Source organism: Paenibacillus dokdonensis (genome assembly GCF_004916975.1).
In the GTDB taxonomy this organism is placed as follows: domain Bacteria; phylum Bacillota; class Bacilli; order Paenibacillales; family Paenibacillaceae; genus Paenibacillus_AQ; species Paenibacillus_AQ dokdonensis.
This window is the reverse complement of sequence record NZ_STGQ01000001.1, coordinates 1,089,050-1,319,735: the sequence shown is the minus strand read 5'-3', so window position 1 is coordinate 1,319,735 and position 230,686 is coordinate 1,089,050. Positions and strand designations below refer to the sequence as shown.

Genomic DNA, 230,686 nt, shown 5'->3' with positions numbered 1-230,686 from the left:
TCTGGATCTCACTCTCGATGACCCCGCGACTATAACCTTTCCCAATCAGGTTATCCAATTCTTCACCGTGGTTCCTTGAGTAAATCAAATGTCGGTAACGTGGTGTTCGGATCGCCTTTTGGCACCACATAACCCAAGCCTCTGTATCATGGATATTGGCCACCTTTCGCGTTGGAGTCATTACGAAGTCACCCAGCTCAAAATCAAACCGCCAGCTCCTCCCAAAGGCAACTTCTTCCTCAATTGCAGGTTCCTCTGCGTTTTCGTCTGTCCAATCTTTGGATGCATCTTCAGGAAACAAATTAGGCACTGCCGTTCACCACCCTACACATAACTACAAAATCGTCGCCACCATTTGTCGGGATCACTAGCACTCGTTCGCCTGGCAACAGACCGTCAGCCAGATTAACCCGAACTTCTTCAACCAGAGTTGGTTCAAAATCGAAACGCGTCCGCGGTGAAGGTGTACCTATCGGCTCATCTTCTGCGTCAGCTAACGTGGTGGTACCAACAATGAAGAACGGCGGCAGGTGCAAGGTTGTCAAAAAATCAGCAACCAAGAAATCCTGAATCTCATCTTTAAAGTTATCAAGTTTGAGTCCTGTGTCTGTGATTGTCCCAAGTTCTGCTGGTACTCCGGATAAAGCGGATCCCGCACTCTTCGACATTTCGACCCTTAGGGAAACGGCAAGATCTTGATATGGATCACGCATAATTCAGAAAATACCTCCTTCTTACATAGTCCATAGATGCAAGTTCCAGCGACATATGACCAGGGTCATCGAGTTCATGACTAACGGATGTGACTATCAGTTTTATACCGTTAAAATTAACCGCGTCCCCTGCTCTTATAGTGTTCAGGTCCAGGCATGTAACTGTAAAGGTCTCCTGTACCCCGCTAAGCATGGATTCTCCCAACTTCTTGGCGGCTGCAGTAGTCTTAACATCTTCATCTTGAACCATGCGCTGAAGAGTTCCATATTTAGCAGTCTGACCTGTTGCAATGGCCAATATCTTACTGGGTAGTTCCACTTTAGAGTCAGCTTTAACCTTTGCTTTCTTGCTGGTACCTTTTGTCTTCTTATCAACCTGGCCACCGTACAAACGACCGATTTCCTCGAGCGTCATATTTTCTGTATTTGGTGCTGGATTGGAAGTTGTTGGTTTCTTCTTCGACTTGGCCTTCTCTTTACGATCCTCTGTTCCGATTACCTTCACCTTCGTGATCGTTCCTTTGAGAGTCCTACGCTGCGTGGTTTCTTCGATACTCTCTAGAATCCAAACATCCTTATTGCTCCCGACCTTAAATAGTTCAAGTCCTGCCGGTGTCATCCGAGGAATGTACATATCCCCGCCGGATTTCACCGTCTCCTGCAAGTCGGAAGTTATCATCTTGTATATAGCCTGTGATCGATAGACGGCTTTCTTTAGCTTAGTTGATGTGTCTGGAATAGTAGATAGCTTAATTCCCCAATCAGCTGCATATTTCCGCAGCCTTTGACTTGCAGTTTGACCTGCAGGTAACAGATATTCATCTTCGGATTCGGCCAGATATATTGTACGATCATAAACGGTCATTGACATATGCTTAGTGGATTTATTGGAACTATCACAGTCCCAAACCACTCCAGGATTAAGTAGGTACACCATGTCACTCCCGCCAAAAGGCACGCCACTTACACGGATATCTTGTCCAGGCTCAAGATTAGGAAAATCAGAAGTAATCTTCATCTTAATGTCAGCCTGATACGAGATTTGATCCAAACTATCCTTCAGCGTGATACTCTCGATCAACTCCCTAAGATAGAATTTATCCTGATAAACGACTTCGTAACTCATGTTGGCATCACCAGCTTCATTCCAGGCTTAATCTTATTGGGATCCTTGCCGATCAACTTTTTATTAAGATTGTAGATAGCCTGCCATTTACTGCTGTTACCGAGCTCCAGCTTGGCGATCTTGGAGAGACTATCTCCTGATTTAACAGTGTATGTCTTAGGAGTTTTCTTCGTATCAGGACGACTTGTGGTAGCTGCAGCCTTCGAGGATCCTGTGCTCTTAGCAGCAGCTACCGCCTTTACATGGACCTTGGGTTCACGCCAAGTTCGAATTGTTAGTTCAAAGTAAATATCATCAGGCTCTCCACCTTTAAAGTTGGTTACATGGCCAGTTACAAGCACGAGAACATTGACCGTCACTCGGAGTACTGGATTTGTCTCTGTGCCACGCGGTTTATTGGTCATGATAAATCGTACTGGTGTCTTGGCTTGAATCATTATATTCAATTTATTCATTGCTTCCATTGGGTCCGGAATGTCTGGGTAGTTACAATATCCAGATTCATAAGTCTTAGGAAAAAAAGAAGAGAAGGTAATTTCTTTTACCTTCTCTCCAGACGGGAAATCAAACTCCCCGAATGATAAAATATTTACTGTTTCAATACCTTTTTCACGGCTTATCGTCACCTCTTCCGGATTAACGGGAAAATAGAGGTCATAGCCAGAAGAATCAATTAAATGAAACTCCATATGCGTCAATCCTTTGCAATAGTGTTTTGAAAACTACTACGAATTTTATTGGCTACTGTCGAGCCAACTTTATTTGCAACTTCATCATAGTCTATGGACTGCGTTGGCATATTAAGCTGTACAGCACCAGGGGTGACAGTTACATTGATTTCGTTTTTAACTTCCTGTTTTGTCTGGATGCTAGAGACAATTGAGTCTACTTGCTCAGGAGAAATTTTTACAATATCTTTGTTAATGGTCGTACTGTTGTTCTTGTTCGAAAATTGAGACAATATATCATTTTTGATTTTATTCTGCAGATCAGGTGTCATACCAGGTGACCCGCCTCTACCAGCCATGACACTGCTATAAATAGAATTCTTGTCTGAAGCTGCATTCTCCCATGCGGATCCACCGGAAATGATGTTATAGCCCACGCCAGCTAGACCAGCTGCCCCAAGAGCCACTGTCGATACCTTTGTTCCTATTCCAAGTAATTTCCCCAATGTTGGAATCCCTGGTGCAATCCATTCCTTTGGTGGGTTCATTCCTTTGGTTGGAGTACGATATCTTGGATCATACTTTGCTTGGTCACCTTTAAGAGATGTTTCGGCTGCTTTTGTCCCGTAATTAGTTGCTACATCCGTAGCAACAGTTGTTCCTGGCTGGGGAGCGGTTTTTCCGCCTAGTAAGTTCTTGCCAGTATCCAATACGTCCTTTCCTTTTTTCAAGACCTTAAATCCTTTACTTAATAACCAAGCATCAAGAGCGAGTGAAGCAATAGAACCGCCGGTACTTGAAGTATTTCCTCCGAGAGCCTCGGGTTGTATATTTTTGAACGTTTCTAAAAGTTTATTAAGGATTGCAGGAGCATCAAACGCTTCGATAAATGAATCAAAGAAAGCTTTACCGGCTTGCCTTCCTGCTTGTACATAGGGATTCTTATCGACAACTTGTTCTGAGCTTGGAGACAGTACCTCTAAACCACCCATAATCAAGCCATGAGCTCCTCCACCAAGTATGTCTCCTATTTTTGAAGCAAAGTTCTCAAGCTTAGCTGCTCCTTCAGTTTCTAACCACTTGCCTAAAGGCTCAGCAATAATTTTATCCCAGGCTATTTTCACCTTGCCGAAAAAATCTGCATTCTGAAAAACCGGATCTTCTGATAGATTACGGATTGTGTTATAGACGTTCTCGAATTTATCCATCACCCAAGTTGTTGCTTTCGATGCTGTTCGTTGCAAAGAGTCTCCCCAGCGTTGAATAGTGGTTTCATTTTTATCCAACCATTCAGAAAGTTTTAGCAGTCGCGGTTGGATGGCCAGACGTATTCCATCACCCCACCTCATCAAAAGCTTTGTACTGAACACGTCTTTCATGTTCGAAAATATACCAAGAAGGGATTTGGATTGTTTGTCCATCATATTCGGAAAGCGTTTGTTCATACCTTCGATCAGAGCATCGATTGTCTGTTTGGCTGGAATGACACCTTTGGAAGACAACTTCATCACTTCTGCAGTTGAAATTTTCATCTTGCTTGCCAAGATGTCCCAGGCGGGGATACCTGCCTCAGTCAATTGCATCATTTCTTCTGCTGATACCTTTTGCTTTGCCTTCATCTGACCCAGCGCAATGGTTATTCTGTCAATACCTTCACCGCCGAGTCCGAGTCCAGACGAGGCATTCCCGATAGCAGTCATCATAGGGATGATTTGTTTCGCTTCAAATCCAAACGCCAGCAGTCGTTTAGACGAATCACGAAGTTCTGGAAATTCAAAAGGCGTTCTATTCGCAAAATCTTGTAGATCCGTCAATAAACTCTTTGCTTTTGCTGCCGATCCTAACATCGTCTCGAATGCTATATTCGCCTGTTCCATCTGTCCAGAAAGATTCAAAGGAGCGACAACGCCTCCGTAAGCAGTACCTCCTGCAGCAAGCATTGACGGAAGTGAGAACAAGGTATTCTTAATCCCACTCAATACGCCTAAGGCTAAATTTTTTACACCTACAGTGATATGCCATGTCTTACGCGTCAAACCCGTCAGAGTAGAACTTATCTTATTTGTCGCTGAGGAAACACGGTTCACTAAACGAGCCTCAGGCTTAGCCACAATACGATCTACCTTGTTCATGGTAGTTGTCACTTTGTTAGCTGAAGATGTTGCTTTGTCCTGCAGAGAAACAGAGGGAGTTATCTTGGTTTTTCCAAGCGCAGCCGCCCGGCGCTGTGTCTGTTCAAGCAGCTTATCCATAGCCTTAACAGTCTTTTCGGTCTCTTCAACGCCATCAGTGCCTATCACTAGGTCTAGGCGATAAAACTCTTTGTTATCGGCCACGACTCACCCTCCTCCCTTTAGAGCTATTGCTTGGTGAGTTAGGTGCCGGTTTGGAAATCTGGTCGATCTCAAATAGTGTAAAGGCTGTAAGTAATGTTCTTTCGCCTTTAGGTAAACACCAAAAAGCCCCGGGACGCAAATGATGCCGTACCCACATATGGTACAGCATCGTAGTCGTGCTCCCGGAGCGTATTAGTTTTTTACATCTTCGATGTCAACACCGAAGCCAGAGATTTCAAGCACCTTATCACCTACAGCATCCAGCTCACCAGCGAGCAACATACGACGTACGGCTTCCTCGCCTCCGGACAGTTTCAAACGGCTAGTGATGCGGTCGTCACCCCAGCCAGACAGCTTTAATCCCTTAACTTCAAGAGCAGACGTTGCCTCCTTGATCAGAGAGGCATTAAACATTTCACTATCCACTTTCTCAGTAACTTGGCCCTTGACGGTCTTCCGGATCGTGCAGCGCTCTCTAATTGCATCAACTTTGCTGGAGGTCAGCCCGCAGAGTGTAATACGCAAGTTAAGCCGTTTAATTAAAACGGTCTCTTCTGGCAAATTTTTTGCCGTTTCGAAGAGACCGTCCAGAATTTCCTGTTCATTCAATTGTTCATTACTCATTAATTAATCATCCTTTCAAAATAGATTAAATTGCGATTGGGTCAAGCAGCTCGTAATCCTCGAATGTAAATGGTGTTTCTTCAGTAACCTCTTCACCAGCTGTCCAGTTTGCAAGCTGCACACTGTCAGGCATGCACCGGATCAAACGGACCCGTTCAAAGCCATACGCTTCTGGATCGTCAAGCTTTGAGATAATATCAAACTTGCTAAAATCGCGCTGAATCATTTTAGACGAAACCTTGTATCCGCTGATCGTACCTGTGCCGCGCTTTGCACCGATTTTAAATTGCACCCAGTTGTGGCCAACCAGGTTAAGCTCACGCTTATCGATCTCGACCTTTGCCTCAAGATGGTTAATATTCGTCTGCCACTCCCCATCTACGAACGCTTGGGCAAATGTACCGAGTATCGCCCTTGTGGGATCCATTCCTGTCATTTCAGGCATTCAAACTCACTCCTTTCTACTGCACGTAGAACGTGCCGAAAATTTGTTCCATTACATCCGTAAGACGCGCATTCCACTGTAAAAACACTTGATCTGGCGCTGGTTTGATCGCTGGAGACGAACTATAATAGGCTGGATCCAGAATCACATCATATCCAGTTCCTTCTATCACACTGCTCTGTGCTAGAGTTCTTAGATACTCTTTACAAACACCGATCAGAGCAAGTCTACCTTCCTCGGTATTGTTAACCTTACCGATGTAAACATCCTCAGCAGTGCGCTGCAAGTCTCCATTAATAGCGTCCATAACCCGGATTGTCCGAATCTTCTTCCAGCTGTTGTTCTGATCAAGCTGCAGAGTGACTAGACTGTTTATTCCACGTAAGACCTTCACCTTACGACCATCATGGATTAGCAAAAATACACCCCCGCGGATAGCCTTTTCCTGTTCCGAACGGGTCCAACGACGGGTGACATCATCAAATGGGGACTCAGCGTATGTCGTCGACTGGTTCAGAGACTGTCCAGCAATTAAACCTGCAACCCATGCTGCAACCTGTGCGGAACTATATTTCGTATCAGCTAGAATAGCTCCTGATCCGACGTTTACGACGCCTTCGTTGTTGATACTTGCGCTTCTGGTTACTGCCTTAGACACAGCGTCACTCGCGGTGTCATCTACCGCTGTACCTCCAAGGGTAACAATGATGCCTTTACCCTCTTTCCGAACGCGCCCGACCCATGCAACGATACTCGAGCGCAGGGCCGGATCGGTCACGCCATCCAAAGTCAGCACATGGAACTCCTGTCCTTCAAACGCTGCTGTGGAGGCAATATAATCTGAATTTGTAATACCGGAGATGCCGCTGTCTCCGTCGGCGAATGTTTCGCCGGAGACGCTAGCCAGGGTTCCATCAGCCAGTTTCTTCGCTTGGATCCACTTGTTGTCCTGGTCGTCATTGATGGCCGCAACAGCGGTGTCCACGCTGCCGTCACCGATCGCAAAGGTACGAAGCAGTTTCGTACCCTCATACAACTTCAGCTCCTTGGTGCCGGGTGCCGCCAAGCTATCGGCAACGGATACTTTAAATCCATTGCCGCGTTGTCCTGGATACATGGCAGCGATCTCCACGGCAGCAGCCGGGGTCGAAGCAGTATTGTTGATTGTAAGCTTTGCAGGTTTAGCCGCATCAGAAGCGACACGATAGGCGAGCAACGTCTTCGGCCCACCCAAAAGGGATAGGTACAACGTCGTAAAAGCCGTCGCCCCGCCGCTTTCATCTTCCGAAAACATTTCCTTGATTCCTGCTTCGTCCGAAACCTCCACAAACTGTCCGACTGGTCCCCAATGCGATTTAACAGCAGCGATCACGACACCGCGGGCGCCTGGCTGAATTGCATTACCAGCTGCCGCCACGAAATTCATATAAAGACCAGGCAGCACTGGCATATCCGTCGGACTCCAATTTCCTCCCGCCATCTATTTCACCTTCTTTTCTAAAAATTGTTTGACCAAGTTTTTTGCCTCAGCTACAGACATTTCATTTACCGTGACTCCGTGTAATGCCCCTACCATCACTTCTCGATGGACAGAAAAAAGAGCCTCGGCATTTGCCGTAAGCTCTTCGAGGGGATACTTTGATTTGGTTGAAGTCTCAACCTTTTTCTCAGGCTTTTCAGCCATGATTATCACCTACCTGATATTTGATTTGTAATTGACCGACCGTATTAATGGAGCATCCTCTTGAGGCCGTGCGACGCGACGTGAAAGAGTGACTGTAATCTGCCCCTCACTGATTGCATCTGCCCCTATATTAGCTTTGGGATCCGCAACTGTAAGATATCGACGATCAGCAAAGTCATAGGGGATTTTAATAGCACTTCCTAGCCCTTCAATTAGGGCAGCAACTCCAACATGCTCAGGATGCTGCCCATTCCCCAAAACATGGACTGTAAAGCGTTTGGACACGTTGTAAGAAGATAATCCCAGCAACTTCACATCAATTCCGGTCACCCGCCACATGATAGCCGGTCTAACATACCCCAGTGGCCAGAACCCGTTGTATATGGTCCAATTCGGCCCCAAGATGCCCGATGTCCAATCAGCTAGAGCAGGAACCCACGGATCTGATGTGAGGGAATCGTTCGTTCCGACCGGCTGCAGAGCCATGACAGCAAACTGAATGCCTCGAGTAATAGCGTCCCATTCTTCATCGACCACGTCCTGGCCAGCGGATCCGAGGTAGACGCAGGAAAAGACCTCACCGGCTTCTGTGGTCAGCATCTGCTTGTCCAGGGCGGTAATGATCTTCTTTTCCAAAGTATCCACCTTTTCAAAAGTCGAACGCGACACGTACGGCCAGACCTCCATGATTCGCCGGAAGCCCGCCCATGGAGTCTCGTCACTTTCTTCTCCCTGCAGAAGAATTGCATACGGCTTTTCGCTGTCTTTATCAGCAGCGTGCGGCTCATAAGCATCCTCTAGCTCCGGAACGCGCTCGAGCAATCTTTCCCGAATCGCATTTCTCATGGCATTGACCACCATTTAACCAAAGTGTCTTTTAATTTACCCTTATAACTTTTGGCTGTCGGCTGCACGATCGCTCGTGGTTTAGTTCCGGGATGATTAACTTCTTTCACCTTCACAAACCTTCCTCCTACACGAAATTGCAGGTATGGTTTATTCCTTGCTCTAATTTTATGTGGAGGTGTCCCTTCTTCTAAAATGCCGCCATATCGGACGCCATGGGCGAAATACATCCTGATCTTGTCTTTCCCAACTTGCTCGGCTCCAGAATGAAGAGATCCCCTGGCTATAGCTGTTTGGTCTTTCCATGGGGCAGCAAGCTTCATGTCACCTTCCGCTTTAAGACTCAGTTCCTCAATCAGTTTGAAAGTTCCAGCTCTTTTACGCCGCATATACTCTACTGCTCCTTGACCAAAGTCGCCCATGTCACTTCACCCTTTCCAGATCAGCCTGGTACCCGACAACTACACCTTGCACCACTTTTAGTTGTACAGAAATAATCTCAAATGTTTCACCGATTGCTGTAAACCGATCTGTCACGTTCGGGCCTGCCTGAATATCGGCGTACTCGTCGGCCAGAAGGCTGTACATTTTATCTGTTTGCTTCGTGCCGGCTAAAACAGATACGTTCTGCGATATTTGAGACCGAGTGATAAAAATCCGGATGGTGGCAGGTCGCAAGTCTGACTCGACCTCCTCATACCCGCCACCCTTCCGGATCTTCTCCTTGCGGTGGATTGTGACAGTAGTCGGATTTTGCGAGATGTTCCATGCGATGTGCTTACGCCGCATCGTTACAAAGTCCGTTATCTCCATCACAGTACCCTCGGCGGGCAGACACGGATCATAAAGCCGGAAACGTCCTTCGTAGCATCTTTAGTAACCTTATCAGCGTATTGCTGCGCCATTGAAAGAGCATGATTAAGCCGATCTTTCAAAGAAGTCAGATCATATTTTTCAGTTCCGTCTGAATAGCTTTCAATATCTCCCTGCAGCAATCCCGCTTTTTCCATCCAACCAACAGAGGCAGCTTCATAGAGGCTATCTGCTTCTGTCAGTAACAAATCGATCTCGCCATCTAAAAAGTTAGTGCTTGCCTCAGTGCCGCCGACAGGGATCACCTCATTAAGAAGCTTCCGGAGCCGAGTGCGGAGTATGATGCTTGGTTCCATTCCTATCCCCTCCCTAAGCTTTGCCCGGGAAAGTGATCTCCTGGACGTTCTCCTCGACTGCAGCGAACACGCCGCGCCACACGTCACCAACGATTTGAGCTTCAACAAGGCGAGTGAGATCACCAATTGTCGCCTGAATTTGAAGCGCCTGCTTGATAAGCTCCTTGAATCCACGCTTCGGACGGATCAGGTATGCCTTACCTGCAGGTACGCCGTCATATGCGTAAGATTTCTTGCTGCCTTGAGTCTCCCAACCGTCATAGAAGATGATGGTATCAATTCCGCCAAGCGCGCTGTACGGAGTAGCCTGAATTGTGAAGCTGCTCAAAGCATCCTTAATATCCTCTTGGTTAGCAGAGTTAGCCAGCAGGATGTTGCCTGTTCTCTTAGCTGTCCGGGTATCAGTCAATGCCTGACGAAGAGTCTCCCTCAGGCTGAGAATGTAGTGAGCTCCTGTGGAATTAGCAAGTGTTTTGCCCTTCTCATCCACATAAACAGCAGCCGTCTTGTTAGAAGATTTATATCCGTTCTTAATGATCGGAGCCAGGTGAAGGTGGTTCAGCAACGCATTATGAGCCTCGCCGAATGCCTTGTTCAACACCTCAAAGTTAAAAGTCTGATTAAAAATCTGCAGCTCTTTGGTGTATTCAAATCCGGCTGTAAAGCCTTTGATTCGTGCTATCGGACCTTGTTCTGCTTGCAAGCTGCCGAATTTTACTTCCTCACCTTCCAAATGCTCCAAGAAGATGACGGATCCATACTGCGCCCACTTTGCTTCGAACTCCTTCGGAAAGTTCGTGTCGCTGATCGTCTCGTAGATCGGACCATACAACAGGGGAACTTCTTCGCGCCCGAGCTCCACGTCCAGGACGACTTTCTGCAAAAGCTCCTTCCGACTGTTTTCGCTTGTTAGCATTTCGCCGATTGGCTGATCAAGATCGAATGTCTCCATCTCTCCGTTTACGATTTTCTTCGTTACCTCTTCTTGTTTACCGTTCAACAAAAAAGGAACCGTGGTTTCAACGGTCCCTTTGCGACGTTCCGATTTGATTGTATCTGCACTAATAAATTTTGCCATCAGTAGTTATGCCCCCTTATACAATTTGTGGTCCAAGAATGAACCAAATTACATTTTTTGCGTCCTTCGGTGACGTGACTCTTCCAACCTTACGATTGCCGGATGCTGTAGTCGTAAGCTGATTATTGGTCGCATCCCAATACACCTGATCGCCAAAGACAAACGCCTTGGTAGGATCGATCTGGTCCGTTTCAAACTCGGCCTGCTCGATATCCAAAATAATTTCCTCAGTCTCCCCTGCTCCCGTTTTGATGGACTGCATAGAAGCCCCAAAGAAACCACCGATCAGGTAGAACCGTTGTGCTACGATCTCGGTGTTTTCCGGAACCGGAACGCGTACGGATTCCCCATCGCTGACTTTGGCTCGGTACGATTGATATGTGGTGCTTGGCACCGGTTGACCTTTGTAAGACATTCAAATTCCTCCTTATTGTGGTTTGATTAAATAGATGCCCGCTTAACCCGAAGGTTCTTCGGTGTTTCAGACGATTTACTACTACCAGATGCGGCACCGGCACCAGCAGGTTTATCCGTATGCATCGCATCGACCATACCTTTTACAACCGGATCAGCCAGGAAGGTGTCCATCTCGCCAGCGATCTGATCCTTGGTAGCATCAGCAGCAATACTGCGTGCATGATAAGACCAGAGCTTACCCAGTGTAGTCTCTGGGTTCTTCAGTTCCTTACGAACCGCTTCGGATGTAACCTTGGTATCCATCATTTCTCCAACGATCTGATCGCGACCAGCTCCAGCCTCTTTATCAGCTGCAACCTTCAGGGAGGTAAACAACGCAGTAACGTCCATTTCTCCGCTGACGCCTAGAATCTCTTTTGCCTTACCGCTAATCTCCAGCGCGCGTTGTACATCTTTTGCAAACTCAGGTGTCAGCCCAGACAAGACCTGATCATTCGTTAATCCCATTTCGCCGGCAATCATGCCTAGCGTAATTGTTTTATTGCCATGTCGTTTCTTCAATTCCGCTACTACTTCAGCCCATTCCACTTGATCATCGTCTCCTCTCATTTCTCCTTCGGGACCGGTGCCTTCCGGATCCCACATCTCACCGCTAGCTGCTACAATGCGCGTCGGCATACCCATCCGATCGAGCGGCGTCCAATCAATGGACATTGGATCATAACCCACGACCTGGGTCTCACCGGAAACATTCTTCAATGATGGGCGGCCGTAAATACTTACCTGCTTTATGCGCTTGCCTTTGATCCAGCGTTTCAAGTCCTCTTCCTTCTTATCCACGACTCCTCGAAAATAAGCTGCCGTATCGGTCATCTTAGCCCCGATCCAATGCGTCGCCGGGTCGATAAACTGATTTGATACATCCTCGGGCTTCTGGTGGCCCTTAAACCCTGCAAGCGTGCGCGTGTTGACGGCTTCGACGATATCGTTCAAGGCTTTATGCGTATAGTTCCAGCCCCGCTTCGACTTTCCAACCGGGACCTCCACGACCACTTCCAAAGGATCGTTGTCGCCTTGTTTGATCAGATCGACATTGACGCCCGGCGCCGGAGGGATATCTTCAATGCTCATTTCTCCTGCAATCCCGCCAAACAAACTGAAAAGCTTATTCTTCTGCTCCGCCATCTCCCCGCAAATCATTGCTATCTGCATTCTGTTCACCCCCCTTCCGGTATAAATAGATCAGGCCTCGGCTGATAGCCTCGATCGCTTGTTCCTCTGCGATCAAACGCATTTCATCCTCACGATCTGCAAACAAAGGGAACAAGTGAATATGCAGAAGTTCATGAACCAATGAAAGCTCCATATCCTGTGGTTCTGCACAGTCCGGTGGATAATCAACAGAATCTAGAATTCGAACCGTTGCCATTCTCTTAGGCAGACAAGGTACAATCTCGGCCTGGGCGTTATCCAAATTCATATCTCGACTGCGAGAAATACCGATATCCACAATCCAGTCCTGCAGGCGTAAAATCCGCTGCCACTCAGCGCACTTTTCCTGAAGCTGCTTGTTGTCGAAGATCACTTCTTTCATTTCGTTGTTCAAGCGAACACCCCCAAGCTATTCAATACTTTCTAAATCTTCGAGCAATTCCAGAGTCCTCTCGCCACGATCATATCTTTCAATCGCACCAGCTATATGAATAGCTCCAAAAATACCTGCAGGTATTTTTTTATACTCATCAAACATAAATCTGGCATTATCTATCGCTTCATTCCAGCGGTTTTCATCCATTTCATTCCTTCCTTTCAGACAAAAGAAAAGACGCCTTATTCGGCGCCTTCCTCGCTGTCTATTAAATTTTTTCCCCCATCAATGACCTGCAACTTGTCCTTCGTGACTTCCTTGCTCATCTGGCGCAGCTCTTCCTCCGTTGGGATCAACGGGAACTCAAACTCTATTCCTCCGTCCACGTTCATTCCTCCTTCTACCAATCTATGAACCTATCATAGCGGTTTCGAAGGAGGAAATCTATGCCACCTCGGAATATACGTTCTTATACCAGTCTTCCAAATCAGGATGTGACTTCGGATCCTTCGTCCACTCGTTCAACCGCTTCATAAAGTCATCTGTATCCTCATGCACTGAAATCAGTACGCAGAGACAATTCGGATGCGCCGGCATAGGTGGTTCCTGTCCCGGTGGCCAGACTCCTTTTCCTAGTCCGTGATCAGCATTCGCCAAATCATCACATATGTCCGGGATAGGGTGAGAGCCGGATATAACCCACTTCATGCCGGTATAGGATGGCGACACGGAAGCCGCGGCGATCGTTCCTTCCCCGAATGCTGCTGCCGTCTCTGTTCGGACAAGCCGGAGCGCCTCATAGGAAATATCCTGCGGAATTCGATTGCCCATACGGTCCATCATTTCGGGGTAATCAACGGCCAACGTTTTTCTACCCCGGCGAATGTATTTTTCAAGCTGCCGGGCTGTCTCAACAGGATCCGCACCAGTGGCCACACCATCTTGAATGATCTCACTCATAGCCATACGATACTTTTGATCATGTTTCCAGATTCGGTCAGATAAGTGCAATCCATGCTGAGTCCTAGCCCAAATGGCTTCAACGGCCCGTTCATTCACACGAAAAAATGCCCTCTGTAACGGCTGCTTTACAAGCTTGGTCTTGCTGATCTGTGACATGGTCACTTCCAGACTGTAGGTGGATCCGGCATCAACCGCTTTGACAATATCCTTTGTCAGCAGTTCCTGAAGCGATTCACCAATACCATTGTGCTTCAGTGAGTCCCGGAGTGATGCCAGGTACCTCATGTTCATTTCGCTACCTGCACCAGTGCGTTTCAGCCTGCGGATCTCTTTGGCGATCTTGTCTGCAGATCGGATATAGATACTTCGGACTGCTTGATCCTGCCGCAACCGGAGGTCGACGTATTTCTTACGACCGCGGAGCGCATACTCGGCAAACGGACCAGCAATTAGCTTGAGTTGTTCAAGCAGCTCCTGTGCCGAAGGCAGCTTCCCCATAAACTACACCTCCGCCATTTCCTTGTTTTCCTGTTCTAAGCCTTCGCCATCTTCCAGGCGGGCCAGGAAAGTGGCCGTGTCAACAATCCGCTGCTTCTCTCCGGCCACATCTTCATCGTCTGATTCATATTCTTGCATCGTATCGATCCAAGCGCTGAGAAAGTCGACTGCAGCCTCCAAGCTGATGAATCTGCCGGCAAGCGCCTTATCCAACGCTTCCACGATGGTTTTGATTTCCGTGGCCACGTCCTTCGAGTCTCGCGGATCAATGGTCTCCCAAATTAGATCAGTTTCATAGCTGTTGAAAACGATGTTCTCAGCTTGTGAAATCATGGCTAGGACCATCCGACACATTAGCTGCCAGTTGTCAGCAAAGGCCAGGCGCTTTCGCTCGATCTTCTGAATGAAGACAGGCATCTGTTCCTGCGTGCTGGCCAGGGAAGACGGCGTATGAACCCCAAATACAAATTCCGGAGTTTCCGAAGCACTGACGATGCAATAAAAGACGAATTCCAGCAAAGATGTAGCGTCACCAGTGGATGACTTCGCCTCAATAAACGAAGCATCCTCGTCAGCTGTAACGATCAACATCTCGTGCCCATTAAGGTTTATACTCCCGCCCTTTTTGGCGAATTCAGCAGGATCACTCACCCCGAAGTTATTCCGGAGGAAACCAGCAACGTCCTTGAGCTTCAGCTTCAGCCGTGGTGTACTGTGCATTTTGGAGCCCTGGACCGCATGAAGGAATACATCGTGATAAACCTTGAAGAACGGCTCCACGGATTCAAGCTCTGACTTGCCAAAGGCCATGCTTTCATCAGCTTCATTCTTGAAATGAACAATCGGGATGAAGCCCCATTGATTTGTTATTTCTCCCGCCTCAAGGCCCGGCGGATTATCGCCTTCTATTTCGATTAGCCTGCGCTCAGCACTGACCCGCTGTTTGATGACGGCCTGCCGTTTTGCCCCGGATTCATCTGTCCATTCACTGGTTGATTCCAGGATGTATTCAATAGTCTCACCCGTCAGCGGATCTCGGTTAATCCCCTTAATCTGCTCGGGAGGGATAATGTTGTATACGATTCGCTTCCTTGTTTCGGGGTACAGCTTCGAATTGTCATCTTCCCGCGTGAGCCAGACAAAGCAGTCACCTTCGTTGATAGTTTTAAGCTGCGTTCGCTGCCGTTTGCTCTTGGTCTGTTCAAAGAATTCCTGCAGCCTCTTCGCAGCTTCTTCGTCAGTGCTTTTCACTTCTGGCAAGCCCATAAATCCTACGGTGGCGTTAACGATCTTCTTTGCGAAACCAGCGCCCAGCTTATAGTCCTCTGCAGTGTTTTCATAGAGTTGCCGAGCAAATCCATAATCCACTCGGGTCGTATCGAGCTTGTACGTCCCGCCGATCGTGCCGCCCGTTAAACTCCACCCTAGCCCGTTCATCAGATTCACAATGCCACCACGCAACCTTGACATTTCTCCACCGATCTTGCCCCAAAGTTTAGCCATATAACTTCCCTCCTCTCAATAAACCAGCCGCAGCCGGATCAATTTCCATTCCGGTTTTTGCGAATGCCAAAACAAGCGCGTCCGCCCGGTCAGGTGATCGGAGACCCCGCTTTTTCATTTCCTTTTTCGATTCCAAAATGATACGCCCTTTACTTGTTACGGTGTACTTCCGGGTCGAAAGTTGGCCGATCAAATCCTCATCGTTGGGGATTTGGATGTCTCCAGCCTGAAGCAGATCACGTACATGTGCCCATGCCTCGGTACCCCAGTTGTCATAATGCTCTGCATCATCTGCTTTCCCGCCGTTGTGGCAATCGACAACATCGATGTAAAGGCCCTCTTCACGAACAACTTCCCGGATTCGGTCGGTTACACCCCCGCCTACTCCGTCGTCGTCAATCTTGATCGTGCAACGTGGGCGGCCATATTCCCGCATGAGTTCCTTTGCCGTGTTGATGGCCCAGCCGGCCGTAACCATTGTGTCTTGCTTGGTATAGGTCCGTAAAAACGGCACGAGAAGACCAATGCGCGGCACAATGACGGTCTCGTCATCCCCAAATCGAGCAACGTCAACGCCAATTTCAATTTCTGCTGTATCAGGAACCGGCTGGCTCCATTGGCCAGTGTCCTCATCCAGGATCCGGACATATACTTCTCGTGCCGCTGCCGCTTCGGCCAGTTCCAAGGGGATAAACGTGTCCGGCTCTGCCCGAGGGAACTCACCATCTACCCGGACTCTGACGACATCACTATCCTTACCGTATTTCCGCTCCATCATTTCGATGTTCTTCTTATTCGTCCTGCTGCTGTCCCTGCTCGATACCCGATGGGATCGATAATCACCCCTGTCTTTATGGTGAGAGTCATAAAAGACGCCACTTGTCCGAGTTGGGTTTCCGCACATTAGAAGTTTATTATCTTCGCCGGAAAGAGTACCAATGATAGCCTCCATAATGTCATCCTTGACACCTGATGCTTCGTCAACGATGAATAACATGTGGTCTTCATGGAACCCCTGCATGTTTTCCGGTTTGGTCGCTGTGCGTGCCGTCGCAAACCAGCGTTTCTCATGCCCGATCATATAAACCTTGGTTTTGGTCCATTTCAGCAAGTTTTTGACCATAGAACGTTCCAGCCACTTCGCAACCTCAGCCCATAGGACATCATGCAGCTGCTGCCGCGTAGGCGCCGTACAAACAATACGCGGATTGGGTCGGCAGCAAAGAAACCAGATGACCAATGATGCCTCTAGCCCCGTCTTACCTACCCCTTGGCCGGAGCGAATAGAAACACGCGGATGCGCGGCCACGTCGGCCATCGCCACCCGCTGCCAATCGTCAGGGTCAAAGCCAAGCATATCCTCAGCAAAAGAGACAGGATCGTCCCAATATAAATCAATGAGGGCAGACAATGTAGACACAACTGCGTAGGGTTTACTGCTCATTGTCCATCACCTTCAATCGGCGGCGTTCTGCAACCTGGAGGATCGCATCCGTCCAGCTCGCAGTCGCTCCGCTCGCCCCTTGCTGTTTCTGTAGCTCAATTTGTAATAGAGCAGTTCGAATCTGCTTTTCCTCATCGACTGCGATCAGTTTGTTCATGAGCTCGATCGCCTTCAGCTTTTTGTCCTGGACACGGGTTAGAGCTTCCTCCAGCTTCACAATATCGTCAATTGCCCGGAACTCCGTCTCCTCGATCTGAGACTCAACCATCTCGGTCCTAGTAATCGGTACAGTCTTGGTAATACCTGTTTTCTCATCGTGGATGGTCATAACATCTTTGATTGCTTTAAGCTCGTTCAAAACACGGCGCTGCTTCTCACTAAGACCACTCATCAGCTTACCGATACGCTGAAGCATACGACGTTCCCGGATGGTAAGGAGCTTGATCGCCTCGTCAGCCTGTTGTACCGGATCCGTATCGACCTGATCGATCAGCGCTTGCTCGTCCTCCTCAAGCGCATCCATCCAAATTGATTCATATTCGCCAGTGGTGACGGCCTTCTTATTGCCAGGCGGTCCGCCAGAGCCGCCTCGATTGCCAGCGGCATTCTGGTTTCCGGGCTTCGCGCCGCCCCGGTTACCCACAGAATTTTTGTTCCCTTTAGGTGCGCCGCGTTTAGTAACGTTACCTTTAGATTCATTGGTAACGTTACTATTCAAATCTCCCGCCCACTTGTCCTGGGACTTCCACTTCCTGACCTGTGTCTCACCAATTAATAAAGCGGCGGCGATGTCCTTAAGCTTCATCGTCCCGCCGCTCTCCAGCCACATTTGTTTTGCCTTGTCCCGGTCGGGACTACGCTCTCTGGCCATTACATCACCACCACCCCCAGGCCTAGAATAAATTGATATGCTGGTTAATAAGATTAAACTGTAACTAAAACTTAATAAGGAGAAACCACATGAGAATCTTTTACCTTTCCCTGAAGGCGATGGGAGCGAAGATCGTTATCATGTGGATCAGTCCAAAAGATTAAGACTGTCCACACCAAGGGGAGCCTTCTCCCCAAGGTGGTACAGATGCCAAATAAAGTAGTAACAAGTTTTAGTTTTTATTACAATTCATCTTTCTGAAGTTCAATATCTATTTCAATGAGTTTCTTCAGGTCGTCTACGGTTTTGATTTCGATATTCCCAGCTTGAAAGTCCTTTACCCACTGAGCTATCCCAGCTTTAATGATCTTGCGGTACTGAGCCTTGGATTCGAGGATACCTTCCATCACCGCGATCTCATGTTGAAGCAAGATGTCTTTTTCATGTTCTGTTCCCATTGTGTTCCCCTCAGCTTTCCGTTATGATGGAATGCGAGATAGCGGATGTCTGCAAAATGCCACGCGTGGCGGGCCGCTATCTCAGCCGGGGGATGCCCTGGATGAATGGGAGGACGTTCCTGCGTCCTCCTTTTAATTATGTCGTAGGAACGAAACGATGAATAAGTACAGGCTCAATGCAGGTTGCTCCCTGGTACCGCCGTTTAATGACGTCACAGAACTTCGGATCAAGCTCCAATGTCCGACAAACACGTCCCATCTGGTCACACGTCATCAGTGTACTGCCGGATCCCCCAAAGAGATCGACGACCAGGTTTCCTTTTTGGCTGCTGTTCCCTATCGGAATGGCCAGTAGTTCCAATGGCTTCTGGGTAGGATGAACGTACTTGGTGACATCCCCGCGTGACACTTCCCACACAGTCGATGGTTCCGGTTCTTCCCCCGGCAACCCTGCACGCCATATGGTCGACTGTCGGCGATCGCCACACCAAGCCGGGGCCTTGCCTTTTATGTGGCCATAGAACACAGGCTCATGCTGCCAACGGTACTGTGACCATCCAAACGAAGCCGCGTTCTTCACCCAAACGCACTGGCTACGGACGACTATACCGGCCGCGTTCATTGCATCCTCGAACTCGCGCTGATATGACGAAGGATGAAATACGTAGATTGCTGCACTCGGATCCATAATGCCGCCGTATCTTTGAAATACAGCATGCAAAAAGCTCGCAAATTCCTCTGCAGGCATGTCATCGTTCAATATAGAACCGCGGCCATCTGCGGCCAGACGCTCCGAATCGCTCTCTACAGCAACGTTGTAAGGTGGATCCGTGACGATCAGCGCCGCCTTCGTCCCCTCCATCAGAAGTGCAACGTCTTCCGGATCCGTCGCGTCACCGCAAACCAGGCGATGAGGACCCAATTGCCAAACGTCTCCGCGGCGAGTTTCCGGCTCTTTGATATCATCGAGAGCCCGTTGAACATCGAATTCATCCTCAACAACTGGATCCTCTATGTCCGGTGAATCTGGCAAGCTGCTGATCAGCTCCTCAATTTCATCCCGGTCAAATCCGGAAAGAGATAGATCACTTCCACTCACCTGCAGGTCATCCAGCAGCCGGGCCAGAGCTTCTTCATCCCAGCGGCCTGATACCTTATTCAGAGCGATATTAAGCAGCTTTTCTTGCTGATCGTCCAGGTCGACGACGCTGACGGCTAATTCGGTATGCCCCAGTTCGTGGACCATGATCTTATACCGTTGATGGCCACCAACCATGTTGCCGGTGCGCTCATTCCATACAATTGGCTCCACGTAACCAAATGATTCGATGCTGCGGCATAGCTTCTCATATTCCGGATCGCCTGGCTGAAGGTCGATGCGTGGGTTGTAAGCAGCTGCGTTGATTTTGTCTATCGGTATGACTCTGATATCCATGATCTCACCTTTTCCTATTTAAGTTAGGTTCCTTATACGTGCACAAAAAAAGCCGCCTATTGGCGACTCTCCTTATTGTATTCCTGTGCAAAATGATCTGAGTTAGTTTCTCATTCTTTAATCTGAGTATGCAACAGCCTGAAAACTTTCGGGACCAACGCGAGTAGGGGCAACGTCTAATCCTGCTGGAATACTAACGAAAGCTTGATAAACAACAAAACCAGGATTGGTTGTTAATAAATCAATGCCTGAGGCTGTGAGAACTTCTGTAGTCAAGATCAATGTTCCGACTGGAAGAGTTTCTGTCGCTGAATAAATTTCCGTTGAAACACCGTCTACCACCCTGTTAATGGTTAGAGTCACAGGAGTAAGAACTGTTACAAGAGCACTGAGCGTGACTGTTGCCGAGAAGTGAACTGAGAGGTTTTCACCCGCCGCAGCTGTATTCAATCCTAAGCTCCCGAACAACGCAGGTGTAGTACTCGCAGGTATAGCTACAGATCCGGCCGTGGAAGCATTCTGAGAAATCTGACTATCAATTAAAACGTTTGGCATTTTTTATCCCTCCTTTATATATATTTATTCTCTTCTCGTATATTTCGTATGGACAATCAATTCAGGATAAATGAACATATTAGAAAACGGACCCCGAATTATTCAATTACGGGCTGATTATGGGCTGATTATAAACTAATACCGCTTTACTAAGGCAGCGGCAACCTCTGCGATCCACTCTTTAGCCGCTGCAGTCACGGCTCAAAGGAGCGTAGCCTTAAAGGGGGTCTAGCCAAGAGTGGAGTAATATATAGATATGCTTTTTCTTAGCTTTCGATAGGGATGATTTATCCATAGCTAAAGCACAAATTGAGTTGAGTTGGTTTCCTTTATACGTGTATGTAAACCAGGCCACACGGCTATTCTGCTGCCCCCTCCTGCCTGTTTCTTTCCCAATCCCTACATTAGTGAATACAGAGGGAAAATAGCTGAAGCAGCCTTTTAATTCGGTCTTGCAAGCAAAAGAAAAAGCCACCCTAAGGTGACCTTTATTATCCCATGCAACCGAATGAATACCCATCAACTGCATTAATTCTACCACGCCATAATCCAACTTGGTGTCTTACCGTTCCTTGAAATATTATCGCATCTTTTAAATGCACGAACTCAACACGCTCTGATTCATCTGATCCGTCATAAATGTTTGATGAGTAACTGCGGTAAAGAGTTGCTAATGTATCGCCTTGTTCGTTAATATTCTCAAGTGTATCAGCTATAGATTCCATGTACTCTTTCCCTGAAATCATATTTCCCGATACAATGTTTCCACCCACGGTTAATGTGATTCCAATAATAAGACCTGCATTCGCCATTCTGGACAAATTACCTAAGGTGAAATCCTTATCCAAAGGAGATACAACTGGAATATTTTCTTCCGTATCGTGTTCAATGCTCATCCTCTCACCTCCCCCCTTTTACCACAATTCGACATCAGGAAGGATTCCCCTGCTTCACACCTTCAATCATCACAAGCAACTAACGCTTCACAATTGACTTTGATGTTGATTTGCTATTTCCAACATTTTTACGAGTCCATTCTCGGGATAAGCGATCCCTACACCATGAAGCATCATATTTTTGGAGGGATCAAAGTTTAAAAAATGATTGACACTCTCACATTCATAAATAGAGCTATTTATTATAAATTCGGTCATATCTTTATAGGGTCTACCTAACAATTTAAACGCATGTATACGCCCCTTCGTATCCTTAGGTGCATAAATTTGCTGAAGAAAGACTAATAAATACGAATCAGAGAAGCGGTATTCCATTGTTATGTCCATATATCTTCCCCCTCTATTTACATGTTTACCATATATCAGGGTGTGAAGTCTTTTCAACTTTTTTTAACTAAAAAAGACGAGAAGAGTTACGCCCCGGTTATATGCCGCATTCATGCAGCCGTGCGTGTCATTCTCGCCTTTTTCTATGTTTCCATACTATCACGGGAAAACTGTCATGTGGTGTTCATCTTTGGGTCAGATTACATTCAGACAACGTTCACTTTAGGGTCATATTTTCTTGCACCTTCTAAACGTCCCCTGGAAGGTTGATATCCTCCCTAAAAATGTTCACTGAAGTATGATCCTTGCTCGTGTCCGCACTTGGTACAAATGATGTATATCCGATCTCCGCGCAAATTCTGAAACTTGCTTACCTTCTTGAGGAGTTGATAGTCGTGCTTGCAGAACAATCGCTTTATCCATCTAATCATGCTTCAGCCTCCTTATCCCCAAACCCAAACACCTTTATCGCACATTCTGATGAACATAACGGAGGTTCAATTGGTAGTCCCATACATCCACAAGGGTACTCCGTGCCGTAAGTATTTCCAAAGCAGCAGTATTCCGGTTCATAGTCAGTTACATCAACACCGCATACAATGCACTTCCAAATTGTCATTCCGTTGCCTCCTTCGCATTCCGTTCGGAATGCGCATTACTTCCTTGGTCCGACTTCCTCTCTTGACTGATAAAATTTAGTTTTAGGGAACACAATAATAAGAAAATGGAGGTCTAGTTATGATTAGAAAAGCCTTAGCTATAATTTTCATGGGATTATTTTTGTTTACAACAACCACATCAGCCAAGCCGAGCGAAGAAAATAATTATTCCGAAGCACTTCTGACTTCACTTAATCCAGCGATACAGAATGCACTTACTGGTTATTACGGTAAACCCATACTATATACGGAGCCAAAAATTTTAATGATTGAACGTTTACATAAAGGGCGTTTATCATTTAACGTCACAGTCCAGGTCAAGACATTTGCTGGCATAAATAATTCTCAATACGGTAAAGAGACGATGACAATAATAGTGACCCACGACTCACAGTTTGTTCAAAAGTTCCATCATGAGGATCAGAAGTAGCTTCGTTACTGCGTCTTCCCTCAATGTCGCTGCAGCAATATCGCATTATATGTCTACTGTGTCAGAACTCTGCATTATCCTGTTCGAAGAATCCCATCAGTTTCAGCGTATTGGCCATGCTTTCAGTTCCCTCAAGGATTTTACGACGTATGGTACTATCTGATAATCCACGCCTGAAAAACAGCAGCGTCTCATTGTATGAATATCCTTGAACGTACCTGTAATCGATAGCCCTTTTCTCATCTCCGTCCTGGATAAGCGCCCAAGCTCGCTGCAGCTGCTGAGTATAAAACTGGTACTGTTGATACACCCAGCGCTGCTTTTCGATCAGAATCGTCGCGTTGGCCGTTTTATCAGCATGTAGATCTTCCTGGTCAATCCGGCGAGCTGCTTCTCCATCAATGGCGACTTGCTTTAGATCCTTTTCGAACCGCTCAAAATCCTGCATCAAAGCAATCATCTTTGTATATTTACCGAGCAGGAATTTTGTCCGCTGGATCTCCGTAGTATTTGCTTCTGGAAAGAGTTCCCCTTGTCTCCATGCCATCGCCATTCCCCTCATTCCCCTTTGTATGTTAATATCGAGATGAAGGAAATGTTTTCCACGCTAGAACCCCCGCCCGGTCAAGGTATAGGGGGTTCTTTTATTAAATATCGTCTTTGTGTTCATCGTGTACATCATCCTTAAATACGGAATCAATCGCTCTGCTGATTTCATCAGGGATCCGCATATTCTCGGATACATACGGCATCACGAATGATAGTGCTCCCTTCAGCTGGCTAACTTCTCTTCGAAGTCTCTCATTATCAGCTGTGCAACTTAATGCAAGATCATTCAGATATTGATTATCAGCTCTTAAACGTTCAATTTCTTCGATTTGTTCTTGATTTGAATCCTCATTATTAGAAACAAGCTGAATCATTCGCGGACCGGTACCATTTTTCTTGATATATCGCTTTCGAACCAATAGCTCAAGTACATTGAACGCTGTTGACGTTGATTGATAATTCATGTGATCCGCTAGTTCCCGGATAGTTGGGGGATAGCCGTTTTTAGTAATAAAAGATTTTATAAATGCCAAAGCTTCAGCCTGACGTCGTGTTAATGGTTTGTTACTCATGAGGTTGACTCTCCTTTAACAAGCTGTGATTTATTGAACTGTAACACGCAACTTCCGTCGCTTAAAATCAAAGCCCATCCGTTCCAACTTCCCTCGGATCCCAAGAGCACTTTTTCCTAATTCTCTACCAATCGTTTCGTAGCTGTGACCCTGCTCTGCCATTTGCAGGAGCCTTTCCACTTCTGCAGGTGTATACTTTATGTGATTTTCTAACCTAGCTGGTCGGAGCTTTACCCCAAGATCACGAAGCCGTCTTCTGACTGCTGATTCCGAACGATCAAACAACCGAGCAACATCTGGATAGGTCATATCTTTGGTTTGAAGGACCTGAACCAGACGCTGGTCTTCTTCTGGAGTCCAAGGAATAGCCTGCTCTGTCTTCTGTGACTTTAATTGGTCAGCTTTTCGCTTTACCTTCACCCATTCAGGTTCAGCACCCAAGATATTGGGTTCCATCTTGGCAAAATTCATAAGCTCCTTGTATTGCTCTGCCCACTTCCAAAAGTCTGAATAAGAGATGATGAGGACCCGCGATTCTTGAGCGAATATTTTTTTCTTTACTGGCATGCCATACCTCTGCATCCACGTTTTCAAAGTGCTGTATTCGCGCCCTATCGCTTTCCCTAGCTGACATATCGTAATCCCTTCAAAATTCATTCGTGGATCCCCGAGACCCAGTCTCTGAGCTTTTAGCTTCACAGCATTTACACTTTTTTCAAGATGATTAGCTATAGCCCGAATGCTGATTACTCCCCATTTGTCCTGAAGGTAATCAGCTTCTTCTCGTGTCCAATTAGGCGCTCTGCCCATACTTACACCCCCACCGACTGAAGTTCAGCCCCTTCTGTATCATCAATTGTTATAGTGGTCATGCCATCCCATTGCTCCCGAATCTCTTTTGCCTTAGCCATTACCGCGGCCTTTTGTTTAGGCTGCAGCACAATATCCATTGCCTCTTGGTAATGTTGTTCTGCCTTGGCATAAGCACGAGAATGGATGAAGTTCATCCAGCTCCAAAATTTATCATTAGAATAAGTTTTCACTTTTTGAAAGGCGCGTCGACGTTGTTGTTCATTCATGTTCATCTCTCCTTTAATGAAAGGAAGGGCGGCTTACGCCGCTCCCCCATCAATCATTTGCTTTTTGACAGCTTCTCTATATTTGTTCAGTTTGGCATTCAGCTGCCCCGTGGTCATTCCGATTTCACGAGCAATGTTTCCCCATGTAAGTCCTTGATTCCGTCTCTTTTCGTAGAGATCTGGGAAGTCGAGAGGCAAGTCCGGGAACGATGGGCGATTCTCAAGGATGTATTGCTCGATCACTGATTTTTCGATATCGGGATCATGTTGGGCACCGGCATCAGGTTCGCCATTGTTTTCAGTACTCTCTTTTTTTTCGGATTGATCCGTTTCTTTCTCAGTCTCAAAATTCATTTCTCCGGAACCAGAGTCTTCCTTCTGGTCGTTGGATTCTCTCATCCATTCCGGAAGATCCGATTCAGCCCCAGCTTCGCTTTCACCCATAATTTCCTTTTCATAATCATTCAGCTCATCTTCTGCAGGTGGCTCCCCTTCTCGGTTCTCGCACTGTTGATCTTTTTGATCTCCGTCTTCCTCTGATTCCCCTGCAGAGTCAAATAACTCCACCTGGTTCTCGTCTTTGCTTTCTTCCGACTGCTGAATCGATGTCACAACACCAGAAGCATCAGCCGTAACTTGACGACCGCCGATGTAAGGCTTGTACATATCCTCTCCCTCATCGTCAAAATCGAAAGCTACCTGTGGATCACCGAGAATAACATGGATCTCCTTGTTCAAACTGCTGGTCAGAAATTGAAGGTTTGCCTGGGCAACCTTATGTGGAATAGTTAGCTTGAGCTCAACATCCTTATCACCAAAAACAATCTTCTTATCCGTAGTAGCCATGAATTTAGCAAAATCTTTCCCCATGTTAATCACTTTCCCTTCGATTTTTTTATGATAAGTCCTTAATCTTCACTTCAATGCGAGGACGGACGCTGTATCTCTTCTGTGCAAACACCTCAACAACTTGACTATCATCCTTCCAGATGACTCCTTTTAGGGCATCCTTCACACCCTTGAGATAGTTGTCTACGTCCGGTTTTGAAGTTGGCCGAAGCTCCCCAGATTCGGCCAAAACTACTTTCTTCTTACTGAAGCTCTTAGGCATCGATCGGTAAATGGTGAGCATCATCCCGACCGGGCCCTCAAGTAGTGCTGGCGGCGCATATTCACTAGCAGCCAGCCGAACATAATCTTTATAATCACGGGATTTAGCAGGGTCATAGAGCTTAACGAATCCGGTAGCTGTTGATGCTCTTGGTCTTCCTTGTGCGACCGGTTCGCCGTATACCGTGAACTGGATCATATGGTGTCGCCTCCTTCTTTGCTTTGCCGAGAAGTACATACACCTCTCCGATCTGCTGGCCATCTTCGTTGTAAACGATGTCCCAGGGAACATCTTGAAAGAGTGGATCAACCAGGTTATTACTGCGCACGCTGTCCGCCTCCAATCGAGATGGTAAGTTCAAATTCATCCATACCTTCTTTAATCTCAGCGAGATGAAGTTCCGGAAAATTATCCATTACCTCAAGCAGATCAGGCGAGCTGCCTACTCTCATATAGGTGTGCCGCATGTATTCATACACGCTCCACTTGCTCCATAGGCCACTCATGCTCCCCACCGGAGCCGGCGAACCTGTCCTTTCTCTCTGCTGACAACGACCAACAACTGACCAGTGTCGCGTTCAACAAGCCAACTTTCAGGCTTTAACTTCTGCCGGCGAATTTCTATCTTCTGTTTTTTCGTTGGATTCTTCAGCTGTTTCATCAGGCTTAACCTCCCCATTAAATTTCTTCCATTCTTCAGGAAATACGTATTGCCCATCAATCATTTGAACCACCATGAAATCTTCACTATCGGTTACCCGAACCTCTCGAAACATTCCGGTTTTCCCATGCAGTTGTGTATATCGATAAACTTCTTCCGTATCCTGCAGTGTGGCTTCTGGTGTATGCCACTCGCCAGGAATCGGAAAACAATAACCGTAAAAAGTCTCTTTCATCCCGTTACTCTCCTCACGCCCAGCGGCGCTGTTTTATACTCGTGACCTTCTTTGGCCCCGATGGTGGCTGTGGACCTTGTTCACCACGGTTTCGTTCATAATTCACGAATTTGTTGAACTGCTTCAAGAACACCAACTCGACGGTACCCACTGGGCCGTTCCGCTGCTTCGCAATGATGATTTCGATGATATTCTTCTTATCCGTCTCTTGATCGTAGTAGTCGTCCCTATAGAGAAAGGCTACAATATCCGCGTCCTGCTCGATCGATCCTGATTCCCGCAGATCAGACATCATCGGACGCTTGTCCTGACGCTGCTCCACACCTCTGCTGAGCTGAGAAAGAGCGATCACCGGAACATCCAGTTCACGAGCCAGTGTTTTCAGCGTCCTTGAAATCTCGGATACTTCCTGCTGCCGGTTCTCTGATCCTCGTTTGCTGGAGCCGGCAATCAGTTGAAGATAATCGATCACAATCAGCCCCAGGCCTTCTTGCTGTTTCAGACGCCGGCACTTAGCTCTGATGTCATGGACTGTGATTCCCGGGGAGTCGTCAATTTGTATATTCGTCTCGCCAAGAATTCCAGCAGCATCGGCCATCTTGGTCCAATCTTCGGTACCCATGTCGCCCATCCGAAGTTTGCTTGCTTCAAGGTTTCCCTCAGCACTTACCATCCGCGTTACGAGCTGCGCCGCCGACATCTCCAAACTAAATACGGCAACCGGTTCTGAAATGCTAACTGCAACGTTCTGGGCAATATTAAGGGCGAATGCCGTCTTCCCGACCGACGGCCTTGCAGCCACAATGATCAGGTCGCTGTTCTGGAGCCCGCCGAAAATGCTGTCCAGGTCTTTGTATCCCGTTGGAATACCCGATACCTTCCCGGTTTTGAAGACCTCAGATTTGTTTTCTGTCGTCTCGATGACCTCAACCAGCACATCATTGATCCGCTTGAAGTCCTTTTTGGGCGCTGTACGATCCGAAAGCGTGGTTGCAACTTGTTGTGCTGATGTTACAAGGTTCTGTATGTTCTCGCCTGCAGCTGCAGCTTGAATGCCAGCATAGCTGGACTGGATAAACTCCCGGGTTACAAATTTGGAATGCACTTCAGCGACATAAGACTCGATGTTTTTCGTTTTAGGCACTGAATGTGCCAGTTTGGAAAGATAAGTCACACCGCCAATACTTTCTAGCTCGCCCCGATCTTGCAGTCGAGTCGTCAAAGTTACTAGGTCGATTGGCTGCCCATCATCAGCGAGATCCTGCATTCTTCGGAAAATGGATTTGTGTGGTTCGTGGTAAAAAGCTTCCGGAGTTAACGCCTCCGCCTGCTCATATACCTCCGGCTCGATCAGTATCGATCCGAGAACTGCACATTCAGATGCCAACGAATTCGGCATGGGTAACGAAAAATCAGCAGCGGCCAAGTTTTGCATAGAGGGCCTCCTTCCAGCCGGGCGGCGGCGGGCAAGCATGCTTTCGAGCTTCCTCTCGCTCTGCAAAGTATTCTTCTGTTGCTGTTTTCATCCGGCTCCGCTCCATCTGCTCGCCGATACTCCCACGAATCTCCGCGATATTCGGTGGAAATTTACTCGTCCGGATGTGCTCGTCCAAGTTCTGCACGGCCCGTTCAAACGGAAAGTCATGCAAGTACTTGGAATGGCGATTGATATTTTCTTCGCTGGTGTCAAAATTCGGATAATTCTCTTTGATGATTATGAGCAGCTCAATAATCTCCGCTCTATCCATGCTGACGTGCCTCCTTTGCTCGTCTCCGCAACTCGTCAAGTTCGCGCTGCTGCTTGGTCATTCGTTTGGGCTCAGTGGGCTTTACTGGTCCAGCTGTCTGTGAATTATCTCCCGGTTTAGCTGAAGAAGCCTGATAGTTTTGCCAAGCCTCCTCGATCCCCTCCACGTAGTACAAGAAGCTCTTAGGCAACCTGAACTTATCTCCTTCGCGCGTTCGCTTTGCCTCAAAAAGGCTCTCCATAGTTCGGATGGTAAAAGGGTTAGGCGTACCTCCGGCGACCATCTTACCCATGGCTTCGCGTTCGTTTGCGGAAACGTGAATATCGAATTTGTTATGCAGTTTGCAATATGCGTTTAAAATTTGTATCATGCCATCTTCATCAGGCTGTTCATCTGGTTCGATGTCATTAGCAGTAGTAGTAGCATTAAGATCTTTTATAATATCTTTTAGATCAGACATTTTTGTCCGATCACTCTGTAAATTTGGATCGTGATCGGACATATTTGTCTGTTCACTATCGTTGTGATCGGACATTTCTGTCTTATCACTTCCTAGTGATCGGACATTTCTGTCCGTCCACTTTTTGGAGTTCTTGACTGAAAGGATTAATCCCCTGGGAGCCCTGGTCACTCGTATGTAGTGATGATCTTCTAAGGTGTCCAACCAGCGACTCACCGTTTTGTCGTTCACTCCAAATCTTTCAGATATGTCTGACAGCTTCATAGGCTTGTTTCCAAGGACGATGCCCCAGACAATTCCCTCCTCCTCATGCTCCTTTGTAGTGGAGCTGATGCACCAGAGGAAAAGCCATATCGCGCTGCCTATTTTCTTGTAGTGTTCTGGCTCCAGTAATCCGGAGTACATCGGAAAAGAGTAACTGTCTTTGGGCATTTGCTCATCCCCTACATCATTGCGATTCTTTTACGATTTTGATCATTGTTGCCTCTACGCCAGTTACCTGCATTGCTGTTTGAATACCGTCGGTCAAGGAATCAATCAATTTCATCGTCAGAGGACCATAACTCTCTGGATCGACTGAGAAGGGAACGAAGCTTCCCAATGCATATGAAACAGCGGTGAAGAAGTGCAAAAGTTGATCTTCTCCGGCATCGCGCGCTTCTTCCCATTTTTCTTTTAGGCAGTCCATGATCTGTTCAGTACGATGTTTTAATTCTTCTTGAGTCATTACACTCATATTGCACGCTCCTTCATCGTTTTTTCCTTCCAGTCCTTGTCCCCAAGACAGCGACCTGGCGTTATCTCAAAGTACCGGCTCCCGCAAACATAGGAAACAAATTTATTTGAAGCTCGTTCGTAATACATTCCGTTTAGGATGGGCTGAACCGCAGCCTCATCATCGAATAAGTCAATTTGAACTGGATCCATCAATTCTGACGCCCCCTATCGTCCCGTAGGAAAACAATCGGATATTTCACCTTTACAACCGTCCAGCCGGGATAACCCCGAGCAAAATACTCGCGCGCCTCCCGTTTGAATTCATCCGGATCGGATGACATTAGCCGCCAGATCCGCGCCCCCATCATGCTGCGCATTAAAGGTTTGCCATCGATCATCGCCCAGCCACCCGGACCAGCTTGCCGGTCGTCTCCTGGATCTCCCGTTTGAAACGCTCCTCATCGGCATTACCGTCCGAGAGGTGAAGCAGCCAAATCTCTTGGACTTTCCGGGTATCATTGGCTTTCAAGAAATTTTTTACATGTTCCAGTCCAAAATGTGATTTTAGTAGCCGTTTCATTTGTGCTGGGTGAAGGTGGCCAGTTGCTACTCGTTCTCTGACAATATCCATTGAATAATTGCACTCCACCATGATATGGGTCAGGTCCCGGAAGCGATGCCGGCAATAATATGTGTCCGTCAGAAAGACAAGCTTGTCACCGGCCGTATTCGCGAGAAGGAAGCCCAGCGGCTCCTCAACGTCATGCTGTATATCGAATGGTAGGATGGTCCAACTACCAATCTGGAACTGCTCCATCGCCTTAATCACCTTCAGACGATGCCCTGACAGCCCTCTTGCAGTCGCCGTGCCCTGGCTGGTATAAACATTGATTCCGGCCTTCATAACGTCTCCTGCAGCCTTGCTGTGATCCAGATGCTCATGTGTGATCAGGCAGCCGGCAATATCCGTCATGCGGAAGTTCAAGGCCCGTTGCAGGACTTTATAAGGAAGTCCGGCTTCCAGCAGAAGGGGCGTGTGCCCATCCGTTATCCGGTAGGCATTGCCCGCGCTGCTGGATCCGAAACATTGAATATCAATCACCAGGTCTCAGGGCTGCTGCCAGCCGACTCCATAGGTGGTACATCACTGCTAAAGTCCTCAAAATTCATTTCTGGCTGTTCCCCAGAATCAGAATTCTGCTGGGGTACACTACTTTCAGCATCCGAAGCAGATTCCTCAGGTTCACCAGGAGGTGTGATATCGATGACGTTTTTATTGGCATTGGCACCAATTTCCCGTTCAACTTCAGCCTCAGCGAATTCGCTCTCCATCTGTTTGAGACGAAGATAATCATCGTCAATCTTCTGGCTGTCGATGGTGATGTCGCTATGCGCTGCACGATATATCGTCTTCCAGCACATCTTGTCGTACCAACCCTCAACTTTTTCAGTGCCTTTCTTTACATTTTTGTTAGCCTTGGGATCCCATTCCCATTTGTCTTTCTCGCCGCCCCAAAATTCAGGGCTTGCGTGATCAGGCTTCCGCTTCTCAATCTCTTTGAGTGTCATCATGACCAGCTTGTTCTTTTCTGGGACCTTCGTGTAGGAGTGATAATAAAATCCTCCAAGGATCATTCCTCGATCAAAAGGGTTCTTGATTTCGAATTCGTAGCTATCTTGCGGATGATTCGCATCCTTTTTGATAGGCGCGAAATAATCGTTGGAGTAAACTAATTCAATCGTTACGTGATCAGGAACATCTAAACCGTATTTGACAGACTTAAGTTCGAGACCCCGGTACCCTTCGATAAATCCAATGTCGTACTTGCCAGTATTGTTGTTTTTAAAAGGGACCAGGTTGATATGATTTGGCTGTGCCGGATCGAATCCAATTCTCGCGTAGGCCACAACGTCTCGGGACAACTTGTCCATATTCACGTTCGCCCAGGTTACTGGCAACTGATCACGGTACTTCTCAGACTTCTTGAGCCGCTTTTCCTCTGTTGTCTTCAGCACGCTATCCAGCGCTATGAAGTAGTTTTGTGCCAGCCGCTTTTGGAAGTTCGTAAGAGCAACTTCCCCTACACTGGATCCAAACTCTGCAATTACCTTGGTCATGAAGCGTTCCGATTGAGTCGGCTCTTTCTTCGTCACTGCCTGCTGATTTTGGTCGGTCAATTAGATCGCCTCCTGCATGGTGTTGTGTGGTACGACGCGAAGCTTCTTATCTGCCTCAGAAACCACCAGGCGAATAACTTGGGCATCCGTGTCGATCAGTTGAGTAACCGCTTCGGCATTGTCAATAAAAATTGGTGCAGAGAATCCGTAATAGTCAGATAAGACGTTAATGATGTCTATTCCAACGTTGTATTGAGCTGCGCGATTAAGTCCTTTATCATAAGGGACTCCTTCGAACATCGTTTCACAAACATCCTTCAGCCCCCCGTTGATTTGATCCTCAAACAAACGAAAACGGGCATATTTGAATTTTGTCTGGATTTTGGAATCCATAAGAGCGACTTTTGTTCGTTTAAACTCTTCAGTAAGGAATAGCTCTTCCTGCAGCCTCTCATATTCCGCGGCCAACTCTCTTTCCTGGCGTTCGTGCTCTTTGATGCGTTGTTCAATTTTACGGACATGAGCAAATTTCGCCTTCTCCTCTTCAAGTTTCATGAGTTCAGATCGAAGAGTATCAATCTCTTTTTTGATAATTTCATAAGATTCTTTGGCGGAATCTCGTAGAGAGTTTATTTCCTTTTCAACCTGCTCTTTCTCCTCATTCAGGTTCTGATATTCCGGATTGCTCCGAGGATCCTGAATGCCTGAACGCAGGTTATCGAGCTCAGATTCAGAACTTTTAAGGTCAACCTGCAGAATGGCTGATCCGTCACTTAATTTGTTAATCTCATCCAATAGCCGGGTATTGGCAAGTTCTAAATGTCGCACTTCATCTTTTGCTCTCTTGCCCTCAGAACTGATTTGTTCAAGCCGATGAGCTTTCCCTCGGTTAAAATCCGCCTCTGCCTTGACGTGCGCAGCCTGCTTTTGCTCTCCGGGGAGAGTCTGGCCACATGTCGGACAATTCTCATCATGATGATGTTCAAAAACCTGTCCATTTACTTCAGACCATTTGGCTTTCAAACGCTCAGTATCCTGATTTCTGAATTCGATAGTGCGCTCGTTGTGCTGAATCTGATGACGTTTGTCCTCAATCTGCCGGCGAAGGGAATCGAAATCTCTCTGCAGCTGCCCTACCTCATTACGTTGGTGAGCCACTTTGTCTAAAACTTCCGATTGAAGCTTATTTTGAATGGAAAGAAGCTCACTTTCGATCTCACGGATTCGCTTCTCCTTTACAGCTGTTTCTCCGCCATTTCGGATCCGGAGTAGTTCTTCTTCTTTCGCCTGGACTCGAGAGCGAATGCTATCAATATCTTCCTGCAGCAATTCTTCATCCAAATCAGCAATGTCCGGCTTACTGTACATTGCCTCGTTGATTTTAGTTGGAATATATTTAATTTCAGCGTTGATATCCTTTTGGCGTGCTTTAACTTTTTCAGCATGCTTTTCTACCGTCCTATCCTCCAAGATCGAAAGCAGACGCTCGAGTTCCCTATTCGTATGAATTATTTCCGCATCCGTAATACCGCCGCATACTTCCATTAAGACTTTGCGGCGTTCATCCGCCTTCAGGACTTCATTGAAAAAGGTTGGGCTGGTCAGGAGCCTGAACAGATCCTCTTTGATAATGGAATCTACCTCTGCCTTATATTCCGATAGTTTAACCGGCACGCCATCGACGAAGTAGCTTGTGGTATGCCCCTCGAAGGAATCCATTGCGGATCCACGTTTCTTAGTCCACTTTTCGGAGTACACTCTGCGAAAGGTCCGCCGCCGGCCATTAATAAGAATGTCTCCTTCGACCTCGTGGTCAAGTTTATGCTGCTTCACCTTGCCCGCAGCATCGAGCTCCTTAATCTCAAATTCAGAACGATTCAGACTGTCTTTACCAAACAGCAGCCAAATGAAGCCATCAAATGCAGTTGTCTTTCCTGTGCCATTGTCACCGTAGGCGTCAACGTTCCCGCCATTGGTGGCGAGAACGAACTCCTTGAAACCTTTAAAATTGCGGAGCGTCAAGCGCTCCAGAATGATCTTCTTCAAGCGATCTCCTCCTTGATTGTGTATTTCAGTTCAACATCCTTCACAGTTTGTTGCGGTGCTTCCGGGTACCGGACGCTATCCAGATGCTGCCGGATCGTATATTCAATCTCAGCCAGCTGCTCATCGTTCAAATGGATCTCCACTGTGCCGCTTTGAGCTCTGACCGATAAGATCGTCGGAGTGTACATCCGCTTAGGCTGCACTGCTGCTTCCAGGCGTTCGCCAGTAATATCAAGTGACATTGCTGCTCCCATGACCAATCACTCCCTCTTGTGTGATACGCCCCCATCTGCTATAGTGGGGGCAAGAAAATTTATTAAGTACCAGACATGACCCTTCGCCAAGGGTCATTTTTCGTTTTCACAGTCCTCGCAAGTGCGGGGATAGCCTGGTTCCTCCATATCATCGATATAGCAGCCGCATACTTCGCACAGAAGTCCATTCAATATCATTTCTGCAACCTCACCCAATCGCCAGTACCTCCTCCTGCTCATGTTCAGCGACTTCCTGCCATTCCACGATTACTGGGCAGTTCTCAATGCTGATGATGACTTTTTCGTTTTCATCAATCACCCAAAATTCAGAAAAGTCAGCGTCACCTACTTGCTTGATTTCGATAACTTCCCGACCATTAATCTCGGTTCCAACTTCGTAGACATGATTCGGAACGCTGATCACAGTCAACTTTTGAATTACTTGCATGGCTTGACCTCCTTTCAAAATAGTTCAAGGTGGGCAAGGATTTGCACCCTGCATAGAAATATGCTGCTGTTAGCCGGCACTGTATAAACAGGACATGGGTTAATATTTTCAGCAGTTTATCGGCTGGATAGGTGTTGAGGTGTTAACCCGGCTTCTCTTGTACCTATCTCATCCCCACAGCCGTTCCTTTACCCGAATTATGCGTCTACCTATTCCGCCACCACCTTGAGTGGTTAGAGCACCACCGCGAGAGTTGCCATTTTTCCAACCAATCAACCCACCACACCGAATTATCGAATGAAGCAGGCGGTTGCGTGGCTAATGGCGAACCAGACTTTGGTCTTATTCCTTTTGTAGAGGGAGTCAACAAAGTCTAAAAATGTAACCCTCGCGCTAGTGCTCTGGGATGCGTTAGCCGCATCTTCCGACGCCGTACGGGAGAAAGGTTACGTTTACCGTCCGACGCCGGAAGACAGGGCCAAGGCCTTGTCTTGTTTCTATTCAATTCCTGCAGAAGATGCCATCTCTTGAATAACTGCCCTGCTGATCAACTTGCCTTTGAACAAAATCAGATCATCTTCCTGTCCTGTAAAAATGCATCCAGGAGCATATTTTTTGAGAACTATCTTGTCACCGTCCGAGTAAATTTCAAGAGGTGTGTGCTCGGCAATGTCCAATGTGGATCTCAGTTCTTTAGGGAGAACGATCCGTCCCAGTGAGTCGACGTGTCTTACAATTCCAGTGGCTTTCATATATGATCAATCTCCTTTTTATAAATTGAAGCGAATGTGTAGTGCTTGTATAACAAGTTTCGAATTCTGGGAATCCAGATGGTCCATATCCGAAAGGTTTACCTTGTTGCGCTCATTGAACAGATGGAGAGCCAGGTCAAGCATGAACTTTTCAGACTCAGACCAAGGCTTAGAAACCTCCCGCAGCTTACGAATGTGAACGATTCTTTTGTTCAGATCAATATATTTAGTGGTCAGGCAAGTGTTAAGCTTCCAGTTATTTTGGAATAGAAACAATAAGCTTTTCCAATGACGATCCATTATGCTGTCCCCTCCTTGCGTTTCCGGCGTTCATCGGCTAAAATGGACGACAAGAGACTCTTAAGACGTGTTCTCAGCGAGAGCGCCCGGCCTGCACGCCGTGCGTTTTTTTGTGCTTTCAGATCTGTTTTATGAAGACGGACCATCATTTCTAGGAACTTGATATTCTTGTCCAGGTCTTCTGGATTACAGATCGTTGGAGTACGCTTAATCAGTTTCAAATTGTGTTTGGCGTTCCTAGCTACAACACTCACTTGTTCCTCAATCCCCATTTTCATTTCCAACTTATTTCGCCTCATTTCATATATTTTTTTGATCTAAGATAAGCCCGATGTTCTTTCCATACATCAGTCCAAGAAAAGCGGTATTCATTACAGAGAATCGCCACGTAATGTGTCAATGCTGTTATTGCTTCGACACATTCCATCATAGTGCGCTTGATTTGCTGCAAATCAGTCTCCGCTAACTGCTCCTTTGTCTTGGTTATTGGGGCTAGCATAAGAGCATCCATTGCCTCATGTATTTCCTCAATCGTTTTCAAATGAACGCTTGACTTGTGAAGATCAACATTGTTCAGCCAAGGAACGAATGCACCATGGGTAACTTCCCCAGCGGCCGCTATGTAAAGCTGTCCATCATCGTAATACTCAGTTGTGGATGCCATCACCTCTTTGGATGGTTTTCTTGTACCCTTAACAATTTTCCCAATCAGTGAAGCATCCACATGAGCAGCAGCTCCTGCTTTATTCCGTGTATCCCCTGTACGTTTGAGCACCTCTTCAAGCGCGGGGCCAAATTGTCCAACTGCCATAACTAATTTCATCTCCTTTGTCCGTTATAAGGGATGAAGACGGACAAGGAGCTGCTGTAATATTGAGTTGTGAGCAAAACCTTCCCCTTATCGTCATCCCCTTTGCCGCTGGTAGCCGGTACAGCTCCGGCGGCTTTCTTCTATCCTTTTCAATTCCAATTTCGAATCTTTCAGAATCACTCGAGTCACCGTTGCTGACACGCATGCTGCTCGCGAAGACTCGCGTTTCCAGCGAAAGCACATATTATGCTCCTTCCTGAAGCTCATCTTCCTCTGACTTTTTTTCTGGGTTAGGAGCTTCATGTAAAATTCTCAAAGCCTTGACCATCTTTTCCATATCAGGCTCATATTCAGCTTGATAAGTTATTCCTGGAGGATTCTCCACAAGCAGCACCTCGCTCCATTAGAATTTAATAAGTACATAACGACTACGGCTTGGTTCGTGCTCGCGGAAGTCTAGAACCCATCCTTCTTGAAGTAGTTTGTTTGCCTCTTCAGGATCCCGGGTTTCCTTCACTGCCTTGATTTCTTGTAACGATTGTTCCAAGTTAGATCACCTCCTTCAAAGAATCATCTCAATCGCATCATCCAAACTGATCTGAAGCGCCTTACATAACCGAAGCAACGTTATCCCATGAGGGTTATATGAGCCCTCTGACTCGAAGCGCTGAACAGTATCAACAGATATGTTCGCTGATTTTGCAATCTGCTTCTGGCTGAGGTTCAGTTCCTGCCTGCGTTGGTGTACATATTGAGAGAGGAGCATTAGATCACATCCCGAGTAGTAAGACTCTTATTTCCCTGTGTTACCATTTCGGCAACTCCTTCGACAAAAAAAAGCTCCTCTATTGGCACCTTGAATTCATCTGCAACCTTTGCCAGAGCTTCCGCCGTGAACTTGCCGCGCCCTATCTCCAGATAATAATAACCATTAGGGCTCTCGTAGCCTAATAATTTCCCCATATATTCCAAAGACAATCCCGCTTTCTTACGGAGTTCCTTAATCTTTTTGAGATTTACTTTCTTCATGAACATCACCTCCGTTTATTACCGTTTCGGTAACTCTTAATGTGATTATATATTGCCAAATCGGTAATGTCAACTATTTTATTACCTTTTTGGCAAGTTGATTTTATTACCATATTGGTAATGGTATTATGAGTTTATATTTTATTGTAAGGAGAACGTCATAATGCAGAGTTTAGGGGAACGAATTAAACATTTAAGGGAAAAAAGGAATATAACGCAAAAAGATCTTGCCGTTAAAACAGGATTAACTGTTGTGCAACTTTCGCGTTATGAAACAAATGACAGAAAACCGGATCCTGACTCCCTCAAAATGCTTGCAGACGTTCTAGAAACGACGGGAGACTATTTATTGGGGAGAACAAACGATCCATCTACTCCTCATGAAATTGATCCAAATGATCTCGCTGAATTTGAAGAGTTCATAAATAACCCTTATCACAATGTTTTCTTTAAAGATTTTCTTGAAGCTCCAGAAGAACGTAAAAAGGAACTGTTGCAGTTTTGGAGATTTATTAAAGAAGCAGAAAAAGACCGGAAACCCGGTGATCGGCAAGGTGAATAATGATTAGTAGAAGAATTAACTGGGGCTGGCTAGGTCCAATGATCGTATTGATTCTCTTTTTATTATTTCTAAATCGAAATTCAATAACTGAATGGTTTTACCGCTCTTCAGATGATTTGGCACCTAATCCAGTTACTGGGGAAAGTCGTTCAAACAACTCTGAGGGTCTTGAAGAGACAAGCAACCAGCAAAAAATATCCGATATAGTTTTTTCGGATAAATTTTTTTCAATATCCTATCCTTCCAATTGGATTGTAGATACAAAAGAACAATCTGATTTAGAAACAAAGATTAAGATAATCGATCATGAACATTTAGGTCAGAGCATTTCTGTTCAAGTTGTTTTAAAACCATTGAATGTTCATACACCCAAAGAATATGTGGAAGTTTACAATAAATCAGTTGGAAACAACGATGATTACAGTAAATTCAAAATATTGTCGTATGTTGAAAATAAAAAGGACTTAATTAATACACCTATTTCGAAATTTGGAATTCAAACAACAAGTTATTTTGATGAATCACTGAAAACAACCATTACATCAAGCCAACTTATTGAATCAGTAGGGCAAAGATTTTTTTTGTTAACATATGCTTCAGCTAACGCCGATGAAGCCTCAACAATAAATAAAATTATTGATCTTATCTCTACAATACACCTTAAGAATGATTTATTTACGGCACAGGCTCCTTCGCCTCAAGAAATACTGACAACTTATATTAATAAGACTTTTGGTGATAAAAATGATTTTAATGGCGATTTAAGCATTAAATCACTGGATTATAACGAAAAGACTAAGAATGTTATTGTAAAAATATACGGAAAAGATAACTTAACCAATAATTTAATTAAGAAATCAATGTGGGTAAATATCACTGAAACCTTAGAATTGATAGACAAAAGCGACCAATTCAATAACATTCAGTTTATTATGATCTTTCCGGTAACAGATATTTACGGAAACAAAACCTACGATCCAGTAATGAAAATTTCACTTTCGAAAAACACAAGAAGCAAAGTGAACTACAATGATTTTATTTCCAGTAATATTCCTAAAATAGCTGATTCATATTGGGAGAGCCCATCATTTGAAAACTGAAACAAGCCAGCAATGGCTTTTCTTTTCACCACATAACAGAACATATGTTTCTACACTAGGAGGTAATCACCATGAAAATCAAACATTATCAATTTACTGCACTGGAAACGTGGATTGAAGAACTGTATATCAAGCATCAGATTGATTCAGTAGAACTCTTAAACATTGACGATATGGCCCGTCGATTTAATGTATGGATCTATTACAAGCCAATCAAAAGCAAGGGGCTAGAGGTTCACTCAAACATGTACACCATGATTATCGACAGTAGACTCTCCCCTACTCTGCAATGGTTGGCATTTCTTCATGAGCTCTGCCATCTCTTGCGTCATGTTGGTAACCAAACAAAGCTACCTGAGCTTTTTACAAAAGGACAAGAAGACGAAGCAGAGCAATTCGTCCTATACGCTGCCATGCCAATATTAATGATTTCAAAATTACATATGCCTCCCCAAAAGGATAAGGCAATCGAATATCTCTCCAGAACATTTGCTATCCCAAGAAGAATGGCCGAGCTACGTCTAAATCAAATCCATCGTAGAGAATTTCAAGGTGCCATCGATTCTGTTTTGGCTGAACAGAATAATGCTAGCGTTAGCGGATTTGCTTCGAAGGAGGAACCCTCTATTCAAAATATCAAATTGTTTTCTTATTATGACTCAAGCGCTGATGTGTCAGGTCCATCTCAAATCGTAATTGAGGTTGATTCAGCAACAATGAATTCTTCAGGGGAATTTTACTTTTCTGAAGATAGCCACTTCGATGAACTGGAGATTGAGGATTTTTACGGATATAAATGCACGCAGTTATCTGTCAGGGACCTGAAATATAAAGATGACAAGATCGGACTGAACTTTCCAACTCTGAGCCTATTATATGGACGGACTTCTAAACGTTTTGTGCTGCAGATGAAGGATGTTGAGCAATTTCTGGAGCTTGAAAGAGGATTTTAGGAGGGATCAAATCAATGTTCAATTTTGCTGAAAATCAATCCAAAGATGTTGTCGTATATCCTCGTGTATCTTCTGATGATCAACAAGAACGCGAAACTATTCAAAGCCAGATCGAATTCGCAAATAAATACTGTGAGCTCCATGGATTAAATATAATCGATTGGTACAAAGATGACGGAGTTACTGGTACGATCCCTCTACATGAACGCCCAGAAGGTAATCGACTTTTAGAGGATGCGAAAGCAGGCAAATTCAAAACCGTACTGATTTATAACATGAAACGCCTTGGTCGAAAGGCGCGGGTTACGCTCGATGCTATTTACCAGCTTGAAGAATATGGCGTAACCATTAAATCGATGACGGAACCTTTCGACACCAGTACTCCAATGGGCAGATTTGTTATTACGCTGCTAGCAGGACAAGCTGAATTTGACCGTGACACGTTGCTTGAGACCTTCTGGCACGGAGCCAATCGTGTTGCTCGACTTGGTCAATGGCTTGGTGGAATAGTGCCTTTTGGATACGTGGTTATCGATAAATTCCTACAAATCAATCATGACCCTCTCCCTGGTAAAGAAGAATTATCTGAAGCTGGCGTGGTTCAGTTAATGTATCATTTAGTCGGTGATGAGGAATGGTCCACCATCAAAGTTGCCGATTACTTTAATTCTCTTAAAATTCCACCGTCGTATGTTAAGGACGGTCGTAAAATTAAGAAAGGTAAACGTAAAGAAAATACAGCTGGCGTATGGACCCCTGGCAGGATCGGTTCCATGATAAAGAGCACGACATATAAAGGGTTGCATATATACGGTAAAAGATCAAAAAAGGAGCGAGAGCTTATAGAAAGAGAAGTGCCGGCGATTGTCTCTGAAGAGTTATGGGATAAAGCACAGATCGCGCTTCGAAACAACCAAATTGAAGCGTTCAGAAACCAGACCAGAGACTACCTGTTGCGTGGACTTATTAAATGCGGATGTTGTGGTTTGACCTATCACGGTACATCTTATACCGGCGCTGGCCGTAAACCGACTGCATATTACACATGCGGTGGAAAAACAGCTTACAAGGGACCTCTACAGGGCAAGTGCCAATCCAAGAATATACCTGCTAAATGGATAGAAGATATGGTTTGGGAAGAATGTGTTCAATTTATCCAACATCCTGGTGATGCGCTTGAACAAATGAATGCCGGGATGGAAATCAGAAAATCAAAAATTGGAGATTATCTATCGGAGAAAGAGATCGTACAGAAAAGCATCACCGACAAACAAGATGAGCGTCAGGGCATCCTTTCTCTTTACCGTCAAAAGATGATCACTGCATTTGATGTTGAAAAGCAGCTGCAGGAGATCATGACAGAAACAGCAGCACTTGAGAGTAGGTTGCGCGAAATTGATGTTTTAATACATGCCGAAGATGATCTTAGTAAGGATTTCACATCTGCTGAAGAATTACTCATAAACCTCCGAAGTAAATTAGGAAATGATCCTTCTTTCGAAATACGGCGTGGGATCATCAAAACGCTTGTTCAGGAAATTGTGATCACTACGATTCCCTCTCCATCTGGAGGAAGGCCTAAAGCATCAGTCAATGTTCGATATTCCTTTAAGCGTGCCAAAGGTAATAACCGCACGGTTGTCCGTGCGGATATCTGGGAAGCGATCATCCGGGTCATCACTGTACCTGCAGTCCTGCACGGATAGGACAGTACCGTTCCAAAATCTCTGGTCCGCTGCTGGACCGGATAGATCTTCAGGTCGACGTTCCCCGGCCTAAGGAATGGACGAGGGAGAAATTCAGCCTTTCTTCCGCAGACATGCGCGCACAGGTGCTTGAAACTCATGCAAGACAACTGGGGCGTTATACTAAACTTCCTCATATTGGCTGGAACAGTGAGCTGACGGGCAGCGCACTCCGGCGTTTTGCCAAGCTGGACTCAGGCACCTCCGACATGCTCCATCAGACTATCGAAGCGTTGGGACTCAGTATGAGGGCCTATGATCGCATCTTAAAGCTTGCACGCACCATTGCAGATCTGGACGGACATGAAGAGATCAAATCTATCCATGTCGCTGAGGCGATTCAGTACCGGAATCTGGACCGGCCGCAGGTAGAGATCTTCACCTAATGTTGATTTATATCCTAACAAACAAGATGAGGGCTCATGGAGTCCTCATCTTGTGATCTGCAGTATTCGTAACAGACAATCCATCCATTTCATGTCGTAGTAAATAGATTAGATGCTTGTTAAATTTCTCAGGTTCTTCAAAATTCGGACAATGCGCCGATTCCTCGAACCACTCCCATGTCTTAAGAGGTGCCTTTAGATTATTGAAAAATGCCTCCGCCAATTCAAACGGCGTATTGTAATCATGCCTGCCCATGCATAGAAATACCGGAATCTGCAGATGGGTGACTTTCTCAAGGTTGATATTGCATACTTCCGCCCACATATGTTTAATGGAAAATCGAGATCCCTTTATAAACCGGATCATATCCATAAGGTTTGTATTCCGATGAACGGATCATCCGGGGCACAATGACTTTTTCCATAGGCTGCCGATACATGACACCCTTGAAGCGTCCAAGCCATTTGCGCTGAGTGGCAAGCTTTCGGTAATCATAGAAGAAATCCTCTTCAAGCGCCAGGAGCTCCCGCTTTGCTTTCGCATGACCGGCCTCTTTTGCTTCACGGAGTGTATATTCGTATGACAACCGCTCACCTTTCACCATATGAACGACCTGACCAATTCCAATATAAGCATGATATAACTCCGGATAGCGCTCAGCCAGTTTAATGCCTAAAATGCTGCCCCAAGAATGGCCCACGATAAAAATTTTATTCTGGCGGAATTTGTCCTGAAGGTATTCCGTTACCTCGCGTGCATCAGCAATAAACTGATCTACGTTCATCGTATCTGTGCTTATATTCTTGCGGTATGACAGACCTGCTCCCCGCTGATCCCAGTTTACGACCACAAAGTGCTGCTCCAGTTCCCGCTGGAAATAAGGAGCAAAGCCTATCTGCGCAGAACCGGGCCCGCCATGCAGCCACAGCATTACAGGCAATCTGACGCTTTTCCCCCTCATTAAGAGCCACTGCTCCGTACCGCCGATTTCAATCTTTTCAAGACATGAAACTGATCGGGAGCTGCTGCTAATTTTAGGTGTCTTTCTGAAAAAAAACATATTTCTATTCCCCTCTATAGACAATTGATAAATCATTGCCGGGAATCATGGGGACTGTTATGGCGGGCTCCCGCTCTGCAAAAAACACTATGTATATAAAATCCATACCATACACAAAAGACTTCCTGTTACTGCTTGGGAAGTCTTTTCTCAACCGGTCTGTCCATCTAATCATACTATTCTTGTTACTGATGCTTCAGAATCCCGTCACTAAAAAGCCGCTTCGATATGCTGAAGGTTCGCCGTATTCAGACCCCCATCCAGTTCAATCGCCACGACATCAAAACGAAGCTCCCTTTCCTCCTCCTGCCTATAATGAAGGTAGGCCAAGGCCGTGCTCCGTACCTGTCTGACTTTACGATAATCGACGGATTCCGCAGCGGTTCCGTAGCGGGTACCGACACTCCGGCTCCGAACCTCTACGATAACCAATATACGTCCAAACTCAGCGACAATATCGAGTTCACCGCTGCGACAGCGCCAATTACGTTCTTTTATGGTATAACCCCGGGAAGCCAGATAGTCGCAGGCAGCTTGTTCTGCCACCGCACCTTTCTGGCGGCGGTTATCCTTTTCCCTGTTCATCCGTTCTACCATTCATTCTCCCTTTCCCGTACCGACCGGTCCGCACGGTAAATATAGCTTAGCACCTCCGCTACGAGCTGGTAGAGCTCAGGTGGAATCTGCTGATCCAGATCAAGCTTCGACAACACCTCTACCAGGGCGGCGTCTTCCTGGACAGGAACTCCATGCTCCTTTGCCTTTTCAAGTATCGACTCGGCAATTTTGCCCCGGCCTTTGGCAGCCACTACGGGCGCTTCGGCTTCACCCGGCGCATATTTGAGAGCAACAGCCTTTTTCATCGATAACGATGGTTCCTTTGTTGTATCACTCATACCTTGAAATCCACCCCTTTATAGCTCCGGGGTACATAATCATTAACCGAAGCAGCCCCTGCTGGACCTTGCCTCGAATCCGCCGCTTTCTCAGGTATGGGCTCTGCCTTCAATGTCAGCAGCTGGTAACCAAGTGATTCCATCGCTCCGGATATTTCCTCCCTGTGGTTCATCAACAGTTCTCCGGCCCAATCATGATCGTTATGCACCTTTAAGCTGACAATCCGGTCCACAACCTGTACATCCACCAGCGTTTGGCCCAGATGCTTCATCTGCAAATCAAACCACAGGCGGCAGTTGGAAGCATCCAGTTCACCTTTGGGACCACGGCGGGATTGGATCTGGACAGAGGCGGTTTCCTGACCATCCGGACCGTTCAGCGGCAGGAATAAAGTGACCTGGGCAAACGGTGCGGTCCGGTCCGTATTGAGCAGCAGCTGCTGGCCCGTCAGATGGGAAATCAACTGCTGTGCCGCGTCCTTCAGCGCTTGCGGTGCTTCATCATGGTTCACAAGCTGCAGCAAAATACCTTTAAGCGTGTCCTGCGGACTCGTGTGATGCTGTTCATGCTCCATGCGCATCCCGAAAGTTTCTGCAGCCGGAGGCGAGGCGGCTGCCGCCTGTACACCGGCAGCATGCAATCCGCGCGCCGGCAGATCATGCCCGGCCGCGAATTCCACGGCTGGTGGCTGCGGGCCTGAGCCGCCCGCAGACGAAGGCGCGGCCATCCGCGCAGCGGCTGCGGCGGCTGAGGCGGCTTCAGCCATGCCGCCGCCGCTCAAGGATGCGGGCCCCGGCTCCGCCTGGCCCGCTGCCTGCGGCACTGCACCCTGGCCGATGGCCGGTGCAGCCGCTGCTAGCCGCGCGTTCCCCGCCGCGGCTTCAGGCACTTGCGCGGGCGGCATGCCGGCCCCGCGCACCCCCTGCTGCTCGTGCTCCGCACCGAGCAGCTTCAGGATCCGCCCCACCCACGGCTCCGCGGCGTGGGTCTGGGGCGGATTTGGCTCTGGCGCTGCCGGGCTGCCAGAGCCTGCCTGCGCCGCCGATCCCTGCGGCGGCGTCACTGCGGCCGGCGATGCTTCGGAGCCGGCCGTTGCAGCATTGCCCTGCTGCGAAGCCAGGGCAGGCGCGCTTGCAAGCGGCGCGGTGCGAAGCTGCTGCAGCACCTGCTGCAGCTTCGCCATCAGCGGCTGCAGCCCGCCTGCATCGTCAGCCGCCATTGCAGATTTTGCAGCTGCAGCGCTCCCTGCTTCGGCTGCAGCTCCCTTAATAGCAGCCTCCAGCTGTTTGCCCGCTTTTGCCTGAGCCGAAGCTCCAGCTTGAGCAGCACCGTTCAGCACTGAACGGTTCATTGGGGCTGCTTCGCCCGCTCCTCCGCTTTCTCCTGCAGGTTTAGTCGGTATGGGCATCATCTGAGCTGTTTCCAGATGCTCATCGAGCACAGCCAACAGCTCATGAATCGGTGCGCCAAAAACAGCCTGCTGAAGTCCGCGTATACTCTCCGCCGTTACCGGCAATCCACGCTGCAAGGCGATTGCAGCGGACTGAATCCATTGCTCAGCCGGAACCGATGCCGGCTTTTGCAGCATCATACGACTGAACAGCTCCGCATTTTCCTTCGTAAGAGGTACCCCGCTGGATTGCATCACCTGAACCAATGTCCGGCTTTCATCCGTATCCGCCAGCCCTAATGAGCTCAACACATCCGCCAATGACTGGGTTGGCAGGGCTAGATACGGCGATTCTGCAAGCGGTTTGAGCACCATCATCCCGTTCTCTGCAGGCGGCTGTACTTGCAGCAGCGTGGCTTGACCGGCCTGCATAGGTGTCTCCAGCGCCGCCCTTACCTTGACGCCCTGGATCTGTACCACAGCCTCCTGACCATCCTCCGAGACGCTGAGCACCACACCTCTAACCACCTGGCCGGTCTTCATATCCAGCTGCTTCGCGTCACCCGCTTTCGTTTCACCCAGCAGGCCACGAATCAACGAACCGATATTCACGTCTCTTCCTCCTTCAATCGAAGCGAACCCTTTTCTCTATTTATCGGCACCAGCATCCTGCCAGTGAATAAATATGATCAGAACAAGGTTTGCTGGACGACCTCCAGATTTTTCAGAAAACTTCTGCGGTGCATCGGGGTAGGCCCCATCGCGGTGATCTGCTCACGATGCAGTTTGGTTGCATATCCTTTATGTATCGCAATTCCGTATTCGGGATATTTGGCTTCCCATTCACCCTTGCAAAGCCTGTCCCGCGTTACTTTGGCAATAATGGACGCAGCGGCGATGGACTGGCTGGTCGCATCTCCTTTAATAATAGCCAGCTGCGGCAGCTCCACATCCACCTTCTCCGCGTCTACCAGAAGATAATCTGCAGCTTCCGGCAGCCCCAATACCGCCTTTTTCATCGCCAGCCTTGCCGCTTGCTTAATATTGATCCTATCAATCGTCTCCGCATCGGCATAGCCGACAGAAATGGCAACGGCCTGCTCCATGATGAGATCATACAGTGCTTCACGCTTCTTTTCACTCAGCTTTTTAGAATCATCGACACCCTCAAGCACCAAGCCAACCGGTAGAATGACCGCGGCGGCTACCACATCTCCGAATAAGCATCCACGTCCTACTTCATCTACGCCTGCTATATATTGATAGGTCTGTGCCCAGCATTCCTTCTCGTACATCAACAAGTCTGTCATGTTGTTCCCCCTTGCTCTCCCCGGACCTCATATTCCCCTGTCCGTATAGCTTCTGCTCTGAACATTATACTTGATCCGGGGCTTCACTGCATGGCTTTTCCAGTAGTTTCTGCTATTCGGCATCAATACTCGAAGTATTTCTATTGGACGAAGGCGGCTCAGGTTTAGTAACCGGATCTTGCCCTGCTCCGGGTTTCCCTGTATTTTGCTTTTTACCCGTAGGAACCGCGTTATTTTTCATTAAAGTAATCAATGCTACCGGATCATTAGCCGCACCGCCGGCATTCACACGGTAACCGTTTAGGCCGCCGGGTCTGTTTATACCTGAGAGTACGGTGAAGGAAACGGGTGTATCCAGCTCCTTGCATACCCGTAGCAAAGCCGGAGAAAATGCGCCATACGGGAATGCGATGACATTCATGGTGTTTCCAAGCTTTTCTCTGAGAATCGCGTTGGCCTGCTCCAAGTCACTCCGCACGCGTGCGAGGTATTCTCCGCTCGTTTCTTTCCGCCCCAGATTTTTCACGTAAACCGGCCCCTTCAGCACAGCCTTGGAGCGGTTCCCCGCTGCGTCCAGAGGAGCGTAAACATGGGAATCAAAAGAATGGCTGTAAAAGTCCACCCCGTTCTCATGCATGGTTTGTATCTGTTCCCAGCTCAGTTTAGGAATCCCGATATGCTTGGGATTATCGATCGTATTTACAATCAGAAAACTTGTGGCCGGTACATGATATTTGAGCAGCAGCGGATAAACATATTCATAAAAGGACTCATACCCATCATCAAACGTCATCAGTACCGCATTTGGAGGCACGGGCTTGGCATGCCGGACAAAATCGACATATTGGTTCATCGTAATCCATTGAAAACCATTGTCTTTCATCAGGTTTAGCTGCTGCTCAAACTTACCTGTATTCAGGCTTTGCTTGTTCTTCTGGCCTGGAGTCACCTCGTGGTACATCAGTGTAAGAACCTTGTTGCGATAATAAATCCGGCCCGGCTTTTCATTTTGAAAGGAAGTATCCTGAAGAGATTTGGTTTTGCCAGGCATCGCTGATCCAGTCTGCAATCCACTAACGCCCGGATCTCCACCCGTTTTCTCATTTTTCGGGGGTTGAATAGTTGTATTTTCACGACTTACCGGCTGAATAGGAGCCCCTATTTTCATTTCGATCGGCTGCTTGGAAGAATACACTGTGGGTGCCGATCCCATGATCAACATTTCACTTACAACTGCCGTCAATAATAAACCAGCGCCCGTCGCCATCAGCCATTTCCGCTTCAAACTCTTCTCCCCTTATTCTATAAATCTGAATCTGCCAAGCGGTATAGAATGATTTCAAATAATGAACAATCATTTCAAAAGGTGGACCGTTACAATTAAAAATGATTCTAGTTCATTCCATTCGAGATTACCATATCTTAATATCGTTTACATCCATTTCCTTCTACATGTTACAGAATATGCTTCAAACAACAAAAAAGCCGCCTTTCGGCGGCTTTCTTATAACTCTTTTATTCACTTTATTTCATTCGCCAATTAATAAGGGGACTCCATGGAGAAACGGCCCATCTTACCGGCACGAAGCTCTCGCAGCAGTGTACGGGAAGCTTTTTCAAGATCAACCCTTCCTCCACTGATCAAACAGCCCCGTTTACGGCCAACCGCTTCCATGATCGCTACGATTTCATCGCTATCATCCGGATTATGCGGAGTGCTGTCTTCCAGCTCAAACCGGTCCCGGAATGAGTCCCAATAGTAGCTGATCAGATATTTCACCGCGAAAAAAGCAATATCCTCCACATTAAGGATCTCTTCCTTAATTGCTCCCGTCACCGCCAACTTGTAGCCCACATTCTGGTCTTCAAATTTCGGCCAGAGTATACCCGGTGTATCCAAGAGCTCGATCTCGCCGCCTACCCTGATCCATTGCTGGCCTTTGGTAACACCCGGACGGTCGCCTGTTGCGGCGATGCTGCGTCCGGCCAAGCGGTTGATCAGCGTGGATTTGCCGACATTCGGAATACCGACAATCAGTGCCCGAATGGCTCTCGGATTCATACCTTTGGCAATTTGCCGGTCTATCTTTTCTTTCAGGAGCAGTTTCAGCTGACCCGGAATATCCTTTACTCCGGTTCCTGTGGATGCGTCTACAGGAAAAGCCGTATGGCCCTGCTCCTTAAAATAATCCTGCCACTGCTTAGTGACCGCGGGATCCGCAAGATCCGCTTTATTCATAATGATGAGCCGCGGCTTGCCCTGCAATATTTCGTCAATCATCGGATTGCGGCTGGACAGCGGAAGACGGGCATCGATCAGCTCGATGACCACGTCAATCAGCTTCAGCTTTTCCTGTATTTGGCGGCGCGCTCTTGTCATATGACCAGGAAACCATTGAATCGTCACCGTCATCACCTCATTTTTGCCTACAACCAGCCGCTGCATCGGTGGATTGTTTAATGTTTAATTAAATGTACATCCTTGACCGGCCAGAAAATCAAATCTGCACGCCCTACGATGTCGCCAAGCGGCACGTATCCAATCATACGGCTGTCCGTACTGTCTGAACGGTTATCACCCATGACAAATATATGGCCTTCAGGCACTTTACCATCAGGAAATGCGCTGTTCGGGAAGTCTTTGTCGTTATACAGTTGACCTGCTTTATGACTCGTATCCATAGCGCCCTGTATGTAGGTTTCATTGACTGGTTTGCCGTTCACCAATACGGTATCGCCTTCCACCTTCACCGTATCGCCTGCAACGGCGATAACCCGTTTGATGAAGTCTTTTCCTTCAGAAGGAACATGGAATACAATGACTTCCCCGCGGTGCGGAGCCCGGATATCATACAGAATTTCATTGACGATGAGCCGCTCTCCGGTATGGAAATTAGGTTGCATCGAAGGTCCGTCCACAATAAACGGTTTAAAGAGAAGCCAGCGGATGAGAGCCACCAGAATTAGAGCAATCACAATCGCTTTAAGCCATTCCACAACTTCATTTTTCGCTTTTTTGGGTGGTTTACGATCCTGCTCCCCAAGTTCCACCCCATCATTCTGAATGTCCTGCTGCATACTTCACCGTCCTCACCTTGAAAACATTTGAATGCGTCCCACGCATTTTCATTTTTTGCCGAAAAGAAAAGCTCCTATACGGAGCCGTAACATTTCTTATCCTAAAACGAAAAGGGCTTGAAATCAAGCCCTCTGTCGTTGTCCGTTTATTAACGGCGAATTTCTTTAATTCTCGCTGCTTTACCGCGTAGTTCACGAAGATAATAAAGCTTCGCACGACGCACTTTACCACGGCGAGCCACTTCGATTTTCTCGATTTTAGGCGAGTTGATCGGGAAAGTTCTTTCCACACCAACACCGTAAGAAATTTTACGAACTGTAAAAGTCTCACTGATTCCGCCACCGCGACGTTTAATTACAACACCCTCGAACAACTGAATACGTTCGCGAGATCCCTCGATTACCTTAACGTGCACTTTTAAAGTGTCGCCAGGACGAAAACTCGGGATATCTTTACGAAGCTGTTCTTGAGTGATCGCTTGTAGGATATTCATCTAGGACTCCCTCCTTCCGTACAGGTGTTCTTGCCTCTTCCGGAAAACCAGCTGTTCTCCTTCATCATCCGCAGCGGACCACCGTATTCCACACAACAGCGTTAATTGTAACACACCCGTATTATAGTTTGCAACAACAAACTGGATGAGCCTATAGATACAGAAACAAGGCCGTTGAATAGGCAGGTCAATTTAACAAGCCATCTATTGCATCTTGATTCTCCTCTCTATATGAAGCTTTGTTTATCTATCCAAACCTGCCGGGATTTTGCAGACAGGCCTAGATACACAGCTTTAAAAAAAATCCCAAAAAAACCCTTGCAATTTATACGAATATGAATAAAATAAATTTATCGTTAAAATTATTTTAACGTTAACAAATGTTGAATGGAGTTGTCCCCAATGAGTGAAACGGTTCTGGTTCAACCGCAACCGCGGCAAGGTATTCGTGCGCTAAGCGCACACAGGTCTTATCTGATTATGATGGCAGCGAAAATCATATCGCGCTTTGGAGATTCGATCGATTCGATCGCCTACAGCTGGATGGTTTATGTGCTGACAGGCTCTGAAGTACTCATGGGGACCCTTTTTTCCCTCAACTTCATCCCCGGAATTGCGTTTAGTCTGTTTACGGGCGTATTGGTAGACCGCTGGTCCAAGAAAAAGATCGTGATTCTTGCGAACACAGGCCGGGGTATCATGGTATTGCTGACAGCGCTGCTTTATTTTTTAGGTTATCTGCAGCCATGGCATTTGTTCTTCTTCACTTTTATCAATTCCTCCTTTGAATGCTTCTCCACACCCGCAGAAATGTCACTCGTGCCGCGTATTCTCCCTAAGGAGCTGCTGCTTAGCGGTAATTCGTTAACTTCTTCAGCTGCCCGTACCGCCGAACTCGCCGGACTGGCAGCAGCAGGAGGACTGATCGCTCTGATTGGAGTATCCGGGGCCATGATCACTGATGCTCTCACCTTTTTGGTTGCAGCGCTTCTCTTTTTCCGGGTCCGTCCTAGATTTGAAGAAGAACCCTCTGAAGTCCCTCATCATGTAAAAACAGAAAAGCCTAAAAAAACCTATTGGTCCGAATTTAAATCCGGTCTGCTATTTGTTAAAGGACAAAAAATGATCCTTCTGACCATGCTCGCCGCTGCCTTCGTCAATTTCTGTCTCACACCTTACAATGTACTGGAGCCCGTGTATGTCAAAGAAATCCTGCATGCCGGCCCATTTGGGCTAAGCCTGCTTGGGATCAGTCTGGTTGTAGGCATGATCCTCAGCAGTTTATGGGTCAGCCAGCAAGGGGCTAAATACAAAAAGAGTACACTGATTGTTTTTGGATACCTATTGCTAGGAGTAAGCTATGGGCTTCTCTATGTTCCATCGTTGGTCACCTTGTATCCACTATATACAGCAACGCTATTCTGCTTCGGCATGGGTCTCGCCATCTCTTTTGTCAATACACCGGTCTCTACTTACATGATGGAAGTAACGCCGCATGAAATGCTTGGGCGTGTTGGTGCATTATCCAGCATGATCAGCACCAGTGCCATGCCGCTCGGCGGATTGATTGCCGGCTTTGCCGGTGCATGGTTCAGCGTGGATGTTCTATTTCTTGTCTTTGGTATTTTAATGATCATTCCGGGTCTAATACTCCTGACACAAAAAAGCTTTATGAGCGTGTGATATTTTGTTCTAAAAATAAACATTCTTTGTGCTTTATCAGTTCGAGCTTTATAATAAGCTTATTGAAAATGCAAGAAATGATGAGGTGCGTTTGTATTGGAGACGAAGGAACTGAGCACGATAGAAGAAATACGGATATATTCTGATCCCTACCGGATGAAAATATTAAATCATTTCCAGCGGATGGACCACCCGGCTACGATTAAAGAAATTGCCGATGACATGGGTGAAGTTCCCGCAAAAGTTTATTACCATGCCAAGAAGCTTGAAAGTATAGGCCTGATAACTTTGGTACACACGAAGGAAATCAACGGCATTAACGCCAAATATTATGAGTCATTTAAAGGTGCAGTACGGATCAAGCGCGATGATGGCGCGGACGAAGCTGCGAAGAAAATATTTTTGTCGGAAACGCAAAAGCTGCTTTCCGATCTATATGATGAGAACAAAAAGAATTTTATAAAAGCTCAAAGCAGCGAGAAGCCTTTCGGCAACCTGACCCATTCCGAAGTCTATTTGACGGAGGAGGAAGCCAAAAGTTTTTTTGAACGGATGAATCATTTTTTGAATGAGAATCAAAAGCGCAAAAGTCCCGATCAGTTAAAATACGATATTTTCACAACCATTGCCAAAACGTTAGATAATTAAACCAGCACAACCCAAAAGAATCCCCGGGCTATTCACCCAGGGATTTTTTTCTGCGTTACATTATTTTGATCCTGCTGCTTCCACTGCAGATTTTTCATCTGCTTTGTCCACATAGATGGAATACTGCATCCTTCTTGTGTGCGAGAATCCACGGCCGCCGTCCCAGTTTACAATACGCGACCGGTGGGGAATGCCACTTTGCTGCAGCCGGTTTTTGATTCTCGCGTAATCATCCTGCTGAAAAGAAGTGAAGATGAGCGTTCTCTCTCTGGGGACAAAAAATCTCCAAATTGATTTTAGAAATCCCATTACTCTTCCTCCTTTAGCAATAAAACGACTATTATAATGTCTTCTTGGCGAGATCATACCCTTTCCAGACCGAAAAGCCAAGCTTAGCATAGAAATCAACAATCTCAGTCCAGTCGATCACCAAATGCTTCATGCCGCGATTAGTCAGCTCCGCCACTCCATCCTTAACGATGGCAAGACCATAACCCTTTCCGCGGAAACGATCGTCCACGCCAAGCGGTCCGATTCCTCCAAGAGGACTGTCAAAAAGAGGCGCCCAATATGTGTTTTGAGCAATCAGAGGGGACTCAGCATCATTCACTCTGCAAAAACCGATCATTTCATCGCCTGCAAATAGACCAATGAACTCCCGGCCTTGTCCACCACGTTCCCAGTAGCACTGCGCCTCATAATACCAGCGTCCAGGAAAGCAGCGTTTGAAAAAGCGGAGCATCTCTTCCTTGTCCTTTTGTTCCAGCAGCCGTGAATATGCACCTTCCACGTATTCCTGCCGCTGCCCGTTTTCTTTGCTGGTTTGATTTACAAGGTCAAACACTTCATACAATACTTCATAGCCCTTGCGCTCAAACCAGGCCTTTGCGTCAGGCAGAGATTTCGGTATCCCAGGAATATAATGCCATGGGTCTCTTCCGATGTAAGCCAGCTCTGCCCCTGCATCACGGAGGGCTCTCTCTGCCTGCTCCAGCAAGCTGCTTCCGATTCCTTGTCCTCTGGCATCGCTCCGTACCAGGATAGCCTGAATCCAGCCACCGCCGTCGCCTAAGCGCATTTCACGCTGCTGCTCCTGCCATTTTTTCGCGATAACGAATCCTATAAGCTCACCATCTTCGCTGACCGCAAGCTTGGAACCTCCCAAGTAAACGTTCTCATCCTGAAATGTATTTTGCCGCATGAGCTGTTCACGCATAGGGAAATGATCTCCGAGCTCCTTATTCCAAAGCTCACACATTGGTTCAAGCCATTTCTCATCCAATGGAATAATGTTCACGATTAGTCCCTCCAGGAATTAGAATAAATATTTCAAAATAGTATTAATAAAATAAAATTTTATTTCATATATCAAAATTATATTTTAAATATGAGGCGGCATCAACCTTTTAAGAGAAATAAACAAAAAACAAACTGCAGGCAGCAAAGGAGTCCCCTTGCAAGCCGGCAGTTTGTTTGCCGTCGATATTATACTCTTTTGAGGAAATCTACGATGGTCAAAAGACCCTGGTCGAAGTTCTCCAGATTGAAATGCTCGTTAGGCGCATGGAGGTTCTCATCCGGGAGACCAAAGCCCATGCAGACGACAGGAGCTTCAAGCACGCGTGAGAACGTCTCTACAATCGGAATCGATCCGCCGTCGCGGGTGAATACGGGACGTGTTCCATACACCTGCTCATAGGCATCAGCAGCCTTTTGGAGAATCGGTGTGGAAGGATCAATGGTAAACGGATTACCTTTTTCCATTTGCACTACAGTCACCTTTGCACCCGTTGGCACATGGCTGTTGATATGCTTCTCAATTTTGTCGAGAATGTCCTGCGGGTCCTGATGTCCAACCAGACGGCAGGTAATTTTGGCATGTGCTTCCTTCGGAATGACGGTTTTGCTGCCCTCACCCTGGAAGCCGCCATAGACGCCGTTAAGCTCGAGTGTAGGACGGGCACCGGTTCTTTCCACAAAGGTGAAGCCTTCCTCGCCAAACAGCTCGTCCAAACCCAGATCCTTCTTCAGCTTGTTCTCATCGGTGGACTGCTTTTTGAATTCTTCCCGGTCTTCCGGTGTCAATTCAAGCACACCTTTATAAAAGCCTTCAACGCTTACCCGGCCATTTTCATCATGCAGGGAATTCAGCAGGCTGATTAGGGCATGCAAAGCATTGGGCACGCCGCCTCCGTAGCTTCCCGAGTGCAGGTCGGTGTTAGCCGTGTGCAGGGCAACTTCCAGAGAGCAAAGACCACGGAGACCCGTGCAAATTGCCGGTCTTCCTTTTTCAAGCAGCGAGGTATCGGAGATGAGTACTACATCCGCTTGCAGCATGTCTTGGTTGGCTTCAAGGAAACTCGGCAGGTTCGGGCTCGATACTTCTTCTTCACCTTCGATGCAGAACTTGATGTTGACAGGAAGTTCCTTTTCCTGCGAAAGAATGGCCTCCACTGCTTTGATATGTAGGAATAGCTGACCCTTGTCGTCTGTTGCTCCTCTGGCAAACAGCTTTCCCTCGCGGATAGCCGGCTCAAATGGTGGCGTTTCCCACAAATTCAGCGGATCTACCGGCTGTACATCGTAGTGTCCATATACAAGGACGGTCGGTTTGCCTTCAGCATGCTGATAGTCGGCATACACAATCGGATGTCCTTTGGTTTCGTGAATTTTGACATTTTCAAGTCCAGCGCGGGTCATTGTATCGGCAAGCCAATCTGCCGCTTTTTTGACATCCGGTTTGTGCTCGGAAAGAGCCGATATGCTTGGAATGGATAACCACTCCTTCAGTTCATTCAAATGCTTGTCTCTATTGTCCTGAAAATAACCTTTGTAATCCATGGGTATCCTCCTTAAATGATAATATCAAAAATACAGCGGGAAAGCTCCGTTTAACTGCGGCTTTCCTGCTGTTCCTGCTGCAAACGCTTGATGACCTTACGGTCCTGATCACTAAGTATCATTTTGTCCAGCAGATCAGGACGGCGCTGCAGCGTACGCTTCAATGCCTGCTCGCGGCGCCAAATCTCAATGTTGGCATGATGGCCGCTCAGCAGGATATCCGGCACTTTCCAACCCCTGAATTCTGCGGGCCGGGTATAATGCGGATATTCGAGGAGCCCCGTGCTGAACGAATCCGTTAAGGCAGAAGTTTCATTTCCTAAAACGCCCGGCAGCAGCCGCACGACGGAATCAATGACAACCATCGCCGGCAATTCACCGCCTGTGAGCACATAATCGCCGATCGACAGCTCATCCGTGACCAGATGCTCGCGGATCCGTTCATCATAGCCCTCATAATGACCGCAGATGAAGATGAGATGCTCTTCCGCAGAAAGCTCTTCTGCCTTCTGTTGGGTAAAGGTCTCTCCTTGAGGGCACATGAGAATGATCCGGGGGGCAGCGGAGGTTTGGGACAGCAGATCCTCGACAGCGGAAAAAATCGGATCAGGCTTTAACACCATGCCGCCACCACCGCCGTATGGAGTATCATCCACCGTACTATGCTTGTTCCCCGAATAATCCCGGAAGTTAACCGCATTCAGGCTTACAATGTCCTTTTCCTGCGCCTTCCCCAGAATGCTTGAGCGAAACACGCCATCCATCATTTCCGGAAAAAGAGTCAGCACATCCACCTTCATCATGCTACAGCAGTCCTTCCATAATATGAACGAGCACTTTCTGCTCTTTCACGTTAACATCCAGCACGACGTCATCAATGACGGGAATAAGGATGCTTTTGCCGCTAGTCGGCTGCACCACCCAAACATCATTTGCTCCAGGTATTAGAATTTCGGTAATGACACCAAGCTCTTTACCTTCATCCGTAACAACCTTGCAGCCAATAATTTGGTGGAAATAGTACTCGTTTTCAGGCAGCTCCACTACATCTTCCTGGGTAACCTTCAGCATGCTTCCCTTGAATTTCTCAACTTCATTAATATTATCGTACCCTTCCAGCTTGACGATGTACATGTTCTTATGAAATCTGGAAGATTGAACGATTACGGGCAGTGGTGCCTTTCCATCAGCGGTCACTAACAGAAGTTCATTCTGCTCTGCGAAGCGAACCTCCGGAAAGTCCGTATGGGGCAGCACCTTAATCTCCCCTTTGATTCCATGTGTGTTGACAATTTTGCCTACATTCATAAGTATTTGCGGCATATCTTCCTCCTGGCATTCGTTGCTATATCCAAACCTTCAGGTTCGGAAAAGAAAACGCTCCACCCGCTTCCCAGGGGCGGCATGCGTTTTCCTCTGAATATATAAGACCGGGCATACTTGTATCCCTTTCTTAATATATCAAAAAAGGGCTAGGAAATGCATCCTAACCCCCTCCGTATACCTTTAAGATATAATATCCACGGTTACGCGTTTATCCATTTTGACTGCTGCTGAAGTGACAACCGTGCGAAGCGCTTTGGCGATCCGGCCCTGTTTGCCGATAACCTTACCCACATCATCAGGATGCACGGTCAGTTCATATACAACCAGGTGGTCTTTCTCCACCTTCTTCACGGTGACATCTTCGGGATGATCCACTAAAGCCTTAGCAATAACTCCAACTAATTCTTCCATAGATAACCCTCACAATCAGTCATTATTTCTGTTGCTTAAGCTCATGGAACTTCTTCATTACGCCCGCTTTGCTAAGCAAGTTGCGAACGGTGTCGGATGCTTGTGCACCATTTTGGAGCCATGCAAGAGCTTTATCTTCATCGATTTTAACTTCAGCCGGTTGTTGAACCGGGTTGTAGTAACCGATTTCTTCGATAAAACGGCCGTCACGCGGGGAACGGGAATCCGATACCACGATGCGGTAGAAAGGAGCCTTATGAGCACCTATGCGTTTCAGACGAATACGTACTGCCACGAAATTCACCTCCTTCAACAAAATAAATAAAATCATGTATTCTCAGGCATTAACGGAACGGGAATTTCATTCCGCCTTTGCCAGCTAATCCTTTTAGCTGTTTTAAGGCTTTACCTTTAGGTCCTTTTGGACCCATCATATCCGAGAACTGCTTCATCATCCGGCGCATTTCATCGAATTGCTTGATCAGGCGGTTAACCTCGGCCAGCGAAGTACCGCTGCCTGTTGCAATCCGCTTGCGGCGGTTATGGTTGATGATGTCCGGACTCTGCTTTTCTGCCTTGGTCATCGAGTGAACAATGGCTTCAATACGTCCCATTTGCTTCTCGTCGACCTTCAGGTCCTTCGCTTGCTTAAGCTTGCCCATACCGGGGATCATATCCATAATCTGATCGATTGGGCCAAGCTTTTTAACCTGCTCCATCTGCTCCAGGAAATCGTCGAACGTAAATTCGGCGTTGCGCATTTTGCGCTCCATTTCCTTCGCTTTCTCGGTATCGATGTTAGACTGTGCCTTTTCGATCAGGGACAGCATATCGCCCATTCCGAGAATCCGTGAAGCCATCCGTTCTGGATGGAAAGGCTCCAGGGCATCAATCTTCTCACCCAGCGCGGCGAATTTGATCGGGCAGCCTGTTACAGCCTTAACGGATAAAGCAGCACCGCCACGTGTATCGCCATCCAGCTTGGTAAGCACAACACCTGTAAGTTCAAGCTGTTTGTTAAACGTATCCGCCACGTTGACGGCATCCTGGCCTGTCATTGCATCAACAACGAGCAGCACTTCATCCGGTTTAACCTCACTGTGGATCTGACGCAGCTCTTCCATCAGCTCTTCATCGACATGAAGTCGGCCGGCAGTATCCACAATCAGATAATCATGGCCGTTGTCTCTTGCATGCTGCAAGCTTTGCTTGGCAATTTCAACCGGGCTTGTCTTGTCACCCAGCGAGAATACAGGCACGTTGATCTGTTCACCCAGCACCTGAAGCTGCTTGATGGCTGCCGGACGGTAAATATCGCCTGCGACGAGCAGCGGACGATGGTTCTGCTTTTGCAGCATCTTCGCCAGCTTACCGGATGTCGTGGTCTTACCTGCACCCTGCAGGCCGACCATCATAATCACGGTTGGCGGCTTGTTCGCCTTTGCCAGCTTCGCCTGGCTTCCACCCATGAGCTCGGTGAGCTCCTTGTTGACAATGTCAATGATCACCATGCCAGGCGTGAAGCTCTCCATCACATCCGTACCGATGGCTTTCTCCTTCACCTTGGCAACGAAATCCTTGACGACTTTAAAGTTGACGTCGGCTTCCAGGAGAGCAAGACGCACCTCGCGCATTGCCTCGTTTACATCATCTTCGGATACCTTACCCTTGCCGCGCAGCTTGCTGAACACATTCTGCAGCCTGCTAGTCAATCCTTCAAATGCCATGGACCGCCACCTCCTTCATTTGCTTTATTCCCATGCTCCTAATACATCCACAATTTCATTTATGCTCGTTTTCTTATCTTGTTCCATACTGCTGGCGTTCACCAGCCCACGCAGCTTTTCCAGCTCTTGTATACGCCGGTCATGCTTTTTTAATAGTCCGAGCTTTTCCTCATACAGCTCAAGCACTTGCTCGGCGCGTTTAATGTGTTCATATACTGCCTGCCGACTGATTTCGAACTCGGCCGCAATTTCCCCAAGGGAAAAATCATCATGAAAGTAATATTTAAGGAACGTCTGCTGCTTCTCTGTCAACAAAAGTTCATAGAAGTCAAATAACTGATTGATTCGGTTCGTTTTCTCGAGCCTATTCTCCTGACTCATTCAGGGGCACTCCCTTCGTCAAGGAAAAACACTTTACACTTCATTAACGTTCATTATCATACAAAAAACAAAGAAAGATGTCAAGCATTTATCCTTGTCATCTTCCCTTTGATTTTTTCAACGGTCTCTTTCGGCTGTTTCACTGCTTCAAGATCAAGCTGTTATGACCATGGCAGCAAATAAATCAGTACCGCAAAAAAATGGACGATGCTTCCTGCCAATACGAACAAATGCCAAATCGCATGATGGTATGGGAATCCCCTCCATACGTAAAAAATGGTACCCAGCGTATATAAAAGACCGCCCACGGCAAGAAGGGCAATGCCGCCTGGCGCGATCGCCGCGGTCAACGGTCCCCAGACGATGACAATCATCCATCCCATCAGAAGATAAAAAACCGTCGACATGAACAGAAAGCGTTTTGTAAAGAAGGCTTTGAATATACAGCCCAGTATCGCGATGCCCCAAACCGTTCCAAACAGGGTCCATCCGAGCGGACTGCGTACAGCCACCAGCATAAACGGCGTATACGTACCCGCGATATACAGATATATCGAGGAATGGTCAAAAATTTCAAACAAATCCTTTATCTTACCCTCTTTAAAACTGTGAACCAACGTGGAATTCAGATACAGAATCAGCATGGTTGTTCCATAGACCGAAAAGCTGACGACATGCCAAGCCGTTCCTTTCATCGTCGAAAAGACAACAAGCAGCACAAGCGCGACTACGCTGAGCAGCGCTCCGATTCCGTGGGTAATGGCATTGGCCACTTCTTCCCTACGACTGTAGGTATGCGTATTTGCCATGAGTAATCCTCTCATTGTTTCTTTTCTTAACATTATAACCTTTCCTCCCCTTCCTTTTCCACTCTCGCAAATCCAGCTGCGCCAGGATGTCTAATAGAAGGTCAAAAGCAGAATATTCTGTACAGGCTGATCACTAAATCTATTAAAAATGGTCACTATATCCAAGCTAATCGAGCAGCAGAACATATATTGTTCAATGACTCACAAGATCACCTCACAAAGTGACGCCTTGCTCTGAAGGTCTGTTCAGGTACTTTGCGGGGACCCCCAGAATTTATATTTTCTGTATGTCAAGAAAGGAGGTATGTATACGGTGGCAATCATTATCTACCCCAAAACGATGAACTGGACCTATATGAGGCAGCGCCCGCAGCAGCTTCTCACTCAGCTGGGAGCCAAAGGGCATCAGGTTTTCTTTGAAAATCTCGCACCGCTGGACCGGGAACTCGTCGAAGTCGAGCCCAATGTGTTCTTGTTCACTGATCATCATGCCTTCGTCAGACAGAAGCTTCGCCATCTGAGGAAGTCACAGCCGGTCATCGGATGGACGACCTGGGCCAGACAACGGACAAGGCTTGCTTCCTTGTTCAGTCCCGATGCTGTGATCTATGACTGTTGTGATGAATTTCCGCAATGGGCTAAATACGAGCCTAAAATGGTCGATGCCGCGGATCATTTGGTATGTACAGCTGAGAATATCCGCATGAGACTCTCTCTGGCCTATCCGGATAAGCCGCTGACATTGATTCCCAATGGTGCCGATGAAGGATTCTTCAATATTCCTGCAGCAGGACGGCCGCATGATCTTCCTGCCGGAAAAATCGTTGCTTATATCGGTGCCTGGGCCTACTGGCTGGATCACGAATTGATGGCCAAAGCAGCAGCGGCCTTTCCGGATGTACAATTCGTATCCATCGGAGCGTCCTATGGTGACATCCCGGATTATAAGCGTCTGTCCAATGTGCATATTTTAGGCGAAAAACCCCATCAGGAGCTGAAGAAGTATTTGCAGCATATTGATGTGGCCATCATCCCTTTTCAATATCATCCCATTACCCTCGCAACAAATCCTGTTAAAGCTTATGAATATCTGGCAGCAGGTGTGCCTGTACTATCAACCGCTCTGCCGGAATGTATCCGTATGGAGCCTTACGTCACGACCGCAACAACACATGCTGATTTTATGGAGAAGCTCGGGGGCATGCTCTCCCATCCGGATGATCGGGCATTATGTGAGGAGAGAGTGGCGTTTGCCCGCGTTAACCGCTGGCTGGACCGGGGCGAAGCCGCCCATAACGTGATTATGGAGGTCTTGAAACAGAAAGGACTCTAAAGCTTAGAAACAAAAGGAGGAATGAATCCGTGAAGATTGCAGTTTGCGGGTACTACGGTATGGGTAACTTCGGCGATGATCTTTTCTTGCGAACCCTACAGCAAATCTTCGATAACCATACCGTCTTTCCGTGGAACGGTTATATGAATCCATCCGAGGTGGACCGGGTGATTGTCGGAGGCGGGGACTTGATTACACCTTATTCCTTCAATTCCTATTATTTTCCGAAGGAGCTTATCCATCATCCGCTTTGGGTTTATGGTGTGGGCATCGTAGATCAATATCCGGAAGAAACATGGCCTAAAGAACAGGTCGACCGTTACAGAGACTATATCGGCAGGGCGAACAGAGCCGTTTTCCGTGACAAGAGATCCGCCGATATCGCGACCAAAGCAAAGTTTCATTCCCATGTCCAGCATGCCCAGGATATTGTGTTTGCTTATGATGAACAGGATTACCCTGTCCGTGCTTATTCCAATCGTCCTACAATCGGGATATGCGTGTTTTCCTACCCGTCATTCCCGTTTGAAAACATGGTCCGGCTCTCGCAGCATTTGCTGAAAAAAGGGTATCATTTACTTTTTATCCCCGTCATTAATCATCCTACCAACATGTATTCCGATCTCTCAACCTGTCAAAAGCTGCTCGCCCGGATCAAGGAGTTGAATCCTAAGGCTTCTGCCGAGACGCTTCCCATGCTCATGGAGCTCGACTTGACCTATAACTATATCCAGCATGTGGATTATTTGATCACTTACAAGCTTCATCCCGCCATTGCCGCATTGCGGGCAGGCAAACCGGTTTTTGCACTGAGCAAGATGAATAAGGTTTGGAGTTTACTCGAGTCCTTTGGCATGGAAAAGTACTTCTGTGACTATCTGCTCCCCTTTGAGACAATCAAAGACCGGGTGGATGAATTTTTGGCGCATGGTGCTTCCCAAGTGAAACTGCAGGCTGCCTCGATCCGATCAGCAGAGCTTGACAGCTTGCGGCAGCTTACAGCGCTCAAAAAAGAAATAGAAGCTTTTTAGTAAAATAAGCCATTTATCGATAAGGAGGAGATATGTGGATGTGGTTCTTTTGGAAGAACAGTCATGTATACAAATCAATCCGGGAGCTTGAGCATCAGGTTCACCGTTTGGAGCATGAAGTCCAGCATCTGAAAAAACAGCTGCATCATGTTCAAGAGGGGCTTCAGCAGCTGCATTACCTGAAAGAACAGATTCTTCAGCTCTCAGAAAAGATCAAGAAACTGGAGGCTCTTGAGCTTCTCGTTGAACAGCTGGAAGATCAGCTCCTCACCGGGCTGACGAAAAATCCGGAGCTTGAGACTTTTCTTAAGCATAAAATCGGAATGAAGGTCCGGATTGAAACGGCCGGAACGTCTTTGCAGGGCATCATTCTCGCTATAGCTGCGGATGCGGTTGAGCTTCGTGAAGCAAACGGCGATCTGGTGATCATCCCGTTCAGCCATATTAATTCGGTTCAGTAAGGAGGTAAGCTGTTTATGGATTTTAAAGAGTTAGTTCGAGGCTTTACAGGGTCGGAGGTTGAAATCATGACATCTGGGGACCAGATCGTCGGTACACTGATTTCTGTAAACAAGGCTTCCCTGATAATGAAAATACCTCCCATTATGTATGGTCCTCCGGGGGAAATTGCTCTTATTCCGCTTCGTTCGATAGAGTTTGTACGGGTATTGACCGATTGAACAAAAGGATGGCATTCCTGCCATCCTTTTGTGTTTCCATAGACTTTTCACAATACCTCAAAAACCGGCTTCTCTCGGCATTTTCCCACTCAGACTCTTCTCCATATAGAATGAGATCAAGACTCTCCTGCTCATACAGCGGAATAGCCAGGGCTGTTCAAAAAAAGACTTTGCACCAACAGAGCGGTTCTCCATGAATGGAAAACAAGCTTCTCTATGGGCAAAGTCTTTTATAATTTACTACCAACTATTCCTGCTCATCCTGATTCTCGGTCTCAGAAACCAGCTCTTCTTCCTGGATCAACCCGGCAAAGAGAGCATGCACGAATTGCTGGGAATCAAACGGCTGCAGATCTTCCATTTTCTCGCCAAGGCCCACAAATTTCACCGGTAGATTCAGCTCTTGGCGGATGGCTACCACAATACCGCCCTTGGCTGTACCATCCAGCTTCGTAAGCACGAGTCCTGTAACACCACTCTTCTCACCAAAAAGTTTTGCTTGATTCAGTGCATTTTGCCCAGTGGTTGCATCCAGCACCATCAGTACTTCATGCGGCGCCCCCGGAATTTCACGCTGGATGACGCGGAAGATTTTATTGAGTTCTTCCATCAGGTTGGATTTATTCTGCAGGCGTCCTGCCGTATCACAGATCAGGATATCCGCTTGGCGCTGCTTTGCAGCCTGCACAGCGTCGAACATGACTGCGGCAGGATCCGATCCTGCATGCTGCTTAATAACCTCAACGCCTGCACGTTCACCCCATACCTCAAGCTGCTCAATGGCCCCTGCACGGAAGGTGTCGCCGGCGGCAAGCAGAACCTTTTTGCCCTCCTGCTTGAAACGGTGTGCAAGCTTGCCGATCGTCGTTGTTTTCCCGACGCCATTAACGCCAACGAACAGGATAACAGTGATGCCATCCGGGTTCATGCGAATTTCATTGTCGTCATCGCCGCGCAGCAATTCCATCAGCTTTTGGGAGAGTATAGGCTGCAGCTCAGCCGCATTTTCGATCCGCTGTTTTTTCACTTCAGCGCGCAGATCTTCGATCAGCTCCATTACCGTGTTCACGCCCACGTCGGCTCCAATCAGAATCTCCTCGAGTTCCTCGTAAAATTCCTCGTCGATCTTTTTACGGCGAACCATGAGGTCGGTCACCTTCTCGACAAACCCTTTACGGGTTTTCTCCAGTCCATCACGGAATTTGTTCGTGACGGATTCTGTTTTATTGGAAATGCTCTCTTTCAGCTTTTTAAAAAAGCTCATATGTCTCCTCCATCTCTATCGCATGTTTGCCGTTAGGCTATTTCAGCTTCTTCATTTTCCAGTCGGACGGATACCAGCTTGGATACCCCGCCTTCTTCCATCGTGACTCCATACAGAACATCCGCTTCTTCCATCGTGCCCTTACGATGTGTAACAACGATAAACTGCGTTTGCTCGGAAAACTCACGTAAATACTGGGCAAAACGAACGACGTTAGCCTCATCCAGAGCCGCTTCGACTTCATCCAGTACACAGAACGGCACCGGCTTGACCTGGAGAATGGCAAAAAGAAGTGCCATGGCAGTCAAAGCCCGTTCACCGCCGGACAACAGCTGCAAGTTCTGAAGCTTTTTGCCTGGAGGCTGTGCAACGATATCGATGCCCGTCTCAAGCAGATGCTCCGGATCAAGCAGCACCAAATCGGCGCGTCCGCCGCCGAACAGCTTCACAAATACGGTACCGAATTCATGACGGATGGCATCAAAAGTGACCTTGAAACGCTTGGACATTTCATCGTCCATCTCCCGTATGACTTCGTATAGCGTCGTTTTGGCTTCAACCAGATCCTCTTTTTGCTCACTGAGGAACAGGTATCGTTCGTTGACACGCTGATACTCCTCGATAGCACCCAGGTTTACATCACCCAAAGCGGTGATGCCCCGCTTCAGTTCACGGACTTCAGTCTGCACGCCAGGAACATCATCCGGAATCGGATATCTCATCTTGGCCAGCTCATAGCTCAGCTCGTAATCCTCGCTCAGCTTCCTGAGTATGTTCTCCAGCTCCACATCGAGCCGGTTCACCCCGATCTCCGTTTGCCGCAGCTGGTCTTCCACGGCTTTGAGCCGGGTACGCTGCTCTTTCGTTTCACTTTCATCCTGTTCCAGCTTCTTCGAAAGCTGCATGCGGGCAGCACGTTTGAAATCCAGCTGTTCGGAGGCTTGCTCCTTCTTCAGCTTGTACCGGTTAAGATCCTCGATTTGCTGTATGGATTCCTTTGCGTTGGTCTCCAGATCAGCTTCAATGGATGCCAGCAAAGTTTTCGACTGCCGCAATTCTTTATCCTGAGAGCTGAAGTCGCTTTGCATCCGCCGCAGCTGTTCTTCCAAAGAGAAGCATTCCTGATCCAGCTTGCCTTCGCGTACTTTGAGCTGGGTAAGCTCAGTTTGGAGCTCCTCCTTCGCCGACTCGCTTGCCTTGCGGGCGAACTCGGCAGCCTGTATCGCCTGATGTGTCGATTTCTCATCCTCTTCAAGCTGAGCAAGCTTCTTCACCGCTTCGTCGCGTGTCTTCTGAAGCTCCTGACTTTCCTCATTAAAGCCACTCTTTTCCTGTCCTGCAGTTTCCACCTGCTCAAGAACATGCCGAAGCTCATGCTCCAGCTGCTTTAGATCGCCGGATAGAGACTGCTCTTCGATCCGCTTTTCATCTCCGGATTGACGAAGCTCGTCCAGCTTTTCCTGTGTCTCGGTTAGCTGGGACTTCACATCCTGGATGCTTTGAATGAGCTTACGAAGCTGGGCTTCCGTATCTGTAATCTCCTGATCCAGCTGGTCGAGCTGGCGCTTGCGTCCGAGCAGGCTGCTATTCTTCTTATGCTGACTGCCACCCGTCATCGAACCACCTGCATTGACCACATCGCCTTCGAGTGTTACAACACGGTAGCGGTACTGGCAGCGGGCTGCGATTTTATTCGCGACTTCCAGACTTTCAGCCAGGATGACATTGCCAAGCAGGCTTCCGACAACCGGAGCATACTTGTTATCATATTGGACGAGATCGGCTGCGATACCGACAAAGCCCTCGATACCTTCCACCATGGAACTATCGCCGGAAGAAATATTCCGGGCGCGGATGACATCAAGCGGCAGAAAGGTTGCTCGGCCGAGCTGACGCTGCTTCAAAAATGCAATAGCCTGGCGTGATACCGCCTCATTGTCCATAACCACATGCTGAAGCGATGCCCCGAGCGCAGTTTCCACAGCGAGCTCCAGACGTTCCGGTACCCGGACCAATTCGGCGACTGCACCGTGAACACCGCTCAGTACGGATTTACGTGCAGCCTTCAGCACTTCTTTAACGCCCAGCATAAAGCCGTCGAAGTCATCCGCCATTTCCTTCATGGTGTCGCGACGGGAGATTTGAGCTTCCCGCTTTTGTTCCCACTTACGCAGCATGCCCTGACTTTCATCAAGCAGTCGCTGCATGGACTGATAGCGTTCGCTTTCGGTTATGTAGCTGCCGCGAAGATCACGGATCTCCTGGCCGAGCTTTTCAACAGTCGCATCCAACTGCTGTTTGCGGCCCATCAGCTCTTCCTTCTTACCTTCCCATTTGCCGGTTTCCTCATCAGCACGGTTCATCCGGCGGGCCAGTGATTCCTGCTGCTGATCCGTATAACGGATTTCGTTCCTGGCCTGAGCCATTTGGTTCATCAGCTCGAGAAGATTGCCCTTCAGGCTTTCTTCCTGCTGCTGGCTGATTCCCCCGGTTATGCCAACGAGTTTGGCTTCTTCAACAGAAAGCTGATCTCGCAGCTGCTTCAGTTCATCCTGGGAAGCCTCCAGCTTGGTTTTCAGCAGCGCGATTTCCGCTTTTCTGTCTTCAAACCTTTCATCACCGGTGTTTAGCGATCCTGCTAGTTGTTCCCGGTTGGCTTCCAGATTCCGTTTGCGTTCACGCAGCACTTCCGCGTAACCTTCACTTTTTTCATAGGCTTCGCTATATTGCAGCAGCTCACCTTGCAGCGTCTCTACTTCCGTCTCCAGCTTGCGCAAGGCCGCACGGTCACTCTCCAGCTTGGCATCATGTGCGGATACAACGGTGGATAGCTGCAGCTGTTCCTCCTGCAAAACGGATAACTTGGCGTTTGCTTCGCTCCAAGCCGCATGAATCTGCTCAATTTGGTAGACATAAAGTGAAATTTCTTTATTCTTGAGCTGCTCACGCAGCTGTTTGTAGTGGATCGCCTTTTCCGACTGTTCCTTAAGCGGACCAATCTGATCCTCCAGTTCAGTCACCAGATCATGGATACGAAGCAAATTCTGCTCGGTTTCATCGAGCTTGCGAACCGCATCCTTTTTCCGGGATTTATATTTAACGATTCCGGAAGCCTCTTCAAAAATACCTCTGCGGTCCTCTGACCGCGTACTTAATATTTCCTCAATCCGGCCTTGTCCAATAATGGAGTATGCTTCCTTGCCAATGCCGGTATCCATAAACAATTCCGTAATATCTTTAAGCCTGCAGGACTGCTTGTTGATAAAATATTCGCTGTCCCCGCTGCGATGCACACGGCGCGTAACCGTGACCTCGTTAAAGTCCAGAGACAAAGCATGGTCTTCATTATCCAGCGTTAGCGACACTTCGCCGAAATTAACAGCTTTGCGTGCATCGCTTCCTGCGAAAATAATGTCCTCCATCTTTCCTCCGCGCAGCGATTTGGCGCTTTGTTCTCCAAGAACCCAGCGGATGCCGTCGGAAATGTTGCTTTTGCCGCTGCCATTCGGACCTACGACCGCTGTGATGCCGCGGACAAACTCCATTTCAGTCTTGTCGGCAAACGATTTAAAACCCGCTAATTCAATCCGCTTCAAAAACATTTTTCCCAAATCACCTCTAAACCTTATAATACCATAACCCCGCGCCATGTAGGAGTTTAGCCGGGGTGAACAACGAAGAAAGAGCAAAAAGCAGTCTGAAGGCTACTGCCATTCATCTTTAGCGACTGCTCTTTGCTCTTTGTTTGTCCTTGACTATTTACAGGGAGCCGTCAAATTTCAGCCAGCTTCAGCTGCTTTAAAGCGACTGCAGCAGCCTGCTGCTCGGCTTCTTTTTTGGAGCGGCCCGATCCTCTTCCCACACGCTCATTCCCCATATAAACCTCGGAGACAAACTCACGCTCATGCGCCGGACCCCGTTCTTCCACAATCCGGTATTCCAGAGCGCCCATATTATGATGCTGCGTCAATTCCTGCAGTTCTGTTTTGAAATCGCTCATCTGAAGGTTGCCACCCGCTTCGACCAGTGGAAATATATATGCTTCCAAAAATGAACGGGCTGCTTCCAGCCCCTGATCGAGGTACAAGGCTCCAACAAACGATTCAAACACATCTGCAAGCAAGGCCGGGCGGGTACGCCCGCCAGTAAGCTCTTCACCTTTGCCAAGCAGCACATACTGCCCGAATTCCAGGCTCTCCGCAAACTTCACGAGTGACGGCTCGCAGACAATGGCCGCGCGCAGCTTTGTCAGCTCACCCTCCGGACGGTTCGGAAAAAGTTGATACAAATATTCGGATACCGTCAGCTCCAGCACAGCGTCGCCCAGAAATTCCAGACGTTCATTATCCTGCTGCTGGCTAAAGCGGTGTTCGTTGACATAAGAAGCGTGGGTAAAGGCCTGTTTCAGAAGCAGCCGATTGTGAAATTGGATATGAAGTTTCTGCTGTAACTGCTTCAGATCTCCACTCAACAAATCGTCCCCTTACTCATCGAATTTTTTTAAAATAATCGTGGCGTTATGGCCGCCAAAGCCAAAAGAGTTGGACATTACAACGTCAAGCTTGGCATCGCGTGCATGATTCGGCACATAGTCCAGATCACATTCCGGATCCTGATTGTCAAGATTGATGGTCGGCGCGATTTTTTGATTTTGCAGCGACAAGCCACAAATGACGGCTTCAACACCGCCAGCGGCGCCAAGCAAATGGCCAGTCATCGATTTAGTGGAACTCACTGCTACCTTGTAGGCATGGTCTCCCAGGGCCTTCTTGATCGCAATCGTCTCGGAACGGTCACCTACCGGTGTTGAAGTTCCATGCGCATTAATGTAGTCCACATCTTCCGGTTGGATTCCCGCGTCGCGTAAAGCCATCGCCATGCAGCGTGCCGGGCCGTCCGGATCAGGCTCGGTCATGTGATGAGCATCTCCGCTGAGGCCGTAACCAAGCACTTCTGCGATAATGTGAGCTCCGCGTTTTTGCGCATGCTCAAGCGATTCGATTACCAGAATGCCAGCACCTTCGCCCATAATGAATCCATCGCGATCCACATCAAATGGACGGCTTGCCTTCTCAGGTTCATCATTGCGAGTGGACATCGCCCGCATTGCACAGAAGCCTGCCATCCCAGTTGGACGAATCGTTGCTTCCGCACCACCGCAGATCATGACATCGGCATCTCCGCGCTGAATCAGCTTATATGAATCACCAATTGCATGTGATCCAGTCGCACAAGCCGTCACCGGCGTAGTGTTTGGGCCTTTTGCACCGAGCATGATCGACAGCTGGCCGGAAGCCATGTTGGCAATCATCATCGGGATAAAGAACGGGCTAACCCGTTTAGGACCTTTTTCGAGCAAAATATTATGCTGGTCTTCCCATGTTCCAAGTCCGCCAATACCCGATCCAATGGATATTCCCACACGGTTGGGGTCAGCATCCTTTTGGATGTCAAGGCCGCTATGTTCAAGTGCTGCTTTCCCGGCAGTCACGGCAAGCTGGACAAAACGGTCCATTTTACGCGCATCCTTACGGTCCATAAAGTCTTCAGGATTAAAGTCCTTTATCGAAGCAGCTATTTGTGTAGGGTATTCACTGACATCAAAGGATTCGATCCGGGAAACACCGGATTTACCGGTCATTAAGTTGTTCCAAAACGTATCCAGGTCATGGCCGAGCGACGTCATCACGCCCATTCCGGTTACAACCACTCTATGATTCAAATACTCTCACCTCTATATCGACTGCATGTACCAATGAACCATTGTTCCAATGCAATTATATTCATGTTATTGCTGTTTTCACTTTCAAAAATGAGGAGAAGTCCCGCCTGTAGAGCAGTACGGGACTTATCAAAATGACTTAGGTATGAGATTGTATGTAATTTACAACTTCACCTACGGTCGTAATTTTCTCTGCATCTTCATCAGAGATTTCCAGATCAAATTCGTCTTCCAATTCCATGACTAGTTCAACAACGTCGAGAGAATCAGCACCAAGATCATCTTTAAAAGATGCTTCCAGTGTTACCTCAGCTTCGTCAGCACCCAAACGATCCACGACGATGCGCTTTACACGCTCCAATACATCGGACATCCGGTTCACCTCCTCCTTGGTATTATACGAGAAAAGTTTTCAAAATGCCAGAGGCGATGAAAACGGTTCTCTTTCAGGCTTTTGGCCTGTTTTGGATGTTACATATACATGCCGCCGTCTACATGAAGAGTCTGTCCTGTCATATAGGATGCCCCTTCGGAAGCCAGGAAAACCACAACCTTGGCAATTTCCTCCGGCTGTCCAAGACGGGCGAGCGGAATATCCTGTATCATCTTCCCTCTCAGTTCTTCCGAAAGCTCGCGGGTCATGTCAGTATCAATGAAGCCCGGAGCCACGCAGTTCACTGTAATGCCGCGGGAGGCAAGCTCTCGCGCAGAGGATTTCGTCAGGCCAATCACTCCCGCTTTCGCGGCGACGTAATTGGCCTGACCCGCATTACCGAGCACTCCAACAACAGACGATATATTGATAATGCGGCCATAGCGCTGCTTCATCATCGGTCGACTGACCGATTTGAGACAGTTAAATACGCCCTTGAGGTTCGTTTCAATCACTTGATCAAATTCTTCCTCTTTCATTCGCATAATCAGATTGTCTCTGGTAATGCCAGCGTTATTCACTAGAATATCAATACGGCCAAAAACATTATTCACTTCTTTGATCAGATGCTCGGCCTGATCAGATTGACCCACATTCGCCTGAATGGCAAACGCTTCAACACCAAGCTGTTTGATCTCGTCAACCACCGACTGGGCTGCAGCCTCACTGCCCGAGTAATTAACGGCTACATTGGCTCCAGCCTCCGCCAGAGCCAGTGCGATGCTGCGGCCGATTCCGCGGGAAGCACCGGTCACCAGCGCAGCTTGTCCTTGCAATGGTTTAGACATGCATTATTCTCCTTTCTTCTTGGTATACGGTTTACCATCATGAAGGCTTAGAAGCTTTCGGAAAGACTCTCCAGTGTATTCACATTGATGAGCTTTACGGTCTTATCCATTTTTTTGATCAAGCCGGTCAAGACGTTACCCGGACCAATCTCAACAAATGTGTCGACACCTTCAGCGATCAGATAAGCAACCGTGTCCTCCCAAAGTACGGGAGAATAAACCTGCTCCACCAGTAGTCCGCGGATATTCTCAGCGCTTTCTGCAGGGCGGGCGGTGACGTTGGCCACAACCGGGATCGAAGGCTCCTGAAAAGATACGGCACCCAGCTTATCCGCCAGCCGCTGCGCGGCTTCTTTCATCAGGGATGAGTGAAAAGGTCCGCTGACTTCAAGCGGAATCGCTCTTTTGCCGCCCGCTTCTTTGACGCGCTCGCCTGCGGCGGCAACGCCTTCCTTGGAACCGGAAACCACAATCTGCCCAGGGCAGTTGATGTTGGCCAATTCAACCAGCTGTCCGTTCTCGGTAATGCTGCGGCAGAGTTCCTTAAGCGCGGCACGGTCTGCACCCAGCACCGCGGCCATGGCTCCCTGTCCCCCAGGAACGGCAGCTTCCATGTATTCACCGCGTGCACGCACGATTGCTACCGCATCCTCAAAGCTGAGAACACCCGAAGCAACCAGAGCGCTGTATTCGCCCAGACTGTGGCCAGCCACATAATCCGGGGTAATGCCTTTCTCACGGAGAGCCGCGAGTGCAGCAGTGCTCGCAGTAAGCAGAGCAGGCTGCGTATTGTAAGTCTTCTTCAACTCGCTGTCAGGTCCTTCAAACATCAGTGAAGAAAGTGAGAATCCCAGCGCATTGTCCGCGCGGTCTATGATATCACGCGAGGCGGGAACCGCCTCATAAAAATCTTTCCCCATTCCTACAGACTGGGCTCCCTGACCGGGAAATACAAATGCCGTTTTACCCATTTTCCGGCTCCTCTCATTGCCATGGTTCAAAGGAATATATAATGATTACCAGATTAGTACGGATGCTCCCCAGGTCAGACCTCCGCCGAAGCCGACCATCAGCACACAGTCGCCTTCCTTCATTCTTCCCTGTTCAGCCGCTTCCACCAGAGCCAGCGGTATGGAGGCTGCGGATGTATTGGCATATTTATCAACATTGATAACGCATTTGTCTACGGACAGATCAAGCCGCTCCATTGCGGATTGAATAATACGGATATTGGCCTGATGAGGCACGAACAAGTCGATATCTTCCTTGGTCTTGCCCGCCTTCTTCAGAACGGTTTCGGTTGCCGTATTCATCACGCGGACTGCAAATTTGAATACTTCGCGTCCGTTCATGTAGATATAATGCTTTTTGCCTTCAACGGTTTCTACCGAGGATGGAAGTCTTGATCCCCCTGCTTCGAGCTTCAGCAAGTTTCCTCCTGCGCCCTCCGCTCCAAGATCGAAGGATTGGAAACCCCGGCCTTCAGGTACTTCGCCAAGAATGACAGCACCCGCACCATCTCCGAACAGAACGCATGTATTGCGGTCAGTATAGTCTGTGATCCGCGACAAACTATCAGCACCGATTACCAGTGCATTGTTATACATGCCTGTGGTGATAAAGTTTCTTGCGGTTGCAAGACCATAAACGAAACCAGAGCAAGCAGCAGATAGATCGAATGCCGCAGCCTTTTTAGCGCCCAGCTTATCCTGCAAAATACAAGCGGTGGATGGAAAAAACGTATCCGGCGTAACGGTAGCAATGATAATCAAATCGAGTTGATCCGCCGTCATCCCTGCAGATGCGAGTGCCTTTACCGCAGCTTCATAGCATAGATCGGACGTTGCCTGGTCTTCTGCCGCAATATGACGTTCGCGAATCCCGGTACGTGATACGATCCATTCATCATTAGTTTCTACCATTTTTTCCAGGTCGGCATTGGTCAGAATCTTCTCTGGGACATACATTCCTGTGCCGATAATCCCTACTGGCCGTAAATTACTCATAACGTCACTCTCTTCCCGCTGATTTCGTTTGAAATACTTTCAACCAATTGACTTTGAATTGCGATTCTGGCTTGGCGTACGGAATTCTTAATCGCGTTACCATCTGCCGATCCGTGACTTTTGACAACAAGTCCGCTAAGACCAAGCAGAGGGGCTCCGCCGTGTTCCTTGTAATCCAATTTATCCTTAAGGCCACGAAGCTGAGGCATCAGCATCGCGGCACCCAGTTTGCTTTTGAAATTCTGGGAGAACTGTTCCTTTAAAAGCTTGAACATAGCTCCTGCAGTGCCCTCAATCGACTTGAGCAGGATATTGCCCGCGAAGCCATCACAAACTAAAACATCACAGGTACCGTTCATGATGTCGCGCGACTCCACGTTGCCGACAAAATGAATCGGCATCTGCTCCAGCAGCGGGAAGGTATGCTTCGTCAGCTCATTCCCTTTGCCAGGCTCGGTACCTACATTGAGCAGACCCACACGCGGACGCTCAACACCCATTACCTTTTGCCGGTACAAACTGCCCATCAGCGCATATTGCGCCAGATGCTCCGGCTTTGCATCCATATTGGCGCCAAGATCCAGTGCCAGCACTCCCGAACCGTCCAGAGTCGGAATCATTGGAGCAAGAGCCGGCCGTTCAATCCCTTCCATCCGGCCGACGACCAGAAGACCCGTTGTCATCAAAGCGCCAGTATTGCCGGCTGATATCATTGCATCAGCTTCTTTTTCTTTCAGCATGCGTCCAGCCACGACCATGGATGCATCCTTCTTGCGACGCACCGCCTTAACAGGCTCATCTTCTGGCCCGATGACCTCTCCTGCGTGGTGAACACTGAGATTGGAAGGAACCTGTCCACCATGTTTACTGAGCAGCGGCTGAATTTTTGATTCATCCCCCACTAAAACAATATGCGTGTCCTTCCATTCCGCAGCTGCGGCCAGTGCCCCCTCGACATTGCATTCAGGAGCGTTGTCGCCTCCCATGGCATCAATGGCGATCCGCATACTACATTCCTCCTTCAAAGTTTTCTTCCCCTGTTGACCGGTAAATGACAAAGTTGCCCTGGAACACCATTTCCTCGCCTACGTAAGTGAATACTTCCACCTTCGCCTTCCCCTTATGTCCGTTCATCGATCTGACATAGGCCTTCGCGATGCATTTCTCGCCCATATGCACCTGGCGCAAAAACCGGATGTCCGCCGATGCCGTTAGTGCAATCTCATCATTGATGAGGGCTACCGCAAGAGAGTTGGCCTGTGCAAAAACATAATGTCCACGAGCAATTTGCGTCCGCGAAAACACATGCTCATCCCGGATTTCAAAAATGGAGATGCCGCTCTTATCCAGCTGCAGGTCCACGACCTCGCCGACCACTTCATCCAGTGGCAGCGAACGCACCTGGTCATACGAGTGCTCAGCCATCTGCTTCATGCGCTCCCGCAGCTCCGGTATTCCAAGTTCCATTCGGTCCAGACGGATGGTTTGAATGCTGACCTTCAGCTCTCGGGTCAATTCGCGGTCCGTCACAAACGGATTTTCTTCAATAAGTTTCAATAGATGCTGATGTCGCTGTTTCTTGGGCAACCGTTCGATCAGAGGCACCTCCTGTGCTTCACCTTTTTATAAAACAGGCTTTATCAAGCCGTTATGAATATCAATAGTATACAGCAATTTTTCCGAATCATTTTAGAACCTGGTACTAAAACAGTATAAAGCATGACAAGCCAAAAAGGAAGAGCAGACAAAAAAAATAGCACCTCACCATAGATGAAGTACTACTTGATCTCTCGCATTATTGCGAAATAATTTCTCTTGATTTATACGTTCCGCACACTTTGCATACGTGGTGAGCAAGCTTCAATTCTCCGCATTGTTCACATTTCACCATGCCCGGCACTGCCAGTTTAAAGTGAGTACGACGCTTGTCGCGACGTGTTTTGGACGTTCTCCGTTGAGGTACTGCCATGTTCCCACCTCCTTATTTCAATCAACCGAGAGCTTATAGCCCCGGCAAAATGCTTGCATGCTCATTTGAAAAAATCTTTTAGCGCCGCAAGCCTTGGATCGACCAATTCCGTGTCGCAATCGCAGGTGCCTTCATTCAAGTCCGCTCCACAGTTCGGGCACAGGCCCTTGCAAGTTTCCTTGCAAACTGCAGTCATCGGGATATGAAGCACAAATGATTCCTCCACGTACGGAACAAGATCCACATTTTCATCATTCACGTAGTTGGTATCCTCATTCTCATCCTGAACCTCTTCAGGCTGCTTCACAAGCTTAAACTGCTCGTGGAATGGAATGTCCAGATGCTGGTGCACAGGTTTCAAGCAGCGGGAGCATGACATGTCCAGCTCTGCTGTGAGCTTTCCTTGAACATCTACCGTATCTTGACCGACATAAGCTGCCTTCAGTTCCGCTAAAAGCGGCTGAGGAATCTTGATGTCGCCAGTGCCTTGAACTAAATGACTTACATCCACTTGCTGACGCACCTGCAGCGGCTCGCTGCTGGCTGCCATTTTTCTAAATTGTAAGTGCATCAATATCACTCCAAACAAACAAAAATTATTATACCGATTTCCAGGAAGCTTTGTCAATAGTTTGACCTTTACTTTGCTTTTAAGTGATATATAAAAGTTTGGACTTTCTCCCCATATTTACATGAGCAGAACATCGTTTTAAAGCCGCCATCCTGATGTAAAGAAGCTGCAATAGTTATTGTTGCAGGGATGATAAGCTTTTATGATATATTTTATATGAATCAACATACGGATGGAGTTGAACTTTCTGTGTCTGTCGTCGGATTAATTGTCGAATACAACCCTTTACATAACGGTCATGTTCATCATTATACCAGAGCCAAGGAAATTTCGGGTGCAGATTATTCCGTGGCCATCCTTAGCGGTCCCTTTCTTCAGCGCGGTGAGCCGGGTATCATCAGTAAGTTCGCCCGAGCTGAAATGGCATTGGCCACGGGGGTCGATCTTGTGATCGAGCTGCCAGCTTCCTATGCCGTCCAGCCCGCTGAATGGTTCGCTTATGGCGGCGCTGCCCTTCTTCATGCCACAGGTGTCGTGGACAGCCTCTGTTTCGGAACGGAGAGCGGCACGCTTGATCTACTGCTTCCCCTCTCACGCATCCTTGCTGAGGAAAGCCCGGAGCTCCAGGAGCAAATCAGCTTTCATCTGAGCGCAGGAATGAACTATCCGGCTGCCTATAGCAGGGCCGCTGCTGCAGTAATGGGATTTCCAGGCGAAGAAAGCGAACTTCTCCAAGTACTTCAGCAGCCCAATCATACGCTCGGTCTTCATTATTTGATTGCTCTGAACCGTCTGAATAGCTCCATCCGCCCGTTTACCATTCCAAGAATCCATGCGGGCTATCATGATGAAATGCCTGCCCACTCGGCGGTTGCCAGCGCGACAGCTGTACGCCGCATGCTGCTTACGCAGGATCTAAATGCTGCGGCACCTTATTTACCGGAATCAACGCTTAGCATCCTCTGCCGTGAATTTGACGAAGCGCGCGGACCTGTGACCTGGGAATCCTTCCGCGGAACGCTGATGCATCTGCTCCTCACCAGTTCTCCGCAATATTTGGAAAGCCTTCACGAGGTCACAGAAGGGCTTGAGCATCGTCTGAAGCGTCTCATCTATTCCTTGAAGGAACCGCATGTGGACGAGCTGCTGCATGCGCTCAAGACCAAGCGCTATACGCATACGAAGCTGCAGCGGATGCTTGCTCATATTTTACTGCGTCATACCAAAGAAGAAATGTCCCCGTCCATGCTCTCCCAGGGTCCCGGATATCTGCGTGTGCTTGGGTTTAGCAGCGAAGGGCAAAAGCTCCTGAAGCAGATGAAGAAGACGGCAACCTTGCCGGTCATCGTCAAACCGTCTTCCATCGAGCATCCCCAGCTGGAGCTGGATCTGCGGGCATCTGCCGCCTATGCCAATGCCTTTCCAAAACCTGAAGTCCGTGACATCTTCAGAGATTATCTGGAGGGTCCTATTCGTCTATTCCATTAAGATTTAGCTTGGAGGGCATCCATATACTTGATGGCGTCTTCGAGTGTATTCACCGGCACGAGCTTCATGCCGGTTTTTATTTTATCGGCTTTGGCTTTTGCTTCGGCATAATTATCCTTCGGAACAAAGAAAAATTCAGCATGCTTCCGGTCGGCTGCGACAATTTTATGTTGAACTCCGCCGATCGGACCCACCTTGCCGTCCTTATCAATGGTTCCCGTTCCTGCTACCTGATAACCTTTGGTCAAATCTCCCTTGGTCAGCTGGTTGTAAATCTCCATGGTAAACATAAGCCCCGCCGACGGTCCTCCGACGCGGGTATTCGCAAAATTCACCCGAAGCCCCGGATCCTTGGATTCCACCTTCTGCATCGTCGCCATGGTTACACCCAGCCCCGGACGAGTCTTGTTCGTGTCCTTGTCCTTAAGCTCGATAAGATTCACCTTTTCCTCCAGCGGCTTGCCGCCGCGGATCAGCTTCACGGTAACCATGTCTCCAACCTTCTTTGTTTTAAGGAGACTGCTTAAGCTGTTGTTATCGGTTACGGATTGTCCATCCACTTCGGAAAGGCGGTCGCCAGGCTTGAAATTTTTCCGCGCTTCGTCTCCCTCAGGCGTTGAAAAAATAAATAAATACTGGGGAACGATGCTGTATGAAACATCAGCCTCATGGTATGCCGCTTCCACTGCGGAGGATTGTGAATCACTCATGAGATACACCTGCTCGGCTGCATATTCATCTTCGCTTTTGTTACCCAGTCTGGCTTGCTTCTGGTCGATCTCGGCATTCGGATTAAAAGCCGAAACAACAAGCATAACCAGATTGGCGTAGCTGGCTGACACCGTCGTCATCATGAATGTACCCTTTTCCTCATGATCCCCTTTTTGAACCGAAAGCATAGGCTTAACCACATCCGCGCTTCCCGGCTGATAAATGATATACGGCGTTGGCATATAAACCGTGACGTATACCAGCAAAGCCACCATAAAAAGGTAAAGGACCAGGCGTAGTCCTTCGCGTCTTTTCTTGTACTGCATCTTATTTCCTTCTCTCATTCCCATCCTGCTCCCTGGTCTTATGGTTGTCTCACCCGCATAGATTGGGTACTAGCTATGTTTACTCAGAAGAGGTGAAAATCATGAAAAAAAAAGCCCCTCTCCGCTTCAAGCCCGCTTCCGCTACTTTTTTGCTTGGTGCGGGTGCGCTTGCGCTGGTGGCTGCCGTTGTCAGTTCCCCCGCTCCTGCCTTTCAGGCATCGTTGCAAGGTCTTCAGTTGTGGTGGCAGATTGTATTCCCGGCGCTGCTTCCTTTTCTTGTGCTGTCTGAAATGCTGATCGCCTACGGCTGGATTCATGCCCTCGGGGCATGGCTAGAACCGCTGATGAACCGGCTCTTCAAACTTCCTGGTATCGGAGGCTGGGTACTCGCGATGGGAATGACTACCGGCTTTCCCGGAGGTGCCCAGGCTGCTCGTCAACTGTACGATCAGGGCGATTTAAGCGCCAAGGATTCGAATAAACTCGCGGCTCTCTCGCATTTCTGCAATCCAATGATGATTTTGGTCGTAATTGCTACAGGTCTGATGCATGAACCGGCGGCAGGATATATCATTCTAGGGGTTCACTGGATAACCGGAATCCTGGCCTTCCTGCTCCTCAACAGAAGCATGGGACATCCAGGTGACGAATCCGTCCAAAACATTTCCGGCAAGAAGTCCAAAGGCAAAAAAAGCCGATCCTTGGTCCATCGATCCCTGCATACAGCCAAGCAGGCCCATGCCAAGGACGGCCGCAGTTTCGGCAGACTGCTGGGAGATTCAGTAACACATGCCGTTCAAACCTTGATGATGGTCGGCGGATATATCATCATCTTTGCGGTTGTCATACAAATTGCAAGCCGGCTCATCCCTGATAGCTTCCCCGGATATTGGCTGTCCGGTCTGTTTGAAGTGCATCTCGGAGCCAAAGACGTCAGCACAGCTGCATTTGACTCAGGCAGACTGCAGTGGTCCGTCGTCTCTGCCCTGCTAGGCTTTAGCGGTATTAGCGCCCTGCTGCAATCAATGTCGGTCTTAAGAACAACCGGTATTCATTGGCTGCGCTTTACCTTGGTTCGTCTTCTACATGGAATTCTTGCCTTCACTGCAACCTGGCTCATCTGGCCGCTCATTCGATTCCTTCCGGAAAATGCCAGCTCGGTATTCAATAACAGAGGGCAGCTCCAGACTGAATTGAGTGGAGTTTTCAGCTTATGGAGGGTCATCCCGCAGCTCCTGCAATGGCAGGGCATCCTGCTGGCTCTAATGCTTGGATCATCCCTTTTGTTCATGCTGCTCCAGGTATATCGTCGGAAAAATACGCGTTAACCGTCATTCTGTATATTTGTTCCGCATGGCTTTCTCTACTTCGGGAGGCACCAAATCCTTCACATCCCCGTGGAACGCAGCAATTTCTTTCACGATGCTTGAGCTTAAATAAGAGTATTTCGGATTTGTCATCATAAAAACCGTTTCGGCATCCGGATTCAGCTTGTGGTTGGTGGACGCCATCTGCAGTTCATATTCAAAATCCGTTACGGACCGCACCCCGCGAACGATCGCCTGTGCATTCCGGAGCCTTACATAATTTGCGGTCAAATCCCGGAAGCTGTCCACTTCTACGTTAGGAAGATGAGCAGTAACCTGGCGGATCAAGTCCATCCGTTCTTCAATGCTAAAGAGCGGATTTTTGCTCCGATTGTTAAGCACTGCAACGACAAGAACGTCAAACTGCCTTGCCGCACGCTGAATGATATCCAAATGCCCCATCGTGACCGGATCAAAACTGCCCGGATATACCGCTACTCGTCTATTCGTCGATATCATGCTCGGCCTCCCCGGCGGCTTCATCTTCGGACAAGGCCGCTTCATTTTCGTTATATTTATATATGGAAACAGCCGTTTCCCCGTACACGGCATGACGAATGCAGGAAAATTGGCCGAATTCGCCAGGGTATTCATATCCGGATTCATGCTCGAGAACAATCGTTGCCCCGCTGTTCAGCATGCTTTTTTCATGCATCAATTGCATAAGTTTGTCCCCGTTTTTCATACGATATGGCGGATCCAGAAATACAACATCCAGAGAAATTCCCCGTTTTTCAAGCACCTTAAGCGCACGTTCCGCTTCATTTCGATAAACTTCGGCCTGTCCCTCCAGCCTGGCAGCCTTCAAGTTGGCCCGGACGGTTTCAATGCTTTTCGGATCCATATCAATAAATACGGCCTTGTCTATGCCCCTGCTTAGAGCTTCAATCGCCAGTCCGCCAGTTCCGGCAAACAAATCCAGAGCTGTTCCCCCGTCAAAAAAGGGACCGATCATACTAAAAATCGCTTCTTTCACTTTATCCGTTGTCGGCCTTGTGCCCATGCCCGGAACCGCTTTAAGCGGTCTTCCTTTAGCGCTACCCGCTACCACTCTCACGTTTATGATCACCCATTCTACATATAAAAATCTATGATTTGGTGCTGTCTATTTCTGACGATATCGTACCACAACCATCCCGAATTTGAAAAATGAAACCTTGGCTATCTTTTTTGGCAAAGGATGTATAAAACGGTTTATCCGGGGAATGCTTTAACTATCGACATCAAACGAATGTCGTAGACAACCGCGGAAAGCTTACGTTTCCCCATAAGCTCTTCGTCCGGTTTCTCCTCTCCCATGAAAGGGCGCCCCGAAAGGGGCGCCCGATTTTATTTTATTCCATTTTATATTCATCTTCTTGGTACCATGGATTGATGTGAACCAATACCTCTTCAACCAAACCAATTTGATCTTTAATGGAATTCTTTATTTCCTTACTGACATCATGACCCTGCTGTACCGTCAATTCATTAGGAATGCTCACTCTGACATCAACAATAATATAATTTCCCAGCTCACGTGCACGAATTTTATCAATCCGCTTGACGTTTGGAACAGTGCCGACAATTTCTTTTAATTGCTCCAATTCAGCCTCTGAAATGTTCTTTTCCATAAGTATATCTACGGATTCCCTCGCCATCTTATATGCCAGCCGACCGACAAAATAAGATACGATAATGCCTGCTATGGGATCACCGTATCGGGTAAAAGGAATATTATAGTGGTCGCCGACTAAGGCGATTCCGATGCCAAAGGCGGCTGCGACAGAAGCATACACGTCAGCAACATGATCGTAAGCCGTTGCTATTAAGCTTTTACTGTTTTCAGCTCTCCCGATGCGCATGCAGTATACATATAACCATTGCTTCCAAATGAGAGAGATCAAAGCCGCAACGAGCGCAATCACACTTGCTTCAGCGGCTGGTTGAAAAAGAGCCTCTATTGATTTGTAGACCATGAACAGGGCTGCCAAAGCTAAAATAATGGCGACAACGGCTGATGCGATGACCTCCGCTTTTCCATGACCGTACGGATGATCTTCATCCGCTGGCTTTTTCGATATTCGAGTGGAAGTTAGTGCTGCAAAGGATGCTACCACATCACCGGCATTATGTATTCCATCTGCTATCAGAACTTGGCTTTTGAATAATAGGCCCACCACAATTTTCAATCCGGTTAAGACCAAATTACTGACGAGACTAATCAATACTGCTAACTCTGTCTTTTTCCTGTACATTGACCTTTATACCTGCCTTGAATTTATTAAATGCTAAATCATCTTACATCATAGTTTTTGTGTGGGTCTAGAGAAACAGTTTTGTCCAGCCTCATAAAAACAAGTACATGCCAAACTTTATTGCACATGACCAATTTAGTTTCATCAGGTCATTTACTAGGGCGATCCTTAAGCTGGCTAGCTTCTCTTTTGGTCGCTGCAATAGTACAATCATCTAACAAACTTTTATAGAAGCAACAATCAAAAAAAGGCAGTTGATAACCATGATGATTCATATGACTTATCTCTCAGGTGAGTACAAAGTGAAGGGATACCTGTCGCTGCCATATGGCTATAAGCTTGATCTTGACGAGTTGAATGCGCAGATCCATCAGGTTTACGGTCCGGCGGATATGCCTATGACGGTAATCGCTAACAATTTGAAAGAGGAACAGCAGGATATAAACGAACGGAAGTGGCCTGTTCTCATTTATTGCCGGGGAGGGATCGGCAGAGTGGGCCAGGTGAAGACCGAATGGCTTGAGCGCTTTTCACGAAGCGGATTTATTGTATTTGCTCCGGTGTACCGCGGTACTGAAGGGGGCGAAGGCCGGGATGAGTTCGGGGGCGGAGATATGGAGGATGTTCCGGCAGCCTGCCGCTTGCTCTCAAGCCTTCCTTTTATCGATACTCAGCGCATGTCCGCAATGGGATTCTCCCGGGGTTCGGTGAATGCTGCTTATGCGGCATCCGAGACAGATTATATCCGGCAGCTTGTCCTTTGGGGCGGTGTATCCGATCTTGCCAAAACCTATGAAGAACGGGTTGAATTAAGACGGATGCTAAAGAGAGTAGTCGGTAATCCGGCGAAAGTTCCCGAGGCATATCAGGCACGCTCTCCCATTCATATGGCTGAACGCATCCACTGTCCGGTTCTTATCATTCAAGGAAGCGATGACGCGCAGGTTCATTCCAGCCATGGACTTCAAATGTATAACCGTCTGAAGGAAGCAGGTGCAGATGTGGATATGCACTGGTATGAGCATTACGGGCATCACATGCCTCCTGAAATGCATATGCGAGCTATTGAGAGGATGTTCAACTGGATACGTGAGCATTGAGTCGTATGCACGCAAAAAAAAGGCAGGTCAGGCGTTAAGCGCTGTGAGCTGCCTTTTTGCATTTTCTAGCAGAGTATTGTAAATCCAATCAGCGTCTAGGATCCCGGCTCCGCTTCATCAAGCCGGCAAGGCCAAGTAATCCGAACAATCCGAGAAAGCCCCAGTTCGTTCGATTAACCCCGGTATCATCGAAGGAGTTGGTACGGATGGTGTCCCGTTTCAGATCATGCTTCAGATCTCTCACATTTTCGGTCACGGTATGAGTCTGATTTACATCATTCATCTGGTTAACATCGTTCATCTGATGATGCATGTTGTAATCCCCTTCAGCCCACGCGGGTACAGCCAGAGTCAGGCAGATGCTTGCAGACAGCAGCAGCACCGCAGCAGCTTTTCTTCTCATGGTCATTTCACCTCCGGCAAAATTATTTTCCATGATAAGGTTCCCCAAGAGTTCTTTTCCTATGCAAAAGGCTCCGGGCAAAAAAACAGCAGCCATTCCCCAAAATACGCCGGGAGGCTGCAGATCTGAAGTGCTTATTCCTTAGCGTTGCTCATAAAATTCATTCGGCCATTCCAACTGTACGCCTGCCTCACGAAGGGTTCGCTGGAAATCATACAAAGCATTCGTATTTCCCCTGACCTCCGCTGGCTTCCGGTCATGCTGAATACAGTAGGCCGCCAGTTCTCCGCATACCTCGCCGATGTTCCATTCCGTCGGATGAAGGCGGTAGCAGCCGTTTGTTATATGCGTTGTTCCAATGTTTTTGTTCCCGGCAAGCACATTGTCCATATCCCGTGGAATGAGAGCTCCAAGCGGAATATGATAAGGCAGGGCTGGGATATCCACATAGCTGACGCCTGTAAAGCTCGGATGAAGATCAATACTGTAAGATCCTAGACCAACCCGGTCCTCATACTTTTTAGCGGATCTGGCAGGCTGACTGGCTGGTGATACATCCTGCTCTGTAATCGTGTATAAACCCTTGATCCTTCTGGACTCGCGAATGTAAGGCGCTTTGGCAAAGCCTGTCGGCGTTCCCACCACATCGCCTCTTAGCCGTAGTCCGGGGTACCCGCTGCCTCCATCCGGTCTCGGCGCTTCTGTCTGCAGCCAATACAGAAGAGAGAGACTTAGCTGCTGTGCACCATGCAGATGCTTCTTCTTGTCCTCCTCAGACATCTCGTAAATATTCCCGATAAAATAATCGTTTTGCGGCCAGTTCAGCAGTGTAACCTCATTGGCATCTGCGACATCATACTGATCCTTGGAATACACCCTGCGGTATTTCCACAGCGGGAACTTGCTTCCATCCGCAAACAAGGCATATTCCCGGCGTTCCAGCGTAACCGGATGCGGACCGACCAAACTAAGCATTTTATCAGGCCAATGGGCTGGTTGATATTCCTTCCAGAAGTCGTACATTTCAGGTTTAGGAATCACATGACTTCCGTTCTCGTCATATTCAAAGGCGAGTACATACGTAAAGCCTTGAATATTATTCGGATCAGCCTTCTCTGTCGCATGCGGTTCACCGGTTTCTTCACGGCTTTCAGAGCCTGTGACATATTCCATCGAAGCCATGGGCAGTATACCTCCCGTTTCGGTGGCATCGATAAAATAACTTCCTTCTACCGTCATGCGCTCACCGGTTCTCAAAGACACCAATTCAGCACTTTGGAGCGACCTTTCCGTTCTAGTCACCGAAACGGCAGCGGTTTCCAACAAAAGGGAAAGTCTTCCGGTCAGCAAATAAGGACTCAGCATTTCGTTCAGGACATGCACGGACACCCGCGGATCATGCGAGATGTTGCTTACGATCGCCCCTCCAGGATTGAAGCCTTTCCTGCTTACTGCACCGGCAACCGGCATATTTTTCAAATAATATGTACGAATTTCATCGCGGTATTGACGGTATCTCGCCGTGCAGCCAAACTCCTCTATCCATGGATGCTCATCCGGAGGCACGGCTTGGGAGGTGCTCTGTCCACCGATCCAATCCGTTTCTTCCGTCATGAGCACCTTAAGCCCTTTCGAGCAGGCAGCCATAGCTGCTGCACAGCCTCCCAGTCCACCGCCGAATATGATCAAATCAAACATGGTTCATCACTCCTGTCCCATTTTCAATCCAATAATGAAATATTTAATAATGTCTCCTAGTTAAACGCTTACAAAAATGCGAAAACAGTTCTATAAATTCGTCGTTTAGAGCATGATAAATTAGCATACTCCTTAAGTGTTATTGGTATTATATGATTATCTGGAGGATATGTACACCATTTTATACGAAATTGAATATATTCTCCACAATATGATTGTCTCTTCATAATAACTCCTTCTGGCAGTAGTAGATCATAGAGTTTAAAATTTTGTAACGGTATTTTGTCTAATTTGTCATAAATGGTTTATGTATTCCATTCTTGTTTGGGTTCTGATAGACTTTTTTATATCATGCTTTAAAGAAAGGGGGATGAAGTTGCAGCCCAGATCGCCTTTTAAGGTTATATGCATGATGATAGCCGCATGTTTCCTGCTGGCTTCCTGTTCACGTAATTCTGAGCCGGCCAAGGTTAACGTTGCGCAGAAAAAGGATGTCTGGTCCAATGCTGAAGTCACCCGCGAGAGCGTTAAGCTTGTTCTCGCCGGCATATCCGGCGATGGAGTCATCGGAATGAATCAATCCAAGGACATACAGCTCCAGGGAGCCAACAACAAAACGGTAACCGTGAACCTGAATCATGAAATTACAGATCCGGATCAATTGATGTCGGACGCAGCTGGAACGCTATTGGCTTATAGCGGAATGCTGTTTGAGAACAAAGGGATTGGCACGGTGGAAGTTTGCCTGCTTGGTAATCCGGAGCCAGCAAACGGGAAACCTGTCATTAAAGAACTGGTCAGAATTGCGATTAGCCGTGCGGATTGGCAAAAAGGACAGGACATTTTGAAGATCCCTGTGGAAAACTATACCGTTATCTTCAAGCATGCAACCTGGTACAAAATCCATCCGCATCTATACAAGTCGCTTCTCCACAGAGACCAATTAAAATTGAGAGCATATCAAAAATAGCAGATGAACAAACGGATACGTCCCATTGGGGTGTATCCGTTTTCCCATTTAGCGAAACGATTCTTCTGTATAACGGGAAGACAGGTATAAAAAAGAACCCTGCGGATTCCTCATCGGCAGGGTCAAATCCGTACATTTATATCAAAGGGGGTTATACATATAAATATACAGAACCAAGCCTAATGAAACATGAAAGATTCCTTATTCCCGCATTAATTTTTGTTAAAAATGTATTCCGTCCAACGAATGTCTTACAATCCATACAGCCCGTCCTCTTCTTTCTATCCTCCCCCTTATCCATATCCTTATTATCCGTACCCTTACCCCTCTCCTTACCCATTGGTGGTACTTTAATTATCCAGGTGGATATCATGGCGGACACGGTCCAGGAGGGCCTGGTCATCACGGCGGCGGACCCAGAGGCGTAAACAGTCGCTCAAGATCTTAGGAATCATCCGAAGGCAGCGCTTATCTGCCTTCTTTTTTGCCTGGATAAGTCAAAATTATGATCCATAACAGGAGTTTACAACATCCGATCTAATGTATAATCGTTAATTTAAGTCGCTTTTTGGATGTATATCATGTCCACATTTACATATTCTTGTAATGATCCCTATTTTATCGCATATGATTTTTACGTACCCTCATGTTGGCATTGATTTTAAACGGAGGTGTGTGGATGAAGTTAAGAAGCGTCGATAATACCATTGTCGCATTAATCGGTATCTGGTTTATTATGGCGCCCTGGATTACAGGGTACTCAGATGACAAGGGAGCTTTATGGACGAGTGTCATTGTGGGAGCAGTTCAGCTAATTGTATCGTTATGGGCTTTTTCCGGGTCGGGCTGGGGCTCGTGGCAAAACTGGATTTCACTGCTCGCCGGCGTTTGGTTTATCGTTTTTCCGTTTGTTTATACCGTCGAATCCAATGTAATGTGGAGCAGTATCATTTTGGGCGGAGTAACTGTTCTCCTGAATTTGATTACCTTATCTGCAAAGGATTAACGGTCAGGGTCGCCTTTCTTAGTAAGGGGTATAGTTGCTGTTAGCCAACAGGGGCGTCCATTCACCTGTGTACCGCGTAAGTTTCACAGTAAAAAGGGAGATTCCGGTCTTGAAGACGGAATCTCCCTTTTTTCAATTAATAATCGGCGCTATATTTTTTTTCAGTGGACGATGTATCTTTGGTATGATCCTTATTGCGCTCGTCCTTAACCTTCTCATTCAATTCTTCAACCGGAATAGGGTCCACGTTGCGTTCACTTTCAAAACGGTCAAACAAACTTTCTTTTTCCGTTAAGTATTGCTCAGGGTGATCCATATCCTTCTGTTCATGCTCTTCCGGACGGTTTACCGGTTCGTGGACAGGTTCCTTCTTTTCCATGTTGTTTCACCTCTTGGATAAGAATACCCCTTCATGATGAAATGAATCAGCAGAACAAGAAAAACCGCCTGCCGCAGAATTATGACGCGGGCAGGCGATTTCGGGAAAGCTGCGATCTATGGGAGTATCTAATTGATTACAACCAGAAAGAACGCGTGATAATAACCAGCAATATAAAGAGAACCAAAATGGCACCTGTAGAAGCGAAAGGATTAAAACAACCAACTCCGCCAACAACTCCGCTCATTCCATTCCCTCCTTCCTTGTAACATACTCTAAAATATGTGGATCCCGGGACATTTGGCATAGACTCCTCCCCATTTCATGTTTAAAAAGGCGCCTATTTTCATGAGCATCAGCCTGTCTTATTCATTCTTCTTGTTAACAACAGCCTCCGTATATTTGGACAAAATTGCCCCAAGTGTGCCAATATCCAGTTGATCGTCAGCCTTCCAGTCCGTGCTGATTCCCGCATAATCAATCAGCCACTGTCTTCCCGCCTCTTTCCAAGCAGGAATTTTCGGCTGTGACTCAGGCTGAGGAGAGTTATATGCAGCCATAAGTTCTGCCTCACTTCCTTTATATTCATCCAAATCCACATTGCCGCTAATACCGGGAACCCGGCCCTTATTCGTGTATTGAACAAACTCCCATGCAGTCCAACCGCCTTTATTGGCCGGGGTACCACTGTTGTAGTAGGCATACCATAACGGAACACTTCCGAATGTACTGTCGAGTGAACTGTCTATAAAGCTGTGAAAGGTATACATCATGAGCGTTCGGCCTGTCCGCAGCTTAAATTGCTTGATCCATTCATGTACGATTGCCGAAATATTCGCGCGCGCCCCGCCTTCCTTCGTCTCAATATCCAGCACAAATGGCAGCTTGTATGCGTCCAAACCTCCAGCACTTTCGACAACCTGTACGAAATGCTCCAGCTCTACCTTGACATCATCAGGCTTCTTAGCCCGTGTTAAATGGTATGCTCCCGTCAGCATCCCTGCCGATCTGGCGCCTTGAGCGTTTACCCTGAATCGGTCATCCACCAGCTTCGTTCCTTCGGTTGCTTTCATAAACACAAAGGAATAGCCTGCATTCTTGACTTGCTTCCAGTCGATCACTCCCTGCCAATGAGATACATCAATACCTTTGGCATGATTATCGCTTCGGCTTTGCACAGCAGCCACCTCCATGTTGTAACCTTTTAAACTGCATCAGGTTTTGATTATCCTCACAACTATAATTATGTATATGGGTAGCAGTGCTGCATGGACGATCCTCCCTGCTTCATCAAAAATATGCGCTTGGTACCGGTTATCGTCCTATAGAAAAAAGAAGCCCTACTAACAGGCTTCCTTCCCTTCATAGTATTCAGGCTTATCATCATTGCAATGCTTAAACATGAAGCGTTTCTTTGGAACGTCCCCGCTGGTCTATTAATCCGGAATCCCCCAGCTCTCGGTATTTTCTCATCCATACCTTTAAACGGCCGATATCAGCAATTCCCAACGCTTCGGCCACTTCCTTTTTGGTCATCCCTTGAAGACGCATGTCCACAGCCCTCTTCTTGGTATCCAAACTGTAAGAGCAGAAAGTCTGTCCCTTTTTGGCCATCCGTATCACCTCAACTAATTTATCGGCGGATGGCCTGCTTCTTTTCATCCCAATTATACAAATAGTTCTAAATACCCTTGTTTATCATGGGAAATAAATATAATTCCCTTATTGAAAATTATTATATAGTCAGTTAGGCTCTCTTTTGAGCTCGCTAAGGTAGTAAATATCCCTTGTCAACCGCATCATGAATCAATCCGGAAACAAGCGTATAAACATCCGGCAGCTCCGTCTCCAAGAAACGGATTCGGCCGAGCACCCGGTCACAGGTCACTCCATGCGCCTGCCATGCTTTTCCCTGTGTGTAATAATTGTGAAGTAGGGGCTGGATTCGGTCCATGGCCGCGGCATAACTTGATTCCATTGTTTCCCGCTGCTCGAATTCCAGCCATAGCTCCATCATTTCATCGAACTGATCTGGCGGCAAAAGACCAAAAATCCGTTCGGCTGCAAGCCGTTCCCTCTCAAACTTGCCCTCCTGCCCCATTGTATCGTAAGCAAACGTATCACCGGCATCAATCTCAACCACATCATGGATGAGCAGCATTTTCATCACTCGGGGAAGGTTCACCTTTTTCTCTTCCAGATGCTCCTCGAGCAGCCAGGCCATCAGGGTAATATGCCAGGAATGCTCCGCATCATTCTCATGCCGGGACGCATCCATCAGATAAGTTTGCCGGAAAATAGTTTTCAGCCTGTCCATCTCCCGGATAAACTCGATTTGACGGCTTAATCGTTCATTCATGTCTTTTTCTCCTCCCGCATTTAATCGCAAAAAACAAAAAAAACTTCATATTAAGTATAGCCAAGCAGGTCTCCAGGGCGCAAAAAAAGATGCCGCAATCCTCAGAGGGATGCAGCATTTTTTCCTGTTTCTATACTTTTAAGCCGTATACTCTTGCTTCGTACGGACGGAGTTCAGCGGCATTCGTTCCATCTTCAGGATAGTTGGTAATGATCATTCTGCCACCCTCTGTACGGAGGCCATCCGGAAGATCAAGCATAACCGGTTCACCCGAAAAATTCAGAACAATCAGCCATTTTTCCTGATTCAGCGTACGTGTGTAAGCATAAATTTGCTCATGATCCTGCATGATCAGCTCGTAATCTCCGTACACCATAACCGGATTCAGTTTGCGGCGGGGCAATCAGCTTGCGGTAATAGTGGAAAATGGACTCGGGATCGGCAACGGCAGCTTCGGCGTTGATCTCGGTGTAATTCGGGTTCACATCGATCCAAGGGGTTCCTGTCGTAAACCCTGCATTGGCTTCCGTGTTCCATTGCATCGGGGTACGGGCATTATCACGGCCCTTGGTTTCGATCGCCTGCATAATGGTGCCTGGATCGGCTCCGCCCTGCACGACCTTTTCGTTGTACATATTATGAATTTCCACATCCCGGTATTCTTCAATACTGGTGAACTTCACATTCGTCATGCCCAGCTCTTCACCCTGATAAATATACGGGGTTCCCTTCAGCGTATGAAGCAAAGTAGCCAGCATTTTTGCCGACTCACCACGATATTCCTTATCATTACCGAATCGGGATACCATCCGAGGCTGGTCATGATTGTTCAGATAAAGGCTGTTCCAGCCATCCTCTGCCAGGCCTGTCTGCCATTTATGCAAAACCTCGCGCAGCTTCGGCAGCGTCCAAGGTACCAAATCCCATTTGCCCTCTGCTCCCGAGTCTACGTCCATATGCTCGAACTGAAATACCATTTGCAGCTCGTGACGATCTTTCCCGGTATATTTGATTGCTTCTTCCACAGTGGCTCCCGGCGCCTCACCAACAGTCATGACTTCGTATTTGGACAGAACCTGCTCATTCATTTCCCGCAAAAATTCATGGATACGCGGTCCATTCATATAATAAGGGCTGCCGTCACTGAGTCCTTCTTTTCCGTCATCCGGAAGTCCCGGAACCTTCGAGATCAGATTGATCACGTCCATCCGAAAACCGTCTACACCTTTATCCAGCCAAAATGTCATCATGTCGTAAATGGACTGGCGCAGCTTGGGATTTTCCCAGTTCAGATCCGGCTGCTTTTTCGTGAACAGATGCAGATAGTACTCCGCAGTCGTATCGTCATACTGCCATGCCGAACCGCTGAAAAAGGAGGTCCAGTTGTTTGGTGCGGTTCCGTCTTCGTGGCCGGGACGCCAGATGTAGTAATCGCGGTAAGGATTGTCCTTCGACGAACGGGACTCCATGAACCACGCATGCTCGTCCGAGGAGTGATTGACCACCAGGTCCATCATCAGCTTCATATCACGGTTATGCAGACCTTCAAGCAGCTCCTCCCAATCCTGAACTGTTCCAAACTCATCCATAATGTCATAGTAATCACTGATATCGTATCCGTTATCATCATTAGGGGATTTATATACGGGAGACAACCAGATTACGTCTACGCCTAATTCCTTTAAATAATCCAGTTTCGAGTGAATGCCTTGAAGATCCCCAATGCCGTCACCATTACAGTCCTTGAAGCTGCGAGGATATATTTGATACACAACTGCTTCTTTCCAAAAGGCTTGTTCCATGATAACTGCTCCTCTCTCCTAAGAAGTACTTTCCGTTTGATTCCCCCTTTCATACTACGCCCGCTATCTCTTAAAAACGATAAACGATATTAACGTTTAAGGGGGAAAATATAAACCTGATCCTGTTAGAATGAAATAAAACATGGCATATTTTAACAACATAGACTATAGTTCTATGTGGACTATTTCTTGTGATATGAACCGGATACTCCATCCCAGGTTGAATCAACATGATATAATAAGAAAAACTTCTGCCTGTGTTATACACAACAAAATCGTTTGGTGGAAGTTTTTCTCGCGATTATAGAATTGCTCACGCCTAAAACTTTCAATTCATTAATCTCGAAAAAAAGTAATGGAGTGTTACATAAGCATATGACAGCAAAATCACTAAGAAATATAGGCATCTTCGCACATGTGGATGCAGGCAAGACGACAACAACAGAACATATGCTGTATGAGAGCGGAACCATCCGATCGCTTGGAAGCGTGGATCTGGGGACTGCACAGACCGACTCGCTGGAGGTCGAACGGGAACGAGGAATCTCTGTCCGCTCTGCGGCCACATCCCTCGTATGGAACGGAATTCATATCAATTTGGTAGACACACCAGGCCACGTCGATTTTCTGTCGGAAGTTGAACGTTCCATGCGGGTTATGGATGGTGCAATCCTGATTATCTCCGCTGCGGAAGGTGTGCAATCCCAGACCGAAACGGTATGGCATGCCTTACGGACCATGGGTATTCCTACATTAATTTATGTCAATAAAATGGACCGTATTGGCGTTTCCGTCATTCAGGTCATACAGGAAATTAAACGGTTGTTATCCGTTCATATCGCACCTTTACAGGTCCCTGTAGGGGAAGGCGAGCAGTTCGTAGGAATTACGCCGGTATGGAATGCTGACATGAATGAAGAAGACGACTTTGGTTTAACCCGCAGTCTTATACTGGAGACGATTGCCGATTTGGATGACGAGCTGCTGAATCGGATCATTGACGGCGAAGAGATTCCAACCCAAGAGCTTCAGGAAAAGCTAAAAGCTCTCAGCCGGGAGGCGAGACTGTTTCCGGTTTGCTTTGGCTCATCTCAGCGTGGGATGGGCATTCAAGAGCTATTGGATGCTGCTGTGGAATATCTTCCTGCACCGGCGGGAGGAGACGCAGAGGATTTGTCAGGCATCGTATTTAAAATCGAGCGTGACAAGCTGATGGGACGCACAGCATTCGTGCGTTTGTACAGGGGATCTCTGAAAAACAGGGATGCTATCACGAACCTCACCCGCGATGTTCAGGAAAAAGTGATCCAAATCCGTAAAATCAACGGGCAAAAGTACACCGACCTGGGTCAACTGTACGCTGGTGATATTGCTGCCGTGTATGGGCTCAGCCAGTCACAGATCGGTGACATTCTGGGAAGCTCAGCCGGCATACCGCCTTCCCCTTCCTTGGCTGTTCCCCTCCTGACCGTTCAGGTTCAGGCAAAAGATCAGTCGCGCTATCAGGAGCTGGTGCAAGCTCTACAAGAGCTTACCGAGGAGGACCCGCTTCTGGATTTGCAATGGCTTCCATCCGAACGTGAGCTGCATGTCAAGGTCATGGGTGCCATTCAACTGGAGATTCTGTCGAGCCTGCTGCTAAGCCGATTCGGGCTGGAGGCAGACTTTGGCCAGCCGTCCGTCATTTACAAGGAAACGCCGGCACAAGAGGGTCAGGGGTTCATCGCCTATACCATGCCGAAGCCTTGCTGGGCCATCCTGCGCTTTGCCATTGAACCCTTGCCTCGGGGCAGCGGGCTGATCTACAGCTCGGTCGTCCGAAGCGAGCATCTTCTTTCCAGCTATCAGAACGAAGTGCAGCGGCGTGTGCCCGAAGCACTCCAGCAGGGACTGCTGGGATGGGAAGTCACGGATCTGAAAGTGACCTTGATTGAGGGGGAACATCATGTGTGGCATACCCATCCACTGGATTTTGTCGTTGCCACGCCGATGGGCATCATGAACGGTCTGGCGAGCACGGGAACGACGCTGCTTGAGCCCATGCTCCATTTCCGCATTACCGTACCGGAGGAATTCGGCGGAAAAATATTAAGTGAGCTGATACTGATGAGAGCCGAATTTGAAGCCCCTTCAATCATGCATGGAAGATGTATGATCGAAGGTATCATCCCTGCGGCCACTTCACTGGAATATCCGGTAAGACTCCGTTCCATGACCGGCGGCAGGGGTGTGATGGCTTCCTCATTCTCCGGGTATCAGGAATGTCCGCCGGATGTTCATACGAAGAGGAAGCGTCACGGCGTGAATCCGCTTGACCAATCCAAATATATACTTAGTGTCCGCAGTGCATTATCAACATAGTTTAATATTTTCTATTTAATAAATAAAAGAGAACATGATTACAGGAGGGCATCAATGGGGAAGATTTTCGGATTTTTTCTGTTATGGCGACTGCTGGGAAACCCTTTCCTGGCCATACTCGTCATATTAGTAATCGTTTATTTATTGGACCGGCGTTTTGTCGGCGTATTCCCAAGCTTAACCAAGCCGTTTAAACGAATGGGGCAAAGCTCCAGACTGCGCACCCAGATCAGCATGAATCCAAACGATATCTCATCAAAGCATGAGCTCGCAAGACTTCTGATCGACCGCAAAAAGGATGCCGAAGCGATGAAGCTGCTGGAGTCCATAGAAGCACAATCCGAGGATTCCGCCGAATTCTGGGATGACCTGGGAACCGTGTATTTGAGACAGGGCAATACTCAAAAAGGCGAAAATTATGTTCTCAAAGCACTTGAGTTGAATCCCCGGGTTAAATATGGACGACCTTACTTGCGCCTGGCAGATGTGTATAAGAACAGTGACCGCGACAAAGCAGTGGATTATGTGCATCGTTTCCAGGAGATTCAATCCTCTTCCTGCGAAGGCTATTACCTGCTTGGCATGATGTACAAGGATCTCGACCGCAAGGAAGAAGCCCTTGCAGCATTTCAGGAATCGATAAATATCTACCGCTCACTACCAAAATATAAAAAGCGTCAGGAGCGGAAATGGGCCGTTCTTAGCATGATGAAAAAATAACTCCAACGCAGTCGGCTGATTATCGGGCTGTTTGCTGCAGCCTGTGATAAACATCAGCCGCTTCAGCCTGCGATCCGGCGGGGGCGCTGATAACCTGATAGAATTTCCTTTCCGTCGTCAAGCTTACCGGAAGGGGCATTTTAAGAGAGATATGCTGCATGTCTTCGTCAAAAAAGACTTGTCCCAGTATATTTCTCTTTTCTTTTACATAATAAATGGCGGATATCCCTGATATGATCATACATTTTTCATAGATGGTATCATTGATGATCAATCGTCCCTCATATGCTCTCTCATGTTTATAGTAAACGCCTTGCAATTCGATCCGGGATGCAGCGGAAGCCTTCGGGCCATCAACCATGTAATTGAAGCCTTCAAAAGATTTGTTTATTTTGACCACGTTGCGATCTACTCCAAAAAAGAACATCAGCCCTGCAAGCACCAATATCAGACCTGTAATAAAGAAAGCCCTTTTCAATCTGTCGCCTCCTTTGCAGTCAGTTGTATAATGAAATATTTTCCATTACATTATACAAAAAACAGACCTCTGCAGGTCTGTTTTGTTTGTTCTTCTCCAAAATGTATCATTTAGGCCAGCGGGTAATATCCGAGCCGGTTGAGCTGTTCTGCAATGACCTTGTATCCTCTGCCATTCGGATGAAGATGGTCGAAAGACAGCAGCTCATGCTCACGGCCGTAGAAAGCCGAGAAAATTTCCGCCGCCGCGTAGCTCCCACCCCAATTTCCGTTAATATAGCGGTTAAATTGTTGAACCCATTGTGTGGCAGCATCCACCTGCGGGAAGGGATTGTACAAGCCTACAGCCCTCACGATATAAGGAGTTCTGCTGCCTGATTTGAGTTGGTTAAGTGTCTGCATAATTCCGGAGAAATTGGATTGGCACTGCGATAACGCTTTGTTAAAATGTTGAGCGATATTTTGGGAAGATGCGCTTTTCGCAGCCCGAATCAGATCATTGCCCCCTATAGAGATCGTAATGATTTGGGCTTCCTTCAGTGAGTTGCGAAACTGAGAGCTGCGCTTCATATTTGCGTACAACTCGGAAGAAGTCAGCCCGTTAATTCCCAGGTTCTCATATGATACAAACTCTCCGACTCTCCGTTCCGCCATGCCCCGGTAGACTGGAACAAAACCATTTCCCGGCATGGCGCCAAATCCAACCGTCAGCGAGTCACCGACTGCCGTGTATGGGATCGCCACAACCTTCGCCTCCTCTCAGTTTTCCTTTACTCATCCATAGCAGTGTATGAATCAATTCAGGAAAATGAAAGGGACAAATCTCAGGGTGGAGTTAGAGAGCTGTGAAATTCAGTATATGCCTAAGCCCGGATTCAACCCACCATCAGCAGTGCATCAATAAATTTCTTCATGGCTGTATCATGTGTGCCAGCTGACGGTTGCCACTGCAACAGTTCTTGGTTCTTGCCCTGGATATAAAGTCCGATCTTCTCCCGCAGCATGCGGTTATAATCAATAACATCTTTGGATTCGCTCTTCATCTCAAGCAGCAAATCCTCCCAATGGACTGGATTGTTATACATCATCCGATCAGGATACTTTGCTGCCGCCTGTATTGCTTGATCCAATGAACCGCCACGGTACAGACCCAGAGCCATATAAACGCCGACGAAGCGGTGGCTTTTGTCATTCTCTAGCGATTGTTCAAAATAATTTTCTGCCCCATCCCATTTCCCTTGTTTCATTAGGGCTATGGCATGGGTCGCATCCGTATAACTGGTGTCTGTAATCCTGCTCAATGATCCGGCAAGCGCATAATAGCGGTTATATTCATTCCAGTTCTCCTGCTTCTGATAATAATCAGCCAACCGGCTATAATAATCAGCCGTAGGATGAAGTTTTACCAGCTGGTTCAACAGCCCTATCTGCTCCTCTTCAATGGCCATTTTCGCTTCGGTATTCGCATCTTCTCCATGCATCAGCATCAATTTGCCTTCCAGCAACGTAAACATCATTTTCAAACTATGAGCATCCTCCGGATTTCTCCGGAATGCGGCTTTATATTTGGCATCCGCATCCTCCATGTGACCTGCCAGCAGAGCACGGTCAGCATCCGTCATTGTCCGTTCCTTCAAGTAGAAGAAAGGAAGCTGGCCCGTCAAATCATTGCCCAGACGGTATCCGTCGCTTCGGGTCAGCAGTTCACCGTTCGCAGTGTAGGCCTCGACACTCCACATAAACTGATTGTCGGTGTTCGCGTACCCGAGTAAGGATAAAGGGTCAAGCTTTTCTTCTTCAGATCCATTGGAAGATGAGGAAATACCCGACATCTCATAGTACAGCTCCTCTGCGGCAATCTCTATGCGGGAACTGTGAATACCCTGCATGATCGATCTGCTTGAGGACCCGCCTTGCAATTTCAAACCTAGGTTCAAATTATAATAAGCAGCCCCCGCGACAGGCTCCCACTCAAAGGTGAGCTTTTTCCCTTTCACAACGGCTTCGTTAACAGGTGATTTCAGCTTCATCAGCGGCTGGAATACGACATCCTGCACCAATGATTGTTGACCTCTCAGATCAATCCAGTCGGCATCTCCTGATACAGGCCAGGTCCATCCGCTGATTTGATTCAGATCCAAACCGAGGGACAGCTTATAGCTGCCTGGAACAACTCCTTTAAACGAGTATTCTCCTTTTTCATTGGTCATTGTCTGATAGGGTTCATTCTCCCTAATGCTGTGGTAAAGATCGTCCTGCCTCCGCAGGAAAACACCAGCATAAGCTACCGGCTCTCCATCGGATTTGGTAATCGTACCAGACACGTCTGTCATTCCCTCCAAGCCGATAGAATCCATCTTTTTCAAACGGTCCTCGATCATCTGAAGCTGATCCATTTGCAATTGGACTGCCCGTTGATCTCCTTCGTTGAGCTCCTTCTGTTTCTTCATCTCTGCCTGAATTCGTTTCAGCTCTTCAGGCACTTTACCTTCAGCAATGGCATACTGCGCCAGCAAATTGGAAATTCGGATGTTTAAATCGAGATTGGTCGGGTTCTTATTCCCTTGCGTCAACTCCTCACACAGTCGAACCAGTTCTCCGTACTTTTTCTGATCTGCCGCCAGCTTTGCCTTCATGAATATTAGCTCCTGTCGCGCATAACTGTATTCCGTAAAATGCAGCTTCTTCAAGGCATCAGCCAGTATTTGCGATGCTTCCTCCCACTGTTCGGAACCTTCGTAAAAATAGGCCAGCAGTTCAGCGGCTTTTCCGACATTTTGATCCGAGCGGCCGTCCTTCACATACTGCTCCAAGTATGGAACCTTATCCTTCAAACTAAAGGCTGGCTTGGTTCGAAGTTCCATAGATCCACTAAACATGGAGCCGCTTGAGCCGATATAGGCCTCATATGCATGAGCCAGAACGGTATCACTTTCTTTGAGCATATATTCCTCGATCAGCTTCAGCTTGTTATCCGGCTTTGCTGTGTCGATCTTATTCAGCACCTGTTCTTTTGACTCAGCCTGCACAGCTCCCTGTTCTGCTTCAGCCAGCTTATGGCTAGGTAGGGCACCGACATTAAAAGCAATAACAAGAACAGTGAGCAGACCCAGAATGTACACCAGATGTTTAACCTTGATTCGGATTTTCATGTTGGGACAATCTCCTTTCGATTTCGTCCTTCCAATAAATACTTCCTCCCGCCTCGATCAACACCCGCTGCTCCGGCGTTCCGCCGGGTATGGGTTCAGGATGTGATTTGGGCTGTCGTCCCCCGTGATATAGAAATGCTGCCGTAAACAGAAGCGCAAAAGCCGTACCAAGCGGGATCACCGGCAGCTCCAGTTCTTTATTCCATATGGCTCGCAGACGGCCGCGCAGAGTCGTTGGATGTGTTGTTCTGATCACTTCCGCCTGTTTACTGAACTTCAAATCGGAGAGCTCCCGGTCCAGCTCCTGTTTTAATATTGACTGCTCTTGATCCAATCGAAATCCCCCTCCTTCTCCAGCGTCTGTCTAAGATAATGCCGCCCCCGGGCCAGTCTGGCTTTGATGGTATTGCTGTTAAGCTGTAAATGATCCGCCATTTCTGCAACGCTCATTTCCTGAAAATAATGAAGCGTAATCACTTCCCGGTAAATATAGCTCAAACTATGTATGGCCTTGGTAAGGCTTCCATTTCTCAACTCCTGCATAAGCTGTTCTTCGGGACTCGGCTGCTCTTCCTTTGCCAGCCACCTCTCCATATGGGCCGATGGGAATAAACTCCTGAAGCTCCAGGTTCTCTGTCTCATGCGGCAGCGGTTCACGACAATACGGATCAGCCAGCTTTTCAGCTTCGTATCATCCCGCAGCTGCCCGATCCGTTCAAAAGCAAGGATAAAGCTGTCCTGTACGGCTTCTTCTGCTTCATGCCGGTCCCGGAGCAGTAAATACGCAGTACGCAGCAGATCATCTCCATACATCCCCATGAGCAGCCCAAGCGCTTCCCCATCTTTTTGTTTCAATCCAGGTAAGATATCCAGTCCGCCTTCCTCCCCCCTGCTATAATGATGCGTCCAAACGCCGTTTGGTTGCATTTTTGATAAAAATAAAAAAACAGCTTCCTTTAGGAAGCCGTTCTTATGATACAGGTTCACTTAAAGGAACCGAATTTTTCAATCCTCTTCCACTTCTTCTTCAACCTCATACACGCATCGGAACCGTTCAATACCGGGATACTGCTCTCCCAGACTGTTGACGACGAAACCGAGATTCCGGTAAAAATCCACCGCCTCCTCATCCGTTTCCGCAATGACCTTTTCCGGCTTTTCTTTTGTCATGATCTCCAAAATCATCCCTCTGCCGTAGCCAAGTCCACGGTTTTCCGGAATGACCGCAATATGATGCAGAATCAGATCACCCCCTGCTTTTTCATATCCGGTCAATCCAACCAGCAGTTCTCCATCTTCATATCCGTACAGTTGCCATGCCTCATTATTTTCATATTCACTGACGGTCTTCTCAACCGAATGGTCATCCGGGAATACCGCATAGGAAAACAGCTCGGCAACCTCTGGTTTACGTATGTACGATTTAATATTCAACAGCATCTCTATAACCTCCACATCATCTTGCTCATACAAGTTTTCGTTTCGTTACTTTAACCTTTTGGGCGAGAAAATTCAACTTTTATTCGAACTCATAGGTTCCGGGCATGAATGATATGCCATACCGATATTGAAAAAAGTTTACAGATAGGCGTACACTTGGAACAAGAAAGAAAATGCTCTGTTTTCAAACTTTTTCAAAGAAAGAGGCATCACATCATGAGTTATATTCAGCACGGAACATCCGCTTTCCGCAAAACAAGTTTGGCTCTGTTCGCGGGAGGCTTTAACACGTTTGCCATTTTATACTATACCCAGCCTCTGATGCCCGAATTCTCCAAGGAATTCGGGATATCTCCGGTTACAGCCAGCCTTTCGCTGTCACTGACCACACTGTTTCTGGCCATCAGTATGATTATTGTGGGCTCTCTAAGTGAATCCTGGGGACGCAAGCCGATCATGACTGTCGCCATGGTTACGGCTTCGGTTTTGACGCTGATCACCGCCTTTGCTCCGAATTTCCATACCCTGCTTGTTTTCCGGATCATCCTTGGCGCTGTATTGGCTGGTCTGCCCGCCATCGCCATGGCCTATCTCGGCGAAGAAATTGCTCCAGCCAGTCTTGGAGCCGTCATGGGGCTCTATATTAGCGGCAATTCCATCGGTGGTATGGGCGGAAGAGTCATTACCGGTGCGCTAACCGACCTGTGGAACTGGCGAATAGCCATTGCGGCCATTGGCTTTCTCGGACTGATCTTCAGCATCGTTTTCATGATCCTGCTGCCGCCATCCCGTCATTTTGAGGCGCGTCCACTACGGTTCAAGTCCTTGCTGCGCTCACTCGGTAACCAGTTCAAAGACCCTGGGCTGCTCATACTATATGCGCTGGGATTCCTGCTGATGGGAAGCTTCGTATCGCTTTACAACTATATTGGATACCAGCTGATCGCTCCGCCGTATTCCCTGAGTCAGACATTGGTCGGTTTTATTTTTATCGTCTATATTGCAGGCACGTTCAGCTCTACCTGGATGGGGAGAATGGCAGACACTCACGGCAGACCTCTTATGCTCTGGGTTGGTCTGATGATCTTCCTCTGTGGTGCCCTGCTGACGCTTAGTCCGCTGCTTGGGATTAAAATCGCCGGTATCATCATTTTCACGTTTGGATTCTTCGGCTCACACTCCATCGCCAGCTCCTGGATCGGTATCCGGGCTGTACATGAGAAAGCACAAGCTTCCTCGCTGTATCTGTTCTTTTACTATGCTGGCTCCAGCATCGGCGGTACACTTGGCGGCATCTTTTGGAGTTCATACGGCTGGCATGGCGTAGTTGGCATGATTGTCTGCTTCCTGAGCGCCGCCTTGCTGCTGTCTTTACGGTTGTCACGGCTTCATCGTCAAAAAGCTGCCGCTTAAACATTACCAAGATTAAGATATAGCTTAAGGTATAACAAAAGCAGCCCCTGAAGGCTGCTTTTGCACATGTTTATTGTATTTTTTGAGCGACAAAGGTTATCAGATTGCATCTGAAGTCAATATGGCGCCCGTCCTTTTCTTCTTCTATGCTTTGCGGGACGGCTTGCTTGATGAGGACATTCCACTCCTCATAGCTTAGATCAAGCAGCTCCATGGCTTGCTTTTGCGGAATATTCAGTTCGATTAAGCCCTCAGTGCTTTTACCGGTCTTCCTGTCCACCTCTTCCACGTCGGTACTCATCGTAATACAGTGGATTCCACCAAGCTTGGTACCTTTTCTCATAGCCGTTAACGTATTCGTTAGCGCCTCCATGGATGAAGTGTGTTCGAGACAGGAGCATGCAAGAATATAATCATAAGCATCCTCTGCTATAGCAAAATGTTCCACATCTGCTGCTTCCGCTTCAACCAAATGATCAACTCCGAATTCAGCAGCGTTGCTCTTCAACATGTCTGCCGCATCCTCCAGCAGATCTACTCCTTTTACCTTGCTTAAAGAGTCTTTCAAACGTTCAGCTACCGGGATCGTGTTGCGGCCAACACCACAGCCCAGATCCAGTACCATCAAATCCTCCTTATGCAAAAGCAAACGCTCGAGCATTTCCATGACTACCGGTCCCGGCTCCGACATCCAGGTTCCATTTTCAAAAAGATCATTATCCTCGTAAAAGCGCTGATGATAGCCGGCTTCGGAATGCCTTGCCGCTTCAAAATGTTCGCTGTTCATGTGCATACCTCCTGTCCATCAGTTACTGACTACTAGAGATATACCCATTTTGAAGAGCAACTCAATCGCGAAATACGCTGAACCCCATTTCCAGATTTTAATGGGATAATAAAGGAATAAACACCACCCGGATCGCCCAAATAATCAAACTGACGAGCAGAATGAATTTTCCGGTTTCACGCTTGTCCTTATCTTCGCTGAATGCTATAACCCCACCGACGATCATTCCGACAAAAGGATACAGAATCGTCGCTATCAACAGCAACGTCATCAGCCCGCCGGATCCGCTTAAGATCGAAAACCTGGTTATAAACTGAGAATACTCGTGACCCGATGCTTCTGTTTTTTCATCTTCCGTGTCCGGACGCGTGCTGGATTTCAAGGTCTGAACCGTTCTGACCTGCTTCAGTGAAGCTCCGCATACTACGCAGTTTTCGGCTGTCTCCGGATTGGATTCACCGCAGTGAGGACATATCTTCACAGACATTCGTTTCTCCTCCCAACTTCCATTCATTCCCTTTATTATATAAGAAAAGGCTATATCCGCATAATATCGCAGAAGACAGACCGCTTAATACGGATGCTTTTCTTATGAAAATAGAATGACCAAAGTTATTACTGACTTTGTCTGGCAGGAGGGGGCGTATCACTAATTATTACTGCTCAAATTTCTGAAGAACAATGACGGCGTTATGTCCCCCAAAACCAAAGGAATTGGATATAGCGATGTTGATATCCTTCTCCCGGGCTTCGTTTGGTACAACATCCAGATCGCATTCCGGATCACGCACCTCCTGATTAATGGTTGGAGGAATTTGTCCTTCCTGAATCATCTGTACCAGCGCGATGGCTTCTGCTCCGCCGGCAGCCCCAAACATATGACCCAGCATTGATTTGTTCGCCGTTACCGGGATACGGTAGGCATCTTCTCCAAAAAGCCTCTTGATGGCCAACATTTCAGACCGGTCACCAACCTGTGTGCTCGTCGCATGCGCACTGATGACATCCACCTGTGCAGGCTCAACACCCGCTTCCTGAAGCGCCAGCTTCATTGCCTGATATGCTCCTCTTCCTTCCGGATGGGAAGCAACCATATGATAGGCATCGGATGAAGCACCGTATCCGGTGACCTCCGCATAAATACGGGCTCCACGTTTTCGCGCATGGGTCAAACTCTCCAAAACCAGGATACCGGCCCCTTCTGCCATCACGAAACCTTCACGGCCTGCATCGAAAGGACGGCTGGCCAGCGCAGGATCTCCGTCCCAAGAGGAGAGTGCGGTAGCATTCCCGAAGCTGGCCATGGAAATTTCCGTGATTGCCGCTTCGGCTCCTCCCGCGATGATGACATCGGCTCCGCCGGAGCGGATGAGCCTGAACGCTTCCCCGATCGCCGTATTGCCGATTGAACATGCCGTTACAGGCGAAAGAGTCGGGCCCTGCGCGCCTGTATGGATGCTGATCATCGAAGCAGCCATATTGGAGATCATCATCGGCACGAGCAGAGGACTAATCCGGGATGCACCCCGTGTGCGCAGCAGCTCTCCTTGTTCCATCAATGTTGAGATTCCACCGATGCCGGAGCCGACATATACACCCATTCTTTCTTTGTCCACCTGATCAAGAACAAGACCGGCATCCTGAATTGCATCTTCAGCCGCAGCCATTGCGAATTGGCAGAAGCGATCCATGCGCCGGGCCTCTTTTCTGCCAAAACGTCCGTCCGCATCAAAATCACGTACCACACCTGCCATATGCGTTTTCATATGCGAAGTATCCCAGGAATCAATCCGTGAGATCCCTGACTTTCCCTTCAGCATCGCATTCCAAAAGGTTGAAACATCGTTGCCCAGCGGCGAGACCAACCCCGCGCCTGTAATCACAACTCTCTCCATAACCACGTTCCTCCCTTTACATTTCTGATATGGTAATATCTTTTCACAGCTGTTATCCTATTACAAGTTGTTGTTTATCCTAGTATAATGAATACTATGCTGAACATTCGTTATATTTTCAGAAGGAAAGGTGGCCGTTTTTCATGAACCGCGATACCCGCTTACAGGCGCTTTCCACATTTCTCACATCCCAGCGCGCCAAAATCCAGCCAGAATCTGTAGGCCTTCCGCCCGGAGGACGCAGGCGCACACCCGGGCTTCGCAGAGAGGAAGTTGCCCAGCTCGCGGGAGTCAGCAATACTTGGTATACCTGGCTTGAACAAGGAAGGGATATCAGTGTCTCCTCCTCTGTGCTGGATTGTATCGCCTCGGCGCTCCGGCTGACCTCTGATGAACGGAAGTATTTATTTTCACTCGCCATGGAGGCTCCTTCTGGAGCGGGTCTAATTCAGCTGGAAGAACCCCAGATCAGCGCTTCCCTGCAAAAAATAGTGGACGAGCTTCATTACTGCCCTACGATCATTTCCGACCGTCACTGTCAGATTGTAGGCTGGAACCAGGCCGCATCTCATGTATTCCTTGAATTCGACCGGATTCCCGCAGAGCAGCGGAATATGATCCGTCTCCTCTTTACCCGCAAGGAGTTCCGCCGATTGGCTGTTAACTGGGAGCATTTTGTGATGGGCTTTCTCTCCATTTTCCGCTCCTATTACGGACAATATGTGGAGGATGCCTGGTATGAACAATTTTTACGCGAAATGGAACAGGTTGATCATGAATTTCTGTCTTTATGGAAGCATAGTCAGGTGAGCAGCGCACCCGAGGTCGTCATCGAATTCCGGCATGCCAAAATGGGGAAAATGCTTTTTGATTTGACTTCGCTGCAGGTTCAGGGCAGCGCTGACCTCCGCTGCAGTATTTATACACCTGCGGCAGGCTCTTCAACAGAAGCCAAGCTCAAACAGCTGATGAGTAAAACAGCGGATTCCATTAACTAATAACTTGGGGATGATGAACCATGGCGTTTGGCATTAACCGGCAGGAACTTAACGATTGGAAAAAGGAAGTCGAACGGGGTGAAATCGCGTATTTAACCCATTACTGGCTGGATCCGCGATTTCCCGGCATCACGACCGTCACCAAGGTTGGATGTTCGGATCTGCAGCGTCTGATATTATGGTGCGAACAGCATGATCTGCCCTCCCGTTATATACACAACCGCAATCCTTTTCCTCATTTTGATCTCATTGGACCAAGACAAAAGGAGATTCTGTTCCAGGAAGGACACGAGGATCAGGTACAGCGTTTCAAGCTATAGAATGAATACGAAAAACAGCCCTTTCATCCGCTTGAACGGTGACAGGGCTGTTTTGGATTTGATGCACATGCTCAAATCATAGAAAACTGTCTATTCTTACTCGATGGGGCCGCTCTTGAAGCTTTCTTCGGCGGAGAGTCCCAGCTTTTTCAGAAGCTCTGCCGCCTGTTTCTTCTCATCCATACTGAGGCCTTCGACGGCATGAACAAGCACCTGCTGATGATGCGGGAAAATCTGCTCGAAGAAGGCCCGGCCTTCATTCGTCAAATCCGCGAATATAACACGGCGGTCATCCGGAGATGCTTTGCGGACAAGCATGTTTTTTTTCTGAAGCTTATCGGCTACATAGGTAATGTTTCCGCTGGAGATCAGCACCTTCTCCCCAATCTTTTGCAAAGGCTGCGGGCCTTTATGGTACAGCAGATCCAGCACGCCAAACTCTGTGGTATTCAGACCATGACTTTGAATATCGCGGGTGGAGTGGGCTACTACCGAATTATAGGCGCGTGCGAGTACAATAAATAATTCCAGGGACATGTCGTCATTGTTCGTTTTATCTGCCATACAGGAAACCTCCAAACGTACTATCTTAATGCAAAGATAATCGAAAGCTGCGAAATTGTCAATCTCCATTATGTTATAATGCCAGATGAAGGCTTCTCTGACTTATGCTTCGCTCTCCACCACGGTCACGGTACCGTCACTTCGGCCAATCACGGCCCGGGTCGCAAGTCCGATAAAAAGACCGTTGTCTACCACGCCCGGCAGTGCCAGCAGCGCACGGTGAAGCTCCTTCGGATTCTCAATAACACCAAAACGGCAGTCAGCAATGTAATTGCCGTTATCCGTTACAAAAATATGATCATCCTCCGTTCTCAGCATGGGCCTCGCTCCCATCTCCTCCAGTGAGGCCATCGTCCATTCTTTTGCAAAAGGAACGATCTCGACCGGCAGCGGGAAAGTGCCCAGCTTGTCCACGAATTTGCTTTCATCCGCAATAATGATCAATTCCTTACTATGAAAAGCGACAATCTTCTCCCGCAGCAGCGCCCCGCCGCCGCCCTTAATTAAGTGAAGCCCCCGGTCCAGCTCATCAGCACCATCAATAGTTAGGTCAAGTCCCTCAAGCCTGTCAAAAGGGATCAAAGGAATACCCTGCTCCTGCGCAAGCTTTTCCGAAGCCTTAGAGGTTGCCACTGCCTGAATCGTCAGTCCTTCACGGACACGCTCACCTATCTTCCGGATTGCCCAATAAGCCGTTGAGCCTGTTCCAAGTCCAATGTTCATACCGTCCTTGACATATTCCACTGCTTTTTCCGCGGCCAGTTGTTTCAGGTTCATCCTCTCCACGCTCCTCTAACGAGATTTAAGTTCATACACAAGCGATTGTTATGGTTCCTGCCTATAACCTGCTATAATCAGACATATGATGACAACTCTTGGAGGAATTAAACATGAGAACCGAAAACCAGATTAAATCCAAAATCAATGAACTTACCCTGCAGAAAAAATCGCTGGTAACCCGCCTCGAAGCGGCACGTCCTGACAGCACAGTGCATGATTCTTTGACAGCGCAGCTGCTGCGCTTGGAAGACATGATCAGCATGCTCGAATGGGTGATGAATGATCCGAGCGGCAGCTATCATATGTAATGAGGATTAGGCTATACCTGTTGTATGATTCAGCCTGCTCAGCATCCCTACCCCTTCCTACTCTTCAATACCAGCCTTCCAACTTCTGCAGGAGATCGAAAGACATAGTCCGGCTCCGGTGTCAGGGATACATTCTGTACCTCTTCAAACCAATGAGCGCCACCGATTCGTGTATCCGCAGCCCGGCCAGCAGCCATATCCGCATTACTGTCGCCAATGAACAGGGTTGCTTGCGGATGGATACCGAGAGCTTCCATTGCCCGGTCAATGCCTTCACGGTCCGGTTTCGGGCGCTTCAGCTCATCTCCCGCGAATTGAACATCAAAATAATGCCTCATTCCCAGCTTATCGAGCGATATATCCAGACTCCGGCGACTTTTGCCTGTAATGATCCCCATAGGAATTTGATATTCCGCCAGCTCCTCCAGCATCATGCGGATTTCCGCGGACAGCTTCAGCATTTCCTCATGATGCTCATCATACAGACGGTAATACGCAGCGCAGGCTTCAGCCGAAAGTGATTCATCCTTTAACACGCCTGATATGATGCCATCTTCAGTCGGACCAAAGAGACTTACCAGCTCCTCATTGGTATATTCTCTTCCTGTATACTTCCGGAATACTTCCCTAAATGCGTGAAAAGAAAGAGGCAGCGTATCTGCAAGCGTCCCGTCAAAATCAAACAGCACACCATCGATCTCGCCTTGCTGTACATGAATTGTCATGTGGAACCTCCCTACTGTTTCTGAAGTGCTTGCCCAATCCGGATTAGCGCTGACTTTTCATCTTCATTCAGCAATGCTTCGTGATAAGAAGCGACATTGAGGGCTGCTCCTTTGTCCGCGAATTCAGAACAGGTATGCTCCATGATCTGGACGGCATGGTTCAGCTTTAACTCGCTGATTGTTCCATTCATACGGCACAAGCAGACACGCACTGTTCCTTCCGGTTCCTGATAAGTTGCTTCAAGGAGGATTGTTATGTTACCGGATTCCTCTAGTTTAGACTGGCGGGTAACCTGTACCGTATAAGAGGAAACTGCCGGTATGGCCCCCTTTGTTCTTCGGTCATGTTTTATAATCCTCGAATTTCTCCAGGCAAGTATACCGGAAGCTGCAAGAATCAATACTCCCAATACATATCCGATATAGACAATCAACTCTTCACCTTCATCCATTTCATTTATGAATCACATGATCATTGGATCATGCTACAGCTTTTTCAACATATGAATATCTTCGGGCTCCAGCCGGAACAGCTCTTCATCGACCTGATTCGTAATTTCACCGCCGCTGGACTTGTAGAAGTTAACCGCCGACTCCGTCTCCGTGGATGATATGTACAAATAGGACGCGCCGCGTTCCTTCGCTTCCCTGCCAAGCTCCCTCATAATACGTGTTCCAATACCTTGTCTGCGGTATGAACGGCTCACATACATCAGATCCACTTGAAGCTGGTCCAGATCGTCACCGCGGAAACGGTGTCCAAGCACACCAAAGCCCGCAAGCGTTTCACCGTCAAAAGCCCCATAGGCAAAGCCTCCGCCTGCAATCTCCTTTTCAAAACGCTCAATCAATTCTACCGTGTGAGCGTCATCCCAAGTCGGGCATTCATGTCCAGCCGCTACTGCCTCAAGTTCTCCGTCATTCATTTTATAAATTTTGCTGATCGTTTCCGACCTGTCGATTTGCCGGAGCAGCCCAGACTCGGTGACCTGCATCTGTCTAAAGATCATTTTGTTGTTTCCCCCATATTCTTGGATTTCAGCCCCTTTAGATTACCTCATATTGGAAATGCAGTCATCTCTTTTTTCCAATTATACAGTGCATGCACTTTATCCTATTATACAAAAAAAACAGCCTGCGGCTAAAGCGGCCGAGGCTGAAATAAGAAGAGAAGTCTACACCGTTACATTACCCTGCAGCGGGAAGATCAATCTCGATCCGGAAATAAAAACTAAAGATGCTCAGGTGTTTCTTGAGGCTCAATACCAGGTACCCTTTTTCTTCGTGAAAAACGGATCTGCGGAACAGCAATGCCGACAAAAATAAGCGCAATACCAAACCATTGCAGGCTGCTGACATGCTCATGGACCAGAAGCACCGATGCAACAACCGCAGCCGGCAGCTCGGCAGCTCCCAGAATGGCGCCCGTCCCGGAGCCTACCTTCGGCATTCCGATCGCGAAGAATAACACAGGAATCAGAATTCCTAGAATGCCCAAGATGACAGCATATTTCCATAGTCCCGCTCCCAGTGCGCCATCCCACATGAAGGCGGGAGAAAATACGGATAATACAATGATGCCTGAGCCCGTCGTCATGAAGAAGCTTTTATTAAACACAGGGACCGTCGTTCCCACACGTCCACTAACAAACATATAAAGTGCGAACGTAAAAGCGGCCAGTAGACCGTACACCACACCTTTCATATCCAGCGGTCCGTTGCTTTCACCAATGACGCCTCCTGCAAGCAAGGTTCCCATAATCAGAATAACAATGGATATAATTTTGCTTCGGCTTGGAATACGGCGGTCCGCTGCTGCTTCCATGAGAACACCAATCCAGGTGAATTGAAACAACAAGACAACAGCAATTGATGCGGGCAAAAGCTCAACAGCCTTGCCGTAAAAGACAGATGTCCCGCTCATGGTGATTCCAACTGCCAGCAGCGATAACCACTGCTTCGGAGCCACCTTTTTCCGGGAAAAGAGAAGCATGAGCAGAAGCAGAAGCAGCCAGCCAAAAACATATTGGCCGCCGAGCATCTGACTGACCGTAAAGCCTTCTTTCATGCCAACCTTCATAATGGAGGACAGCACACCATAACTGCATGCTCCAATCAAAATCAGTAGCGAGTATTTCAGTTTGTTCAAGTTAATTCCTCCTGAAGCTGTTTTTGCGCAAACAACCAAAAAGCCCCCTGTCTGTTAGGACAGGGGGCGAACGAAACCGATGACATATATTGCCCTCGTTAAAATTTCGCCACTCACGAACGAATCGGAGTTTATTAACGGATGCTGCGCTATCTAGAAGTTGATTTGAACCTTTCAAAATGAAATTTTAAAACATTATTCAATGAGCGTCAATGAGCTACGTTAACATAATAAAGTAACCGCCAGGTATCAAGCAGAGCAGCATAAGTCGTGCTTCTTCCATTTGCCATCCTTGTTTTCCCAAATGATCTGGTTGCTGCTGCCTCGGAAAGGAAGGGACAGATCCCGCTGCTGCAACTCGAATCTTCCATCCACGAGCGTATCGCAGCAGGCCAGCAGCTTCCTTTTATTACCGTCAAGGCTGCTCTGAAGTTCATCAAGTGTATACCCTGTATATGCCCAGATATGTTTCCCCTGCCGCTTCAGCTCAATAGCGACCTGGCTCATCCCTTCTGCCTGAAGGAAAGGATCTCCGCCGGATAGTGTGATATCTGTGAGCAGGTTGCTTCCGGCTTCACGTACAATATCCCCGATGCTGCGGAATTTGCCGCTGCGCATCCTCCAGGACTCCGGATTATGGCATCCTGCACAGTGATGCGAACAGCCCGCGCAAAAAATAACTGTACGCAAACCTTCCCCATCCACTACGCTATCATGGACGATATCCATAATCCACACCCCCTTCTCGTTTAGCTGGGACGCTGTCTTATCACGCATGCCATTCACAAGCTCCACGCTCCTTACTTTCCATGTATGATACGATCGGCTTCCTCCGCACGCTTGGCCGGATTCCATTTCTCCATGTCCCCCACCAAATAACCGGTAATGCGCCGGATTCGTTCGATCTGTTCATCCGGACCGCCGCAGACCGGGCAATCCTGGTCAATAATTCCGCTATATCCGCAAGATTTGCAGCGATCAACCGGATGATTGATAGAGCCGTACCCGATCTGATTTTCCGCCATGCAGCGGATAATTCGGTCCAAGGCTGCCGTGTTGTGTATGACAGATCCATCCACCTCCACATAGGTGATATGACCTGCATTGCACAGTTCGTGATAAGGGGCCTCTATACTGATTTTCTCGGCTGCCTTGATGGAATAATAAACCGGAACATGGAATGAATTGGTGTAGTAATCCCTGTCGGTTACGCCGGGTATGCTTCCAAACTGATCCCGGTCCTTTTTAACAAATTTGCCGGACAACCCTTCCGCTGGTGTGGCAATAAGGGAGAAATTTAGTCCTCTTTCCTTCATTTCGCGATCCATCCGTTTGCGCATCATGCCGATTATTTCCAGCCCGCGCTGCTGAAGCCCGGCATTCTGTCCATGATGCTCCCCGTAAAGCGCAGTCAGCGCTTCGGCCAAACCGATAAATCCAACGCTCAGTGTACCCTGCCTGAGTACATCCTCCAAATGATCACGGGACTGCAGATATTCTCCGCCTCGCCATACACCCTGTGAATACAGAAAGCGAAAGTTCCCTGCTTGCCTGCCGGCCTGGTACTCATAACGTTCAAGAAGCTGTTTGACTGCCAAATTCATGGTCTCCGCGAGCAGCTGGTCAAAGTCTTCGGAAGAAACGGACATCAGCGCCAGTCGGACCAAATTAATGGTGGTAAAGGAAAGATTCCCCCGCCCAATTGCGTTTTCCTCTCCGTTAACATTTCCCATGACACGCGTACGGCAGCCCATATAACAAACCTCGCTCTCACGCGTCCCCTGATCGTACATCTTGTTAAACCCGGTATCCAGAAAAGCGAAGTTTGGGAACATCCGGCGTGCCGTTGTCTCCAATGCCAGCTTGTACAAATCATAGTTCGGATCATCCGGCTGGAAGTTCACGCCTGATTTCACTTTGAATATTTGAATGGGAAAAATCGGTGTTTCCCCATTGCCAAGCCCCCGCTGCGTAGCCAGAAGAAGCTGCCTGATCAGCATTCTGCCGCATACCGATGTGTCTGTCCCGTAATTGACCGATATAAATGGAACCTGTCCACCCCCGCGCGAATGCATGGAATTCGCATTATGTATAAAAGCCTCGCATGCCTGGTACACATCCCGTTCGGTCATGCGCCAGGCCTCCTGTTCACGGTCGAAATCTTCGTCCAGAGGCAGTTCCTCGAGCATACGCAGCTTTTGATCATAGGTTTTCTGCACATAGGGTGCAAGATCCGCATCCAACTTTGGAAAAGCCTGTCCGCCATGCTGTTGGTTCTGATTTGCCTGCAAAATGATGGACGACAATGCCATAGCACTCTTGATATCCTTGGGCTCGCGCATGTGGCCATGTCCGGTGTTAAAGCCTCCCTGCAGGAGTTTACCAAGTGGAATTTGACAGCAAGTGGTCGTCCCAGCCGCATAAAAATCAAGATCATGAGGGTAGAGAATATTTTGCTCCATGGCCTCTCTTGTTTCCGGTGACAACAGATTGTCATAAGCATACAGCCTGGCACTCTCGCTGCCGAATTTGCCCATCAACCCCATCGGTGACTTCCCGTCCACGTTGGCATTCTCCTGCAGCAAATCCGGGTTGCTGGCGTGGATCATATCATGAAAGGAATGCCAAAGCTGACGGGTTCCTGAGTTTAAATCGTTCATCATCATTTCCTCCTTCACTGTGTTCATGCAAGGCAATAACGCCTCATAACACTATATATAGTATTTAAATTACATTAACATCACTATATACATTATCACAGCAAAAAAAGAAAACTTCTCCCAGGCTCCATGGGTTAGTTTGCCGTCATAGAACTAAACAAAGGACCGGGCATAAAACCAAGCTGACTGCACAAGGCTTCAAGCGGATGTCCATGCATGACCCTGATACGCAATAAAGGCTCATCTCGCTTTTTCAAAATGGTAAGTGCCCTCCGCAGCATCCCTGTCGCCACGCCCCTATTTCTGAATGATGGCAGTACGGCGAGCTCCTTAATGGACGGGCAACAGGCCTCCATACCGATAAGACATACGCCGATTAAGGCTCGTGTACCCGCATCATATACAAGACTTGAAGCAGCCAGGACATCCTCCGAGCTGCCAGCAGCATACTGCCGCAGCTTGATCAGTACGTCTGCAAAGGGAAATGCCTCCTGTGCTCCGCTTGCTCCTTCATTCGTATATTTGAACAGGAACAATCCGATTTCGCGCTCCAGAAGAAGCCTGCGTTCGCCATTTTCCTGAAAAGTCTCCAGAGAGCGCAGCGTTATATTATCATTGATAAAATGGTTGAACACGGCAGCAGGCCGCTGCATCCAGCGGAACCGGTGAGGGTCGGGACGAAATCCAGCTCTGATAAATACATCCTCTTGATCCGTTAGAATCTCATAAGCATGAAATGTCTGATCTCCTCCGGCAAGCTGGCGTATCGAATGGGTAAGCTGCTTGAGCAGCCTTGAATCCACGTGAAAGGGCGGAATGGCGAATAGGTAGTGGATGGCGCCTGAGGAAATTGCCGCACCTCCTGCAATCACTCCGTCGCATTCAATCCAACAGGGAATGAATCCCGCAGGAAGGAGGGATGGGAAGCCTGCCTGCCGGAAGAAGCCAATCACAGCCTGATTATAATAAATGGAGCAGTATCTCTCCCACTCTGCAGATTCCGCCCTGCATAAATGAAATGATTCCGTTAGTACGAGTCTAAGCGAATCTCCAAGCTGGTCCTCTCTTTTCATGCTGGACCTCCTCTTGCCTAAATATATAGGTTCCCATTATCAGTTTACGATCCGGCTGTCCGGTTTCATGCCAAGAAGCCCCGGAGAATCTCCGGAGCTTCTGTATATTTCACTTTCGTCTTATTTAAACTCTTGCCGTTCCAACATATCGGATAAATAATTGAGCACCGGCAAACGCAGTTCCTCACGCTGCAAGCTCATTTCCAGTACAGCATGAACGTAGCCGATTTTGTCACCGATATCAAACCGCTTGCCTTCAAGCTCCAGCGCGCAAATCCCTTCGCTGGTAACTAATCTGCGCAGGGCGTCGGTCAGCTGATATTCTCCACCAGTGCCTTTCTCGATTTTTTCGAGTTCAGGGAAAATGGAAGGATTCAGAATGTATCTGCCCATAACCGCAATATCGCTTGGAGCTTCAGCCGGATCCGGCTTTTCCACAAGATCAGTGACCCGGTAAATCCGGTCTCCGTACTTGTCATACATGATAATGCCGTATTTGCCCGTTTCGCTGCGGGATACCCTCTTAACGCCCACAATCTGCTTCTCGTGTTTTTCATACGCATGCATCATCTGTTTGAGCGCGGGCGGATCCGACATCATAATATCATCCCCCAGCAGTACGGCAAAAGGTTCGTTATCGATAAACTGCCGGGCGCATAAAATGGCATGACCCAGCCCAAGAGGTTCCTTTTGGCGGATATAATGGATGTTGACCATTTCACTGATACTCACCACTTCACTTAGCAGATCCCATTTGCCTTTCTCAGCAAGCAGCTGCTCCAGTTCAACGGAACGGTCAAAATGATCCTCGATCGATTTCTTGTTGCGGCCCGTTACGATTAGGATGCTTTCAATGCCTGCCTCAACGGCTTCCTCAACGATATATTGAATGGCAGGCTTGTCGACAATCGGAAGCATTTCCTTGGGCTGTGCTTTCGTTGCCGGAAGGAACCGGGTTCCAAGACCTGCCGCGGGTATTATTGCTTTTCTGATTTTCATAAGCTGCTCATCTCCTTAACACTTGCTGGTCCTCGGGCTTTTTGCTATAGACGGCGCTGACGATATAGAGCGGCCGCTGCTTGACTTCATCATATATACGTCCCAAATATTCGCCGATCACGCCGAGAAACATCAGAATACAGCCGCTGAATAAGATCTGAAGTGCGATGAGTGATGACCACCCGGGTACCGTAACATCAGTGAACCATTTTTCAATCAGCACCACCAGTAAGTAGATGAAACCTGCCGCAGCTATCAAAATGCCCATAATTCCTGCTGCCTTCAAGGGCTTGGAGGAGAAAGATGTCATTCCGTCCATGGACAACTTCAGCATTTTCTTCAACGGATATTTGGATTCACCCGCATAACGTTCATCCCTTACATACTCCACAGCCGTCTGCCGGAAACCTACCCAGCTGACCAACCCCCGCACATAGCGGTTCTTCTCCGGCAGCCGCTTCATTTCATCGCAAACTTTCCGGTCCAGGAGTCTGAAATCCCCCGTATCCAGCGGAATATCGATCTCGGTCATCCGCTTCAAAACACGGTAAAAGATGCTCGCCGTCTGCCTTTTAAACAGTGACTCCCCTTTACGCTCCGAACGCTTTGCATAGACGACGTCATAACCTTCCTTCCACTTGGCGATCATCTCAAGCATCAGCTCAGGAGGGTCCTGCAGATCGGCATCAATCACGATTACCGCTTCACCCTTGGCATAATCCATACCGGCGGTAATCGCCACCTGATGACCGAAATTGCGGGAAAACTGGATGAGCGTGACACTCGGATCCTTCTCTCCAATGCCCAGAATCAGCTCAGCGGTTCTGTCTCGGCTGCCGTCATTAACAAACAGCAGCTCATAGCTCGCACCGGTCGAGTCCATGACGTTTTTTAAGCGCCCATACGTTTCATGTATAACCTCTTCCTCGTTATACACCGGAATAACGACAGAATATCGGACCGCGCTTAAATGAATCACCGGACTCACTCTCCTTTCGCTTCCGAATGGATTTCATAAAGTGTTGTACTGCCTTCCATACCGCCCCGGAATGAACCACCGCCGGAGCTTTTGCCTGATCCCGATTGGCTGTTTTCCGAGCTGTCCTGCCAATCCTCCTGCGGCACTTCGGTCGCATTCGCTTTGATCCACTCGGTTACCTCCGAGCTTTCACCACGTCCCATGCCTCCTTGGCCGGATAGAAGAAAGAATTTGACTTTCCCCTCCTGAACCAGCTTCTTAACACCATCCAACGTCAAAATTGGATCTGAACCGGAATAACCGCCCATCGCCATTACTGCACTTCCGGTACGGATAATGTAAGGAGCAGCCGTCATCGCGCTGCTTGTGGCAAAGAGATATTCCTCCCCGGTGTTGTTCTGAGTGACATAACTTAGCAGGCTTTCATTCACCGTTCCGTTCATACGCCCCCCGCCACTTGATTCTCCAGGGCCTGCGGCCGGTAACTGGCTGGATTGTCCATAAATTATCGGTGTCGCAGACCAGTAAGCCGGAGCAATCAAAAGTACGATAAGTCCTGTGACAGCCAAGGATAGGGTTCTGCCTTCCTTCTTCCGCAGAATCACCAGAAGTATTGCTGATGTAACCCCTGTTACCAAAGCTATGATCATCAATGCTGAGCCGATTTGACTCGTATATGATCGAAGGATAAAGGCTTCGAAGCCCGTCGTAATGATCACAGCTGCCGGAAGCATCCAGCTTTTCCATCTTTCGCTGTGCCGGTAGTCCTTCCACATCCGGCTCCAGCCAGCACCGGTAAGCGCCGCAATCGGCGGCCCCATCATGACCAGGTAATACTGGTGGAAAAATCCGGCGATGCTGAAGAATCCCATGACCGGGATCAGCCAGGCCAACCAGAACAAAGTCTCCTTCTGTCCATCGGTCATGCTTTTACGCCAGCGCCAGCCTGCAAGGAGTCCGATGCATCCCATCAGGGCATACGGAAGCATCCAGCTTGCCTGCCCAGACAATTCCTGCTGGAAGAGACGAAATACGCCAGGTGTTCCGGTATTGAACATTCCGCCACCGCCGCGTCCATTCATGCCTGGCGGCATCCCGCCGCCCTCTCCTCCAGGGCCTCCGCCGAAGGATCCGCCGGATGCATTCCCATTGAAGCCAGACCCGGTAGAAGAATTGCCATCGGATCTACCGCTTGGTGCATTGCCGCTGGAGCTCTTGCTAGGAACCTGTACCGATCCGCTGCTGCCGATCTGGCTGCCTCTGTCCGTACTACTTTGCTCAGAGCGGTCATTCTGCCTGAAATCCATTCCTCCTGCTCCCGGATTACCGCCGCCTGTTCCCCGGTTTCCGGTCAGCCGCGATACTCCGTTATACCCGAAAGCAAGTTCCAATACGGAATTGGTCTGACTGCTGCCTATATAAGGCCGGTCTGCTGCTGGAACAGAATCAACAATCACAGCCCAGGAAACCGACACCACCGCCAGCGTAATTGTCGCCCCCGCAAGCGTAATCCATTTTTTCTTCCAGCCGGTTTTGAAGGCCAGCAGATAGAACAGGTAAAATGCCGGAACCACCATATAGGCCTGCAGCATTTTAATATTGAAGCCTACACCAATCATGGCGAAAGCTCCCAGAATCCACCCGACCTTCTTCAGCCGTATTCCCCGGAAGAGCATCCATGTGCCAAGCAGCAGAGTGAATACGAGCAGGCTGTCAACATTATTGGTTCTGGCCACGGCTGCAGCCACCGGCGTGCACGCCATGGCCAGGCTGGCTAATCTGGCTGCCCAAATACTAAACGTCGGTTTAACAAGAAAATAAACCAAAAGCGTCGATCCAATATAAGCCAGAGCCTGCGGCAAAATAACGCTCCAGCCATGAAAGCCGAAAATCATGGCGCTGATCGTCTGCAGCCAGAAAGCCACGGGCGGTTTGTCCACCGTGACGTAGCCCCCGGGATCAAACGATGCATAAAAGAAATTATGAAAGCTCTGAAGCATGCTTTTAACTGCAGATGTATAGTAGGCATTCACATACTGGTCGTCCCAAATTCCGAATACGCTGAAAAATACAGCGAGCAAAATTGCAATAACAAGAACGACATCGATTCTATTTTTAGATTTAGTGATGCCCATGGGCTTCCTCCTGTCTCCCTATTCGGTGTATGGATTCCTTATGGAGGTTATTATGAAAGTCCAAACTTAACCGAACCTTAAACAGGCGCCTAAAAATGGATTCATTTCAGCGATCCGGCTGGCAGATTGATTCGTGGAAGGAAAGTACCTTATAAAAAAGGGCCGTTCCAAAGTCATTATATCTGACCTTTAGGAACAACCCTTTATGGTGTTTAACCTGCTTCGGCGGCTTCATACCAGCTCAATCAGCCAGCAATCCCGGTAAACACCTTCATGCCATTCATGCTGCGGCAGCAGCTTTTTCTTCACAAAACCGCATTTCTCATATACATGGATCGCACGGTGATTCCATGCCTGCGGATCCATCACAATCCGCTCTGCCTGCATTTCCTCATGCAGGTATGATACCATCGCTTGAATCAGCGCTGTACCGATCCCCCGGTTCCAGCAGCCGGGCTCACCGATGAACTGGTCCATCCCGAAGATTCGTTCCCGGGGCTCCTCATATCCGTAGAGCACCCGCTCCTCTGCCCCAATCTCATAATATTGGATATACCCGATGGGCACATCCTGGTATACAACGATGTTACGGACAGAATCACTGTCTTCCCGGTAAAAATGCTCGATCACCAGCTGCATATCATAAGGCCGGTCACGGCCTCCATAAAATTCCAGAACACGTGGATCACTGAGCCATTTCAAAAGCAGTGCTGCATCCTCTTCCGTAAGGGATCTGACTGCCAGTTCCCCTTGTCTGAATATAATCATGATAGACCTGCTATGTATGTGTTGATCTGTGCCATATGATGCCGGTCATGCTCATAAAAATCCACAAGATACTCATCAATGGACATGATCCCGCCATGCTTGTGGCTGTATTCAGTCTCCGGAATGCTTTGCATAAGTTCAAGCAGCTGTCTGCGCATCTTCACGGTCTCGCCAATCAAAAACGGCTGGCTCTGCGTTAACCCATAATCCGCCGCATTGCGGTTGAATTCGTCAAAATCCAGGTTCTTCAGGGTCAGCGGATGATGCTCGGCCATTGGACGGACTGCATGCTCCAGAAAGTATTTGTCCCACAGCATGATGTGGCTGATAATGTCGCGCGGCGACCATTTTTCTTCTGCAATCGGGCCTGACCATTGCTCCTCTGATAAACGTTCCAGCGACTCGGTGAATCCGATAAGTTCAGCGAAGGCTTCCAGCTTTTCCTGCTTCGTATTCATTGAAGATTCTCCTTTTTATCATCCAAAATGGTATGTATCAATTCATTCCTGATTGTACCATTTCACCCTGTGCGAAACAAGAACATTTGTTTGCCTATAACCATTTGCTTTTCACCAGCTCCTGCAGGTTCTGGTAAGCTTCATGAGTGCCCATATCATAGCTGACACCCTCCGCGAAATAAGCCTTCAGCTCATTTACACGGGACAACCATTCGGGAAAATACCCGGGTGCGTCCGAATGATGCCCCGCGAGCAAATATTCCCTGAATAAAGCCAGTGTCTCTTTCCTGTACAAGTAGACAGCAAACACCCCGATATCGGTCTTGGGATACTCGGGCTTTTCCTCAAAAGACAACACCCGCTGCGAATCATCAAGCTCTACCACACCTACTCTTTTCAGCTCTTGGATATCCTGTAAGCGCTGGACAAGAATACAGTCCTTCTGCTGCTCCAGAAAAAAATCCACATACGAGGTTAAATCAAACGTAAATACGTTATCACCGGCGGCAACCAGCAAATCTTCCTCAATTCCTTCGTTTTCAATCGCAAACTGAATGTCGCCGATGGCTCCCAGCCGGTTATGCTCTGACGTAGAGCCATCATTGATGATCTTGACGGCCTTGCGGAATGATCGGGATTTAGCCCATTCCTCAAACGCTGTATAAAATTTGGCATTGGACACAATGATGATTTCCGAAATAGAAGCCACAACTTCCATCTTCCGTATGATCAAGTCCAGAATGGTTCCATCACCTAAAGGGAGCAGGGATTTCGGCATGTCACGGGTCAGCGGATAGAGCCTTGTCGCATAACCCGCGGCTAGAATGAGTGCTTTCATAGGGGCCTCCTGTACAATAGTTCTCCTGCTCCCTAGTATAGCTTGATTTACAGCAGCAAGCTCCTTTTTCTGAATATAGTTATTCCTGCAATAAACCCAGCCATTCCGATGGCAAGCAAAATAATGACAACCGGAGTCCAGCTCACCGTACCTTTGACAATACCGGCAGGATTAAAGAGCGAAAACAAGGAAATATGCTGCATCCATGACAATTGATCGCTGATTTTACCCACCAGGTTCAAGCTGAAAAAGCCGAATACCACGATACCCGCTATGCCCAGTGCCTTTTTCTCATCATTCGAGACGGCAGAGATGAGGAAGCTGAGGCCGCATACGGCGAAAAAGAGCAGAAACGCACCGAGGTTTAGCAGCAAAAAGCCGTTGGAGTCAAAATCGCTTAAGTTTCCAATAAACCAGGCATATCCTCCATATCCCGCCAAGGTAGTCACCAACGTAATCATCAGCAAGCCTGTAAGCAGAACAGCGGCCTGCGTTACAGCTACCTTAATACGGGTCGTAGGCGCAGACAGCAGGTAGCCCATCGATCCTTGATCAACGAGGCGCGCCATGAGCTGGGTGGAAGTCATGATGCTGAATATAGAGAGTATCAGAACGAACAGCAGCCCGTAATACTCGCCGGAAATGAATGCGTCAATGCTCCCAAAGCCATTTTCCAGACCGAACGCCTTGCCAAGTCCCTCGGGCATGGATTCAATGAGGGCATTCAGGCTCTCTGATTGCGTAGCCATGCTGGGGTATATCCAGAACATCAGCAAAATATAGAATGCTGATCCAAACGCATAACTCGTCATCGTCCGCATATGGTTTTTCAGCATTTGTCCGTATAAAGGCATATTCATGTCAGTCTCTCCCTTCCCGGTCGTAGTAGTCCATAAAAATATCCTCCAGATTCAGCGTAAACACATCGATGCTCCGAATCCGGTATTTGGCAGCCTCTTGCGTGAAACGGTCATAATCCCCCTGAACGGAGACTCGTACCTGTTTATCTTTAAAGGAGTCGATCTTCAGACCACTTCCGAGAAAAGCATCCCGATCTGCTTCATTCTCAAAGGTCACCTCAAACAGCTTCCGCTGAACTGCCTGCAGTTCATGAATGTTTTTGACGGCGATGATTCTTCCATCCTTAATGATGGCCGCCCGGTCACAGGTACGTTCAATTTCGGGGAAACTATGCGATGACATCAAAAATGTGGTTCCTTTCGCCTTTTCCTCGAGAACCAGCTCGATGAACACCTTTTGCATCAGCGGGTCCAATCCAGACGTTGGCTCATCCAAAATAATAACCTCAGGCTCATGCATGAATGCAGCCACGATCCCCACCTTTTGCTTCATGCCCTTGGACATTTTACGAATGGGCGTGCGGTCATCGAACTGCAGCCTTTTCACGAGTTCAGCTCTGCGCTGCTGATTCACGCCTCCCCGCAAGCTCGACATAAAATCCAGAAAAGACCTCCCGGTCATTCCCTCCATAAAAGCAATTTCTCCCGGCAAGTAACCAATCTGCTTTTGAAATTGACCTTGATCCTTCCATGTATCATAGTCCTTAATCCGGACGTATCCCTTCTCTGGTTTCATGAAGCCCATAATGTGACGGATCGTCGTTGATTTACCCGCACCATTTGGTCCGAGGAATCCGAACACTTCCCCTTTCTCAACGGTAAACGACACATCAAAAATCCCTTTACCACCCGGAAATACCTTTGTTACATGAGACACTGTAAGCATGGTCTGCGCCTCCCGCTTGGGAACATAATTATGAAATATATAAAGATAAATATTTCATGACCAGATCATACGCCGGAGGAATTACCTCGTCAATAGAATTATGAAATATCGTTATGATATAATTTCATTATTAGCCGGCCGGTGCCGTGAGATGGAGTTGACAGGTAAATGAATGGTTTTGAACGGAGAGCTCTGGAGATTAAGGATAGAATCAAGGAGAACACGCTGAAGATGCTTTCAACATGCAGTGTGAAGCAAATCCGTATCGCAGACATCGCCGGGGAAGCCGGAGTCTCCCAGGTGACCATATATAATTACTTTGGCAGCAAGGAAGCTTTGATCCGTGAGGTATTCCGGGATTACTTTCAAAAGAACATGGACGAATTTGAAGAGGTTGTTCGCGGGAGTTCATCATTGAAAGAAAAGATTGAGTATATTATTTTCCAAAAGAAGCAAACCTCCCACACCTTTCATCCATCTGTAATTGCGGAGCTGATGAAGGATGATCCGGAAATACGGGATTTCGTACAACAAAATTATGAGGAACGGGGCGTCCCCATAATGGTCGAGCTCATTACCAAAAGCAAAGCGAGCAGAGAAATTTCGGAAGGCATCTCCATTGAAACGGTGATTTTATATCTAAATATGCTGAATGACTCTTCCCACCGTCTGCTGGAGTCAACCCAGTATAGTGCCAATCAGGAAAAGCTTGTTGAAGAGATGGTCCAGGTATTTTTTTATGGTATTTGTGGTCCAGAGTCCCAAAAATGATTAACAGATTGTTAAAACTATGTTAATTTAGTATTTTCATTGTGTAAAAAAACTTATATAGTAGTGGATAGCAATACTTCAGGAAAAAATTAACAGATGGTTTGAAAGGAGTCAGAATGAAAGACTTTTCCATACGTTCATCACATTCAAAGACACCCGTCATCGGGATCTTTATTCTTTTGCTGCTGAAGCTGCTGCTTCTGCGCTACTTTTTCTTCGGCGAAATCATGTGGAGCCGGGTTGCGGCGGATGCTGCCTCTGTGCTTGTGCTGCTTGCACTGATCGAGCTTGTGACACCCTCTAGAGCGAAGGGGATCGTGTATTGGATTTTCAATTTGCTGTGCTCGTTCATCTTTTTCGCTTCGGCCCTGTACTTTCAGCACTTCAACACCTTGCCGACCTACACGGCGCTGTCCGAACTCAAACAGGTCGCGGGGATCAAGGACAGCGTGCAATCCACGATTGAACCGGCCAACTATCTCTTTTTCGTTGATGTGGTGATCCTCGCCGTGGTCTGGATTGGCGGCAAGCTTATGAAACGGAAGCCGAGCATGTCCACACCTCTGCGCAAAAGATGGCCAGCTGTTATCGGAATTATCGCTCTCGCAGCGACCATTTTCTTTATCCGTCAGGATCGTACGATAGCCAATGAGGTGCTGCAGGCCGAGCATCTAGGCTTCTTTAATTATCAGATCGCTGCGGGCATCAAAGCCAAAGAGGAAGCGGATATCGTCGCCTCAGGCAATATCGAGGAAACCGTGGACAAGATTAATTCGAAGGAAGAAACCTTTAAATATCAAGAAAATCCGCAGGACAAGCCCGAGTTTTTTGGTGCAGCCAAAGGCAAAAACGTCATTGTGATTCAAATGGAGGCATTCCAGAACTTCCCGATTCACCTGTCTGTCGATAATCAGGAGCTTACGCCAGTGCTGAACAGCCTGGCAAAAGACAGCTTTTACTTTTCGCGTGTGTTCCAGCAAATCGGTCAGGGCAATACCTCGGATGCGGAGTTTATGAGCAATACCTCCATCTATCCGACGGCTGCGATTGCTATGTCTACCGGATACGGCGACCGTGAGCTTCCGAGTATGCCGCGGCTGTTGGAGAAAGAAAATTATGAGGCAGATACCTTTCATGTGAACGATGTCAAGTTTTGGGATCGGAACAAGCTCTATCCGGCTTTGAATTTCACTCACTACTACGATAAGCCAAATTATAAAAATGATCACTTTAATGAATTTGGTGCTTCTGATGAAGAATTGTACAAATTCGGGATCAAGACATTATCCAAGCTTCACCAAGAAAAAAAACCGTTTTATGCGCAGTTCGTCACGGTATCCAGTCATTTTCCATTTAAAGTACCGGAAGACCGCATGAAAATAAAAATACCGGATAACCTGAAAGATACACAGCTAGGCAGCTACCTGGCTGCTGTCAATTATACGGACTATGCGATCGGAACCTTAATCGACCAGCTGAAACAGAACGGCATGTACGATGATACCGTGCTGGTCATATACGGTGACCACTTCGGGCTTCAGCCGCAGGATAATGATCCGGAAATGGTCAGCAAGGCGCTTGGCATTAAATATGATCCTCGCGTCACACGCTTCAATATTCCGCTGCTGATTCATGTTCCAGGTGAAAAGGGTCAAGATGTGAAACAGGTCGGCGGCCAGGTGGATATCATGCCTACACTTGCCAACCTGCTGGGAATTTCGCTGAAAGACGAGAATTTTACCGCATTTGGACATGATCTGCTCAACATTGACAATAACATTGTAGGCAGCCGTTATTATCTGCCAACCGGTTCTTTCTTTAACAATGAGATTATGTATGTGCCGGGCAAAACATTTGAAGAAGGTAGTGCTGTCAATCTGGATACGCTTGAACCTGTCACCGATTTCACCAAGTATAAGAAGGATTATGAATATAATCTGGCTCAAATGAAGCTTTCCGACGAATACGTCAAGCTTCTGCCAAAACGCTAATTAACACAATAAAAGCCTCAGACATCCTTTCGAGGGATGTCTGAGGCTTTTTAGTTACTCCAGTCTTCCTCAAACTTCTTCGGCAACGATGAGTTTGAGCTCCTTCTCCCGCAGCAGCCTGGCATCTCCTGCACTGATATGACTGTCCGTAATCACGACATCAATCTCTTCCCATCCGGCAACATGGGTAAAGGCCTGTACCCCGATTTTACTGGCATCGGCTAATATATACACGCTTGCGGCCTGCTTGATCAGTTTATGCTTGACCATCGCCTGCAGCTCGTTCGATTCACTGATCCCCCGCTCCGGATGAACACCTTTGCAGGATACGAATGCTTTATCGACATAATAGGCTTCCAGGCTCCGCTCAGCCATCGGCCCGACATAAGAAAGGGATTTGGAAGCCAAGCTGCCCCCGGTCGAGATTACCTCTATCTTTTCCTTCGATGATAGCTCCAGCGCGACCTTAATAGAATTGGTCAAAACCGTAAGTGGAATATCCGGCAGAATAGATGCCATATACCAAGCCGTCGAGCTGGCATCCAGCGCAATCCGGTCATACGGCTCGATTAATGCAACCGCCGCTCTCGCGATTCGCTTCTTCTCCTCCTGATGCATCACTTCACGCTCAAAATAAGGTGTTTCCGCCTGCGCCTCTTTAACACTGACGGCACCGCCATGGCTGCGGCGAACCTTGCCCTGCTGCTCCAAGCGGTCCAGATCGCGGCGGATCGTCTCTTCGGTTACTCCGCACAGCTCGCTGAGCTCGGATACACGGATACTTCCCCGCTCATTCACAAGTCCCACGATTTTATCGTATCTTTCCGCAACTAACATAGCTACCCTACTTTCATAGCCAGCCTTTCATCTGCCAGCTGGTATATTCCCATTATAAGAAAAATTGTTATCGACGTAAATTCTCAGAAGTCAGACCGCTTTTAAATGAAATTTTTCTTGCGATAACAGGATGTATATTCTCTGATGTAAATGCTCCCTGTTATCTAAAGAAAAATTGTTATCGGCGTAAATTCTCAGAAGTCAGACCGCTTAAGAACAGAAGAGCCCGCTGTCGGCGGCTGGCGCCAAACACAGCGGGCAGAACCCTTTATCCGACGATCAGGGCAAACGCCACGCCCGGACCGTGAACACCGATGGTCAAATCATTCTCAATATCCGATGACCGGCTTGGACCCGATATGAAGTGAACGCCTGCCGGAAATTGTTCGCCGGGTACCGAAGCGATACGGCTCATGACCTCCCCAAGACGGGTGTGCATGCGATCTGCCGGAATGACGGCAATCAGAATATTAGGCAGCAGCGAGACCGAACGCCCCTTATCGGTAGAGGAGGTAACGACAATCGACCCTGTGTAGGCTACGGCAAAATCAGCCAAGACGATTCCGGCATCCGCCTGTTCGGCTGTCCGCAAGGAATCTTCAGCGTCCAGACCATCCCAGGCTGCATGCCGAAGCTCCGGCAGCTGCTCCTCCAAACCGAGCTGCTCCAGCTCAGTCAGATTCTGCCGGATCATGGACCCGGCATTCTGCTCTCTGAGAATACGGGCAATCACCCCAGGCAGATCAGACATCGTGGCTAACCTTTCGGTAAAACCTCCGGCTGCTTGCCAATTGCCCATAAAACGGGCGATCTGCTCCTCACGTCCAAGCTCATAAGAGGTCCAGAACTCCGGTGCTCCCCGAAAAGGATGCTCTGGTGCCGGGCTGATGGCGGAACGCCCCAGCCTGGTGGCTATATTCCCGATAAACAGCTTCTCTGCTGCCTGCGATTCCCTGCTTAGCTTCGACAGAAATTCCGGATCGGATTTACTCATGCGTGACCTCCTCCCTTCCTGCGCGCCTGAACTATCTCTTCCATTCGCAACTCCATTTCACCTGACATAGGCTGTATCGATTTTTCGATCTCGGCGGACAGACCGGGCCACTGCTCACGGAACGAACGTTTCGGCAGTGCTGGAATATGCCGGTATGCTGTCCAGCCCTTCAGCGGACCGATCTGTGAGCGGATATAACCATCCCGTACGAGAAGCTTTTGTCCAATTTGACCTGCCTTTACCGCTTTCCGGAACAGCTTATGGCTTCCCATCAGCATTTTGAAGCCCTTCATCGCCATTTTCTCGCCAGATGCTGTATATCCCCGTTCAACTTTGCGGTTGCGCAAGTAGACAAGCATATCATGCAGAGGTATTTTGACAGGACAAGCCTCATAACAGGCACCGCAAAGACTGGATGCATTGGCAACATCATGCCATTCCTGCGTATTCTTATTCAATGCCGGCGTGAGCACCGCTCCGATTGGGCCGCTGTAGGTTCCTGGATAGGAATGTCCTCCAATATGACGGTACACCGGACAAGCGTTCAGGCAGGCTCCGCAGCGGATACAGTTCAGCAGTTCCTGGAATTCCGGATCTCCCAGCTGCAGGGAACGCCCGTTATCTACAATGATAATATGCATTTCCTCTGGGCCGTCTCCGTCATGCTCGCGTCTCGGTCCTGTAATGCCAGACATATAGACTGTCAGCTTCTGACCTGTAGCCGATCTGGGAAGAAGCGTTGCCATAACCTCGAGATCATCCCAGGAAGGGATGAGGCGCTCCATACCCATCAGCGTAATCTGTGTTTTAGGAACGGTGCTGACCATACGGGCATTGCCTTCATTCTCAAATATAACTACGCTTCCCGTTTCAGCGATTCCGAAATTACAGCCCGTAAGCCCGATATCCGCTTCAAGAAACTTATCGCGCAGCTTCCGTCTGGCAAAGCCCGCCAAGATCTTGGTCTCCGGCGGCAATGTCTCTCCTGCTTCCTTGGACAGCAGATCGGCAATCTGGTAGCGATTTTTGTGAATAGCCGGAATAATAATATGGGAAGGGGGCTCATTGGCCAACTGTATGATGTATTCACCAAGATCACTTTCGATCGATTCGATCCCGAGCTCTTCAAAGGCCTCATTAATATGGACCTCTTCCGATACCATCGATTTGGATTTTACGACAGACTTGGCTCCCCGGTGCTTCGCAATTTCAATGGCGATCCGGGCAGCATCCTTCGCTTCCGGTGCAAAATGAACATGCACCCCTTGTGCACGGGCATTTTCTATAAATTTGCTCAAATAGTAATCTAGATGTGAGATGGTATGCGCCCGAATCAGTCGGCCGCGTTCCCGCCATTCTTCCCAGTTGCCATGCTCTTCGGTTGCAGCCTTTTTGCCGTTCTTCAGCTTTTCCGTCGTGAATTTGACGGCGTCAATCAAAAATTCATCCTTGAGGGCTGACTTGGCACGTTCCTTGACGTTAGACCCCTGCGGTTTGCTCACGGTTCTTCACCCCTTCATACAGAAGTTCCGCCAGATGCAGCACGCGGACCGGCTTATCGTGAAATTTCAGATTGCCGCCGATATTGAGCAGACAGCCCATATCTAATCCAACCAGGACTTCAGCCTCCGTTTCCAGCACATGCTGGCTTTTCTCCTCTACCATGGCTCCGGAGATTTCACTCATCTTAATGGCAAAGGTGCCCCCAAAGCCGCAGCAATCTTCAGCATAGGGGAGCGGAACAAATTCCATTCCTTCTACATGGCTCATCAGCTGCATCGGTTCTTCCTTGATGCCCAAAAGTCTTGAACCATGACAGGATGGATGGTATGTCACCTTGTGCGGAAAATACGCACCGACATCCGTCACGCCCAGCACCTGAACGAGAAACTGTGTGAACTCATATGTTTTTTCTTTCAGGCGATTGCTCTTCTCAAATAATACCGCGTCGTTTTCAAACAATTTAGGATAATAATGATGAACCATGCCCGTACAGGAGCCCGAAGGCACGATCACAAAATCACTGTCGTCAAACGCTTCCAAAATCGTTTTGGCCGAGGCTCTCGCCTCATCCCAATAACCGCTGTTAAAGGCTGGCTGTCCACAGCAGGTTTGTATTTCGGGAAAATGAAGACGGATTCCGTACCGGGCCAACAGACCGGCCATGGCTTCTCCTATCGGCGGGAACAGCGCATCACTGATGCAGGTAATAAAGAGTGATACTTTCATCTCAAGCTCCTCCTCCTTTTGCCTCCATGTCTAACAAGAAGAAATCAATCCCCAATCAGTGAATATGACGGGGATTGTTTCCTTCCGAAAAATCGGATGATTGCAAATTCTTTATATTATATATTAGCGCGTAAATGCTGCCGGTACACCGCCATCAATCGTCAGCATGCAGCCAGTCGTTTTCTCAGCCTTGGAAGAAGCGAAGAAGGCGATGCCTTCCGCGACATCTTTCGGATAGATGTTAACCAAAAGTATCGTTCTGTTGCGGTAGTGCTCCTCAAGCTGATCCGGTTCGATGCCGTAAGCAGCCGCACGTTCATTGCGCCATCCCGAGTTCCAGATTGCGGAACCCTGCAGAATGGCATCCGGCAGAATCGTGTTAACCCGAATGCCATGCTCACCGCCCTCGGCGGCAATACAGCGGGCCAAATGTGCTTCAAGCGCTTTGACAGAGCTGTAAGCTGTTACGTTTTTGCCTGCATATACCGAGTTTTTCGAAGCTACAAAAATCATGCTGCCTCCGAGACCCTGTTCCTTCATTTGCTTGAACGCTTCACGGGCTACGAGGAAGTAGCCGGTCCCCAGAACGTTCATGTTCAGATTCCATTCCTTCAGCGAAGTCTCATCAAATGGGCTGGATGTCGCAAGCCCTGCATTGTTGACGATAATGTCTACGCCGCCATAGGCTATTGCTGTTTCTGCCATTGCCGCCACAACCATGTCCTCGCTCGTCACGTCCATCTTAACTGCTTTGGCTCGGCCTTCGCCGTATTGTGCGTTAATTTCGGCCGCGATTTTCTCGGCCCCCTCCAAATTGAGGTCAGCCAGAACGACATGAGCCCCTTCGGAGACAAAGCGGCGGGCCGTTTCACTGCCGATTCCACCTGCGCCGCCAGTAATAAAAGCGATTTTGCGGGAGAATTCCGCCTCTGCAGGTGCCAGTGTCAGCTTGTAAAGCTCCAGCGGCCAATATTCTACATTATAGGATTCATTTTCGTTTAGGGACACAAATTCGCCAAGAGCCGTTGAGCCCTTCATAACCGCAATCGCCCGGTGGTACAGTGCACCGCTTACTCCTGCCATGACAAGGCTCTTCCCGGTGTTAACCATACCGATCCCTGGAATCAGGATCACACGCGGTGCTGCTTCGAACATCACATCACCCTCATGCTTGTTGCGGTCGAAATAAGCTTTATATTCAGCTTTATAAGCTTCAATGCCTTGGCGGACGGCTTCCTTGAGTTCTGCTGCCCCTTCAGCGGATGGCGTCCAATCCACAAAAAGCGGAGTCCGTTTCGTATGTACCAGATGGTCCGGGCAGGCTGCTCCTACCTGAGAAAGCACCTTGGCATTCTTGCTGTTCACGAACTGAAGCACATCATCCCCGGCATCATAAGTACAAATCATTTTCTTGACGTCGCTGACCGCGCCACGTATGACAGGCATCACTTCCGAGAGAATCGCTTTACGCTGCTCTTCTGCGAGCGTTTCCACCCGGCTGCCACCAAAAACCTCAGGCTCCTGAATGCGGTCGTTAATGTATTGCTCTGCCTTCTGGATCATGGCAATCGTCTGATTGTAGCATGCTTCCGAAGTTTCGCCCCATGTAACCAGACCATGCTTCTCCATAAGTACGAGCTGGGCATTTGGATTATTGCGTACGCCTTCAGCGATCATTTTGGACAACGTAAAGCCCGGACGGATATAAGGCACCCATACAAAAGTGTCGCCGTAAATCTCTTTGGCTATCTCTTTACCATTATCCGCGCAGCAAAGACTGATAATCGCATCCGGATGTGTATGATCCACATGTGGATAAGGAAGGAATGCATGCAGCAGTGTTTCAATCGATGCTCTTGGATGTTTGCTGTCCATCATGCAGTGCGACAAATACGCGACCATCTCCTCGTCAGGCATTTCACTGCGCTCGATCAACGGCTTGATATCTTCCAGACGAAGTCCGGTAAAATGCTGAGCCTTCATTGTTGCCAGATCGGAACCGCTGCCTTTGACCCACATTACTTCCACATCACGACCACGGAAATCTTTTTCAATGGTCTTGAGCGAGGTATTGCCTCCGCCCCAGTTGCATACGCTCCGGTCACTGCCGATTAGATTAGAGCGATATACCAGTTCGTCTACCCCTGCTTGTTGTTTGGATGCTTCTTCGTTATTCCACTGGCTTTTTACCATGAATGATTTGCCTCCCGTTTTGTTTGTTTTTATTTGTTTATATTTGTTTTTGATTGAATTTATTTGATTATATCAGATACTTTTTTGTTTTTATACCTATTTTTTAAAATTTTAAAAGATAAAAAAAGACCGCAGCAGATGCGGTCTCTTGAAAGTGCCTATTTCAGATCCATTAAGTTACAGAATATTTCCCGGAGGAGCCGATGTTTTCGAAACTAGACTCCGGTTCTTTTTCTTACGGTTTGACCTCCAAATCATCAGCGACATGGTCACCCCGGTTCCGGTCAAAATAAACATGGCCAAGCCGCTAATCAATCCGATAACGCCTTGATGCAGGCTTCGAACGCTTATCCCTAGACTGCCGGAGTTCCCCGGACGTTGAAATTCTCCTGAACGGCCTGACGCAGCAAAGCCACCCTGATTTGAAGCCCCCATGCTTCCATTCGCTTGTCCAGAAGAAGTGCCGGTATCCATACCACTGGAAGAGGATGTTGCATTCGATGTACCCTGCTCAATTCGACCGCCACCATTAAAATTTCTGAATGTGTTCATCCCACCGGATCTCTCAATCCCTGATCGTTTTCCGCCTTCCTCAAAATACATGATCATGCCGGTTGCCGATTCGATCAGCAGAAAAACAGTAGCAATAATGCCGATCCAGTAATGAATTTTACGGACGTTTTTCATCACTCATATCTCTCCTAACTCTTCAACTTCAATTCATAGAGCTGATTGTAGAGAAAGAGTCTTAACCTTACCTTAAAAGGAAATAAGAATATACCAAAAAGCCCCAAATTTTCATTGGGGCTTTCGCTCGATCGAAGATGTCCCTCCCCTTGGAACAGCGGAAGCGAGTTCATCATTAACGATTGCTGCATTAACCGGCAATAAATGTTAATACGTTGTTTAAAGCAGATATTTCAGCGACAGCTAAGGCAATGTAATAAAAAACAGCGGCTTCAGCGAGCAATGCAATTCGAACGTTAAACGAATGACAAGTTTCCGGCCAAGGAGCTTCGGGCGGCGTTCCTCGGCTGCGACAGCTTTCCGAGAAACAATGGCGCAAGGGACAGGGACATCACTATATTGTATAGGCTTAAGCATTCAGACATGACAATCTTTTTCGTGCAAATTCATTAGCGGGCTTTAGCACGCTTCATCAACACGCCTGCCTGCGGCTTGGTTTTGTGTTCTGTCGGCTTATCCGTCTTATTCTCCTCAGGCTTAACGGCAAACAACGTCAGTAGACCACCAACGGCTCCTATAACCGCCATAACACCAAATAGTATCCAATGGTTGGTCTTCATCAGCAGGGATACCGCTGGAGGTCCCAATGATACGCCGATAAAACGCATGCTGCTGTATAGAGACGTAATGGTTCCCCGCTGCTTCTGCTCAATTCCTTCGGTAATCAGTGCATCCATACATGGAAGCGCCGTGCCGATCCCGGCACCGCAGAGTGAAAAAAATGTGACCACAAAATAAATCTGGCTGCTGAATCCGGTAATGACAAGACCGATGGTCAGAAGCGCCATACCTATAAATCCGGTCCACTTCATCCGCTTTTTGTTCTTCCCGATGATTTTACCGGCGACAAAGGAAGCCAGACAAAGCACCGCCAGCGGAATCGCAAGCACCAGACCCTTCACCACTCCATGCAGACCATATTTGCTTTCCAGCGTCTCCGATAAATAAAAAAGAACACCGAATAAAATAAACATACTAATTCCGCCGACGGCAAAGATCGCGTAAAGCCATCTTCCTTTTTCCTTCAGTATGCTTTTCGTGTCAGAAAGAAATTGCCGGATGGAGTTATCATTTTTGTTTTTCTTTTTCGGGGTTTTAACAAAAAACAGGACCAGCAATAGGGATATGACGCATAACACCGGAATGCTCAAAAACGGCAAATACCAAAGCACGCTGGCTAAGGCTGCCCCGAGTATGGGACTCAGCACCTTGCCGAACGTATTGGAGGTTTCGATGATACCAAGGCTTTTGCTGACATCATCTTCTTCCTTGAACATATCCCCGACAAGCGGGAGAACGATCGGGAAAGCACCTGCAGCGCCAATCCCTTGAAGGAAACGCCCGCCAAGTATAATCCAATAAGCGGCAAGCCCGTCCGTCATCCAGGCAGCCACACCGGACAACGCTCCTCCGGCAGCCGCGATAATGAGACTCGGGATGATTACGGTTTTTCGCCCAAAGCGGTCAGATAAGTAGCCTGCAATCGGTATCAAAAGAATGGCCACCACCGCGTAAACAGTTATGAGCATGCTGACCTGAAAAGCGCTGACATGAAGCTGCTGCGATATTTGCGGCAAAATGGGAATCAGCATGGAGTTGCCAAGCGTCATGATCAAAGGAATTGATGCAAGCGCCGCTAAGTCCCACTTTTTGTCTTCCATGACAAAACCACCTTTGCGTTCAATAATAACTCGTTATATTGTGGTTTCTTTTGCGCGCAACTATGCAGGTTTTAAATGTTAAGCGTTTCTTTCGCCCCAAATCTCATGAAAAGCTTTCAATTGCTGCAAGCCATTTTGCTTGCACCAGTCTGCATCATCCGGTTTGACGATCTGGACCTCGTATACAAACGCGCATAAAAAAGCCATCATGATCTGATACGCAACGCGCCGGGCCCGCGGACGAACCTCCATGGACAGCTCGTAGCCATACCCCTTCAAAAAGTCCGGTTGATTTTCATAAACAATAAATTCATATTCCCGATCCGCATATACAGCCCGGTCCGCATCAATCAGTGCAGCGATATGAAGTTCTCCATCTTTACCTCGGCTGACCAGCACATTGGGATCCCACAAATCATTATGTACGAGCGAAGGCACTGTTATGTCATCGAACAACGGACGGTTATCATTGAAAACGGCTGTGAATTCATTCAGGACATGGTCCTCAAAAACGTGATGCTTCCTGCATTTTTCAGCCACTTCCGCAGCCAGCTCCACCAGCATGCCGCTCCACTTATCATAGCCACGGATTGATCCGTCCGGCTGCGGCCATCCGAAACGGTCGGATGTAATCGCATGTAATTGCCGAGTATGCTCGCCAAGCTCTTTCTTCAGACGGCTGTACTCCGCTGGAGAAATCGATGGATCATTCAGTTGCACACTCTCGATGAATTCGATCAATAAGTACGGTCTGGCTATCGAATTGCCTGTAGCATCATATCGGATAACGCGCGAGCTCGGAATATCCTCTGCTTGAAGCAAGCCGTAAATATAAGCCTCTACCGCCATCATCTCTTTTTCAAAAGAGTACAAGTGCGCATGCTCAACCGGAGCCAGCCGTAAAACCCACTTCCCTTCCGGTGCCTCCGTTTCAAATACATAGGTTGTATTGAATTGCCCTCCCTTGAGTAGGGAGATTTGCTTTACTTTGCAGCCTTCACCAAAGGTATCCCGTGCGATTGATAAAATTTGTTCATCCGTTATTGGTGCATAAAGACTGGAAAATTGATTTTCTTTGGACATCGACATATTAACCCACCCCATATTTTCAATTACAAATACGGGCCAACGCTTCAAACTTACGTATGAAGGGTTGACCCGGTTACTATGGTTGAGTCTATACTAAAACATTCGCTTATTTCAATGTCACACGGAGGGTCGTGCTGCTTTTTTCCGGAATGATCTTAACGCCCCAATCACAAGACTCGGCATGACCGCCTTCCACCGCAGCCACTTGGGTTAATCCTCTGAGCACAAACGACCATGACTTGCTGCTTCCTTTCGTCATCAGTTCAATGACATCACCGGAGCGTACAGCTGCTGCAGTCATTTCTTTCTCACCCTTCATACTCACAACCTCCGCTGAAGCAGACGATCCATCGGCGAGCTCAAACAGATGGAATGAAACATCATTGGCAAAATCATAATCGGTACGGCTGTCTTCTCTGCCAACCGCAATAATGCTGCCCGGCTTGATCATCATTGGCAGCGTCATGTACCCATGCTGCTCCTGATGCCAGCGTCCACCCTCCCGCATTTCATTCGTGAGAAAGTTCGTCCATTTGCCTTCAGGCAGATAATACTCCACATCGCCTTCCTTATTAAAGATTGGAGCGACCAGAATCGAATCACCTAGCATGTACTGGGTGTCCAGCGCTGTACAAGTCCGGTCTTCAGGGAATTCAAGCATCATGGCACGCATCATCGGCAGCCCAAGCTCTGTTGACTCAACGGCAGAATGGAAAAGATAGGGCATGAGGCTGCACTTCAGCTTAGTGAATACGCGGACCACATCCACCGCTTCTTCATCAAACAGCCAAGGCACTCGGTATGACGTGCTTCCATGCAGACGACTGTGTGAAGACAGCAGCCCAAACTGCACCCAGCGTTTGTAAATATCCGGGGGAGCCGTGTTCTCAAAACCGCTGATATCGTGGCTCCAGAAGCCAAAACCGGATAATCCAAGCGACAGGCCGCCGCGAAGTGTTTCAGCCATTGATTCATAGGATGCTGAACAGTCACCGCCCCAATGAACCGGGAACTGCTGGCCTCCCACGGTTGCCGAGCGGGCAAACAGGGCCGCTTCACCTTTTCCCAATTTCTCTTCCAGCACGTCAAACACGGCCTTATTGTATAAGAAGGTGTAATAGTTATGCATTTTCTGCGGATCGGAGCCGTCGTAATAAACCACATCGGTCGGAATTCTTTCGCCGAAATCCGTCTTGAAGCAGTCTACACCTTGGTCGATCAATGTCTCCAGCTTTCCTTTATACCAGGCAATCGCCGCCGGGTTCGTGAAATCCACAAGCGCCATACCTGCCTGCCACATATCCCACTGCCAAACACTGCCGTCTGCTGTTTTTACGAGATATCCATTGTTCATTCCCTCATCAAAAAGATAGGACTTTTCAGCGATATACGGATTAATCCAAGCGCATATTTTCAAACCTTTAGCTTTCAGGCGCCGCAGCATCCCTTCGGGATCAGGGAACATATCCTTGTCCCACTGGAAATCACACCATTGATATTCCTTCATCCAGAAGCAATCAAAATGGAAAACGGCCAGAGGCAGATCCCGTTCAGCCATACCATCCACGAAGTGGTTTACGGTGGCTTCATCATAATCGGTAGTAAAAGAGGTCGTCAGCCAGAGACCGAAGGTCCATGCCGGAGGAAGCGCAGGCTTGCCTGTCAGCTTGGTATAGTTGTCGAGCACCGCTTTCGGACTGCCTCCGCCAATAATGAAGTACTCAAGGCTTTCCCCCTCCACACTGAACTGGACACGGGAGACATTCTCGGATGCAATCTCATAGGACACCTTTTCCGGGTGATTGACAAAAACACCATAACCTTTGCTCGATAAGTAAAATGGGATATTTTTGTAAGACTGCTCGCTGCTCGTTCCGCCATCTTCATTCCAGATCTCCACGATTTGCCCGTTTTTCACAAATGGCGTGAAACGTTCTCCAAGTCCGTAAATATATTCGCCTACACCAAGGTCCAACTGCTCTCGGTAATACGCTTTTTTATCCGAATTCTTGATATAAGCCGGCGCTCTCCATCCACTCCCCGTAATCCGTTTGCCGTCAAAGCGGAAATCCACATTCCAGCCCTGCTTGCGGTTCACGGTGACACTTAAGTTTCCGCTGGAAAGCTCTGCCTGATCTTCCTCAATCTCAATGTTCACATGTGTTTCAAGTTCATGGATGCCAAAGGCCGGACCTGAATTCACTTTACCTTTGTGGTGATTCAGCTTGACCTTAATGACATCCGGCATCGGGGAACTGAAGCTTGCTTTTAGCAGCGTACCGTTCAGCGTATCTCCTTTGGTCGCGATTACTTTGGTTGCCGCATAGACCGTCAGGGTATCGCCTGATTGTGTAATATCCCGGATGTCCGCCGGATTTTGCACTTCATATCCTTCGCGGGTCTGCCAATATCCGTCCGTAAATTTCATTTGAATCCCTCCTGCTTCATTGTTTATAATATGATAATATTGATATTTGCAGAGTAATTCTCATGATATTTTGATAATATATATCAGTATTTTGATATTACAACCAACAAACTATTCAAATATAACAGGGAGGTGCTGTCCATGAATCGTGAAATGCTCCGGGAAGATCGTGTTCATGGCCATCCCATGTATCCGGTCAGTATCTATCCTAATATCGAGCAGCTAAACGGAAACAGCATTCTGGACTGTCACTGGCATGATGAAATGGAATTTATCGTTATCCGTAAAGGCCAAGCGGTGTTTCAGCTTGATATGACGTATGTTGAAGCTCATGAAGGGCAGGCCATTTTTGTGAACAGCGGACAGCTTCATGCTGGTGTTCTTGACGATAATTCCCCCTGTGTCTTTTCCGCTGTTGTTTTCAGCCCTGATTTACTCACAAGCCCTGATTTTGACGTCATCCAGGAAAAATATATCGGTCCGCTATTGGATAAAAGCTTTCAGCCCGAGCCTCTGATCAAAGGTGAATGCTTATGGGAAAAGGAAGTGCTGGCCGCACTGAACCGCATTCTCGAAGACAATGAGAAGCGGCTGCCCGCGTACGAGCTGTCCACCAAAGCTCATCTTTATTTGATATTCGCAAGAATGTTCATACATCCACAAACCACAGACCGCGGGCTGCATCTCCCATCAGGCAGCCCGGATAAGGTCGAACGGCTTAAAACGGTTTTGAATTTCATCCACGACCATTATTCAGAGCCGCTGAGGCTGAGGGATTTAGCTGGTTTAATCAGCATGAGTGAAGGCCATTTTTGCCGTTTTTTTAAACAACTCACCCAGAAAAGCCCAGTGGAATACATCAATCATTACCGGATACTAAAAGCCTGTAAACTGCTCGAAAACAGCGGAATGAAAATCGTGGATATTGCCATGGAGAGCGGGTTTGACAATTTGAGCTATTTTATCACGGTGTTTAAACAGATGAAAGGCTGTACTCCCTCTAGGTACCGCAAGCCTTTTAACGAAAAGGTGGCAGTCATCCTAACCGAGCCGACATCCATCCGATGAGAAAGATTAAGCTATAGAAAAACCCCAGAGACTCAACGTCCCTGGGGTTTTTGCTCGCCTTCAGAATACAGCTATGACTGCAGCGTATACTTATCCCCGCTGACATCCTCAATAAATTTGCATGGTGCTCCCAGACTATAGATATGAAGCTGATGCATGGCACGGGTACAAGCCGTATAGAACAGCTTGCGCTCGGATTCCCTGCCGTAGGCTTCCTGAGAAGCATCATAAATGACAACCGCATCAAACTCGACGCCTTTTGCTAAGTAGGATGGAATGACCAGCGTACCCGTCACAAATGAAGGTGTTGTTTTGGCGATTCTCTTCAGTGGCAGCTCATCTTTGAGCGCTTGGTAAACATATTCGCATTCTTCAGCGGTTTTGCAAATAATCGCAGTATGCTCATAGCCCTGCTCATTCAAGCGGCGGATATCATCCACAATGCTGCTGTGCAGCTTCTCCCTGCTGTTTGCTAGGCAAACAAGCGGCTTTTCACCGTAACGGTTGAAAGGCATGATTGACTCGCCCCCAGGCATCATGCTGCGGGTAAAATCAACGATTTCCAGCGTGGAGCGGTAGCTGCGGGTCAGCGAGATGACCTCGGTCTCATCTGCCCCATACAGCTGCTTCAACGACTCCAGACTGCCACCGAGTACATCCGTGTGCGCATAAATCCCCTGGTTTAAATCTCCGAGGGCTGTCATACGGGCACGAGGGAAAATTCTCTTAACGTATTCCAGCTGAAATGGAGAGTAATCCTGTACTTCATCGATAAAGGCATGCCGGATCACGCTGTTTATCTGGAAGCCCTTCAATAGATCCTGCAGATACAAATAAGGGGTGACGTCTTCATATGCCAGTTTTCCCTCCTTCATCATCTGAATCGATTGAAGGCCCATTTCCTCCCATTCATCCGGGAGCCCATGGCCGCCACTGACACTCAGAAATAACTGCTTGTCGGTTAAAAGTTCTTCATACATTGTCTTAACATCCACAAACCGCATCCGTTTGATCCACTTGCGTACCGGCTTCAGCCATTCGTTCACAACCATTTTAGCCAGAAGGCTCCGTTCGCGGTCAAAGTCGTCAAAGGTCTCCTTCTTCTTCACGGACTGCTTGCGACGGATACGTGTGTAGGCTTTCTGGTATTCATCCGGATCAAGCAGTTCAATTTGCTCATCCACCCAAGGAGCCTGACGTTCATTTTTGGCGAACTGGGCCAGCTCCTTAAGCAGCCAGTCACGCATCAGTTCAACCCGGTTGGCCAGGCGCACGGAGGAATCATAACCATAAAACTTCTCCAGCATAACCTGTTCCGATACGATCAGTCGGCCTTTGAAACGAATCGGCTTGAATTTCATGCCGCTTTGCTCCAGATGATCCTTCAACCGGCGGATGGTTTCCAGAAACAGTGTTGAGGATTTATAGGCGATGGATGCCCGTTTGACCGTTAACCATGGGCCTTCCTCGGCTTTTAGAATCGATTCCATTTGGGAAAACACGTCCTCCAGATCGAATTCCCTGCCGATGCGGTGTTCCAAATAGGCCTGGAAAGTTGTCTGCAGCATATTCTCTTCCCCAAGCTCAGGCAGCACCGTCGAAACATAGCTGTTGAACATCGGGTTCGGAGAAAAGAGAAGGACCTGATCTGCTTTCAGAGTTCCCTTGTATTTGTACAATAAATAGGCGACCCGCTGGAGCGCTGCCGAGGTTTTACCGCTGCCCGCCGCTCCCTGAACCACAAGCATCCGGCTCTTGTCATTGCGGATTACCGCATTTTGTTCCTTCTGGATGGTCGCTACGATGCTCTTCATCTGGTTATCCGAGGAATGGCTGAGCACCTGCTGCAACAGTTCGTCGCCGATCGTGACGCCTGTATCAAACATAACCTTGATTTTTCCGTCTCTGATCACAAACTGGCGCTTCAGTTCCATCATACCGCTGATCTCACCGCTTGGCGTCTGATAAGCTGCTGCACCAGGAGCACCGTCATAATAAAGACTTGATACCGGCGCACGCCAGTCATATACCAAAAAAGTCTCCTGATCATCATCCAGAAAGGAGGCGATCCCCAAATAGATCGTTTCCTTCCCTTCTAGTCCCTCTTCAGTAAAATCGATCCGCCCGAAGTAAGGCGATTTGACCAGAAGCTTCAATTTTTTTAGTGTCTCCGAGGCCTGTAAATGCGCATGTTCCCGCTCAGATAGCACTTGGGACTGCTGACGCAAGCTGGTGGACGTTTCTCCCAGATCATCGGAGCTGCTGAAGTTGACTCTGACTTCATCCCAGAAATCCTTACGCAGCTCAACCACATCGCCCCGAACCAGGCCCACTTCCGCTTCAAGCGTTCCCTTGCGGGCAGCAATTTTTCCGGTTACACTGTCGACCCGCTGTTGTTCGTGCTGCCAATCCTGATCTTTCAAGTCCATGCCTGTCTTCATCCCCTTTATATATTTGACATTCTCTTTTCCAAATGTTATAATAGAAAAGGAATCGCTATGAACACTGTCCCTTTATTAGGGCCGTATGATCTATTTTATCAATAATGCACATGAAAATCAAACATTTTAAGGGGAGCCGACGGCTCCCCTTTTCTATTGTCATCATGTTTTATGTTACACACAAGTAATGAAGTTTATGTTCTGCATATTGGATATGTCTTATTTTCCGGTAAACAAAGGTACGATATCAATACCATCGGCAGATATCCGCACCAGTCCTTTGTCGGACAAACGGATTTCCGGAATGACAACCAGCGCGAGCAGCGACAAGGTCATAAATGCATTGTTCAGCGGGCATCCGGCCTGGATCAACGCTTGGCTGATGTCTTCAGACTGGCGGGCGACCGTTTCAAACGGCTCTTTCGACATGATGCCGCCAACGGTAAGCGGAAACTCAGATACCCCATCCTCGGTCAGCATCACGACACCACCCTGCATGTCGGCTACAATATTGCCCGCACGAGCCATGAGCTCATCATCATTGCCGATAACCGTCAGATTATGGCTGTCATGGGATACCGTCATTGCGATGGCCGCCGGTTTATTAAAGCCGATTCCAGTCAGAATTCCCAGCGCATGACCCCCGCCTTTACCATGGCGCTCGAAAACCGCCATTTTACAAAGGCCGCTTGCAGGATCAAGTTTTACCGTGCTGTTTTCCACATCCACCCAAACCTGTCTTTCAATGGTTTCGACGTGATTTTCCACGACTTCAATAGCACGGACCTCAGCTTTCCCCTCAGCAACCGGTGCGATAATGGCAAAATCTTCAGTACTCAGCTTGCGTCCTAAATTGACCGTGTTAAAAGCCAGTGCCGGGAGGTCATAGCGCTCCCATTCTGTGGTCATCCGTCCATGCTCTGCGACCACTTTTCCTGCGGCAATCGTCATGACTACTTTCACATCCGCCAAATTTCCATCCAGCAGAATCACATCCGCATATGCGCCCGGGATGATTGCGCCGATGTCCCGCGACACTCCGAACCGTTCAGCCGTATTGATCGTAGCCATCTGAAAGGCAGTGACCGGCTTGACTCCTTGCGCAATCGCATGACGCACAACGAAGTTCATATGGCCCTCATTCATCAGGGATTCCGAACTGCGGTCATCGGTAACCAGAATCATCCGCCGCGTATCCAGGCCGCCTTCCGTATGTGCTTTGATGGTAGCTGCGACATCATGCCAAGCCGAGCCTTGACGCATTTTAGCATACATACCAAGCCGGACGCGCTCAATAACATCCTCTGCAGTAACACATTCATGATCACCGTTAACACCGCTTGCAGCATAAACAGGCAGACGCCAATCATCTGATTTCCAGGTAAAATGGCCGTCTGCATATTTGCCCGCACGCAGTGTTGCCTGGATTTCTCCAATCATTTTATCGTCACCGTAAACCACGCCTGGGAAGTTCATGACCTCTCCAAGCCCGATCATATCCTCTCCCCAGCTCAGTGCCTCAGCCACTTCTTCCGGGCCGATAAAAGCGCCTGTCGTCTCAAGTCCCGGATGTGTCGACGGCACGCAAGAGGCAACCTGCATATACGCTGCTAACGGCGTCGATCTGGCTTCCTCCAGCATAAACCGTAGCCCATCCAGACCTAACACATTGGAAATTTCATGCGCATCAAAGAATCCTCCCGTCGTTCCGAGCGGCAGCACAGCTCTGGCAAATTCCGTTGCCGTCATCTGCGTGCTTTCGATATGACAATGTCCGTCCAACAAACCAGGAGCAGCATATTTTCCGTTCGCATCAATAACTTGAGTTTCTTCTCCTATCGCATGGCTGACATCCTTACCCACATATGCAATTCTCGCGTCCTTTACTGCAATGGACATCCCCGGCAATATTTCGCCGGATACCACATTAACCAATTTGACATTTTGGATCACCAGCGTTGCTTTTTTGTCTCCACGTGCGGCTGCAACCAATTCCGGCACACAATCCGCGAGAGGACGTCTTCCCCATGCTGCTGTTTTCATGTAAACCCTCCATCTCTCTATACCCATTCTTAGCTTGCCACGTCTTGCTTAGTTCAACCATCATACAACCGGTCAGGAATGAAAATCAAATCTTTATTGTTCTTAAGATTTTCTTTGTAGGCACTTAAAAAGTCGTGGTTATGATGTTAATAGTGGTTAATAAACGGTAATATAACGAACGGGGTATGATGTTGATGAGAGTGATTAAAAAGAAAAGGAAAAAGAAACCTGTTCTTCTGCTGACGCTGCTATTTGTCTTGGTCCTTGCTGTATCTGTGACCTTTGTACGCATCCCAATGTTTAAGATCGACGCGTCTGCTGCCGTTCTTATGGATGTAAAGACGGGAAAAGTATATTATGAACATAATGCTTCCGCGGCGTTGCCGCCTGCCAGTATGTCCAAAATGATGACTGAGCTGCTAGTGCTGAAAAACGTAAATGAAGGACATAACTCCTGGGATGAACCGGTTACGGCAAGCCGTTATGCTGCCCAGGTGACCGGCGCCAAAATCGGACTTCGTTCCGGTGAAGCGCTGCCGCTCCGGACGATGTTCGAAGCAATGGTTATCCATTCCGCCAATGACGCAGCAATCGCGCTTGCAGAGCATATCGGGGGTAATGAAGAAGCATTTGTGGAACAAATGAATGCGATGGCGGATCATATCGGCCTCTCTTCCCACTCTGTGTTTGCCAATGCTACCGGCTTATCCTCAGCCGATCTGCAAGCCTTTAAATCGGCCTCTTCCGACGGCGAGACTGAAATGACAGCCAAAGATCTGGCCAAGATGGCACGTTATTTGATTCGTACTTACCCGGAGATATTAAAAACAACCGAAAAAACGGATTTGTACATTCCTGAAAAGCAGCTGACACTGCATACAACCAACTCGATGCTGCCAGGTGAAGCATTTTCTTACAGCGGCAATGACGGCTTCAAAACGGGATATACCCAAAGCGCGGGCTACTGCTTCACGGGGACGACTGAACGGAATGGCAAACGGTTCATTGCGGTGGTTATGGGAGCAAGCAATACCGGTAAGCGCTTTGAGGATGCTGCCAAAATGTTCAACTACGGTTTCGACAACAACGGAGGAACCGGTATGGGCAGATGGCTGAACCGGGCGGCACTTATATTCCGTTAACAACAGTTCAGCTTGGAGGATAATTCATGAGAAATATATTAGTCGTAGATGACGACAAGGAAATAGCAAATCTGATCTCCATTTATTTAAAAAACGAAGGTTTTAATATTATCTGTGCCCATGACGGCGAAGAAGCACTGCAGCTGCTTAATAGCCCCGGAGCAGCGTTTGATCTCATTGTACTGGACATCATGATGCCCAAAGTGGACGGGCTGGAGGTATGCCGACAAGTACGTGATACAGCCTCTGTGATCCCGATTCTGATGCTGAGCGCTAAAACCGAAGATATGGACAAAATTCTCGGACTGATGACCGGTGCAGATGATTATATGATCAAACCCTTTAATCCACTGGAGCTTACGGTGAGGGTCAAAACATTGCTGCGGCGCACTTTTCAATACAATACGGAATCCCGTCCTGCCGATGATTCAGTGCTCCGAATCCAAAGTGTAGAGATTAACCGCAGCACTCATCGCGTTACGGCTGACGGTAAGGACGTGCAGTTGACCAGCCGTGAATTCGATATCCTTGGACTGCTTGCCTCACATCCGGGTCGTGTCTACAGTGCAGAGGAAATTTTTCAGCAGGTATGGAAGGAAAAGTATTATGTATCCAACAATACAGTCATGGTACATATCAGCAATCTGCGCGACAAGCTGGAGAAGGAGCTCGGCTATAAGCTGATTCAAACCGTGTGGGGAGTAGGTTATAAAATCGATGCGTAGTATCTTTAATAAATTGCAGTGGAAGATTATCCTGATGTTCTTTCTGAGTGTTGCCCTGACCTTTGGTACACTTTTTATTTTACGTTCCATACTGAGCAACCTGTATTTCGCGAATTTCAAGCAGCTGTATCCTCTTGTTAATAAAATCATCAGCCTAAACAACATTGTCGGCTTTTCGTTGTGGCAGTCGGTTGTGGTCATTTTCCTGTTTATCTTTTACGTCTTGTTGCTGAGTTGGGGCACAACACGAAAATTGACTCGCATTATCACCGGCGTTAAACGGATGGCGGGTGGCAATATGAACGAACGGATTCAGGTGCAATCGAATGACGAAATTGGCATGCTTGCTGATCAAATCAATACGATGGCGAAGCATCTGCAAACCTCCATTCAAGAGGAACGAATGGCTACGCAGGCCAAAAATGAACTCATTACCAATGTATCCCATGATTTGCGGACCCCACTGACATCCATTATCGGCTATCTGAGATTAATTGAAGAGGATAAATATAAGGATGAGGTTGAGCTGAGGTATTACGTTAATATTGCCTATGAAAAATCCAAGCGTATGAATCGGCTTGTGACAGACTTATTCGACTATACACGTATGGGCTTTGGCCAGATTCCATTAAACCGCACTTCCATTGATCTCGTGCAGCTCATCGGACAACTGACCGCAGAATTCAAACTCCAGATCCAAAACCACAAAATGGAAATTGAACTCATTTCACCTCAGGAGAAGCTACTAATCAACGGAGACGGGGATAAAATCATGCAGGCTTTCGAAAACCTGATCACAAACGCCATGCGCTACGGGATGGAAGGCAAACGAATCCAGCTACAAATCGAGAGGGAAGGCAAACAGGCGGTCATCAAAATCATCAACTTCGGATCCCCGATTCCGTCTATGGATCTCCCTTATATTTTTGACCGTTTCTACCGGGTGGAAAAATCCCGTTCCATCGATACAGGAGGCGCAGGACTTGGCCTCGCAATCGTCAAAAGTATCATCGAGCTCCATGAGGGAAGTATTGAAGCCGTCAGCAATCCCCAGCAGACCGAATTTATCGTCCGTCTGCCGCTTTAATAAGTGATCTTACACAGTAGTAAACCATAAGAGGCTGTCCCGAAAGTCTATTTTCAGACCTTTGGGACAGCCTCTTTCATTTAACGCTTCAGCCAGGATAACCACAACGCTTCATCATCTGTTTTGTGGTAATGCTCGACCAGACGGCTCAGCCGCTCCAGCTGATATCCATAGTCATACATGGTGGATGCAACGATCGAAAGACGAAGTCTGTTCTCCGGCTGCTCAGCCGCATATTCCAGTACCTGCTTGATAAAATCATCACTTTCTTCCAGCAGCATGCAGGAATCCAAGCTGCTTGGCTTCAGGTTATCGTCGAATTTAAGCAGTACATGCTCATGCAGTTTAATCAGCTTCTCCAGCTGCTGATCGAAATATGTATCCAGCTCCGGTGACCGCTCAGACTGGAAATAATGCTCCTCTACCGCATCAAGCACTTCCCGCCCTTTACGCAGCGTATTCAGCATTTGCTTGTACACGACGAGATGCCGTGTCTGGCTGAATTTGGCGCGCTTCAGCTTCTTCTGCTCTTCTTCCAGCAGCTTGTACTTATCCGACAACGACTTGATCGAATCTTCTAACGCCCTTTTCTTATCCCGAAAAATATTCTCTTTAATCTCATCGGAAATCGCCGTTCGCATCAGGAGTGACATCTGGTTGAAGGTCGACTGGATTTGTCCCGTAAACTGCATTTTCGGTTTCGGTGGAAAGAGCAAAATATTGATCAGGAACGCGGACACAATGCCGATCAAACTCAGTGAAAACCGGGTCAGGGCAAATTGCCATTGTCCCGATGCTTCCATGACAATGATCACTGTTACCAAAGTCAGACCAATGGTGTCCCCCATCTTCAGCTTCAAACAAATCATAATGACGATAATACAGACAAGTCCGACTGCTATAGGTTCATTGGAAAAAACGGAACCAGCAATCAATGCCAGCACGGCACCAAGTGTATTCGTTTGGAGCTGATCCAGGAAATAACGCCAGGAACGATAAATGGACGGCTGCATTGCAAATATGGCTGCTACAGCCGATATAACCGGCGAGGATAAATGTAGCCACTGGCTGATATATAGTGCGAGCGTGACGGCGATTCCCGTCTTCAGCATACGCGCCCCGAATGTCACGGCTGCATCTCCTCCTATCTCTATAATCATGAATAACAAGTTCGTGTGAATCAGGCCGCTGCTGTTTTCTTCCTACATACGGAATATTACCCGTTGTCAGTCGTAATGATACAAGCGCTCACAGAGGCTGTTTTGAAAAAAGAAGTATGATTTATCCAATTAGGCCCATAATAAATACAGAATATGAAAGAATAACCATAACATCAAAGAGGTGACCAGATGAACAATTTCAGAAAAACTTTAATGGCGGGAGCTCTCTCCTGTATCCTGACTGCAGGAGGGTTCTCCTTTGCGCATACAGTCAGTGCCGCTTCTGAAACCAATGTGACAACTCCCGCCGAGGTCACTCCTCCCGCCGAGAAGGATCAGCAGGATGAAAGCCGTCATAGACGCCATGGCCATCATGGCAGAAAATTCGTGCTGTTCAAGGATGCAGCCACCCTGCTTGACATGACAGAGCAGGATCTTAAGAAAGAATGGAAGCAGGGCAAATCACTCCAGCAGATCGCCAAGGAGAAAAAGAACTGGGACGCTGAAGTCTTCGTACAAAAGCTTACCGTTGTCCAAAGCGCTAAAATCGACAACGCGGTTAAAGCCGGTAAAATGACACAGCAGCAAGCAGATCAGATGAAGAAAAAACTGCCTGATTCCCTCAAACGCTTCACGCAGCATGTCTACCATCCGCGTCAGGATCGCAGATTGCCTGCAGCCCATTCGGAAATTTAGAAAAGCCTATTACCGCATAATAAAATCCTAACGGCAGCGTTAGGATTTTATTATGCGGATTTTTTTCATCAGGAATGTGTCTTACCCGCTAGTAGGCTTCGTTTCCTGCTGCTGAGCAGGCGGCGGATTCTTCGGCGGGTTGGAGACAGGCACATCGAGCAGATCCAGCAGAAACATAAACACCGGTACTCCGAGAATTAGCCCCCAAACTCCGAAGAAATGCTCGGAAATAATCAAAACCGCAAAGGTATAAAAAATCGGCAAATGCGTCTTGTCGGACATAAACTTAGGATTCATCACGTACGCCTCAAACGCGTGCAGAACAGCTACCATGATCAAGATATAAATGACCTTAGGAATGCCTCCGATGCCAAAAGCGATAGCGCACAGAGGAACCAGCGAGACGATGACACCCATAACCGGAATGAGTCCGAGCAGGAAAATCATCAGCCCAAGAGCAAACAGATTCGGAAAACCCATGATCCACAAGAACAGTGTAGAAAAGCCAGCGTTAATCACGGAAATCAAGAACTGCACCTCGATGACCTTGCCAAAGGAGAAGGTGAATTTTTTCCCGAAGTAAGCTAGCTCATCATATACATAGGATAACTTGCTCGTTCTGAATTTTTCCGTGAAGTTCGTCACCTTTTCCTTTTCAAGCATAAAGAACAAGCTCATGATGATCGCCAGGGCAATATTCAAACTAAATTTGCCGACATTCGAAATGGTGTTGGACAGCAGACCATAGCCCTGCTTGATATAGGCGGCGAAATCAATTTTGTGTATGTAATCCAAAATATAATTCATCACTTTATTATCTGTGAGCACCAGGGGATTGCTGTAGAAATAAATCACCTGCTTGATCAGAACGTTCAACTCCGCAATGAGCTTGGGTGCATATTGATATGTCCCGATCGACAGAGCAGCCACAAACAGAGCGTATATCAGAATGAGCGCTATTTTCCTGCTAATGCCCATCCGGTTTGTTAACCGACGGGTTATGGACGAATGGAGCCGGTTTACAAGGTATGTAAGGATAAATGTGATCAGGATCAGATTCATCATGCTTCTGAATAAGTACAGAACCAGGACAAGCAGAACGAGTACCACGCCTTTTTTTACGGCGGAATGTTGAAAAAAATCTTTCATAGACGTCATTGTTTCGCAACCAGACTCCTTTTATCTCCAAAATTTCTCTACAGTATGCTGTAAAATCCTCTATGACATCATATTACGCGAGCATACCATTTTCATGCAAGTTTTATGGCTTTCCAAAGCGAATTATTTCACAATTCCTGGTTGTCTCCAATATTTTTCGAACAAACCGATCGAAATCATCAGCCAGGTCGCGCTAGCAAGGTATCCTCCGAATACATCACTCGGATAGTGCACGCCCAGATAAATCCGGCTGATCCCGATCAAAAGTGTCAGACCGACACCAACGATGATCATGACCACTCTGCCCGCAAATGATGGAATATGTCTCCACAGCAAAAAGGTAATCGCACCATACAAGGAAAATGCCGCCATGGAATGCCCGCTGGGGAAACTGTAGCCGGATATTTCGATCAGACGGTGCGTATTGGGTCTTGCGCGCTGAATGATATTTTTGAGAACCACATTCCAGATCTCGGATCCTCCTACTGCAACCAGGAACATGATCAGCTCGCGGCGATGCTTCATGACGACCATCAGAAAGAAAAAAGCGAGCACAGACAAGATGGTGGCCATCAGTGAGGAGCCGATGAAGGTGAAGAACTTCATAACCGAGGTAAGCCAGTCCGTCTCCAGTCCTTGAACCGCCGAAATGACTGCATTGTCAAACCAGGCAATATGGCTTGTTACAATTAATATCGTTACGATTACAAATAATATGCCAAGAATCAGGCTGGTCATTGCCAGCTTTTTTAACCGACGATGCTGTATATCCATAATGTAAAATGTCCTCCCAACTATTGGATAAAGTATTTGATCCTTCCCTATTATCCACAAACCCCTTCCTTTTGTCACGCCTCGGGACACCGTTATATGTAAAGGAAAAAGCACCGGCAGCGCCGATGCTTTTCCTGAGTCATGTCTTGTATGTAACAAGACCCTCGTCAAACTAGAATCCTTTGTACTGCGGCTCTTCTGTTTCCAATTGCTGAACTCTGCTTTCTACTTGCTGCACGATTTGCTGGGTTTGCTGTGCTGCATTTGTAAACAGGTTCTTGGCATCTTGGTTTTGTGTGCTAAGCGCAAAAGTTTCCAAGCTGGCTTGAGCACTCTTCAAAGAAGCGAGGGTTGTTTTAACCTGGGATGAAACTGTCATATAAGTTCTCACCTCCTTTGCGTACGAAAATTAATCTAACCTGCATGGAATGAAAAAATTCATAAAATTCCTGGGGAAAGTAAATAATTTGATTATTAAGACTGAAATGGAGGTTATGCAAAATGCCGGAATGGGTTGAGGTCATTACCCGTACATTGGCATCCGTTGTTGTGCTGTTTGCACTGACCAGGCTGCTTGGCAAAAGACAAATTTCCCAGTTGTCCTTCTTCGAATATATAACGGGCATTACGATCGGGGACTTGGCGGCAACCATTTCACTGGACGTGAAAGGAACCTGGTATTTGGGTATTATCTCACTGTCCGTGTGGGTACTCGTATCGCTCGGAATTGAGTTTCTGCAGCTCAAAAGCAAAAAAGCACGCGACTTTATCGACAGTAAAAGCACGATCCTTATCAAAGACGGTAAAATATTGGAAGATAATTTAAAGAAGGAACGTCTCACCAATGAAGAGCTTCTGGAGCAGCTGCGCAGTAAGAGTGCTTTTAAAGTTGCCGAAGTGGAATTTGCGATCATGGAGCCCAACGGCGAAATCAACGTACTGCTAAAAAAAGAAAATCAGCCATTCACGCCTACTCATCTCGGTATCACGGTGGGCCCAGAGTCAGAGGCGCAAACGGTCATCCTCGATGGAAAAGTGATGGACGAGCCACTGGCAACCCGGGGATTAAACCGCCGATGGATCCATACCGAGCTGGAGAAGATTGGCGTGTCGCTTGATAACGTATATGTCGGGCAGGTTGATGCCTATGGGCAGCTCTACGTCGATTTATTTGATGACAAGATTAAAGTACCGCAGCCGCAGCTGAAAGTGACACTGTATGCTGAATTAAAAAAATTGCAGGCTGATCTTGAAATGTTCGGACTGTCCACAAACCGGCCTGAGGCCAAAGCCATGTATGAGCAATGCTCCATCTCGCTCGAACAGGTCATCTCTGACGTCAAGCCGTTATTAACACGTTAGGAGGGATTGGATTTCATGGTCAGTAAAGCGAAAAAGAAGCTTACCCCTGTTCAGCAGGAGTATCAGGCACTCGCTAAAAAACGTGAGCCAAGCAAGTTTACCTTTAAAAATCTGTACAGGGCATTTCTTACCGGAGGGCTGATTTGTCTTGTGGGAGAAGCCGTACAGCAAATGTTCGTCCATTTTGGAGGCTACAGCGTCAAGGAAGCTGCAAGTCCGACCGTTGGCGTTATGATTCTCATCTCGGTCATCCTGACATGCTTTGGGATTTACGATAAAATCGCCCAATGGGCCGGAGCCGGAACGGCTGTGCCAGTTACCGGGTTTGCCAACGCCATGGCCTCTGCAGCCATCGAATATCGGCGCGATGGGATCGTGCTCGGATTGGGTGGGAGCATCTTCAAGGTCGCCGGTCCGGTCATTGTATTCGGCACGATCGCGGCGTTTGCCGTCGGCATCGCCTACGTTATCTTTGATCCCAATATTGTAGGAGGTTGAACCGAATATGCTGAAAGGCCATCAAAGCTGGTTGTTTGAAAATAAGCCTTCCATCCTCTCCGCTGCTACTTCGGTCGGACCTTTTGAAGGAAGAGGCCCGCTCGCTGAAGACTTTGATATCGTGCATGGAGAGCTATATCTCGGACAGGACAGCTGGGAGAAAGCCGAGAGGGCTTTCCTTGAAGAGGCGGCCAAAATGGCTATCCAGCATGCCGGATTGACCGAAGGGCAGATTCAATTCCATTTCGGCGGTGATCTGATGAATCAGATCATCTCCAGCAGTTTTGCCGCCCGTACGCTGACGATCCCTTATCTTGGCCTGTTTGGAGCCTGCTCCACCTCAATGGAGAGCCTCGCCCTGGCTGCTTATATCGTCAATTCCGGAGGCGCCAAGCATACGTTGGCAGCGACCTGCAGCCATAACAGCAGCGTGGAGAAGCAGTTCCGGTATCCGACCGAATATGGATCTCAGAAACCGCCAACGGCTCAATTTACGGTTACCGGGGCCGGTGCGGCTGTGATCGGTCAGGAAGGAAAAGGTCCTTTTGTTACATCAGCCACCATCGGACGCGTCGTAGATATGGGTATCAAGGATCCTTTCAACATGGGCGCAGCCATGGCACCGGCAGCGGTCGACACAATGGAGGCCCACTTCCGTGATCTTCAGATTGAACCTGGCTATTACGATCTGATCGTAACCGGGGACTTGTCGAAGGTCGGATATGAAATCGCCTGTGATCTGCTCAAGAAGCATAATGTACCGATGCATCAAACAACGTATTCCGACTGCGGGATGATGATATACGACTACGAAACCCAGAACGTACAGTCCGGAGCCAGCGGCTGCGCATGTTCTGCAGTTGTCACCTATGGCCATCTGCTGAACCGTATGCGCCGGGGCGAGCTTAACCGGATTCTGGTCGTTGCAACCGGCGCTTTGCTCTCCCCGCTTTCATTTCAGCAAAATGAGACCATCCCTTGTATTGCCCATGCGGTATCGATCGAACGCGAAAAATAAGAAAAAACGTCTGAATAACAAAAAACACGGCTGTTCCCATCTTCCGATTGGGAGACAGCCTGTTTTTTGTTGATTCTTAAAACTGCATTAAAAATTTTTCTACACAATTTATTTCTTCTTAAGGATTATTTGTGCTGAATCTGGTAAAGTGAAACGCATAAGTGTTATTGTTCATATCAAAGGAGGAGTTAGATTTAATGTCAGACAAAGAAAGAGACACATTGAATAATGAAGAAGGCCTCACACCGGAAGAACAATCGGGGGACATCCAAGAGCAAAACAAACAGCCAATAGACCAAAACAAATCGGACGAGCCTTTTGTAGAAACAGAGAAGGAAACTCCGGTGCCTACCATGCTTGCTAAAAACAGTGCAGCACCAGCCAAATCAGCTGCAGTGCCGCCGACACCATCCCCAGCAACGGGAATGGGAAGTAAAGTATGGATGATCGTATCCCTTGTACTGGCGATTGTGCTGGTCATCGTGTTGATCAAGCCTCCATTTGCCAAAGGTGGAGACAACGAGGCTGTTGCTACAGTAAACGGCGACAAAATTACCAAGGACAAGCTCTACGGCGAACTGGTTAGTGCCGGAGGTACACAAACACTCGACGGCATGATTTCTGAAACACTGGTTAATCAGGAAGCTGACAAAAAAGGTATTAAGGTAACGCAAGCCGATATTGATAAAGAAACGGCATTTATTAAGAAAAACTATGGTTCGGATGAAGAATTCGAAGCAGCACTGCAACAAAACAACCTCTCCAAAGAAGAGTTCAACAAACAAATGGATATGCAGGTTAAACTGCGCAAGCTGATCGAGCCTGATGTAAAAGTCTCTGACGATGACGTGAAGAAGTATTTTGACGAAAACAAAGCTACCTTTGATACGCCAGAGCAGGTGAAAGCCTCCCACATCCTGGTTGCTACCAAAGAAGAAGCTGATGCGATCCTGAAACAGCTGAAGGACGGCGCGGATTTCGCAACGCTGGCTAAGGAAAAATCCACAGATCCAGGTTCTAAAGCCAACGGTGGTGATCTTGGATACTTCGGACGCAACCAAATGTACAAAGAATTTGAAGACGAAGCATTCAGGCTGAAGGATGGCGAGCTGAGCGGCGTGATTAAAACTGACGCAGGCTACCATATCATTAAGAGAACTGGCTACAAAGCAGCTCACACAGCAACCCTGGAAGAGAAAAAAGCCGATATCAAGGAGCAGCTGATCTACCAAGCTATCATGACCAAAGCTCCTACATGGCTCTCTGACATTAAAGCGAAAGCAAAAATTACGAACAATCTTGAAGAAGAACAAAAGAAAAAAGACGCTGACGCAAGCAAAACGGACTCCTCTACAACAGACGGCAGCAAATAATATGTAAAAAAACGGATGCACCCATGATTGGGATGCATCCGTTTTTTATTGCGAGTTCAGCTATAGCTTAAAGTCCGAGCGAAATATATTTGATCTCCAGATATTCCTCGATACCGAAATGGCCGCCTTCTCGTCCGAGACCACTTTGCTTAAATCCGCCGAACGGCGCCTGCGCTGTAGAAGGAAGCGGGTCATTTACGCCGACAATTCCATATTCCAGTGCTTCCGCAACGTACAGAGCCTCTTTGATCTGTTCCGTAAATACATAAGCTGCAAGACCATAAGGGCTGTGGTTCGCACGCTCTACCGCTTCCTCGATCGAACGGAACGTGGTAATGGGCGCCAGCGGCCCGAAGGTTTCCTCGATCATGCACTCCATTTCGTCTGTAGCGTTCATGATGACGGTTGGCTTCATGAAGTGGCCCTTGCCGTCCTCAAATGCTTCCCCGCCTGTCAAGATTTGGCCACCCTTGGCCTTTGCATCCTCAATCTGCCGCTGCACCTTTTCCACAGCCTTTGCATTGATCAAAGGGCCGATGTCTACTCCCTCGTCCATGCCATTGCCAACTTTGAGCTCGGCCGTGCGCCGTGCAGCCCGTTTGGCGAATTCCTCTGCGATAGACCCCTGAACATACACCCGGTTGGTACATACACAGGTTTGGCCGCCATTACGGAATTTGGAAGCGATGAGACCCTCCACGGCCTTATCCAAGTCAGCGTTCGCGGTGACAATAAACGGCGCATGCCCTCCCAGTTCCAAAGAGATTTTTTTGACGGTTTCCGCGGCTCCCTGCATCAGCTTTTTACCTACTGCAGTTGATCCCGTGAAGGAAATCTTCCGGACCCGCTCATCCTTCTGCCAGGCTTCAGCAATCGGAGCCGCAACACCAGTCACCACATTAATGACCCCAGCCGGAATTCCAGCCTGCTCCGCCAGCTCAGCCAGCTTCAAAGCGGTGAACGGCGTTTCTTCCGACGGCTTCAGCACAACGGTGCAGCCTGCAGCAAGCGCGGGTGCCATTTTGCGCGTAATCATCGATGCCGGGAAATTCCAGGGCGTTATTGCCGCGATGACGCCGACTGGCTGCTTTTGCACCCATATTCTTTTATTCGGAGAAGACGCAGGTATCGTTTGCCCATAGACCCGTTTACCTTCCTCCGCATACCACGAGATGAAGCTGTTGGCATACGCAATTTCCCCTGCGGCTTCCTTCAGCGGTTTGCCCTGCTCTGTAGTCATGATTTCCGCAAGCTCCTGTGTATGTTCTTCTATTAACGCATGCCATTTCATCATCAGCATACCCCGTTCATTCGCCGTCAGCGCTGACCAGGATTTCAAAGCGGCGTACGCTGCATCGACCGCACTCGAGGCTTCCTTAGCACCGCCATTGGGGATCGATCCGATGATCTCCATGGTCGCCGGGTTCCGCACGTCAATTTTCTCCGGACTTTCCTTCCACTCACCGTTTATATACATTTTCTGGATATACATCCCTTAAGTCACCCTTTCTTTGCTGAACTACTCTACTCTATAAAATATACCCTTAATCCGGGTAATCACGTCAAAAAACTCCCTGGCCCGGCCAGAGAGTTGTGAAGTCGGTTCTATTTTAGTTTACCTCTATTCTATGCATCCTTCAAAATCCGCCGTCCAAAGGTCAAGGACACCGCTATCATGGACACGCCCACAATAAGCTGCATCCCATAGATCTGTGTCCATACCGGCCAATGCTGGATCAGCCCATGCACATTGCCTCCAATGAGCGGTCCGAAGAAGGCTGCAACCCCTGTGATAGCAGCATACATCGCCATGTACATGGGACGTTCGCCCTTGGGCGTATCCCCGATCATAAAATTGAAAGCCAGCTGGTTAAAGCCCCCTACCCCAATACCGAAAATAATATGGGCAGCTGCCAGCACAAGCAGCATCGGCAGGACAGACAATAGACCCCATAACAGACAGGAAAGTGCGATAATCGGCAGTGTCCAGAACAGCAGGCGCCGATTGCTGAAGCGTGCATTCAGATTACCCCAGATGTAGAAGCTGCCCATCATAAATACCGTCTGCGCGACATTCAGCAGCGACAGCGTCTGATAGTTGATATGCAGCAGCTGAAGCATGACATAAGAATACAGCGGCACCACCAGATTTTGCAAAAACAGAAAGCCTCCCAAAAATAAGGTAGCCTTCAGGAAGGAGCTGTCTCTCAGCGGTTTCTTCAGCATCGGTACAAACCGGCTTTCGGAAGAACGCTCAAACGGCATATCCGGATAAAAGAAAAACATCGTGATGTTTGCGGCAATACATACCCATACAATGATGTACAGGATCAAAAAACCTTTTCCGCCAGGTTCATAGTCAAGTATAACACCACCCGCATACATCACGAGTGTGCCCAGAGCGTTCAGCATCGTGTTGCGGATACCAAAGTAACGTCCCCTCACTCGTGCCGGAACGATATCGCTGATGAGCGAGTTCCACAGGATGCCTCCAACGGTGTTGAACATGAACGCAAGCGTATACAAAATAATAAATGCCGTCACCCAGTACGGCTTGGGGAACAGAAATGGAATCAGTCCCGTACCTCCCCATAAAATCCGGTGAAACGCCACGAACAGTACCAGCGTCCATTTACGGCTCTTCAGCCGTTGGATCAAAAAGGCGGCGAAAAGCTGGGCGATATTCACAAACGTGGTTATCGCGAGTACAAATCCCAGCTGGCTGGAATTTGCCCCGAGATACAGCAGAAAGCCGGTGAGGAATTGTCCGCCGAGCAGGGTTTGGAACATTACGGCGGGAACACCCTCCATGGTGGCGATTTTCAAGTTTTTCCGCTGCACCGACGTCTTTCGTTGATACTGCTGCCTCGATCTCAATGAAATCATGATGTACTCTCCTTTGAAGCTACAGTTAAATAAATGAATCATTTTTTTCGCTTTTTATGCCAACTTTTTCTTCTCTTTGCTCAACATTCTACTCGCAAAGGAACCCAAGTCAATACGCTGAGCCAGCCTAGATTCACAAAAAAAATTGTGGAACTTCACGTAGAAATGGGAAACCGAAAACGTTATATTTTAGGGTCATAGTTACACCTCCGGAAGACTTGTCCGGCATAAAAAAGGAGCCTCGCAATTGCTGCGCAGCTCCGCTTCGTTATGCTATGATTTTAGTTTTGAAGAGCTATATTATATGAGTTAAACCTCAAGAACTTGGGGTGCGGGTGTTACGCCGAATGCCTTTGCTAGATCAGCAAGCTCTTGGTCGGTTATCGTCTGCTTGATGCCGTGACCTGCTGTGAGCATATACACCTGAGCTGCCTTTTCAACCGTTTCTATCAGTCCGAAGGTTTCATCCATCGTGGAGCCGCTGCCGAAGATGCCATGATGCGGCCAGATCACAACCCGCCGATCCTTCATTTTCTCTGCTGTTTTCCGGCCAATCTCTGCGCTTCCCGGTACCATCCACGGCAATACGCCAACACCTTCCGGGAAAACAACAATGCATTCGGTGCACATTTGCCAAAGTGTTTTTGTGAATTTTTTCTCATCCAAGTCATGGACAAACGTCATCGAGATCACATTCGTGGCATGGGTGTGCATGACGATCCGGTGATTGGGATCCACTTTCAAACGTTCAATATGGCTCATGAAATGAGATGCCAGCTCGCTCGTAGGGAAGGTGTTGCCGTTAAAGCCCCAAAGTACATCGACATGCTCTCCGTCGGCTGTCACGCGAATAACACCAAGGTTCATACCCGGATCGGAAATCACATTTCTGAAATACTTGCCTGATCCGGTCACGACAAAGATTTTGCCCGCGAGTTCAGGAACTGGAAAAGACAACGTAATGACGCGGCCTGTTCCATTCAGATCTATATGAGGGCTGACCTCCGCTTCATCCAAAATACGGCTGATATTTCCACCGTTGCGCTCATCCCAGCCGAACTTCCACATATGATACGTGATTTCCGCCATCTCACGGATAAACGGTATTTCAAGCGCAGGCACATCCCGGGTCATTTCCATCATTGAAGTGCTCACAGCAAGCCTCTCCTTTTGTGTAATCTGTATTTTACACCCTCATCGTACAGCGGACTCTGCTTGTAGTCAACATAAACAAAGATTATAATGTTGTTTTATATTTGTTTATGTACTTTTTATGTCCGTTTATGAATGTTGACCTATTATTTCTGATCATTTATTATGAGATAACGATTTCAGGATTGACAGTTATAGGCATATTCGATATATTATGATCAATTTAATCGATGATCCGCTTACGTTGAAGCACTCGTAAGAGAAGGCAATACATGCCTTTCTTTTTCGGGTGTTTTTTGCGTTTTATGGCATCCATTAATCAGCTCAGCCCACTTTCGCGTAAAGGAGAATTTCTATGAAAACATTCAAATGCTTTGCTCCCGCCGTCTTGCCTTTCATTTTCGCTCTGTCTCTAACTCTTTCCATTCCGGCAGACTCCGCAGCCTCCATGCAATGGTCCGCATCGCAGCAAGCCGCCGTGGATCATGCCACAGCCTCGGATGCTGCACTCCGCAGCAAGCTGGGGTCTTTGTACAGTACCTTTACAAGCCTTCAATCCCAGCTTCAGCAGGCAGACCAGAGCATCAGTTCACTTCATTACAAGAATGAGGATGCGCAGTCATCGTTGACCAAACAGATCAAAGTGATTGATGCGGACAAGATCGCGAAGCTTGATCAGGCGGTCAAACAGGCCAAAGACAAATACAAACCTCTTATATCCATGTATACAGCGCTCAACCAGCAGATCACAACAGCCAACAAACTCAAGAACAAGCAGCTAACCTCCGTCCTGAAAGCTCAAGCCGATACGATGAAAATTGCTGTGCAAATTGCAAAAGCGGATATTAAAAACAAGGAGCAGGCGCTTGCTTCCGCCAAAACCAAAAAAACGGCGTCGCAGAAAAATATCCGGGCAATCCTCGCGGGTGCCGACCCGCTCCGTATTAAAATCAAGGCTGAAAGAAGTACGGCAACCATCTTAAATAAAAATGTCAGCCCAATGTGGAAAGGCGTAACCCAGTCCATAAAGGTCGGGGATGCTAAGAGAATTAATAATGACCTGAATACCTTGGTCTCTCAGCTCCGTCAAATTCAATCCCAAAAACAAAAGATTCTCACGCTGGAAAATCAGATCAGCACCATCCTGCAAACCGCCAAAACCCAGCTAGCCTCTGCATAAGTAGAAATGTCGATATAGAGCATGTATATCCTTCGAAAATTTTGATTGCGGTTACAACCAGATTTTGGTATGATGAAACCCTTCTCACTCGTTCGCCTTGACTGAAGTTGACGGATTTCGTCACCACAGAACTTATCGGAGGTGTACAATGCTCTATTTCACTTTGGCTTCAAAAGCGTATGCCCGCAATCTGCATTATCGCGGCGCTCATATGCTGCACAACATCGCAAGCGCTCTTTTTGGCTATCTTTACGCCTGTATTTGGATCGGTATTGGTCAAGATCGCCCGCTTGGCGAGTATGGAGTGCACGGCATGATCGGCTATATTGCTTTTACACAGGCTTCACTGTGGATATCCGGCTTTATTACCAATGGGCTCGGTATTCCGCAAGCAGTCAGGACAGGACAAATCTCGCTGGATTTAATGCGTCCTGTCCATTTGTTTGTTTTATGCATGTGCAGGGAATGGGGACAGATCGCCTATCAATTTGTATACAAGTCTCTTCCTATCTATCTCTTGTATATGCTCCTGTTCTCACTTACCCTGCCAACCCACTGGACAACGCTGCTGTATTCATTGATCGCTCTGGCCTCTGCCGCCTATATGTCCATCTGCATGAATTACATCATTGGCGCCACTTCACTTTGGACAACCGAATCAAGCTGGCTGTACTGGGTTAATCATGCGCTTATCAATCTTCTCGCCGGTTTCTTTATTCCGGTGGAATGGCTGCCGTCTTGGCTGCAGACGATCAGCTGGATGTCTCCTTATCCCTATCTTCTGTATGTGCCTACCCGGATCTATCTCGGCTACGACCAGTCGGCCAGCCTGATAGGCTCCTTGGCATGGTGCATCGTCTTCACACTGCTCTGCCTGCTCGTTACCGTCATCGTTAGACGAAAAGTGGAGGTGCAGGGCGGATGAGCATCAAATATTGGCTTGATCTATATGCTGTTCTCATCCGTTCAAGTATCCGGAGCCGGATGCAGTACAAGCTCAACTTCATGTTGGGTACAGTACTCGCTGCTGTCATTCAGATTGCGGAATTTCTGATGATTGCGATCGTCCTGAACAAATTCGGCGCGGTCAAAGGCTGGTCACTGTATGAAGTGGGGTATCTTTTTGCCGTCATGACTCTGTCCAAAACGCTGTATCGCACCTTCGCAAGCGATGTCCACCATCTGGAAAACTACCTGACGACAGGTGAGCTGGATCAGCTGCTTACCCGTCCGGTCCCTATACTGATGGCCCTAATGTCGCAAAACATCCGCCTGATGCCGGGTGAACTGCTCCAGGGAGGGGCGATTCTCTACTGGTCTATGCATGGACTCATGTCGAGCGGTCAGATTCATTGGATCGCCCTCCCCTATACGGTGTTTGTTATTTTCACCGGAGCCATAATTCTTTTCTCCATCGGTCTCGCGACAGCTACGGTCGGTTTCTGGATCACGCGGATTAACGAGCTTCAAACCCTTACGGAGGATGCAGCGCAAACAGCGGTCCGTTACCCGTTAATACTCTATCCTTCCTGGCTGCGGTCCATCCTGCTCGTTGTGATTCCGGTCGGGTTCGTCAATTATGTTCCTTCCCTGTTCATTCTGCGTGGTGAATACGGTTCATGGCTGGTGTATGGTATTGCGCCTCTAGCCGGTCTCTTTCTCTACCTGGGCTTGAAGTTTTGGAAGTTCGGACTAACACGCTATCAAAGTACAGGAAGCTAGAATGAAAGGGGATATAAAAGAAATGAGTCATGCACAACCAATGATTGAGGTCAGCGGACTGAACAAACAATTTCGGACGCCTGTAGTCAAAGAGGGCCGCTTCGCCGGTCTCCGCACATTATTTACCCGGGAATACCGGATGAAGGAAGCAGTGAAGGATATCAGCTTCACGATTCACAAAGGAGATTTTGTCGGTTATATCGGCCCGAATGGGGCCGGCAAATCTACCACGATCAAAATGCTTACAGGCATTCTCCATCCTTCCTCAGGAGAAGTGAAAATAAACGGAGTGAATCCGCATCAGCAGAGGCGGCAGGTTGCCAAACGTCTCGGAGTCGTTTTCGGCCAGCGGAGCCAGCTGTGGTGGGACCTGCCGGTAAAAGATTCCTATGATATCCTGGCCCATATGTATAAAGTAACTGCGCAGGATAAGGAAAAGAGGCTCAAAGAGCTCGGGGAGCTGCTGGTTCTGAAGGAGTTTTGGCTTACGCCGGTCCGCAAACTCTCCTTGGGACAGCGCATGCGCGCCGATATCGCAGCCTCCATGCTGCATGATCCGGATGTTCTTTTTCTGGATGAGCCGACCATAGGCCTTGATGTGACAGCCAAACGCAGCATACGCGGATTTTTAAAAAAGCTGAACAGCGAGTATGGAAAAACCATCCTGCTCACCACCCATGATATGGATGACATTGAGCAGCTGTGTGAACGGGTAATGGTCATCAATCATGGGGAACTCAGCTACGAGGGATCGATTGAAAATCTGCGGGATAGGATCGGACTTCCTACGCTCATTAGGGTTACGTTCAATGGGGCCTATCAGCTCCCTGTTCCAGATGGTCTCGTTCTTCCGATTGAAGTCGCTCTTGATGCAGACCATACATTCCGTATTGTTGAAGCAAATAACCGTGAGGTACATATCGAAGCGAATAGGCAGCAGGTCAAAGCGATGGACATCCTGCGGCTGATCAGCGGCTGGGGCGAGGTAGCGGATATTCATATGGAGGAGCCTGATTTCGAGGATGTCATCCACCGGGTTTATTGAGGGAGCGGACCAATCAGTTCCGTACAAGCGGCAGCAGCCGCCTTTGTCCCCGAGATTCACCCGTTACTTATACATTCAGAAATCTCGGGGACAACAGCGATGGAAGGAATGATTTGTTCGTGGAGTGTCGTCTAACGATGATATTCAATAAGGGTTTGTGTTTATACGTAGGGAGCGTGCCAATGATCCATGAGGTCTTTGCAGCACGCTCCCTGTTTTGTCATCACACATGCAGCAGCTTTTGATGAAAAGGATTCCCCTGCACAGACTCGAAATGGTTGCTGAGCTCATTCAGAAACACAATTTTGCCGCAAGCGCCGCTTTTCATCAGTTCAAAAGCTTCCTCAAAGCGGTCCAGCGAACAGGTATGTGTCACGAGTTTGTCCAGCCCCAGATTTCCGCTGCGCAAAAGCCCCTTCATCTGGTACCAGGTTTCATACATTCGGCGGCCGGTAATCCCCTCCACCCGGATGCCTTTGAAGATGATTTGCCCGAGATCCATCGGCACATCGCGGGTAGGAATACCGAGCAGCGAGACACGGGCTGCACGAGCTGCCGCTTCAAAGCCATCCCGGATCGCTTCCGGATGACCCGACATTTCTAGTACGACTTCCGCCCCCTCACCTCCCGTAATATCACAGACTACCTGCGGCAAGTTTGCGTTCATGCTGTTGATGACAATATCCGCCCCCATCTGGTGAGCCATATGAAGCCGGTAAGGATGAATATCCGCTGCCATGACCAAGCCTGCACCACAGGCTTTGGCTACCGATATAGCCATGAGTCCAATCAGCCCCGCCCCAACGATCAGCACAGATTTGCCAACAATGTCTCCGGAAAGAACCGTATGTACGGCATTGCCTAAAGGATCCTGCAGACAAGCCAGCTCATAAGGCATATCCGGATCGTTTTGAATAATGCTGCCTGCCTTAACGACCGCATACTCCGCGAAGCATCCCGGTGCGGTAATTCCGAAGCTGCGGGTATGATGGCAGACATGCGCATTTCCCGTACGGCAGGCTTTGCAGGTACCGCATACCATATGACCTTCGGCGGATACATGATCTCCGACCCGTATCTTTTCGACTTGTTCCCCGGTCTCCACGACGATACCGGCAAATTCATGTCCGAATACGTTTCCGGTCACAACCGACTTCTCAGCCCATTGATCCCAATTATAGATATGTACATCGGTGCCGCAGATAGAGCTTGCTTTTACCTTCACAAGAACTTCATCCGGACCGATCTCAGGAATAGGTACTTCTTTATATACTGCGCCGGGAGCGCGATGCTCTTTGACAAGCCCGGTCATGGTTTTTTTCATGGATACGCCACCTTCTTATGAATTTGATATGATTAAGCGACAACGCATAGACAAAAAAAAGAACTGACATCAGCAGGAGCAACTCAGATAGCTCTCTGTATCAATTCAAGTCCGTTCTCATTATCTACGGATTCACGCTGACGATGTTGCCTGCGTAATCCCTCCAATTCGTTCCGTCGAAAAAAACCGGTTTTTTCTTCGTCGGATCATAATACGTGTCGCCTTCTACCGGTTTTTTTGTTACTTCAGTCGTTCTCTTTAAATTAATGAACTTATCCTTCAAAACCACCTCGGTATATTTACCGCTGGAACTGCTTGCTTTGCCGCGGAAAAAGAGACGCCCGGTCTGCAGTTGATACTGCATATATCCCGGAGCATAATCCGCGGATGGAAATCCTGAGGTACTGCTTTCATCAATGATCATCGGGGTCAGCATGGCTTTTTCATATCCTTTGAAGAAAAGTGCGAATTTGTTGGCGTTATACCACACGGAGCCCGGGTCTATGCCAGATAGGCTGCCATTGTTTATATCCCCCTGCAGCTGAGACATTCTCAGCATGGGCAGTCTCTCGGCAATCTGTCTTCCTGCCCAAGTCATATCAGATTCAACATGGTCATCCACCGCAAGATTATTAGGATTGACATTACCTTGGATGTGATGGCGTCCTTGTACAACCGATATGGCTTTGACCCCATACTTCCTGCCTGCGCGGGTATCGAGAAACAGATTGCCCTGTACAACGGTGAAATCCGCTCCAAACAAATTGATGCCGCAGATTTGATCATGGTTTGTTGCCGGGTTCATATCCTGGTAATTCCAGTTTTGAATGCGGTTATTAGTCAAAATAATGTTCGAGCATTTCTGTTCCGGATAATTCGAACCATTCACGGTGGCGATGCCTGAGGTGGGCACATTGTCGATTGCATTCCCGCTGACGATAATATCCTTGGAAGCATATATATTAATAGCCCCGAAGCTGTAATCCTTGATGGCTGGCGCACTGATGCTGTTGCTTTCCACGATGCACTGCCTTACACCCCATATTTCGATGCCGTCATAACGGTTATTGATACAAATATTGCCCGATATCGTAATGTCGTACGTCTCGAATTGGTTTGAGGAAAACGCTGTGATCCCTTCCTGTCCATTTCCGATGACGATATTTCCTGACGCCAGGTTACTAAAACATTTCCGGTCGGCAGCCGAGGTGATGCCGATATTCGTATCAAACGTAATGCCTTGTCCGCCACAGTTTTCAATATGGTTGTTCATGATGCGGCAATATTTTGAAGAAGATGCATTGATGCCGGTGTTTAAATTTCCTTCCACATTGTTGAACAGCGTTTTATTCTTGATCCGGTTGCCTTGAGCAAGCATGTCCGTGCATCCGCTTAAATAGATGATCCGTTCGGTCACATTTTTGGTGTTCATGATCTGATTGTTCAGAATCATGCCGTTTGTGCATGCTGTAAAGGCCCAGTTTCCGGCATTTTCAGACACATGCAGCTGCTGGATAATAAAATCGGAGCTTGAACTGATGTCAAAGCTGATTTTCCCTTCCAGGTTTTCGATTTCAAAAGACGAAATGCCGCTGCCTGTAAATAGCGTATCCGGAAAAGAAGATGCGTTTTGTAGCACGGCCCCTTTTTCACCGGAAAGCCGCACATTGGACTTCAAATAAATGGTGCCTGCGGTATAGGATGCCTGGGGGAAAACGACCGTTCCGCCAACAGAAGTCGCGATATTAATCGCGTTTTGAATTCCCTTCGTGTCATCATTTTTTCCATTTCCAAGTGCACCGAACCACTGCGGATAGAATTCCTTGACCTGAGGGGTACCCTTAATTTGGCCGTCGCCGGCAAAAATCTGCGAGATTCCGGCTTCGATTTTTCCGTTCAAGTTCACCGTTCTCCCTGCCGCAATGTTGAGTTTGGCTCCATTCATGAAATTCAGCGTAATACTCGGGTCAATGGTAAGGTCCGAACTTACTGGATAGGTTCCGCCCGGAAGAACAAGAACTCCTCCCCCGGATAATTTCATTTTTGCCACCTCATCCCCGAGCCGCGCGGGGTCCGTTACCGTAACAAACGGGATACTGTCAGCCATTTTATTCAACCTCCTTGTCCAATCCATCATCAACTTGTGAAGTCTTATAGCATTACTACACTATTCAGACGATTTCTTGTTTGCTGTAGTCATTCTGATTAATTTTAGGGATAGGCGGGTTGAAGATATTCGGCTTTACCGCAGTTTGCTTTCGAAGGAGCGTTTGATTGGCAACCAAGCCATAAATAATCCAGTTCACTGGATTGGTGAAATAACCGCCAGCGACCTGATAAACGAGGATGAAAGTCAGCAATCCTGATTTGAAAATTATCTCGTGCCTCTGAATTCTCATCACCAACATGGTATGGAATACTAAAAGCAGGAGTATCACCCCTATACCACCTTCGGCGATAACGTACATAAAAGAATTGGCAATAACCCCCACCAGTCCCTGGCTGTAGTAAGCATTCTGGACCGCATCCGTATTCAAGTTCCCCAGCCCGGTTCCAATGTAGCTCGAATGGACAAGAATCTGCTCCATAATCCGGGCACTAACGTTGAAACGGTAAAATACGGAGCCGTCCGTTCCACTTAGAATATCGTTTAACCTCATATAGAAGCTGTTATTGCTAATCACAAACCAAACCGCCGCCAACGTGCCTGTCAAAATAAGCAGTATCGTCAAGAGGAGCTTCTGGATACTTACTCTATCGCATAAATAGCAGAGGTACATCACGACGAAAGCCAGCCCGAGACTGAGCATTCCGCCCATTCCCGCGGAGACGATAACGATTAAAGCATTGGTCAGCATGAAAAAAAAATTCACGAGATTGCGTCTGAGGCGGGTTTCATTCAATACAAACATGCCCAAAATCACGAGCAGAATGCATACATGAAAAGACGCTTCGCTTGGTTCTGCATAAAATAGAGCCAACCGGACCTTCTGATACAGATTAACATCATCATCTAAACGCCACAGCAGCTTCGTCTTATGAACCATACCGATGCACAGAAGTGCCAGATTAATGACGGATGCGGAATAGACGATCCTTTTGAAGGAGCTCATGTTCATTTTCATTTCTCTTACTTGGAGGAATAGCATCACATTCAGAAAAAGCTTGGCGATGTTGATTGCGAGCCGTCCCATATCAATTTGTTCGTTTACGACAATTTGCAGAAATGCGTAAAGAATAACGAAATAGACATATCCTGCTGTCTTTAATGTCAGTTTTCTGCGCTGGATGATATCCCTCAAGATCAGAATAATCGACAAGAAATAGAACAAATCCAGGTTAGCCGTAATTCCCTGATGCAGCACATAAACCATAGCATATATGATTTCCATATGAATTCACTTACCCCATATTCATAGTTCTATTCTTTATCGCATTCTAACCGTTCACTGGCTTTGCTTCAGCTTCTCCCTGAAATATCCTGTAAAGCTTCGCGCACGCTGCGGCTTTTTTTGAAACAACTCAAAAGATTGGAATAAATGTTCATACATTTTAACGATCCTCTCCCAGGTATATTCCCTGGATATTCTTGCCTTGGCTTTGGTCTCCAGTATTTTTATCCTGATATCATCATATTGGTCCAGCTCGTGAATCCGGGCTGCCAGCGAACCAGGCTCGGCCGAAAAATACACCGCGCCATCTCCTCCGACTTCACGGTTAAATACCACGTCATACAGCAGGTTCAGCTTGGTTGACGCCAGGGCTTCAAGCAAGGAGGGGTTGGTCCCTCCCACTTCATGCCCGTGGCAGTAACCGAATGCAAGTTCCCTGATTTTCTTCAGAAGCTGTTCTTGATATACGGTTCCTACGAATTTAATCCGGGCGTCCAGATCAAAATGGCATTTTTGAAGCAATTCTTCAAAATAAGAATTTTGTTCGACACCAGTGATGATCACCAGATCCTTTGTCGTATCGGACGCCATGAACTCATTGATGATCAGTTCGTAATTGTTCTCGGGTACGAATCTCCCTATGACCAGGTAATACTCGCCCGGTTTAATGCCATGTGTCTCCATCCACAACAATAAATCAAGGTCTCTTGAGCTCGTTGTCGATGGTGTGAGATCTGCGCCATAGGCAATGAATGTCGTTCTTGGGCGATATTTTGCATAATCACTCTGAATATATGTCTCGATGCCTCTGGAATCACAGACAAGAAGGTCAGCATGTTTGACCATGAGCCTCTCCGATAACCTCCAGTATCGTTTGATCCACGTATTCCATTTGCCTCGCTTCCATTCATGCCCGTCCGGATTTATCAATACGGTGACTCCCATTCTTTCAAGCCTTCGTTTATACGGATAAAAAAAAGGCCCGATTCGACAGGCTAATATATAAATCACGCAATCCGTCAGCTGATGTTGCTCTATGTATCGAATGCAGATTTTCAAACTTTGAAGGTCGTACAGAACGGCACGAGCACTGCCTACCTTCGGCACTTGGACCTGAAAGCAGCGGGCGCCGTTATGTTCGAACTCCCCGCTTTGATCCGACAGGCAGGCAACGTGGTAACGGATCTCCTTATTCATTCTCCTCGCTGTCAGCTGCTCAACAAAGGTTTCGAAACCGCCATACCGGGCAGGGATTCCTTTGGAACCAATAATAAATATATGCTTTGTCATTCCCTTTACCTCTTCCATGAATTGTATTGTAAAGAAAAGCATTTCACGAAAAAAAAGACCCCGCAGGGTCCGATTAATCCGGTGTTTACATGTGATCTTATACGCTGAAATTCCGTGAAATCTCGATGATTTGCGATCCGTATACCAACAAGGTCATGCTGGATTCTGCTGGAAAGGTCACGTAAGAGCTGCTCCCCTTTAATTTAACGTTGGGGATTTGCCTCGATATTTTCAAATTACCTGTGTAGGAATAGATGACGACGATCCGCGGCAAAGACTCGGACAGGTTTTCCTTCGTCAATTGAGTGATAACGGTTGATTTAGAATAGGCAAAAACGGCAAGCGTAAGATTGGAAATATCGACCGCGGAAGCATTATTCGTAAATGCCGTATACTCCTGCGACAAAACGCCTTTGATCGGAACCGAAGGTACGCCCTCCGTGTTGCCGCTGAAATAAATGGTACTGACCGGATTAACGGAATAATAATCTGTATTTAATGAGGATTCGGGATAATTCGTGAATTGGTTTGAAGTCACGCTGATAGAGGTGCAGCTGGCCGGCGAGTCGATTTTTACAGGCTGATTTTTACCATATTGGCTTCGGGCGTTATTGCCAGTAATATTGATTAGGGAGCTGTTCTTAATCTGAATCGCATAAATTCCCGGAAAAAAGATATTGTTGCTGGAAATGTTGCCGATGAAATAAGGGCTGTTCTCGATGTAGATTCCGGTGGATTGGATGTCCTCGCCCGATTTCCATGTCAGATTATTGCCGTTCACAATGCCTCCAACGACCCCCGAGATAAAAACGCCGTATCTTTTGGACCAGGCTACGTTGTTATTGGCAATAACCAGATTAAATCCATCCTTCGCCATCACTGCACTGTCCACAGCTTCAAACAGATGGTTGCCTTCTATAATGACCCAGTTAAAATTTTCTATATAAATATTCGTCTTCTCAAACCCCGTATGACCAAAAAAGAATGTGTTTCCTTTACATACGAGTCCGTCAATTCCCTTGGCCCAAATATGAAATATGTTGCTGAATGACCCCTGGACATTGGTTCTGGACTCATACATATTGTTGGAAAAGTTGACGTCCCCGACCACATGCGTGCCACCGTCGTCAGGAGCCGTATAATCGACGTAAAGACCGTAATTGCAATCAATCAGCTGATTGCCAGTTATCGTGTAACGCGAACAGTGCTGCGTTTTGTTCACTTTTTCAAAATAAATGGCCTTGAGACAGTTGATGAATCGGACACTCGCAATGAGAACGCCGTAATACCATCTGCAGTTTATCCCGTTTCTCGTTTTTGCTCCCAGAATGGTAATCCCGTCTATTTTCACATTACCTGTGCCTGCGAACCTGTCGGTATTAGCGGTAGGTGTGCCATACAGGTTAATGCATCCATTCAGAGTTCCTGTCCCGGTAATATACACATTCGAGGTAGTGATTGTAATATTCGCATTATAAGTTCCATCAGGAATAACCAGCGTTCCGCCTGTCTGCGAGATACTGTTTAGCGCTTTCTGAAAAGCCTGCGTATCGTCTGCCAATCCATCCCCCTTGGCCCCATAAAGCCTTACATTTGCACCTGTGATGTCAGCCATCAAAGGCACCTCCTTTTTCCGGATAATCATGCCCCCTTATTCACTTGCATTATATTGGTGCTATGGTCATTTGGCTTCGGGTAATTTGCCGTCTCCAAAGGTCTATTTTCCTCAATCGAATGTCGTGGAAAAGTATCTCTCCGGGCAAAGACAAGTCCAAAAGCAATCATAAAAAAAGTATAGGTACAGAGGCTGTAATATTGGTTCGGATTAAAATTGACAACGATGAAGTTGCCGAGAAACAGCGCAGCCGGAAACCATCTCTCCCCTTTGTATTTTCCAAGACTCCAAATAAATAGGGCTGCATACACGAGAAAAAAAAGGATAAAGCCGAAGATTCCCTGTTCAACAAGAACATTGATAAACTGCGAATGCAGGGCAATATCGTCAATGCCATGATACGTCTGCATGTAAGGAACATACTGTCCCGCGCCAAGTCCGAACCAAGCATGTTCTTTCAGCAACCGGAAAGCCATATTGAATTGGACGAACCGGTGGGACTCGGTATCTCCCCGGTCCAGGAATAAGATTCGGAACAGCTGATCATAAAAGATTTGGTACGCCAGCACGGCCGCGAAGACCGCGACGAAGATCGTCCCCAGTTTCTTAAGCAGCCGGTAACGGGTTCCCATTCTCACATAAAAAAGAAATATCAGGAACTGTATGCTAACGGACAGATAGCCGATGCGGGTAAAGGTAAGGAACAGGAAAACGGTATTCAGCAATACGGCTGCCAGGCTGAACAAGCTTTTTTTCTGTATGAAATAGTACAGCAGAACAGGGAACAAAATCGCGCCGAGGTTGCCGGCACCGTTGCTCGCTCCGACAAAGCCCACGACACGCTTGGCGATTTTGACTCCCTCGTAATAATTGATCGAGTCCTCCGCTGAAAATAAAAGAAGCGATTTGTTCGTAGCATATTGAAGCAGCCCAAGTAAGGAATTACAGACCGAAAAACCAACGATACAGAGTAAAATCGTAGATGTTTGAGCTTCAAGCTTACTGAGTAAATAAAATAGTAACGCCAGAAGCAGCAGATTAAAGTACAGATTGATATAATAGATATGCAGACCGATTTCCGTGATTTCAAGGGTTGAGCCTTGTATTGTAATCAACAAAAGGATAACAGCAAACGAAATTATCACAAGTTGAAATTTGTTTCGGATTTCATTGTCTTTTTTAATAGACTGGTATTTGCTCTTGAACACTAAATGTACCAGTAGCGACAAATCCACGCTGAACAGAACGAAAACCGTCACATCCAGATAGACGTCCTGATAGCCGAGACTCAGCTGTATACTGCTCACCATCGCTAACATCAAAAGGCAGACCGGCATAACAGTCTTCCTTCTATTCGGTAGAATGTTCACGGCTGCAACCAGTCCCGCCAGCATCACCGGTATGAATATAAGCATTAAAATCAGCATGCTCAAACCTCTTTGCCTATCATATTAATTCCACCGTCCAGCGTAATATGGCCCAGAAACCCAAGAATACGCTCTGCCTGTAATTTTCTCGAATACTTGTGCCTGCCTGAGAAATCATAGCTGTTCTTGATCAGTTGTCCGAGTGAGGCTGCGATCGCCTTCGGATCATGCCCGGCACATTCTCCATAACGGTCCTGAACCAGTGATATCAGTTCCTGATCTTCGGACACGGCAAGAATCGGCTTACAAGCACCGATATATTCGAAAGTTTTACCCGGGATGGCAAAGCCGCTTCCGCGGGTATGCGTGAGAATTACGGCAACATTTGCTGCTTTCAGCAGTTGTACGGCTTTGTGGTGTTCCATACTTCCATATATGTGAATCCGAACCCCCGGCTCTGAATACTCCGTACGGTCGATATCCTCTACAGCCTGACGGTCAAGCAGCCCCGCGATATGAAGCGTAACGGCAATACCTGTCTGCCGATAAAATAAATCCAGGCCATCCATCAAAGCTCCAACATTTCTTCCTTTATAAATTGATCCGATATGTACTAACGAAATAGATTCTGAAGTCCCACTTAAACGCATAAAATCGGAATCTTTGAATAAATTCTCATCGTATCCGTTTGTGATAAGCTCCATTTCCTTCTGCGGATTCCGTATCCGGTAATGCTGGTAAATCCCTTCTGAAACGGCAATGACACCGTCCGCAAGCCTGCTTATCATCTGTTCGGCTTGCCTGAATACATACTTCGGGTTGCCTTTGCCGATGCTGTGGTTGATGATATCGCGAATTTCAATGACCGCCTGCATATGCGGCGACTTGCGTTTGATGTAATCGAGAATATATAACGCGTAAACATCCGGTACGGTGACAAAGACAGCCCCGATCGTCCGGTTCGTGAGAATCAGGTCAAGCTGCGCATAAAGCGCCGCATTCATCCGATCAAACTTAAACTTGCTGTATTTGTAATTCCTCCATGCGGACAAGGTCCACGGATTGCGGAGCAGATTCTCGGCAAGCTGGCCGAATACGCCCCGCTCATTTGCATCCGTATCCCCTTTCATCGATTGGGTAAGGACGCTGTCCATCGTTACATAGGGATAGTCTTCGACTGCATACCTGCTGGCGCCGGTACCATATTTCCCGTCATGAATGACGATCAGATCGTATTGCTCCCGAAAATGTTCCATGAGTCCCGCAAAGCGGACCGACGCGACTACCGGCTCTCCTTCTACGTAATCCGAGATGACAATAAGAGTCTCCCTCATCCTGCGCCCACCTCCTGCTCTTCCCGGCTCAGCAGCAGCCTGTAGCCATCCACGGTTCGTTCCGCCGCTTGCTCCCAAGTGAAATCGGAAATGATTCTAGTCTCCAGCCGCTGATTGTAAGGCGCGTTATAGGCGTCAATAATTGCCTTTTGGATGCTTTCGATATTCCCTGGCTCACAATAATAAGCATCGTCTCCAAAGTACTCCCTCGTCGTTCCCCTCGTTGTAACCACAATGTTGCACCCGCTGACCGCTGCTTCAAGCGACACTAATCCCGGAGTGTCATACCAACTGGGCAGGACATGGACCCTGGCACGGCTGTACAGCTTTTGCAGCTCACCGTGATCAACCTCATCCACAATTTCGACATTATTGTTTTGAACAGCCATTTGCATCGCTTTCAAATACTTCTGTTGCGTTTCATGGGCCCGCCCCGCCAATACCAGCTTGTAAGGAAGTCCATTGAAAGCCTTGATCAGGTTCAGTTGGTTTTTGCGAGGCTCGAATCTTCCTACGCATAGAACGATATCCCGCTGCGAATCCGCATCATATTTGAAAATTCCTGCATCTATGGCATTCGGAACCACCAAATAATTCAAGCTCATCCGGGGCTCAAAGATACTTTGAATGAGTTCCATCTCGCCCTCTCCGTTCGGAAGAAGGAGATCCGCCTGTTCAAGAATCTCACGCTGCAATCTCGTATAACCCTTTCGGATCAGCCTTGAAGTCCCTTCATGCTTTTCACCGTCAATATAATAGCGGTATAGCCCCCTTAATCTTTCCATTCCATCGTAGCTGATCAGCCGATTAACCATTTTCCGCAGACCCATCTGCCCCTGTCTCTCAAATTCCGTGCTTCTCCAGAAAATGGTGGACAATACGGCTTTTTTGTTTTGGGCCTTAGCATTTTCCAGAAACAGAATGGTTTCTTGTGGTCGCAGCATATTAAATATATGTACGAGGTCATATGAAGACAAGTCAGCCTTAGGGTCGCTGTTGATGTCTATTTGGATATTCGGGAATCTGCCTTCGATGAATTCCTTGGTTTTAAGGATTTGAACCGTATCTCCGCCTTTGCGCGTGAAGATATTATACCTGGTTTGGTAAAGTACCTTCATATTGTTAACCTCCCCTCTCCCCTTTAACTGACGGTAATCAATCCACGATCGAATATATCCCTTCCAGAACCGGAAGGTTGGCTACGCCATCGACCACATTCAAGGCGCTTCCGTCGGGAAGCATAATCCGGAAAGGCCGCGTTTCTCCAAACCGCAGCGACAACAGCTTCTTCCGGTACCTCGCTTCATGGCGCAGCCCAAAATGGTGCTGATCCCGATGCTCTATCTGTACATGATCACGAAGATTCACGTAATCAGCCAGTTCCGAGCAGGTACAGTACCACACCGTTTTCCCTCGGATATGCCGAAAGATTTGGAGCAAGCTCTCGCGGTCATCGAAAATGTTCGGGCTCTGTCTCTTTCCGTCATCGCGCGAAGGCGCGATATGCTCCTGCACGCTGATGACCAGCCGCCGCTTCAGCAGACCATCGATTTCGCGAAGCTTCCAGCGTATGAAGTTTTTTTTGAACGTCCGCTTGACGATGTCCTTTATCGTATTCCTTCCGTGATAAACGCCGTTCAACAGCGCTCCGTTCACGGTGGAAGGAATGTCTAGAACACCGCTTTTTCCGAAACGCTTGACGTCGTAGTTGGTAACGGGATCTGAGTCAGTCCCGCAGGACGGGTCGTTCGAACTCTCGGTTTTCCCGCGGTTCCAGTATCTGCACCACCACGCAAAGCCCGATTCATCGATGCTCTCATCCGAAAATGTGTTGCTCGTGTACCCGCAGTATTTACCGCCCATAGGCCTCGTACCTACGGCTTCCATGAATATATCCAGTCCCTCGCCGATACGGACGAGCGCTTCATTTAAGCTTTTGAAGGAAGCCCATTCTTGAACGAAATCCCTTGCCATCTCCCCTACGATACCGTGCGTTGTCCCATGATAAGCCAGTTCAAAATTCGGATGCTCATGGACTCTGCGAAAGAAGTTGCGGCTTGCCTCGTCCGCATGGATAGGCTTCGAGTACATGCTGCATACCGGATTCCGGATCATGCCTACTCTCTCTCCCACCGGTACGAAGAAGGTAACCTTTACCTCGGGATGATCCGCCAAAATCCGTTCCTGCAAAAAACGAAACGAGGACCGTTCCTCATCCTTGAAGAATCCCCAGTCCTCGCCTTCATCCACGGTTCCGTTGCCACTCGTATCCACCCAAGCGTTTGCCAAGTCATCGATCATGAACAGCACGGGCGAATCGGCATTGTTGTACCATTTGCATCGTTCAATCTGCATGAAGCATTCTCCTTGATTCGTCATCTGCCTACCCGGCGGTGCTGCGTTTTCCCTGGTAAGAAGGATTTTAGATGATTTTTGTTCACCTGCAGCAGTGTGTATGCCTTCAGCCATGTCTTCCCTCTCTGTCTTTCAATCAGGCGGATATGATTGTTTACGCGAACCGTATCCGACCAAAAAAATTTGTATTCCTGGGTGCCGCTCATCAAATCGATTTCCGTATTCCCGCTTTGCAAGTAATGCTCCATGACTTTGTTAAGGAGAATCAGCCCCACTCCATACTCCATGTATTGTTGGGAGAAGGACGTGATGTAAAGATATACCTTGCTTTTATGGCTAAAGGTCAGCATCGCTGAGGCAATGCTGCCGTTAATTTCGATATAGGAAATATGCACCCCATCCAGCTCATGAAACTTGGAGATGATGTCACCGTAGAAGCGCATCGTCTCCTGAACGCCAAACAGGCTCTGTGCCCACCGCTCCTTGTGCATTTCAATCAGGCTCTCCCATGTCCTTTCGTCGACAGGCACATGGATTTCGAGCCTCGTCTCAAGATCATTCCGCAGCTTCCGCTCTTTGCGCTCGATCGCCTTGATTCGGCTTCTGGCTAACTTTTCTTGATGAAACCGCTCCAAATTCACATACGGGGTAATGGACCTGGAATGGCTATATACATCATAATCGCTTCCGCATGCCTGCCCGATCAGACCCGTCACGGGATCCAGCGAATGGACGTTATGCAGATCGATACAGTCCCATTCCTGCCGATGGGCATGCAGCACATTGAGTATTTCCTTTAATCCCTTCATGTAGTGAACATATTTATGTATGTAGAAGCTGTTGGTCTCTCCCGTTCCGGAAACAATGAACTGCAGGGATCTGATTCTCATCCATTTGATAGACTGTTGGACGATGCACATCGGTGCGGCAGCGATGCATCGGTCCTGGTCGATGACTAGGATGACAAAGAGTTGTCGGTTTGGGCTGAACATATGAGACACGTAAGAGTGCAGCCATTCCCACGTGTTGAAAATTTCGGGATACTCCAAGTTTTCCGTCAATTCCTTCCAGGGCCGTTCCCATCGGCACAGCTCTTCCAGACTCCGAATCACTACCGTTTTCATGTCTCGTATTCACTCCATGTTTTTATTCATAACGCGTTTTTGAGCCCCTTGAAGGCCCGCACGATTTCCCTGGACTGGATCAGCAGCCGCAGCAGCCTGGACTGCTGGCTGGATTCATTCCACATGTTAAAGGAATAACTCACCGAGAACCGGTTCGTCCAGCGGAATTTCCACGAATACGTGCCCGCTCCGAAATCAATCTGCTTCGTGCAGCTGCTGTGGAACAGACTTTCGACCATCTCCATCAGAAGCACATCCGAAATGCCGTGATAGTGGGAGAACTTGGGCGAATATCCCGTGTTCCAGCCGTACAATACGTTCTGGTACAAATAGCAGCACTTGTAAATGATAATTTCGCCGTCTTCGGATTCGAGGTAAAAAAACAAAATCTTATCATTACCTTTGAACAAGCGCTTCAGGAAATGCTCGTTGTTCTTGTCTTCAAACAGGCTTCCCCGTTCATGTCTGCCCTTCACTTCATTCAGGTACTTTTTTTCAAGCTGGTGAATATGGGCGATTTTATCGTACATATCCTCACTTTGGCTGCCAGTGACGACTCTGAACCTGTACCCCGTATCGTCCTGCAGCTTTACCCGTTTGCGGCGAAGCTTGGTGCTTAGCATTTCTTTTTCAAAATCGGCATACGAGCAATAATCATCGCTGTTGATCCGGGCACAGGAGGTCAGGTATTCGGTATGCTTGCTGTACCGGTCATGCCGCATCAAGTACTTGAGAAGCTGCGTATCCATTCGCAGATGGGTCAGCTCGACTTTGTCCCATCTTCCCGAATGTTCCTCTACCGTATTCATCAATTCCCGGATGATCGTGGAGGGTTTGAACTTGCTGGAGTCGATAATGAAATTGAAATAGTCTCCTTTTCCAAGAAAGCTCAGCACCCTGCATTTGACGATTTTCTTGTCGATAACTCGGATCATCAGCGGTGCAATGGCAACCATAACATTATCCCGGTAATGGCAGAGGATGAACAGTTCTTTGTTTTTGTCGCCTCCGAACGTCTGCCACCATGAAAAGTTGAACTCAAACGTGCTGTAATAGGTCGCATCCGGATCCTGGTCGGCCAGTCTTTCCCAATCCTCCCGGATCGAGAGGAACCCGTCCATATCGGTGATGATTTTGGTGTTCATGACTCCGATTTCACTCCTTCCATGAGTAGGTTTTTGGATTTGCGGTTCAGTGCCGGCAGCAGGTCCCCGGTCAGTTCCCGGATGGATACGAATTTAAAGATCAGACTGCAGGCAATAAAGGCTGCGACAAGCAGTACGTTCAGCGCAATCTCAATCAGCAAGGAGTGCTCGATCCGCATGAAAAACGCATGCAAGGCGTAAGCAGGCAAATAAATAGCAAGATATTTATAAGGATAAAAAATACTGAGACCAAGCGGATAATATTTGGAACCGTAATGATAAAAAACGGCGCTCGTGACCGCATACGAGATTACCGTTGCCAAAGCCGAGCCGTAAATCCCGAGCCAAGGAATCAATACGATGTTGCAGGCGACGTTAATAAGGGCTGCCAACAAGGAAATCAGGTAGTTGATGCGCATTTTATTCGCGATATGAAGTCCCAGGGAGTAAAAAGCAAGACTGCCCGACAAAAAATACGTGAATGAAATGAGCGGTACCAACATGCCGGCGCTGCTGTATTCTTCCGTCGCCACGAGTCGGACCGCCACATGGGCGAACAGCGTCAATCCCAGGACGCATAACCAGCCCATGAAATTATATAGGCGGAACATCTTCCTTATTTTCTCGGGCCCATCCTCATCCTTATATGCTTTGAACTTGAAAGCCGTAAAAACGGACATAAACGGGGTGATGAAGGCCGGATTGATCAGCATGCCGATCTTGTACCCGATGGAATATACGGCAACTGAGGATAAGTTCATATACCCTTTGATCAAAAAACGGTCGCTTAAGCTGAGAACCCAGGCGGAAATGTCCCCGAGCAGGAGGCCAGAGCCATAGCCCAGCATTTGGCGGATCGGATCGCGCTTGATGATAAATCGGTATGTGCCGAGATTCAGCGCAAACAGCACGATAAACACCAGTACGTTGCTGAATAGCTGAGCCGTTAATATGCCGACGATGCCCATATCCCTGGAAAGAAAAAAATATAACGCAAAAAATAGCGTCGACAAAACGACCGAAAACTGGATGGAGCTCGATTTTAGCGCTTTAAACTGCATGGAATAAAAACTCGAATAAATCAGGTTAAGGCAGGAGAAGACCGAAATCATCACTACGTAAGGAATGTATAGGCCGGAACCCTCGGCCGCGTCAAACACGAATGGCGACACTAAGGGACTGAGCGCCCATGCGCCTCCAATACAGATGGTACCCCATACGAGTGCAAAGGTCAGTGCCGTATTCCGCAGCTCCTGTCTGTTCTCGAATTCGTTAAAGAAACGGACCATTCCGGAGTGGACCCCGAGGGTAATTATCAAAGACAGCAGCATTTGGACGCTGATGATCAGGTCATACTGGCCGAACTGCTCCTGAGACAGATTCCGGGTATAGAGCGGAATAAGCAGCAGATTAACGAGCTGCGTCAGGATCGAGGAGCAGAGATATACGGCGCCGCTGGACAGCATTTTCCGGTTATCGGTTGGCACGGGCTATCCCTTTACTTTCCGCAGGCATCCTTTCGCCTGACAATTTGTCATAGATTCCGATCAAATCGGCCGCGTAGTCCGTTGTCATGATGCCTGTGACTGCCTCTTTACAGGTATTGTAGTTATGCATCACCTGTCGCACCTGCCTAACCAGCCCCGGCAGATCACCCGATTCAAACAGGATTGTTCCCTCAGGTCTTCTGCATACGTCGCTAGCAATGGCAGGTACGTTAAAATGAACAGCTTCGGCGATCGATACCCCAAACCCATCCAGGCGGGTTGGCCGGATAAACAGATGGCTCTTTTTCAATAAAGGGTATAGCTCGGTATCCACGGCTTCATAGAAAAGTATCCTTTCCGAGAGGCCATCATCCGCAATCCTGCGTTTAAGCCGATCGTAATACGCCCGCTCTTCCGCGCTTTGATCTGCTGCGCCCAGCATGGCAAACAGGAGTCGCACCGCCCCCCCGTCGTCAACCAGTTCCTTCATCATTTCCACCAAGAGATCGATGCCGTACAAGTCGCCGTCCTGCAGCAGCCGGACGAAACCGTTCGCTGCGATTAGGAAATCGGCTTGTTCCATGAAGCGGTGGACTTCCGGCGGAATCTTCAATGCATCATCAATGCACTCCACAGGATGAATGTATGCCGGAATAGTACGCACTCGATCCGGATGGAAACCAAGCTGCAACAGCATCTGCGTAGTTGTTTCACTGACGCATATGATATAGTCCAACCGCTTCAGGCTTCCCAGCAGCAGCTTTTTGGTTAAGGGACTGGATTGCTGAAGCTGCTGCGACAGACTATCGCCATGAACCGTAAGCATGATTTTTTTGCCTAAGACCTTATAGACGCCAAGAAGAATTCGAATTCGCAGATCTATAGAATGAAAATGAAAAAGATCCCCTTGGATAAATGGGATCTTCAATAAAAACGTTTTGTAGCTGCCCATAGGCAGCATTTGCCGCTCCGCGTCGGCCACGTTCGATTCATTATAGATAACAAAGTCTGCCTGCCTTGCACGCAAGACCTCGGCCAACCTTTGAATATGAATGGATATGCCCCCAATCGGCGGAGGAACCGGTCCCACCAGAATCAGTTTCATACGATCAACGGTTCCTTTCCAACCAGAACCTCCACATTTTTGAATTTTCCGGTCTCCGTCCTGGTAATATGGGGGACGATCGTGATGTTAAAATTCATGTCGATGGTGAACAGCTTTTCCAGCTTCTCGACCACCATTTTAATTTCCTCCTGCACGACTTCCTCCTGCTGCGTCGATTCGACCATGATCTCAATCAGATCATAGCGGTGCTGAATCAGTTTACAGGCGCTGAACGTTTTGGTCCCACGGAGGGCGATGGCGATCAGCGGCGAGGGGAGCATATCCCCGTTCGGCTTGTACATGATCTCACCCATGCGGCCGTCGATGGAACGGATAACCGGAAAAAGATGCTCCTTTCCTTTTTGCGGCTGCTGGTCAAAACGCGCGGCGGCATCGGTCAATTCATAGCGAATCATAGGCATCACATCGTTCAAAAAAGAAGTGCCGATGATCGCGCTCGTCTCTTGATTTTGTTCTACATAGCTGTATAAAGGCAGAAAGTAGTAAGAATGGGAGTCATCAAGCCAGCCGCCTAATGCCACTTTCTCCGTCTGTCCGTAATGAGCAAATATGCGGGAGCTGGAAAACACGCTGCTGATAAGATATACCTGATAATCATGTACCATTTCGCAGGCGAGTAAAATGGCTTTAGGCTGATATAATTCAGTGAGCTGATGATCGACAAGAAATTTGGTGAACAACGCCAGTGCAGAAGGAAAGCCGTACAGAAATTCATAACCGGACGCCAGAATTGCGCTCACAATGTCCCTGATGTTGCTTTCCGTAATGGCAGTCGTGTTTATTTTCAAGGTCCTGGAATACCTATCCAGTATAAACAGCTTGTTGCTCGGCAGCGCTCCCCTGAATTCCACTCGCCCATCTCCCGGCTTATAGCCGACATTAGCCCACAGATAACAGATCGCAGCCCACTCCCGCTCTTCAACCGCTCGGTTCGAATAAAGGGTAAGCGATGTGCCTGTTGTGCCACTGGTTCCTAATTTTTTCAGCTTTTCCGGCGTATATTTGGACACCACCATATCATGGCCGTGCGTCCGCACATCCTCTTTATGAATCACAGGAATACGCTCCATGTCACTGAAGTCCTGAAGCATTTCCGGGTGAAAGCCGTGAGCGTCATATAACTGTCTGTAAAACTTTGTATGTTCATAAGCCAGCGTTATCATATCTTTCAAGGATTGAAGCTGAGCCTCGCGGATTTGTTCGTATTCCATACTTTTCATTTTTTCTAACTTATTCAGCCACAGATGAAACTCTCTGCCGACGTTCACGTACCGAAACGGGAGATACGATAAAATTTGTTTGGCGGCTATTTTGGTTATATTCATAGGTTCATCATTCCTTTTGATAATGATCGTTCTACTTCTAGCGCGATCTCCATCGCCTGAATTTGCTGCCATAGCGGAATCGGCCAATCGATTTGTCCCTGAACCGCATCGGCAAACCGTTCCAGCGTCTCCCGCTGTCCTTTATTGCTAATCTTCGTTTCCATTCCTTTCACTTTACTGCCTGCAACCGACAGCCTGCGGTAATCATCAAGAAAAATGTTTTTCCCATCTACGTATATATCCATCTGCTCTTTGGGATACGATTTTGATCCAAGGGCGGTGTATGTCACTGTGGCAACAGAACCGTCCGCGAACTCCATCGTCGCGACAAAATTATCCGTGTGTGAGTAATGCTTTGTCGAAGGTTGCAGATGAGATACATGAATCCGCTGTACTTTACTCCCTGTCAAATAAGTAAATAGGTCATAAATATGACAGCATTCCCCGCGGTTGCGCCCTCCGCCTTCTTCCGTCTGTGTCCAATGATCCAGCGGGAGGTATCCGGCATTCATTCTATAATTCAGAATCATGGGATTGCTTCGCTGTTCGACCATTTCCTTGATCTTCAACGCGTAGGGTGAGAATCTGCGGTTGAAGCCGGTAAGCAGCACTGGAACCGGCTTTCCTTCAGAGATGTCGTCATAAAACCGTTCTATTTCCCCTAGCTCAGACATGGTCAGAGCCAGCGGCTTCTCCACAAATACATGCTTGTCAGCCCTCAGTGCATCCAGAACGATTGATGCATGTGTATCATGACGTGTTGCAATGAGCACTGCATCAACATCCGGGTCCTGAAGAAGCAGCCGGTAGCTTGTAGCTGCATATACTGCTCCGAATTGTTTGGCTGTCTCGGCTGCATTGTAGCCGGTTTGGCTCATGATCGCTTGCAGCTCAAATTTGGCGGATAAAGCATTAATATTCGGAAGATGCATGTTTTTGGCAAATTCACCGGCTCCGATCAATCCGATATGTACTTTCTTATCCATTCTCTGAACGGTATGCGGCCGGGTATTTATCATTACCTTATGTGACAAACTGCGGACTTCGTTTTGTTCCGGATAAGAAAGCAGCACCATCATCGGTTTTTTCTCCGCATGTTGGATATATTCATAGGCTTCCGACGCTTCCCCAACCGGGAATATGCGGGAAATCATCGATTCAAGCCTCACCCTTCCTTCCGCTGCCAGCCTCAAGAACTCCCTCATATTCCGGTTTTCCGTCCATCGTACATATCCAAGCGGGTAGTCCTGCCCTTTCTCCTCATAGTTCCGGTCGTAGCGTCCCGGCCCATAAGATGTAGAAATATAGAAATCCAGCTCCTTTTCGTAGATGTCGGATCGATTAATCTCGAGACCCACATCGCCTACAACGACAACACGCCCTTTCTTCCGTGTCATCCGAAAGGCCTCGGAGAGTATTACACTAGATCGCGCTGCTGCTGTAATGATGACGCCATCCGCCCCCATACCATCCGTGAGCCGGAGTGCTGCTTCAACACCGCTCTCTTCCTGGGGCTGTATAGCCAACTCCATGCCTAAGCTTTTTGCAAGTGCAATTCGCCCGGAATCCAGGTCAGTACCGATGACCCTGCATCCGTTTGCCTTCAGCAGTTGTACTGTGAGTTGCCCCAGAATGCCTAGCCCGATCACAATAAATGTCTCCCCAAGAGTTGGTGCAGCACGCCGTAGCCCCTGCATGGCGATTGCTCCGAGCGTCACTGTACTGGCCTCTGCCAAGCCCAAGCCATCGGGTACCGGTGTAACTAAATTCCTTGGAACCCGGATAACTTCCGCATGATGGGCAAACTGTGCTCCCGCGCATGCGACAAGGTCACCTTCCTTCAGGTCCGAGACCCCCTCACCGACCTCGATAACGGTTCCTGCAGCCGAATAGCCCGATGGTTGTCCAGCACCGGCTTTCAATTTAAGCATATTCCGAGTATGGGATAACCCTTGTGAAGCGGCTATATTCATCAACTTCCGTACGTTTTCAGGCTGCTGAACCGCGCGTTTCCATAGCGGAACTCCGCTGCTTTTAAGTCCGCTGAGCTCGGTTCCTATCGATATACAGGAATGGTTCACCTGAACCAGCACGGTTCCCTTTTGAATTTCGGGTGCCGGAATTTGTTCAACCACAGCATTTCCTTGTCTAATAATTACCTGATTCATAGTCAATGCTCCCCCGTTTTAATCCCAGTGAATTGTAGTTCGCAGATATGGATGATGGGTATACACACGCAGCAATTGACTCGGTTCACGGACTCCATAATCCTTGGATATCCATCCTTCTTGTATCTGCACTTCGGCGGCATTTTCAAAGGCAACGATAGCCTTGAACCCCTCTGCTTGCAGTATCAAGTTCCTCTTGTCCGCATACACTCTTATACCTGCAGCCAGCATAAATGCTGCTGAAGCTGGGAGTACTTCACTTTGTGCAGGTGTCGCGTGCTCAAGTTTATCGATGATGACCAGCCCCGAGTCCTTCAGCAGAATTTCACGTCTATGAATGATTCCGCTCTTTTTCTCATAGCCGCGGTGATTCCCGGCAAAATACTCGTAAGAGAACAACTCGCAATACGCATAAGATTGCTCCCGCAGCAAAAACAAGTTTCTATCCTCCATATCATTTTGTTCCATATCGCCAACCTGTATCGTGTTATGAACAGCTGTACTACGAAAAAGGTTTCTTGCCCGATAATCCGCCGAGTAGATAAATGTACCCGGATCCACAATAATATCCTTACCCTTCACATTCAGCTCAAAGCTCAGTTGGTCGTTATGACTGTGCGCCCCATGTCCGTGAAAGGAAAGCTCTCCGCAGCGGATCAGACAGTATATCTCCGGGCTGCGGAGCACGTAGTAGCCGCCATCCGGATAAGCCACAGATCTTGGTTCATCAAGCTCTGGTATCCGGCTCGGCTTATTTCCGCCAGCAATCCACAATGCGTCTTCCCAGCTGCTGATGCCGGCTTTCCGAAAATCATCCCGTTCAAAGAATTCACCGGCTACAGCCAGCAGATGGCGGAAATCGCTGCGTACCCATCCGCTGTACTTAGAGACAATGAGATATCTTCCATCATCAGCATCGCCAATCAGTGGCGTTAATCCATCCGGTTTCATGATATTCAGCATAAACTCATGCATTTTCTCAAGACGACGCATATATACATCCGGGAAATGGAGTCCATTTCTTGAGCACCACATCGTTGTTATCAGAAACATTTCAGCGACGAGCCGGTGATAGGAGGTCGATGCTTCATAGTTGGTTCCATCCTCATTGACCTGCACAAACAGCTCCTTCTCCATTTCGTCCATACCGAAGGTCAGCCAGTCTGCAGGATTACCTAATTGAGGCTGATTCCCCTGTACGTTAAAGCTGCCGAAATAAATTCCAAGAGCAATCAGGCCAGCCAAATTAGCCGTATAATGATTTCCTGTATGTTCCCCGGTATTCTCCAGGTTACCGCGAATAAAGACACCATGCAGATATAATGAGGAATGGAAACTTTCCCAAAAGGACTCGGGTATGGATGGGCTTTTTCGAAAAAACGGAACGACGGCAATCCAATTGGCCGCGCGGATAGCAACATCCATGGCACAAGTCCAGTTGACAGACATCTCAACCGGGTTCTGAATCATCCAATCTTCAAGCTGTGCCTGAAATTCAAGGGCGTATTTCTCATCCTCCGTCAGCCAGTAGGCCTTCCCTAAGGTAAAAAAATGCTGAAAACGCGAAAGTTCCCAGGGAACCTTGACGTCCGCAGCATTATCCAGATCAACAATTTTTATCCATTTATAAAATTTATTGTCCCACCGAAATCCCGTTTTGAAATCCTCATGCCAAGGCAAGGAAGGTCCAAGACTTGTTTCGCCTGAACCAAGAAGATCAAAGACATGCGCGCAGATCCGTTCCGCATCATGGATGATCTCCTGATCCATCTCCTCTTTTTTCAGTAAATTCACATAATGTTCCCGGCTGAGCGGATCAAAAAGAAATGTGCTTGTCGTTTCAAATGACCGAAACAGCTCCGGCCGGAGCGTAATGGGCGAGCGGCTTATCCGGTATTGTCTGTACGCGAAACGCGCCTCCTGTATCGCTTTGCCGGCGATTTTCTTCATCGCAGCCCGAAAAGGCATTTCCTTCAGGCGCCTAATTTGGGTTTGAACTGAGGACATTCTTTACACTCCCACTTCCACACGGGGAGCCAGGAGGAAAAACCCTCTGGTATCCACAACAATCTTTTCCTGCAATTGATCCGGGCTGATGGAACGGAAAGCCTCATGGTTCACCAGCAGCAATACAATATCCGCCTTACGCACCGCCTCTTCCGCGTTTGACAGGAACACATTTTCATTTCGCAGATTATCAGGCAGCTGCTCAATATGAGGCTCAACAACATACATGGTGGCTAATCCCGTCTTAGCCAGATGCTCCACAATCGCCATCGACGGACTTTCACGCAAATCGTCAATATTCGCCTTAAAGGCAAGTCCCAGACAGGCAATGACAGGCGATCTCAGCTTCGCGGCAAGCTGCAGTACTTTCTCCACCACATACCAAGGCTTCTGGTCATTTACGATTCGGGCGGTATGAATTAGCTTTGCCTGCTCTGGAGCAGCATCGACCAGGAACCATGGGTCGACTGCAATGCAGTGTCCTCCCACCCCAGGCCCCGGCTGGAGGATATTGACACGTGGATGATGATTAGCCAAGCGGATCAGCTCCCAGACATCGATATCCAAGTGATCGCATATCAATGACAGCTCATTCGCAAATGCAATATTCACATCTCTGAATGAATTTTCCGTCAGCTTAGCCATTTCGGCTGTACGGGCATTCGTTTCAAGAATGGCCCCTTTGACAAAATGCCTATAGAAATCTGCAGTCCCATGTGTGGAAGCCTCATCAATGCCTCCAATAATGCGGTCATTCTCCACCAGTTCCCGTAAGATCTGACCTGGAAGGACCCGCTCTGGACAGTAGGAAACAAAAATCCGGTTGTAACCGGCATGAAGCGATTCCGAAATACTCAGATCCTCTCTCGCTGCTACAATCCAGTCGGCAATCTGCTCTGTCGTACCCACCGGACTGGTTGATTCAAGGATAACAAGGTTCCCCGGCTTTAGGTAAGGAATGATTGCCTTTGCCGCCTGCTCTACATAGGTCAAATCGGGTTTGTTGTTTTCCTTAAAAGGAGTCGGTACGGCCAAAATAAAGATGTCCGCTTCTGCAGGAGCTGTAGAAGCACGTAGAAATCCGCTCTGTACAGCGCTCTGTACGGCGAGGTCCAAATCTGGCTCCGTGATATGAACCTCTCCCTGATTAATCCGCTCAACTGTATGTATGTTAACGTCAACGCCATGTACGTAAAAACCATTCATTGCCAGCAGACTGGCAGTCGGAAGTCCGATATAACCAAGTCCCATTACACACACTTTCTTCACCATTTGAGCCCCTGCCTTATCATAAAATTGAAGGAAATCAAAACAATACCTTTCCCTGCTTTTCCGTCTGCAAAATACGATCCATCGCCGCCAGAAGGGAAAGTCTCAAATCCTCCTGATGCAGCGCAAAATCAATGGTGGTCAGAATATAGCCAAGCTTCTCTCCAACATCAAAACGCTCTCCCTCAAAGGTATATCCGATACAACCCTTCTCGACAATCAGCTGCTGGATGGCGTCAGTGAGCTGTATTTCTCCGCCGTATCCCGCCTCCTGACGTTCCAGATAACCGAATATTTCTGGCGTCAGCACATAACGTCCGATGATGGCCAGATTAGACGGGGCTTCTCCGGGGCTTGGCTTTTCCACAACCCTGCGGAGTGCATAGGCTGTGCCCGCATGATCCAGTGTATGTAACGGATCAATGACCCCATAACGGTGTGTCTGGTCAACGGGTACAGCACCAACCCCCACAACTGAGAGTCCATAGGTTTCGTATTGTTCCACTAACTGTCCTATACATGGCACTTCTGACCTTACGATGTCATCACCGAGCAGAACAGCAAATGGCTCATTACCGATAAAATTCCGCGCACACCATATGGCATGCCCCAGTCCTTTAGCTTCCTTTTGGCGGATATAATGAATTTCGACCTCCGAAGATCGGCGTACCGATTCGAGAACCTCCAGCTTGCCCTTCTGCAGCAAATTCAGTTCCAGTTCAAACGAATGATCGAAGTGATCCTCAATAGATCGTTTCCCTTTTCCCGTCACGATAATAATATCCTCAATACCTGCAGCTATTGCCTCCTCCACAATGTACTGAATAGTCGGCTTATCGACGATTGGTAGCATTTCTTTAGGCATCGCCTTGGTTGCCGGCAGAAAGCGTGTGCCCAGGCCCGCTGCCGGAATAATCGCTTTTCTGACTTTGTTCACTGCTTTCATCCCCCTTTTGGTATTCCATTCTCTTTGTTGAAAACTAAAATTAAAGTATGAGCTGTATGTCCGGCCTCACATAGCTCATACTTCAACCGAAGTATGAAACGGGCATCCAACCCGGCCTCACACCACACTCCCGACGATTTACGTCTAAGGTATTTGCATACCCACAGCATGATCGAGTGCCTACCATGATAAAGGTACAGTAGACATAACCTTCGGCTGCACAGCCGACATCGAATAGCTATTCGGGAAGACCGTAATAGTAATACTGGTTCGCTTCTGACTTGCTGTACTTTTTATTGTTCAGAACTACACCGAGAATGTTGGCCTTGGCGAGCTCCAGCTTTTCCTTGGTTTTCTTAATAAATTCCCGTTTCACCTTACCTGCGTATACAACCAGAATGACTCCGTCGCTGATGGAAGCCACAATCAGGCCATCTGCTACCGCCATCACTGGCGAAGTGTCAATCAGGATGATATCGTATTCCTCTTTCCATACATTGATGATTTCCTTTAATTTATCCGATGACAACAGCTCTGTTGGATTAGGTGGTACAGGACCAGCTGTGACAAGGGATAAGTTATCAATGGTCGTCTGATGCAAAATCTCGCCATAAGAGCACTGGTTTGCCAAAATATTGGATAAACCCACCCGATTGGAGACATTGAATACGCTTTGCAAAGAAGGATGTCTTAAATCAGCATCGATCAAGAGCACTTTTTTTCCCTCATGGGCATAGGCAACCGCCAAATTGCTGATGGTCGTGGTTTTGCCTTCACCTGCCTGAGTGGAAGTGACAGCCATTACCTGCAGCTTGTGGTTCCAGCCGGAAAACTGAATATTGGTTCGGAGGTTTCGATAGCCTTCTGAGATGTTGGATCTGCGGTTGGTATTCATAATGAGCTTGTTCTTATTGACTGAGCGGCGCATATTTTTCACCTGCCTGTTTTTTGGATCGGGCGGAGGAACGTGTTTTAAGATCTCTCTTTTTCATTTTCCGGATCGCCCCCAGCGTAGTCAGTTCCAGATATCTTTCTACGTCGTACTCGTTTCTCACCGTATCATCAAGGTATTCAAGCAACAGCACGATACCCACAACCAACAGAAAGGATGCGGCAAAAGCAAGAGCGACATTCACTTTAAGCTTCGGACTAACCGGCACCGGATTTTTCTGCGGCTTGGCATTATCCAGAAGAGTAATGTTATCGACCTTCATAATCCGCGGAATTTCTTCCTTAAATACCTGCGATACGGCATTGACGATTTTCATGGCGCGGTCGTAGGAAGGGTCCTTCATTTTAAGCGTAATAACTTGGGAATTCTGAGCCGTGATAACCTGCAGCTTATCGATCAGCTCCGTTGAAGTTATCTGCATGTCGGGATGCTGCTGCACAACCTTGTCCATAATGGATGCTGAAGTAATAATCACTTTGTAGGAATTAATCAGCATAATATTGGATGTAATCTCATTCAGATCCAGTCCCCTAGCCCCCTCCTGATCCAAATTCATCTTATTCACGATCAGCGTGCTAGAGGCCTCGTACTTCGGCGTGATCATATATTTGCTGTACAGTCCGGCTCCCGCGGTGCAAATCACCACAAAGATAACAATCAGCCACAGCCTTTTTCTAAGCATCTGTATCATTAACTTCAATTCCATTAGGACTCCCCCAATTCTTGTACGATTTGAACCCGGGTGGCTTTTTTCCCGGAACTAGGTATGCAGATCGCCAATCTTTCCTCCTAGGATTAATTGGGACGCATGCTGCTGCAAAGCTTGCAGATAGGCTGGCCCGCACAGCCGCTCAAGCACTTCATATCCTTCCTTTGTGTAAAAACTCCTCCGGTAGGTACTGTGAGCATCGCTTCCGATCAAGTGAATCCATCGTTTTCTACATAGATATGAAGCAGTTTTTTGTACCTCCTCACCGAAAAAACCGATAAGCGACTGGGTTGTCACCTGTAGCCTTACATCATGCTGTTCAATCCATGCAAACACCTGATCCGGGTTTCGTATGATGCCTAGGTTCCTTTCTGGATGTGCGATCACAGCGTGAATACCATGCTGTTTTATGTAAGCCAAAAATTCTTGGAAATAATCGGGTATGCCGCGGGATGGCAGTTCGACAAGCAGATAAGAGCTTTCAGCAAGTGTTTGAATCCGGCCAGCCTGATGTTCTGACCGGAAGGCATCAGTTAGGCGGAATTCCTGTCCTGGATAAATCTTCAGCGGGATATTGTTTTTCTTCAGCTTGCTGTTCAGAGCTTCCACTCTCCGCTGAATTTTCCGGGCTGTGTTAATGTATCTTTTTGTGGCATGATGCGGTGTAGCAATAATCGTATGGATTCCCTCCTTCACAGCCGCCGCAGCCATGCGAAGCGCTCCCTCGGTGGAGCTCGGACCGTCATCTACGCCGGGAATGATGTGGCAATGGGTATCAATCATCTTATCAGCACCTGTTTCTTCAGAACTTTTGTAACAATATGTATCATTTTAGATGAAATCGACAGCATTTATTGTTGATGAAGAGCGAAATCTGAAGGGACTTGATGAGATTTTGAATTACAGTCCAAACTTGCACCATTAGGCAAATATCAAGGGTAATCAAGGGAGTTTGGAACCTGATTTTTTAGGAAAATGGTTCCAAAATGCATATTAACTATTGACGACACTGTTAATTTACGATACATTTTGTATCATGTCAAGCGTTATTTAATTGGCCTTGGAATCGAATACGGAGGGTGGGAACGAATGAAGTACGGTCACCGGATTGCGGAGCTTCGTGAACAGAAGGGCTGGACACAAGAGGAATTATCCGCTTCGATTGGAATCAGCAGAGCCGCATTGTCTCATTATGAAAAAAACCGAAGAAAACCGGATTATGAGACTCTGAACCGACTTGCGGATCTGTTTCAGGTATCCATTGATTACTTACTGGGAAGGAGAGACTTGCCCAGGGCTTCAGCAGACCCCGAGCCGAAACTTTCAGAACCATAAAGCTGCAGCTAAGTCATACATACTCTGCATGAATCATTTTTCATAGAAGCTTTGCGCAAATGCAGGTTCAGCATGTATAATATGGTAGCAAACATATGTTTGCCTAAAAAAACATCTTAGTCAGTCAGAGGAGGAACAATGAAAGGTTCAACACATTTGGCCATCGGCGTTGCCATCGGAGCGGCCGCGGCCGCCCACTATCCATTCACGTTGAAACATGCCGCCCTCTATGTCGCGGTTTCCGCTCTCTCAGCGCTTAGTGCCGATCTGGATGGTCCAAGCATGCTGAGTTCGAAGATCGGTCAGTTTTCCAAATGGCTGCGGGAAATGCTGTATTGGTCCGGCCTGCTTCTCATCGTGATTCTTACCTGGTTGTATTTCACGGAGCATTATTTCGTCCTGGAGTATTCCCTGGCAGCGCTCAGCCTGTTTCTGCTAGGCCTGATTATCAAAGACGGTCTCTTACGAAACATCCTTGTCAGCGCCATTGGATGCCTGCTGCTGTATAACGGCTGGTCTCATCATATGATGTGGCTTGTAGGCTTCGGCATTTTCGTAGCGGCTGCTCCATGGTTGAAGCACCGCGGAATGACACACACAGTCTGGGCACTAGTACTATGGGCCGCTATCGGTTCGGGTCTTCAGAATCAGCTGCAGATTGATGGTATTATGCTGGTGGCAACAGCCGGATATGCTTCGCATCTGATTGCTGATACGCTTACGCCAAACGGTGTCAAATGGCTTTATCCGCTATTCAATAAGTCGTTCAAGCTGCCGCTCGCATAAGATGGTTAGTTCCTTCTTACCGGTCCGTTCGGTCGATACATTACTAGTGCAAGTCAAGACTAATTGCGCTTGAAGGCGGTTTTGCCGGCGCCCATAATAGAATGAGCCCGGACAAAACTGATATGAAGCGAGTGATCAGAGATGTACAAACGCAAGACAACAAGGACTGTGAGACGAACCAGAAATCTGTTGCTGGCTGCTGTATCAGCCATCTTACTTCTTCCCCTTTCAGCCCATGTGCAGGCTGAGCCTTCCATGCAAGCCCCGCCTGAAATGCTTTCATATACGACCATTCAGTTACCTGATGGCGCTGTATTTGAGCATGATGATAACCAGTTGGCCTTTGCCGCTATACGGGATGGAGAGGTTCAGGTGACTGCTATCGGAGCCTATGGGCAGATCAAACCCGTTGCCACGTTTTCCAAGCAAAAGCTCGAATATATCTCTTCATTTCATTGGACTCAAGATCATGGTTCCCTGATTGCCGGTGGAAGTTATATGATGAAGCTAGGTCCATCAGGGAAACTGGAATGGGATTATAATTTCTCTTCCACTGACCCGGCAAGCCTCGTTCGCTATGCCGTTCAGCTAAAGGACAAAAGCTACATTGCCGCTGTCACTGCACCTGCAGAAACACCTAATGCTAGTACGCTTCGGTTGGTTCATATTTCCAAGAACGGTAAGTTCATGAAGGATCAAGAGCTTTCCGGTGCTACTTTCGACAATGTGGATACGTTGACCGCGTTATCGGACGGGGGTTTTGTGATATCTGCAGAATCAGTAGCTGACAATAACAATGAACAGATTTTCGTCGCAAAATGGGATAAGAATCTGAAATCACTCTGGCAGAAGCGCTTCGATCCTGCGGAGGATACTCAAAACTTATGGATTACTGCCTTGTCCGAAGGAAGCAGCGGCGATTTGGCGCTTGCCGGCTACTATAATCATCCGAACCCGGATGGCGGATATCGCTATTTAACAACAGGCTATGTCATGGGTTTTCAGCATGACGGTTCTCTGCAGTGGGTACAAAAGCCGGATCCTTCTCTGGACCGTAGTATGCTAAACGATATCCAGCCTGCTCCCGGAGGCGGTTTCCTGGCAACCGGAACGGTCAGTCAGGATTGGCATGGTACGGTCTCGAAGCAGTTTGTATGGAAGCTTGGCAGTACCGGAGATACGGAGTGGAATAAAGTCATCAACCGGACAACCTTTAACAGCGGACTTATCGTACAGCCTTTGAATAATCCGGATCATAAGGATTCAGCCCTGCTGATTGGTTCTGCGGACGGAGCTCCCACCTTGATCAAAATTGGATATCCGGCCAGTCTGTAATCATTATTGCTTATCTGAATAAACTCCCCAGCGTAAAACAGCATTTCCTTTCTAAGTCATGAAGGAATCTGCAGCGCTTTGGGGAGTTTTTTGGTTTTGAGTCGAAAAATAGCCCGTCGCTCCAACCTTCATGAATATATTTTATTCTTATGCTGAATACTTTTAACTTGAGGAATTATACCCATCTTTTGTTAAAAGGCATCTTAATAAGGTTATGATATATAGAATGAAATCATATTTCACCCAAGGAGAACATTTACGTGGCGAATAAATCCATTTTTGCAGTATGGGTCAGTTTGATCAGCAATGTCCTGTTGACGATTTTAAAAATTGTTACCGGTCTTATTTTCAATAGTAAGGTGCTCGTGGCAGACGGTATACATAATGCTGGTGACGTTGTGGCTACCATTGCCGCCCTGACCTCTGCGCTTGTTAGCAGAAAACCGGCGGATGAGGATCACCCTTACGGACATGGGAAAGCAGAAGCCATCGCCTCCGGCATCGTAGCCATTATTTTGATTATGGCTGCACTTTTGATGGTCTATAAGTCTGTGGAGTCCTTTTTCGAGCCGCCTGCCGCAGCCAGCTGGATATCCCTTGTCGCAGCTTTGATCTCTTTAATCTGGAAACAGGCGCTGTATATGTACTGTATCCGCATCGGGAGAGCGGAGAACAGCCGCAGTCTGATCGCAACCGCCTATGATCACATTGCCGATGTATATGCGTCTGCGGCCGCTTTTGTCGGTATCGGCATCTCCTTAATCGGAGATCATTTCCATTTAGCCTATACCGAATATGGTGACTCTGCCGCGGGTATTATCGTATCTTATCTCGTAATCCGGTTGGGCTTCAAAATGGGCCGTGAAGCCATCGATATTTTAATGGACAAAAATATTACGAATGAGCAGCTGGCCGAGCTAAGCTCCATCATCTATTCTGTACCGAATGTTAAACGGGTGGATAGCATCCGCGCCAGAGAACTGGGAAATGCCATTATTGTAGATGTAAAGGTGAGTGTTCCCAATCAGCTGACGGTTAAAGAAGGCCATGATGTGAGCCGGGAGGTCAAAAAAACGATCATGCAGCGGATGAAGCTGGTCGGAGATGTCATGGTTCACCTAAACCCTTGGTACGAAGATGGCGAGCAGGAGCAATGAACTTGATGCCCATCTCTCTGTTTGTTTAAAATATGGACGATGGGTTAAGGTTTACTGTAGTCGTCAACATCAGGTTTAGAGAGGATGATCCCTATGAATTTCAATGAACGCCCTAAAAAATTTCCTGTAAAAATATGGTCCACCGCGGTTGTACTTAGCTTAAGTATCGCCCTATCCGCATGCGGCGATAGTAATAAAGTGTCGGACACTTCTACAAAAGCAGCCGAAACGGGGTCTGGTCAGCCGGCAGAAAACAGCGTCAATGATTCCAAAACCTCACCGGACGGCGCAGCTACCGACAGCAAGGAAACAACGGGGCCGGTGACCACGCCCAAAGTCGAGACGCCGGATAATCCCCAGACACCATCGAGCGGGGCGAATCCTTATGAAGTCGCAGGTATAGATAATCCGGATAAGTTTAACGAGATCTTCAAGGCCGTACAGACGGCTGTCGCATCGGGCAGCAAGGAACAGGTCGCAGAATATGTTCTCTTCCCGCTCCGCGTCAACGAAAACGGCAAAAGCAAAAATGTTAAGGATAAATCGGCTTTTATCGCCGACTACGATAACATCATGACCGACTCCGTCAAAAAGGCACTGGCGGATCAAAAGCTCAATACGTTGTTCGTCAATTACCAAGGTGTCATGGCAGGCAACGGAGAAATCTGGTTTGGCGCATCAGCTGATGAGAAGGACAAGTATGGCATCATCGCAATTAACAAGGATGAACCCGGAACATCGAAGTAAAATATAGACAAATAAAATACAGCAAAATAAAGGGGATGTTCCCAGGTCATTAAATTTGACCTGAGGAACATCCCCTACTTATGTTTATCCCAGATCCGGAGCATCCACAAGGCTGACAACCGGCTGGCTTGTTCCGTGAAGTTCGAAGATGACCAGCTCGTTGCTGCCGTCCTTCAGAAGAGGAGCGGGAATATACAGCGTTTTTTGCGGACCCGCTTCCCAATAGCGTCCCAGGTTGAAGCCGTTCACATACACAACGCCTTTTTTCCAGCCATCAAGACGGATAAAGGTGTCTGCTTTATCGCTTACCTCAAATAACCCTCTGTAGAATGATGGTGTTTCCTCTTGTGCGGATGCTTCCCCTTCCCGCAATGGCTCAAAATGAAGATCAGACAAGTCCTTCATCGGCAGCGGATGGATCGTCCAATCGTACAAGAACTGGTTGCCGAGGCGGATTCCCTCGGTGATCCCCTTAGAATCTCTCATCAGCGGTCCATAGTTGACACGCCCCATGTTTTCAACCAGTACATCCAGTTTCAAGCCTTCAGCCGGAATATCAAGGGGAATGGCTGCCGGATTCCAGCGTTCTACTGTCCCCCTATATTTACCGTCCGCAAACACAAGTGCACGGTCACGCACATCCTGAAGCACCAGCTCAAAGCCCTTTCTCGGACCACTAATCCGTGTGGAATACAGGATAAAGCCGTAGCTTTGTCCAACCTTCTCCATCGGTAAAGGACTGGCGTGGCGGATCGGCTGCGCAAGCTTTTCCAGATTGCTGAATAACCCGGCCTGCTCAGTCATGTTCACTTGGCCATATGCCTTTTTGCGGATCGGTTCAGGCAGCTCGAGCTCCGGCAGTTCCGTATACCTCGAAAGAATTTCACGTACAGCATAAAACTTCGGTGTCGGGTCTCCTGACTCGCTGAGGAGCGTGTCGTAATCATAACTCGTTACTGTGGGCTCATAGCGCTGGATATGATTGGCTCCATTGTAGAAGCCAAAATTAGTGCCTCCATGGAACATGTAAAAGTTCACCGAAGCCCCTTCCCGAAGCATCTCATCGAGGGCTTCTGCCACATCATCCGCCGGACGAGACTGATGCTCCTCCATCCAGTGATCAAACCATCCGTTCCAGAATTCCATGCACATCAAAGGGCCTTCAGGCTGATATTCGCGCAGCTTCTCGAACGCTTCTTGGGCTCGGGATCCAAAATTGACGGTTTCCAGTACCCCTTCCACCATGCCTCCCTGAAGCATATGATCCTCTGGACCGTCGGAGGTGAACAGCAGCACATCCATGCCGCGGCTGATCATTCCATCCTTCAGATAGTTCAAATACTGCTTGTCGTTACCATAGCTTCCATATTCGTTTTCGATCTGCATGGCAATAATCGGACCGCCGTTTGTACACAGAAGCGGCTTCAGTCGAGGAAGCAGCTCATCGAAATAATGATCTACCTTATCCAGGAAAGCGCGGTCAAAACAGCGAAGATACATCGAGGTGTCTGCCAGCAGCCAAGCCGGAAGTCCACCGAATTCCCACTCGGCGCAAATATATGGGCTTGGACGCACGATGACATGCAGATCCAACTCGCCGGCCGTCCGGATAAACTTTTCGATATCACCAAGTCCGTCAAAAACGAAGTTTCCTTCCTCCGGTTCATGAACATTCCACGCCACATACGTTTCGACCGTATTGAATCCGCATGCCTTCAGCTTCAGCAGCCGGTCTCGCCAATATTCCGGAACCACGCGGAAGTAATGAATGGAACCTGAGAAAATGCGAAGGGGACTCCCTTCATACATAAAATCGTTTCCTTGAACCTTAAGCTCTGCCATTACGTTCAACCTCTCCCTTTCGGTGCCCTGTTTTGGCCCTTTACTTGCCATTAGCCCTGTCCGGCCTATTATAAGCCAGAAACAGGGCTAATGGGATAGCATAATTTGAATATATTTTTGCCTTCTAGCCCTTAACTCCACCCAGCATCATGCCCTCGGTAAGCTTCTTCTGCAGCAGCACATAAATGATGACAGTAGGAATCAGGACGATGACCAGACCCGCAAACAAGGAGCCCCAGTCCGTGGCAAACTGCTGCACCTGCATCAGATTGCTGAGGCCGATTGGAATCGTCTTCTTCGCATCGCTGGTAACCAGCGTCATGGCGAGCACATACTCATTCCAGAAATCAAAAAAGCTGAACACAACCATGGTAATAATGCCTGGACGAACCATAGGCATGATAATCCGGAAAAGTGTTGAGAAATAGCCGCAGCCGTCAATCATTGCCGCTTCTTCAAAGTCTGGCGGGATTGACTTCATGAATCCCGTCAGCAGATAGACCGAGAAGGATAAGGTGCCTGTCGCATACACGGCGCTAAGCCAAAAACGGTTATCAAGCATATGCAGATCGTTCATCAGAATGAATAAGGGGACGATGATATAAACCGCTCCGATGAATAATCCCGCCATATAGATGTTCGAAATGAACTTTTGTCCGCGGAAACGCATCCGCCCCAATACATAAGCGGTAGGTACAGCCATCAGAATGAGTATCGCCATGGATAAAACGACAACAATGACAGAGTTCAGCATATAATCGCCGATTTTGGCTGAAGTAAATGCCCGGACGTAATTGTCCCAATGCAGCGACTTTGGAAGGCTCCAGGGACTTTCCATGACTTCCGCATTGGTTTTGAAGGAAGCCAGAACGTTCCACAGCAGCGGATAAACAACTGCCAGTGCCTGAATAATCAAAACGATACGGAGCAGCCAGTTTCGGATGATAATGATCGGTTTGACGGATTTATGCTCTTTACGGGAAGGAATAGCCGCGCTGGTCTGAATTTGTGACATATCAGCTCACTCCCCTTTCCGTAAGTTTGTTGCTGATCAGCGACAGAATCACGGAGAAGACGAATACAAATACACCGATAGCCATCGCATAACCGAAGTTCGAATTCGTAAACGCCTGCTGATACAGATAGGTCATGACCACTTCCGAGTGCCGATCCGGTCCGCCCGCTGTCATGATCGTTACGATTACAAAGCTGATCGTCAGGACGCCGTTGATGCTGAAAATAATCGTGATGCGGATAATCTCCCACAACATGGGAATCGTGATATGAATGAACTGCTTGAACGGAGTCGCGCCGTCAATGCCAGCTGCTTCATACAGATCCGGCGAAATACTGTCGATCCCAGCCATGTAGATAACCATGTAGTATCCGGCAGCCTGCCAGATCAGCGTGACGGCCAGCGCCCACAGCACGGTCCTGGAATCTCCGAGCCAAGCCATCGCATACTCCCCAAGTCCCAGCAGCTCCATCCCCGAATTCAGGAAGCCAATGGTCGGATGATAAATGAACGACCAAAGGATCGCAATCACGACAAAGGACAGGATACTTGGGAAGAAGAACAAGGTACGGTAAATCCCCTTCTCCTTGAGCTTTGTGCGTGTCAGAATCGACGCATTGACCAGGGCGATGAGCAGTGTAAAGACAGGAACGACGACAATGAGAAATCCGGTATTTCGGAGAGCCAGCAGAAACACATCATCATGGAACATGTCTACAAAGTTTTTCAGACCGATGAATTTGGGTTTATCCCCAATTCCCGTCCACAGGAAAAATGATTTATAAAACACTTGCATTGCCGGGTAGAGCTTGAACAGTATGAACATGATCAGGCCGGGAATAAGACAGGCGGCCATGAAGAAGCGCCGCCGTGCTTTTAAAGTCATTCTCTCCACTTCCTTCACTTTGGTTCTGGATTGTGCAAAGCCTGCATCAGCTCATGCAAGCAGGCTCTGCCAACCTCATTTGTCTGCCTTTCAAGTTTCCGTATGATGGGTGTGAGAATTACTCTGCCGAGTCTTTCAGTTCCTTGCTGACTTCCGAGTACATCTTGTACATCTTGTCACTGTACTGATCCAGAGTCATCTGCTTGTTCATCAGGGAAGAGATCGTTTTATAAACTTCATCCTTCGGACTGTATCTGCTGCCTTTGGCTACCGTCTTGAAGGTTCCGTTAACAAGTTCCATACCGTTGTCTACGGCTTTATATACGTTATACGTCGTTTCTGAAATGAATGGCTTCGCCAAATCCGCTGCATCCTTGACTGCCATAACAGCCTTGGACTTCTCCGCATTTAGCTTGATGCTCTTGTCGGTATAGATATATTTCAAGAATTCAGCGGCAAGCTCAGGATTTTTCGCTTTGGCCGGAATGACGATTTGCTCAATCTGGCTCATGGCTTTCACGCTGCTGCCTGAATTAAACGAAGGAATACCGAGGAAGCCGAACTGGAAGCCTTCTTCACGCGGTGCATCCTTCATTTCATCCTCAAACCAGGTTCCGTTTGGAATGAACATGGCCTTGCCTTGCATAAATGAAGTTTGTGCCTGGGTATGGTTCAAAGCGACCGTACCTTTCATCAGACCATTGTCTTCATTTGCGAACTTCTGGATATTGCCCCATACCTGTTTGAAAACATCACTTTTCCAGAACTCAGGATCATAGTCAAAAAATTGATCCAGCGCTTTTTGTCCACCCAAATCATAAATGGAAGGAATAATGACTTCGTCCAGGTATCCGGGATAGAGACCTTGGTAGGTGAATAACGCTCTGCCGTTATCCTTGGCTGTGGCATTCATTGCAAACAGCTCGTCCCAGGTTTTTGGCGTCTGGATGCTTTTTTGATCAAACAGAGTTTTGTTATACCACAGTCCGAGTACCCCAAAGTTGAAAGGTGCCAGATAGATTTTACCGTCACCGTATGGTGCCATGGAACGGGACTCCAGAACACCCGGGAGCATCTTATCCTTCAGGGCGCCACTGCCTTCATCGGTATTGAAAATGTCGCTGAGATCCGTCAGCGCTTTATCTTTAATAAGTCCGTCCAGAATCGGAAGATTGTCGCCACCTGCTATGTACATCAAATCCGGCGGGTTGCCCGCAACGATTTTAGGCCGCACGAGCTCAGCAATTTTGGGACTGGCCGTAATATTGATTTTGGTGCCCGGATGATCCTTCATGAATTCATCCGAGATCTGATCCCAGTACTCCCGTCCATATCCGCCCTGGAATACCGCGATATTCAGTTCACCGTTTGCAACCTTTTTGGAGCCTCCATCATTTGTTCCTGCAGCATCCGTACTGCCTGAATCCGAGCTGCTGCTGTTGCCGCATCCGGCAAGCAGGGATACACTCAAAGCGCAAGCGCTTACAGCCGATAGAATCTTATGCCATTTCATTTCATGACCTCCTCTATATTTGTTGTCATTATACCTCTGCTGAAGGCGCTGCCAAATGGATAAACCCGATGAATGTCATGGACGATTTTATGCGGTTAGCGAAAGCGTTTGCAGCTGAAATGGACAATCTTATGTTTCCTGCTTAAAATTATGCAGTTTCTGTTTATTTCTGCTTCAAAGCTGGAGTTTCTTGCGACTTGACCTGTTTTGGAGGTACGCCGTAATGCTTTTTGAACAGACGGTTGAAATAAAAAGGATCATGAATGCCCACTTCTGCGGCAACCTCCTTAACCAGTAGCTGTCCGGAAGACAGCATCTCGTATGCTTTGGCCATACGCAGCTCATTCAGGAAGGTCATCATGCTTTTGCCGGTATCCGTTTTAAAAATCTGGCATAGATAGGTTTCCGACAGATTCACATGCAGAGCCACATCATGGATCGTTACTGCTCTCGGATAATTTTCTTCCAGGAAGACAAGCGCCTTGCGGACTTCCGGCCGGGTAGCCCGTACGCCTGCCCCACTTCCCGCATGCTCCAGTACATCATGTGACAGCTCCTCCACAATCATCATCATTTCCGTATCCGTTCCGGCTCCGGTAATACGCTCCAGCCAGAGCGAATGATCGAAACTGCGCTGCTGCTCCAGTCCCAGCTTGCGGCTCAGGGTCCACATCCCTTCGCAAACGACCCGTTTGACGATCCGCGGATACAGCTGTCGTTTCGCGCCTTCCTGAATGATCTGCAGAGCTCTGTTCTCCCACCTAACGATAAATTCGGGCTGGCCTTTGCGAATTTCCTCCATCCAATCCGCCTCCAGCTGCTGGTAGCTTGGATCCTCATCTGCAGCTTCAGCATGGCAGGACAGACATATGGGGCCCGCAGATTTATAGAAGAGCAGCGTCTGGGCTTCCCGGATCAAACGGATTTCCTCCACCAGCTCTTTCCCTGATGAAGCCGCATTCCCGTAAATTATATCTGCTTTCAAACTGTAATACATGGCAGCAAGACTGCTGATTCTTCCGGCCATCTCTGCAGGCTCCGTCATTTCTAACGCTTCCGGATAGGCTGCTGCAAACATGAATCTCTGATCTTCTTCTGCCACGGTACACTGCCAGGCACTTCCCGGGTAAACATCGCTCCACAGCTGGCTAAGCGAATGCTTCAGAGAGAGTGTATCCCTCTTCTCCCCCACCGTATCCACCTGCACGCCAAAGATATGCACCAAATGATCCGGAGGAAATAATTCCTGAGCAGCATCCGGTCTTAATTCACTTGAGCCTTCCCCGGAAGATATAAGGGAAGTCAGAATATCATGAATGTGATCCGTTTTCTCCGACTGTGCCGATTCGGCAAGTAACTCAGGCTGCTTCTTCTTCGCATCAAGCTTGAGGGCGATTTCATTCAGGATTTGCATGAAGTTGTCGCTTTTCAATGTTAGCTTCAGCATATAATCATGCGCACCGCATTTCAGTGCCTCACGCACCAGTTCAAAATCATTAAAGTTGCTGAGGACCAGAATCTCCCCGTCAAAGCCGGATGCCGTTAGCTGCTTGATCAGCTCGATTCCGTCCATTTCCGGCATTTTGATGTCTGTGATCACAATATCTGCAGGCTGTTCCTGCATCATTTTAAGCGCCGATGTGCCGTTTGACGCTGAGCCTGAGTAGACAAACTTGCTGCCTTCCCACTGAATCAGCGTTTTAACCGCATGTCGCACAATCATTTCATCATCAATAATGAGTACTTTATACATATCGCTCTAAATCCCCCTCGCTTGTGTAGACCGGAAGTGTAATGACTGTCTCGGTACCCTCACCGACAACGCTGGATGTGACTAGACCAAAGACTGCGCCGAAATGCAGCTTGATTCTCTCATCCACATTCGCAATCCCAAGGCCTGACAGCTTGGAATGGGATTCGCGCTTCTCCTTGATATGTTTCATATCAAAGCCCTTTCCATTATCGGTTATGCGGATGGTCAGCACATGGTTTTGCCGGGTTGCCTTCACCCAAATGCCGACCCTTCTTTCATCATCACCAACTCCATGAAGAATGGAATTCTCTACAATCGGCTGTAAAATAAATTTTGGAACCAAATTAACGGCCAGCTCTTCATCCACTTCCGTATTCAGCACAAAAGAGTCACCGTAACGTATTCGCTGTATGTTGGCATAGTGAATCAAATTCTCAATTTCCGTTTGCAATGGAATGAACTCATCCTTCACCATGATCGTGCTGCGAAGCAGCTCTGACAATGATTCGATGCCATTCGTAACCGATTCGTTCCCGCCCAGCATGGCGCTCCATTTCAGGGAATTCAGGGTATTAAAGAGAAAGTGCGGGTTGATCTGGGCCTGGAGCATTTTCAGCTCCGCATCACGCTTCGCCTGCTGCTCCGATTGTACCTGTCCGATCAGCTGCTTGAGCTGCTCCACCATCCCGTCGATCGTTTCCGTCAATTTATCCATTTCATCCGGATACGCGGATCGGGTGCTCGTCGTTGCCTCAAGCCGCCCCATCCGGACCTGCTTGGCATACAACAGAAGCGAGCGCATGGGATTACTGATCGTAAAATAAATCCACATCGAAATCATACCGGACAGGAGAAGAATCACCAGGCAAATGTACACGATATTTCTCCGCATGTCTGACAGCTCGGACACAATGAATTTTTGTGGAATCATCCCGACAAAAAACCAATTTGCCGAACGGATATACGAGCTCGCCACAAGAAACTGGTGCTTGCCCACATCCGTATGGAAAGCGGTCAAGTTTTGCTCACGGTTAAATTGTCTGTTTATGGGGCTGAATACTTCCTTGTCCGCAAAATGTCCTCCTTTCGGAATGTCATCCGACAAGGACGATATCACCATTCCGTTTGCATCGGATATGTAAATGCTGCTGCCCGCTCCGAGGTTCACAAATTTATAAATATTGCGTGAAAATACCTTTTCATCGATAAAGATAATCAGATAGCCCAGCTGCTTGTTCAGCTTATCCTCGGCATATATTCTGCGGCTGAGGGCAATCGTATTGGTCCCGCGGCTGGAACGGAGGTACGTCCAGTAAGCGTTTCCAAAGGACTGCTTTGTCTCTTCCAGCATCGATTGGATTTGTTTCGCCGGGTACAGCTCAAAGCCAAGGTCAAAAAATGACTCTCCGCTGTTGGTCAGAATCATCACATTGCTGATATTGCCAAGCTGAAATATTTGCTGTCCCATTTCATCCCCGATTTGGGTTTGCAGCTGGTTTTTCTCGTAATCGCTCATGGCGTCAAACTGCGGCAGCCCATTTTGGATAAAATGGTTGATGATAATGTTCTCGCTCAAGGTTTCATACTGCTCAAGCTCACGCGTTGCATTCTGAGACAGCTCATCCAGAATCTGCATGGAGTAGGCACTGATTTTATTCGTAATCGAGTTTTCGTATTTCATATTCGAATACACGCTCACGAATACAACCGGCAGAAGCGAGGTGATGATAAAGGCTGCCAGCAGCCTGTTCTTGATCGACAGCCGCCGCAGCACGAAAGACTTGCTTTTGATCCGGGAATATAGAGAATTCATACGCATCCTTATCACCTTATGCATAATGTCATTGATCCGGGCGAGGCAGTAGAAATCCCGGGTAGTAACTATACAATACCTGCGCATGTCGAAATCAGTCAACGGGAACCGGAATAATGATCTGCGCCCGGAGGTTTGGAAGTTCATGTCAAAACGACAGAAAGTTTCTGAATAAAACAGAGAAAAACCGCAGTGGAAGACTTGCCTTCCAGCAGCGGTTCAACGACTGTATATGATCATTCAAAAGCATTTCAATCCGGTAAATGAAGACTAAGCGTTACAATTTCAGCTGGTCTTACAGCAACTCCGTTCAAAGGGGTCATATCCAGCGCATTCTCCAGAATATTGCTGTGTCTCGCCTCTTTGATCTCAAAAGCCGGCTGCGCAGACAGTGAACGTTCAGAATGGGCAGCGTTATACCAGCGGGCAATGATGCTGCCAGTATCCTTGGACATTTTAAGTGCAGAGAAGAAAAGGTCTTCTCCCGTCCAAGGGAGAAAGGAGTGAATGAGCGGGGTGCTGCCCGTGTGAACATCTGCCTGCTTCACCGTCCATGGCACCTGGAACTGCCGGGCTCGGATCATTGATCCGGTTTCTCCCATGTGAATGAACTCCTGTTTCGCAACGGCCGGGTCAAAAGGAATGATCTCAAGCCGAGTGGTATGCTTCCCATGACATTGTGCTCCCGGCGTCGGAAAGTATCCCCAATCTCCCATTTCGCCCACGGCTCTTAATAGCGTCACCGCAATGACTGCCGTATCTTCCTGGATAATCTCGTATTCAGCCAGTCCTTGGTTGGCAATCGTCAGACCTTGTCTTTCATCTCCAATCGAGACAAAAGCTTGCTGATGTTGGCAGTTGCTTGGGTTCAACCATTCCGCTGCGGGCGTATTGTTTCGTTCCGCCGTTTCAAATATAGAATCCGCCTTATGGGTCTGAGAAGAGATTCCCGACTCGAATAGAATCCGCAGTCTATGATCATCTGCTTCATTGTGGAACGTCGTTTTCACCTGAAGGCCTCTTCCGCTGCGCTCCAGGGTAATCCGGGTATGAACATGAAGATCCATGAGTGAGGAAGAGCGGGACGCAGTTCTGCCAGTAAACCAAATCAGCTCTTTCTGTTCTCGACTGAGGTTGCCATCAGCAGACTTTGGAATGCGCATCGTATGCATAATGTCAAAGGAAGCCTGGTACGCCTCATCTTCGACAAGAGTAATGGTCGCGATACTGTTTCGTGTTGTAACAGGCACATCCCCATCCGGCTGTTTGTACATGTACTCGTTGCCAATATCACCTGAATTCTCATAGATACACAGATTTCTAAAAATACGCCCTGTACCTTTATCCTGCAGAGTTACGGAGCCGTTAGCCTCAATCGTTACCGCCAGATATTCATTTTCCATGCTTCGTTTTCCGGTCACAAGGGAAGACTGATGCTTCTGAATCGGCCGATTCGTGGAGGATCCTCCCGAGATATGGACACCACTCTCCCTGCTGTTCTCCTGCTTCCCTTGGATAAGTGCAAAGACTTTATAGCCCAGCGCGGGCACATCCTCTGCTTCGAATTGAACTTGGATACGTCTTGTGAAATAGGGCTGGCGGAAACGGTCCTCCGGCAGATCATAGCCAAATCCAACACCCTGATCCTCCCAGCTGAACGGTATTTCGCTTCCACAAGGATCGAGAAGAATCAGATGCTCAAGCGGCAGCAACCGCAGCTTTTTTTTCATATCCGCAAAGCCCATACCGCTCCCAAAGTAGATTCGTTCCAGCTCCAGCTCCACTGTAATCACACCGGAACGCTCCCAACCCGTCGTGTTAAATACTGCAAGTGGATATCCATTTTCGCCTTCCCGGAAAAAATCCACAAACGAACGGGTATCGATGTTACCGGTTATTGCGGCCACGCTGTCCTCCACAATAGCTTCACCCACATGCCTGCTCTTGGCAAAACGGGTGACCATTTCATCATGCACTTCATCCACACTGCACCCGCAGATGCTGTCATGAGGATGGTTTTGCATCAGCGTTTTCCAGGCATACTCAAACAGATGATGCGGATATGCCGCTTTACCGGTCAAATGGGCAAAAACCGCAAGCGGCTCAGCAGCTTGTTCCAGCAGTGTCTGCCCTTGGCTATTAAGCTGCTTCAGATAAATCCGGGATGACGCAGTATTGACCAGTGTGGACCAACCGTCCGTATGCTGGCTGCGAAGCTCTCCGCGCACGGTAGACAGATGATCCGGCACGCTCGCAGCCGCTGCTTCGATATAATCGTTGAAATTGGAATGGACAAAACGATGCTCTGGTAATAGACTTTGCGCCACCTTGATCGCTTCAGATACATTCTGCTGTACCGGCTGATGGTCACATCCATTCATCATCAATACATGCGGCGTTGATGCATACGTATCCACTTCCTTCAGTTTCCGTTCCCAATATTTCTTCGCATGCTCGGGATCCACCGGAATCTCATTGCCGTTGCTGTACCAGTTGGCAAAGAGAATGCCCAGCACATGCGACCCGTCGGGAGCCTCCCAGATCATCTCGGAATAAGGAGATTCATAGGCTGCCGACTCGCTTACCTCATTGTTGAAACCGGTCGGCTTCACCCCGCGGCCGAACACCGCATTACCTATACCAGCCTGCCGCAGCAGCTGTGGAGCCTGCCCCATATTTCCGAAGGAATCGGGAAAATATCCGGTCTTGCTCACTGCACCGAACCGCTCCGCATCCTGATGTCCATACAGCATGTTGCGGACATTGGCTTCGCTGCTGGTCAGAAACTCATCCTGCAAAATGTACCAAGGACCGATATGGATACGCCCTTCACGGACGTATTTTTCCAGCAGATGCCGCTTTTCCGGACGAATCTGCAAGTAATCCTCCAGCATGATCGTCTGTCCGTCAAGATGGAAGCTTTTGAAATCCGGATCATCATGAAGCGTTGTGAGTAAAGTGTCCATCAGCTTGATCAAACGCACATGATGCTTCTCATAAGGCAGATACCATTCCCGGTCCCAGTGTGTGTGTGAAATGATATGTACGGTCTTTGATTGTGTCAATATTCTGCTCCCCATTCTCGCCAGGTTATTTGTCTACAGCAGCTGCAAGCCTCTACTTGGCGATTTCAAGCCGATTCATCACTGCTCGCAGGGTCTCGGCAATACCTTTGATGTTTCCTTTATCTTCATCAAGAGCACTCTTCCCAAGAAGTGCAGCCGCCAGTGTTTTACCTGTTGCATTCTATCCGGTCCAGCAAATCCAGTGCCGCCTCCGGCATTTTCCAGAACGAAGGCCAGATCGTAAACCCTTTATCCAGCAGATGACCTACGGACGGATATTGATCCAGCTTCCAGCTTGTCATCATGCCCGTCACATAAAATAATTTCCCGGGGAATGTAATCAACCACCCGCGCTTCTGCATTATCCGACAATGCCCGTTCGTTCAACGCTTTCCACAAAGTATCTCTGCACAAACAGGTACAAAATAATCAGCGGAGCGGTCAGCAGCAGCACACCTGTGTTTAGCAGCATGGACTGGTATACCAGATCCGGTTCCTTACCAAGTGCCGAGCCCATATCCATCAGCTGTGTGGAAAGAACCTTGACCTTGCTCAGGAAGAGCGAGACGTAATAGCTGTCATTCCACTGCCAGACGAATGAGAACAGTAGAACGGTCACGATCGCAGGCACTGCATTCGGCAGCATAATCCGGTAAAAGGTCTTCAGGACCCCTGCACCATCCACAAATGCCGACTCTTCGATCTCCTTCGGAATCCCCCGGAAAAACTGCCGGAAAATATAGATGTACAAACCATTTTTCAATCCCATCGCAGTCGCTGATGAAATAAGAAAAGGCCAGAAGGTGTCAATGAGATTCACGCTGGATTTGCCGGAAAGCAGCTTCACCAGACCAAATAAATCGAAATACCGGTACGTTAGGTATAAGGGGATCATGATGGTCTGAGGCGGTACCACAATCGTGAAAATCACGAGTCCGAACAACAGACCGCTTCCCTTAAACTTCAACCGGGCAAATGCATAGGCCGCCAGTGCGCAGGAAGCAAGCTGAATAATCGTCGTCCCCGCCGAAATCAGAAAAGTATTGAGCAGAGCCGAAAAATAATGGGTGGCCTCCATGGCGATTTTGATATTATCGAGCGTAAAATGCCGCGGAATCCAAAGCACAGTCGGGTCGTAAATATCGACTTTGCTGCGGAAGGCTACCGACAAACGAAGAAATAACGGGAACAAAATGATAAAGCAGAACCCGGCAATCAAGACGGTGCGCACAAGTTTCCACAGCCAAAGCTTGGATTTTTCCAGAGGGTTAAATCGGTACTGGATGATATCCGCATAAGCGGCAGGCGATTTCATAGCCTTCTCCTCCTTATCAGTCGTAGTAGAATACCTTTCTGGAAATGATCGCCGTCGAAATGCCCAGGATTGCGGTAACGACTGCAAAATAAACCCAGGACATCGCCGCGCTTTGGCCAAATTCGAATGATTTGAACGCGGTCTCGGAAATCAGCGAGTTGATCGAATTATGACTGAATGAATCGATAATCGAGTAAACCATATTCGTTAAAATGAGTGGCGTCATCATAGGAAACGTGACTTTCCAGAAGATTTCATAACCCGTCGCCCCTTCGATCCGTGAGGCCTCATATAAAGCAGGCGAGACGGACTGCAGCCCGGCCAGGAAGATCAGAATTTGAACGCCCGAGGAGCTGATGATCTCGTAAATCCGGTCCACCGCACCCGTAATATAATCGACGAACATCGGGGCCAGCCCCGATTCGGTCAGCATTTTCTTCAACTCGAAGCTCTGCATCAGTCCACCGTTTCCTTCACTTCCCCCGGACATGGTGGAGCCTCCGACAAAGCTGCTGATATCCAGATTCGCGATGGCTGCCGATGCCAGGATAACCGGCAGGAAAAATATCGCCCTCGCGAGCGCTCTTCCACGGAATTTCTGGTTGAGCAGCACCGCGGCGAACAGACTGAAAATAATGATGATCGGTACATTCACGATCATGTTCGTGACCGATTCCGTCAGCCTTCTCGGATAATCCGGATTGGTCGTAAACAGATTGCTGTAGTTGGACCAGCCTTTATAATCGACGGCAAAACCGCCTTCAACCAGATGTATGGAGCTTAGACTGAACCGGAACGACTGGATCAGCGGCAGCAGAAACAAGATAACAAGCCCCAAAATAAGCGGTGTTACGAACAATACGCCATACCATTGCTTTTTTTGGGACAAGGTGAGAGGTTTTCTGAACATATTATTCACCGCCTACGTGATAGCTCTGCGGCTGAAGCTGCAGGCCGTCCACGGCTACCGCCGTATGGTTGTAATTGATCGTTACGTTAAGACCGTTTTGGTATACCGTTCTGACAACGCCCGGAGCAAGCATGCTGTGAGCAGTGATGACCTGATCACGGACTTTGGACAGAATTACATTCGATTCCTGATACAGCTGCACCGCTTCATCAAACCAATCCTGGTAGTTCAGCGCGTATAAACCGTTGTAATCCGTATCCTTGACCTTGGAAGCATCGCTTGCAAACCACTGATAATACACGTTAGATCCGGTTTCCAGTGACTTCAGCATGGACAGCCGCGGATTCTGGAGTTCATTCATATTGTAAGGAGCGCCCGAGATATCAAAATATCCATGAAGTGCGATCTGGAAAAATGGAATTTCCTCATCCGTGATGTTCAACCGGCTGCTGCGCACAGGTGCATTGACGATCAGATCAGCGAATGGCAGGCTGTAGGCATTGCCTCCGTCGACCATAAGTGAACCCGTATTTTTCTGCAGTAGCCCCAGTTCTTTCACGGAGGCCAGGAGCGAATCCTCGCGGCTCACAGGATGGGAAGGATCAAAGTCCGAATTCACTTCTTTGCCCAGGTCCCGCAAGGAAAGCCCGGATATGCCAAGCTTGGTGTAATCCTGTAAAAATCCATCTACCTGCTTCGGCAGCTGACGCGGCGAGAGCACATAATGCGAAAATTTGCTTACATCCTTCGCATACGTAACCGGATTATAAGCATAAACTTCCGCTTTAGTACGGTCGAGTAAGGTAGCGGCTCCCGACGAGCCTTTGAATTTTTCCAAAAAAGCAGTATCCGGATAAAATCCAAATCCGTTCTGCTTCATATAGTCCGCCAGTTGGAGAAGTCCCTTCTTGCCTCCCAGGACTCCGGCGACAGACAGATCCGATGGAGAAGAGTGGCGGATGCCTCCGTTGAACCAGCCCACCATCCGTAGATCGATACTACTCACTCCCGCAGCCTTCAGCTTGCTCAGAATCAATTCTGCCTCATCAAAAGTCGTTAACGATTCCGTCGATTGATAAGGAATGCCGAGAATCGATTTGTTCTTACGGAATGCGCCTGCAAGCTCCAGCACAAATGGAGCTTTGGCTGAAGCCCCGAGGGGCTTAAGCTGGTATTTATCCGCCAGATAACCCCTGTATGCCGCTGCCATACCGGTATAATCCGCTGAAGCTCCGGATAAGAATGCATATCTAACCTGTAGATTCCCCTGGTATTTCCCGGCCTGGAACATAGGAACCGCACTTGTCTTGCTGCCGGATGACAAGGTGTAATAATCCATGGCCGTCACCTGGAATTTGCTGCTGACGGAATTATAGGAATCATTCCGCCCACTCACATCGGCTGCAATGCTGGCCCCTGCTTCTCCGTCCTCAATGATGCCTACCAGCGCATGATCGTTTTGCTTGAGCCCGAATACCGGCAGGCGTGAAACTTCGTTCGTCTGAATTTCCTCTTTGATGTCAAAGGTTCCGTCGTTGCCATAGACCGGCAGGCTGTAAGGCTCCGCGTTCAGCTTTTTATTGTTCAGATGAATCAAAGCGCCTGCGCCGTCGGGAACGAAAATATATCCCTGCTTGCCCGTGTCCGCCGCGCCGAAGAACTTCAGAACCTGTAAGGATGCGATTGGATAGGCCTTGTTCGATTTCAGTTCCTTGGCGGGAATGGATACTACCAGGCTGTCACCATCGAGGGAATACACAACCGGTACGGTAAATTCGGCCTCTTCGGAAGCCGCTGCTTCACCTGCTCCGTTCTCCTTGTTATCCTGCGCCGCATCCTCAGCCGTATAGCCTGCTGCCTCCAGAACTGCAGACAACTCTTCAGCTATGTAATCCTGCAGTTTGCGTACTTCATAAACCTGTTTCTGCTCATCCAAACGGAATTTGTATTTGACATCATCCCGCTGATTCGCATTCTTGATTTTATCGAGAATATTCTTTTCAAAGCGTTCCTTGCTGATGATTTTTGGTATGTTGGCAAAAGACTGTGCCACGTTACCCATCTGGTAGACCACGCGGATGCCTTGATCTGCGGTTGTGATTGTAAACTGCTTTTTGGCCACACTGTCATCAAAGCTGTTGAAGGCGTTAATCTGCCCTTTATCGTTATAGTAAGTGAGCAGTACCTGTGCAGCCAGCTCCGATTTGTACAGCGGTGAGGCCTGAGCGTCTTGACTGCGCAGAACCGGATTGGAGAACCAAACAAATCCGTTCTGCTTTTCCTGCACGGCAATCTCTGCTGTTTCCTTGTTCACGTAGAGGCTGAGCTGGTCATTTTCCGCCGCTTTCTCCATTGCACCCAGCGCTTCAAGCTCCTGCGAAGTGTTCTTACTCCATTGATCATGCTGTGGTTCCGCTGACGTTGTGATAATCTTAGACGAAGCCTGATCCGTCTCCGGTTTTGCAGCTGCCGTCTCCGTGACTCCGGCTTCGGAAGCGTCTGCTTCCCTGCCCAGAAATCCGCCGAAGCCAGCTCCCGTGATCCCCGCTGTCAGGAGCAGTGCGCACAGGATGCCTGCGGCTTGTTTTTTGCGTATGCCCACGTACCATCCCTCCTTTTGGCGGCTACATCCTGAATGAAATTTCCTTATAGATGGAGCTGACGAAATTGATCATCTGCTGCAGCATACTGAAGAACAGGACACCCAGGAAAATGATGATCCCCATGACTACGAGCGTAAGCAGCATCGTCACGATGGTTTTTCCGGCAGAATATTGATGTACCGTCATGGTCCCGGTAAACAGGAGCCATACAAACCAAATCATCGCGATCGTGTTCAGCAAATAGTAAAAAGAGCTCTCATCCGCGGTGATGACGTTGCTGTACAGCATCTGCGGAAAATAGATCAATACGAGCGGCAGCAAAGAATATGCCGTTGCAATCATAATTTCGGTGAACTTTCCCTCACCATCCATCAACGTCGTAAGCGACCAATTGGCCACGCACCATAGCAGGAACGGGAGCACAATAAATTTAAGCTCATCCAGGCTGTTCAACTGCTCCGGATTGTTGAAGTTAATGACGAAGCCGTTGAACTGGCGTTTGACGATCGTAGCAATCACAAGCAGCGCCATGATGACAAAAGCCACGCTGAGCCTGCCTTTTCGTTCATATTTCATCTCCCAGAACCCGTTAAAAGGATGCAGCAGCGTGTAAAACGGATTCCGAATGATCCCGAATTCCCGATAGAATTGCCCCTTGGTTTTCCGGTTAGCGAGTTTGACACCTGCAATAATGACTGCAACCGCCAAAACAATGAACAGCACGATCATACCGAAATGCTCGAATACCACTTCCTTGCGGTAGCGCTTGAAGGCTTCCGAATAATATTCACGGCTGTTGCCCAGCTTGAAGTAGTTCATGGCCTCCCGATTATCGCCTTGCTTCAAAAGCGATTTACCGATACCGATGTAGGCTACATCGAAGTTGGCATTGAGCTGGAGTACCTTTCTCCAATCGGAAGTAGATTGCTCCGACTTGCCTTCATTGAGCGCGGCCACTGCACTTCGGATCAAATCGCCGTAAGGGGTCGGGTTGAATACCGACAGGCGGTTGTTATCCTTATCGAGGACTAACATCCTTTCACCGAGCATCTCGATGGCTACCGGCGTGCGGAAATTCCCCTGCTGGCTGCCGAGACCGCCGAATTCATAGAGCAGGTTACCGTCCTTGTCATAGGTGAAAATACGCCCTCTCTTCGAATCCAATGCACTGTACATCCCGCCCTGATCGGGAATAATGTCTACAAATATGGAGCTTCCGGGCAAGCTCCCGCCCTCGAGATTCCCCACATCGCCTTTGGGTGGAAAATATCCTTTGCTGCGTAAAATGTCCGTGCCGGAAGGATTGAGGCGTTTCAACGGCTGCTCGGAATTTTCCTCCGAGCTGGAGGTATAAATAAAACCGCTGTCATCCACATCCAGATTATTAAATTCAATAGGGATAAACTGCTGCATCTGCTCACGCTGTGCCTTGGTGGAAATCCGCTTCCAGAACAGATCCACCGGACTGAATTTGACGCGGTTGGTGCCGATAAATCCGTTAAATCCCCCCTCCGAATCAAATTCCATAATTCCTTCGTAGCATCCCTGGCTGATTACATATAAGCGCTTGGCCTTATCAACGACCAGCTTGACCGGCTGATACTGAAAGCCCTCCCGGAGCAGTGTCGACTTCGGCTCATTCATGACCCGTACCGGCTTTCCGTTCTGACCGAACTCGACAATGCGGCGGTTATCCGTATCGGCGACATAAATATGCTGATCCGAATCAACGAAAATGCCCTGTGGATGATTCAGGCTGTCTTTCTTTCCATCATGCTCGAACTCCCCGATGACCTTCTCAAGCTGCAGGTCCCTGTTCAATATGACGATCCGGCTGTTACCTGTATCCGCAATGTACAGCCTTCCATCTTGACCTGCATACATATCCTGGGGAGAGGACAATGCACCTTGGCTCCAGTCGCTACCGGAGATGACCTGATCCAGCGAATAAGGATCCGGAGCGGGAACCGGAGTTCCCCAGTAGGAATAGTTATAGGTGTCATCCGCCGATACCGGAGCCGCAATCGTGCCGGAAGCCAGAAGCAGCACTATTATGAATAAAGCAAACCATCTCTTCATCTGCATGCCCCCCTGTTATTCCTTCAAGCCCGATGTGGACATCGTTTGGATGATACTGCTCTGCGTCACGATGAACACGGTAATCGGTACGATCATCATTAAAAGCGTAACAGCTGCTACCGGACCTGTGCGTACCAGACCGCCATTTGCGATTTGCCCGAATACATAATCCACCGTTTTCAGCTGTTCGCTGTAAATATATTTGTGGCTGGTTACGGAACCGTTGGTCCAGAGATTCTGCAAGGAAAAGATAATCAGCGTCAGCCAGGCAGGTCTCACAATCGGCATCACAATCTGCCAGTAAATACGGTACTCGCTGGCGCCGTCAATTTTTCCCGCTTCAAGCAGCGCATCGGGTATTTGCTCCATGAACTGCTTCATCAGATAAAGACCCAGCGTCATGCCGAAAGCGGGCAGCAGTATAGCCCAGTAGGTGTTGATCAGGCCCAGATAAGAGATGATCATGTAGTTCGGAACCTGGGTCACATAAACCGTAAACATGAGTGAAAGCACTACAATATTGAACAAAAGCTTTTTGCCCGGAAAACGGAGCTTTGCAAGCGGATAAGCTGCTGCCGAAGCCAAAATCACATGCCCCACCGTTCCGAAAATGGCAATGAAAAACGTGTTAAACACATACCTCGAAAAGGGTACCCAGGAATCACTGAAGATGCCGACAAGGTCTGTGAAGTTTTTTAAGGTCGGGTTCCGGACAAACAGCTTGGGCGGAAAAGTAAAGATTTCATCGATCGGCTTGAATGCATTGCTGATGGTGAATACCAGCGGCAGAGCCATAAAGCAGGCTACGCCACCCAGCAGTACGAACAGCAGCAGATCGACGCCCCAGGATCGGTTCAGTCTTTTCGGCATTTTAAGTACGAGTTTCATCCATTACTCACCTACTTTTCCAAGAAGCTTCTGGGTCATCAGGTTCACTGTGAGCATAATCGTGAACAATACGGTGGCGATCGCCGATGCGTATCCCATTTCAAAGCGGATTGAACCATAGTCAACCAGATGGGTTACGATCGTATGCGCGGCGTAATCCACGCTCGGGAAGCCAATGAGATAGATCGAAATTTCTGCGACCGAAAAGGCCGAGGCAATCTGAATGACAGCGCCGAACATCAGCTGCGGCCGCATGGCAGGGAGCGTAATAAACCACAGCTCCTGCCAGCGGTTGCGTATTCCATCGATGCTGCCTGCTTCATACATCGCCCGGTCCACGTTCTGCAAACCGGCGATAAAAGCCAGAAAGGATGTGCCAAGGCTCAGCCACAGCTGTACCAGAATCAGAATCATCAGCACATACCTGGAGTCTTGAAGCCACTGGATCGGCTCCATGATAAAGCCCCACTTCATGAGAAAAGAGTTCGCATATCCGTATGAGTCGCCTGCAAAGAGCAGCGTCCAGATCAAATACGTATTGCCCGAAATCGAAGGGGCATACAGGACCAGTGTGAGCAGCGCCCGCAGCTTCGGCGGCAGCTCATTAATGAGCCAGGCGAACATAAAACAGGCGATATAGCTGATCGGACCCGTGATCGCAGCGAACAACAATGTGTTTTTCAAAGCGATCATAAAAATATCATCCTGCACGAACAATCTCGCGTAATTCTGCCAGCCGATAAATCTAGGCGTCTCCAGGAGATTGAAATTCGTGAAGCTTAAGAAAAAGGATAAGAGCACCGGAATGACCGTAAACGTGCAAAAAATGATAAAATACGGTGCCATCAGCACATAAGCATGCTTGTTCTTTTTCATTTCCGGCCACGCTCTGGCGATTTTTTTCCGGAGCATACGCCCCGGTGTGCCGCCGCCTGGCATTTTCGCACCCGTCATGACGGGACGTTCTGCAATCTGCTGTTTCATTGAAGGTCCCTCATTTCTCGACCTCGAGATTAAATTCTTTTCGTTTGATCGTGATTTCCTCATTCATGGCTCTCACATAATTGTCCATCGTCTCACGCGGATCTTCGCCCTGTACAACCACCCGGCGGAACGCATTATCAATATTCCGTCCTGTCAAATACCCCCCTGGAATCTCCGGAATACCCCTTACCCACTGCATTTGATCCTGCAGCTTGCGAAGATCCTGAGTTGGCCATGGCAGCTGGGAGAGAGCATCTTTGTTGGCCGTCGGATAACGGGCGGAAGCCCCCATGCGGATTTCCATTTGCCGTCCATAAGCGATCTGCGTATCTTTACTGGTCCACCATTTCATGAACTCCCATGCTGCATCTTTGTTGGTTGTATGCTTGAACATGACGGTTGCCGAGCCGCTGCTGCCCACTTCATGGTGAAGCTTGCCGTCACTGCCAAGCGTTCCCGGTACCGGCGCAAAGGACCACAGGCCTTTGATTTCCGGCGCAAATACGCTGAGCTTGTTGTACATGGTGTAGTCGACAATGCCGATCGGCATTTCGCCAGTCCGGAAACGGTTGGCAAAATCAACAGCGATCGGGATCTTATAATTGACATAAAAGTCTGTCCACTGCTTGAATTCCTGTATCCCCGTTTCAGAATCCAGATCGACGGCCTTGCCGCCATCCTTGTAAAACTGCCCCTGATTCTGGTATAAGAACATCGCAAAGGCCGGACTTGGCGGCATTGTGGCGATATTGTTGGTTGACGATTCATTGCCTAAGGCATCAAGCGACCGCTGCGGCAGTCCGAACTGCAGGTTATGCTTTTGCAGCACAGGGAGCATATCATATACGTCATCCCAGCTTTGCGGCACTTTCAGATGCAGCTCATCTTCCAGGATGTCCTTCCGGTAAAAGAGCATCGGGAAGGTCTGCTGCTCCGGCAGCGCGTAATAGGATCCGCCGTATTCATAAGGAACAAGGGCGCTTGCATTAAATTGTTCTTTCACCGTATTAAAATCCGGAAAAGACGATAGATCCTGCAGCGCGCTGCGGCTGGCGTAATTCACAGGGAGATCGTTCCCGATCTGCAGGGCCACATCAGGTCCCTTGCCTGCTACAGTAGAAGGAAGAATGACATCCGACGCCACCAGCTTCAGATTCACATGTATCCCTGTTTTGGATGTAAATTGATCATCGATCAGCCTTTTAATGACTTGTGCCTGGTCACGCGCGGAGGTGACCCACACGGAAATGCTATTCTTGCTGTCATTCTCACTAGAAAAATCGTCATAGTTTTCGTAGAAGGAAGCGAAAAAAGATTCCGTACCGGATACCAGCTTCGTCCATGCACCGGCCTCTGGCTGCGGCAGCTTACTGCCCGGTGAGCTTACAATTAAGTAATCGAGCGAGAGAGGCTGCTCGTTCACCGTCAGCATCCACGAGCTCAGCGCACCTACATTAGTTTTGAAGGCTTCCACACGTGACGGCACAGATTCCGGATTATCCGCCATATCCTTCAACTGATAAGCAACCGTATTAATGATGGACGTTCGCTCATCGCTTTGTCCGGAAGGACCTTCAATCGCTTTGGAAATACTGTACAGCTGTTCGCTGGACTCCCGGAACACCTTCGTCATCTCCGGAATCCGCTGCTCCAGATTGTAGTCACGGAACGTATCCGGAACCGTACCGGTGTAGCTGATGATCTTGCGGTACATTGCATTCAAGTCCAGAATGCTGGATTCCACGGAACGCAGGATTGGGGAGATATCCCCGAGCGTAACCTCCATCCGGATCCGATGCTTGCCTTGGGTCAGATGAAAAAGATAGGGCTCGCTTCCGCCAGGTCCAATCGTTTTCATCTGCCACGCGCTGCTGTATGGAAACGTGACGGTCTGCATTTCCTTAAATGGCAATTCCCCGTCTATGTAAATCGAACGAAGCACGGATAGGCCCCGAAGATAGTTTTGCCGATTTTTAATTGCAATCTGGTATAAACCATCCTGCGGCACATCGACTTCCCATTCCATCCACTGTCCCGGAAGCCTCCAGGCATAACCGCCCATGGCGTTATTGCGCAGCTTGGATACATGATAAGGTTCCACAGCCGGATTGGACCGGTCGTTGTAGGGAAGAAGACTTGGTGAAGATTTATACAGAGCCTGCTCTGCCTGCACTTTAATGGATACATCCGAAACCGACTTCAGCCCTTCTTGTGAATATTGGGCAGCCATTTCGCTGTATGAGGGTATAACATCCGGTGCCGACAGCTTAATCTGCCGGATGACTAGCGGCTCTTTGACCGAAGTCAGTGACAGGCTGTGCTTGCCTGCGGAAAAATAAAATTGAAACGGATCTTCGTAAGCCCCGGTACTGTCTTTCAAGGCAATCTCCTGCCACAAATGCTCCTCGACCTGGTTGGGTGTCAGATCATTGCCACGTTCATCCTGATCAAAGGATCCCTTTTCATTTTTCCATACCCGGTTGAACACCAGGCTTTTGGCTTCTGTAAAAGGAATGGCGCCGTCAATGGCGATCTCACGCTCGATATCGGAATCCTTGCCCGGTTCGGTATATATATTAAGTCGTATGTTATACAGCCCTGCTTGCTTGATATCAAAATCCCATGTCACGCTGCCGGCATCCTGTGTGAGAATGGATTGGCCCTGCATGCCCTCATAGTTTTGCAGCACGGACACGTTCATGCCTTCAGCTTGGCTGTAGTGATCACCTTCGATCACAACATCTTTGGAAGGAGTGGCGGCCCCGTCATGTTTGGACAGATACGCTTCGTATCCACCAGTTTTCAATGATTTTTTGATACCGCTGAGGTCCAGTTTTTCCGGCGTTTGCACGGCCGAGGCTGAAGCCTCGCGGGAAGATGGTCCCTGCGCAGCTGTAAGAATACCTGCGGCGAGTGACACCAGAAGCAGTATGGACGCTGCCTTGATTATCGGTCTGTGCATGGGCTCCCCCTTTTCTCTTAGCAGTACCCCTATCCCTTTGCTCAAAAGGAACAGGGGTACGCGTAAGAGTTACTATACTGCCGGTCGGTTATTTGCTGTCCTGAAGCAATTTATTAATGTTGGCTTCGAACTGTGGCTTAACCTTATCCACGGCGGTGGAAGGTGAGATTTTGCCGGTTGTAATATCCTTAACGACACCTTCAAACATTTTCCCGCCATCAGGGATCGCATAGTAGGAAATGTAGTCAATACTTTCAGACATTTGCTTGCGAGTATCCAGGGATTCCTTGTTCGGATAGGAGCTTTCCCAAGATTGCTGTGACAAATTTCTGCCGACATCATGCAGGCTGATCTCATCCATAATCTTTGCCGCTACATCCGCATGCTTCGAATACTTGGCTACCATGAACATGTTGCCAAAAGGCGTATAGGAGACGTATTTATCCGATTTCGGACCTTTCGGGAAGAATACATACCCGATTTCCTGGTTTTTCATATTGTCGAGCAGTCCGCCGAGCTCCCAGCTGAAGCCGCCGTACATGACACCTTTGCCCGCCACAAATTCCTTGTTCGCATCATCCGGAATCGGCTGCATGATGGATTTGTCTTTGTTGTACAGATCGGAAACGAACTGCAGTGCCTCCATCGAATTTTCACTGTTGAGTGAGAATTTGATGTTGCCTTCGGCATCCTTGTCAACCGTGCCTTTATTGGAGTAGATCAACTGCTCCGTGAAAGAATTGATTTTACCGTAAGCGCCAGCAATACCATAAATATCTGTTTTACCGTCGCCGTTGGTGTCTTTGGTTGCCTTTTTGGCGAAATCGCGGAATTTATCCCAAGTCCATTCGCCTTTTTGCTGGAGTTCATACGGATCTTCGAGACCCAGCTTCTTCACGAGCGTTTTGTTGTAAAAAATACCGTATGGTGAAGGGGAAGAGTCGGTCATGCCGTATTGCTTGCCTTTAAAGCTGCCGCCCTTTTTCATCCAGCTGATGTATTTTGGATCATTCAAATCAAGTTTGTCGTCTACTGGCTGTATAAAATCTTTGTTGGCGAGTGTCGGGAAGGCCCAGAACAGCTCGAGGAGAACAATATCGGCAAATGGTGTGCCGGAGAGGGATGTCGTGGTGAAGTTTTCTACGTATTTGCCGTAATCGCCGAATTTCACAAATTCGATTTTGCAGTTGTATTTCTTTTCGACTTCTTCAATCAGCTTGATCTGCTCTTCTTCGGCAGGACCTTTTTCCTTGACCAGTCTCGGATCGGCATCATCATACCAGACGCCAATCTTGATCGTGTCTCCGCCCAAATCAGTCTTTTTCTCTTCCGGCGCAGCCGCCTGCTCTTTCTCAGGCTCCTTCTCTGCCTCTTTCGCAGGCTCTTGCTGCGTGGCTTTATTGCTTTCATTGGAACTGCCTTCTTTGGTGCCGCCGCCCGCGCAGCCTGCAATGGTGAAAACAAAAATCATGACTACGAGCAGCATGGAGAGTACCTTCATCTTCTTCACGCGTTCATCCCCCATTTTCCGTTTCGGATTAGAATTGTTGAACCTGAATACAGAAAAGACCAATGAAACCTAAAGCAATAAAACCGATCACCCCTCATTTGCTGAATTTCGCAGAAAAGAATGCGTTTACATAATATCTTTTTAACAATAAGCGATATGCCTTGCATCCTGAGGACAACAATCAGGATCTGCCGCTTCATATATCATATTAGATATATCTTATATACCGCTTACACGAGTTATTATAATCTGGCGCCTATATTTTGTAAATAGTGAATATATCTTATTATTTTATGATGATCTATTAATTATATCTAACATGGAGACTTACTTGAGACCCAGACTGTAAGCAAACGAGATGGACATATGCGTAAAAACAAAGCAAAAAGACCGGCCCCTTCTTGGGCCAGTCTTAATAAGTCTTGAGATTTTAAATTTGTTCCTGGGCGGTATATTCATCGGATAATGCTGATGTTGACGCTCTTTCAACGAGCCGGACCGGTACCAGGGCACGCTCGGGACTTTTGTCGCGCTCCTCAATCTGGCTGACAATCAGTTCGGCCGCCTTACGACCGATTTCACTGTAGTCCTGGGCAATCGTGGTCAATGGGACTTCAACAAGGCTGGATATCATGTGATCGTCGAATCCTGCAATCGACAGCTGTCCCGGTACCTGAATTCCCATTTCCAGCGCGCTGCGCAGTAGATCAACAGCAAGATGATCATGCTCGGCCTGGATCGCCGTCACTCCGAGTTCCATAATCCTGCTGATCATGTTTTTATAAAACATATTGCTCGTGTCCATGTCAGCTTCAAGGTAAAAATCAACAATGGTGAGCTCCGGGTCGACGGGAAGCCCGTGATCCCGCAGCGCTTTGCAGTATCCCTGATACCGGTCGCGTACCGAGCTCCGGAACTCAATAGCGATGCTGGATATAAAAGCGATCCGTTCATGCCCTAGCTCAATCAGCTGCTTGGCAATCATATAACCGCCGTTGAAATTGTCGGATACCACGCTTGTTACCGGAAGGCTTTCCACGTACTGATCAATCATGACGAGTGGATAATCATTCCAGTAGAGCACGTTTAGCACATCAATGTTACTGATCGTACTAATGGGATAGAGAATGATCCCGTTCGAGCCGTTTTTTGGAATGCGAAGCAGAAACTCACGCTCCCTCTCCTTGCTCCAGTTGCTGTTATGGATACTCAAATAATATCCTTTGGTATCCAGATAATCGGTGGCTCCCTTGATGAAATCCAGTTCGCTTGTAGCCATATAAGGCAGAATCATTGAAATAATCGGGGTGGACGTGCTCGCGCCCATTTCGCCCGGGCCGCCTCTTTGCTCCTGTTTTTTAACATAACTCCCGCTGCCCCGCTTACGGTATATCAACCCTTCCCGTTCAAGCTCAATCAAGGCTCTTTTGGAAGTAATGCGGCTGACGCCGGACTGCTCTGCAAGCTCCACTTCGGTTGGAAGCTGCTGTTCTTCTTTATATTCACCGGATAGTATCTTTTCTTTCAAATCTTCCATGATGACTACATACAATGGTTTTTGGTTTGACTGCATTATACTCACTTCCAGTCTGTCCCTTTATTCACATACACGAATTGATTATACCAAATCAAAGTTTGATTATGCAAACTAATATACCAAATTGAACATCCGACTCGAAATGATAGACTATAAAAAAAGCTGTCGAGATCCATCTCAACAGCCCCAAGCAGCATCTTCGTATGTTTTAAAGTTCAATTTGTCTGATTAGTCTCGCTGGATTACCGCCCACGATTGTATTGGATGGAACATCCTTTGTCACTACGGCTCCAGATGCGATAACTACGTTGTCACCTATCGTAACTCCAGGGTTAATAACGCTTCTTCCACCAATCCATACATTGTTGCCGATCGTTACAGGCTTTCCGTATTCCGGGCCGGCAATGCGTTCGAAAGGATTGATTGGATGAGTTGCCGTGTATATGTGTACGCCCGGAGCAATGAAGCAGTTATCTCCAATCCGGACTTCACAAACATCCAGAATCGTACAATCAAAATTGGCATAGAAATTTTCCCCGACATGGATGTTATAGCCATAATCGCAGCGAATATTAGGTTCCATGAATACATTTTCACCCGTAGAACCAAACAGTTTTTTTAGAAGCTCCGTCCGCAGTTCATTCTCAGTTTCGGTGGTCTGATTATACATCCGCATCAATTTCCTTGCGTTTTCCCGTTCTGCAGTTAGCTCGGGATCAGAAGCCACATAAAGCTCCCCATTTATCATTTTTTCTTTTTCCGATATTGTAGGCATGATCATATTCCTCTCCTCGTTCAATCTTTAGGTGTACGTTCACCAAATGTATTTGAAATAAATTAGCTTCATTCTATCCTTTTGTTCCTTTGGACTTCATCGGCTTAGCAATATAGGATAGACAGCCTGCGATGACAACGCCGATGAGTACGGCAATCATGGCTTTTAAAAGTCCGACATGTTCTCCTAATAAACCTAATCCCGGAGGACCCACCAGAAAAGCCAAATATCCGGCCGTTGCCACAGCGCCAACCCTGGCTGCGGCCCCACGCGGCTCATCCCCGGCAGCAGACAATCCCACCGGAAATCCAAGAGAAGCTCCGAGCCCCCATAACAAGACACCCATCGTAGCAACGATATAATGCTGTCCATAAATAACCAGAAGTATCCCTATCCCACCCAGGATCGCGCTCCCTCTCAGGACAGGAACCCTGCCGAATTTGTCCAGTATATATCCGCCTGTGAACCGTCCAATGGTCATTGCTCCAACAAACAAGCCATAGATATATGATCCTGTTAATGAATCGACATGATAACCATCAACCATGGTCAGAGGCAGCCAATCATTCGCGGATCCTTCTGCAAATGCCATGCCAAGTACAATGATACCAAGGAATAAAACACGCCGTTCTTTCCATACGGCAAGCTGCTGCAATATTAATGATTTGGAACCAGCCGAGTCGTCTACGATTTCTTTACCTGTATCCTTGGGGAGCAAACGATAGAAGTAAACCGTTGCAGCTGCAATGAGGACAGCTAAAGCTCCAAAATGTACGGCTATAGGGATGTTGGCTGCAGCTGCTCCCGATCCAATAGCCGCACCGGCAAACGTACCTGCGCTGAATGATCCGTGAAAGGCAGGCAGCAACGTTTTATTCAATCGTCTTTCAACAGCAGCTCCTTCCACATTCAAGGCGACTTCCGCTGCTCCATAGCCGCAGCCAAAGATGGCCAGCCCGCCAAATACGACGGTACCTGATGAGATCGCTGCCCCAATACTCACAATGACAAAACCAACTAATATCAACAGCGTGCTGCCCAGTATGACGAATCTCGCACCTGTACGTGCAATGATGTGGCTTGTGCTGAGCAGCCCCAATATAGAACCAGCCGCAAGTCCAAAAATAATAATACCCATTTCCGCGGTGGATGCGCCGAGGTTATCCCGAACCATGGGGGTTCTCGATACCCAGGATGCAAATGCGACACCCGGTAAACCAAATAACATGAATAGAATATTCCGGACGACTTTTGGGTCTCGTAAATGTTCACTTGTCATCTAAATGTCCTTACCACCGCTTCTCTACAAGCTGTAAATTATAGGTTAAGCTTTCGAGTGTGACTGCAATCAAACCGGTCATATAATCATCATCCGGATGATCCAATACAATAAGCTGAGGCATATGTTCCTCCGGTATCACATCCAGACATTTTTTGTATATATGCTCCACATCCTCTTCTTCAACCTGAGATCCGGTCAACGCGATCGTCTCCGGATTAATAACTGAAACTAAAGACGTAATGGTATGTGCTGCCAATGGAATAAAAGTATCATGATGATTAAGCTGCATAAATTGTTCGTCACGGGAAATGCCGAAGGGTAAAAATGAAATTTCTCCGGCAAATTTGGTATTCCCTCTGTGAATGTGGCCGTCTATCATAATACCGGAACCTGGAAAGTTATCCTTGGTGAAAGTAACCACTACAATGGTCTTATCCACCTCATAATCCTGTTTTTTATAAAATCCGTACACGGTCAAATTCATATCATTTTCAACGATGACTTCAATCTCGTATTTCTCTTTCAACTGAGCTTCCAGGGGAACATGAATTAACTCCTTGATATCACACACGTTAATAACGCCCTGGTGGACAAGCCCGGGAATTCCGATACCTATGGCTTTGATGTGGTTATGCTTTTCAATGAGTGTTCCGATCAAATGGTCAATGGCAGCAGCGTCAATAAGCTCCGCCTCGATACATCCATTGTCCACGGGGATTCCAACGGAATTAGCAACCGCATAAATTAAGGAATGAATACCTCCCTCTGCTTTGACATAGACGCATGCTATGTAGGAGAAATTCGCGTTGTAAATAAATCGCCTAGCCGGACGGCCTCCATTAGGTGCCTCCAATTCGGTTTCTATGACTTCACCTGTCTCAAGAAGTTCGTTAAGAATATTTCCACAGGTAGCAATGCTTAATCCCGTTTCTTTTGAAATCATGGATTTTGTTCCTTGTTTCATGGATCTCAAAGCTTGTTTGATGAGCTCTTGGTTAATTTTCTTCACCCGAATGGAATTGTTGGTTATCTGACTGATTTTAATCACCTTCTTACTTTTTATATGCATTATTAAAAGTATAATAAAAAGTATTATAACTAGGCAGCAAGTTATTGTCCAGTCTAGTTTCGATTGCCCTATATAAAAAGGACTCCCTGATTGGGAGCCCCTTCGAATTGGATATAAACATTCCCCTATTGGCAGCGGTTCAGAAACTCTACCATACGCGCGTAAGCAACCTTTTCGTTGGCCTTCTTCGTAATACCATGACCTTCATCATCAAATACGATATATTCCACATCGCGGCCTTGGGCCTGAAGCGCTTCGACAATCTGATCAGACTCAGCTTTGACAACCCGTGGATCATTGGCGCCTTGAATAATCAGCATCGGATTTACCATATTGTCGAGATACGTAATCGGAGTATCCTTGATGAACCGCTCGCGGTCGCGCTCCGGATCGCCAAGCCACTGCTCCATGATTGGCTTCCAGTGATCCGGAACCGAATTGTAGAATGTGAACAGATTGCTCACTCCAAAAATGTCGATTGCAGCCTTGAAGTATTCCGGATTCCGTCCGGCAAGCAGCAGCGTCATGTATCCTCCATAGCTTCCTCCAAGAACGAATAGCCGGTCGCGGCTGGATATGCCCTGCTCAAACAACCATTCCATCCCGGCCAGACAGTCCTTGCGTGGTCCTTCTCCCCAGTCCTGTTCCACCAGCTTCACGAAGGAGCTGCCATAGCCGGTACTGCCGCGGAAATTCGGACAGAAAATATTGTAGCCCTGTGCAATAATGTACTGGAACATCGCGCGAAACTGTTTACGCTCCGCAGCCTGTGGGCCACCATGCGGCCAGAATACCGTATAGCCGTTAGCCGTATGCTCTTTGGCACGGAAGAGGAGCGCTTCAATCTCCATTCCGTCAAATGAATTGTAGGTTACGACATCTGGGGCAACCAGATCATCCTCCGTTAAGCCGGTCATAACGTTTTGGGTCAGCATAGTCCAGCTGCTGCCATCATAACGGTAAATATTAGACGGCTTAACCGCTCCGCGTCCCAAAATATACAGATGACCGGAACGGGTCACCACAAGCTGATCGAGAATATCGGAAGGAAGCGGTATGGATGTCAGCTCGCCGCTGTCAAGTGCGTAGGCATACAAATGGTCTTCAACGCCCTTTTCCGTCACGATATACACGGTGCCCGATTCCTTATGCAGACGAAGTAAATTTACCGTTTCCCTTTCAATCTCGCAGAGCCTTTTAAAGGTTCCATCTTTGATATTGTAGTGTGCCATATATGTAAATTCCGAATCAAAATCCGTTGTGAAAATGACATTCTCATTATCCAGGAACTGTACATTTCCAGAAGTATGGACCTGCTCCGGTGATGGTGTAAGGCATACCTCTTCCCCGCCTTCGCGGATAATATAACTCACATAGTAGGTATTGGCATACATTTTGGTAATGGCTATCGTCTTCTCATCCGGGCTGACAGCGCTCATTTCTGTTGTTGTATCCTTCCCCTCCACAAGCAGCTGGTCTTCCTTCGACTCCAAATGGTATACACGGGAATTCAGGAAATTAGGATTGTCTTTGGAAGTCATATAGTAGATCCGTTTTCCATCTTCGGATAAATGCACGAATTCATGCTTATCATCCGGTGAAGCGCCTTCAAACAGCGGCATCGGCTCGCCGCCATTCCATCTCAGTGCGTTCAGCTGGTAATTTTCATTTCCATCACGGTCAAATGCCGTTAGGATCTGTCTGCCCTGAGGATCCAGCTTGATAAAACTGCACATCTGGTCGTTGTACGTAATCGGGAACGGATAGGAAGTTTCCCCTTTCAAATCCATAGCCCATAAATTGAATTTGCCACTGAGCGTAGTGCTGAATACAAGCCGCGACTCGTCGCTGCTTACGCCAAAGGATCGAATGATATACGTCTGGAAAAATTGCTCCACATCTGGCTTCGGAAATTGAATCATGGATTTGCATCTCCTGTCTCCCGGAAAATTAGTACCCAAGCATGCTTGGGTACATTCTTCATTATAGTTCACCCTCTGTATGCATGACCAGATATCGGGTGCGAGAAAACATCACTGCTCAGCCAATCTTTGATGAGATGAAAAGGATGTAATCATTAAAAATAGGCTGTCTGCGTTATCCAATTTCGGATAACGCAGACAGCCTATAATAAAACTCATATTGCAGATATAATATTCCCGTCTTCCTTTAAGCCTTCTTAGCAAGTACTTCCTTGGAACTCAGCTGGCTCAGCATATCCGATGTCATTGCATCCAAATCATATTTTGCCTTAAAGCCCCATTCCGAAGCTGCGGCAGAGGCATCAATGAAATTCGGCCAGCTTTCGGCAATAGCCTGTCTCTTCGGATCCACCTGGTATTCCAGGACGAAGGACGGCATGTTTGTGCGTATGGAAGCAGCGATCGCTTCCGGATCTACGCTCATCGCGGTCACGTTAAACGCATTCCGGTGTGTGAGCTTGGACGCGTCTGCCTCCATCAGCTGAACGATTCCATCCAATGCATCCGGCATATACATCATATCCATATAGGTGCCCTTATCAATAAACGAAGCATAACGGCCCTTGCTGACTGCTGCGTAATATATCTCGACAGCATAATCCGTCGTACCTCCTCCGGGTGGAGTCACATAGGAGATGAGGCCCGGAAAACGGATACCTCTGGTATCCAGGCCATATTTATGAAAATAATAGTCGCATAGAAGCTCACCGGACACTTTATTCACACCATACATCGTGGTCGGACGCTGAATCGTGTCCTGCGGCGTATTGTCTTTTGGCGTGGATGGCCCAAATGCGCCGATAGAGCTTGGCGTAAAGAACTGGCAGCCCAGTTCTCTCGACACTTCAAGCGCATTGACCAGACCGCCCATATTCAGATTCCAAGCCAAAAGCGGCTTCTCTTCGGCTGTTGCGGACAGAAGTGCCGCCAAGTGGATGACGGTGTCCACCTGATGCCGTTTGGCAATCTCAAACATGGCCTTATCATTGGTCACATCCAATGTTTCAAAAGGGCCTGATCTTGTAATTTCATGCCCCGACATTCTCACGTCAGTGGCAATGACTTGGTCAGCACCATACGTTTGTCTCAGTTTGGCGACCAGTTCCGATCCAATCTGGCCTAATGCACCCGTCACCAAAATTCTTTTCATCGTTATTCCTCCCCATTTGGCTTCCCCCGGCAGGCGGCTTTAGATAATTGACAATTCCTTGCCTACCTTTTCGTAAGTAGAAACAACCTGCTCAAGCATTTCTTTGCTGTGGGCAGCCGTAGGCATATTACGAATCCGCCCGGTTCCTTTAGGGACCGTTGGGAATACGATCGCTTTGGCATATACGCCTTCTTCATACAAACGTTTGCTGAATTCCTGTGTCTTCACTTCATCCCCGATAATGCAAGGGGTAATTGGCGTTTCACTGTGGCCGACGTTAAATCCAAGCTTTTTCAGCTCGCTCTTCAGGAAATCTCCGTTTTCCCAAAGCTTCTTGATCAAAGTCTTGTCATTCATCAAAATATCCACCGAAGCGATACATGCAGCCACCGAGGCTGGCGGCATTGCCGTCGAGAACAGGAACGGACGGCTTCTAAGCTTCAACCATTCAATAAGCTTCTTCGTGCCAGCCACATATCCGCCAACAACGCCGATGGCTTTGGAAAGCGTACCAATTTGGAAGTCAATCCGGTCGGACAATCCAAAATGCTTCACCGTTCCGGCTCCACCACCGAGAACACCTGATCCATGTGCATCATCCACATAAGTAATAAGATCAAACTCTTCTGCAATCTCCACGATTTCCGGCAGCTTCGCGATATCGCCATCCATGGAGAACACGCCGTCGGTAATGACCATGATTTTATTGTACAGACCTGATTCTTTGGCGGCTTTGGCCTGCGCTTTTAGATCCTCCATATCCGAATGCTTGAAACGGATGGTTTTGGCTCTGGACAAGCGGCATCCGTCGATGATGGAAGCATGATTCAGCTCATCGGATAAAATGGCGTCATTTTTGTCCATAACCGCGGAAATGGCAGCCATGTTACAGTTGAATCCCGATTGGTAGGTAATTACGGCCTCGGTGTGTTTGAATTCAGCCAGCTTCCGTTCCAATTCCAGATGCAGATCCAGCGTTCCGTTAATCGTTCTCACAGCACCGGCGCCTGCGCCGTATTTTTTCGTCGCCTGGACAGAAGCTTCGACCAGCCGTTCATCCGTAGCTAATCCTAAATAATTGTTGGAAGACAAATTAATTAGGTTTTTTCCTTCAATAAGAATGGTTGGTCCGTTCGGTCCCTGCAGGGGATCAATGACGTTGTATAAGCCCTTGCTCTTTAAATCCTCGATATTCTCTGTTAAAAACTGATCGAGTGAATGACTAGACATGGCGAATCCCTCCCAAATATACAAGTGTCCTTAAGTGGAGGACATTAATAATATTAAAAACCCTTACCATACAAGAGATTATTTATCTTCAATGTAGCATCTTTTAATTCATTTGTACATCCACCAAGGACAATGAAATACATAAAATTTTTAATATCCATGCTAAACAGGCTTATCAATAAGATAAGCACTTCTGTTTTTTATATACAAAAAGATCCAACTTCGGCCTTTAGCGGTTTGGAACGGGTCACTTCTACGAATATTTTCAGATCAGAAAGAGGTTGCTAAAAGCTTAAAAAAGATATAATGTGAACCTATATGAACGTATTGAACATAAATGAACCTAAAGGGAGTGTTTGTCTTGGAAAGAAGATATGCCTCACATCCACGGGAAGTAAAACAGTTTGATACTGCGCGCCTGCGCGAAGAATTTCATATCCCTAAGCTCTTTATCCCGAATCATCTGGAGCTCGTGCTGACTCACGAAGACCGACTCATCATTGGTGGAGCTTTTCCGATCGCGGAAGAGATCAAGCTGGATATGGATTTAAAAGAGCTCGGAGTCAGCTTTTTTCTGGAGCGCCGTGAAATCGGTATCATTAACGTAGGCGGAAAAGGTGTCGTCATCGTGGAAGGCCAGGAACACGAGCTTGATCACAAGGAATGCCTGTTTGTCGGCATGGGCAACCGGGAGGTTATCTTCAAAAGTCTGGACACTGAAAGCCCTGCAAAATTCTATCTGAATTCCGCAACGGCCCACCAGTCGTATCCGACTCAAAAAGCTACCCTTGCCGAAGCCGAATCAGCGGATCTGGGTGCAATCGAAAATTCCAACGACCGCACCATCTATCGGTTCATCCATCAAAATGGCATTCAGAGCTCACAGCTTGTCATGGGTATGACTCTGCTTAAAACGGGTAATATGTGGAATACGATGCCAGCCCATGTACATCCACGCCGGATGGAAGCTTATATGTATTTTGATCTGCCTGAGGATGCGGTTGCCATTCATCTGATGGGTGAACCAAGCGAAACACGCCATATTGTTATGCGTAACGAACAGGCTGTCATCTCTCCAAGCTGGTCCATTCATAGCGGCGTCGGTACGAGCAATTATACATTTATCTGGGGTATGGCCGGCGATAACAAAATCTATTCCGATATGGACCCCGTTAATATGAAGGAATTATTATAGAGAATAGAATAGTGATTTATATTTTCCTGATTTGAAATGAGGCTTGTTTATGAACCCGATACTGCGGCACGAGAAGATTATGGAAGTACTGCTGACAAACAAAGAGGTCACCGTGACGGATTTGAGCGATACATTAAATGTTACGGGCAAAACCATCCGTGAAGACCTGACCCGGCTGGAGGAACAGGGATTGATTCGCCGCATTCATGGCGGCGCCGTGCTTGCCCAATCGGATCAATTTGGCATTTTGCCATCGAAAGAACCGATCTCCAGACACTTGGAGATAAAAAGGAGCATTGCGGCAGCAGCCCTGACAAGAATTCACCCGAGCGATATCATCGCGCTTGACGGCGGCAGCACCACGCTGGAAATCGCCAGGCTTTTGCCTAACCACCAGCTCACGGTCATCACTAATGACGTATATATCATCAGCGAGCTTTCCAAAAAAGATAAAATCAATCTCGTTGTTCCTGGTGGCTACCGGGTCCGCAATAGTCTGACCGGTCCAGAAGCCGTAGCGTATGTGAAGGAACTGAACATTCAAAAAGCGTTCATATCGGCTACGGGTATACATCTTGAGCATGGACTTTCCATCTATACCGGTGAGCTCATTGCATTCAAGCGTGCTCTTATCGACACCGCCCGGGAAATCATCGCGGTGATCGACCATCATAAATTTGGACAGACCGCACTTCGTACCTTCGCGAAGCTGCATGAGCTGGATCATTTGATTACGGACAATGGGCTGCCGGAAGCGGTTCTATCGGAGTACCGTCAAGCCAATATTCCGGTTGAACTGAGCGGAGAACATTGATCCCTATTGTATATAAGGGGCGGATGATTACATGAATCTGTTTAATCTGAAAGGTAAAACGGCTCTGATTACCGGAACCTCCGGCGGACTCGGTCAAGGCATAGCCATCGGCCTGGCCGAAGCAGGAGCCGATGTGGTTTGCGTTGCACGCAGCTCTTCCCAGGAGGCTGTGACCCAAGCTGAGGCATTGGGACGTAAGGGCAAGGCGATTGAAGCAGACCTAAGCGATGCAGCGGGACTTCAGAAGGTGTTCGAGCAAGCCCTGTCATTAACAGGACAGATTGATATTCTCGTTAATAATGCGGGTACGATCCGGCGGACGCCTGCCAAGGACCACAGTGAAAAAGATTGGTTCGATGTCATAGACTTGAATCTGAATAGCGTCTTTTTGCTCTCGCAGATTGCCGGCAGGCATATGATTGAGCGTGGCAGCGGGAAAATCATCAATATCTGCTCCATGCTATCTTACCAAGGTGGCATCAATGTTCCGGGATATACAGCCAGCAAGCATGGTGTAGCCGGTCTGACCAAAGCATTCGCCAACGAATGGGCCGCCAGCGGCGTTCAGGTCAACGGCATCGCTCCCGGTTACATGATTACCGATAATACAGCTCAAATTCAAGCTGACGAGAAGCGCATGGCCTCTATTACGGAACGTATCCCTGCCGGACGCTGGGGAACGCCGGAGGATCTGCAGGGCGCAGCCGTCTTCTTGGCCTCCTCCGCTTCGGATTATGTTAATGGTCATGTCCTTTGCGTGGATGGCGGATGGATGGCAAGATAGCTTGATTGTTCAATTTTATATTATCATGAAAAAAAGACCGCGTTCTCTTTGGAGAGAATGCGGTCTTTTCATATATGAATAGAAATCATGTT

235 protein-coding genes and 2 pseudogenes (2 of these 237 cut by a window edge) are annotated in these 230,686 nt (G+C 48.0%); 46 read left to right on the top strand and 191 right to left on the bottom strand.

What is annotated here, in order from left to right; all coding sequences use genetic code 11:
• From E6W40_RS06125 to E6W40_RS05995, 29 genes are all read right to left on the bottom strand, one after another.
• Positions 1–310 carry the 5' portion of a DUF2634 domain-containing protein gene (locus E6W40_RS06125; protein WP_136604675.1) on the bottom strand. It extends 158 nt beyond the left edge of the window, so only the first 310 of its 468 coding nucleotides appear in the window; its start codon is at positions 308–310; its stop codon lies off the left edge, out of view.
• The gene (locus E6W40_RS06120; protein ID WP_168928840.1) at positions 303–713 is read right to left on the bottom strand and encodes a hypothetical protein; all 411 of its coding nucleotides are present in this window, start codon (positions 711–713) and stop codon (positions 303–305) included. Before E6W40_RS06120 ends, E6W40_RS06125 begins: the two co-directional genes overlap by 8 nt.
• A complete protein-coding gene (locus E6W40_RS06115) occupies positions 706–1,839 on the bottom strand; it encodes an XkdQ/YqbQ family protein (RefSeq protein WP_136604673.1) in 1,134 nt (377 codons plus the stop codon). The genes E6W40_RS06120 and E6W40_RS06115 overlap by 8 nt, the downstream gene beginning before the upstream one ends.
• Positions 1,836–2,528 carry a LysM peptidoglycan-binding domain-containing protein gene (locus tag E6W40_RS06110; RefSeq protein WP_136604672.1) on the bottom strand — a complete coding sequence of 231 codons (693 nt, stop codon included), beginning with the start codon at positions 2,526–2,528 and terminating at the stop codon, positions 1,836–1,838. Before E6W40_RS06110 ends, E6W40_RS06115 begins: the two co-directional genes overlap by 4 nt.
• Positions 2,529–2,533: 5 nt before the next feature.
• Positions 2,534–4,843, bottom strand: a complete 2,310-nt coding sequence (locus tag E6W40_RS06105) for a tape measure protein (protein WP_136604671.1) — start codon at positions 4,841–4,843, stop codon at positions 2,534–2,536.
• Positions 4,833–5,012: a hypothetical protein gene (locus tag E6W40_RS29925; protein ID WP_136604670.1), complete on the bottom strand. Its 180-nt coding sequence runs from the start codon at positions 5,010–5,012 to the stop codon at positions 4,833–4,835. The genes E6W40_RS06105 and E6W40_RS29925 overlap by 11 nt, the downstream gene beginning before the upstream one ends.
• 23 nt (positions 5,013–5,035) lie before the next feature.
• Entirely contained in the window at positions 5,036–5,467 is a 432-nt protein-coding gene (locus tag E6W40_RS06095) for a phage tail assembly chaperone (protein WP_136604669.1), read from the bottom strand.
• Between the two features lie 25 nt (positions 5,468–5,492).
• Positions 5,493–5,903: a phage tail tube protein gene (locus E6W40_RS06090; RefSeq protein WP_136606854.1), complete on the bottom strand. Its 411-nt coding sequence runs from the start codon at positions 5,901–5,903 to the stop codon at positions 5,493–5,495.
• 25 nt (positions 5,904–5,928) lie between these two features.
• Positions 5,929–7,392, bottom strand: a complete 1,464-nt coding sequence (locus E6W40_RS06085; protein WP_136604668.1) for a phage tail sheath family protein — start codon at positions 7,390–7,392, stop codon at positions 5,929–5,931.
• Complete coding sequence (locus E6W40_RS06080; protein WP_136604667.1) at positions 7,393–7,596, bottom strand: YqzN/YkzM domain-containing protein; 204 nt, start codon at positions 7,594–7,596, stop codon at positions 7,393–7,395.
• Between the two features lie 9 nt (positions 7,597–7,605).
• Positions 7,606–8,442, bottom strand: a complete 837-nt coding sequence (locus tag E6W40_RS06075) for a hypothetical protein (RefSeq protein ID WP_136604666.1) — start codon at positions 8,440–8,442, stop codon at positions 7,606–7,608.
• Positions 8,439–8,864: a hypothetical protein gene (locus E6W40_RS06070; RefSeq protein WP_136604665.1), complete on the bottom strand. Its 426-nt coding sequence runs from the start codon at positions 8,862–8,864 to the stop codon at positions 8,439–8,441. Before E6W40_RS06070 ends, E6W40_RS06075 begins: the two co-directional genes overlap by 4 nt.
• Before the next feature lies 1 nt (position 8,865).
• Positions 8,866–9,255: a hypothetical protein gene (locus E6W40_RS06065; protein WP_136604664.1), complete on the bottom strand. Its 390-nt coding sequence runs from the start codon at positions 9,253–9,255 to the stop codon at positions 8,866–8,868.
• Positions 9,255–9,611, bottom strand: a complete 357-nt coding sequence (locus E6W40_RS06060; protein WP_136604663.1) for a hypothetical protein — start codon at positions 9,609–9,611, stop codon at positions 9,255–9,257. The genes E6W40_RS06065 and E6W40_RS06060 overlap by 1 nt, the downstream gene beginning before the upstream one ends.
• Before the next feature lie 13 nt (positions 9,612–9,624).
• Entirely contained in the window at positions 9,625–10,689 is a 1,065-nt protein-coding gene (locus E6W40_RS06055; RefSeq protein ID WP_136604662.1) for a hypothetical protein, read from the bottom strand.
• Between the two features lie 16 nt (positions 10,690–10,705).
• Positions 10,706–11,104 carry a DUF2190 family protein gene (locus E6W40_RS06050; protein WP_136604661.1) on the bottom strand — a complete coding sequence of 133 codons (399 nt, stop codon included), beginning with the start codon at positions 11,102–11,104 and terminating at the stop codon, positions 10,706–10,708.
• Positions 11,105–11,130: 26 nt separating this feature from the next.
• Positions 11,131–12,318: a hypothetical protein gene (locus tag E6W40_RS06045; protein ID WP_136604660.1), complete on the bottom strand. Its 1,188-nt coding sequence runs from the start codon at positions 12,316–12,318 to the stop codon at positions 11,131–11,133.
• On the bottom strand, positions 12,272–12,712 hold the full coding sequence (locus E6W40_RS06040) for a hypothetical protein (RefSeq protein WP_136604659.1): 441 nt from the start codon (positions 12,710–12,712) through the stop codon (positions 12,272–12,274). The genes E6W40_RS06045 and E6W40_RS06040 overlap by 47 nt, the downstream gene beginning before the upstream one ends.
• Before the next feature lie 15 nt (positions 12,713–12,727).
• Positions 12,728–12,901 carry a hypothetical protein gene (locus E6W40_RS29390; protein WP_168928839.1) on the bottom strand — a complete coding sequence of 58 codons (174 nt, stop codon included), beginning with the start codon at positions 12,899–12,901 and terminating at the stop codon, positions 12,728–12,730.
• Between the two features lie 35 nt (positions 12,902–12,936).
• The gene (locus tag E6W40_RS29385; RefSeq protein ID WP_168928838.1) at positions 12,937–13,080 is read right to left on the bottom strand and encodes a hypothetical protein; all 144 of its coding nucleotides are present in this window, start codon (positions 13,078–13,080) and stop codon (positions 12,937–12,939) included.
• 58 nt (positions 13,081–13,138) lie between these two features.
• Positions 13,139–14,155 (bottom strand): hypothetical protein, encoded by a 1,017-nt coding sequence (locus E6W40_RS06035; RefSeq protein ID WP_136604658.1) that lies wholly within the window; start codon positions 14,153–14,155, stop codon positions 13,139–13,141.
• A 3-nt stretch (positions 14,156–14,158) separates the two neighbouring features.
• Entirely contained in the window at positions 14,159–15,658 is a 1,500-nt protein-coding gene (locus E6W40_RS06030) for a phage portal protein (protein WP_136604657.1), read from the bottom strand.
• A complete protein-coding gene (locus E6W40_RS06025; protein WP_136604656.1) occupies positions 15,651–17,102 on the bottom strand; it encodes a phage terminase large subunit in 1,452 nt (483 codons plus the stop codon). The genes E6W40_RS06030 and E6W40_RS06025 overlap by 8 nt, the downstream gene beginning before the upstream one ends.
• Entirely contained in the window at positions 17,092–17,973 is an 882-nt protein-coding gene (gene terS, locus E6W40_RS06020; protein WP_136604655.1) for a phage terminase small subunit, read from the bottom strand. Before terS ends, E6W40_RS06025 begins: the two co-directional genes overlap by 11 nt.
• A 242-nt stretch (positions 17,974–18,215) precedes the next feature.
• Positions 18,216–18,431, bottom strand: a complete 216-nt coding sequence (locus tag E6W40_RS06015) for a hypothetical protein (RefSeq protein ID WP_136604654.1) — start codon at positions 18,429–18,431, stop codon at positions 18,216–18,218.
• Between the two features lie 136 nt (positions 18,432–18,567).
• Positions 18,568–19,866, bottom strand: a complete 1,299-nt coding sequence (locus tag E6W40_RS06010) for a site-specific DNA-methyltransferase (protein WP_136604653.1) — start codon at positions 19,864–19,866, stop codon at positions 18,568–18,570.
• Positions 19,867–19,983: 117 nt separating this feature from the next.
• Positions 19,984–20,421 carry a hypothetical protein gene (locus E6W40_RS06005; RefSeq protein ID WP_136604652.1) on the bottom strand — a complete coding sequence of 146 codons (438 nt, stop codon included), beginning with the start codon at positions 20,419–20,421 and terminating at the stop codon, positions 19,984–19,986.
• A 491-nt stretch (positions 20,422–20,912) separates the two neighbouring features.
• A complete protein-coding gene (gvpU, locus tag E6W40_RS06000; RefSeq protein ID WP_136604651.1) occupies positions 20,913–21,317 on the bottom strand; it encodes a gas vesicle accessory protein GvpU in 405 nt (134 codons plus the stop codon).
• Positions 21,318–21,404: 87 nt separating this feature from the next.
• Positions 21,405–21,704: a hypothetical protein gene (locus tag E6W40_RS05995; protein ID WP_136604650.1), complete on the bottom strand. Its 300-nt coding sequence runs from the start codon at positions 21,702–21,704 to the stop codon at positions 21,405–21,407.
• Between the two features lie 738 nt (positions 21,705–22,442).
• Here E6W40_RS05995 and E6W40_RS05990 point away from each other — a divergent pair.
• Complete coding sequence (locus E6W40_RS05990) at positions 22,443–22,793, top strand: DUF3888 domain-containing protein (protein WP_136604649.1); 351 nt, start codon at positions 22,443–22,445, stop codon at positions 22,791–22,793.
• 61 nt (positions 22,794–22,854) lie between these two features.
• On the opposite strand, the gene E6W40_RS05985 is transcribed toward E6W40_RS05990, so the two are convergent.
• The 30 genes from E6W40_RS05985 to E6W40_RS05860 all read right to left on the bottom strand — a co-directional run bounded on the left by E6W40_RS05985 (position 22,855) and on the right by E6W40_RS05860 (position 37,683).
• Positions 22,855–23,340 carry a hypothetical protein gene (locus E6W40_RS05985; protein WP_246072890.1) on the bottom strand — a complete coding sequence of 162 codons (486 nt, stop codon included), beginning with the start codon at positions 23,338–23,340 and terminating at the stop codon, positions 22,855–22,857.
• 100 nt (positions 23,341–23,440) lie between these two features.
• On the bottom strand, positions 23,441–23,914 hold the full coding sequence (locus tag E6W40_RS05980; RefSeq protein ID WP_136604647.1) for a LexA family protein: 474 nt from the start codon (positions 23,912–23,914) through the stop codon (positions 23,441–23,443).
• A 30-nt stretch (positions 23,915–23,944) separates the two neighbouring features.
• Complete coding sequence (locus E6W40_RS05975; RefSeq protein ID WP_136604646.1) at positions 23,945–24,724, bottom strand: hypothetical protein; 780 nt, start codon at positions 24,722–24,724, stop codon at positions 23,945–23,947.
• A gap of 2 nt (positions 24,725–24,726) precedes the next feature.
• The gene (locus tag E6W40_RS05970) at positions 24,727–24,993 is read right to left on the bottom strand and encodes a hypothetical protein (RefSeq protein WP_136604645.1); all 267 of its coding nucleotides are present in this window, start codon (positions 24,991–24,993) and stop codon (positions 24,727–24,729) included.
• Positions 24,994–25,026: 33 nt separating this feature from the next.
• Positions 25,027–25,863 (bottom strand): hypothetical protein, encoded by an 837-nt coding sequence (locus tag E6W40_RS05965; protein WP_136604644.1) that lies wholly within the window; start codon positions 25,861–25,863, stop codon positions 25,027–25,029.
• Between the two features lie 25 nt (positions 25,864–25,888).
• Entirely contained in the window at positions 25,889–26,302 is a 414-nt protein-coding gene (locus E6W40_RS05960; protein ID WP_136604643.1) for a RusA family crossover junction endodeoxyribonuclease, read from the bottom strand.
• Positions 26,226–26,432: a hypothetical protein gene (locus E6W40_RS05955; RefSeq protein WP_136604642.1), complete on the bottom strand. Its 207-nt coding sequence runs from the start codon at positions 26,430–26,432 to the stop codon at positions 26,226–26,228. Before E6W40_RS05955 ends, E6W40_RS05960 begins: the two co-directional genes overlap by 77 nt.
• A complete protein-coding gene (locus E6W40_RS05950) occupies positions 26,422–26,610 on the bottom strand; it encodes a hypothetical protein (protein ID WP_136604641.1) in 189 nt (62 codons plus the stop codon). Before E6W40_RS05950 ends, E6W40_RS05955 begins: the two co-directional genes overlap by 11 nt.
• Positions 26,607–26,765 carry a DUF6906 family protein gene (locus E6W40_RS30435; protein WP_425464911.1) on the bottom strand — a complete coding sequence of 53 codons (159 nt, stop codon included), beginning with the start codon at positions 26,763–26,765 and terminating at the stop codon, positions 26,607–26,609. The genes E6W40_RS05950 and E6W40_RS30435 overlap by 4 nt, the downstream gene beginning before the upstream one ends.
• Positions 26,698–27,000, bottom strand: coding sequence for a hypothetical protein (locus tag E6W40_RS05945; RefSeq protein WP_136604640.1), 303 nt, complete (start codon positions 26,998–27,000; stop codon positions 26,698–26,700). The genes E6W40_RS30435 and E6W40_RS05945 overlap by 68 nt, the downstream gene beginning before the upstream one ends.
• A gap of 13 nt (positions 27,001–27,013) precedes the next feature.
• Positions 27,014–28,435, bottom strand: a complete 1,422-nt coding sequence (dnaB, locus tag E6W40_RS05940) for a replicative DNA helicase (RefSeq protein ID WP_136604639.1) — start codon at positions 28,433–28,435, stop codon at positions 27,014–27,016.
• Positions 28,413–28,748 (bottom strand): replicative helicase loader/inhibitor, encoded by a 336-nt coding sequence (locus E6W40_RS05935; RefSeq protein WP_136604638.1) that lies wholly within the window; start codon positions 28,746–28,748, stop codon positions 28,413–28,415. The genes dnaB and E6W40_RS05935 overlap by 23 nt, the downstream gene beginning before the upstream one ends.
• Positions 28,741–29,640: a MarR family transcriptional regulator gene (locus E6W40_RS05930; protein WP_136604637.1), complete on the bottom strand. Its 900-nt coding sequence runs from the start codon at positions 29,638–29,640 to the stop codon at positions 28,741–28,743. Before E6W40_RS05930 ends, E6W40_RS05935 begins: the two co-directional genes overlap by 8 nt.
• A gap of 16 nt (positions 29,641–29,656) precedes the next feature.
• Positions 29,657–29,944 (bottom strand): hypothetical protein, encoded by a 288-nt coding sequence (locus tag E6W40_RS05925; RefSeq protein WP_136604636.1) that lies wholly within the window; start codon positions 29,942–29,944, stop codon positions 29,657–29,659.
• Positions 29,941–30,135 carry a hypothetical protein gene (locus E6W40_RS05920; RefSeq protein ID WP_136604635.1) on the bottom strand — a complete coding sequence of 65 codons (195 nt, stop codon included), beginning with the start codon at positions 30,133–30,135 and terminating at the stop codon, positions 29,941–29,943. The genes E6W40_RS05925 and E6W40_RS05920 overlap by 4 nt, the downstream gene beginning before the upstream one ends.
• The gene (locus tag E6W40_RS05915) at positions 30,135–30,323 is read right to left on the bottom strand and encodes a hypothetical protein (RefSeq protein ID WP_136604634.1); all 189 of its coding nucleotides are present in this window, start codon (positions 30,321–30,323) and stop codon (positions 30,135–30,137) included. The genes E6W40_RS05920 and E6W40_RS05915 overlap by 1 nt, the downstream gene beginning before the upstream one ends.
• Positions 30,320–31,027 carry an MBL fold metallo-hydrolase gene (locus E6W40_RS05910; protein WP_136604633.1) on the bottom strand — a complete coding sequence of 236 codons (708 nt, stop codon included), beginning with the start codon at positions 31,025–31,027 and terminating at the stop codon, positions 30,320–30,322. Before E6W40_RS05910 ends, E6W40_RS05915 begins: the two co-directional genes overlap by 4 nt.
• Positions 31,024–32,103: a recombinase RecT gene (locus E6W40_RS05905; RefSeq protein ID WP_136604632.1), complete on the bottom strand. Its 1,080-nt coding sequence runs from the start codon at positions 32,101–32,103 to the stop codon at positions 31,024–31,026. The genes E6W40_RS05910 and E6W40_RS05905 overlap by 4 nt, the downstream gene beginning before the upstream one ends.
• Entirely contained in the window at positions 32,104–34,089 is a 1,986-nt protein-coding gene (locus E6W40_RS05900) for an AAA family ATPase (RefSeq protein ID WP_136604631.1), read from the bottom strand. It lies immediately after the preceding gene.
• Positions 34,086–34,343, bottom strand: coding sequence for a hypothetical protein (locus tag E6W40_RS05895; protein WP_136604630.1), 258 nt, complete (start codon positions 34,341–34,343; stop codon positions 34,086–34,088). The genes E6W40_RS05900 and E6W40_RS05895 overlap by 4 nt, the downstream gene beginning before the upstream one ends.
• A gap of 93 nt (positions 34,344–34,436) precedes the next feature.
• On the bottom strand, positions 34,437–34,559 hold the full coding sequence (locus E6W40_RS30250) for a hypothetical protein (protein ID WP_281281436.1): 123 nt from the start codon (positions 34,557–34,559) through the stop codon (positions 34,437–34,439).
• The gene (locus tag E6W40_RS05890; RefSeq protein ID WP_136604629.1) at positions 34,552–34,791 is read right to left on the bottom strand and encodes a hypothetical protein; all 240 of its coding nucleotides are present in this window, start codon (positions 34,789–34,791) and stop codon (positions 34,552–34,554) included. The genes E6W40_RS30250 and E6W40_RS05890 overlap by 8 nt, the downstream gene beginning before the upstream one ends.
• A 497-nt stretch (positions 34,792–35,288) precedes the next feature.
• Positions 35,289–35,543, bottom strand: coding sequence for an AbrB/MazE/SpoVT family DNA-binding domain-containing protein (locus E6W40_RS05885; protein WP_136604628.1), 255 nt, complete (start codon positions 35,541–35,543; stop codon positions 35,289–35,291).
• 18 nt (positions 35,544–35,561) lie between these two features.
• The gene (locus E6W40_RS05880; protein ID WP_136604627.1) at positions 35,562–35,843 is read right to left on the bottom strand and encodes a hypothetical protein; all 282 of its coding nucleotides are present in this window, start codon (positions 35,841–35,843) and stop codon (positions 35,562–35,564) included.
• The gene (locus E6W40_RS05875) at positions 35,843–36,127 is read right to left on the bottom strand and encodes a hypothetical protein (RefSeq protein WP_168928837.1); all 285 of its coding nucleotides are present in this window, start codon (positions 36,125–36,127) and stop codon (positions 35,843–35,845) included. The genes E6W40_RS05880 and E6W40_RS05875 overlap by 1 nt, the downstream gene beginning before the upstream one ends.
• An 11-nt stretch (positions 36,128–36,138) precedes the next feature.
• Positions 36,139–36,666, bottom strand: coding sequence for an XRE family transcriptional regulator (locus E6W40_RS05870; RefSeq protein WP_246072889.1), 528 nt, complete (start codon positions 36,664–36,666; stop codon positions 36,139–36,141).
• Between the two features lie 232 nt (positions 36,667–36,898).
• Positions 36,899–37,039, bottom strand: coding sequence for a hypothetical protein (locus E6W40_RS29380; protein ID WP_168928836.1), 141 nt, complete (start codon positions 37,037–37,039; stop codon positions 36,899–36,901).
• 18 nt (positions 37,040–37,057) lie between these two features.
• Positions 37,058–37,201: a hypothetical protein gene (locus tag E6W40_RS29375; protein ID WP_168928835.1), complete on the bottom strand. Its 144-nt coding sequence runs from the start codon at positions 37,199–37,201 to the stop codon at positions 37,058–37,060.
• A gap of 15 nt (positions 37,202–37,216) precedes the next feature.
• Positions 37,217–37,420: a helix-turn-helix domain-containing protein gene (locus E6W40_RS30430; protein WP_136604625.1), complete on the bottom strand. Its 204-nt coding sequence runs from the start codon at positions 37,418–37,420 to the stop codon at positions 37,217–37,219.
• The gene (locus E6W40_RS05860) at positions 37,420–37,683 is read right to left on the bottom strand and encodes a helix-turn-helix transcriptional regulator (protein WP_136604624.1); all 264 of its coding nucleotides are present in this window, start codon (positions 37,681–37,683) and stop codon (positions 37,420–37,422) included. Before E6W40_RS05860 ends, E6W40_RS30430 begins: the two co-directional genes overlap by 1 nt.
• A gap of 163 nt (positions 37,684–37,846) precedes the next feature.
• On the opposite strand from E6W40_RS05860, the gene E6W40_RS05855 reads away from it, so the two are divergent.
• The 5 genes from E6W40_RS05855 to E6W40_RS30425 all read left to right on the top strand — a co-directional run bounded on the left by E6W40_RS05855 (position 37,847) and on the right by E6W40_RS30425 (position 42,429).
• On the top strand, positions 37,847–38,245 hold the full coding sequence (locus tag E6W40_RS05855) for a helix-turn-helix domain-containing protein (protein WP_136604623.1): 399 nt from the start codon (positions 37,847–37,849) through the stop codon (positions 38,243–38,245).
• Positions 38,245–39,345, top strand: a complete 1,101-nt coding sequence (locus tag E6W40_RS05850) for a hypothetical protein (RefSeq protein ID WP_136604622.1) — start codon at positions 38,245–38,247, stop codon at positions 39,343–39,345. Before E6W40_RS05855 ends, E6W40_RS05850 begins: the two co-directional genes overlap by 1 nt.
• Before the next feature lie 71 nt (positions 39,346–39,416).
• Positions 39,417–40,298 carry an ImmA/IrrE family metallo-endopeptidase gene (locus E6W40_RS05845; protein ID WP_136604621.1) on the top strand — a complete coding sequence of 294 codons (882 nt, stop codon included), beginning with the start codon at positions 39,417–39,419 and terminating at the stop codon, positions 40,296–40,298.
• A 14-nt stretch (positions 40,299–40,312) separates the two neighbouring features.
• On the top strand, positions 40,313–42,004 hold the full coding sequence (locus tag E6W40_RS05840; RefSeq protein WP_136604620.1) for a recombinase family protein: 1,692 nt from the start codon (positions 40,313–40,315) through the stop codon (positions 42,002–42,004).
• Between the two features lie 113 nt (positions 42,005–42,117).
• Positions 42,118–42,429 (top strand): magnesium chelatase subunit ChlI family protein, encoded by a 312-nt coding sequence (locus E6W40_RS30425; RefSeq protein ID WP_425464910.1) that lies wholly within the window; start codon positions 42,118–42,120, stop codon positions 42,427–42,429.
• A gap of 329 nt (positions 42,430–42,758) precedes the next feature.
• Here the strand turns inward: E6W40_RS30425 and E6W40_RS05825 are convergent, their stop codons facing one another.
• The 9 genes from E6W40_RS05825 to rplS all read right to left on the bottom strand — a co-directional run bounded on the left by E6W40_RS05825 (position 42,759) and on the right by rplS (position 50,659).
• Positions 42,759–43,490 carry an alpha/beta fold hydrolase gene (locus tag E6W40_RS05825; RefSeq protein WP_168928834.1) on the bottom strand — a complete coding sequence of 244 codons (732 nt, stop codon included), beginning with the start codon at positions 43,488–43,490 and terminating at the stop codon, positions 42,759–42,761.
• 210 nt (positions 43,491–43,700) lie between these two features.
• Positions 43,701–44,087: a YraN family protein gene (locus E6W40_RS05820; RefSeq protein ID WP_136604616.1), complete on the bottom strand. Its 387-nt coding sequence runs from the start codon at positions 44,085–44,087 to the stop codon at positions 43,701–43,703.
• Positions 44,081–44,386: an EscU/YscU/HrcU family type III secretion system export apparatus switch protein gene (locus E6W40_RS05815; protein ID WP_136604615.1), complete on the bottom strand. Its 306-nt coding sequence runs from the start codon at positions 44,384–44,386 to the stop codon at positions 44,081–44,083. Before E6W40_RS05815 ends, E6W40_RS05820 begins: the two co-directional genes overlap by 7 nt.
• Positions 44,383–46,389, bottom strand: a complete 2,007-nt coding sequence (locus E6W40_RS05810) for a hypothetical protein (RefSeq protein ID WP_136604614.1) — start codon at positions 46,387–46,389, stop codon at positions 44,383–44,385. Before E6W40_RS05810 ends, E6W40_RS05815 begins: the two co-directional genes overlap by 4 nt.
• A 77-nt stretch (positions 46,390–46,466) precedes the next feature.
• Positions 46,467–47,087 (bottom strand): ribonuclease HII, encoded by a 621-nt coding sequence (locus E6W40_RS05805; RefSeq protein ID WP_136604613.1) that lies wholly within the window; start codon positions 47,085–47,087, stop codon positions 46,467–46,469.
• A 112-nt stretch (positions 47,088–47,199) separates the two neighbouring features.
• Positions 47,200–48,372, bottom strand: a complete 1,173-nt coding sequence (locus tag E6W40_RS05800) for a polysaccharide deacetylase family protein (RefSeq protein ID WP_136604612.1) — start codon at positions 48,370–48,372, stop codon at positions 47,200–47,202.
• Positions 48,373–48,627: 255 nt separating this feature from the next.
• Positions 48,628–49,494 (bottom strand): ribosome biogenesis GTPase YlqF, encoded by an 867-nt coding sequence (gene ylqF / locus E6W40_RS05795; protein WP_136606852.1) that lies wholly within the window; start codon positions 49,492–49,494, stop codon positions 48,628–48,630.
• 50 nt (positions 49,495–49,544) lie between these two features.
• Positions 49,545–50,165: a signal peptidase I gene (gene lepB, locus E6W40_RS05790; protein ID WP_136604611.1), complete on the bottom strand. Its 621-nt coding sequence runs from the start codon at positions 50,163–50,165 to the stop codon at positions 49,545–49,547.
• Positions 50,166–50,314: 149 nt separating this feature from the next.
• Positions 50,315–50,659, bottom strand: a complete 345-nt coding sequence (gene rplS, locus E6W40_RS05785) for a 50S ribosomal protein L19 (RefSeq protein ID WP_127599436.1) — start codon at positions 50,657–50,659, stop codon at positions 50,315–50,317.
• Positions 50,660–51,061: 402 nt separating this feature from the next.
• On the opposite strand from rplS, the gene E6W40_RS05780 reads away from it, so the two are divergent.
• Both E6W40_RS05780 and E6W40_RS05775 read left to right on the top strand, forming a co-directional pair.
• Positions 51,062–52,342 (top strand): MFS transporter, encoded by a 1,281-nt coding sequence (locus tag E6W40_RS05780; RefSeq protein WP_136604610.1) that lies wholly within the window; start codon positions 51,062–51,064, stop codon positions 52,340–52,342.
• A gap of 96 nt (positions 52,343–52,438) precedes the next feature.
• Positions 52,439–52,990, top strand: coding sequence for a winged helix-turn-helix domain-containing protein (locus tag E6W40_RS05775; protein WP_246072888.1), 552 nt, complete (start codon positions 52,439–52,441; stop codon positions 52,988–52,990).
• A 60-nt stretch (positions 52,991–53,050) separates the two neighbouring features.
• Here E6W40_RS05775 and E6W40_RS05770 read toward each other — a convergent pair whose 3' ends face one another.
• The 10 genes from E6W40_RS05770 to trhA form a co-directional block, all read right to left on the bottom strand.
• Positions 53,051–53,299 carry a hypothetical protein gene (locus E6W40_RS05770; protein ID WP_136604609.1) on the bottom strand — a complete coding sequence of 83 codons (249 nt, stop codon included), beginning with the start codon at positions 53,297–53,299 and terminating at the stop codon, positions 53,051–53,053.
• Positions 53,300–53,330: 31 nt separating this feature from the next.
• A complete protein-coding gene (locus tag E6W40_RS05765; RefSeq protein ID WP_136604608.1) occupies positions 53,331–54,287 on the bottom strand; it encodes a GNAT family N-acetyltransferase in 957 nt (318 codons plus the stop codon).
• Between the two features lie 188 nt (positions 54,288–54,475).
• Positions 54,476–55,831 carry a dipeptidase gene (locus tag E6W40_RS05760; RefSeq protein WP_211146971.1) on the bottom strand — a complete coding sequence of 452 codons (1,356 nt, stop codon included), beginning with the start codon at positions 55,829–55,831 and terminating at the stop codon, positions 54,476–54,478.
• 50 nt (positions 55,832–55,881) lie between these two features.
• Positions 55,882–56,631, bottom strand: a complete 750-nt coding sequence (gene trmD, locus E6W40_RS05755; protein WP_136606850.1) for a tRNA (guanosine(37)-N1)-methyltransferase TrmD — start codon at positions 56,629–56,631, stop codon at positions 55,882–55,884.
• Between the two features lie 4 nt (positions 56,632–56,635).
• Complete coding sequence (gene rimM / locus E6W40_RS05750) at positions 56,636–57,154, bottom strand: ribosome maturation factor RimM (protein ID WP_136604606.1); 519 nt, start codon at positions 57,152–57,154, stop codon at positions 56,636–56,638.
• Positions 57,155–57,337: 183 nt separating this feature from the next.
• A complete protein-coding gene (locus E6W40_RS05745; RefSeq protein WP_136604605.1) occupies positions 57,338–57,568 on the bottom strand; it encodes a KH domain-containing protein in 231 nt (76 codons plus the stop codon).
• Between the two features lie 22 nt (positions 57,569–57,590).
• Entirely contained in the window at positions 57,591–57,863 is a 273-nt protein-coding gene (gene rpsP / locus E6W40_RS05740; protein WP_136604604.1) for a 30S ribosomal protein S16, read from the bottom strand.
• Positions 57,864–57,912: 49 nt separating this feature from the next.
• Complete coding sequence (ffh, locus tag E6W40_RS05735; protein WP_136604603.1) at positions 57,913–59,295, bottom strand: signal recognition particle protein; 1,383 nt, start codon at positions 59,293–59,295, stop codon at positions 57,913–57,915.
• A gap of 24 nt (positions 59,296–59,319) precedes the next feature.
• Complete coding sequence (locus tag E6W40_RS05730; RefSeq protein WP_136604602.1) at positions 59,320–59,676, bottom strand: putative DNA-binding protein; 357 nt, start codon at positions 59,674–59,676, stop codon at positions 59,320–59,322.
• Between the two features lie 161 nt (positions 59,677–59,837).
• Entirely contained in the window at positions 59,838–60,485 is a 648-nt protein-coding gene (gene trhA, locus E6W40_RS05725; RefSeq protein WP_136604601.1) for a PAQR family membrane homeostasis protein TrhA, read from the bottom strand.
• A 304-nt stretch (positions 60,486–60,789) separates the two neighbouring features.
• Here trhA and E6W40_RS05720 point away from each other — a divergent pair, with 304 nt between their 5' ends.
• Genes E6W40_RS05720 through E6W40_RS05705 form a run of 4 tightly spaced genes read left to right on the top strand, consistent with a single transcriptional unit; the run spans position 60,790 to position 63,529 of the window.
• Entirely contained in the window at positions 60,790–61,818 is a 1,029-nt protein-coding gene (locus E6W40_RS05720; RefSeq protein ID WP_246072887.1) for a glycosyltransferase, read from the top strand.
• A gap of 29 nt (positions 61,819–61,847) precedes the next feature.
• Positions 61,848–62,849 (top strand): polysaccharide pyruvyl transferase family protein, encoded by a 1,002-nt coding sequence (locus tag E6W40_RS05715; protein WP_136604599.1) that lies wholly within the window; start codon positions 61,848–61,850, stop codon positions 62,847–62,849.
• Positions 62,850–62,887: 38 nt separating this feature from the next.
• Entirely contained in the window at positions 62,888–63,310 is a 423-nt protein-coding gene (locus tag E6W40_RS05710; RefSeq protein ID WP_246072886.1) for a hypothetical protein, read from the top strand.
• 15 nt (positions 63,311–63,325) lie between these two features.
• Complete coding sequence (locus E6W40_RS05705) at positions 63,326–63,529, top strand: hypothetical protein (protein WP_136604598.1); 204 nt, start codon at positions 63,326–63,328, stop codon at positions 63,527–63,529.
• Between the two features lie 247 nt (positions 63,530–63,776).
• On the opposite strand, the gene ftsY is transcribed toward E6W40_RS05705, so the two are convergent.
• The 12 genes from ftsY to E6W40_RS05645 all read right to left on the bottom strand — a co-directional run bounded on the left by ftsY (position 63,777) and on the right by E6W40_RS05645 (position 76,282).
• Positions 63,777–64,793, bottom strand: a complete 1,017-nt coding sequence (gene ftsY, locus E6W40_RS05700) for a signal recognition particle-docking protein FtsY (protein ID WP_136604597.1) — start codon at positions 64,791–64,793, stop codon at positions 63,777–63,779.
• A 32-nt stretch (positions 64,794–64,825) separates the two neighbouring features.
• Positions 64,826–68,395, bottom strand: coding sequence for a chromosome segregation protein SMC (gene smc / locus E6W40_RS05695; RefSeq protein WP_136604596.1), 3,570 nt, complete (start codon positions 68,393–68,395; stop codon positions 64,826–64,828).
• 170 nt (positions 68,396–68,565) lie between these two features.
• The gene (gene rnc, locus E6W40_RS05690; protein WP_136604595.1) at positions 68,566–69,264 is read right to left on the bottom strand and encodes a ribonuclease III; all 699 of its coding nucleotides are present in this window, start codon (positions 69,262–69,264) and stop codon (positions 68,566–68,568) included.
• A 12-nt stretch (positions 69,265–69,276) separates the two neighbouring features.
• The gene (gene fabF / locus E6W40_RS05685; RefSeq protein ID WP_136604594.1) at positions 69,277–70,515 is read right to left on the bottom strand and encodes a beta-ketoacyl-ACP synthase II; all 1,239 of its coding nucleotides are present in this window, start codon (positions 70,513–70,515) and stop codon (positions 69,277–69,279) included.
• Positions 70,516–70,654: 139 nt separating this feature from the next.
• A complete protein-coding gene (gene acpP / locus E6W40_RS05680; RefSeq protein ID WP_019638123.1) occupies positions 70,655–70,888 on the bottom strand; it encodes an acyl carrier protein in 234 nt (77 codons plus the stop codon).
• 98 nt (positions 70,889–70,986) lie between these two features.
• Complete coding sequence (gene fabG, locus E6W40_RS05675) at positions 70,987–71,736, bottom strand: 3-oxoacyl-[acyl-carrier-protein] reductase (RefSeq protein ID WP_136604593.1); 750 nt, start codon at positions 71,734–71,736, stop codon at positions 70,987–70,989.
• A 47-nt stretch (positions 71,737–71,783) separates the two neighbouring features.
• Complete coding sequence (fabD, locus tag E6W40_RS05670; RefSeq protein ID WP_136604592.1) at positions 71,784–72,707, bottom strand: ACP S-malonyltransferase; 924 nt, start codon at positions 72,705–72,707, stop codon at positions 71,784–71,786.
• 45 nt (positions 72,708–72,752) lie between these two features.
• Entirely contained in the window at positions 72,753–73,742 is a 990-nt protein-coding gene (locus E6W40_RS05665) for a beta-ketoacyl-ACP synthase III (protein WP_136604591.1), read from the bottom strand.
• Entirely contained in the window at positions 73,739–74,749 is a 1,011-nt protein-coding gene (gene plsX / locus E6W40_RS05660) for a phosphate acyltransferase PlsX (protein ID WP_136604590.1), read from the bottom strand. The genes E6W40_RS05665 and plsX overlap by 4 nt, the downstream gene beginning before the upstream one ends.
• 1 nt (position 74,750) lies before the next feature.
• Positions 74,751–75,329, bottom strand: a complete 579-nt coding sequence (gene fapR / locus E6W40_RS05655) for a transcription factor FapR (protein WP_136604589.1) — start codon at positions 75,327–75,329, stop codon at positions 74,751–74,753.
• A 208-nt stretch (positions 75,330–75,537) separates the two neighbouring features.
• Positions 75,538–75,711, bottom strand: coding sequence for a 50S ribosomal protein L32 (gene rpmF / locus E6W40_RS05650; protein ID WP_036645943.1), 174 nt, complete (start codon positions 75,709–75,711; stop codon positions 75,538–75,540).
• Between the two features lie 61 nt (positions 75,712–75,772).
• Positions 75,773–76,282 (bottom strand): YceD family protein, encoded by a 510-nt coding sequence (locus E6W40_RS05645; protein ID WP_136604588.1) that lies wholly within the window; start codon positions 76,280–76,282, stop codon positions 75,773–75,775.
• Between the two features lie 249 nt (positions 76,283–76,531).
• Between E6W40_RS05645 and E6W40_RS05640 the strand changes: the two genes are divergently transcribed.
• Complete coding sequence (locus tag E6W40_RS05640) at positions 76,532–77,770, top strand: nucleotidyltransferase (protein ID WP_136606848.1); 1,239 nt, start codon at positions 76,532–76,534, stop codon at positions 77,768–77,770.
• Here E6W40_RS05640 and E6W40_RS05635 read toward each other — a convergent pair.
• Positions 77,767–78,807: a SepM family pheromone-processing serine protease gene (locus E6W40_RS05635; RefSeq protein WP_136606847.1), complete on the bottom strand. Its 1,041-nt coding sequence runs from the start codon at positions 78,805–78,807 to the stop codon at positions 77,767–77,769. The two genes, E6W40_RS05640 and E6W40_RS05635, sit on opposite strands and share 4 nt — an antisense overlap.
• Positions 78,808–78,908: 101 nt before the next feature.
• Between E6W40_RS05635 and E6W40_RS05630 the strand changes: the two genes are divergently transcribed.
• Positions 78,909–80,135, top strand: coding sequence for a nucleoside recognition domain-containing protein (locus E6W40_RS05630; protein ID WP_136604587.1), 1,227 nt, complete (start codon positions 78,909–78,911; stop codon positions 80,133–80,135).
• Between the two features lie 3 nt (positions 80,136–80,138).
• On the opposite strand, the gene coaD is transcribed toward E6W40_RS05630, so the two are convergent.
• The 3 genes from coaD to E6W40_RS05615 form a co-directional block, all read right to left on the bottom strand.
• The gene (coaD, locus tag E6W40_RS05625) at positions 80,139–80,633 is read right to left on the bottom strand and encodes a pantetheine-phosphate adenylyltransferase (RefSeq protein ID WP_136604586.1); all 495 of its coding nucleotides are present in this window, start codon (positions 80,631–80,633) and stop codon (positions 80,139–80,141) included.
• Complete coding sequence (rsmD, locus tag E6W40_RS05620) at positions 80,617–81,231, bottom strand: 16S rRNA (guanine(966)-N(2))-methyltransferase RsmD (protein ID WP_136604585.1); 615 nt, start codon at positions 81,229–81,231, stop codon at positions 80,617–80,619. Before rsmD ends, coaD begins: the two co-directional genes overlap by 17 nt.
• Before the next feature lie 277 nt (positions 81,232–81,508).
• Positions 81,509–82,411 carry a cation diffusion facilitator family transporter gene (locus tag E6W40_RS05615; protein ID WP_136604584.1) on the bottom strand — a complete coding sequence of 301 codons (903 nt, stop codon included), beginning with the start codon at positions 82,409–82,411 and terminating at the stop codon, positions 81,509–81,511.
• Positions 82,412–82,674: 263 nt separating this feature from the next.
• On the opposite strand from E6W40_RS05615, the gene E6W40_RS05610 reads away from it, so the two are divergent.
• Complete coding sequence (locus tag E6W40_RS05610; RefSeq protein ID WP_136604583.1) at positions 82,675–83,511, top strand: alpha/beta hydrolase family protein; 837 nt, start codon at positions 82,675–82,677, stop codon at positions 83,509–83,511.
• 88 nt (positions 83,512–83,599) lie between these two features.
• On the opposite strand, the gene E6W40_RS05605 is transcribed toward E6W40_RS05610, so the two are convergent.
• Entirely contained in the window at positions 83,600–83,947 is a 348-nt protein-coding gene (locus E6W40_RS05605; RefSeq protein ID WP_136604582.1) for a WGxxGxxG family protein, read from the bottom strand.
• A gap of 108 nt (positions 83,948–84,055) precedes the next feature.
• A complete protein-coding gene (locus tag E6W40_RS05600; RefSeq protein ID WP_136604581.1) occupies positions 84,056–85,612 on the bottom strand; it encodes an FAD-dependent oxidoreductase in 1,557 nt (518 codons plus the stop codon).
• Between the two features lie 376 nt (positions 85,613–85,988).
• Between E6W40_RS05600 and E6W40_RS05595 the strand changes: the two genes are divergently transcribed.
• The gene (locus E6W40_RS05595; RefSeq protein WP_168928833.1) at positions 85,989–86,582 is read left to right on the top strand and encodes a hypothetical protein; all 594 of its coding nucleotides are present in this window, start codon (positions 85,989–85,991) and stop codon (positions 86,580–86,582) included.
• 679 nt (positions 86,583–87,261) lie between these two features.
• Positions 87,262–87,588: an SPW repeat protein gene (locus E6W40_RS05590; protein WP_136604579.1), complete on the top strand. Its 327-nt coding sequence runs from the start codon at positions 87,262–87,264 to the stop codon at positions 87,586–87,588.
• Positions 87,589–87,724: 136 nt separating this feature from the next.
• Here the strand turns inward: E6W40_RS05590 and E6W40_RS05585 are convergent, their stop codons facing one another.
• The 6 genes and pseudogenes from E6W40_RS05585 to E6W40_RS05565 form a co-directional block, all read right to left on the bottom strand.
• Complete coding sequence (locus E6W40_RS05585; RefSeq protein ID WP_411831882.1) at positions 87,725–87,967, bottom strand: hypothetical protein; 243 nt, start codon at positions 87,965–87,967, stop codon at positions 87,725–87,727.
• 136 nt (positions 87,968–88,103) lie between these two features.
• Positions 88,104–88,214 carry a YjcZ family sporulation protein gene (locus E6W40_RS29705; RefSeq protein ID WP_211146970.1) on the bottom strand — a complete coding sequence of 37 codons (111 nt, stop codon included), beginning with the start codon at positions 88,212–88,214 and terminating at the stop codon, positions 88,104–88,106.
• Between the two features lie 118 nt (positions 88,215–88,332).
• Positions 88,333–89,145: a glycoside hydrolase family 25 protein gene (locus E6W40_RS05580; RefSeq protein ID WP_168928832.1), complete on the bottom strand. Its 813-nt coding sequence runs from the start codon at positions 89,143–89,145 to the stop codon at positions 88,333–88,335.
• Positions 89,146–89,362: 217 nt separating this feature from the next.
• The gene (locus tag E6W40_RS05575; protein ID WP_136606845.1) at positions 89,363–89,581 is read right to left on the bottom strand and encodes a helix-turn-helix domain-containing protein; all 219 of its coding nucleotides are present in this window, start codon (positions 89,579–89,581) and stop codon (positions 89,363–89,365) included.
• A 154-nt stretch (positions 89,582–89,735) separates the two neighbouring features.
• Positions 89,736–90,326 (bottom strand): HD domain-containing protein, encoded by a 591-nt coding sequence (locus E6W40_RS05570; RefSeq protein WP_136604577.1) that lies wholly within the window; start codon positions 90,324–90,326, stop codon positions 89,736–89,738.
• Between the two features lie 130 nt (positions 90,327–90,456).
• Positions 90,457–92,128: pseudogene (locus tag E6W40_RS05565) on the bottom strand (glycoside hydrolase family 13 protein).
• A 375-nt stretch (positions 92,129–92,503) separates the two neighbouring features.
• On the opposite strand from E6W40_RS05565, the gene E6W40_RS05560 reads away from it, so the two are divergent.
• Positions 92,504–94,489, top strand: a complete 1,986-nt coding sequence (locus E6W40_RS05560; protein WP_136604576.1) for a GTP-binding protein — start codon at positions 92,504–92,506, stop codon at positions 94,487–94,489.
• A 54-nt stretch (positions 94,490–94,543) separates the two neighbouring features.
• Entirely contained in the window at positions 94,544–95,209 is a 666-nt protein-coding gene (locus E6W40_RS05555; protein WP_136604575.1) for a tetratricopeptide repeat protein, read from the top strand.
• 19 nt (positions 95,210–95,228) lie between these two features.
• Here the strand turns inward: E6W40_RS05555 and E6W40_RS05550 are convergent, their stop codons facing one another.
• The 6 genes from E6W40_RS05550 to E6W40_RS05525 form a co-directional block, all read right to left on the bottom strand.
• A complete protein-coding gene (locus E6W40_RS05550) occupies positions 95,229–95,687 on the bottom strand; it encodes a hypothetical protein (RefSeq protein WP_136604574.1) in 459 nt (152 codons plus the stop codon).
• Positions 95,688–95,797: 110 nt separating this feature from the next.
• The gene (locus E6W40_RS05545) at positions 95,798–96,430 is read right to left on the bottom strand and encodes an SGNH/GDSL hydrolase family protein (protein WP_168928831.1); all 633 of its coding nucleotides are present in this window, start codon (positions 96,428–96,430) and stop codon (positions 95,798–95,800) included.
• 131 nt (positions 96,431–96,561) lie between these two features.
• Positions 96,562–98,838, bottom strand: a complete 2,277-nt coding sequence (locus E6W40_RS05540) for a carboxypeptidase regulatory-like domain-containing protein (protein ID WP_136604573.1) — start codon at positions 98,836–98,838, stop codon at positions 96,562–96,564.
• Positions 98,816–99,172: a DUF2776 domain-containing protein gene (locus E6W40_RS05535; protein ID WP_136604572.1), complete on the bottom strand. Its 357-nt coding sequence runs from the start codon at positions 99,170–99,172 to the stop codon at positions 98,816–98,818. The genes E6W40_RS05540 and E6W40_RS05535 overlap by 23 nt, the downstream gene beginning before the upstream one ends.
• Positions 99,148–99,693, bottom strand: a complete 546-nt coding sequence (locus E6W40_RS05530) for an RNA polymerase sigma factor (protein ID WP_246072884.1) — start codon at positions 99,691–99,693, stop codon at positions 99,148–99,150. The genes E6W40_RS05535 and E6W40_RS05530 overlap by 25 nt, the downstream gene beginning before the upstream one ends.
• A 150-nt stretch (positions 99,694–99,843) precedes the next feature.
• Positions 99,844–100,278: a GNAT family N-acetyltransferase gene (locus tag E6W40_RS05525; RefSeq protein WP_136604571.1), complete on the bottom strand. Its 435-nt coding sequence runs from the start codon at positions 100,276–100,278 to the stop codon at positions 99,844–99,846.
• 216 nt (positions 100,279–100,494) lie between these two features.
• On the opposite strand from E6W40_RS05525, the gene E6W40_RS05520 reads away from it, so the two are divergent.
• Positions 100,495–101,691, top strand: a complete 1,197-nt coding sequence (locus E6W40_RS05520; protein WP_136604570.1) for an MFS transporter — start codon at positions 100,495–100,497, stop codon at positions 101,689–101,691.
• A gap of 70 nt (positions 101,692–101,761) precedes the next feature.
• Here E6W40_RS05520 and E6W40_RS05515 read toward each other — a convergent pair whose 3' ends face one another.
• The 3 genes from E6W40_RS05515 to fabF (E6W40_RS05505) all read right to left on the bottom strand — a co-directional run bounded on the left by E6W40_RS05515 (position 101,762) and on the right by fabF (E6W40_RS05505) (position 104,373).
• A complete protein-coding gene (locus E6W40_RS05515) occupies positions 101,762–102,478 on the bottom strand; it encodes a class I SAM-dependent methyltransferase (RefSeq protein ID WP_136604569.1) in 717 nt (238 codons plus the stop codon).
• 97 nt (positions 102,479–102,575) lie between these two features.
• Positions 102,576–102,965: a zinc ribbon domain-containing protein gene (locus E6W40_RS05510; RefSeq protein ID WP_136604568.1), complete on the bottom strand. Its 390-nt coding sequence runs from the start codon at positions 102,963–102,965 to the stop codon at positions 102,576–102,578.
• Positions 102,966–103,134: 169 nt separating this feature from the next.
• Positions 103,135–104,373 (bottom strand): beta-ketoacyl-ACP synthase II, encoded by a 1,239-nt coding sequence (fabF, locus tag E6W40_RS05505; RefSeq protein ID WP_136604567.1) that lies wholly within the window; start codon positions 104,371–104,373, stop codon positions 103,135–103,137.
• 143 nt (positions 104,374–104,516) lie between these two features.
• Between fabF (E6W40_RS05505) and E6W40_RS05500 the strand changes: the two genes are divergently transcribed.
• Entirely contained in the window at positions 104,517–105,371 is an 855-nt protein-coding gene (locus E6W40_RS05500) for a helix-turn-helix transcriptional regulator (protein WP_136604566.1), read from the top strand.
• Positions 105,372–105,391: 20 nt separating this feature from the next.
• Entirely contained in the window at positions 105,392–105,691 is a 300-nt protein-coding gene (locus E6W40_RS05495) for a hypothetical protein (RefSeq protein WP_136604565.1), read from the top strand.
• 96 nt (positions 105,692–105,787) lie between these two features.
• On the opposite strand, the gene E6W40_RS05490 is transcribed toward E6W40_RS05495, so the two are convergent.
• On the bottom strand, positions 105,788–106,255 hold the full coding sequence (locus E6W40_RS05490; protein WP_136604564.1) for a MarR family winged helix-turn-helix transcriptional regulator: 468 nt from the start codon (positions 106,253–106,255) through the stop codon (positions 105,788–105,790).
• Positions 106,256–106,357: 102 nt separating this feature from the next.
• Entirely contained in the window at positions 106,358–107,032 is a 675-nt protein-coding gene (gene rpiA / locus E6W40_RS05485) for a ribose-5-phosphate isomerase RpiA (protein ID WP_136604563.1), read from the bottom strand.
• A gap of 113 nt (positions 107,033–107,145) precedes the next feature.
• Between rpiA and E6W40_RS05480 the strand changes: the two genes are divergently transcribed.
• A complete protein-coding gene (locus E6W40_RS05480) occupies positions 107,146–107,343 on the top strand; it encodes a hypothetical protein (protein WP_136604562.1) in 198 nt (65 codons plus the stop codon).
• A 47-nt stretch (positions 107,344–107,390) separates the two neighbouring features.
• On the opposite strand, the gene E6W40_RS05475 is transcribed toward E6W40_RS05480, so the two are convergent.
• From E6W40_RS05475 to E6W40_RS05405, 15 genes are all read right to left on the bottom strand, one after another.
• A complete protein-coding gene (locus E6W40_RS05475) occupies positions 107,391–108,068 on the bottom strand; it encodes an HAD family hydrolase (protein ID WP_136604561.1) in 678 nt (225 codons plus the stop codon).
• Between the two features lie 11 nt (positions 108,069–108,079).
• Entirely contained in the window at positions 108,080–108,520 is a 441-nt protein-coding gene (locus tag E6W40_RS05470) for a hypothetical protein (protein WP_136604560.1), read from the bottom strand.
• Between the two features lie 33 nt (positions 108,521–108,553).
• Entirely contained in the window at positions 108,554–109,078 is a 525-nt protein-coding gene (locus E6W40_RS05465) for a GNAT family N-acetyltransferase (protein WP_136604559.1), read from the bottom strand.
• Between the two features lie 221 nt (positions 109,079–109,299).
• Positions 109,300–110,217: an EamA family transporter gene (locus tag E6W40_RS05460; RefSeq protein ID WP_136604558.1), complete on the bottom strand. Its 918-nt coding sequence runs from the start codon at positions 110,215–110,217 to the stop codon at positions 109,300–109,302.
• A 249-nt stretch (positions 110,218–110,466) separates the two neighbouring features.
• Entirely contained in the window at positions 110,467–110,955 is a 489-nt protein-coding gene (gene nrdG / locus E6W40_RS05455; protein ID WP_136606842.1) for an anaerobic ribonucleoside-triphosphate reductase activating protein, read from the bottom strand.
• Between the two features lie 62 nt (positions 110,956–111,017).
• Positions 111,018–112,877 (bottom strand): anaerobic ribonucleoside triphosphate reductase, encoded by a 1,860-nt coding sequence (locus E6W40_RS05450; protein WP_136604557.1) that lies wholly within the window; start codon positions 112,875–112,877, stop codon positions 111,018–111,020.
• 134 nt (positions 112,878–113,011) lie between these two features.
• A complete protein-coding gene (locus E6W40_RS05445) occupies positions 113,012–113,950 on the bottom strand; it encodes a GNAT family N-acetyltransferase (protein ID WP_136604556.1) in 939 nt (312 codons plus the stop codon).
• Positions 113,951–114,070: 120 nt separating this feature from the next.
• Entirely contained in the window at positions 114,071–114,949 is an 879-nt protein-coding gene (gene galU / locus E6W40_RS05440) for a UTP--glucose-1-phosphate uridylyltransferase GalU (RefSeq protein ID WP_136604555.1), read from the bottom strand.
• Positions 114,950–114,956: 7 nt separating this feature from the next.
• Complete coding sequence (locus E6W40_RS05435) at positions 114,957–115,928, bottom strand: glycosyltransferase family 2 protein (RefSeq protein WP_425464909.1); 972 nt, start codon at positions 115,926–115,928, stop codon at positions 114,957–114,959.
• A gap of 5 nt (positions 115,929–115,933) precedes the next feature.
• Positions 115,934–118,057, bottom strand: coding sequence for a glycosyltransferase family 39 protein (locus E6W40_RS05430; RefSeq protein WP_425464935.1), 2,124 nt, complete (start codon positions 118,055–118,057; stop codon positions 115,934–115,936).
• A 237-nt stretch (positions 118,058–118,294) separates the two neighbouring features.
• Positions 118,295–118,831: a GNAT family N-acetyltransferase gene (locus E6W40_RS05425; RefSeq protein ID WP_136604553.1), complete on the bottom strand. Its 537-nt coding sequence runs from the start codon at positions 118,829–118,831 to the stop codon at positions 118,295–118,297.
• Positions 118,828–119,289 carry a DinB family protein gene (locus E6W40_RS05420; protein WP_136604552.1) on the bottom strand — a complete coding sequence of 154 codons (462 nt, stop codon included), beginning with the start codon at positions 119,287–119,289 and terminating at the stop codon, positions 118,828–118,830. Before E6W40_RS05420 ends, E6W40_RS05425 begins: the two co-directional genes overlap by 4 nt.
• Before the next feature lie 94 nt (positions 119,290–119,383).
• The gene (locus E6W40_RS05415; protein WP_136604551.1) at positions 119,384–120,127 is read right to left on the bottom strand and encodes a nucleotidyltransferase family protein; all 744 of its coding nucleotides are present in this window, start codon (positions 120,125–120,127) and stop codon (positions 119,384–119,386) included.
• Positions 120,128–120,174: 47 nt separating this feature from the next.
• Positions 120,175–120,987, bottom strand: a complete 813-nt coding sequence (locus tag E6W40_RS05410) for an ABC transporter permease subunit (protein WP_136604550.1) — start codon at positions 120,985–120,987, stop codon at positions 120,175–120,177.
• 1 nt (position 120,988) lies between these two features.
• Positions 120,989–121,873, bottom strand: a complete 885-nt coding sequence (locus E6W40_RS05405) for an ABC transporter ATP-binding protein (RefSeq protein WP_136604549.1) — start codon at positions 121,871–121,873, stop codon at positions 120,989–120,991.
• A 168-nt stretch (positions 121,874–122,041) separates the two neighbouring features.
• Here E6W40_RS05405 and E6W40_RS05400 point away from each other — a divergent pair, with 168 nt between their 5' ends.
• On the top strand, positions 122,042–122,644 hold the full coding sequence (locus E6W40_RS05400; protein WP_136604548.1) for a TetR/AcrR family transcriptional regulator: 603 nt from the start codon (positions 122,042–122,044) through the stop codon (positions 122,642–122,644).
• 116 nt (positions 122,645–122,760) lie between these two features.
• A complete protein-coding gene (locus E6W40_RS05395) occupies positions 122,761–124,635 on the top strand; it encodes an LTA synthase family protein (protein WP_136604547.1) in 1,875 nt (624 codons plus the stop codon).
• Between the two features lie 69 nt (positions 124,636–124,704).
• Here the strand turns inward: E6W40_RS05395 and E6W40_RS05390 are convergent, their stop codons facing one another.
• From E6W40_RS05390 to yicI, 9 genes are all read right to left on the bottom strand, one after another.
• Positions 124,705–125,472 (bottom strand): DeoR/GlpR family DNA-binding transcription regulator, encoded by a 768-nt coding sequence (locus E6W40_RS05390; RefSeq protein WP_136604546.1) that lies wholly within the window; start codon positions 125,470–125,472, stop codon positions 124,705–124,707.
• 268 nt (positions 125,473–125,740) lie between these two features.
• Positions 125,741–126,466 carry a LutC/YkgG family protein gene (locus E6W40_RS05385; RefSeq protein ID WP_136604545.1) on the bottom strand — a complete coding sequence of 242 codons (726 nt, stop codon included), beginning with the start codon at positions 126,464–126,466 and terminating at the stop codon, positions 125,741–125,743.
• On the bottom strand, positions 126,463–127,968 hold the full coding sequence (locus tag E6W40_RS05380; RefSeq protein WP_136604544.1) for a LutB/LldF family L-lactate oxidation iron-sulfur protein: 1,506 nt from the start codon (positions 127,966–127,968) through the stop codon (positions 126,463–126,465). The genes E6W40_RS05385 and E6W40_RS05380 overlap by 4 nt, the downstream gene beginning before the upstream one ends.
• Positions 127,946–128,695, bottom strand: a complete 750-nt coding sequence (locus E6W40_RS05375) for a (Fe-S)-binding protein (RefSeq protein WP_136604543.1) — start codon at positions 128,693–128,695, stop codon at positions 127,946–127,948. The genes E6W40_RS05380 and E6W40_RS05375 overlap by 23 nt, the downstream gene beginning before the upstream one ends.
• A 123-nt stretch (positions 128,696–128,818) precedes the next feature.
• Positions 128,819–130,888 (bottom strand): bifunctional aldolase/short-chain dehydrogenase, encoded by a 2,070-nt coding sequence (locus E6W40_RS05370; protein WP_136604542.1) that lies wholly within the window; start codon positions 130,886–130,888, stop codon positions 128,819–128,821.
• A 177-nt stretch (positions 130,889–131,065) separates the two neighbouring features.
• The gene (locus E6W40_RS05365; RefSeq protein WP_136604541.1) at positions 131,066–131,578 is read right to left on the bottom strand and encodes a PepSY domain-containing protein; all 513 of its coding nucleotides are present in this window, start codon (positions 131,576–131,578) and stop codon (positions 131,066–131,068) included.
• A 446-nt stretch (positions 131,579–132,024) separates the two neighbouring features.
• Positions 132,025–133,296 carry a bacillibactin exporter BcbE gene (gene bcbE, locus E6W40_RS05360; RefSeq protein ID WP_136604540.1) on the bottom strand — a complete coding sequence of 424 codons (1,272 nt, stop codon included), beginning with the start codon at positions 133,294–133,296 and terminating at the stop codon, positions 132,025–132,027.
• Between the two features lie 78 nt (positions 133,297–133,374).
• Positions 133,375–134,385 carry an aminoglycoside phosphotransferase family protein gene (locus E6W40_RS05355; protein ID WP_168928830.1) on the bottom strand — a complete coding sequence of 337 codons (1,011 nt, stop codon included), beginning with the start codon at positions 134,383–134,385 and terminating at the stop codon, positions 133,375–133,377.
• A gap of 106 nt (positions 134,386–134,491) precedes the next feature.
• Positions 134,492–136,813, bottom strand: a complete 2,322-nt coding sequence (gene yicI / locus E6W40_RS05350; protein ID WP_136604538.1) for an alpha-xylosidase — start codon at positions 136,811–136,813, stop codon at positions 134,492–134,494.
• Positions 136,814–136,954: 141 nt separating this feature from the next.
• Between yicI and E6W40_RS05345 the strand changes: the two genes are divergently transcribed.
• Positions 136,955–137,881, top strand: coding sequence for an AraC family transcriptional regulator (locus tag E6W40_RS05345; RefSeq protein ID WP_136604537.1), 927 nt, complete (start codon positions 136,955–136,957; stop codon positions 137,879–137,881).
• Between the two features lie 71 nt (positions 137,882–137,952).
• Here E6W40_RS05345 and helD read toward each other — a convergent pair whose 3' ends face one another.
• Positions 137,953–140,310, bottom strand: coding sequence for an RNA polymerase recycling motor HelD (gene helD / locus E6W40_RS05340; protein ID WP_136604536.1), 2,358 nt, complete (start codon positions 140,308–140,310; stop codon positions 137,953–137,955).
• 231 nt (positions 140,311–140,541) lie between these two features.
• Complete coding sequence (locus E6W40_RS05335; RefSeq protein ID WP_136604535.1) at positions 140,542–142,365, bottom strand: adenine deaminase; 1,824 nt, start codon at positions 142,363–142,365, stop codon at positions 140,542–140,544.
• A 194-nt stretch (positions 142,366–142,559) separates the two neighbouring features.
• Between E6W40_RS05335 and E6W40_RS05330 the strand changes: the two genes are divergently transcribed.
• The 3 genes from E6W40_RS05330 to E6W40_RS05320 are packed head-to-tail and all read left to right on the top strand — an operon-like array spanning position 142,560 to position 145,319.
• Complete coding sequence (locus E6W40_RS05330; RefSeq protein ID WP_136604534.1) at positions 142,560–143,507, top strand: D-alanyl-D-alanine carboxypeptidase family protein; 948 nt, start codon at positions 142,560–142,562, stop codon at positions 143,505–143,507.
• Positions 143,508–143,533: 26 nt separating this feature from the next.
• Positions 143,534–144,232 (top strand): response regulator transcription factor, encoded by a 699-nt coding sequence (locus tag E6W40_RS05325; protein ID WP_136604533.1) that lies wholly within the window; start codon positions 143,534–143,536, stop codon positions 144,230–144,232.
• Positions 144,225–145,319: a sensor histidine kinase gene (locus tag E6W40_RS05320; protein ID WP_136604532.1), complete on the top strand. Its 1,095-nt coding sequence runs from the start codon at positions 144,225–144,227 to the stop codon at positions 145,317–145,319. The genes E6W40_RS05325 and E6W40_RS05320 overlap by 8 nt, the downstream gene beginning before the upstream one ends.
• A gap of 80 nt (positions 145,320–145,399) precedes the next feature.
• Here the strand turns inward: E6W40_RS05320 and E6W40_RS05315 are convergent, their stop codons facing one another.
• A complete protein-coding gene (locus E6W40_RS05315) occupies positions 145,400–146,449 on the bottom strand; it encodes an aromatic acid exporter family protein (protein WP_136606840.1) in 1,050 nt (349 codons plus the stop codon).
• A gap of 219 nt (positions 146,450–146,668) precedes the next feature.
• Between E6W40_RS05315 and E6W40_RS05310 the strand changes: the two genes are divergently transcribed.
• Positions 146,669–147,175, top strand: a complete 507-nt coding sequence (locus tag E6W40_RS05310) for a hypothetical protein (RefSeq protein ID WP_136604531.1) — start codon at positions 146,669–146,671, stop codon at positions 147,173–147,175.
• Positions 147,176–147,256: 81 nt separating this feature from the next.
• Here the strand turns inward: E6W40_RS05310 and E6W40_RS05305 are convergent, their stop codons facing one another.
• From E6W40_RS05305 to E6W40_RS05295, 3 genes are all read right to left on the bottom strand, one after another.
• The gene (locus tag E6W40_RS05305) at positions 147,257–148,333 is read right to left on the bottom strand and encodes an AI-2E family transporter (RefSeq protein ID WP_136604530.1); all 1,077 of its coding nucleotides are present in this window, start codon (positions 148,331–148,333) and stop codon (positions 147,257–147,259) included.
• Between the two features lie 123 nt (positions 148,334–148,456).
• A complete protein-coding gene (locus tag E6W40_RS05300) occupies positions 148,457–149,107 on the bottom strand; it encodes a phosphatase PAP2 family protein (RefSeq protein WP_246072883.1) in 651 nt (216 codons plus the stop codon).
• 172 nt (positions 149,108–149,279) lie between these two features.
• Complete coding sequence (locus tag E6W40_RS05295) at positions 149,280–149,486, bottom strand: DUF1657 domain-containing protein (protein WP_136604529.1); 207 nt, start codon at positions 149,484–149,486, stop codon at positions 149,280–149,282.
• A gap of 122 nt (positions 149,487–149,608) precedes the next feature.
• Here E6W40_RS05295 and E6W40_RS05290 point away from each other — a divergent pair, with 122 nt between their 5' ends.
• The 4 genes from E6W40_RS05290 to E6W40_RS05275 all read left to right on the top strand — a co-directional run bounded on the left by E6W40_RS05290 (position 149,609) and on the right by E6W40_RS05275 (position 153,358).
• Positions 149,609–150,469: a DUF421 domain-containing protein gene (locus E6W40_RS05290; RefSeq protein ID WP_136604528.1), complete on the top strand. Its 861-nt coding sequence runs from the start codon at positions 149,609–149,611 to the stop codon at positions 150,467–150,469.
• Between the two features lie 15 nt (positions 150,470–150,484).
• Positions 150,485–150,967, top strand: coding sequence for a stage V sporulation protein AC (spoVAC, locus tag E6W40_RS05285; RefSeq protein WP_136604527.1), 483 nt, complete (start codon positions 150,485–150,487; stop codon positions 150,965–150,967).
• A gap of 7 nt (positions 150,968–150,974) precedes the next feature.
• Positions 150,975–151,985, top strand: coding sequence for a stage V sporulation protein AD (gene spoVAD / locus E6W40_RS05280; RefSeq protein ID WP_136604526.1), 1,011 nt, complete (start codon positions 150,975–150,977; stop codon positions 151,983–151,985).
• A gap of 197 nt (positions 151,986–152,182) precedes the next feature.
• Entirely contained in the window at positions 152,183–153,358 is a 1,176-nt protein-coding gene (locus E6W40_RS05275) for a foldase protein PrsA (RefSeq protein WP_136604525.1), read from the top strand.
• A gap of 67 nt (positions 153,359–153,425) precedes the next feature.
• Here E6W40_RS05275 and E6W40_RS05270 read toward each other — a convergent pair whose 3' ends face one another.
• The 3 genes from E6W40_RS05270 to rhaD form a co-directional block, all read right to left on the bottom strand.
• Positions 153,426–154,850, bottom strand: a complete 1,425-nt coding sequence (locus tag E6W40_RS05270; protein ID WP_136604524.1) for an NAD-dependent succinate-semialdehyde dehydrogenase — start codon at positions 154,848–154,850, stop codon at positions 153,426–153,428.
• Between the two features lie 134 nt (positions 154,851–154,984).
• Complete coding sequence (locus tag E6W40_RS05265; protein WP_136604523.1) at positions 154,985–156,244, bottom strand: MFS transporter; 1,260 nt, start codon at positions 156,242–156,244, stop codon at positions 154,985–154,987.
• 309 nt (positions 156,245–156,553) lie between these two features.
• Positions 156,554–157,378: a rhamnulose-1-phosphate aldolase gene (rhaD, locus tag E6W40_RS05260; protein ID WP_425464934.1), complete on the bottom strand. Its 825-nt coding sequence runs from the start codon at positions 157,376–157,378 to the stop codon at positions 156,554–156,556.
• Between the two features lie 373 nt (positions 157,379–157,751).
• Between rhaD and E6W40_RS05255 the strand changes: the two genes are divergently transcribed.
• The 4 genes from E6W40_RS05255 to E6W40_RS05240 all read left to right on the top strand — a co-directional run bounded on the left by E6W40_RS05255 (position 157,752) and on the right by E6W40_RS05240 (position 161,343).
• The gene (locus E6W40_RS05255; protein WP_136604522.1) at positions 157,752–158,576 is read left to right on the top strand and encodes a hypothetical protein; all 825 of its coding nucleotides are present in this window, start codon (positions 157,752–157,754) and stop codon (positions 158,574–158,576) included.
• A gap of 148 nt (positions 158,577–158,724) precedes the next feature.
• Positions 158,725–159,501, top strand: coding sequence for an ABC transporter permease (locus E6W40_RS05250; protein ID WP_136604521.1), 777 nt, complete (start codon positions 158,725–158,727; stop codon positions 159,499–159,501).
• The gene (locus tag E6W40_RS05245) at positions 159,498–160,298 is read left to right on the top strand and encodes an ABC transporter permease (protein ID WP_136604520.1); all 801 of its coding nucleotides are present in this window, start codon (positions 159,498–159,500) and stop codon (positions 160,296–160,298) included. The genes E6W40_RS05250 and E6W40_RS05245 overlap by 4 nt, the downstream gene beginning before the upstream one ends.
• Positions 160,299–160,338: 40 nt before the next feature.
• On the top strand, positions 160,339–161,343 hold the full coding sequence (locus E6W40_RS05240; protein ID WP_136606837.1) for an ABC transporter ATP-binding protein: 1,005 nt from the start codon (positions 160,339–160,341) through the stop codon (positions 161,341–161,343).
• 223 nt (positions 161,344–161,566) lie between these two features.
• Here the strand turns inward: E6W40_RS05240 and tdh are convergent, their stop codons facing one another.
• The 21 genes from tdh to E6W40_RS05135 all read right to left on the bottom strand — a co-directional run bounded on the left by tdh (position 161,567) and on the right by E6W40_RS05135 (position 189,061).
• Complete coding sequence (gene tdh / locus E6W40_RS05235; RefSeq protein ID WP_136604519.1) at positions 161,567–162,667, bottom strand: L-threonine 3-dehydrogenase; 1,101 nt, start codon at positions 162,665–162,667, stop codon at positions 161,567–161,569.
• A 124-nt stretch (positions 162,668–162,791) separates the two neighbouring features.
• On the bottom strand, positions 162,792–164,774 hold the full coding sequence (locus E6W40_RS05230) for a right-handed parallel beta-helix repeat-containing protein (RefSeq protein WP_168928829.1): 1,983 nt from the start codon (positions 164,772–164,774) through the stop codon (positions 162,792–162,794).
• 64 nt (positions 164,775–164,838) lie between these two features.
• Complete coding sequence (locus E6W40_RS05225) at positions 164,839–166,059, bottom strand: hypothetical protein (RefSeq protein WP_136604517.1); 1,221 nt, start codon at positions 166,057–166,059, stop codon at positions 164,839–164,841.
• Between the two features lie 54 nt (positions 166,060–166,113).
• A complete protein-coding gene (cps2T, locus tag E6W40_RS05220) occupies positions 166,114–167,349 on the bottom strand; it encodes a beta 1-4 rhamnosyltransferase Cps2T (RefSeq protein ID WP_136604516.1) in 1,236 nt (411 codons plus the stop codon).
• Positions 167,350–167,446: 97 nt separating this feature from the next.
• Positions 167,447–168,964 (bottom strand): right-handed parallel beta-helix repeat-containing protein, encoded by a 1,518-nt coding sequence (locus tag E6W40_RS05215; protein WP_168928828.1) that lies wholly within the window; start codon positions 168,962–168,964, stop codon positions 167,447–167,449.
• 26 nt (positions 168,965–168,990) lie between these two features.
• Entirely contained in the window at positions 168,991–170,391 is a 1,401-nt protein-coding gene (locus E6W40_RS05210; protein ID WP_136604514.1) for an O-antigen ligase family protein, read from the bottom strand.
• A 2-nt stretch (positions 170,392–170,393) separates the two neighbouring features.
• Positions 170,394–171,665: a glycosyltransferase family 4 protein gene (locus tag E6W40_RS05205; RefSeq protein WP_136604513.1), complete on the bottom strand. Its 1,272-nt coding sequence runs from the start codon at positions 171,663–171,665 to the stop codon at positions 170,394–170,396.
• Positions 171,662–172,783 carry a glycosyltransferase gene (locus E6W40_RS05200; protein WP_136604512.1) on the bottom strand — a complete coding sequence of 374 codons (1,122 nt, stop codon included), beginning with the start codon at positions 172,781–172,783 and terminating at the stop codon, positions 171,662–171,664. The genes E6W40_RS05205 and E6W40_RS05200 overlap by 4 nt, the downstream gene beginning before the upstream one ends.
• A gap of 37 nt (positions 172,784–172,820) precedes the next feature.
• Positions 172,821–174,020, bottom strand: a complete 1,200-nt coding sequence (locus E6W40_RS05195) for a hypothetical protein (protein WP_136604511.1) — start codon at positions 174,018–174,020, stop codon at positions 172,821–172,823.
• Positions 174,021–174,040: 20 nt separating this feature from the next.
• Positions 174,041–175,144, bottom strand: a complete 1,104-nt coding sequence (locus E6W40_RS05190; RefSeq protein WP_136604510.1) for a GNAT family N-acetyltransferase — start codon at positions 175,142–175,144, stop codon at positions 174,041–174,043.
• A gap of 26 nt (positions 175,145–175,170) precedes the next feature.
• Positions 175,171–176,289, bottom strand: a complete 1,119-nt coding sequence (locus tag E6W40_RS05185) for a GNAT family N-acetyltransferase (RefSeq protein WP_136604509.1) — start codon at positions 176,287–176,289, stop codon at positions 175,171–175,173.
• A complete protein-coding gene (locus tag E6W40_RS05180) occupies positions 176,286–177,776 on the bottom strand; it encodes a lipopolysaccharide biosynthesis protein (RefSeq protein ID WP_136604508.1) in 1,491 nt (496 codons plus the stop codon). Before E6W40_RS05180 ends, E6W40_RS05185 begins: the two co-directional genes overlap by 4 nt.
• Positions 177,763–178,881, bottom strand: coding sequence for a glycosyltransferase family 4 protein (locus E6W40_RS05175; protein ID WP_136604507.1), 1,119 nt, complete (start codon positions 178,879–178,881; stop codon positions 177,763–177,765). The genes E6W40_RS05180 and E6W40_RS05175 overlap by 14 nt, the downstream gene beginning before the upstream one ends.
• Complete coding sequence (locus tag E6W40_RS05170) at positions 178,878–180,227, bottom strand: hypothetical protein (protein ID WP_136604506.1); 1,350 nt, start codon at positions 180,225–180,227, stop codon at positions 178,878–178,880. The genes E6W40_RS05175 and E6W40_RS05170 overlap by 4 nt, the downstream gene beginning before the upstream one ends.
• Positions 180,224–182,395 carry a bi-domain-containing oxidoreductase gene (locus E6W40_RS05165; protein ID WP_136604505.1) on the bottom strand — a complete coding sequence of 724 codons (2,172 nt, stop codon included), beginning with the start codon at positions 182,393–182,395 and terminating at the stop codon, positions 180,224–180,226. The genes E6W40_RS05170 and E6W40_RS05165 overlap by 4 nt, the downstream gene beginning before the upstream one ends.
• Positions 182,396–182,413: 18 nt before the next feature.
• Positions 182,414–184,402 carry an alginate lyase family protein gene (locus tag E6W40_RS05160; protein ID WP_136604504.1) on the bottom strand — a complete coding sequence of 663 codons (1,989 nt, stop codon included), beginning with the start codon at positions 184,400–184,402 and terminating at the stop codon, positions 182,414–182,416.
• Positions 184,403–184,405: 3 nt separating this feature from the next.
• Positions 184,406–185,674 (bottom strand): UDP-N-acetyl-D-mannosamine dehydrogenase, encoded by a 1,269-nt coding sequence (gene wecC, locus E6W40_RS05155; protein WP_136604503.1) that lies wholly within the window; start codon positions 185,672–185,674, stop codon positions 184,406–184,408.
• 34 nt (positions 185,675–185,708) lie between these two features.
• Positions 185,709–186,608: a UTP--glucose-1-phosphate uridylyltransferase GalU gene (gene galU / locus E6W40_RS05150; protein ID WP_136604502.1), complete on the bottom strand. Its 900-nt coding sequence runs from the start codon at positions 186,606–186,608 to the stop codon at positions 185,709–185,711.
• A gap of 247 nt (positions 186,609–186,855) precedes the next feature.
• The gene (locus E6W40_RS05145; RefSeq protein ID WP_136606836.1) at positions 186,856–187,545 is read right to left on the bottom strand and encodes a CpsD/CapB family tyrosine-protein kinase; all 690 of its coding nucleotides are present in this window, start codon (positions 187,543–187,545) and stop codon (positions 186,856–186,858) included.
• Positions 187,526–188,275 (bottom strand): YveK family protein, encoded by a 750-nt coding sequence (locus E6W40_RS05140; RefSeq protein ID WP_136604501.1) that lies wholly within the window; start codon positions 188,273–188,275, stop codon positions 187,526–187,528. Before E6W40_RS05140 ends, E6W40_RS05145 begins: the two co-directional genes overlap by 20 nt.
• 54 nt (positions 188,276–188,329) lie before the next feature.
• Positions 188,330–189,061, bottom strand: coding sequence for a tyrosine-protein phosphatase (locus tag E6W40_RS05135; RefSeq protein ID WP_136604500.1), 732 nt, complete (start codon positions 189,059–189,061; stop codon positions 188,330–188,332).
• Positions 189,062–189,367: 306 nt separating this feature from the next.
• Here E6W40_RS05135 and E6W40_RS05130 point away from each other — a divergent pair.
• From E6W40_RS05130 to E6W40_RS05110, 5 genes and pseudogenes are all read left to right on the top strand, one after another.
• Positions 189,368–189,592, top strand: a pseudogene (locus E6W40_RS05130) (helix-turn-helix domain-containing protein); the annotation flags it as partial.
• Between the two features lie 159 nt (positions 189,593–189,751).
• Positions 189,752–190,399 carry a metal-dependent hydrolase gene (locus E6W40_RS05125; RefSeq protein ID WP_136604498.1) on the top strand — a complete coding sequence of 216 codons (648 nt, stop codon included), beginning with the start codon at positions 189,752–189,754 and terminating at the stop codon, positions 190,397–190,399.
• A gap of 141 nt (positions 190,400–190,540) precedes the next feature.
• Positions 190,541–191,734 (top strand): hypothetical protein, encoded by a 1,194-nt coding sequence (locus E6W40_RS05120; RefSeq protein WP_211146969.1) that lies wholly within the window; start codon positions 190,541–190,543, stop codon positions 191,732–191,734.
• 260 nt (positions 191,735–191,994) lie between these two features.
• Positions 191,995–192,891: a cation diffusion facilitator family transporter gene (locus E6W40_RS05115; RefSeq protein WP_374706159.1), complete on the top strand. Its 897-nt coding sequence runs from the start codon at positions 191,995–191,997 to the stop codon at positions 192,889–192,891.
• Between the two features lie 93 nt (positions 192,892–192,984).
• On the top strand, positions 192,985–193,638 hold the full coding sequence (locus E6W40_RS05110; protein ID WP_136604495.1) for a hypothetical protein: 654 nt from the start codon (positions 192,985–192,987) through the stop codon (positions 193,636–193,638).
• Positions 193,639–193,722: 84 nt separating this feature from the next.
• Here E6W40_RS05110 and E6W40_RS05105 read toward each other — a convergent pair whose 3' ends face one another.
• From E6W40_RS05105 to E6W40_RS05000, 23 genes are all read right to left on the bottom strand, one after another.
• Complete coding sequence (locus E6W40_RS05105; RefSeq protein WP_136604494.1) at positions 193,723–195,480, bottom strand: glycoside hydrolase family 35 protein; 1,758 nt, start codon at positions 195,478–195,480, stop codon at positions 193,723–193,725.
• A 124-nt stretch (positions 195,481–195,604) separates the two neighbouring features.
• Positions 195,605–196,495: a carbohydrate ABC transporter permease gene (locus E6W40_RS05100; protein ID WP_136604493.1), complete on the bottom strand. Its 891-nt coding sequence runs from the start codon at positions 196,493–196,495 to the stop codon at positions 195,605–195,607.
• A gap of 1 nt (position 196,496) precedes the next feature.
• Complete coding sequence (locus E6W40_RS05095; protein ID WP_136604492.1) at positions 196,497–197,381, bottom strand: carbohydrate ABC transporter permease; 885 nt, start codon at positions 197,379–197,381, stop codon at positions 196,497–196,499.
• 118 nt (positions 197,382–197,499) lie between these two features.
• Positions 197,500–198,894, bottom strand: a complete 1,395-nt coding sequence (locus E6W40_RS05090; RefSeq protein WP_136604491.1) for a carbohydrate ABC transporter substrate-binding protein — start codon at positions 198,892–198,894, stop codon at positions 197,500–197,502.
• Positions 198,895–199,057: 163 nt separating this feature from the next.
• Complete coding sequence (locus E6W40_RS05085) at positions 199,058–200,647, bottom strand: response regulator transcription factor (protein ID WP_136604490.1); 1,590 nt, start codon at positions 200,645–200,647, stop codon at positions 199,058–199,060.
• The gene (locus E6W40_RS05080) at positions 200,640–202,460 is read right to left on the bottom strand and encodes a sensor histidine kinase (protein WP_136604489.1); all 1,821 of its coding nucleotides are present in this window, start codon (positions 202,458–202,460) and stop codon (positions 200,640–200,642) included. Before E6W40_RS05080 ends, E6W40_RS05085 begins: the two co-directional genes overlap by 8 nt.
• A 251-nt stretch (positions 202,461–202,711) precedes the next feature.
• On the bottom strand, positions 202,712–205,525 hold the full coding sequence (locus E6W40_RS05075; protein ID WP_136604488.1) for an alpha-mannosidase: 2,814 nt from the start codon (positions 205,523–205,525) through the stop codon (positions 202,712–202,714).
• A 167-nt stretch (positions 205,526–205,692) separates the two neighbouring features.
• On the bottom strand, positions 205,693–205,839 hold the full coding sequence (locus E6W40_RS29370; RefSeq protein WP_168928827.1) for a hypothetical protein: 147 nt from the start codon (positions 205,837–205,839) through the stop codon (positions 205,693–205,695).
• A 47-nt stretch (positions 205,840–205,886) separates the two neighbouring features.
• Entirely contained in the window at positions 205,887–206,840 is a 954-nt protein-coding gene (locus E6W40_RS05070; RefSeq protein WP_136604487.1) for a carbohydrate ABC transporter permease, read from the bottom strand.
• A 16-nt stretch (positions 206,841–206,856) separates the two neighbouring features.
• Complete coding sequence (locus E6W40_RS05065; protein WP_136604486.1) at positions 206,857–207,750, bottom strand: carbohydrate ABC transporter permease; 894 nt, start codon at positions 207,748–207,750, stop codon at positions 206,857–206,859.
• A gap of 1 nt (position 207,751) precedes the next feature.
• Entirely contained in the window at positions 207,752–210,352 is a 2,601-nt protein-coding gene (locus tag E6W40_RS05060; protein ID WP_136604485.1) for a DUF5696 domain-containing protein, read from the bottom strand.
• Positions 210,353–210,374: 22 nt separating this feature from the next.
• Positions 210,375–212,432, bottom strand: a complete 2,058-nt coding sequence (locus tag E6W40_RS05055; protein WP_136604484.1) for a YIP1 family protein — start codon at positions 212,430–212,432, stop codon at positions 210,375–210,377.
• A 15-nt stretch (positions 212,433–212,447) separates the two neighbouring features.
• Entirely contained in the window at positions 212,448–213,320 is an 873-nt protein-coding gene (locus E6W40_RS05050; RefSeq protein WP_136604483.1) for a carbohydrate ABC transporter permease, read from the bottom strand.
• A gap of 3 nt (positions 213,321–213,323) precedes the next feature.
• Positions 213,324–214,232, bottom strand: coding sequence for a carbohydrate ABC transporter permease (locus E6W40_RS05045; protein ID WP_246073055.1), 909 nt, complete (start codon positions 214,230–214,232; stop codon positions 213,324–213,326).
• Between the two features lie 82 nt (positions 214,233–214,314).
• Positions 214,315–217,266 (bottom strand): extracellular solute-binding protein, encoded by a 2,952-nt coding sequence (locus E6W40_RS05040; RefSeq protein ID WP_136604482.1) that lies wholly within the window; start codon positions 217,264–217,266, stop codon positions 214,315–214,317.
• Positions 217,267–217,354: 88 nt separating this feature from the next.
• Entirely contained in the window at positions 217,355–218,767 is a 1,413-nt protein-coding gene (locus E6W40_RS05035; RefSeq protein ID WP_246073054.1) for an ABC transporter substrate-binding protein, read from the bottom strand.
• A 439-nt stretch (positions 218,768–219,206) separates the two neighbouring features.
• Positions 219,207–220,349 carry a GntR family transcriptional regulator gene (locus tag E6W40_RS05030; protein ID WP_136604480.1) on the bottom strand — a complete coding sequence of 381 codons (1,143 nt, stop codon included), beginning with the start codon at positions 220,347–220,349 and terminating at the stop codon, positions 219,207–219,209.
• A gap of 172 nt (positions 220,350–220,521) precedes the next feature.
• Positions 220,522–221,088, bottom strand: coding sequence for a sugar O-acetyltransferase (locus E6W40_RS05025; RefSeq protein WP_136604479.1), 567 nt, complete (start codon positions 221,086–221,088; stop codon positions 220,522–220,524).
• Between the two features lie 73 nt (positions 221,089–221,161).
• Positions 221,162–222,367 carry an MFS transporter gene (locus E6W40_RS05020; protein ID WP_136604478.1) on the bottom strand — a complete coding sequence of 402 codons (1,206 nt, stop codon included), beginning with the start codon at positions 222,365–222,367 and terminating at the stop codon, positions 221,162–221,164.
• A 10-nt stretch (positions 222,368–222,377) separates the two neighbouring features.
• Positions 222,378–223,313, bottom strand: coding sequence for an ROK family protein (locus E6W40_RS05015; RefSeq protein ID WP_342774682.1), 936 nt, complete (start codon positions 223,311–223,313; stop codon positions 222,378–222,380).
• 251 nt (positions 223,314–223,564) lie between these two features.
• Entirely contained in the window at positions 223,565–225,361 is a 1,797-nt protein-coding gene (locus tag E6W40_RS05010; RefSeq protein WP_136604477.1) for a S9 family peptidase, read from the bottom strand.
• 247 nt (positions 225,362–225,608) lie between these two features.
• A complete protein-coding gene (locus E6W40_RS05005) occupies positions 225,609–226,571 on the bottom strand; it encodes an L-threonine 3-dehydrogenase (protein ID WP_136604476.1) in 963 nt (320 codons plus the stop codon).
• Positions 226,572–226,610: 39 nt separating this feature from the next.
• A complete protein-coding gene (locus E6W40_RS05000; protein WP_136604475.1) occupies positions 226,611–227,801 on the bottom strand; it encodes a glycine C-acetyltransferase in 1,191 nt (396 codons plus the stop codon).
• Between the two features lie 361 nt (positions 227,802–228,162).
• Here E6W40_RS05000 and kduI point away from each other — a divergent pair, with 361 nt between their 5' ends.
• The 3 genes from kduI to kduD are packed head-to-tail and all read left to right on the top strand — an operon-like array spanning position 228,163 to position 230,594.
• Complete coding sequence (kduI, locus tag E6W40_RS04995; RefSeq protein ID WP_136604474.1) at positions 228,163–228,996, top strand: 5-dehydro-4-deoxy-D-glucuronate isomerase; 834 nt, start codon at positions 228,163–228,165, stop codon at positions 228,994–228,996.
• A gap of 49 nt (positions 228,997–229,045) precedes the next feature.
• Positions 229,046–229,810 (top strand): DeoR/GlpR family DNA-binding transcription regulator, encoded by a 765-nt coding sequence (locus tag E6W40_RS04990; protein WP_136604473.1) that lies wholly within the window; start codon positions 229,046–229,048, stop codon positions 229,808–229,810.
• A gap of 31 nt (positions 229,811–229,841) precedes the next feature.
• Entirely contained in the window at positions 229,842–230,594 is a 753-nt protein-coding gene (kduD, locus tag E6W40_RS04985) for a 2-dehydro-3-deoxy-D-gluconate 5-dehydrogenase KduD (protein WP_136604472.1), read from the top strand.
• A 90-nt stretch (positions 230,595–230,684) separates the two neighbouring features.
• Here the strand turns inward: kduD and rhaA are convergent, their stop codons facing one another.
• Positions 230,685–230,686, bottom strand: partial view of an L-rhamnose isomerase gene (gene rhaA / locus E6W40_RS04980; protein WP_136604471.1) — a 2-nt sliver only. It continues 1,255 nt past the right edge of the window; a 2-nt sliver of its 1,257-nt coding sequence is all that appears in the window; its start codon lies off the right edge, out of view — the gene reads right to left on this strand; only part of the stop codon is in view: it crosses the right edge, with 2 bases visible at positions 230,685–230,686.

Excerpts from the sequence above, each read along its gene's own strand:
- E6W40_RS05495 (WP_136604565.1), top strand. The coding sequence starts at position 105,392 with ATGGCGTTTGGCATTAACCGGCAGGAACTTAACGATTGGAAAAAGGAA.
- E6W40_RS06030 (WP_136604657.1), bottom strand. The coding sequence starts at position 15,658 with ATGGCTAAACTTTGGGGCAAGATCGGTGGAGAAATGTCAAGGTTGCGT.
- E6W40_RS05965 (WP_136604644.1), bottom strand. The coding sequence starts at position 25,863 with ATGGGGAAAGATTTTGCTAAATTCATGGCTACTACGGATAAGAAGATT.
- E6W40_RS06005 (WP_136604652.1), bottom strand. The coding sequence starts at position 20,421 with ATGCCAAACGTTTTAATTGATAGTCAGATTTCTCAGAATGCTTCCACG.
- E6W40_RS05990 (WP_136604649.1), top strand. The coding sequence starts at position 22,443 with ATGATTAGAAAAGCCTTAGCTATAATTTTCATGGGATTATTTTTGTTT.
- E6W40_RS05445 (WP_136604556.1), bottom strand. The coding sequence starts at position 113,950 with ATGAAAAGAGAGGACCAGCTTGGAGATTCGCTTAGACTCGTACTAACG.
- ffh (WP_136604603.1), bottom strand. The coding sequence starts at position 59,295 with ATGGCATTTGAAGGATTGACTAGCAGGCTGCAGAATGTGTTCAGCAAG.
- rplS (WP_127599436.1), bottom strand. The coding sequence starts at position 50,659 with ATGAATATCCTACAAGCGATCACTCAAGAACAGCTTCGTAAAGATATC.
- E6W40_RS05410 (WP_136604550.1), bottom strand. The coding sequence starts at position 120,987 with ATGAATATGCCTTTATACGGACAAATGCTGAAAAACCATATGCGGACG.
- E6W40_RS05950 (WP_136604641.1), bottom strand. The coding sequence starts at position 26,610 with ATGAGTGGCCTATGGAGCAAGTGGAGCGTGTATGAATACATGCGGCAC.
- E6W40_RS05720 (WP_246072887.1), top strand. The coding sequence starts at position 60,790 with ATGTATACGGTGGCAATCATTATCTACCCCAAAACGATGAACTGGACC.
- E6W40_RS05375 (WP_136604543.1), bottom strand. The coding sequence starts at position 128,695 with ATGAAAGTATCACTCTTTATTACCTGCATCAGTGATGCGCTGTTCCCG.
- E6W40_RS05615 (WP_136604584.1), bottom strand. The coding sequence starts at position 82,411 with ATGTACAGGAAAAAGACAGAGTTAGCAGTATTGATTAGTCTCGTCAGT.
- E6W40_RS05490 (WP_136604564.1), bottom strand. The coding sequence starts at position 106,255 with ATGGCAGATAAAACGAACAATGACGACATGTCCCTGGAATTATTTATT.
- E6W40_RS06050 (WP_136604661.1), bottom strand. The coding sequence starts at position 11,104 with ATGTCTTACAAAGGTCAACCGGTGCCAAGCACCACATATCAATCGTAC.
- E6W40_RS05190 (WP_136604510.1), bottom strand. The coding sequence starts at position 175,144 with ATGAAAACGGTAGTGATTCGGAGTCTGGAAGAGCTGTGCCGATGGGAA.
- E6W40_RS05105 (WP_136604494.1), bottom strand. The coding sequence starts at position 195,480 with ATGGCAGAGCTTAAGGTTCAAGGAAACGATTTTATGTATGAAGGGAGT.
- E6W40_RS05870 (WP_246072889.1), bottom strand. The coding sequence starts at position 36,666 with ATGAAATTAGTTATGGCAGTTGGACAATTTGGCCCCGCGCTTGAAGAG.
- E6W40_RS05920 (WP_136604635.1), bottom strand. The coding sequence starts at position 30,135 with ATGGATCCAGTTCAAATTGACTTATTCGATGATGAGGCTGCGGTTCAG.
- E6W40_RS05070 (WP_136604487.1), bottom strand. The coding sequence starts at position 206,840 with ATGAAATCGCCTGCCGCTTATGCGGATATCATCCAGTACCGATTTAAC.
- E6W40_RS06065 (WP_136604664.1), bottom strand. The coding sequence starts at position 9,255 with ATGGAGATAACGGACTTTGTAACGATGCGGCGTAAGCACATCGCATGG.
- E6W40_RS05480 (WP_136604562.1), top strand. The coding sequence starts at position 107,146 with ATGAGAACCGAAAACCAGATTAAATCCAAAATCAATGAACTTACCCTG.
- E6W40_RS05915 (WP_136604634.1), bottom strand. The coding sequence starts at position 30,323 with ATGATCGATGGCAAACCTTTAATGCGCAGCATGATGGGGGCGCGGATC.
- E6W40_RS05025 (WP_136604479.1), bottom strand. The coding sequence starts at position 221,088 with ATGCCTACAATATCGGAAAAAGAAAAAATGATAAATGGGGAGCTTTAT.
- E6W40_RS05055 (WP_136604484.1), bottom strand. The coding sequence starts at position 212,432 with ATGAAGAGATGGTTTGCTTTATTCATAATAGTGCTGCTTCTGGCTTCC.
- E6W40_RS06055 (WP_136604662.1), bottom strand. The coding sequence starts at position 10,689 with ATGGCAAAATTTATTAGTGCAGATACAATCAAATCGGAACGTCGCAAA.
- kduD (WP_136604472.1), top strand. The coding sequence starts at position 229,842 with ATGAATCTGTTTAATCTGAAAGGTAAAACGGCTCTGATTACCGGAACC.
- E6W40_RS06090 (WP_136606854.1), bottom strand. The coding sequence starts at position 5,903 with ATGACAGGAATGGATCCCACAAGGGCGATACTCGGTACATTTGCCCAA.
- E6W40_RS05270 (WP_136604524.1), bottom strand. The coding sequence starts at position 154,850 with ATGTATATCCAGAAAATGTATATAAACGGTGAGTGGAAGGAAAGTCCG.
- E6W40_RS05705 (WP_136604598.1), top strand. The coding sequence starts at position 63,326 with ATGGATTTTAAAGAGTTAGTTCGAGGCTTTACAGGGTCGGAGGTTGAA.
- E6W40_RS06035 (WP_136604658.1), bottom strand. The coding sequence starts at position 14,155 with ATGGGGAAGCTGCCTTCGGCACAGGAGCTGCTTGAACAACTCAAGCTA.
- E6W40_RS05040 (WP_136604482.1), bottom strand. The coding sequence starts at position 217,266 with ATGCACAGACCGATAATCAAGGCAGCGTCCATACTGCTTCTGGTGTCA.
- E6W40_RS05570 (WP_136604577.1), bottom strand. The coding sequence starts at position 90,326 with ATGAATGAACGATTAAGCCGTCAAATCGAGTTTATCCGGGAGATGGAC.
- E6W40_RS05195 (WP_136604511.1), bottom strand. The coding sequence starts at position 174,020 with ATGCAGATTGAACGATGCAAATGGTACAACAATGCCGATTCGCCCGTG.
- E6W40_RS05710 (WP_246072886.1), top strand. The coding sequence starts at position 62,888 with ATGTGGTTCTTTTGGAAGAACAGTCATGTATACAAATCAATCCGGGAG.
- E6W40_RS05010 (WP_136604477.1), bottom strand. The coding sequence starts at position 225,361 with ATGATTCAATTTCCGAAGCCAGATGTGGAGCAATTTTTCCAGACGTAT.
- E6W40_RS05345 (WP_136604537.1), top strand. The coding sequence starts at position 136,955 with ATGAATCGTGAAATGCTCCGGGAAGATCGTGTTCATGGCCATCCCATG.
- E6W40_RS05825 (WP_168928834.1), bottom strand. The coding sequence starts at position 43,490 with ATGTTTTTTTTCAGAAAGACACCTAAAATTAGCAGCAGCTCCCGATCA.
- E6W40_RS06025 (WP_136604656.1), bottom strand. The coding sequence starts at position 17,102 with ATGAGCAGTAAACCCTACGCAGTTGTGTCTACATTGTCTGCCCTCATT.
- E6W40_RS05000 (WP_136604475.1), bottom strand. The coding sequence starts at position 227,801 with ATGTCTAGTCATTCACTCGATCAGTTTTTAACAGAGAATATCGAGGAT.
- rhaD (WP_425464934.1), bottom strand. The coding sequence starts at position 157,378 with ATGACCCGGGATGTGCCTGCGCTTGAAATACCGTTTATCCGTGAGATG.
- E6W40_RS05960 (WP_136604643.1), bottom strand. The coding sequence starts at position 26,302 with ATGATCCAGTTCACGGTATACGGCGAACCGGTCGCACAAGGAAGACCA.
- E6W40_RS05770 (WP_136604609.1), bottom strand. The coding sequence starts at position 53,299 with ATGGGATTTCTAAAATCAATTTGGAGATTTTTTGTCCCCAGAGAGAGA.
- E6W40_RS05175 (WP_136604507.1), bottom strand. The coding sequence starts at position 178,881 with ATGAAACTGATTCTGGTGGGACCGGTTCCTCCGCCGATTGGGGGCATA.
- lepB (WP_136604611.1), bottom strand. The coding sequence starts at position 50,165 with ATGCAGCAGGACATTCAGAATGATGGGGTGGAACTTGGGGAGCAGGAT.
- E6W40_RS05245 (WP_136604520.1), top strand. The coding sequence starts at position 159,498 with ATGAGCATCAAATATTGGCTTGATCTATATGCTGTTCTCATCCGTTCA.
- E6W40_RS29925 (WP_136604670.1), bottom strand. The coding sequence starts at position 5,012 with ATGCTGTACCATATGTGGGTACGGCATCATTTGCGTCCCGGGGCTTTT.
- E6W40_RS05760 (WP_211146971.1), bottom strand. The coding sequence starts at position 55,831 with ATGGATTACAAAGGTTATTTTCAGGACAATAGAGACAAGCATTTGAAT.
- E6W40_RS05290 (WP_136604528.1), top strand. The coding sequence starts at position 149,609 with ATGCCGGAATGGGTTGAGGTCATTACCCGTACATTGGCATCCGTTGTT.
- E6W40_RS05045 (WP_246073055.1), bottom strand. The coding sequence starts at position 214,232 with ATGCTCCGGAAAAAAATCGCCAGAGCGTGGCCGGAAATGAAAAAGAAC.
- spoVAD (WP_136604526.1), top strand. The coding sequence starts at position 150,975 with ATGCTGAAAGGCCATCAAAGCTGGTTGTTTGAAAATAAGCCTTCCATC.
- E6W40_RS06120 (WP_168928840.1), bottom strand. The coding sequence starts at position 713 with ATGCGTGATCCATATCAAGATCTTGCCGTTTCCCTAAGGGTCGAAATG.
- E6W40_RS30435 (WP_425464911.1), bottom strand. The coding sequence starts at position 26,765 with ATGAAACAGCTGAAGAATCCAACGAAAAAACAGAAGATAGAAATTCGC.
- coaD (WP_136604586.1), bottom strand. The coding sequence starts at position 80,633 with ATGATATCGACGAATAGACGAGTAGCGGTATATCCGGGCAGTTTTGAT.
- fabG (WP_136604593.1), bottom strand. The coding sequence starts at position 71,736 with ATGTCTAAACCATTGCAAGGACAAGCTGCGCTGGTGACCGGTGCTTCC.
- E6W40_RS05330 (WP_136604534.1), top strand. The coding sequence starts at position 142,560 with ATGAGAGTGATTAAAAAGAAAAGGAAAAAGAAACCTGTTCTTCTGCTG.
- E6W40_RS06110 (WP_136604672.1), bottom strand. The coding sequence starts at position 2,528 with ATGGAGTTTCATTTAATTGATTCTTCTGGCTATGACCTCTATTTTCCC.
- E6W40_RS05590 (WP_136604579.1), top strand. The coding sequence starts at position 87,262 with ATGAAGTTAAGAAGCGTCGATAATACCATTGTCGCATTAATCGGTATC.
- E6W40_RS06010 (WP_136604653.1), bottom strand. The coding sequence starts at position 19,866 with ATGGATATCAGAGTCATACCGATAGACAAAATCAACGCAGCTGCTTAC.
- E6W40_RS05230 (WP_168928829.1), bottom strand. The coding sequence starts at position 164,774 with ATGGCTGACAGTATCCCGTTTGTTACGGTAACGGACCCCGCGCGGCTC.
- E6W40_RS06085 (WP_136604668.1), bottom strand. The coding sequence starts at position 7,392 with ATGGCGGGAGGAAATTGGAGTCCGACGGATATGCCAGTGCTGCCTGGT.
- E6W40_RS06015 (WP_136604654.1), bottom strand. The coding sequence starts at position 18,431 with ATGGGAACAGAACATGAAAAAGACATCTTGCTTCAACATGAGATCGCG.
- E6W40_RS05630 (WP_136604587.1), top strand. The coding sequence starts at position 78,909 with ATGAAAAAAAAAGCCCCTCTCCGCTTCAAGCCCGCTTCCGCTACTTTT.
- E6W40_RS05400 (WP_136604548.1), top strand. The coding sequence starts at position 122,042 with ATGAATGGTTTTGAACGGAGAGCTCTGGAGATTAAGGATAGAATCAAG.
- E6W40_RS05610 (WP_136604583.1), top strand. The coding sequence starts at position 82,675 with ATGATGATTCATATGACTTATCTCTCAGGTGAGTACAAAGTGAAGGGA.
- E6W40_RS05110 (WP_136604495.1), top strand. The coding sequence starts at position 192,985 with ATGAATTTCAATGAACGCCCTAAAAAATTTCCTGTAAAAATATGGTCC.
- E6W40_RS05840 (WP_136604620.1), top strand. The coding sequence starts at position 40,313 with ATGTTCAATTTTGCTGAAAATCAATCCAAAGATGTTGTCGTATATCCT.
- E6W40_RS05080 (WP_136604489.1), bottom strand. The coding sequence starts at position 202,460 with ATGAATTCTCTATATTCCCGGATCAAAAGCAAGTCTTTCGTGCTGCGG.
- E6W40_RS05205 (WP_136604513.1), bottom strand. The coding sequence starts at position 171,665 with ATGAGGGAGACTCTTATTGTCATCTCGGATTACGTAGAAGGAGAGCCG.
- E6W40_RS05185 (WP_136604509.1), bottom strand. The coding sequence starts at position 176,289 with ATGAACACCAAAATCATCACCGATATGGACGGGTTCCTCTCGATCCGG.
- acpP (WP_019638123.1), bottom strand. The coding sequence starts at position 70,888 with ATGTCCGATGTATTGGAGCGTGTAAAGCGCATCGTCGTGGATCGTTTG.
- E6W40_RS05225 (WP_136604517.1), bottom strand. The coding sequence starts at position 166,059 with ATGGAAATCATATATGCTATGGTTTATGTGCTGCATCAGGGAATTACG.
- E6W40_RS05385 (WP_136604545.1), bottom strand. The coding sequence starts at position 126,466 with ATGAGTAAATCCGATCCGGAATTTCTGTCGAAGCTAAGCAGGGAATCG.
- E6W40_RS05985 (WP_246072890.1), bottom strand. The coding sequence starts at position 23,340 with ATGGCATGGAGACAAGGGGAACTCTTTCCAGAAGCAAATACTACGGAG.
- E6W40_RS05160 (WP_136604504.1), bottom strand. The coding sequence starts at position 184,402 with ATGTCCTCAGTTCAAACCCAAATTAGGCGCCTGAAGGAAATGCCTTTT.
- E6W40_RS05325 (WP_136604533.1), top strand. The coding sequence starts at position 143,534 with ATGAGAAATATATTAGTCGTAGATGACGACAAGGAAATAGCAAATCTG.
- E6W40_RS06095 (WP_136604669.1), bottom strand. The coding sequence starts at position 5,467 with ATGAGTAATGAACAATTGAATGAACAGGAAATTCTGGACGGTCTCTTC.
- E6W40_RS05970 (WP_136604645.1), bottom strand. The coding sequence starts at position 24,993 with ATGAATGAACAACAACGTCGACGCGCCTTTCAAAAAGTGAAAACTTAT.
- E6W40_RS05780 (WP_136604610.1), top strand. The coding sequence starts at position 51,062 with ATGAGTGAAACGGTTCTGGTTCAACCGCAACCGCGGCAAGGTATTCGT.
- E6W40_RS05250 (WP_136604521.1), top strand. The coding sequence starts at position 158,725 with ATGCTCTATTTCACTTTGGCTTCAAAAGCGTATGCCCGCAATCTGCAT.
- E6W40_RS05020 (WP_136604478.1), bottom strand. The coding sequence starts at position 222,367 with ATGACAAGTGAACATTTACGAGACCCAAAAGTCGTCCGGAATATTCTA.
- yicI (WP_136604538.1), bottom strand. The coding sequence starts at position 136,813 with ATGAAATTTACGGACGGATATTGGCAGACCCGCGAAGGATATGAAGTG.
- smc (WP_136604596.1), bottom strand. The coding sequence starts at position 68,395 with ATGTTTTTGAAGCGGATTGAATTAGCGGGTTTTAAATCGTTTGCCGAC.
- E6W40_RS05995 (WP_136604650.1), bottom strand. The coding sequence starts at position 21,704 with ATGGACATAACAATGGAATACCGCTTCTCTGATTCGTATTTATTAGTC.
- E6W40_RS05885 (WP_136604628.1), bottom strand. The coding sequence starts at position 35,543 with ATGAAAGCCACTGGAATTGTAAGACACGTCGACTCACTGGGACGGATC.
- E6W40_RS05140 (WP_136604501.1), bottom strand. The coding sequence starts at position 188,275 with ATGGAATTGAAGTTAATGATACAGATGCTTAGAAAAAGGCTGTGGCTG.
- E6W40_RS05335 (WP_136604535.1), bottom strand. The coding sequence starts at position 142,365 with ATGAAAACAGCAGCATGGGGAAGACGTCCTCTCGCGGATTGTGTGCCG.
- E6W40_RS05310 (WP_136604531.1), top strand. The coding sequence starts at position 146,669 with ATGAACAATTTCAGAAAAACTTTAATGGCGGGAGCTCTCTCCTGTATC.
- fabF (WP_136604567.1), bottom strand. The coding sequence starts at position 104,373 with ATGGAGAGAGTTGTGATTACAGGCGCGGGGTTGGTCTCGCCGCTGGGC.
- E6W40_RS05745 (WP_136604605.1), bottom strand. The coding sequence starts at position 57,568 with ATGGAAGAATTAGTTGGAGTTATTGCTAAGGCTTTAGTGGATCATCCC.
- rpiA (WP_136604563.1), bottom strand. The coding sequence starts at position 107,032 with ATGAACCTGAAACAACTGGCCGCGGAAAAAGCAGTGGAATATGTCAAG.
- E6W40_RS29705 (WP_211146970.1), bottom strand. The coding sequence starts at position 88,214 with ATGAGCGGAGTTGTTGGCGGAGTTGGTTGTTTTAATCCTTTCGCTTCT.
- E6W40_RS05560 (WP_136604576.1), top strand. The coding sequence starts at position 92,504 with ATGACAGCAAAATCACTAAGAAATATAGGCATCTTCGCACATGTGGAT.
- E6W40_RS05520 (WP_136604570.1), top strand. The coding sequence starts at position 100,495 with ATGAGTTATATTCAGCACGGAACATCCGCTTTCCGCAAAACAAGTTTG.
- E6W40_RS05975 (WP_136604646.1), bottom strand. The coding sequence starts at position 24,724 with ATGGGCAGAGCGCCTAATTGGACACGAGAAGAAGCTGATTACCTTCAG.
- E6W40_RS05210 (WP_136604514.1), bottom strand. The coding sequence starts at position 170,391 with ATGCTGATTTTAATGCTTATATTCATACCGGTGATGCTGGCGGGACTG.
- E6W40_RS05240 (WP_136606837.1), top strand. The coding sequence starts at position 160,339 with ATGATTGAGGTCAGCGGACTGAACAAACAATTTCGGACGCCTGTAGTC.
- E6W40_RS05300 (WP_246072883.1), bottom strand. The coding sequence starts at position 149,107 with ATGGATATACAGCATCGTCGGTTAAAAAAGCTGGCAATGACCAGCCTG.
- E6W40_RS05925 (WP_136604636.1), bottom strand. The coding sequence starts at position 29,944 with ATGAGTGTAATGACTCAAGAAGAATTAAAACATCGTACTGAACAGATC.
- E6W40_RS05420 (WP_136604552.1), bottom strand. The coding sequence starts at position 119,289 with ATGAATACGAAGCAGGAAAAGCTGGAAGCCTTCGCTGAACTTATCGGA.
- rpmF (WP_036645943.1), bottom strand. The coding sequence starts at position 75,711 with ATGGCAGTACCTCAACGGAGAACGTCCAAAACACGTCGCGACAAGCGT.
- E6W40_RS05845 (WP_136604621.1), top strand. The coding sequence starts at position 39,417 with ATGAAAATCAAACATTATCAATTTACTGCACTGGAAACGTGGATTGAA.
- fabD (WP_136604592.1), bottom strand. The coding sequence starts at position 72,707 with ATGGGTAAAACGGCATTTGTATTTCCCGGTCAGGGAGCCCAGTCTGTA.
- E6W40_RS05515 (WP_136604569.1), bottom strand. The coding sequence starts at position 102,478 with ATGAACAGCGAACATTTTGAAGCGGCAAGGCATTCCGAAGCCGGCTAT.
- E6W40_RS05255 (WP_136604522.1), top strand. The coding sequence starts at position 157,752 with ATGAAAACATTCAAATGCTTTGCTCCCGCCGTCTTGCCTTTCATTTTC.
- E6W40_RS05540 (WP_136604573.1), bottom strand. The coding sequence starts at position 98,838 with ATGAAAATCCGAATCAAGGTTAAACATCTGGTGTACATTCTGGGTCTG.
- dnaB (WP_136604639.1), bottom strand. The coding sequence starts at position 28,435 with ATGCAAAACTTGGCCGCTGCTGATTTTTCGTTACCCATGCCGAATTCG.
- E6W40_RS29390 (WP_168928839.1), bottom strand. The coding sequence starts at position 12,901 with ATGGATGAAAACCGCTGGAATGAAGCGATAGATAATGCCAGATTTATG.
- E6W40_RS05135 (WP_136604500.1), bottom strand. The coding sequence starts at position 189,061 with ATGATTGATACCCATTGCCACATCATTCCCGGCGTAGATGACGGTCCG.
- E6W40_RS05015 (WP_342774682.1), bottom strand. The coding sequence starts at position 223,313 with ATGATTTCAAAAGAAACGGGATTAAGCATTGCTACCTGTGGAAATATT.
- E6W40_RS30430 (WP_136604625.1), bottom strand. The coding sequence starts at position 37,420 with ATGCTCCTCTCTCAATATGTACACCAACGCAGGCAGGAACTGAACCTC.
- E6W40_RS05600 (WP_136604581.1), bottom strand. The coding sequence starts at position 85,612 with ATGTTTGATTTGATCATATTCGGCGGTGGACTGGGAGGCTGTGCAGCA.
- gvpU (WP_136604651.1), bottom strand. The coding sequence starts at position 21,317 with ATGAGCATTGAACACGATACGGAAGAAAATATTCCAGTTGTATCTCCT.
- rimM (WP_136604606.1), bottom strand. The coding sequence starts at position 57,154 with ATGCCGCAAATACTTATGAATGTAGGCAAAATTGTCAACACACATGGA.
- tdh (WP_136604519.1), bottom strand. The coding sequence starts at position 162,667 with ATGAAAAAAACCATGACCGGGCTTGTCAAAGAGCATCGCGCTCCCGGC.
- E6W40_RS05390 (WP_136604546.1), bottom strand. The coding sequence starts at position 125,472 with ATGTTAGTTGCGGAAAGATACGATAAAATCGTGGGACTTGTGAATGAG.
- bcbE (WP_136604540.1), bottom strand. The coding sequence starts at position 133,296 with ATGGAAGACAAAAAGTGGGACTTAGCGGCGCTTGCATCAATTCCTTTG.
- E6W40_RS05930 (WP_136604637.1), bottom strand. The coding sequence starts at position 29,640 with ATGCCCAAAGACAGTTACTCTTTTCCGATGTACTCCGGATTACTGGAG.
- E6W40_RS05275 (WP_136604525.1), top strand. The coding sequence starts at position 152,183 with ATGTCAGACAAAGAAAGAGACACATTGAATAATGAAGAAGGCCTCACA.
- E6W40_RS05500 (WP_136604566.1), top strand. The coding sequence starts at position 104,517 with ATGAACCGCGATACCCGCTTACAGGCGCTTTCCACATTTCTCACATCC.
- E6W40_RS05605 (WP_136604582.1), bottom strand. The coding sequence starts at position 83,947 with ATGGAAAATAATTTTGCCGGAGGTGAAATGACCATGAGAAGAAAAGCT.
- E6W40_RS05475 (WP_136604561.1), bottom strand. The coding sequence starts at position 108,068 with ATGACAATTCATGTACAGCAAGGCGAGATCGATGGTGTGCTGTTTGAT.
- E6W40_RS05635 (WP_136606847.1), bottom strand. The coding sequence starts at position 78,807 with ATGCAGTACAAGAAAAGACGCGAAGGACTACGCCTGGTCCTTTACCTT.
- galU (WP_136604555.1), bottom strand. The coding sequence starts at position 114,949 with ATGAAAATCAGAAAAGCAATAATACCCGCGGCAGGTCTTGGAACCCGG.
- E6W40_RS05730 (WP_136604602.1), bottom strand. The coding sequence starts at position 59,676 with ATGAGTCAGGAGAATAGGCTCGAGAAAACGAACCGAATCAATCAGTTA.
- E6W40_RS05980 (WP_136604647.1), bottom strand. The coding sequence starts at position 23,914 with ATGAGTAACAAACCATTAACACGACGTCAGGCTGAAGCTTTGGCATTT.
- E6W40_RS05215 (WP_168928828.1), bottom strand. The coding sequence starts at position 168,964 with ATGGCTGACATCACAGGTGCAAATGTAAGGCTTTATGGGGCCAAGGGG.
- E6W40_RS05295 (WP_136604529.1), bottom strand. The coding sequence starts at position 149,486 with ATGACAGTTTCATCCCAGGTTAAAACAACCCTCGCTTCTTTGAAGAGT.
- cps2T (WP_136604516.1), bottom strand. The coding sequence starts at position 167,349 with ATGACAAAGCATATATTTATTATTGGTTCCAAAGGAATCCCTGCCCGG.
- E6W40_RS05525 (WP_136604571.1), bottom strand. The coding sequence starts at position 100,278 with ATGCTGTTGAATATTAAATCGTACATACGTAAACCAGAGGTTGCCGAG.
- E6W40_RS05165 (WP_136604505.1), bottom strand. The coding sequence starts at position 182,395 with ATGAATCAGGTAATTATTAGACAAGGAAATGCTGTGGTTGAACAAATT.
- E6W40_RS05510 (WP_136604568.1), bottom strand. The coding sequence starts at position 102,965 with ATGTCTGTGAAGATATGTCCTCACTGCGGTGAATCCAATCCGGAGACA.
- trhA (WP_136604601.1), bottom strand. The coding sequence starts at position 60,485 with ATGGCAAATACGCATACCTACAGTCGTAGGGAAGAAGTGGCCAATGCC.
- E6W40_RS05890 (WP_136604629.1), bottom strand. The coding sequence starts at position 34,791 with ATGCAAGTAATTCAAAAGTTGACTGTGATCAGCGTTCCGAATCATGTC.
- E6W40_RS05555 (WP_136604575.1), top strand. The coding sequence starts at position 94,544 with ATGGGGAAGATTTTCGGATTTTTTCTGTTATGGCGACTGCTGGGAAAC.
- E6W40_RS04990 (WP_136604473.1), top strand. The coding sequence starts at position 229,046 with ATGAACCCGATACTGCGGCACGAGAAGATTATGGAAGTACTGCTGACA.
- E6W40_RS05855 (WP_136604623.1), top strand. The coding sequence starts at position 37,847 with ATGCAGAGTTTAGGGGAACGAATTAAACATTTAAGGGAAAAAAGGAAT.
- E6W40_RS05125 (WP_136604498.1), top strand. The coding sequence starts at position 189,752 with ATGAAAGGTTCAACACATTTGGCCATCGGCGTTGCCATCGGAGCGGCC.
- E6W40_RS05305 (WP_136604530.1), bottom strand. The coding sequence starts at position 148,333 with ATGACGTCTATGAAAGATTTTTTTCAACATTCCGCCGTAAAAAAAGGC.
- E6W40_RS05405 (WP_136604549.1), bottom strand. The coding sequence starts at position 121,873 with ATGCTTACAGTGTCTCATGTAACAAAGGTATTTCCGGGTGGTAAAGGG.
- E6W40_RS06045 (WP_136604660.1), bottom strand. The coding sequence starts at position 12,318 with ATGCAGATAGCAATGATTTGCGGGGAGATGGCGGAGCAGAAGAATAAG.
- wecC (WP_136604503.1), bottom strand. The coding sequence starts at position 185,674 with ATGGTGAAGAAAGTGTGTGTAATGGGACTTGGTTATATCGGACTTCCG.
- E6W40_RS05035 (WP_246073054.1), bottom strand. The coding sequence starts at position 218,767 with ATGAAGGTACTCTCCATGCTGCTCGTAGTCATGATTTTTGTTTTCACC.
- E6W40_RS05425 (WP_136604553.1), bottom strand. The coding sequence starts at position 118,831 with ATGATTATATTCAGACAAGGGGAACTGGCAGTCAGATCCCTTACGGAA.
- ftsY (WP_136604597.1), bottom strand. The coding sequence starts at position 64,793 with ATGAGCTTTTTTAAAAAGCTGAAAGAGAGCATTTCCAATAAAACAGAA.
- E6W40_RS05265 (WP_136604523.1), bottom strand. The coding sequence starts at position 156,244 with ATGATTTCATTGAGATCGAGGCAGCAGTATCAACGAAAGACGTCGGTG.
- E6W40_RS05395 (WP_136604547.1), top strand. The coding sequence starts at position 122,761 with ATGAAAGACTTTTCCATACGTTCATCACATTCAAAGACACCCGTCATC.
- E6W40_RS06070 (WP_136604665.1), bottom strand. The coding sequence starts at position 8,864 with ATGGGCGACTTTGGTCAAGGAGCAGTAGAGTATATGCGGCGTAAAAGA.
- E6W40_RS05450 (WP_136604557.1), bottom strand. The coding sequence starts at position 112,877 with ATGAACGATTTAAACTCAGGAACCCGTCAGCTTTGGCATTCCTTTCAT.
- E6W40_RS05370 (WP_136604542.1), bottom strand. The coding sequence starts at position 130,888 with ATGGTAAAAAGCCAGTGGAATAACGAAGAAGCATCCAAACAACAAGCA.
- E6W40_RS05320 (WP_136604532.1), top strand. The coding sequence starts at position 144,225 with ATGCGTAGTATCTTTAATAAATTGCAGTGGAAGATTATCCTGATGTTC.
- E6W40_RS05095 (WP_136604492.1), bottom strand. The coding sequence starts at position 197,381 with ATGACTTTAAAAGCACGGCGGCGCTTCTTCATGGCCGCCTGTCTTATT.
- E6W40_RS06080 (WP_136604667.1), bottom strand. The coding sequence starts at position 7,596 with ATGGCTGAAAAGCCTGAGAAAAAGGTTGAGACTTCAACCAAATCAAAG.
- terS (WP_136604655.1), bottom strand. The coding sequence starts at position 17,973 with ATGGCCAGAGAGCGTAGTCCCGACCGGGACAAGGCAAAACAAATGTGG.
- E6W40_RS05895 (WP_136604630.1), bottom strand. The coding sequence starts at position 34,343 with ATGGGAGCAGCAATGTCACTTGATATTACTGGCGAACGCCTGGAAGCA.
- helD (WP_136604536.1), bottom strand. The coding sequence starts at position 140,310 with ATGGACTTGAAAGATCAGGATTGGCAGCACGAACAACAGCGGGTCGAC.
- E6W40_RS05050 (WP_136604483.1), bottom strand. The coding sequence starts at position 213,320 with ATGAAACTCGTACTTAAAATGCCGAAAAGACTGAACCGATCCTGGGGC.
- E6W40_RS05355 (WP_168928830.1), bottom strand. The coding sequence starts at position 134,385 with ATGTCGATGTCCAAAGAAAATCAATTTTCCAGTCTTTATGCACCAATA.
- E6W40_RS05090 (WP_136604491.1), bottom strand. The coding sequence starts at position 198,894 with ATGAAATGGCATAAGATTCTATCGGCTGTAAGCGCTTGCGCTTTGAGT.
- E6W40_RS05850 (WP_136604622.1), top strand. The coding sequence starts at position 38,245 with ATGATTAGTAGAAGAATTAACTGGGGCTGGCTAGGTCCAATGATCGTA.
- E6W40_RS05935 (WP_136604638.1), bottom strand. The coding sequence starts at position 28,748 with ATGGATAGAGCGGAGATTATTGAGCTGCTCATAATCATCAAAGAGAAT.
- plsX (WP_136604590.1), bottom strand. The coding sequence starts at position 74,749 with ATGCGGATCGCCATTGATGCCATGGGAGGCGACAACGCTCCTGAATGC.
- E6W40_RS05880 (WP_136604627.1), bottom strand. The coding sequence starts at position 35,843 with ATGGATCGTCATTGGAAAAGCTTATTGTTTCTATTCCAAAATAACTGG.
- E6W40_RS05030 (WP_136604480.1), bottom strand. The coding sequence starts at position 220,349 with ATGCAGTCAAACCAAAAACCATTGTATGTAGTCATCATGGAAGATTTG.
- E6W40_RS05200 (WP_136604512.1), bottom strand. The coding sequence starts at position 172,783 with ATGAAGGTACTTTACCAAACCAGGTATAATATCTTCACGCGCAAAGGC.
- E6W40_RS05415 (WP_136604551.1), bottom strand. The coding sequence starts at position 120,127 with ATGAAAGCACTCATTCTAGCCGCGGGTTATGCGACAAGGCTCTATCCG.
- E6W40_RS05085 (WP_136604490.1), bottom strand. The coding sequence starts at position 200,647 with ATGTATAAAGTACTCATTATTGATGATGAAATGATTGTGCGACATGCG.
- E6W40_RS05120 (WP_211146969.1), top strand. The coding sequence starts at position 190,541 with ATGTACAAACGCAAGACAACAAGGACTGTGAGACGAACCAGAAATCTG.
- E6W40_RS05645 (WP_136604588.1), bottom strand. The coding sequence starts at position 76,282 with ATGCACTTACAATTTAGAAAAATGGCAGCCAGCAGCGAGCCGCTGCAG.
- E6W40_RS05860 (WP_136604624.1), bottom strand. The coding sequence starts at position 37,683 with ATGAAGAAAGTAAATCTCAAAAAGATTAAGGAACTCCGTAAGAAAGCG.
- E6W40_RS05805 (WP_136604613.1), bottom strand. The coding sequence starts at position 47,087 with ATGACAGACTTGTTGATGTACGAGAAGGAATGCTGGGCACAGACCTAT.
- E6W40_RS05820 (WP_136604616.1), bottom strand. The coding sequence starts at position 44,087 with ATGGTAGAACGGATGAACAGGGAAAAGGATAACCGCCGCCAGAAAGGT.
- E6W40_RS05100 (WP_136604493.1), bottom strand. The coding sequence starts at position 196,495 with ATGTCACAAATTCAGACCAGCGCGGCTATTCCTTCCCGTAAAGAGCAT.
- E6W40_RS05665 (WP_136604591.1), bottom strand. The coding sequence starts at position 73,742 with ATGAGTAATTTACGGCCAGTAGGGATTATCGGCACAGGAATGTATGTC.
- E6W40_RS06075 (WP_136604666.1), bottom strand. The coding sequence starts at position 8,442 with ATGAGAAATGCGATTCGGGAAAGATTGCTCGAGCGCGTTCCGGAGCTA.
- E6W40_RS06115 (WP_136604673.1), bottom strand. The coding sequence starts at position 1,839 with ATGAGTTACGAAGTCGTTTATCAGGATAAATTCTATCTTAGGGAGTTG.
- E6W40_RS05065 (WP_136604486.1), bottom strand. The coding sequence starts at position 207,750 with ATGTTCAGAAAACCTCTCACCTTGTCCCAAAAAAAGCAATGGTATGGC.
- E6W40_RS05575 (WP_136606845.1), bottom strand. The coding sequence starts at position 89,581 with ATGGCCAAAAAGGGACAGACTTTCTGCTCTTACAGTTTGGATACCAAG.
- E6W40_RS05815 (WP_136604615.1), bottom strand. The coding sequence starts at position 44,386 with ATGAGTGATACAACAAAGGAACCATCGTTATCGATGAAAAAGGCTGTT.
- E6W40_RS05005 (WP_136604476.1), bottom strand. The coding sequence starts at position 226,571 with ATGAAAAGAATTTTGGTGACGGGTGCATTAGGCCAGATTGGATCGGAA.
- E6W40_RS30425 (WP_425464910.1), top strand. The coding sequence starts at position 42,118 with ATGCGCGCACAGGTGCTTGAAACTCATGCAAGACAACTGGGGCGTTAT.
- spoVAC (WP_136604527.1), top strand. The coding sequence starts at position 150,485 with ATGGTCAGTAAAGCGAAAAAGAAGCTTACCCCTGTTCAGCAGGAGTAT.
- E6W40_RS05470 (WP_136604560.1), bottom strand. The coding sequence starts at position 108,520 with ATGGATGAAGGTGAAGAGTTGATTGTCTATATCGGATATGTATTGGGA.
- E6W40_RS05465 (WP_136604559.1), bottom strand. The coding sequence starts at position 109,078 with ATGATCTTTAGACAGATGCAGGTCACCGAGTCTGGGCTGCTCCGGCAA.
- E6W40_RS06060 (WP_136604663.1), bottom strand. The coding sequence starts at position 9,611 with ATGGAACCAAGCATCATACTCCGCACTCGGCTCCGGAAGCTTCTTAAT.
- E6W40_RS05170 (WP_136604506.1), bottom strand. The coding sequence starts at position 180,227 with ATGAATATAACCAAAATAGCCGCCAAACAAATTTTATCGTATCTCCCG.
- E6W40_RS05145 (WP_136606836.1), bottom strand. The coding sequence starts at position 187,545 with ATGCGCCGCTCAGTCAATAAGAACAAGCTCATTATGAATACCAACCGC.
- E6W40_RS05945 (WP_136604640.1), bottom strand. The coding sequence starts at position 27,000 with ATGAAAGAGACTTTTTACGGTTATTGTTTTCCGATTCCTGGCGAGTGG.
- trmD (WP_136606850.1), bottom strand. The coding sequence starts at position 56,631 with ATGAAGGTGGATGTGCTGACTCTTTTTCCGGAAATGATGGATGGCGTG.
- E6W40_RS05585 (WP_411831882.1), bottom strand. The coding sequence starts at position 87,967 with ATGGAAAAGAAGGAACCTGTCCACGAACCGGTAAACCGTCCGGAAGAG.